Consider the following 230,686-nt stretch of genomic DNA (forward strand, 5'->3'; position numbering starts at 1 on the left):
ATCAAAGCCCGCATGATCATGGGCGCCCTGAGCGTCGCGACCCTGTTCACCGTCGTCGGCGCCATGCAGCTCTTCGCCGAACCCCTGCTCCTGAAGAGCCGGGCAACATCCATCGACAGCAATTGGACCCCGAACATGTTCATCTACCAGACCGCTTTCGACAAGCACGACTTCGGCTACGCGGCAGCAACAGCACTGCTCTTTGCCGTCTTTATCGGAGCGCTGTCCTGGGGCGTCACCAAATTCGGATCGAAGGTGGAATCATGAGCCCCCTGACAACACAACCGTCAACGAGCGGCACCATCGCCCTGCCTGCACCCCTGCCCCCGGCAGCTGCACCCAGGAAGCGCCAGACCAGGAGCGCGTGGTCCTCCAAACTCGCGGTAAACATCATGCTGGGACTGTTCTGCCTCTACACCCTGCTGCCGCTGACCTGGCTCATCGTCGCATCAACGAAGAACACCTCAGACCTCTACGGCACCGCAGGGTTCTCCTTCGCCGAATTCAACCTCATCGAGAACCTCATCCAGCTTTTCACCTGGGAAAACGGAACCTTCCTGCGCTGGATGGCCAACACCGCCGCCTACGCCGGCCTCGGCGCCTGCGCCTCAGTCGCCGTCTCCTTCCTCGCCGGCCACGCCTTCGACAAATTCGACTTTCCCGGAAAAGAACGCTGGTTCGGTTTCGTCCTGGTAGGTGTCCTCGTTCCCGCAGCAGTTACCACCATGCCGCTGTACCTGCTCGCCTCCAACCTCGGCCTGGTCAACAACTTCTGGGGCGTCTTCCTGCCCCAGATCGCCAGCCCCTTCGGCGTCTACCTGGCCCGCATGTTCAGCGCCAGCTACGTGCCCAAAGAAATCATCGAGGCCGCACGCCTGGACGGCGCCGGTGAATTCCGGGCCTTCCTCACCATCGCAGCCCCATTAATGAAGCCCGGAATCGTCACCCTGTTCCTCATGACCTTCAGCGCCATCTGGAACAACTTCTTCCTCCCCCTGGTCATGCTCAGCGACACCAACCTCTTCCCCGCAGCGCTGGGCATCTACTCCTGGCACGGCAGGACACTGGCCGATCCGGAATACGCCCAACTCGTCGTCGTCGGCTCACTCGTCACAATCATCCCGGTCATCATCCTCTTCATCTCCCTGCAGAGGTTCTGGAAAGCCGGCATCGGATCAGGAGCCCTCAAATAGCAACCAGCCAGCACCTGCCCCAGGCGCGACGGCCCAAAGCCGTCCTCGCCATGGAGAACGACCTCCCTGAAAGACTCTTCACACCATCAGTCTTCCAGGACCTCAAAACCGTAGTGGACCTGCAACCGGCCCTGCTCACCAAAGCCAACGCAGCAAATTACCCCCTGCAGGACATCGAACTCATCATCGGCTGCTGGGGATGCCCCCAGCTCGACGAAGACATCCTGGACCGGATGCCCCACCTCAAAGCCGTCATCTACACGGCAGGCTCCGTCAAGGAATTTGCCACCGACGAGCTGTTCAACCGCGGGATCACGGTTACCTCGGGCGCAGACACAAACGCCCTGCCGGTGGCTGAATACACGCTGGCCATGATTCTCCTCTCCGGCAAGCGCGTCCTGGAACTGGCCCACGGATATACGCAGAGCCGCAAATACCGACCCTTCGAGGTGGAGCCTGCACGCTGGGGCAACCACGGCCTCAAAGTCGGCATCGTCGGAGCCTCCCGTATCGGCCGAAGGGTCATCGACCTGCTCGCCCCCTTTGACATCGACGTCCTCTTCTACGACCCGTTCGTGCAACAAGGCATCCACGACGCCCAACCCACCAGCCTGGAACACCTGCTGGAAACCTGCGACGTAGTCACACTCCACGCGCCTGAAGTCCCCGAAACCTTCCACATGATCGACAAAGACGCCCTGTCCCTCATGCGCGACGGCGCCACGCTGATCAACACCGCCCGCGGGTCCCTGGTGGACACCTCGGCACTGACGGCCGAACTCGAGTCCGGCCGGCTCCATGCTGTCATCGACGTCACGGACCCAGACCCGCTGCCGAAGGAATCACCTCTCTTCGACGCCCCGAACCTTGTGCTTACCCCACACATCGCCGGGTCGCAGGGCAACGAGCTGTACAGGCTCGGAGAGGCCGCGTACCGGGAAGTCACACGGTTCACAGCAGGCAGGCCCCTGCTGAACCAGGTCAAAGCAGAAGTCCTCTCCCACACCGCCTGACGCGAGCCACGCCCAAGAGTCAATGCGCAGTCAGCACGTCCTGCAGCCGTAAGGAAATTTCGTTGCCCGAGCCCATCCTGAGCTACCAAAAGTCCCAGCTCTTCCGGTCCAACCAGCCCCACCGGATCCTTGCGGGAGCCATCCACTACTTCCGGGTCCACCCCGACCAGTGGCGGGACCGGCTGCTCAAACTCCAGGCGATGGGGGCCAACACCGTCGACACCTACGTCGCCTGGAACTTCCACCAGCCCCGGAAGGACAGCGCACCTGACTTCAACGGCTGGCGGGACCTGGGTGCCTTCATCGACACCGCTGCCGGCATCGGCCTGGACGTCATCGTCCGCCCGGGGCCGTTCATTTGCGCGGAATGGGACAACGGAGGACTACCGGCCTGGCTCACACGTCTCCCCGGCATCGGGTTGCGGTGCATGGACCCGGTGTTCACCAGCGCAATCGAAAGCTGGTTGGATGAACTGCTGCCGATCATCGTGCCGCGGCAGGCCGCCCACGGTGGTCCCGTCGTCGCCGTGCAGATCGAGAACGAATACGGCAGCTACGGCGACGACCACGCATACATGCGCTGGAACAGGCTGGCACTTGAACAGCGGGGCATCACTGAACTGCTGTTCACGGCCGACGGCGGGACGGACTACTTCCTGGACGGCGGCGCCCTGGAAGACACCTGGGCGGCTGCGACCCTGGGCTCCCGCGGAGATGAAGCAGTGGAAACCTGGCAACGCCGTCGGCCCGGCGAGCCCTTCTTCAATGTCGAGTTCTGGGGAGGATGGTTTGACCACTGGGGCGAGGAGAACCATCACGTCCGCGACATCAGTGAAACCTGCGGCGAGGTCCGCAAAATTCTGGATCTCGGCGGCTCCATCTGCCTCTACATGGCCCACGGCGGAACCAACTTCGGGCTGTTTTCCGGTGCGAACCACGATGGCACGAAACTACAGCCAACCACCACCAGCTACGACTCGGACGCCCCCATCGCAGAGAACGGCGCCCTGACGGAGAAATACCACGCGTTGCGGGCCGAGTTCTTCCGCGCCCAGGGAATCTCCAATCCCCCGCCGCTCCCGCCCGCACTTCTCAAACCCGCACCTGTGCTCCCGGCCCAGTCCGTCCCCGTTGCCGCGGGCAAACCCCTGCTCCCGCTCCTGCGCCAATCAGCCCATCCCGTCACCAGCGTGCGGCCGCTGAGCTTTGAGCAACTGGGACTGGACGCCGGGATGGTTCTGTACACCTCCCACCCCGTCCTTCCCGGAAGGCCGGACGAGCCGGCGGAAACCCCGTTGCGGATCCTGGGCCTCGCGGACCGCGCCTACATCTGGGTGGACGGCAGCTTCGCCGGAATTCTCGATGACCAGAATGCCGCCGATGGGCTCAGTCTCACCGGGACAGGATCAACCGTTCAACTGGAGGTCCTGGTCGAGAGCCGGGGCAGGATCAACTACGGGCCACTGGTCGGCCACGGCAAGGGAATCCTGGACGGCGTGCTCATCAACCAGCGACGCACCTTCAACTGGACCCAGACTCCCATTCCGCTGGCGGGATGGGGAGCAGAGGAACTCGAACGCCTCGCCTCCTCAACCTTGAACATCGACGCACCTGCCGATACCTTCCTGGCATTCCCGGGCTTCGGAAAGGGATTCGTTTGGGTCAACGGATTCCTCCTTGGCCGCTACCAGGAGGCCGGGCCACAGGTCACCCTCTACGCTCCGGCACCTCTCCTGCACACCGGAACCAACCGCATCCACATCCTGGACCTCGAAAAGCACGGCACCCACATTGAGCTTCGTGCCCAACCTGAACTGGGCACGCCCAGCACGGGAAAAATCCTCGCCGCGGAACTGTAGCGCGGACCCACCATGAGCACAGCATCAGTGTTGCCCACCAACTCCGCTTCGCGGCAGGTGGCCCTTGCCCTGGACATCGGCGGAACCACTCTCAAGGGCGCCGTCGTGGATACCGCCGGCCGCACCCTCGTCACGCGCGCCATAGCCACGGGCCGCCCCGGTAAGGGTGTTATGGATCACACACTGGAAATCCTCAGGGTATTGAAGGCCGAATCGCTCCAGCGCGGGCTGCATCCCGTCGGTATAGGCGTCGGAACTCCAGGATTGGTGAACTCCGACACAGGCATTGTCGAATATGCCTCATCACTGGGCTGGACCACCATGCCCGTCGCGGACCTGCTGTCCGCAGAATTCAGCCTCCCCGTTCTCATCAGCCACGATGCACGCGCCGCCGGGCTGGCAGAAGCCCGCCTCCTGCCATCGGCTCCAGGCAAGAATTCCGTCTTTGTCGCCATCGGCACCGGAGTCGGGGCAGCAGTCATCACCGACGGCACCATCCTCAAAGGAGCTACCCACTCCGCCGGAGAACTGGGCCACATCCCCGTCATTCCCGACGGCGAAACATGCACTTGCGGCCAGTGCGGCTGCCTCGAAGCCTACTTTTCCGGCGCGGGCCTCGTCCGCAGATACCGCGGCCACGGAGGAGACCCTGCCATGACCGCCGCCGACATCGCCTCCGGCCGGGCTGGCAACACCGGTACACGCATCTGGGATGAAGGGATCCACGCCCTTGCCCTCGCCCTGTCGACCCTCACCCTGCTCACCGACCCAGGAACTATCATCATCGGCGGCGGACTCTCCGAAGCCGGCGACACACTCCTGCACCCCCTAGAACAGACAATGTCATCGCTCCTCGCCTGGCGCGCCCCGCCGGCATTGCGGAAATCAATGCTGGGACCACGTGCAGGACAAATCGGGGCCGCAATCCTCGGCTTCCAGGCAGCTGGCTCCCCGGACGCCGGCAGCGGCTGGAGCCCGGAAAATGCCGCCGCCGAAGCGCCACTACCGCCGGGAGAAGACACAAACCTGCAGCAGACACCCAACCTCAGGAACCACCAGGGACACCCATGAAAATCGCCATCCTCAAGACCTCCGCCGACATCGGCGCATACGCAGCAGACATCATCGAGCACCGCCTCAGGAACGGCCGCATGAAAGTCCTCGGCGTCGCCACAGGATCCTCCCCACTCCCCGTCTACCAGGAATTGGCCGCCCGACGCCCCGAAGGCCTGGCAGCTCTGTCGGCCTTCGCCCTGGATGAATACGTGGGACTCACCCCCAGCCACCCCCAGAGCTATCACGCAGTCATCGACCGCGAAGTGACAAAGCCACTTGGACTCGACCCGGAACGAGTCCATGTACCGGATGGGACTGCCACGAATCTCGAAGCTGCCTGCACCAGCTACGAGGAAAGCATCACAGCCTTCGGCGGAATCGACCTTCAGCTCCTGGGGATCGGCTCCACCGGACACATCGGCTTCAACGAGCCCACTTCATCGCTGAGCTCCCGCACCCGTATCAAGACGCTCGCACCCGAGACGCGCAAAGACAACGCCCGCTTCTTCGACAGTCCTGACCACGTCCCAACCCACTGCCTCACCCAAGGGCTTGGCACCATCATGGACGCGAAGGAAGTCGTGCTGATCGCCCAAGGCAGCTCCAAGGCAAGGGCCATCGCGGGCCTCGTCGAAGGCCCGGTCAGCGCCATGTGCCCCGGCTCGGTGCTGCAAATGCACCCACGGGCCACGGTGATCGTGGATGAAGAGGCAGCGGCAGAACTTCAAGGAAGCGCCTACTACAAATATGTTGCCGAGAACCTGCCCGTCTGGCAGCGGTAGTCCCATGCTCTCGGAAAACCTGGCCCAGGAAAGGGCGCCCCGCAGGTGAAGGTTGTTCGCTGCGACCTTATCCTGCACAGCGCACGCCTCCTGGATGGGAACGGGGCGGTGGAGAACGGATGGGTGGCCATTACGGACCGCACCATAACCGCAACCGGCTCGGGAACCAGCTGGCACACCTACGCAGCCAGGGAAGTCGTCGACGGCAGCGACGGGATCCTGGTCCCCGGCTTCATCGACCTGCACTGCCACGGAGCCGGTGGAGCATCCTTCGACGGCGAACCCGAAGACATCCTGGCGGCACTGGCTGTCCACCGGGCACACGGCACCACCCGTTCCGTTCTCAGCCTCGTTAGCGCGCCTCTTGACGAGCTGTGCTGCAGCCTCAACACCATTGCGGAGCTAGCGGACACCAACTCACTGATCCTAGGATCACACCTCGAAGGTCCCTTCCTCGCCGCCGCCCGATGCGGCGCACACAAGCCTGACAACCTGATGCTTCCCACCCCCTCAGCAATAGCCCAGCTCCTCGACGCAGCACGCGGCACCCTGCGTCAAATCACCATCGCCCCGGAGCTGCCCGGCGCCCTGGAAGCAATCGAAGAATTCGTCACCGCGGGAGTCACCGTGGCAGTAGGTCACACTGACGCGGACATGGACCTTACCCAGGAAGCCTTCGCCCGGGGCGCCACCCTGCTCACCCACGCTTTCAACGCCATGGCTGGCATCCATCACCGTGCACCCGGCCCCGTCGTAGCCGCCTTCGGCTACCCGACCGCATACCTCGAAATGATTTTGGACGGCATCCACGTACACCCCGCCGTAGCAAAAATGGCCTTCGCCGCGGCTCCGGGCCGCATCGCCCTGATAACAGACGCCATGGCAGCAACAGGGGCTAAAGACGGTCACTACCGCTTGGGCAGCGCGGACGTCACCGTCAATGCAGGGCGTGCCGTGCTGACAGGAACCAAGACCATCGCAGGATCCACCCTCACCCAGGACACCGCACTCAGGAACGCCGTCACCGTGCTCAACCTCCAGCCCCAAGCGGCTATCAAAGCACTTACCGCCACACCCGCTCACCTGGTCGGCCGGGAAGACCTTGGCAGCCTCCATGCTGGCAAAGCAGCCGACCTTGTCTTTCTGGATCAGGGATATAACGTGCTTGCCGTGTGGGCCGACGGGATCAAACAGTCATGATCGCACAGCGGGCCCGAACGCTTGACCAGGATCATCCGTTTCAGCCACTCAAGGTGTCCGGGCTGTGGGGAACAGGACAGGTGTCCTTCCAAGGTGCCCAAATAGTCCAATGGAGCCCTAAGGACACCGGACCCGTTCTCTGGCTCGGCTCACGTAACCAGTTCCTCAACTCCGATCCCATAAGAGGTGGCATCCCCATCTGCCTGCCCTGGTTCGGCAGCAAAGCAGCACCCCGCCACGGCATCGCCAGAACGCTTCCGTGGCAGCTAACCAGCGTCGATCAAAACCCGGAACACGTCACACTGACGTTCCACCTGGACTACCAGATCACCACCGCTAAGGCTGCCGCATGGGCGCACCCCTTCCAGGCGCGCTTTCAAGCAGAATTCGGCCAGTACCTGACCATGACGCTGCAGGTGACACATTTAGGCGATCAGCCCGCCCTCTATGAACCTGCGCTTCACCCCTACTTGCAGGTAGGAGACATCAGACGCGTCCGTATCTCAGGACTCGCCCACAGTCCGTTCACAGACCACAGCACGGCCGGCACTTCGGAACCAGCCATAACTTTCACAGAGCAAGGCCTCGACCGGGTGTATTCGTGCTCGAGAGCGATCACTGTTCATGACGACGCCAACAACAGAGACATCATCCTGTACTCGCCTTATGCCAGGAGCAGGATTCTCTGGAACCCCGGCGCCGGAGGCGCCAGCTCCATACCCGACCTGGGCGACGACGACTGGCAATCATTCCTCTGCGTTGAGCCCGGTAACGTCGGAGGAAACGGCATCAGACTCGCCCCCGGCGAACAGCACAGCTTCAAATCAGTAATTCAGGTCATCCAATACTGACAACCGGTGCTCGGAAGTTCCCATAGCAACGGGAGGCCATCAGGCTGCGTCGGCCGATAAAACCTTGATGGGTCCAGAGCTCAATTTTTGCTTGCCGGATATGTCGGTGGCGCCCTGCGTTATCCTGGCTGTACTAGTGCTCAGGTACTTGTAATGCCGCCGATCCATTGAAGCAGGGCACTCATCTGTCCAGCCTAATTTGGTCTCGATGTGGCCAGAACCGGTATGAACAGATCCTGAGTAGAGCTTGCGCAACGCGGTCTCTTGATTGCCTTCACCTTGAACTGCACCCAAAGCTGAGGTCAGACCGGTACTGAACTCAATCGGCGCTGGCGGCTCCCTGAGCAATCAGGGGCGCAGTGCCGCTCGTACCCTAATTTTCCTTCGGCGCACCTCCGTCGCCGGGAACAAAGCAGACGTAAGTGTGGACAATGTCCACACCACCTTTGGCCCGACAAACGGCCTACCGACCCCGCGCACCTAGACGACTCGGAGCAGCTAGTCAGGAAGAAACTTTAAAGAAAGTTGGCCCAAGTCATGTCATCAAGACAGGCACGGACCATGAACAGGTAAGCGGTCAACCAGGCCGCCACAACAGGAAGGAACGAATAGCCAGATCACAGCAGGCGGAGGACCCATGAGCCAGGACCCTAACCCCGCCACCCACACATCTGAATAGGCCATCGCGGCGGCTAGGCTGCAGCCCGCGTACTAGCGTCAGAGGGACGCCACCACAAGCTTTGTACACACGTTAAGGCGAAATCCCCTCTGACGAGGGGATCTCTTGTGCCCGAGGTGGGACTCGAACCGTATTCCAACCCTTGCAAAAACAGGGAACTCCAGAAAACATACCGGATCCGAGCCCATCCGGCCGATGTACGACCCAGTCCGAAGCTAAAAGTGTGGACATTGTCCACACACCTTTTCCACATTTACTACCTGGGTGAGTACAAGTGGGAATCGAACAGCTCGCCGAGTTGGTCGCCGACATGACTACGTAAGTCTCTCGATCTCTATGACTCTGCTCCCCAGGCGAAGGGATGTTGCCAAATACGCGGGCTACTTCCTGGGCAACCGTGTGTTTGGGCTTTCGGGACCCGAAGCCCCTCGGGGCTTGACCAAGCAAAGTCGCCCTCCTACCGTGGTGGCAAGTGAAAGGAGCCTTACGATGACCGTGTCGCATGAAACCGCGTTGGCAGAGCTGGCCGGGCATTTCAAACCGGTCTTCGAGCAAAGCCCTGACGGCGTTTACCTCTGGCTCAACGAACAGCACAAAATCTGCAACCAGCGGTTGGCCGCCATGTTCGGGTATGACGTCCGCGAGTGGCAGGAGGTCGACGACTTCGCCGGCACGTTCATCGCGGACGAGAGTCGGTCACTGTACGTCTGGCACTACCAGCACCAAGTCGGCGGCCTGCAGTATCCGGTGTCCTTCCGCTTCCGCGGCAAGCGCAAGGACGGGTCAACTTTCGACGCGGAGACGGACATGATTCCGCTGACGTACGCCGGGCACGTCGTGGCCTACCACTTCGTCCGCCAGATCGGCGCCTAGCTACAGGGACGGGTTGGGGGCAATGAGAGCACCGCCCCCAACCCGCTCCGGTGAGAAGAAGCTCGATCAGCAGCCGAACTGCACATGCGGCGGCGGCATTCCATCCGCGCACAGCGGTTTGCGGGCCACCAGGCGGAAAGCGAGCGTGCAGAACAGGCGCGGGGCAACGAGCGCCACCGACTCCATGAGCGCCGCCGCCTTCATCGCTAACCGGGGATAGGCTTCCGCCCCATCACCGTAGTAGCCGGCCGCGCCAGTGCCGAGGCCAGGAGCCCGATGTCGCGGATATGAAAACCGTACCGGTCAACAACCTGCAGCGCGTCCTCGATCTCGAGGTACTCGGTCACGCATCCTCAAGGCGCGTCAAAAGCTCAGCGTCATGGCTTACGACAAAATCAAGATAATGAGACGCGCCTTCGGAACAGCGACATCCGCTATGTCACTATCGTGATCGTTGGGAGGGGGCATCGCCCGGCGACATACGAACAAACCTGACTTGTGAATGGTTTTCCCTAAGCTTCCAGCCTAGTCTGGCAGCCCCTAAAGTCGTAACCTGTCGGTGGAGGCGGGGGCCGCGAGCGTGAAGGAGTGTCGCCATGGATTGGATCAGGCCCGATAGTCCGGACTACGACGAAGCCAGGAAAGTCTTCAATGCGATGATCGACCGGCACCCGGCCGTAATCGCACAATGTGCGACGCCAGGGGAAGTGGCCGAAGCTCTCGCCTACGCACGCAACCATAACCTCAATATTGCGGTGCGGGCAGGCGGTCACTCGGTGGCCGGCATGTCCACTAACGACGGCGGACTGGTAGTTGACGTCCGTCCCATGAAAGCCATCTCCGTGGATCCCGAGAATCGGACGGTAACCGCTGGTGCTGGCGCTACTTGGGGCGAATTCGATCGGGCGGCGCAGGAGCATGGACTTGCAGTGACAGGCGGCCGGGCCTCGACGACGGGTGTGGCCGGCTTTACCCTCGGCGGAGGCTCGGGATGGCTGGAACGCTCGTTTGGTTTTGCCTGCGACAGTCTCGACTCTGTGGACCTGGTCACGGCCAAGGGAGATCGGGTGACGGCGAGTGCCTATGAGAACCCGGAACTTTTCTGGGCGCTGCATGGAGGCGGTGGAAACTTTGGCGTGGCAACGTCGTTTACCTTCAAGATGCACGAATTAGGGCCCACAGTCCAGGCCGGGCTGATGTTTTGGCCTGGCGAATCCGCGACGGAGGTTTCCCGGAGCTACAGGGATGCAGCGCTGGCGGCCCCCAATAGCGTGGGCAGCGCGCTCGTCTACCTTACAGCCCCTCCGGAGCCCTTTGTCCCTGAAGGCATGGTGGGCAAAATGGCCGTGGCCGTGGCCTATCTCTACGCCGGAGACATTGACCAAGGTGTCGAACACGCAGCGCCTTTCCGGCAACTGGAACCGGCCGTTGACCTTGTGGAACCGATGGCATATGCCGACTTCCAGTGCATGATCGATGACCCACCGAACCGCTACAACTACTGGAGCGCCGACTATCACAATGAACTGAGCGACGACGCCCTAGACCTTTTTGTGGAATCGGCGAACCGCTTGCCCGGCCCGCATTCGCAGCAGCTTATCGCCCACTGGGGCGGAGCTGTCGGCGGCCCTGCCGCCGCCCAAACCCCGCTTCAGCACCGGAACGCGACGTGGGTGAGTCATCCCTTCGGCCTTGCCGAAACCCCAGAAGGCGGTCAGGAGGCCAGGGCCTGGGTGAAGCGTTTCCGGCAGGAAATTGCACCGCATACCACCGGTGGCGTATGGCTGAACTTTATCGGGAACGAAGGCCAGGACAGGATCGTAGCTGCCTACGGCGCGGAGAACTATCACCTGCTGTCCCGGGTCAAGCGAGACTTCGACCCTGACAACACTTTCCGCGGCAACCAGAACATCCTCCCGGCCGAACGTTAGGGACGCACGTCTGGGGACCCAACGAAATCTGTCAGGCATCAGCAGCGCCCCCAATTTCGCTCATGGGCCGATGCTATCTGACGGTGGGCAGCATTCTGCTATTGGCGTTCACAGTGAAGCAGAGGGTTCAGTGAAGGGGGTGTGCTGCGCGTTCCGTGGCTCGCAACCGGGCTATCACCGTGGAAGCAAGCAGCGCCGTCGTCAGCTCCAAGCCGATGACGGCCAGCAGATTCCCGGCCTGGTCGGCCACCGATTCGAGATGCCACTCCCCTCGGCGGCAGGCGACGCTTTCCCTTGGTGACGCTGAGAACTGCTCGTGCTGCCCGGATGCGGCACCTCCGCGATCGGAATCGGCAGCGCAGGGTTTGCCCAAGATTGTCCAAGCTTCGTCAGGACGTGCACAGGGTTTACCTAGGATTCCTTCCGGTTCCGGGTCGTGGCCCCTACGGTTTGCGATCATGGTCTGGGGCTCCTTTTCCAACCCGCTGGAGCATGGGATTTGGGAAGGGGAACGACTGGGAGCGCCTCTGCGGCTTTAGTTGAACGCGTGTCACGGCCCGTTCCCGTCGAGGGCCACCGAGGCCGGAACTCTTTGCCCCATTACTGGGGCTTCATTTTTCATCGATGCTGGGGAGTGTTTGTGCGTAAGAATCGATTAGTTGGGCTCGTGATGGCTGGCTTGGTCCTGCCATTGGTTGTTTTGTTGGGCGTCGCGGTGCCATCGCAGGCTGCAGGACGGGCAGAGATCACCCTGAGTTCCTCAGCGGGTCCGGCTGGGGCATCCCTGACGGTAAGCGGCAGCGGCTTTGCGCGGCAGTCTTCCGGAACTGTGACGGCCGGCTCATCGAGCGTCCCATTCACCACCGAGGCAAACGGTTCCTTCACGGCAGATGTGACCATCCCGATCACAACCGACGGAAACGTGGTCGTGATAGCCACGGCAAGAAAGGCATCGGCATCCGCGGCGTATACCGCCACGTATAGCCCGGCCTCCCTCAATGCCGGTCGTGACAGTGTGGCGGCCGGTTCTGAGCCGATGACGATGGCCGCCCGGACGAAGACGTCCACAACAACGTCCGCCCCGCCGACCAGTTCCGATCCGCTCAGGTTCGGCGTGTCGACCCCTGGCGGTCCGCTGGCAACCAGCGAGCTCGACGCCGTCGCCACCTTGCTCAATGAAAGCCCGTCGATCGTTATGTCCTACAAGGACTTCAGCCAGGCCGCACCGATCACGGATCTGAACGCCGTCGATGCCCGCGGCGCCACCAGCCTGATCACCTGGGAGCCCTGGCTGTGGAGCGGAAACGGTGCCAACCAGCCGGCGTACGCCCTGGACCGCATCACTGCCGGGGACTTCGACACCTACATCGCCCAGTGGGGCAATGCCCTGAGGACCTGGGGCAAGCCCGTCATGCTGCGGTTCGCCCACGAAATGAACGGCAACTGGTACCCCTGGGCCGAAGCCGCCAACGGCAATGGCCCCGGAGACTACGTAGCCGCGTGGCGCCACGTCCACGATGTCGTCGCCGCCACCGGTGCCACCAATGTGCAGTGGGTCTGGGCTCCGAACGTTCCGTACTGGGGATCCACACCGCTCACCGGGCTCTACCCCGGCGCCGGCTACGTCGACATTGTTGGCCTGGACGGCTACAACTGGGGCACGTCCCAATCATGGAGCTCCTGGACCTTGCCCTCTGCGCTGTTCGGCGAGGGCCTGACTGCGCTTCGCAACCTGGCCCCGGGCAAGCCGATCATCATCTCCGAAACAGCGTCCGCGGAGACTGGAGGGTCCAAGGCAGACTGGAACACCGCCCTGGTCTCCTACCTGGCGGCCCAGCCCGATGTCACCGGTTTTGTCTGGTTCCACCACAATAAGGAAGTCGACTGGCGGATCAACAGCTCCACGAGCTCGGCCAACGCCCTTAAAACGGCCCTGGCGGCACGCTGACCGCTAGTTCCGCGCCACTGCCGACGCCGTCGCCCCGCACCCACTCTGCTGCAGCAGGTGCGGGGCGATAACCGGAACCAAAGCTTGAAAGGCCGCACCGTTGAACCACCAACTCATTGTCCGGGTCCTCACCGTACTGACCCTGATTCTGGGCGTGAATTACATGGTGTGGCGCTGGTTGTTCTCGGTGAACTGGTCCGCAGCATGGATCAGCGTGCCGCTGGTCATGGTCGAAACCTACAGCCTCATCGACGCCTTCCTCTTCGGGCTCACCATGTGGAAGCTGCGGGTCCGCGACACCCCGCCTGCCCCGCCCGAGGGCCTCACTGTAGACGTCTTCATCACCACCTACAACGAGCCTACCGACCTAGTCATGACCACGGCCCTGGCCGCCCGGCGCATCAGTTACCCACACCAGACCTGGATTCTGGATGACGGGGCCCGTCCGGCAATGAAGCAGGCTGCTGAAGACGCCGGCATTGGCTACATCACCCGGTCCCCGGATTGGAAGAACCTTCCCAGGCATGCCAAGGCCGGCAACCTCAACAACGCCCTGACCGCTACAGAGGGCGAGTTCCTGCTCATCCTGGACGCGGACCAAGTCCCGGAGCCGGGAATTGTGGGCAGCATGCTGGGGCACTTCAACAACGAAAAGGTCGCCCTCGTCCAGACGCCGCAATGGTTCTCCAACGTCACCGACGACGACATCCTCGGAAGCCAGGCACCCCTGTTCTATGGGCCCATCCAGCAAGGCAAGGACGGCTGGAACGCTGCGTTCTTCTGCGGCTCCAACGCCATGATCCGGCGCGAAGCCCTCATGCAGATCGGAATCACAGGCTACGTCCAAGGTGTCCGGACCACAGTCCAGCAGACCCTGAAAGCCGCCGACAAGGTCATTACCAAGGCACGCAGCGAACATGCCGTCACCGGCGCCCACGTGGCCCAGGCATTGGACGACGTCGGCCTCGCTGTCCGCGACGCGCGGAAGGAACTGCACGAGAATAAACCGGTCGCGAATATCACCTATGACTTCCAGCGAAAGGTCGACGCTGCCGCGCGGAGCATCGTCGCGGTCGACGTCGCCTCCCTGCAGGCAGACCTGGACGAGATCGCCCGCCTCTCCGGGGACGGCAGGACCGCCGGCTTCGTCGACGACGATGCCATCGACCGCCTGGCGCAACGGGACTGGTCACCCATCGGGGCCATAAAATCAGTGCGGAAAATGGTCCAGGCCCTGGACGTCGACCGCTCTGGCGAAGCCATTCCCGTCATGCCGCTGGCCACTAATTCAGTGACCGAAGACATGGCGACCTGCATGCGGCTCCACGCCCAAGGCTGGGAGAGCGTCTACCACCACGAAATCATGGCCAAAGGCCTCGCCCCAGAGGACCTGCGCACCATGCTGACCCAGAGGCTGCGCTGGGCCCAGGGCACCATGCAGGTGTTCCTCCGCGAAAATCCCCTCCTGCAAAAGGGGCTCAGCGCCGGGCAGCGACTGATGTACTTCTCCACGATGTGGAGCTACCTCTCGGGATTTGCCGCGGTCGTCTACATCGCAGCCCCCATCATCTTCCTGTGCTTCGGAGTACTGCCGGTGGATGCGTTCAGCGTTGACTTCTTCGCCAGGTTGATTCCGTTCCTGGTCGCGAACCAGCTCCTGTTCTTCGTTGCCGCCCGTGGCAGAAAAACCTGGCGCGGACAGCAGTACAGCATTGCCCTCTTCCCCATCTGGATCAAAGCCTGCACGACGGCGGCAGCCAACGTCCTCTTCGGCCGCGACCTCGGATTCGCCGTCACACCCAAAACCCGCCAGGGCAACGGTCCGCCCTGGTCCCTCATCCGACCCCAGCTCGCAGCAATCACAGCCCTGGTCATTGCCGCCATCACCGGGCTCGTGAGAATGTTCACCGGACTCGGCGCACCCGCCGGTACCCTCGTAAACATCGCCTGGGTAATCTTTGACCTTGTGCTCCTCAGCGTGATCATCCGCGCCGCCCTTTACCAAGGATTCACCGGAACGAAAGAGGTAAATGATGGACTTTGACGTCGAACTGTCCGACGGCGACGGGGCCGTGATCCGCACCAGCGGCCGCCTGAACATGGTCGCCGCCCCCAAGCTGCGGGATCTGGTGGCCCACCTTGTCCGTCAGGACGGCCGCTCCCACCTGGTGGTGGACCTCGCGGACACAGACTTCATGGACTCCTCCGGACTAGGAGCCCTGATCGCGGGACTGAAGACCGCACGCGCCGCCGGCGGGGACCTGCGCATCGCCCGCGCCCAGGCCCAGGTCCTGACCGTGCTGCAACTGACGAACCTGGACCAGATCCTCCACCCTCACGAGACCGTGGAAGAGTGCTTCCGGTGAGCGCGGACGGACGCCTGCAGGTCCACGAACTGCACGCCTGCACCGACCCGGAATGCCTGGGCAAGGTCCATAACCTGCTGGCGGACATGTGGGCCACCTCAACGGACGTATCCGAAGTGGACCGAATGATGTTTGAGACCGCCGTCATCGAAATCGCGGCCAACATCGTCCAGCACAGCACGGAGGAGGGACTCGTCAACTGCAACCTCATCCTCGAGGTCTACCCGGACCGTCTGGACGCACACTTCAAGGACGACGGAGTCACCGCCAATGTCGACATCGGCGCCGTCTGCATGCCGGACGCGTTCGCCGAAACCGGTCGCGGCCTGGCCATGGCCAAAGCCGCAGTAGACGTCCTCACCTACGAACGGCGCAACGGAGACAACTTCTGGAAACTCAGCCGAACCCGTACCCCGACTGACAAACCGGAGGACCAATACCCTCACTGACGGGTTCGGGGGCTCCCCGCCCTCTGCAGATGATGATGGCGCACAGCCTCCACGTGATAGACGGACAATCCATCCAATCCAGATCAGCAGTCCGAGCGCGGATTCCTTCGGGATATGACATATTTGTCAATACACTTTAACGGGAGAAGAGGCCATCCATGTCTGAACTGAGACGGGCCGTCGTGATCGAGGACGATGCGGACATCCGCGGCCTGCTGGTCAGCGTCCTTGCCAAGCAGGGCTTCCACGTCACCGCAGCGGCCTCCGGGCTGCCGGGAATCGAGGCAGTCCGGACGGGAAAACCCGAACTGGTCACGCTGGACCTGGGCCTTCCCGACATGGACGGCATGGAAGTCTGCAGGCGGCTGCGCGAGTTCTCGGACGCGTTCATCATCATGCTCACCGCGAGGAATGACGAACTGGACAAGCTCCGGGGCCTGGACAATGGCGCCGATGAATACCTCAACAAACCCTTCAGTCCACGCGAACTCCAGGCGCGGATCAATGCCCTCTTCCGCCGGACACGCACTCCCGCAGCCGATCCTGCCGCCCAACAGGAACTTGACCGGGCGGCCCACGTCCAACAAAGCCTGCTGCCCCGGGTAGAAGTGCAGCTGACCGGCTACGAGATCTCCGGCGCCTTCCGCCCTTCCCGCAGCGTGGGCGGAGACTTCTACGACTGGTACGAGACCGCGGAGGGGCTGCACCTGACATTCGCCGACGCCATGGGCAAGGGGATCGGCGCCGCGCTCGTCGCCGCCACCGTCCGGGCCGTGATGCGTTCAGTGCGCTATGAACCGGATTTGAGCAGCGCCTTCGAGGCTGCGAGTCGGTCCATCGCCGCGGACCTGGCCCTCTCCGGGTCCTTCACCACAATGTTCCATGCCCGCCTGGATTCCCGTACGGGCACCGTCAGCTATGTCGATGCCGGCCATGGCCTTGCCCTCCACCTCACGGCAAACGGGACCGCTCAAAGGCTACCGGCTTCCGGCCCCCCGGTAGGTGCCTGGGCGGACGCAGCATGGACAGTAGCGGACCTGACGCTGGCCCCCGGCGATTCGCTAGTAGTCGTCAGCGACGGCGTGCTCGACGCCTTTTCCACAGTGGAGGACTTCACCGAGGCCGTGCGGCACGCCACCTCCCGGCATTCCGACGCCGACGAAGCATGTGCCGCCCTGATGCGCCTGGCCCCGGCCGAATCCGCACAGGACGACGTCACCGCCGTCGTCATCCGACGGAACGCGGCCAGTCACACCGTCCGGGGCACGGCCGTCCCGGCAGACATCGCGGCAAGCCCCCTGGCATTGCCGCCCCGTTTCGCACCGCCTCACGAGATGAATTCCCGCGTTTGCCTCGTCATCGAGGACGACGAGGACATCCGGGACCTGCTCTCCACGCTCCTGACAGGGATGGGCTTCACCGTGCACGCCGAAGCCACCGGCGCCGCAGGGCTCCGGGCAGCGGAAACACTTGATCTCGACCTCATCACCCTGGACCTGGGCCTGCCGGACGTCAACGGACTGGACGTGGCACACCACCTCCGGGCACTCTCAACGGCACCGATCATCATGATCACTGCATGGGCCGAACCCGGAGACGAACTCAACGGCGTGGCCTCCGGCGCCGACGCGTACCTCACCAAACCATTCCGCCCCCACCAGCTCCGGGAACTTGTGCAGCGACTCTGCCCACCACAGCCCCAACACGCTCCGCTGGCAGAAACCCAACGCACGGCCAATAGCTCATCGGCTCTGCCGGCGCCGCCATCGCCTGAACGACCGTTAGGCCGGCGCAAGTAAGACCGTCCCACATCTAGGAATCGGGACAATGCAACGGCCACATCGGTGGCCGTAGAGAGTGTAAGACCTGCCAGGGCGAACGCGTGGTCTGAACGAAACCCGACTAAGCCCCTCGCGTCAGACCTTTGATCCCAGAGGTTTCCCACAGCGTCTCGGCGCTTTACAAGCCGTTGTCGATACGGCGCCGCTGCCGCATCTCATCCATGGATTTAGCAGGTCCGCCGAAGAGTACGCGTGGGTTGGTGCGGGGCTGCGGAGCAGGTGCGGCCTGACGTTCCTCGATGCCGCGATTTTCGATAGGGCCTTGGTCTCGGATCTGAGCCTTCGGAACGGGCCGTGCAGTCTGCTGCCGAGGTGTATTCGCCTGCTGCGATGTGTGTGTCTTGGACAGCTCCCTGAACACCTTATCCGTGAGCACGAAACACGACTCACCCACCGCCGCCCCGCAAACCGGGCAGATGGCACGGTTCTTTTCCTTTACAGGCGCCCCCGAGCGGGAAGGTCGTCGGGAAGTCTTCTTTGGCCGTCGCCCTGGATTCGAGTTTGGCGGGAATGTGTCCGTCCCGGCCCCTTCGCTTCTCCCGGACCGGGAGGATATCGCTCCGCGTTCTCCCGTGAGTTCCTCCAGCTCCGCTTCGTAGGCCCAGCGTTGAGCCTGGAAAGCCCGATAGGCGTCGTCGTGGTGATCCGGCCGCATCTTCTTGCCCATTGGGCCCTACCCTCCTGTCGGAAGCAATCCCGCACGACGATACCCGAAGGCCATGTGCGGGCGCACCAAACATTCAGTTGCTGAGATCCGTGGAGGACTCGCACCTCCGGGCTGGTACAGCGACGATCAGGCCTAAACAAGTCCCGATTTCCCGGCCCTTCCGCAGCATCACCGAAGGGTTGACTAAGGATTTCCCAAGAACGGTTCCTTCTGCCGTCTCCCCTGTAAGCATTGTGTAGGACCGGAAATCGGCCGGACGGGCCTCGTCCCCGATATGTGAGCGGTGCAGGCGCAATTAGGAGGGGCAGTGGAAGCCTTAACGGTCGAGGGCGGCAAAGGTACCGTCAAGCTCGGGGCCGACGGGATAATTCACCTCGTATGGAACGCCAAAGTGCACATTGAGGCCGTCGACGCCCATGCGGCTATGGCTGCGGTTAATGTGGTCGGCAACGGGTCGGAATATCCGATGCTGGTCGACATGGCAACCACGGAGTCCGTTCATCGTCATGCACGTGCTGTTTTCTCTATCCCCTGTGCGGCGTCCCGGATCGCGCTGCTTGGGACCAGCCCCGTTGACCGGGTCCTGGCAAACTTCTTCCTTGGTGTCCACATCCCGCCATGTCCCACGCGATTCTTCACCTCCAGGAACGACGCGATGCTCTGGCTGACCCAGGGCTGAGGCAATCAACAAGAGCTGAGGATGGCGTCCCACTTCCTTAGAACCGGGACACTCAATGTGGGGCACTCCTCCGTCGCACGGACGTCAGTTTGCACCAAAGGCCCGTAACGTCGCGCCCGCCTAGCTCCTGCCGAAGATGCGTGCGATGGCCTCCCTCTGCCGTTGCTGCTCGCGTTCGCTGGTGCTGGTTATCTGGTCGCAGTCGGGCGTCAGCTATGCGTTCAGTATCGAATGCGGATTAACTGCCAGCTGGGGTCACACCACCGAATTCCACTTTGACCGGGCAGCCAACTGTCTCTGAGTACTTGCGCTCCAGGCCTGCAACGTCCGATACTCCCTTGGCCGATTCATCCAGCGTGATTGTGAGCTGCGACCCGTCCGGCGATACCGAGGTAATGTTCACAGCCGGGTCTGAGGCCAGCAGCTCGCTGGCAAAATCGTTAAGCTTGCCTGGAGAACAGGGGGCTGAGATGACTGCAACGTCGACATTCGGAAACTGGCTGATTAGGTCTCTAAGCTTCGAGTCCACCGGACCATGCCAATAAACAAGAATCCGGTTCTGGCCTGTCACTTCGACTGAGGCAAATCGAGGATCGCCAGCCAGCTCCCCACTCAGTGTGCTGGCCGCGTGAGCGATACCTCCACCCGCAGGCGAAGCTTCTGGACTGACCGGTGGGCCAGTGGGAAGTGCAGGGTTCGCCTGACGCGTGGGCGCGGGGCTGCCTTCGGCGCCCGGGCCTTCAGGACCCATTCCAGCGCAAGACGTCGCGAATAGAGAGAGACCGAGCAGGACTACCGTTCGGCACCTGACCACCTTTGACCCTCCGCTGAGCGCAGTCACACCTCATGCTATTCATCCATCGGGATCGAGGTAGCTTCACCGAGGCCTCTGGCGCGTGTCGTCTTGCAGATGCCTTCCCAGCGTAGGCACGGCACGCTCAGGGAACGCTCTATGGGAGTTTCGCAGCACCTGTTTCTTATGTCGACGCGAGTGTGAACACGTCTCGTCGGCGTTTTACGATCCAGCGCTGTGCTGTGCCAGTTTCATCACGCGCAGTAACGGTCTGCTTAACCTGAAGGATGTGCCCGGTGAAGGTGCCTTGGGTTCTTGCGGTGATTGCAACACTTAGCGGATGGGTGTTGTCATGGCGCGGTATTCGATTTACGTAAGACCGGATCTTCTGCAGCTGTTTTGGGCTGGGATGCAGGCTGGTGATTTCATCACCGATGCTGTTGTGCCGATCAATTCGAACAGGCGGACCGGGCGCCGGGTCCTGTCCGAGGCGGGCGGTGTCAGGCCACGCCGCGGCCGGGATTTGAAGGGCAGGTGCCTGAGCTTTGCCCAGCGTGAAGAGATCGCGGTGTTGCGCGGCCAGGGACATTCGTTGCGCCGGATCGGGGCAGTGATCGGCAGGTCTGCCTCGACGGTGTCCAGGGAGCTTCGGCGTAATTCGGTGGGCGGGTTGCCCTACCGGGCGACCTCGGCTCACGCACTGGCGTATGAGCGCGCTTCGCGGCCCAAACCGGCGAAACTGCACACGAACCCGGTGTTGCGTGCGAAGGTGGAAGAGGATCTGCAAAAGAAGTACTCGCCTGAGCAGATCGCAGGACGACTGCGGGTCGAGTTTCCCGATGAGCCGGAGATGCGGGTGTCACCAGAGACCATTTACCAGTCCCTCTACGTTCAGTCCCGCGGAGCCCTGAACCGTGATCTGGCCGCGTGTTTACGCACCGGACTGCACTCAGGCAGCCCTGCAGGAAGGCCGGCCAGCGGAAGAACCGGATCCCGGGGATGATCAATATCTCCGAACGTCCCCCCGAGGTTCAGGACCGTGCAGTGCCAGGGCATTGGGAGGGTGACCTCATCATCGGCAAAGGCAACCAGTCCGCGATCGGGACCCTCGTGGAGAGAACCACCAGCTACACGATGCTCGTTCATCTGCCCGATGGCTATAAAGCAGAACAAATGCGGGACGCCCTGGCAGCGAAGATCAAGACACTCCCCGAAGCACTGAGGCATTCCCTCACCTGGGACCAGGGCATCGAAATGCCGGCCTGGAAGAGCGTGAAAATGGACACCGGCATCGACATCTACTTCTGCGACCCGCACTCACCCTGGCAACGCGGCATCAACGAAAACACCAACGGCCTGCTGCGCCAGTACTTCCCCAAGGGCACCGACCTGAGCATCCACAGCGCCGAAGACCTCGACTGGGTCGCCCAGGAACTCAACGACCGGCCACGCAAACGACTAGAGTTCAAAAAACCGATCAAACTGATCGAAGGACTCCTGTTGCAATGACCGCATGAATCCGCCGTGCCCTAAACGCTCCACTCCCGTCCGTCCCATTTCCTTGGAATTGGGACGCTTCAGCGGAGGGGACACCGGTCGCTGGAACCCACTCAACTTCGTCAGCCTCGTCAGGCCGTGGCGAACGCTTGGCTTTCGTCCACTCGCAGTCCAAATTCCATGCCTGTAGCGTGCCATCGGAAGGTCCGTCGATTCCCCCAATTTTCGGCGGACCTTCTTTAGCCAGCATATGCAGGGCACTCAAGAGCCGGTCACCCAGTAATGGACAGGTTTCCAGCGTGCATTAGCTTCCTTCCGGACAATCCCGGTGCCTCACCCGGGAGCGCATCTCCAACCGTGTTGCTGGACGTGCCCCGTCCTGCCATCATCTGTTTGAAGGACCGAGTGGGCCCTGATGACCACCAGAGCCACTCGATTCAGTCAGTGAAGATAGGTCATGGCTCGAAATGGGTTTTCCCGGTGGTCCCTGTGATGCCTGATATGACTCCCCCGGCAACGTCGTGCAGCTTCTCGTTCCGGTTGCTTGAAACCCGTCGAAGAATTTCAAATGCCTCATCGGCTGTACAGCGGTTCTGCGCCATGATGACGCCGCGGGCCAGGTCAATGACTGTCCTCGAGTCCAGGGCGGCGCTCAGGTCCTGGGCCTTGAGTTCTGCAGCGGCGATCCGTACGCCCAGGCGCAAGGCGCGGCCGGCAACGTCGGCGAAGCGCTGGGCTTCGGCCACTATGTCCTCGTTGAAGATGCCCGTATCAACGGCGAAGAAATTCAACAACGCCGAAGCGTTACCACCCAGATCCAATGGCACGCCCAAGGCGCTGCGGAAGTCCTTGTCCGCTAGCTCCTGGGCGAATTGGGACCAGCGCGGATCGGAGGACACATCTCCCAGCAGCACGGGCGTTCCGGTACGGAGCGCCTGAAGGCATGGACCGTCACCTAGGCGCTGCTCGATACCGTCCAGGATGATCGCGTCATCACTGCTTCCAGCGATCGTATTGGAGCGCTTTCGGCGCTTGAGAGTCACTGCGCACTCAATTCTTGTCCCGGATCCACGGGTCAAGGCGTCAGCAGCCAAGCCTGTCATGCCATCAAGAAAACCCTTAATGTCGCCCATCTCTGCGACCAGATCCTGCAGCCGCTCGAAATCGTCCATTTCCTCGGGCGTGTCCATGAGGTCAATCTATGGGAGCGGCATCCAAGCCACAATGAGCAGGTGATCTGTCATCTGTGAAGACGGCGAAACAACGACGGCAAGCAAAGGCATCTTCCCTCTCGCGCTGCCCACTCGCCCAATGAGGGCCGACAAAGTTGCAGCGGAAGCAGCTCAGATCCGAATAGGCGGAGCCTTCGGCATCTCGCCTGATCGTCATGGCATTGATGGTTAGGGTCCGATGCCGGCCGACGAGCTCTTTACCCTGATTTGGGCATATCCCACATCCTTGGACATGGGACACTATCTGCGGATACCTCTCCCAGGATCGTGACGGATCAATCGGCAGCGATATTCGTCTCAGGTTCGGCCCATTCAAGTGCCGCGACCAGATGTCCTTCGTCGGGAAGGGCTTTTTGTTCAGCCGGGGGAAGTTTGTCGTAGGTGTACGCGGCCACCGCCATGGGCGAAATGGATCGCCCCAGGCTGTACCTGACGCTGCGGTCGTTCTTGGTGCCGCAGATCAGGATGCCGATGGTTTCGTTGTGGTGCTCGCGTCGGAGCATGTCATCTACAAGCGCGACGTAGAAGTTGAGTTTTCCTGCCCATTCGGGCTGAAACTTTCCAGTCTTGAGCTCAACAACGACGTACCGGGACTGGTCAATGTTGAAAAATAGCATGTCGACATAAAAGTCGTCGCCGTCGACGTCGAAGTGCACCTGCCGGCCGACGAAGGAGAAGCCCGGGCCGAGTTCACGCAGCGTTTCGGTGATTCTGCTGGTCAGGGCGTTCTCCAGGTCGCGCTCAGCCACTTCGCCGGACAGGCCCAGGAACTCGAAGTTGTAGGGGTCTTTGGCGACTTGCTGTGCGAGTTCCGAGTCTGGTCCAACAAGCCGTTGGACAAAGTTCGAGGGTGCCGCCCCGGTGCGCCCCAGCGTTTTGTTCGGTCATCCGGGCGGTCGAGCTTATCCAGCAGCACGGTGATGTGGCCCCAGGGCAATTGTCCAACAGGCTGTTGGACAATTGAGTCGGGCCAAGCTGCGGCGAACCCACGCATGTAGAAACGATTTGAACGCGAAAGGCCTTTCATCTCGGGGAACTGCGCCCTGAGATCATCCGCTAGCCTTCCGATGACCCCGCTCCCCCACCTCTCGACCTCCTGACGTTCCAGGATCGCCCGGCCGATGGACCAGTACAGCTCGATGAGCTGTGTGTTGACTGTCCGCAGTGCCGCAGTGCGCGCGGCCCGAACCTGATTCTTGAGCTCGCCGAGCAGGTCAGTGTAGCCGACGGGAGCGCAAGATCTCGGGTGGATGCCATGCCCTCGATCCTATCCAGCAGGACAGACAGGTACCTGCATCAACGTCCCGCAACTCGGCCGTCCCATTTCCTTGGACGTGGGCCGCCACGTTGGGACGCTCCCCAACCTTCGGGACCCGTGGAGTCCTGCGTAACCTGACCGTGCCATTTGTTATCCCAAAACTCCCGCCACAAAAGCCCGTCACAGATACAACTTTCGGTATCGTCCTGTCGACCGACAGGGCTTGGCGGATCCTCACAAGCGGAATTTGTATTGGTGAGTTCTTTTGCCGTTCCGACCCGGCCGATAAACCCTAAGGAAACTGACTAATTTCCGTGTATTGATGCAGATTTGTAACATTTTTTCGTCACGAATTTGCTGTTGCGCGCATGCCCAAATGCCGTGTAGCTTTCTCTCAGATATTCCGTGTAATGGGTAAACGGACTTTATTGGGAACCCCGCACACTTCCCTTCTTCTGGAAAGTTCTCACGTGGGAAATCCCCTCTCCTCGCCCTTGAGCGCGTTCTGTTCCGTGATCCTCGCCGCCGGTCTCGTGACCGCGGCTGTTCCTGCCGCCTCCACGGCTGCACCCTCGGGAAATGTTCCCCTCATGGGAGCGTTGACGGCGGAGGACATCGCCAGCGACCAAGCGTCCTCCGAGGGAGCCGATGTTGTTGTCGAGTCCGCGACAACTCCGACCGAGCAAACGGTGGCCCATCCGGATGGCACGTTCACCAGGACCATCAGCAACGAACCGGTCCGGATGCAGTCCGGCAACGGTTGGGAGGATATCTCCACTGATCTTGTCTGGAAGGACCAGGCCGGCGTGAAGGTCCTGGCTCCCAAAATGGTGCCGGTGGGAGTGAGCCTCGGCGCCAAATCCTCCACCACGATGGCCACCCTTGATAACGGCCGCGGGCACTCAATCAAGCAGACGTGGCCCTTCGGTCCCTTGCCCGAGCCCAGAGTCGAGGGCGATACCGCGACCTACCCGTCGGTTCTTCCGGGCGTTGACCTGATCCAGATCGCCCACAGAACCGGCGTGTCCCAGGTCCTGAAAATCGCAACACCTGAGGCGGCCAAGGACCCGCGGGTGGTTGCAATGCGCATCCAGCTCGATGCCCAGAATGTTAGCGTTCGCGATGACGGAGACGGAGGGCTTTCTGCCCTCGGCAAGGACACCGGTGCTGTTGAACTCCGCACGGCTGAGGGTCAGTGGTGGGACTCATCCCAGGAAGGGGCCTCGGCCTCCGATCCGGGTGGCTCCGGCCTTGCAAGGCCGTTCGCGCTAAGCCTGGGGACTGAGAACGGGAAACAGACCCAAGTCTTCGGTATGGATGAGATTCTCAATACACCAGATCTGAAGTTTCCGTTGTTCGTGGACCCGGACTGGGGCGTGATCAGGACCTCATACGTGTACGTCGATAGCGCCTATCCGGGCGTTTCGTATTGGAACGGGCAATACACGGACGCAACGGTCCACGTCGGGTACCTTCCCTCAAGCTGGGCCCCTGACGGGGTATCGCACACGACACGCGGTTACTACCAGTTCGCTACCCAACCGATGTCCGGCAAGGTGATCCTCGCCGCACGGATGAACACCGCTTTGAAATGGTCATCGTCCTGCACCGCCACGGCGGTGGACTCCTACGTCACCGGTGGCGTCAGCCCGTCCACGACGTGGAATAACCAGCCAGGGCTGGTCGCCAAGACGGATTCCAGGAATGCAGCCATGGGCTACTCCGCGTCGTGCCCGGCAGGGACTGTGGGATTCGACATGGGCTCGGCGAAGAACATCATCTCCACTGTCGGCCAGTGGACGGTGATGTTGAGGGCAGGGAACGAAGGTGATCCCCTGGGTTGGAAGCGCTTCGGGAACGACGCTTCCATGATCGTTACCTATAACACCCCGCCCAGTACGCCGAAGCTCACCGCCATGACCGGTTGCGCCGCGAACTGTCCGGCCCCTGGGGTCCAGAACGGAATCACGCGCTTCGGCCGGCCGATCTTCTCCGTTTATGCCTCGGACCCCGACGGGGATGCCGGCGGTTCCATAGCGGTGTGGATCGCCGTTAAACGCCCGGACGGCTCCCCGGTATGGTCCATGGAGAGGGGCCCTATCAATGTTCCCGGCAGCGGCGGTACGGCAAGCTGGGCCGGAGACTGGTCCAGTGATCCGGATCTCACGACGGGGAAGTACTTCGTTGACTTCCAGATAGCGGACCAGGCCGGTTCGGTTTCATCGAAGGTCCGCTACGACTTCAGCGTCGATACCAATCCCCCAAAGGCCCCGGTCATTACGCCTCCGGCGGTCTTTGACTCAGCCCACACTGACCCGGCCGGTGTCGTGGGGCAGAACGCCTACACCTTCAGTTTGACCAATTCGGATGCCTTCGCGATCAAGGGATTCGTGTACGCCCTTACGCGCGGCGACACAGCTCCAACACTCGCGGCTAACGTCGCCTGCGATGGCAGGTTCAACGAGTTCGTCGTGGTATGCCCGGCCGATGGCCGGACGGCGACAGTCACGGTCGGCGCCACCGACTACACCAGCAGGCTGACGGTCTGGTCCTTCGACCATGCAGGAAACGTCAACACCCAGGTCAAAAGCGCCCCCGTGTCATACCTGTTCAATATGGGCAGCACTGCCCCCGCTCCTTCGCAGCTCCTGCCGGTTACAACCCTGGGCGGGGCGTCGTGGGTGGACATTGAGACCAGCAACCATGTACCTGTAGCAACTTCGTGCCAGGGCGGCCTGCCCGCAGACTCGACCGCGCCTGAACGCAGCACGGTGCTGCAGTTCAGCGCTCCGGGGCACTACGCCACCACCGTTGAACGCGCCGTGGACACCTCGCAAAGCTTCAGTGTCTCAGGCTGGTTCTGCCCAACTACACCTGTCACCACCGGGATCCAGGCGATGCTTACCCAGATGGCCGGGACAGGTTCCCAGGGCTCGGCACTGTGGCTGAACCCGGGAGGGTTCGTCGAGTTCAATACGTGGACCGGAGCCAACGGGGCCGGCCGCGAATTCGTGCAGAAGCCCGAAGCGCTGCCGGCCAACAAATGGACTTTTGTCTCTGCCGTCTACGACAGGATCAACCGGCAACTTCGCATCACCTCGACCACTACCGGATTCACGGCGACCTGGACCACGGCCATAACATCGGGGACCCACATAGCTTCCCCTTCCACTCAGCCAGTGCTGCTGGGTGCAGCCGCAGCGGGTGGGTCTGGACAGTTCAAGGGGCAGATCCTGAATCCGGTCATGACACAGGCGGTCCTCACAAAAGAGCAATTCACTCTGGCTCAAGACTCCTTCAAAGACGCGGCCGGGAACAAGACGACAGGTGTTCTGAAATGAGCAAGATATTCTTTCGAAGCATCACCGGCTACAGGACACTGGTCCTTACTGTCGGCGCGGCCGTTGCCGTGTCCGGTGCGGGACTGTTCGCCATTGTCACTGACGCTTCCAGGGACTGGACGCCACCGAAAACGGACAACGTCACTTCAGTTGACGTCAGTCCCTGGTCCGGGGACTCCACACCAGCGGCGCCCCGCCCGTTCCTTAACGGCGAGAACCCCTCAAAGACCCAGGGCAAGGTGGAGGGTACCGGCCCCGCCACCATCGAAGGCGAACCAGCCAGTGCAGCCACCCCCAAGAACGGGCTGACTATCAAGAACGCCGTCTTCGGTGGGGCGCCGATGGCGGCTCCGGCTGCAAACGAGAAGGGCTCGGGCGACTTCACAGGGCTGCCCGGGGCATCCTCCGGGGCGTGGGGCGTCACGGGCCAGACCGGTGCGTTCACGTGGAGCTACCCGTTCAGCACACGGGAGGCACCAGCCGGACCGACGCCGTCCCTGGCGTTGGCGTACGACTCATCCTCGATCGACGGGCTGACCAGCGCCACCAATAACCAGGCCTCCGTCGTCGGTGACGGGTGGTCCCTGGCCGGGACGGGCTCCATCACCCAGAGATTCGGCTCCTGCATGGACCAGGGGGTACCGGATTCCTACGACCTCTGCGGATCCCCGGCAGGTCAGCAGTTCACCATCTCCTTCGGGGGCCGCTCCGGTACGGTGATCAAGGACAAGGACGCACTGACCCCGACTTTCCGGCTGCAAAACGATGACAACACCCGTGTCGAGTACCTCACGGCCGCCGGTTCCAACGGCACTTTTGACGGCGGCTACTGGAAACTTACCGACGTCAACGGCACACAGTACTTCTTCGGAAGGAACCACCTGCCCGGTTGGGCAGCGGGCAAAGCCAGCACCAATTCAACCGACACCGTCCCTGTTGGTGCTGCCAACGCATCCCAGCCCTGCGCCGCCGGAACGTTCGCCGCATCCCTCTGCCAACAGGCCTACGCCTGGAACCTGGACTACGTCGTCGACGTTCACGGCAACTCCCAGGCCATCTACTACACGCAGGACACCAACAGCTACTCAGCCCAAGCCGGAACAGGGGCCAGGCTCAGCTATGTCCGTGCCAGCCGGCCCGTCCGGGTCGATTACGGTATGCGAACCGGAAGTGAACTGGACAGCGCAGCTCCCCTGCGTGTCGAAATGGCCTACACGGGGCGGTGCACCGGGGTTGACTGCTCAGCAGGCAATGACATCCCCTCCGGCTTCGCCTGCCAGTCCACCGGGACCTGCACGGTGTACTCACCGACCTTCTACACAGACCAGCGACTCCTCACGGTTACCACCCGGACGGCAACCAGTCCGACCGCGTATCAGGACGTTGACGTCTGGACCCTTCACCACTCGATGCCGGACCCTGGTGACCTGACCAAGCCTGCCCTCTGGCTTGGTTCCATCGACCATAAGGGAGCCAATACAGCCACAGGCGTCGGAGGGGCCATCTCGGATCCGCCGGTTGTCTTCGGTGGCCAGACATTGCAGAACCGTGTCTGGGTCGTGGACGGTCTCGCACCCTTGGACCGCTACCGGATCTCCTCGATCAAGACCGTGACGGGCGCCTCCATAGCCGTCACCTACCAGGCACCCGAATGTTCACCCAGCAACCTTCCGGCATCCCCTGAAACCAACACCAAGCGTTGCTTCCCACAATGGTGGGCACCGACTACCCCGATCGCCCAGCCCGCCAGGATGGACTACTTCCACATCTACCCGGTCGCTTCAGTGTCCACCAACGCAGGCCCGGGCGGCTCCGGAAGCCTGGACATGATCAGCCGCTACGAGTACCAGGGCACACCTGCCTGGAAGTACGCCGGACCCAAATACGTCGCAGGGGCAGGAGGATCCCAGATCACCTGGTCCGTAAACGCCGGCTGGGCCAAGGTCAAAACAATCTCCGGTAACGGCTCCTCCGGTCAGAACCCGTCAGCGGTCACGACCTATCTCCGCGGCCGCGACGGGACGCCGGCCAACAGCAGCGGGGCCATAACCTCAAGCGTGACCCTCTCGGACGGCAGCATCATTACCGATTCCCCATGGCTGGCCGGATCCGCTGTCGAAACCGAAAAATTCCTCGGCGAAAGCGGGCCTCGACTAAGCAGCACCATCACAATGCCTTGGTACTCCGAGGCGACGGCGACAGGCAGCGCCAACACACCTGCCGCCCAGGCCCGCCATATCGGCACCAAATCACAAAAGAAAATCCTGGCCAGCAGCCTCACCGGCGGCACCAGAACCACAACCAGCACGAACTACTTCGACGGACTAGGCCGGACCACCTCAGTCTCCGACAGCGGAGAAGCCGGCGGCTCCCCAGGAACCTGCACCGTCACCGCTTACGCCGACAACCCCGGGGCCAACCTGCTCGCCCTCCCCGCAACCACGAGCACGTACGCCGGCCCTTGCACCAGTACAGGCGCCCCTGCGGGAAACCTTCTCAAAGCCAACAGGACCCTTTACGACGGATCGACCGAAGCGGTCCCGGGCGCCAGTGGATACCAGGCCCCAGCCCTTGGCAACACCGCCCGGACCGACATCGCCACCGCTGTCTCCGGAACCACAGTCACCAGCTGGCAGACCGGTCCATCCACTTCCTACGACACTCTCGGTCGGCCGGTCAGTTCAACGGACAACTCAACAGGCACGGCACGGACAACTTCGGTGGCCTACACGCCCTCCTCAGGGCTGCCAACATCAGCTACCACCACCAACCCGTTGGGCTGGAAGACCAGCACCGCCTTCGAAGCTATCCGGGGCAACAAGGTCACCAGCACGGACGAAAACGGCAACGTCACAAGCTACCAGTACGACGCCTCGGGACGTGTGACCGGAGTGTGGGACCCCATGCGGCCCAAAGCCACCAACGCAGTTCCGACCGAGGCTACGGGCTACACCATCTCCCAGACAGCACCCTCCTCGGTTATTCACACCAGTATCAACGGCAATGGCGAAGCCATCAGCAGCTACGAGATCTATGACGGGCTCGGCAGGGTACGCCAAACACAAAAGCCCTCACCGGGGGGCGGCACCATCGCCGCCGATACGTTTTACAACAACAATGGTGCGAAGAGACTCGTCAACAACGACTACTACTACTCCACCAACCCCGGCGGGACCCTTATGGTCCCGAACGTGGCCGTCCCGTCCTCGGATCAGTACGACTACGACGGTGCAGGGCGCATCACCACCGTCAAGGCCCTGACCATGGATAACCAGGAACTCTGGACCACCCGGATCACCTACACAGGCGTGGACACGTCCACCACTACCGGACCGGGAAACGAACCGGCAACGCGGACCATCGTCAACACCGAAGGCAACGTCACCAGCCGTCTGCTCTACAAGGGCACTGTGGCCTCGGGAACGCCGGATGTCACCAGCTACGGGTACAACGCCCTCGGCCAGATGACCTCAATGACAGACACAGCGTCCAACCAGTGGACCTGGTCCTTCGACCCGGCCGGCCGCCAGGTTTCCGCCACGGACCCGGACACCGGCACGCTCTCCACCACCTACGACACGACAGGACGCGCTGCCTCCACCACCGACACCTTAGGCACCGTTACCTCCTACACCTACGACAACCTGGACCGCAAAACAGCAACGATTGTCACGCCAGCTGGCGGGACAACACGCACACTGCAGACAATCACCTACGACGGTGAGAAGAAGGGTCAAGTCAGCAGCGCCACGCGGTACAACGGGCCGAACTACGACCAGGCCGTCACCACAGCCGTCTCCGGGTACAACGCCGCTTACCTGCCCGGCACCACCACGACGACGCTTCCCGCATCCATCACGAATTACGCGGGAAGTTACACCACCACCCAGACGTACACCAGCACCGGAAACGTCAAAACTCAAGTCAGCCCCGCCATTGGCGGTCTGCCCGCAGAGACGCTGAACTTCGGTTATGACTCCTTCGAAAACCCGTCGTCGATTGCTAACCAGAATGGCGACACCATTGCCGGTGGCACCGAATACAGCCATTTGAACAACCTTGCGACGTTCCAGCAGTATGACCGAAACATCAACAGCACCACGGCGGACACAACCGGGCTTAACGAGCAGTACTTCTCCTGGGACGCCACCACCGGCCGGTTGGCCAACCAGTCAGCGACCAACAGGGCCAAGGGTGCCGTCGCGGACCTTGGCACGACCAGCTACACCTACACGCCGTCTGGAAAACTCACTGCCCGGGAGCTCTCCTACGCAAACCGGCCGGGAGCACCGGCTGATTACCAGTGCTACAACTACGACTACGCCTCCCGGCTCGCAGCCGTCTGGACACCCGCGGCCAAAAACTGCTCCAGCATCCCGACCCCGGCATCAACATCGGTGACCGGGCTCGGGGGGCTGGCGCCCTATGCCCAGACCTACGGCTACACACCCTCTGGTGACCGCTCCGAGGTCAAACGATTCGACGCCGCAGGTGCCCTGGCCAGCACCGAAAACTACACCTACCCCGGAGGCCCGGCCGCAGCCGGGGCGTTCGTCGCGAAGACGCCGTTCCGCCAACTGGATACCCGTAACGGAACAGGCGGGGTCACCGGGCCGGTCGGAGCCGGTCAGACCGTCAGGCTAAAAGTCACCGGCAAGGGAGGTATCCCCGCCACCGGTGTATCCGCCGTGGCACTGAACATCACCGTGACCGCCCCCACTGCTGATGGGAACATCACGGCCTACGCCGGCGGCACTCCGCAACCGTCCACCTCGAACGTGAACTTCGTTGCAGGGGAAACGACACCCAACTTCGCCATCACCCCCGTCGGGGCGGACGGAACGGTTTCCTTTACCAACAACTCCAACGGCACCGTCCATCTCATCGCGGACACCTCCGGCTACTTCCTCGCCGGTACCCCTACCGTTGCCGGGGCCTTTGATGCGAAAACCCCTTTCCGCCAACTGGATACCCGTAACGGAACCGGCGGGGTCACCGGACCGGTCGGAGCAGGGCAGACCGTCAGGCTCAAAGTCACCGGCAAGGGAGGTATCCCCGCCAGCGGCGTATCCGCCGTGGCACTGAACATCACCGTGACCGCCCCCACCGCAGCGGGGAACATCACCGCCTACGCCGGCGGCACTCCGCAACCGTCCACCTCGAACGTGAACTTCGTTGCAGGGGAAACGACACCCAACTTCGCCATCACCCCCGTCGGGGCGGACGGAACGGTTTCCTTCACCAACAACTCCAACGGCACCGTCCACCTCCTCGCAGACACCTCCGGCTACTACCTCGCCGGTACCCCCACCGATCCGGGGGCCTTTGACGCGAAAACCCCTTTCCGCCAACTCGATACCCGCAACGGAACGGGCGGGGTGACCGGACCGGTCGGAGCCGGGCAGACCGTCAGGCTCAAAGTCACCGGCAAGGGAGGTATCCCCGCCACCGGTGTATCCGCCGTCGCACTGAACATCACTGTCACCGCCCCCACCACAGCCGGGAACATCACCGCCTACGCCGGCGGAACCCCCCAACCGTCCACCTCAAACGTGAACTTCGTAGCAGGACAAACCACACCCAACTTCGCCATCACCCCCGTCGGGGCGGACGGAACGGTCTCCTTCACCAACAACTCCAACGGCACCGTCCACCTCCTCGCAGACACCTCCGGCTACTACCTTCCCCCGGCCACAGGACAACCCGGCCCGCACCGGCTCCAAAGCCTCACCTCCACCCCCGCCTCCGGAGCACCAACCACATCCACGTTTACCTGGGATGCTGCCGGGCGGATGACAGGGCGTTCAGGGCAAACCCTTGCCTACACACCGGACGGACTCATCGCCACAAGCACCGGAACCTCCACCCTCCCCGCCAATCCCAACCCATCCGCTGGGGCCGGCACCCCGCCCGCCCCAGCCGCAGGAACAGCCGGCAGCACAGGCACCAGATACTACGATGCTGGCGGAAACCTCGTCGGATTCGTCGACGGCAGCGGAACGACCGTGACGCTGGGTTCAGTCACCGCCCATTCGAGCCCAGGAGGGGTCAAAACAGCGACCTGCACGTACAGCTTCGCCGGGAAAACAGTCGCACAACGCACCGCAGCAGGCGGAGCATCTAAGCTCATGTTCCTCGTCAGCGACGGCATAGACACCGCCCAAACCGTCGTCTTACCAACTGACGGTGCAACCCTTGCAAAGGCCGTCTCCCGTTTCACCGACCCCTCCGGACTGGCCCGAGGAGCAACCCAAACCGCCACCGGCTCAGGAGCATACTCAGTAGCGCCAAAAGCCGCTACGGGGGTAGGTTCCAACGCAGCCAACCCCACAGGATTCAGCGCCATCAACGGCTACATAGCCGGTCTCGCGGACACCGCAAGTGCCCTTACCCACCTTGGGGCTAGGGACCTTGACCCCGTTCTCGGAGTATTCACCGCCCCGGACCCCCTACTGGACACAGAGAACTCCGCCGCTTTCACACCTTATGCCTACTCGGCCAACGACCCGATCAACCATTCCGACCCCTCAGGTCTCTTCTCCTGGGGCGACATCGGAAAATGGGTCCACGACAACGCTGGAACAATCGCCAACGTCGTAACGGCCGTGGTCGTCACGGCAGTCGTTGTCACTGCCGCCACCGCTTGCGTTGCAAGCGTAGTTTGCGGAATAGGCGTGGCAGTAGCGGCAGGAGCCATCGGCGCCGCCGCCGGTTACGCTGCAGGAAACGCCGTCGATGTGGCCCTGGGCAACAAGCCAGCACCCAGCCAACAGGAATACTGGTCAGGAATGGCCCAAGCCGCAGGATGGGGCGCAGCCGGCGGAATCCTCGGCGGGGCCGTAGGCGCCGTCGCTGGCAAAGCAGCCCCATACCTTGGGAGATGGATCGGGAACGCCGCAACTGCCACGAGGAATGCCGCCACCACCGCGGCACCCCGCCTCATCGCAGCCGCCCGACAAGCCGCTGCTAAAAGCGCGGAATATAGCAAGAGCCTTGGACAAAGCAATCTGGCGCGCGTCAGCATGCCGCCCTCTGCTTCTGTTCCACCTTCATCGATCCGGTTCAGCCAGACTTCTGTCAATGATGCTGCGGAAATCATAGACAGCATGAAAGCCAAGGGTTGGCGTGGGGAAGCAATCGACGCTGTGAGGATGCCTGATGGTGGGTTGACCACAGTCGATAACACACGGCTCTTAGCGGCCCACCGAGCAGGAATTAATGTGCGAGCCAATATAAGGGGTTTCGATGAACAACTATCGCCCATACAAGCCAATAGACTGACGACGAGGAAGGGGATCCCGGAGACCTGGGGAGACGCTGTGAGACTACGGATTGGAAAGCAAGGCTCTATCTATAGGAGCAAATATCCTTCGGGATCGTCAGTCACAGGATGGACGGGAAACTGATGGATAATGCGCTGTTGGCAAGAGAAGAACTACCGCCGGGCTTTGACTATCCCCCGGAGTTCCTTCGGCTTATCGAACTGGACCTGCTGACTCTGGAACCGTGGTGGGTCATAACAGGAGAGAATCTTCGGACCCGCTACGTTGGGCTGAAGGAACGATATCCGCAGCGAAGGTTGGTTCCCTTCGCCCGCCGGGAAGACAATGACGATGTGGCATGTTGGGACCTGGAAACGGGACAAGTATCGATCGTTCATGACTTTGCCTCTCCAGGTTGGGAGAGACGCGAAGAGTATGCGGATTTTTCGACATGGTTGCACGTCGCCATCGACGACATGCTTGAATTTAGATAACGCGTCCTCTGCACGAATTTTCTGATTCACTGGCTCAAAATGAAGATTGCTTTCACAACCTTCGCCACAACTGTGGCTTAAGGGAGCTGTGGAGCTACCGAATATGGAGCGCCCAAAGTGGTCGATCTTGAAAAGCTAAGCAAAGCAGTTTCACACGCGCTCCGTCATGAGCCCTGGCTCTATGAGCTTGAGCCCGATGAAGAAGGGTGGGTGCGGCTAGACGAGCTAATATCTGCCCTTCGAGCCGAAACCCCTCTCTGGTCAGGCCTGAAACTCTCCGACTTAAGAACGATGGTTGAGGGATCCGCCAAACGCCGCCACGAGATCCACGGCGACAAAATTCGAGCCTTGTACGGCCACAGCCTTCCTCAAGAGATTTCCATGTCCAGCGACCCCCCGCCAGCCGTCCTATACCATGGCACCTCCCCGTTAAGCCTAGAGGCCATACTGGCGGAGGGCCTACTCCCCATGGGGCGCCAACGCGTTCATATGTCGAAGGACATAAAGACGGCAACGTTGGTAGGAAAGCGGAAGGCCCAGCACCCAGTAATTCTAAGAATTGCGGCAGAAGCTGCGAGCCGGGAAGGAATTCAATTTCACCGCGGCAATGAGCTTGTTTGGCTAAGCGAGAGGGTGCCCCCACAGTTTATTTCCATTGAGATTCCAGAAGGTGGCGTAGATCCGTAACGCACCTTGGGGTGCGCGGCGCCGCGAGGTCGCAAGGTACTGCTATGGAACGAATCTGCTGTTAGCGTGAGACAGGGAAAGGTGCCCCTAGGGCGTGCTCTGAGTCTTCCCTGACTTGCCATGAAATATCGCTTCGAACCGCGTGACCTCGGATTAGCGTTCACGCAGCCCGCAAAGGCGTCTCGCCGAGGTGCCAAGTGAGGTTCTGCGATCCATAAAAGTCCGTCTCAAATACGATCGATTAATGAGACAAGCCGCCCAATGCCCGCCGACTTCCAAGATCCGGAGGCGACACGGATACGGGCTGTCTCGAAATGCCGTCTAACAACCGATGGTCTCACAACTGCAAATCGTTCGGGATTAAGAGAATACGGGGCCGGGCAACTCGTCACTGCCGCCTACGAAAGCTGCCTGGTCTGAGGCGCCGGACTATGCTGCTTGGTGTGATTAGGTCCGACTGACCTGTCCTACTTCGCACCGCCCATTCCGGGCCAATGGTCTATCGACTAGCGGCTTTGACCGGACACCGCCCACTTCACTGCCCCCGTTGCCTTTCGCTCGCTGTTTCCTAGTCCAGTTCGATTGCTGGACCTAAAGGTCAGGAATAGCTGGCCTTCGTGCTGCGGCATTGAATGCTGAGGGCGAACGGGTCTTCGACAAGCCATTGCCTGAGCAGGGGGTCCGGAGACACTTTCAGGGTGCCGTGCGAGCTTTCCATCATGGATGCGTTGGTCGAAGACTGATGGCTCTAACTGCGCCACGGCACACTCACCACTTTGCGTGATGCTGCCCCGTCCCTGCGTGTCCATGAACAGCCAAAGCATCATCGCTGTTTGTCATTCTGATACTCGATCATCGCTGGGCGGGCCCTCCGCGCAACCAGGGCGCCAAGCGCCGGCCGCGTCACAAAATTTCGTTCGGCGCTCCTGCGTCGCTTATCTCCTTACGAAATTTCCCGGCTTCGGCCGGTTCCCCAAGTTGCACTCCGGACCCTGATCCCAGCAGTGACTCCGTTATCAGAACGACGCCTCCATCCAATGGCCGGGATCAAGCACCGGCAAGGAGATCAAGGAAACGGAATCATGGAAACGCTCACCATCAAGTCCCCCGCAGACCTACTGAGCTTCATCGGACACACCCTCGGCTTCTGGCCCCAGGAAAGCCTGGTCTGCCTCACCCTGGACACCAGCCACATTGGCGCCACTCTCCGCGTGGACCTCCCCGGCACGACGGCGCCGAACGCACCTGCCCGCACCTCCCGATCGACCTCGCACCCGGACGCCTATGACAAAGAAGGCCCCTTGGACGAGGCAGCAGCCCTCCGTCAGAACTTTGCTCGGCGGTAGTCATGTCGTTCGACCCATGTGCCGTCAATGAATTCGTGTAGGGCAAGAAGAGAGAAGCAAGCCAGCCCTGACGAAGTGTAAAAAAGCAGATTTAAGTGTGGACAATGTCCACACCACGTTTGGCGCGACAAATGTCCTTACCGGCCCACACACCTGATATGTAGTCCTGCGTTGTCAATAGGCATGGGGAAGCGGTCCCGGGGTTGAGTTGCCTGGGACCGCTTCCCTTTGTGGCCGGGATGGGCGTTGGTGTGTGGTCAGCGTGTCGTTGGCGACGGCGCGGTCAGACTGATATGCGCGGGTTGGTTACCGCAGGACGAAGTGTTCGGCTGGAGGTTACCGCTGGTCTAGCAATGACGGGCGTGGCCATTCCGGTTGCCCATAGGTGTATCGCGGGTTTACTCCACGCGCTGCAAGGACCACTCACGACTTTCACTTCCCGGGTTTTTCCTTGCCCCCTGGATCAGGGGCCGGAAGCTGTCGAGCGGGGGCCGACTTCGGCCTGATGTGCGCCGGTGGCCAGGGACCAGCACCAGCCGGCGAGCTCGCGGGCGACGGCGACGTTGGCGATGACCGGACGCTTACGGCGTTCGAGGTAGCCGATCCAGCGGTTGTGCAGGCGCCGGTTCCCGGCATGGCCGCGGATCCGTGCTTCGGAACTGGCTTCTTCCCACCGGGACCGCATCAGCCGTGACGGGTTGTCGTATGGTCTGCGGTGGTGCCAGGCTGCCTCGACGAGCAGCCGGCGGGCGTGTGTGTTGCCGGTTTTGGTGATGGAGCCCAGAGACCGGGACGCTCCCGATGAATGCTCTGCCGGGACCAGCCCGAGGTAAGCCCCGATCGTGGCGCCGGTAAAGCGATGCCAGTCACCGATCTCCACAGCCAATCCGAAGGCAGTCAGGGTCGAGATTCCCCGCAGGCACTGCAGCGCCCGGACAACGGATGTGTATTCGCTCCCGTACGCCATCGCAGTGATCGCCTCATCGAGGCGGTCGCGGCGGTCCGAGATCTCGTGCATCGCCTCAAGAGAAGACTCGTAGGTCAGTTGCCGGGCAGGGGCATCGAAATGCTGCCGGGCCAACCAGAGCTGATGGGTTCCGGTCCAGGCCTGCCCGCCCGAATACACCATGCCCTGGCGAAGCAGGAGCTTGGAGATCCGGTGCCGGGACCGCATCAGATCCCCGCGGACATCTTCCCGGGCGCGCACGAGGTCCCGCGCCGCTTCCTGGTCCGCTGACGGGATCCTGACCGACGTAATCTCGCCGAGTTTCAGCAGCCGGGCCAGATGGAGTGCGTCCTTGGCATCGGTCTTCACTCGGTCCCCGGACGGGCGCTGGAGTTTGGACGGAGCCGCGACCACCGTGTCGATCCCCGCCGCGAGCAGGAACCGGGCCAGACCGAAACCCGTCGGGCCGGCCTCGTAGACCACCCTCACCGGGGTAGGCAGGGATACGATCCAGGCAAGAATCTCGCCATGGTCCGGAGTCATCCGGTGCGGAATGACTTCACCGGTCTGCCCGTCCAACGCGCATGCGACAACGGTACGGGCATGGACATCCAAGCCAACGCTTGTACGCTCGAACATAGCTGGAACCTCCAATTTTCAAATGTGGCTCTACCTGTCCGCCAAGTGTGGCAGGCAACCCACGCCTTGCTTTGAAAAGGAGGTTCCAGCCCCTTCGGGCCACACTTCCTGGTCCTTCTGGCAGAGGCCATCAGCGCCGGGACCAGGATCCGGAACGCCACTACACTTTTACAAGCGCCCCCACGAACCTGGCGATCCGGATCCGCCCCGGCGACAATGGCATTCAGAAGGACCGCCCCTCGGCAGCGAGCCCCTCCTGCCTCATATCGTCTAGACGAGTGGGAGCAGGCAGTCAGGAAGAAACTTTAGAAAAAGTTGCCCCAAGTCATGTCATCAAGATAGGCGCGGACCATGAACAGGAAAGCGGCCAACCAGGCCCGCCACAACCAAGAAAGGAACCGCATAAACCCAGCCACAGCAGGCGGAGGACCCACCAGCCAGGACCCTGAACCCGCCACCGACATACCTGAATAGGCCAAGCGGCGGCCAGCCCACAGCCCGCACACCAGCGTCAGAGGCACACCACCACAAGCTTTGTACACACGTTAAAGCAAAAATCCCCTCTGACGAGGGGATCTGCTGTGCCCGAGGTGGGACTCGAACCCACACACCTTTCGATACCGCATTTTGAGTGCGGCGCGTCTGCCAATTCCGCCACTCGGGCGCGGATCACACCGAAGTAACAATCGTAGTCTCAACGCGAGGGTGAGAGCAACGCGATAACTTCCAGTGCGCGGAATTACTCTACATGCAGATAGGCTGAATTCCAGAATCGCGCCAACGCCGCCGCAACGAACCATGTACGTCCGAGTACTGGCGGGAGCGCAACCTAAAATGGTCATGTTCCCGCCGTACCTTTCCAAGGAGATCCCGTGTCAGAACAGACGGAGTCAAACCCCACATCCCAGCCGGCGCGCAGAGTTGTAGTCGCGGAAGACGAAACACTCATCCGCCTCGACATCATCGAGATCCTGCGCGGCGAAGGCTACGACGTCGTCGGCGAAGCGGACAACGGCGAAAAGGCAGTGCAGCTCGCAGAGGAACTGAAGCCGGACCTCGTCCTGATGGACGTCAAGATGCCCGTCATGGACGGCATCTCCGCCGCCGAAAAGATTGTCAAGGCCAGGATCGCCCCGGTGGTCCTGCTCACGGCCTTCAGCCAGAAGGAACTCGTGGAGCGTGCCCGCGACGCCGGAGCCATGGCCTACGTGGTCAAGCCCTTCACCCCCGCTGACCTGATCCCCGCCCTGGAGATCGCGCTGTCCCGCCACGAGGAGATCAAGGCCCTCGAAAGTGAAGTATCCGACCTCCAGGAGCAGTTCGCCACCCGCAAGCTCGTAGAGCGCGCTAAGAGCCTCCTGACCACCAAGATGGGCCTCACAGAACCGGAAGCTTTCCGCTGGATCCAGAAGACCTCCATGGACCGCCGCCTGAGCATGCGCGAAGTGGCCGAAACCATCATCAACCAGGTCAACTAAACAGCATCAGACTAAAACAACTAAGGAGGGTCCCCGCCAATTGGCGGGGACCCTCCTTAGTTGTTTAGCGCCGACACCGCAAAGGTATCAGGCCTTCTGCTTCCGCTCCGGCCACGGGCCCAGCTTCTCCTTGTTGCTGACCGCTTCGCCCTGGCGTGGGGTGTCGGCGAGGTCGCCTACCTTGTGAACCTTCAGGGAGTTGGTTGAACCGGCTTTTCCGGGAGGGGAACCGGCAGCGATGACCACGAGGTCGCCGTCGTCCACCAGTTCCATGTCCAGCAGACTGCGGTCAACCTGGGCAGTCATTTCATCAGTGTGGCCAACCATCGGCACGAGAACGGGCTGGATGCCCCAGGTGAGTGCCAGCTGGTTCCAGACGTGCTCCACTGGAGTGAACGCGAACACCGGCTTGATGGGGCGCAGACGGGAAAGGCGGCGTGCGGAGTCACCGGACTGGGTGAACGTACAGATGTACTTTGCTTCCAGCTGATCGGCGATTTCGACGGCGGCACGCGTGATGGCGCCACCACGGGTCTTGGGTTTGGTACCGAGCGGAGGAACGCGCTCGAGTCCGTGAACCTCGGTGGACTCGATGATGCGGGCCATCACCTTGACGGTTTCGATCGGGTACTTGCCAACGCTGGTTTCGCCGGAAAGCATGACTGCGTCGGCGCCGTCGAGCACTGCATTGGCGCAGTCGGAGGCCTCCGCGCGGGTGGGGCGCGGGTTGTCGATCATGGATTCGAGCACCTGCGTGGCGACGATGACCGGCTTGGCCCAGCGTCTTGCCAACTCGATGGCGCGTTTCTGCACGATGGGCACTTCCTCGAGCGGCAACTCAACGCCGAGGTCACCACGGGCAACCATGATGGCGTCGAAGGCGTCGATGATCTCGTGAAGCTGGTCCACGGCCTGCGGCTTCTCGATCTTGGCGATGACCGGCACACGGCGGCCTTCTTCGTCCATGATTTCGTGAACGCGCTTGATGTCGGAGGCATCACGAACGAAGGAGAGGGCAACCAGGTCCACTCCACGGCGCATCGCCCAGCGGAGATCGTCTTCGTCCTTTTCGCTCAAGGCGGGAACGTTGACGGCAACACCGGGCAGGTTGATTCCCTTGTTGTTGGAGACCATGCCGCCGACAGTCACCTGGGCGACCACCTTGACGTCGTCGACCTCAATAGCGCGCAGGGCCACCTTGCCGTCGTCGATCAGCAGCGCATCGCCCACGTTGACGTCATCGGTGAGGCTCTTCAGCGTGGTGGAGCAGATGTCCTTGGTACCAGGGACGTCCTCGGTGGTTATCGTGAAGGTGTCCCCCACGTGCAGCTCGTGCGGTCCGTCGACAAAACGGCCCAGGCGGATCTTCGGACCCTGGAGGTCAGCCATGATCGCGACGGCCTTGCCGAGGTCCGCAGCGGCCTTGCGCACGTTCTCGTAGGTATTGTCGTGCACGGTGTAATCGCCGTGGCTCATGTTCATCCGGGCCACGTCAACGCCGGCTTCCAGCACCGCGAGGGTGTTCTCATAGCTGGAAATAGCCGGTCCGAATGTGGCAACAATTTTTGCGCGTCTCATATGCCTACCCTAGTAGTGTGTTGCGTTGATTAAGCTGTCGCGGAGATGAATTTCCGCTGCCCGCGGATGTGGCTACAGAACGGCGATTGCCCGGTCTGTCGGAGCCACAGGAGCGGGAAGGATGGTGCTTCCCATCAGGAATTTGTCCACAGCTGCCGCGCACGCACGGCCCTCTGCGATGGCCCACACGATGAGTGACTGCCCGCGCCCGGCGTCTCCGGCAACAAACACACCGTCGGTGTTGGTCATGTAGTAGCCATCGCGGGCCACGTTGCCGCGTCCGTCGAAATCCGCGTGGACCTGCTCGGTAATACCGGCCGGTTCCGGACCCGTGAAGCCCAAGGACAGGAACACGAGGTCTGCGGGGATAACCCGCTCGGTTCCGGCCTTCGGGAGGCGCTTGCCGTCGACGAATTCCGTCTCCGCAACCTTCACGCCCGTCAGCTTGCCGTTCTCGCCGACAAACTCAACCGTGGAGGCCAGGTACGTACGTTCCCCGCCTTCTTCGTGGGCACTTGCCACTTCGAAGAGTGTGGGAAAGGTGGGCCAGGGCTGGTGCCCCGCACGCTCGGCCGGCGGCTGCTTGCCGATGGCGAGCGTGGTCACGGAGGCTGCCTGGTGACGGTGAGCCGTGCCGAGGCAGTCAGCGCCGGTGTCTCCACCGCCGAGGATCACCACGTGCTTGCCCTTGGCATGAATCTGGTTCTCCACGGCCTCCCCTGCAACCACGCGATTGGCGGGGACAAGGTAATCCATGGCGAAATGAACGCCCTCGAGTTCCCGGCCGGGGATGCGCAGGTCGCGGGGAACGGTGGCACCCGTGGCGATAACGACGGCGTCGTAGCGGCGCCGGAGCTGTTCCCAGGTCACGTCGACACCGACTGCAACGCCTGTCCGGAAGCGCGTACCCTCGGCCTTCATCTGCTCAAGACGGCGGTCAACCTGCTCCTTCTCCATCTTGAAGTCGGGGATGCCGTAGCGGAGCAGTCCGCCGATCTTGTCGTCGCGCTCGTACACAGCCACAGTGTGGCCAACCCGAGTGAGCTGCTGCGCAACCGCAAGGCCTGCCGGGCCGGAGCCGACCACTGCCACAGTCTTGCCCGTGAGCCGGGCAGGGGGCAACGGATTGACCCAGCCGTTGTCGAAGGCCTCATCGATGATGGAGACTTCCACCTGCTTGATGGTCACGGCGGGCTGGTTAATGCCCAGCACGCATGACGCCTCACAGGGAGCGGGGCACAGGCGGCCGGTGAATTCGGGGAAGTTGTTGGTGGCGTGCAGCCGCTCAATCGCTTCCTCGCCCTTGTCCCGCCACATGAGGTCATTCCACTCGGGAATCAGGTTGCCGAGGGGGCAGCCCTGGTGGCAGAACGGGACGCCGCAATCCATGCAGCGCCCGGCCTGGCTTTTGAGGACACCCTTTTCCTGGGCCTCGTAAACTTCCTTCCAGTCCATGATGCGGACGGGAACGGGACGGCGTGGCTGAGTCTCACGCTGGCGTACTTTTAGAAATCCGCGTGGATCAGCCACCGGTCACCTCCAGGATTCGAGACCATACTTCTTCGCCGTCGGGGTCCAGGCCCTCTTCGATGGCGTCAAGACGGGTTTGCAGGACGGCCGCGTAATCACGCGGCAGCACTTTGGTAATACGGGCAGCGGTGTCGTCGAAGTTCTCGAGCAACCGCTGGGCAAGGAGGGATTCGGTCTCCTCGACGTGCTTGACCAGCAGTCCGTGCACAATGTCACGGTCCTCTGCGTCCAGCTCGCGGAGCTGCAGCTCCCCCGACTCCAGGGCGTCCTTGTTGACGCGGGCGACCTGGAGGTCCAGCACGTAGGCCGTTCCGCCGGACATTCCGGCGCCGAAGTTCCGCCCGGTCCGGCCGATGATCAGGGTCTGGCCACCGGTCATGTATTCGCAGCCGTGATCGCCGATTCCCTCGACGACGGCGGTGGCACCGGAGTTCCGCACCAGGAAGCGTTCGCCGACCTGGCCGCGGAGGAACATTTCACCGCTGGTGGCGCCGTAACCGATCACGTTGCCGGCAATGACGTTCCGCTCTGCCTGGAAGATGTTGCTGCGGTCCGGTCGCACAATGATGCGTCCGCCCGAGAGACCCTTGCCGACGTAGTCGTTGGAGTCCCCGTACATGCGCAGCGTGATGCCGGCAGGCAGGAACGCGCCCAGTGATTGCCCGGCGGTTCCCTTCAGGCTGATGTCGATCGTGTCGGTAGCAAGGACGTCGGTACCGAAGGTCTTGGTCACAACGTGGCCCAGCATCGTTCCGACCGAGCGGTCAGTGTTGATGACGTCGAGCGAGATCCTGACCGGGCTGCGGTCAGTAAGAGCCTCGGTGGCCATGGTGATCAGTCGCTGGTCGAAGTGCTTGTCCAGCTCGTGGTTCTGGCCGGTCAGGTTACGCAGCGGCGCGTCGTCGTCGAACTCGAGGCCGTGCAGGATCGGATCCAGGTCCAGGCCTTCGGCCTTCCAGTGGTTGATGGCTTCACGGGTGTCCAGCATCTCTGCATGGCCGATCGCCTCTTCCAGGCTGCGGAAGCCAAGCTCCGCAAGGATCTCACGGACTTCCTCAGCCAGGAACTCGAAGAAGTTCACCACGAACTCCGGCTTGCCGTTGAAGCGGGCGCGGAGCTCGGGGTTCTGGGTAGCGACACCCACCGGGCAGGTGTCCAAGTGGCAAACGCGCATCATGATGCAGCCGGATACCACCAGCGGAGCCGTTGCGAAGCCGAACTCCTCGCCGCCGAGCAGCGCGGCGATCACGACGTCGCGGCCAGTCTTGAGCTGGCCGTCCACCTGGACCACAACGCGGTCGCGGAGGCCGTTGAGCATCAGTGTCTGCTGCGTCTCAGCAAGCCCCAGTTCCCAGGGAACACCGGCGTGCTTGAGCGAGTTCAGCGGCGAGGCGCCGGTACCGCCGTCGTGACCGGAAACCAGTACGACGTCGGCCTTCGCCTTCGTTACACCGGCGGCAACCGTGCCGATCCCCACTTCGGAGACGAGCTTGACGTGAACCCGGGCCGAGGGGTTGGCGCGCTTCGCGTCATAAATGAGCTGGGCGAGGTCCTCGATGGAGTAAATGTCGTGGTGAGGGGGCGGCGAAATGAGGCCGACACCAGGGGTGGAGTGCCGTGTCCGGGCAACCCAGGGGTAGACCTTTTGCGCCATCAGCTGGCCGCCTTCGCCGGGCTTGGCACCCTGCGCCATCTTGATCTGGATGTCGTCAGCGTTGGTGAGGTAAAGGCTTGTAACACCGAAACGGCCTGAGGCGATCTGCTTGACCGCGGAACGGCGCTCCGGATCCAAGAGGCGGTCAACGTCCTCGCCGCCTTCACCGGTGTTGGACTTTCCGCCCAGCCGGTTCATGGCGATGGCAAGCGTTTCATGCGCTTCCTTGGAAATGGATCCGTAGCTCATCGCGCCGGTGGAGAAGCGCTTGACGATGCTCGAAACGGACTCCACTTCCTCAAGCGGCACCGCCGGACGCAGCCCTGACTTGAACTTCAGGAGGCCACGGAGGGTCATGAGGTTCTCGGACTGGTCGTCCACGCCCTTGGTGTAGGACTTGAAGATGTCATAGCGCCGCTCACGCGTGGCGTGCTGTAGGCGGAAGACCGTCTCCGGGTTGAACAGGTGGGGTTCGCCGTCGCGCCGCCACTGGTATTCGCCGCCGCCCAGCAGGGGCTGGTGCGGCAGTTCGATGCCGTTCTCCGGGTAGGCCATCTGGTGGCGGGCCGAAACTTCCGCCGCGATGACGTCCAGCCCGACGCCGCCCAGCTGGGAATGCGTTCCGGAAAAGAATTCGTCCACGAGTTCCTGGCCAAGGCCCAGGGCCTCGAACGTCTGGGCTCCCGTGTAGGAGGCCACAGTGGAGATTCCCATCTTGGACATGATCTTCAGGACGCCCTTACCGAGGCCCTTGATGAGGTTGTAAACGCCGTCCTGCGGAGTGACACCGAGGACGTCGCCGGAGCTGATGAGCTGCTCCACGGATTCCATGGCCAGGTACGGGTTGACGGCCGAGGCACCGTAGCCGATCAAAACGGCAACGTGGTGCGTCTCGCGGACGTCGCCCGCTTCGACCACGAGAGCGGTCTTTGTGCGGTTGGCGCTGCGCAGCAGGTGGTGGTGCACAGCACTGACCAGCAGCAACGACGGGATGGGGGCCCACTGCGCGTTCGAGTCACGGTCAGAAAGGACGATGTACTGCACACCGCGGTTGATGGCACCCGAAACCTGCTCGCAGATTTCAGTGAGCCGGGCACGCAGCGCGTTTTCGCCGCCCTCGGGCCGGTACAGCCCGCGGACCTTCATGGCAACCCTGTCGCCGTCGGGGCTTTCGATGTTGGCGATCTTGGCCAGCTGATCGTTGTTGATCACCGGGAACGGCAACTGAACCTGCGGCTGCCGGACCTGCTTTGTGTCCAGCAGGTTTCCGTTGGGGCCGATGGCACACGTCAGGGACGTGACCAGTTCTTCACGGATGGCATCCAGCGGCGGATTGGTGACCTGGGCAAAGGACTGCACGAAGTAGTCGAACAGCAGGCGCGGCCGCTTGGACAGAACAGCCACAGGGGTGTCGGAACCCATGGCACCGAGAGGCTCGGCTCCGGTGCGCGCCATGGGGCCGAGCAGGATCTTCAGCTCTTCGGTGGTGTAGCCGAACGTGCGTTGGCGGATGTTGACGGAGGCTGCGGTGTGGACCACGTGCTCACGCTCGGGAAGATCCTTGAGGTCAATGAGGTTGTCCTTGACCCACTCGGCCCAGGGATTGGCGGCGGCTACCTCGGCCTTGACCTCGGCGTCGTCGATGATCCGGCCCGCGTCGGTGTCCACGAGGAACATCTTGCCGGGAGAAACGCGGCCCTTTTTGACCACCTTGGAAGCTTCGACGTCGATGACGCCTACCTCGGAGGCGAACACAATCAGGCCGTCCTCGGTGATCCAATAGCGGCCGGGGCGCAGGCCGTTGCGGTCCAGCGTGGCGCCGACCAGGTTGCCGTCAGTGAAAGACACGGCTGCGGGGCCGTCCCACGGTTCCATCAGGAGGGAGTGGTACTCGTAGAACGCCTTGCGGGCGGGATCCATGGTGGCGTGGTTTTCCCAGGCCTCCGGGATCATCATCATGATGGAGTGCGTGATGGGGCGGCCGGAGAGCCACAACAGCTCGGCTACTTCGTCAAATGAAGCGGAGTCGGAGGCACCCGGGGTGCAGATGGGATACAGCTCTTCGGGGGCATCCCCCAGCAAGGGGTTGGCCAGCTGGGACTGGCGGGCACGCATCCAGTTCCGGTTTCCCTTGACCGTGTTGATTTCGCCGTTGTGGGCGATGGTGCGGAAGGGCTGTGCCAACGGCCACGAGGGGAACGTGTTGGTGGAGAAGCGCGAGTGGACGATCGCCAGCTTCGTCTTGAATCGCTTGTCCGACAGATCGGGGTAGAACGGCTCCAGCTGGGCGGTGGTCAGCATGCCCTTGTAGACGATGGTCCGGGACGAGAACGACGGGAAGTACACACCGAACTTGTTCTGGGCGCGCTTGCGGATCCGCCAGGCACGCGCATCGAGTTCGTTGCGGTCCAGCTGCTCGCCGGTGCTGGAGGCAAGGAAAGGCTGGGAGAAGTACGGCATGCAGGCACGGGCCATGGCACCCACCAGATCAGCCACGATGGGAACCTCGCGCCAGCCAAGGACTGTCAGGCCCTCATCTGCAGCAAGCCCTTCAATACCGGCCTTGGCAGCGTCCGACTCCCGCTGCTCGGCGGGGAGGAAGGCTGTACCCACGATGTACTGCCCGGGAGCGGGAAGTTCGAAGTCAGTGACAGCGCGGAAGAACTCGTCCGGCACCTGCATCAGGAGGCCGGCGCCGTCGCCGGTACCTTCATCCGCGCCCACGGCGCCACGGTGCTCCAGGTTACGCAGGGCAGTCAGTGCAGCATCAACAATGTCGTAGCCGGGTTCACCGCGGAGCGTAGCGATAATGGCGAGGCCGCAGGCGTCCTTCTCTTGCTCAGCGTTGTACAGACCGCCGGACGCCGGCAGCATGGCGAACCGCTTGAACGGCGACATGGCCGCCTGGGACTGGCTTGGTTCTGACCAGTTGGGGCTGTGAAGAGTTTGGGTCATGGGAGACGTCCTTCCTCCTGATCGTGCGTATGGAAGGGACAACGTTGGCCCCACTTTGCGCACCACTGTGATGGGAACAACAAAGTGTTAGTACTTGGAATTGTAGGCCAGAGGGCCCTGCTCAACTAACAGTTACGCAGGTCCCAGACCCGGGCTTGACCGGTCAGCAGCTGTGTGCTGACAGGGCGGGCCCTCTTGCCACGACGCTGTGGAGCGGGCTCTCGGAGCGGTAACTCTGATGCCCTGCTATGCCGTTACTGGCCTACTTGGTGCTGCCAGCCTCCGGCGCGGTTTCCGTAACCTCATCAGCGGACTTTGCGGCCGGCTGCTTTTCCTGAAGGGAAGTGCTTCCACCGGCTGTTTTGTCCGCCACTTCCCTGGAGGAAGCACGGTCTGGATCGCTTTGGTTATCAGGGAGATTACCACGCGCTTCACTATCTGAGACATCCTCGTCCGCATTCCGGATGCTTTTGACGTCACCTGATTCGTCTGTTTCAACTGCCGCTGCGGCGTGGTCCGCAGGACTCCGGCCGTCCAGATAAGGGGTGTCCGGCTCGTCCGGCTTCCTCCTGCCCAGAACGACGAAGACGATCAGTGCCGCAACAAACACGAAGATGCTGGTCCAGACATTGAGCCTGGTGGTAATGCCGAACAGGTTGATCTGCTCGGCGTCGTCGATGCGCATGGCTTCGATCCACACACGGCCCAGGGTGTAATACATGGCGTAGAGCCAGAAGAGCCGCCCACGCCGGAAGTTGAACCTCCGGTCCAGGATGAGCAGGAGGGCCACGCCAACCAGGTTCCACAATGACTCGTACAGGAACGTGGGGTGAAAGAGCGTGTCAGCAGGCATCCCGGGCGGGAAATTCGCGTTATCGGCGTCGACCTGGAGACCCCAAGGCAGGGTGGTGGGGCTGCCGAAGAGTTCCTGGTTGAAGTAGTTTCCCCACCTGCCGATGGCCTGAGCGAGCAGCAGTCCGGGTGCAGCTGCATCGAGGAAAGCGGTGAGCTTCACTCCTGCACGGCGGCAGCCGATCCAGGCACCGACTGCGCCCAGCAGCACGGCGCCCCAGATCCCCAGGCCCCCACGCTGGATCTGCGGAATCAGGGAAAGGTCCCCTGTGCCGTCAAAGCCCGGGCCGAAGTAGGCATCCGGGGATGAGAAGACGTGATAGAGGCGTCCGCCGATGATGCCGAAGGGAATGGCCCAGATGGCGATGTCCCACAGGCTGCCTTCCGGCGTTCCTCTCTTGTTCCAGCGTCGGGACGTGAGCCATAGGCCCGCAATGATGCCTGCCAGGATACACAGGGCGTAGGCATGGATGCGGAGTGACCCCCACGGCAGCGGGATATCGAAGCCGGACCAGTCCGGGCTCGGGATGCTTGCCGGCACGAGGGCGGCAGCGTGGAGGACAGTCTGCATTATTTAGGCTTCTTCCCTGTTAAGTCCGGTCCGGAGATCCTTGGTGAGCGCGGCAACCGCGTCCACACCGCCGTCGCGGATGGCGGCCACAAGCGCCGTGCCCACAATCACGCCGTCGGCGTACTCAGCAATTTCCCGGACGTGCGAAGCGGTGGAAACACCGAGTCCCACACATACGCGTTCGGCGCCTGCCGCTTTGGCTGCAGCCACTACATCCTTTGCGGCGCTGCTGACAGAGGACCTTGCCCCGGTGACACCCATGATGGAGACGGCGTAGACAAAACCGCGGCTGGCGTCGACAGTGCGGCGCATCCGTTCAGGCGATGAGGAGGGCGCGACGAGGAAAACCCTGTCCAGCCCGTACTTGTCGGAGGCTTCCATCCATTCGGCTGCTTCATCAGGGATGAGGTCCGGGGTGATGAGGCCCGCTCCGCCTGCTTCAGAGAGGCGGCGGGAGAACTCCTCAACGCCCATCCGGATCACCGGGTTCCAATAGGTCATGACCAGTACTGCCGCATCGGTTTTGCTGGTGATGCCGGCGACGACGTCGAACACCTGCCGCACGGAGAAGCCTTTGGCCAGGGCCTCAGTGGTGGCTGCTTGGATAACCTGGCCATCCATCACCGGGTCCGAATACGGGATGCCGATCTCAATGAGGTCGGCACCGTTCTCGGCGAGGGCAATGCCGGCGGCAATAGTGTCTTCAACGCTTGGGAACCCGGCCGGCAAGTACCCGATGAGTGCCGCCCGGCCTTCGGCGCGCGCCTTATCAATGGCTGCTGCCGATTTGCTGGTGCCGGTGATGTCCTGAACGGTACTCACAGCTGCTCTCCCTCTTTGCCGATCTCGGCTTCTGCGGAATCCTTGTCCAGGAGATCGAACCATTCAGCGGCTGTCGCCACATCCTTGTCCCCGCGTCCGGACAGGTTTACGAGCACGATCTTGTCCGATGCTTTACCTTCGGCGTCACCGTCTCCTGCGGCGAGCCGCTGCCCCACCTTGATGGCGCCGGCCAGGGCGTGCGCTGACTCGATGGCGGGAATGATGCCTTCTGTACGGCACAGGAGACGGAAGGCGTCCATGGCCTCGCTGTCGGTGATGGGCTCGTAGCTGACCCGTCCGATGTCCGCAAGGTAGGAGTGCTCCGGTCCTACGCCGGGGTAGTCCAGTCCGGCTGAGATGGAGTGGGACTCGATGGTCTGGCCGTCGTCGTCCTGCATCAGGTAAGAGCGGGCACCATGGAGGACGCCGGGCTTGCCGAGGGTGATGGTGGCTGCGTGGCGGCCGGTGTCGACGCCGTCGCCGCCTGCTTCAAAACCGTAGATCTTCACGGAGGGGTCATCGAGGAAACCGTGGAAGATCCCGATGGCATTGGATCCGCCACCGATGCACGCGCAGACGGCATTCGGCAGACGGCCGGTCTGGTCGAGGATCTGGGCGCGGGCTTCCTCGCCGATGACCTCATGGAAGTAGCGGACCAGCGCGGGGAACGGGTGGGCCCCGGCGGCAGTACCGAGCAGATAGTGGGTGTTTCCGACGTTCGCAACCCAGTCACGGAGCGCCTCGTTGATGGCGTCCTTGAGGGTCTGTGAACCGTTGGTGACAGGGATGACCGTGGCGCCCAGCAGTTCCATCCGGGCCACGTTCAGCGCTTGCCGGCGGCAGTCCTCAGCACCCATGTAGACAACACATTCGAGGCCAAGCAAAGCGGCGGCAGTGGCGCTGGCAACACCATGCTGGCCTGCACCGGTCTCGGCTATCACGCGGGTCTTGCCCATACGCTTGGCAAGGAGCGCCTGGCCCAGCACGTTGTTGATCTTGTGTGAGCCGGTGTGGTTGAGGTCTTCGCGTTTGAGGAACACCCGCACTCCCCCAGCGTGAGCGGAGAACCGCTTGGCCTCAGTGAGCAGCGAGGGACGCCCTGAGTAGTTCTTGTTCAGGTCCGCGATCTGCGCGATGAAGTCGGGATCGGCCTTGGCCTTCTCGAAGGTATCTTCAAGCTCATCCAGGGCGGCGATCAGCGACTCCGGCATCCAGCGCCCGCCGTAGGAGCCGAAGTAGGGGCCGGGTGCATGGCGCAGCGACGGTCCCCCTTGAAGGAATGCGTCCACGGCATCCTTGTCAGAGCCGGCTGTTGGTGCGTCGACCATCAGTCTCACCATCCTGTTCCACTGTTTCAGTGTCTATGTAGTGCTCAGTGTTCTGTGTCGCTCAGCGCTCTTCGTCGTGCGCCGTAAGGTGTCGTGCGGCAAAGTGTCGTGCGGTGGCAGACCGCTGCAGACGGCCGCCTGCAACGGAGTGCCTCGCTGTCAGACGCGGGCGGCGATAGCTTCAGCGCCGGCCGCTGTGAATTCGGCTATGCGCTCCCGCGGTGTCGCATCGCTGACCAGGGCTTCGCCGACGAGGATCGCGTTGGCGCCGTGAGCGGCGTAATGGGTGACGTCGTCGACGCCCCTCACGCCGGACTCGGCGACAATAACAGCACTTGCCGGAATGCTTCCTACCAGGGAGGCAAAAACGGAACGGTCGACGTCGAGAGTCTTCAGATTGCGCACGTTGACGCCGATGATTCTCGCCTCCGCCGCGACAGCCCGCTCGATCTCCTCGGGCGTATGCGTTTCCACGAGCACGTTCATCCCCAGTTCCGTGCTCAAGGCGCTGAACTCCTGCAGCTGGGCATCGGAAAGGGCTGCCACAATAAGCAGCACCATGTCCGCCCCGTGTGCGCGGGCTTCCCAGATCTGGTACTCGTCCAGGGTGAAGTCCTTGCGGAGCAGCGGGATATCGACACTTGCCCGGACGGCATCGAGGTCGGCAAGGGAGCCGTTGAAGCGGCGCTGTTCGGTCAGGACGCTGATTACTGAAGCTCCGCCGTCGGCGTACTGGACGGCCAGCGCGGCAGGATCACTGATGCTGGCGAGGTCCCCCTTGGAGGGACTGCGCCGCTTAATTTCGGCAATGACCTTGAGCTGTTCGCGGCTGGCGGAGTTTCCGCCCAGGGCCGCCCAGGCATCGCGGGCAGGGGCGACTGCAGACGTGAGGTCCTTCAGTTCTGCAAGGGAAACGAGGCGACGCCGTGCCTCCAGATCCTCCCTAACACCGGCGTTGATGTCATCGAGAACTGTCACTGCTAGTGGCCGGAGTTCTTCAGCTTGCTGCCGCCGACGCCGTAGCCTGCCTTGCGCATCGCGAAACCGAGGATCAGGCCGACCAGCATCACGATCCCGCCGGCGATGAAGATGGGGGTGCTGGCAATGACGAACGCGATGGAGGCAATGAGTGCACCAACGAGCATCACGATGACGCATGTCCACGCTGCCGGGCTGTTGCCATGACCAAGCTCGATGCTGTGGTCTACGCCTAGGTTGGCATCGGCGGCGGAGGCGCCTGCCGGTGAACCTGACTTGGATGCGGAAACAGTGGCTTTGCTCATGGAAATCTCCTCAGGATGAATACTGCTTACATTCTGCCATTTTTTGTCCTTGCCTTGGACATCGGCTCAAGTGGGGTCGTCGCCCCTTGACAACCGGTCCCAGCTGTCAATCTCGTCAGCCGGACCGGAAGCTTCAGGATTTGTGCCGCCAGCCGCAGCGTCAAACCGCGTGCGCGCCTTCCAATACCGGCTCGCAGGGATTATCAGCAGGGCGCCCAACCCCAGCATTGCTCCGGCAACGACGGCGAGGGCCGGGAAAGCCGTGACGCTCACCTGGACGTTACTTCCGGAAATGCCGGTTGCTGCGGCTATAGCGCCCTGGGACGCAGTCAGCGGATCAGCCAGGACCGTCAGGGCCGCCGCCACGATTCCCGCAGAAGCGGCGACCACAATCCCCGTAATAATCCAGCGCGCGATCCTGCCGGCGATCGAGGCCGCAAGGCCGCCGGCCAAGGCGACGAGCGCAAGTGCTGTTACCGCTGTTGCCGCTTTACTCCCCTGGACCGGCAAGCCATCCTGGCTGTTGACCGCCTGGCCAAGCTGCGCGGGATCCAAATGGACGGTTATCCAGGTCTGGGTGGTGGTTCCGACGACGGCCAGCGCCATCAGGGCAATGATCATGACGATGGACGGTTTTCGTGCCCAGGCCGGTATGGGCCTGGTTCCGGTTCCTCCCGCCACGGTTCCCGTAGCGGTGGAGTCGGCGCCGCCTTCTGTGGAGCCCGAGGCGGAAGCAGCACTGGCGCCGCCGGACTTGTCGAGACGGCGCATCAGACGCCCGGACCTGTAGCGGCCGGCGATGGCGGGAAGCTGCCTGGAACGGGCACGCCTTCCTCCTGGATGTTGTGGAGCGAGCCCGCTATGTGGACTGCCCGGAGCGGGGCGGCGGCCTTGTTGACCGTTTCGAGGGCTTCGGTGGGATTGACCGAATCCGCCACGATCCCGCCGCCGGCCTGGACGTAGGCGCGGCCCTCACGCAGGAGTGCTGAACGGATGGTGATGGCCATGTCCATGTCCCCGGCAAAGTCCAGGTAGCCGACCACTCCGCCGTAGATGCCCCGGCGGTGCGGTTCGAGTTCGTCCAGCAGGCGCAGCGCACGCGGTTTCGGAGCACCGGAAAGCGTTCCCGCCGGAAAAGTAGCCTTCAGGACGTCATAGGCCTTGGCCGTGGGGGCGAGGTTGCCCACCACTGTGGAGACGAGATGCATGATGTGGCTGAAACGCTCCACCTCCATGAACTGGGTGACATCCACAGTGCCGGCAACACAGACCTTGGAGAGGTCGTTACGGGAGAGGTCAACCAGCATCAAATGCTCAGCCCGCTCCTTTTGGTCGGCCAGCAGTTCCTCGGCCAGTGCCTTGTCCGCTTCCACGGTCTTGCCCCGAGGGCGGGATCCCGCGATCGGGTGGGTGATGACTTCCTCGCCGTTGACGGTGACGAGTGCCTCCGGCGACGAGCCCACGATCGAGTAGTCACGCCCGTCGGCATCTTGGAGGCTGAAGATGTACATGTACGGGCTGGGGTTGGTGTTCCGGAGCACGCGGTAGACGTCGAGCGGGCTGGCCCCGCATTCCATCTCGAAACGGCGCGAAATGACCACCTGGAAGACTTCGCCGTCGACGATTGCTTCCTTCCCGCGGTCGATGGCGGCCAAATATTCCGGCTCGTTCCAGCGTTCCTGCACGCTGGATGCAAAGTCCAAGGCTGCAGGCTCCAGGACCGAGACGGGCTGCTGCACGGGGGCGCTGACCCTGCTCAGCAGCCCCTTCACCCGAGCGACGGCGTCGTGCCAAGCCTCATCGACGCGTTCGGTGCTGTTATCGAAGTTGATGGCATTGGCGATGAGCAGCACTGTGCCGTCTGTGTTGTCGTGAACTGCCATGTCGGTGACCAGGTTGAGCGCCATCTCGGGCAGCTGGAGATCATCCTCCGGCGGACTGGTGAGCTTCTCCCAGTGGCGCACCGTTTCCCAGCCGAGGAAGCCGACCAGCCCGGACGTGAAGGGGGGCAGGCCCTCGAACCTGTCAGTCCGCAAGGCCTCAATGGTGTCCCGCACAGCGTCCACAGGGTTGCCGTCGACCGGGACACCCTTCGGTGGCTCGCCGAGCCAGTGCGCCTGGCCGTCTTTGGTGGTCAGGGTTGCCCGGGACTTGGCGCCAATGAAGGAGTACCTGGACCAGGAGCCGCCCACGGCCGCGGATTCCATGAGGAAGGTGCCCGGCTGTCCTTGTGCGAGCTTGCGGTAGAGGCCGATCGGCGTTTCAGCGTCCGCCAGGACCTTCAGCCGGACGGGGATGACGCGGCTATGGCCTGCGAGTTCGCGGAACTCTTCCAGGCCCGGGCTGATGACTCCAAGGTCCTGCATGGCTATGGTTCTCCGCCTGTTCTATGAGTGGCAATTGAAAGTAGGGGGTGTGCTGCAGGTCCTGGTCAGGAGGAACTGCCTGTTACGGCGTCGAGTTCGCGGCCGTCGAAGCATGTGCGCGTTCCGGTGTGGCAGGCCGCGCCTACCTGGTCCACTCGGACCAGCAGGGCGTCTCCGTCACAGTCCAATGCCACCGACTTGACCCACTGGACATGACCCGACGTGTCTCCTTTGCGCCAGTACTCCTGGCGGGAGCGGGAATAGAAGGTCACCCGACCGGTGCTCAGGGTCCGCTGGAGTGCTTCATCGTCCATCCAGCCCAGCATGAGCACTTCATTTGTGTCGAACTGCTGCACGACGGCGGCCACCAGGCCGGCACTGTCACGCTTGAGGGCAGCGGCGATTCCGGCCGGAAGGTCACTGGCCTGTGGCGACGAACCAGCCCATGAACCAGATGCGGCTACAGGCGTGGAAACGGGCGGGTTTGACGCGCGCGGGGCGGGGGCGGGCTGCTCAGACATCAGGTCAAGTCTAGTGCCTGCCGAAAGTGTGAAGATCAGCAACAACCGAGGCGGCGGTTCCACTGCGCGTGTCCCGCCCTCTCGTGCTACTTTCACAAGTGATGCATTTCGTCGAACCGTCCCGAGAAGTTCTGGCCGAGACCCTGCTGGCGGCCGGTCCGGACTCCCCCACGCTCTGCACGGGATGGCAAACCCGCGATCTCGCCGCGCACCTCTATCTGCGTGAGCGGAAGGCCGCCGTCGGCTTGGGGCTCCTGTTCAAGGGCCTGGCAAAGGCCTCCGACAAAGCGACGGCGAAACTGGCCGCCAAACTCAAGACCACTGAGGACTACAACCGGTTGGTCAACACCTTCCGCGCAGGTCCTCCGGTTCTCTCCCCCATGAATATTCCGGCGCTGGACGAAAGCTCGAACCTCATTGAGTACTTCGTCCACACCGAAGACGTCCGCCGCGCAGTTGACCGCTGGGCTCCCCGCGCCTTGGACGCCGAATACTCGGACGCGCTCTGGGACGAACTCGTTAAGCGCGCTGCCATTCTGTACCGCGGCGTGGACCTCGGCGTGGTGCTGGTGCGCCCTTCAGGCCCGCGGCACGTTGCCAAGCGCGCGCCTGTTTCAGTTGCGATCGTGGGGGAACCCGGTGAGCTGCTGATGCATGCGCACGGCCGGACGAAACACGCCCTCGTAACATTTGAAGGCCAGCCGGACGCCGTTGCGCTCCTCCAGTCAGCAGAAGTCGGCCTGTAGCGCTTTCCTTCAGGTGGGTGGGCCAGCGGCTCAGCGGACTTCGAAACCGGCTTCGCGGATTGCCGTCTTGACCTGTGAAATCATGTCATCTGGCCCGAAGTGGAAGATTGATGCGGCCAGGACTGCGTCTGCTCCCGCGGCTACGGCCGGTGGAAAGTGCGCCGGTTCGCCGGCTCCGCCTGAGGCGATGATGGGCACCCGCACCGCCGCACGGACCAAACGGATGAGCTCCAGGTCGAAGCCGTCCTTGGTTCCGTCAGCGTCGATGGAGTTGAGCAGGATTTCGCCCACGCCACGGTCCGCTGCCTCTTTGGCCCACGCGATGGCATCGATTCCAGTCCCTTGACGGCCCCCGTGGGTCGTCACCTCGTAGCCGGACGGGGTGGGTTTGGAACCGGGGCGGTTGCGTCGTGCATCCACGGACAGCACCAGCACCTGGGAGCCGAAGTGGCGGGTAATCTCATCCACCACGTCCGGGCGTGCCACAGCGGCTGTGTTGATGGACGCCTTATCTGCTCCGTAACGCAGAAGCTTGTCCACCTCAGCAACGCCCCGCACGCCGCCGCCTACTGTCAGCGGGATAAACACTTCTTCGGCCGTCCGGCGCACGACGTCGAAGGTGGTCTCGCGGTTGCCGGAGGACGCTGTGACATCAAGGAACGTCAACTCGTCGGCACTGCCATTGTCGTAGCGGTGAGCGAGCTCCACTGGGTCTCCGGCATCGCGAAGGCCTTCAAAGTTGATGCCCTTGACCACGCGGCCGGCATCAACGTCCAGGCAGGGGATGACGCGTACGGCTACAGCCATGACTACTCCTGAAAATTCATAAAGGAAACTCTTTGGACGAGGCGCTCAGATGCGGCAGGCGTGGATGCTGCTGACAAGGATGGCACGGGCACCCAGGTCATAGAGCTCGTCCATAATCCGGTTGGTTTCCTTCTTCGGCACCATGGAGCGCACTGCCACCCAGTCAGAGTCGCGCAGCGGGGAGACAGTAGGAGACTCAAGGCCGGGGGTCAGCGCGGCTGCCTCTTCCACCAGTTCCTTACGGATGTCGTAGTCCATCAGAACGTACTGGCGGGCTACGAGGACACCCTGAAGACGGCGGATCAGGACATCGGCCGCAGGATTCTTTTCACCCTTGCGGCCGATGAGTACCGACTCGGAGAGCAGGATCGGTTCCCCGAAGATTTCCATCCCGGCAGCCTTGAGCGTGGTCCCGGTCTCGACGACGTCGGCAATGGCGTCCGCGACGCCGAGCCTCACGGAGGACTCGACGGCGCCGTCGAGCCGTACCACTTTGGCGTTGATGCCTCGCTCGGCGAGGTATCCGCGCAGCAGTCCGTCGTAGCTCGTGGCGAGCCGCTTGCCCTCAAGCTGTTCGACGGCGTCGAAGTCACCCACGGGCCCAGCGAAGCGGAAAGTGGAGGCGGCAAACCCAAGGCCGAGCAGCTCCTCAGCCTCCACCTCGGCGTCCAACAGAAGATCCCGGCCAGTGATCCCGACGTCGAGCGTTCCCTGTCCTACGTACACGGCGATGTCACGCGGGCGGAGGAAAAAGAACTCAATGTCGTTGTCCGGATCAACCAGCACGAGCTCGCGGCCGCCGTCGCGGCGTTGGCGGTAGCCTGCCTCGGCGAGCATCTCGGAGGCGGCTTCGGACAGGGATCCTTTATTGGGAACGGCAACTCGCAGCATGGAGGAAAATCTTTCTGGGTGGGGACGGAATCGGTTCAAGCAGGGTATGACCGCAGCGGGGCGGCTAAAGATGCTTGTAAACGTCTTCCAGGCTGAGTCCCTTGGCAAGCATCAGAACCTGCAGGTGGTAGAGCAGCTGGGAGATCTCCTCAGCGGCTGCTTCGTCGGATTCGTACTCAGCAGCCATCCAGACTTCCGCCGCTTCTTCGACAACCTTCTTGCCGATGCCGTGGACCCCGGACTCCAATTCAGCGACCGTGCGGGAGCCGGGCGGGCGTGTTGCAGCCTTCTCACTGAGTTCTGCAAACAGCGTCTCGAAATTCTTCACGCCCTCCAGCCTACTTGCTCAAGGCTGGAGAGCGCCTGCCGGGCCGTAGCATGACGACGGCGTTGTGACAGAAAGCACAGAGGGCTCACTGCCGGTACTGGCTCAGGGTCACTGCCGTTGCGAGGGCTGCCGTCACGGCTTCATGGCCCTTGTCCTCGGAGGAACCCGGAAGGCCGGCCCGGTCCAGGCCTTGCTGTTCCGTGTCACAGGTAAGCACACCGAATCCAACGGGGACGCCGGTTTTGACGCTGACATCGGTAAGGCCCATCGTGGCGGCCTGGCAGACGTAGTCAAAGTGGGGCGTGCCTCCCCTGATCACCACACCGAGGGCCACGACGGCGTCAAAGTGTGGCGCCAGCCGGGCCGCCGCAACGGGAAGCTCGAAGCTGCCGGGTACCCGCAGGACGGTGGGCTCGCTGATGCCGGCCTCTTTGGCAGCCCGGAGCGCACCGTCAAGCAGGCCGTCCATGATCTGCGTGTGCCAACTGGCAGCAACAATCGCCAGTTTCAGGCGTGACGTTTCGTCAGGATTCAGGGTGGTCAAGTCGATTTCGGGCGCGCCGTGTCCGCTCATTACGAGGTTCCGTTCAGTAGTTGTGGTGAGTCGTGGTGTTCAGTTTTGACGAGACAGCTCAGCCTGGGTCAGTTCAGGCAGAGGCCGGCTCAGTCCTGTTCGTGGTCAAAGGGGGTGGGGGCCATACCGGGGGCAATGGTTGCAACGGCAGCTGACTCAGGTCCCAGGACGAGCCGATGGTCCATCCGGTCCTTCTTGGTCTGCAGGTACCGGATGTTCTGCTCCCGTGAGGGAACCTCGGTAGGAACCATCTCAATCACTGTCACTCCGGCCTTGGCCAACCTGTTCTGCTTGTCCGGGTTGTTGCTCAACAACCGGATTTTGGTGAGGCCCATTTCTGCCAGGATCTGAGCCGCAGCCTTGTAGCGCCGGGCGTCAACCGGCAAACCCAGCTGCTCGTTTGCTTCTACGGTGTCCAATCCGGCTTCCTGGAGGGCATAGGCCTTGATCTTGTTGGCCAAGCCGATGCCGCGGCCTTCCTGCCCGCGGAGGTACAGCAACGTCCCGCCGTATTCGCTGATCATCTCCAGCGCATAGGCGAGCTGTTCACCGCAGTCGCAGCGGTAGGACCCGAAGACGTCGCCCGTGAGGCATTCCGAGTGCAGCCGCACCAAGGGTGCCTGCCCATCGGTGGGCGGAATGGGAGAGCTCACTGCCAGGTGCTCGGCACCGGTTTCGAGGTCAATCCACGCCTGGGCAACCAAACCGCCGAACTCGCTGGGCAGCTGGACCACCGGGCCACCGCTGACCGGGTGGGGCTCTGCGCCGTTAGCTGCCTTTTGAGCCTTCGAAGCCGTCATTATTTCTCCTCTTTTCCGGCCGGAACCGATGCCCGCCTACTGTGGTCCCCATTGCCCAGATAGCTCACAAGGTCCTCGATCGAGATGAGCGGGCAGCCATGTTCTGCAGCAAAAACGCGCAGTCCATCCAGCCGCATCATCTCTCCGTTGTCATACACCAATTCTGCAATCACACCCACGGGCGACAGTCCCGCCAGCCGGCACAGCTCAACAGCCGCTTCCGTATGGCCCGGACGTTCCCGTACACCACCCTCAACAGCACGAAGCGGAAAAACATGCCCGGGACGTGTAAGCGAGGCAGGCTGGCTGGCCGGATCGGCCAGCACCCTGGCAGTCAGGGCACGGTCTGAGGCCGAGATTCCCGTGGTCACGCCGGCGGCCGCATCACAGGAAACAGTGTAGGCAGTTCCCTTGGAGTCTTCGTTGACTTCAACCATCGGCGGCAACGCCAGGGCATCAGCGCGGGCACCGTCGAGGGGAACACAAATGACGCCCGAGCTGTAGCGGACGGTCCAGCCCATGAGAGCCGGCGTGGCAAACTCCGCCGCGAAAATGATGTCGCCCTCATTTTCGCGGTCCTCGTTGTCCACCACGATGACCGGTCGGCCCGCGGCGATGGCCCGTACGGCTTCTTCAATGCTGTCCAAAGGTGCAGGAACAACGTCCAATTCGACAGGAGCGCCCAGATCCACAGGGCCGGCCGCAGTGGAGGCCGGGCTCACAGCGAGACCCCCGTGTCTACTGCCTGCGGCGCCGATGCGGATTGCTCCCGTGCCGCCGGCAGCGAGAACGCCAACAGGCGCTCCGTGTACTTTGCCAGCACATCAACTTCCAGATTCACCGGGCTCCCTATGCTCTTTGCTCCCAGACCGGTCTCTGCCAATGTGGTGGGGATCAGTCCGACCTCAAACCAGGGCGCCGGCTCCTGCGGCGGGCTGACGGCACTAACGGTGAGGGATACGCCGTCGACCGCAATGGAGCCCTTTTCGGCGACATACCGTGCAAGACCGGACGGCACTTCGAACCTCAGCCGGTCCCAGTTTTCCAGGGATTCCCGTTCCACCAGACTGCCGACACCGTCCACGTGGCCCTGGACGACGTGGCCGTCGAGGCGGCCGCCAGCGGGAACACACCGCTCAAGGTTGACGGCGTCCCCCGCCTGCAGCTGGCCAATCGTGCTCCTGAGGAGGGTCTCGCCCATGACGTCGACGCTGAACTCCTTGCCCGCTATCTCAGTCGCAGTCAGGCATACGCCGTTCACTGCAATGGATCCGCCCAGAGCGAGGCCCTCGGTGGTCCCGGGCGCCTGCAGGCGGAGGGTTGCGCTGCCCTCTCCCCTGTCCAAGGACAGGACTTTGCCCTGTTCGGCGATAATTCCGGTAAACATCAATAGCCTCCTGCTGTGCTGCCGGCACCTGTCAGGTGCACGGTTGAATCGGTTGAAGTTGCCTTGGAAAGTTCGGTGATGGCGGAGCCGGCTGATGTTTCTGAGCCGGCAGGACGAAGATGGAGCCGAAGGTCGCGGCCAAGGGACTGAACGGCTCCGCCTCCGGCGGGATCCCATTCCCAATGCTGGGCATCGGACAGCGTTGTAATGCCGAGGTCGCCCAGCGCTGCGGTGCCGGACCCCAGCAACGTGGGTGCCAGGTAAATAATCAGTTCATCCACCAGCCCGGCGGCCAGGAAAGCGCTGAGGATGCGGGAACCGCCCTCCACCATCAGATGGCGCACTCCGGCAGCGAAGAGGGTGTCCAGGGCCTGCCGGGGGTCCCTTGTGGCGAGATGGAGTACGCGGCCCTCTTCTCCATGGATAGCGGCATTCTCGGGAATGCTCCGGAGCCCCATGACAGCCCGCAGTGGTTGCCGGCCTTCGGGCTCACCGGCGGAATTCCTGGCTGTCAGCCGGGGGTTGTCGATCAGAACTGTTTGGGTGCCTACAAGGATCGCATCAATCCGGCCGCGGGTACTGTGATTGTCGGCCAGCGACTCCGGACTTGAAATCCACTGGCTGGTGCCGTCCTGGGCCGCAATTCTGCTGTCGAGGGTCTGGGCGATGTGGAGGGTGACGAAAGGCCGCTTGGACAGTACGGCCTCGAACCATCTGCGGTTCAGGTCAAAGGCGCCCTCGGCGTTCAGGCCTGAACATACCTTAACTCCCGCCGCCAGCAGGGTGGCCGCTCCACCGGCAGCCGGATCATGCGGGTCATCGACGGCATAAATGACTTTGGCCATGCCTGCATCGATGATTGCCTGAGCGCAGGGACCGGTGCGGCCGCAGTGATTGCAGGGTTCAAGGGTGACCACCATGGTGGTACCTGACAGATCCAGTCCCTGCGATCCCGCCTGCGCAATGGCGTCAGCCTCGGCGTGGGGAGTTCCGGCTCCGCGGTGATAGCCGGTTGCCATCTGGCGGCCGGCGGCATCGAGGATTACCGCTCCCACCAAGGGGTTAACCCCACGGGGTCCCTTGAGGGCCTCTGCCAAGGCGCGTTCCATTGCTGCCATTTCAGGCTGCGTGAATTCACCGTCTGAGAGCACCTGTGCGTCGTTCCTTCCCTCGAAAACCGCGTGGGCTCCGGGGGTATACGACAGCAAAAATCCGTGGCGCATGTAAGCGCCACAGAAACAGCCGTACGTGCTTCTCTCATCCAGACTTTAACTGTCGGTACCGGAATTTCACCGGTTCAACCGTCCGCCGGACACCTTCAAAGAGAAAGCACCGGCTCGCGGGTCGCGGACTGTCACCGCCGGTTCGGACTTACACCGACCCCGGAGCACGTATTGTGTGTTGTTATTCTGTCACAACCTCACTGTCCGCCCGGGTATTCCCGTCAGAATGCGTCACAGGGAGAATTCTTTTCGCCGTAACCGAGGGCGTCACCGACGGCTAGCGGCTGCCGGCCTTCCGAAGCCGCTCCACAGCTTCCGACGGGTCCTCGGCGCCATAAACTGCGGAACCTGCCACAAAGACATTCGCTCCGGCTTCAGCTGCCCTGATGATGGTTTCTTCCGTGATGCCGCCGTCCACTTGCAAGGCCACGCCCGTTCCCGCGCCGTCGATGGCAGCCCGTGCCCGGCGGATCTTGGGCAGCGTGAGGTCCAGGAAGGACTGGCCGCCAAAGCCCGGCTCCACGGTCATGATGAGGAGCAGGTCCAGTTCCGGCAACATGTCCAGGTACGGCTCCACCGGGGTTCCCGGCCGTAAGGCCATTCCTGCCTTCGCTCCCCTTGCCCGCAATTCGCGGGCAAGTTTGATGGGGGCGATCGAGGCTTCGACGTGGAAGGTCACGGAAGCCACGCCTGCGTCGGCGTACGCCGGGGCCCAGCGGTCGGGGTCGTTGATCATCAGGTGGGCGTCCAGTGGCACAGGGCTCACGGCCTGGATCCGCTGCACCACCGGCAGGCCGATCGTCAGGTTGGGAACAAAGTGGTTGTCCATAACGTCAACATGGACGGCGTCGGCGTTGCTGATGCGGCGAAGCTCAGCCTCGAGGTTCACGAAGTCCGCAGAGAGGATGCTGGGATTGATACAGCACTGGGCCATGAGGGAGTCCTTTCACAGTAAGGGCGCTGCCAAGCCAACAACGGCCGGCGGTTTTCAGTTGAAGGTGCTTGCGGGATGGATGTTGCCTGGCAATCCCGGTGTCAGGACTTCTTCCGGATCAGGGCAAGGAACATTGCGTCAGTGGCATGGAGGTGAGGCCACAACTGCGCCGTCCCCTCATGCCCGGCCTCCAAGTGCCCGGTCAGGCTCACGTTGTCCAGCACAGCTCCGGCATCCAGCAATTCAAGGTCATCACGCTTGCGGAGGACATCGCTGACCACGGCGGTGGTTTCGGCGGGGTGCGGGGAGCAGGTCACGTACGCCACCACTCCGCCGGGCCGGACCGCAGCCAAAGCCGACTTGAGCAAATCCCTCTGCAGGGGGCCCAGGTCTGCGAGGTCTTTCGGAGAACGGCGCCAGCGTGATTCCGGACGGCGGCGCAGGGCTCCCAAACCGCTGCAGGGAACATCCACGAGGATGCGGTCGAACGTCTCGGGCTGTTCGCTGCCGAGCTCCCGGCCGTCGCCGGTGCGGACTTCCCACACGTCGTCCGGCACAATCGACAATGCCTGGCGGACCAGCTTGGCCCGGTGCGGCAGGGGTTCGTTGGCCAGCAAGCGTGCACCCCTCTGGTTGGCGAGGGCTCCCAGCAAGGCTGCCTTTCCGCCGGGTCCTGCGCAGAGGTCCAGCCAGAGTTCACCCTCTCCGGCGCTGGCGGAACCAGCGTGCCCAGCAATGTCCCGGCCTGCGCCTCGACGATTTCCCTGAAGATCGACGGCGGCCAGCGCACGGGCAACCAATTGGGAACCTGCGTCCTGGACCCTGGTGCTGCCTTCCCGGATGGATGCCAGCCTGCCTAGGTCTCCTCCGCTGGAAAGTGCCGAGTCCTCAACAAGCTCACCGGGTATCGCACCATTCTCCAGCGCTTCGTCGAGGCTCCCCAAGCCGGGCAATGCCACAAGGTTGACCACAGGAGCCGCGTTGTCCGCTTCAAGCAGCCCGGTGATTTCCGTTACCGGCCGGCCGTGCGCCACCAAAGATTGCCGCAATGCCCTGACGATCCACTCCGGATGGGCATGGCGGACTGACGCAATGGCGGTTTCGTCGGTCTCGTCCCGAAGGAGCTCCTCAAGCCATTCATCAAGGCTGCGGGCAGAAACCTTCCGCAGCACCGCATTGATCAGTGCGGACGGCCCGGCTCCGATAACAGCGCGGGCAAGGCCGACTGTCTGATCCAGGGCAGCGTGCGCAGGGACACGCATCGCCAACAGCTGATGGGCTCCGATCCGAAGGGCATCGAGGATTGCCGGATCGAGCTGGTCGAGGGGACGGTCAACGCAGCGGGCCAAAACGGCGTCGTAAGTCCCCTGACCTCGGAGGGCGCCATAGCTGAGCTCGGTGGCAAAACCCGCGTCGCGCTTGTCCAGCCCATGGTGCCGGATGCGGGCGGGGAGGACAAGGTTTGCATAGGCGTCCTCGGACGCAACGGCCCGGAGCACTTCAAAAGCCACCAGGCGGGCGGGATCGGCACGGCGCGTGCGCTGGGAAGGTGCGTTTTCAGTAAAACTGCGCTGCGATGTCCGGTTACGTTCCCGGCCCTGCGCGTTCCGCTGGCTGCCGCCGGCGCCGCTACTCCGCTGCCCACCACTCCGTTGCCCACCGCTGCGCTGGCCACGGCCGTTGCCGCCTGTGCCGGACCCGCTCATTCGAACACCATGCTTTCCACTGAAGTCTGTCCGCGCACCCAATCAGCGGCGGCCATCATTTTCTTGCCCGAGGGTTGGATCCTCGTTAATTCCACAGCGTGCGAGCCTGTTCCTACCAGCACAGCCTTTTCCCTCAGGGCGACGCGGCCCGGTTCCAGGTCAAGGGTATCCGGGCGGAGAACCACTGGCTCCAGCTTCAGACGCTGGCCCTCAAATGTTGTCCAGGCTCCCGGCTCAGGAGTCACGCCCCGGGCACGCCGGCCAACCGCGAGAGCGGGCTGATGCCAATCGAGGCGGGCGTCGTCAATGGTGAGCTTGGGTGCCAGCGAGACCTCGCCGCTCTGGGGCACGGCAGCAGCGGCGCCGGCTTCCACTGCCAAGAGAGTCTGGGCGAGGAGAACGGCTCCGCTGTGCGATAACCGCTCCAGCAGCTCGCCGGAGGTGTCGTCGTCGTGTACCTTTTCGGTGAGCGTGCCAAAAACGGGACCCGTGTCCAGGCCCTCTTCCAGAAGAAAGGTCACGGCCCCGGTCACGTCATCACCGGCGATGACAGCGTGCTGGACCGGTGCGGCACCACGCCAGGCCGGCAGCAACGAGAAATGCAGATTGATCCAGCCGTGTTGCGGGACGTCAAGAGCCGCGCGGGGTATGAGCCCGCCGTAGGCCACGATAGCCGCCACCTCGGGTTTCAGGTCCGCGATCCTGGCGGTGACTTCAGCATCCACCTTGGCTGCGTGAATCACGTCAATTCCGAGTTCCGCGGCCCGGGCTGCGACCGGAGAGGGGGTCAGCACGCGCTTGCGGCCAAGGGGTGCGTCGGGTCGCGTGAGCACGGCGACGACGTCAAACCCGGCACCAAGCAAAGCATCCAGGGAAGGCACTGCGACCGCTGGTGTTCCAGCAAAGAGAACCCTCATCCGGCTGTTCCGGAACCGATGCCAAAGCTGGAACCGACAGTCCGTGCCCGCTTCGCGGTGGTTTGTTCCGCAACGGAGTGGTAGTTGGCGGCGCGGATGGCGCGAAGGGCAGCCTTGCGGTCCTCTCCCTCAAGACGGTCCGTAAAAAGGACGCCGTCGAGGTGGTCAGTCTCGTGCTGGAAGCAGCGGGCGAGCATGCCGTCAGCCTCCACGCTGACCGGGTTGCCGTTCAGGTCTACGCCTGATGCCTTGGTGGCCCGACGACGGCGGACGGGGAATCCAAGCCCGGGAATGGACAGGCAACCTTCCACTTCGTCCTCCTGGAAGTCGTCACTGTTTTCCAGCACCGGGTTGATGATGTGCCCTTCAACCCCGCCGATCCGGTAGGTGAAAACGCGGAGGCTTACTCCGACCTGCGGAGCCGCGAGTCCTGCACCGTCAACATCCTCCATGGTTTCGACCATGTCAGCGACCAGTTTTCCCAGCTCCGGTCCGAAGTCCGTCACGGGATCGGCCACGGTGCGGAGCACAGGATCCCCGATGATACGGATGTTCAGAATGGCCATGGGCAGTCTTTCCTCACGGTGGAGAGGTACGGGATCCCATCCAGTTTAGATGCAGCATCTGTCAGGAGGGGCACGAGGTGTCGGCTAAGGCAGTGGTGTGGCTGGCTGGTGGGACACCGGCGGGGCAACAGGCAGCAGCGCACTTCCGGCGCTTCCCGTGTCGGCGGCCATTTCCCAAACACGCCGGAGAGCACAGAACTTCCACCAGTGATGCTTAAGGACCTCGGGGTTGGCCCTCGAGGGACGCACTTCGGTCTCGCCCAGGGCCACGGCCAGGAGCACGGGTGCTTCTCCGTGCTTCCAGGGTTCCCATTCGCCGGCTACAGGGTCTACGAGGCTCTCTTCGGCCTTCATTCCCGCCACCAGCTGCATCACCACTTTGTCGTCCAGGGGCTTGACCGTTCCATCCCTGGTGGTGCCTTTGGTTTTGTAGTCGATGAGGCAGGTCCGGCCGTTGATGCGGGCCACCAGATCCAGGGTTCCTGCATAGCCCACTGTTTGGTTCCAGACTGTGATCTCCGGAGCGATGGGCTCAACGCGGTACAGCTCCCACCATTCATCAAACCGGGCGGCAAAGGCTTCCTCGCCGTTGGCTGCCAGGGCCTCGCGCGTTTCCTTCATGCGGTGCGGCTTGCCCAGCGCCCTCAGGGCCACCTGCTCGCAGTAGTCATGAACACGGTCACCACGTTTCGCAGCGACATCGCGGTAGGCCTCCGCTGCCTTGGCGGCCCTGTTGACCGCCTGCCTTACTTGCGCCGGACTGCCCAGAATGCCCGGGAGCAGGGGGTCGCTGGCAAGGCTGCTCGCACCCATATAGCCGAACCATCCATCCAGGCCATGGGGCTGTTGCCCTATGACGGTGGTGATGGATGGAACAGAGAAGTCCGCGGTAGTGGAACGGGCGTACATGCGGCCATAATCAGTGGCGTGGGCAAGCAGTGGAGCGGTCATATCTCAACTCTTTCACAAAGGACCGACAGGAAGTCCAGCTCACTGAAACCGTCTGGACCACAAGTAAGAAACACAAAAAGACCCGCTCCGTTGCAATAACGGAACGGGCCTTCGGGGTGGGCGATACTGGGTTCGAACCAGTGACCTCTTCGGTGTGAACGAAGCGCGCTACCACTGCGCCAATCGCCCCTGATGCCTTTGAATGCTAGCCCAGTCCGGTCGATTATAGAAATCGGCTGCCTGACACCATTATCCCACTTCCGGACTGCGCCAAAAGCAGCGGGAATTACACCGCTGTAATTAGCCAAAACCCCTAGAAATCAAGGAAGCAGCGGGGTCCATGTCAGTGGGCGGGAAAGCGATTTGGAGAATCCTTGAACCTCCTATAGAGTTTTTACTCGTTGGAACGCGAGGAAATGCCCGTCAGGGCACGGAATCAACCCTCCAAACTGCGGACGTAGCTCAGCTGGTAGAGCACCACCTTGCCAAGGTGGATGTCGCGAGTTCGAATCTCGTCGTCCGCTCGCAGGACACTGTCACGGCAAGGGTTCTTCGGAACCGTGCTAACACGGTGGGTTGGCCGAGAGGCGAGGCAGCGGCCTGCAAAGCCGTATACACGGGTTCGAATCCCGTACCCACCTCGGTGAAAACCATGGTTTCCGGTTCAGGCTGGATGGCAATGGGCGATTGGCGCAGCGGTAGCGCGCTTCCCTGACACGGAAGAGGTCACTGGTTCGATCCCAGTATCGCCCACCAGAGCAATTCATTTTGCTTGTTGTAGAACGCCTCTGAGGCGTAACGATCTACATGTGCGGACGTAGCTCAGCTGGTAGAGCACCACCTTGCCAAGGTGGATGTCGCGAGTTCGAATCTCGTCGTCCGCTCTCTTTTCTTTTAAACCGCGTTATCTTTGCGCGGGCGATTGGCGCAGCGGTAGCGCGCTTCCCTGACACGGAAGAGGTCACTGGTTCGATCCCAGTATCGCCCACCCACGAAAGCAGCTCCCCCGGAGCTGCTTTTTTTGCTGTTAAAACACTCCCAAACGGTTGGCACCTCCATACTCCCCGGTTAGGATCGAAAGGCCAGGAGCGATCTGGCTCCGCGACTGAAGGGAGGTGCCCGTGGGATTACTTGACGATCTAAAGGGCAAGGCTCAGCAACTTATTGGTGGCAAGGAAGAAGCCATCAAGGACGGCATCGGCAAAGCCGGTGACTTCATCGATACCAAGACCGGTGGCAAGTACGCCGACAAAATCGATTCCGCCCAGCAAGGTGCAGCCGGCCTCGTGGACAAAGCTAACGGGACGCCCAACGCGGCGCCTGCAGCTGATGATCCCCACGTCGACGGTGAGCCACCTGTAGCCGGGGAACCCCGGCAGCAGGGCCTCTGACCCAACTAGGTACGTCAGCGAGGTGTCGGTCCCGCCGAGAGGCGGCGCCGGCACCTTCGGCGTTTAACAGGGCCTAGGAAGGCACAGCCTTCACGAAGGCTCGTGGTTTTGACCCTCGCGGGCCAGGGCTGTCAGGCGTGAGACTGCCCTGAAGTACTTCTTCATGTAACCGCCGGTCATCATTTCCTCGGTGAAGAGGCGGTCGAACGGAACACCGCTGGCCAGGATGGGGACGTCCTTGTCATACAGCCGGTCGGCCAGGACCACGAACCGCAGGGCAACTGCCTGTTCAGTGATGGTGTCCACATCGCGCCACACCACTCCGTCGATTCCGTCAATCAATTGCCGGTAGCGGCTCGGGTGGACGCCGGCCAGGTGGGCAATCAGGGTCTTGAAGTCATCCCTGGCCACAGTCTTGCCGTCGAACTCTGCCCTCATGTGATGGTTCAGTTCGTCATTACGCAAAGGCAGCGGCGCCGCCGGCAGACCGCGGTGGCGGAAGTCCTCGCCGTCGATCCTCACCACGTCGAACTGATCGGCCAGAACCTGGATCTCGCGCTGGAAGTCGACGGCGGCGAAGCGCCCGTCACCCAAGGAACCGGGAAGCGTGTTAGACGTCGCTGCGAGCTTGACGCCGGCGTCCGCCAACTCCCGCATCAGCCGCGACATGAGGACGGTATCGCCCGGATCATCCAGCTCGAATTCGTCGATGCAGACGAGCTTGTAGTGGCTGAGCGCTTCAACGGTCTTGCGGAAGGACAGCGCTCCCACGAGGTTGGTGTACTCAACAAATGTGCCGAAGGCTTTCGGGCCTGGCGTCGCGTGCCAGAGGGACGCCAGGAGGTGCGTCTTGCCGACACCGAATCCGCCGTCCAGGTAGATCCCGGCGCGGGAGGTGTCCTTTTTGCCAAAGAGCCGTTTGAAGAGGCCGTCGCCGTCGCGCGCGCCGACGCCGGTAGCGAAACCTTCAAGGGCTCGGACCGCTGCCGCCTGGCTTGGCTGGGAAGGATCGGGGCGGTAGCTGCCGAAGGAGACCGCGCCGAATCGTGGCGAAGGATAAAACCCCTTGAGGAGGTCATCCACGGAAACCGCCGGAGTGCGCGCGGCGAGCTGTTCGATCTGTACCAAGGTGGTCCGTTCTGCTGGTCTGTCCCCAGAAAGAATACCGGTATCGGCCTGACGGCAGCCGCCACGTGATGAAGGCCATATGTCCCTGTGTTAACGGAGGGAAGCAATAGTCCGGGGGCGTGGCTAGTGTTGGAGCAGGTCCGGCTGCCGTGACAACCCGTGCCCGGCCAGGACCCACTGACCGTTTTCAATGAAAGGCCATCAGAATGCCCTACCCCGTTGAACAGAACGAGAAATTTTCCGGCTATGTCCACCCGGAGCGGCTCGTATCCACCGAATGGCTCGCCGCGGCCATCGAGTCCGGAGCCGTGGGTGACGGCGGGCTTGTGGTGGTGGAGTCCGACGAAGACGTCCTTCTTTACGAAACCGGTCACATTCCGGGCGCCGTGAAGATCGACTGGCACACCGACCTGAACGATGAAGTCACCCGGGATTACGTGGATGGCGAGGCCTTCGCTGCCCTCGCTGCAGCCAAGGGTATTTCCCGGGACAGCACTGTGGTGATTTACGGGGACAAATCAAACTGGTGGGCAGCGTACGCCCTGTGGGTCTTCACCCTGTTCGGCCACGAGGATGTTCGCCTGCTGGACGGCGGCCGCGACAAGTGGATCGCAGAAGGCCGTGAACTCAGCACGGACGTACCTTCCCCGGCTCCGGGCAACTACCCCGTAGTGGAGCGCAATGACGCCCCCATCCGCGCCTTCAAGGAGGACGTGCTCGCCCACTTGGGCAAGCCGCTGATCGATGTCCGCTCCCCTGAGGAGTACACCGGGCAGCGCACGCACATGCCTGCCTACCCTGAAGAGGGTGCGCTCCGCGGCGGGCACATCCCCACCGCGGCTTCCATTCCCTGGGCCCGCGCAGCTGCACCGGACGGCACCTACCGCAGCCGCGAAGAACTCGAAGCGCTGTATCTCGGAGAAGCAGGTCTGACCCCGGGCGACGACGTCGTGGCCTACTGCCGTATTGGCGAGCGTTCCAGCCACACCTGGTTTGCCCTCAAGTACCTTCTTGGGTTTGACACCGTACGCAACTACGACGGGTCGTGGACTGAATGGGGGAACGCTGTCCGCGTTCCGATCGTCAAGGGTGCAGACCGCGGCACTGTTCCTTCTTCACGGCCGGCAACGGCAGAGGCATCGAACTAGCCGGGGAAAGCCCACACCACTCCCCTGCAAATACTGCGTAAGCTGGAACTGATGAATACCGATTCCCTCCCCGCCACCCTTGCGGAAATTGTTGATGATTTCCAGGCCCTCACCGAACCTGAGCGGCTCCAGCTGCTCCTGGAGTTCTCACGTGGACTTCCGGAACTGCCCGAGCATCTCAAGGACCACCCTGAACTGCTCGAACAGGTGGTGGAGTGCCAGTCACCGTTGTTCCTGACAATCGAGACGGAAAAGGGCGACGGCGGTGCTCCGGACAGCGTCCGGCTGTACTTTAAGGCGCCACCGGAAGCTCCCACCACTCGGGGATTCGCCGGTGTCCTCCATGAGGGACTTGATGGTTTGTCCGCTCAGGAAATCCTGGCCATACCGGATGACATGCCGGAGCTACTGGGACTCACGCGCGCCATTACCCCGTTGCGGATGAGGGGCATGACGGCAATGCTGGGCCGCATCAAACGTAAAGTTGCGGCCTCAGCCCGCTTCCAAGGCTGAGCCCGCACCAGCGGATGGCAAAAAAACAGGCTTCACAAGGAACACCGGCCACAGCTGCTTTAACTGCGGCCGGTGTTGCTTTTGTGTTGCATCCGTACCATCACGATCCCGCCACGGCGAGCTACGGTATGGAAGCCGCCGAGGCGCTGGGCATTGACCCGGCCAAGGTGTTCAAGACCCTCATGGTCGACGTCGACGGGCAGCTGGCCGTGGGAGTGGTTCCCGTCAGCGGCAATGTGGATCTGAAGGCGATGGCCGCATCACTGGGGGGCAAAAAGGCCGCCATGGCCGATCCCGCCGTCGCCGAACGCCGTACTGGTTATGTACTGGGCGGGATTTCACCCCTGGGACAGCGCCAGGCGGCCCGCACCGTGGTTGACGACAGCGCGTTGGAACAGGAAACAGTGCTCATCTCCGGTGGCCGGCGGGGCCTGGACATCGAGCTGAATCCCCACGACCTGATCCGGCTCACCGGAGCCATCTCCGCACGAATCAGGACGGTTAGGTAAGGGTACCTGCGATGGTTGGTCCCGGTCCTCTAATCGACGGCGAACCTGTTGCGGATGGTGCCGAGCCCCGTGATGCCGCATTCCACAACGTCCCCGGGTTGGAGGAAACGGGGAGGCTTGAATCCGAGGCCGACACCGGGTGGTGTGCCAGTAAGAATCACGTCGCCGGTTTCGAGAGTGATGGTGGTCGCCAGATAGAAAATCAGCTCACTGATGTTGAAGATCATGTCGGCGGTGGAACCAGTCTGCCGGGCCTCCCCGTTCACGGTGGAAGTGACACTCAGGTTGTAGGGATCTGGAATCTCTTCTGCCGTCGTCAACCACGGGCCAATCGGGCAGAACGTGTCGGCACTCTTCGAGCGGGAGAACTGCCCGTCTGACTTCTGAGCGTCACGGGAGGATACGTCGTTGGCCACTGCATAGGCAAAAACGTGGGAAGCGGCATCCTCGCGGCTGACCCGCTTCGCCGGCCTGCCGATGATGACCGCCAGTTCGGCTTCATAATCGGCCTGATCCGTTACCCGCGGACCGATGACGACATCAGCGAAAGGTCCATTGAGCGAACTGGAGTACTTCGCGAAAATTAGGGGCTTCTCGGGCGGAACGGCTCCCGTTTCCTGAGCGTGGCTTGCGTAGTTGAGGCCAACGGCCAGAATCTTGCCGGGACGAACGACGGGGTTGAGAAGCTCTTCCTGGGCCACCTCGAGGGTGGGCGTTGTGCCGGCCAACCTGCTGTGTACATTGTTGATGTCTTCAATGAGTGCCCGTGTGTCCGGGTAGCTTAGTCCGAGCGAGGTCAGAGGCGTCCATGTGCTCGACTCATCGCTGACGATAAACTCGGGGCCGCCGTCGAACATTGTCCGTGCAATTCTCATCTTGTTTCTCCTGACTGGGCGGCGCTTGCTGTACTTCCCTTGGTAACAGCAGCGTCTTCCTTAGTGACGTGGCCAGGCCTCAGGCCGAAGAACTCGGCCGTACTGAGGCCGTCCAGGATCTGTGCCATGAGACTCTGTTCACGTTTGAGGGTGGCGCGGGTGGAGGCCGCAACGGTTTCCCGCAGCTCCCACGGCACGACAACCACGCCGTCCTCGTCAGCCACTACGAGGTCGCCTGTGTTCACACTGACTCCCCCGCACGAAACGCCTGCGCCCCAGGTGCCCCCACATGCCTTGTGCGGCCCGGCGGCAGAGATGGCTGCGCTGTAGACCGGAAAGCCACGTCGACGGATTGCAGCGACATCACGGACGGCCCCGTCTATAACAGCCCCCACCACTCCGCGATGTTGAGCAGCAACGGTCAGAACCTCTCCCCATACTGCACGGTCAGCGAAACCGCCGGCATCCACAACCAGCACGGATCCCGAGGGCACAACCTCCAGGGCCTGGTGCAGGGAACCGCTGTCCCCCACCACTACCCGCACACAAAAAGCACGGCCAACAAGTCCGCTGACCGTTTGGGGACGGATGCGGGAGGACAGCACCCCTTGGCGCCCATTGCTGTCGGAGATTGCAGGCGTGCCGAAGGCGAGCCACTCCTCTGCCATGGTGCCCTCACTCATGCGCTCATCACCCCTCCACGCAAAATGTTGGCGGAGGGACCGGGGCCGCCGGGGACGACGAGGTCTGCTTCAAGCCGCCGCCCGCAACCCGGACAATAGAACGACCGGATGGCAACCATGACCTCGTCCCCCTCGACGTAGTCCTCTCCACGAATGGGGCCGATCACAGATGCGGGCACTTCTTCGCAAACGCAGCCGTGCCGCAAGTCGGCAGCGGCCGGGCCGAGAGTGGTGCCACATCTGACACAAGCCATGGTGTCCGTCCCGTGATCGATGGCAATAATGTCCCAGTAGTGCACCGCCTCACGTTCAACAGCACTTTCGGGATCACTGGCGGGCATCGATTGCACCCCCGGGAGCGGATGCTTCTCAACAAAGGGCACGGCCCTGCCCAGACGCTGCTTTCGGAGTCCCTCTCGCGTGACGTCGGTCTGCTCGCGGTCCAGCTCGGGGGTTCTTCCGGCTGTCAGGACAACGCCGTAGGTCCTGGCTGCCTCATCCGCGGAGACAAGCCCCGTTCGAACGTCCTTGAGCACTTTGTCCGGATCCCGGTCCAGCGGATCCCCGAATCCGCCTCCGCCTTGCCAGTTGTGATACTCGACAGTGTTTGGACCGAATTGGATCTTCGAACTGTTCAGCGGGCCAACCGTCCGTTCACCGTCGATCTGCTCAAGCGTGCCGACGAGACCGGTGTTTTCCGTCCCCTGGTCCAGCCTGGCGGCGTCGAGGAACCGAAGGTAGCGTACGGTGGCGCCGGGCAGCCCGCCGGCCACTCCGATGGCGTTGGGGGTCAGCGATCCGACTCCGGCAAAAGATGTCGACAGCGGGCCCTTTGCCTCGTAGGGAACAATCGCAACCTCGCCTGACACTCCACCCCGGAAGCGGCCGGCTCCGCCCGAATCAGTCAGTTGGCGACGGAACAGGTACAAAAGCGGGTAGGCGTCCTCCGTCGCCTCAATCGAGGGGATGTTCGCGGTGGTGTTGATGATGATCCCGCCGGTATCGACTCCATCCGCATATGTTCTTGCCCCTGTTCCGGCGGCAAAGTGGCTTGCTTCCGGGGCGACAGTGAACGTTCCGTCCCGGTTGACTCCCACCATGGAGACGCCAAGCGAGGTCGCACACCAGCTGGCCATGGCTTGCTCGTGGTGCTTTGGGCTGGCTAGAAGCATTCGGGACAACACGACGAGCACGAGATTCAACGTCACGATGATTGCGGAGATGGTGGACATCGACACCGGCGTGGGGAATTCGGCAGTCACGATGGTTCGGGGCGGGGCCTTGATCTCGACACAGTCGGCGACGCCGTCATTCCATGTCAGGTCGTATCCGAGCGCGATGCAGACGCCGGATAAGACGGCCGCCCGAAGCCCTCCGAACGCAGTGTTGGCAAAGCCCTCGACCTGCGCGTCGGAGCCTGCAAAGTCCAGGGTCAGCTGGTCGCCTGTCTTTGTCAGGGTGCAAACGATCTTACGGACGTTTTGCCTATGCCCGTCGTGGTCCAGATACTGCACCTCGCGCCACTGACCGTCCGGCAGCGACCGCAGACGGGAACGCATCCGCCGGGCAACGTGGCCGATGCCGCGACGCATTACCTCATTAACGACAGAGGGCCCTACCTCGTCGGCAACCTCCAGCAATCGCGTGCGCCCGACCTCATTGGCCACAAGCTGCCCCCGTAGGTCCAGTTCGGCTAAGGGTTCGCGCACCTGGGCCATGATGAGGTCGACGATGTCCTCCCGAATCTCGTGGGCTTCAACGATCTTCGTCGGCGGAAGGCGGAGCCCCTCGTCGAAAACCGACCTGGCGGTCATGTTGAATCCCCCGGGTTCGCTGCCGCCAATGTCGAGCCAATGGCCGGACGAACCCACCCAGGCAAGAAGCTCTCCGGAATGGTGGACCGGAGCGACAGTGGCGACATCCGGTTGGTGCGTGGCACCCAGGTACGGGTCATTGCAGATGAACATATCCCCCGGGTTGATGCCTGGATGCTGCTCGCGTTGCTTGATGACTGAGCCCACGATGAGCCTTAGCACGTGGGCCTGGGTCGAGATGTACGGGCCCATGGCAACCAGCTTCCCGTCGGGCAACGTGATGCCCGTGCTGGCATCATAGGCGCCGACCAGGATCGGCGACCCGGAGGTGCGCATGTACTTGATGCCCATTTCCTCGGTGATATCAAGCAAACGGTGCCACACCACCTCGAACAGCACCGGGTCAATTTTTTCAGTCATCAGTTTCTCCTGCAGCCTCGAGAGAAATAATCAGGTTGCGCAGCTCGTCGACCTGCGCAGTCGCTCCTGGGGGAACTGCGACGCTGGTACCCGGTTGTTCGATGATTGCCGGTCCCGAAAAGTCGTGGCCAATCTCCAATTGGTTGCCGGAGTAGACGGCAGTGCATATCCAGCCACCCGCCTCAGGCCAGTAGACGTCACGGCGGTGCATCGGAGTGTCCAGCTGCGTTATGACAGGAGCGGACCCCTCTTGCCCCACCTCGATCCCGCTGGCGGCAGTTGCATCGACTCCTATCCGGAGAATACGAGGCACCGCATCCTTTAGCCGGGCCGTCTTCCCGAACAACACTTCATAGCGCTCGCCGAAGGCTTTGGTGAAGGCATCCACGATTGAGCCACCGGCTGCTCCGTTTCCGTGAAGATGCACGCGGACATCATGCAGTTGCCGTTCGTAGCGCATATCCGCCCACCGTGTGATGCTGATCCGCTCGGTGGCCACGCCTTGGGCGTTGAGCGCGGCGATGGCGTTCTCAGCGACGTCTTGGAAGCTTCTGGCCAGTACCTCGTCGTCGCGTCCGGCCTCGGTGCTGATGGACCGCTGAACGGTGCGAATGGTGTCCGAGATCACCACCCCATAGGCGGAGAAGGCAGTCGCACTGAGCGGAATCACCAAGCGGGACACTCCGGCTGCCCTGGCATAAGACGCCGCGTGCACAGGTCCCGCTCCGCCATACGCTGCCAGTACGAACTGACGGGGGTCATAACCCCGCTCAAGTGTTGCCTTGCGGATGAGATCCCCCATCTGCGAGTCCACTACTTGCCGGATCCCTGCCGCTGCCGCCACAACGTCCCCGTCGAAGAGTGGATCGGCGATGTAGTCCTTGATTGCGGTCTCAGCCAGATCGAGCCGCAACTGGATCCGCCCCTCCAGGAACCGTGTGGGGTCAAGGTAGCCGAGCACGGCGTCCGCATCGGTGACCGTTGGCCTCATACCTCCCCAGCCGTAACAAGCCGGCCCAGGTGATGCCCCTGCAGACTCCGGACCGATCCTCAAGCGCCCGGCGTCTTCCCAGGCGATACTTCCACCGCCGGCACCGATGGACACGACGTCGATCATGGGCGAGAGCAGCGTGTATTGGTTGATGATGGTTTCCGGGGCCATCGACCATCGGCCATCAACAATGAGGCCAACCTTGAAGGTAGTACCACCCACGTCTGTCGCGATGACGCGCTCCTGCTTCATCGCAGCGGCCAGCTTCTGCACAGCAACCATTCCACCGGCGGGCCCGGATTCAATGGTGCTCACAGGGAGAACAGACGGGATGTCACTCACTCCTCCCCCGGCCTGGAAAATGAGAATGGGAACGCGCAGGCCTTCCGCCGTGAGGCGCTGGTTCAGTCGCTCAAGGTACTTCTCCAGGGTCGGCGCAATGAATGCATTAACCACCGTTGTCGATGTGCGTTCGTATTCCCCCGTAACCGGTGAGATCTCACTCGACAATGAGACGTGCGCGTCCGGCGCTAAGTCACGGATCACCTCGCGCACCAGCTGCTCATGCGCGGGCCTTTGATGGCTCCAAAGCAGCGTGACCGCGAACGACGTGACTCCTTGGGCAAGGAGGCTCCGGACGCCGGACTCTACATCCTCCCTCCGAAGAGGCTCGATAACCCGCCCCGACCGGTCTACCCGTTCGGGAAGTTCAGCGATCCTTTCCCGCGTGACGATCTGACGCGGTTTATCAGTCGCCCGCAAGTGGCGGCGTTCGGTGAGCCCAAGCCCTGCCACGCGGCCTCGTGCGCGCATAATGAGGATTTCGTCCCCGAAGCCCCTCGTGGCCAGAAGGCCGACCACTGCACCCAGCTGCCAGGTAAACATCACATTCGTAGTCTGTGTGGTTGCATGCGAGAAGCGCTCGGTCTCTGACAGCAGCTCGGTCAATGAAAGCCCGAACTGTTCCGCAGCCCTCGTTACGCCGTCGAGCAGCCCTTCCATCAGGTCCAGCGGCGTGGTGGGCGACTTCGCGATCACTTCGCGCTGGGTTGTTCGATCAAGAACGACGACGTCGGTAAATGTTCCGCCGATGTCGACCCCGATAACGAAAGGCATTTTGCTTCCTCCGTGACTACCCCAAGGACTGGATCTTCCATAGTGCACAATCGTTTGCGCTAATATACAAACGAAGAACCCCAGGGGTCAAGATCCCTGGCAGCAGTACATTTGGATGTGGTGAATGCGAATGAAGTTGGGCGAAAGAGAGAGCATGGAATCAACTAATCGCAAGACGACAATCAAGCACATCGCGGAAGCGGCAGGCGTGCATCCCTCTACCGTCTCCCGAGCCCTCAACGGTCTGCAGGAGTCGCGGATACCGCAGGAAACGGTTGATCGCATCCATAAAGCCGCGGCTGAACTGCGGTACGAACCCAACCCGTGGGCGCAAAGCCTGCGTACCAAGAGGGCCATGATGATCGGACTGGCGATTCCCCGCTTCACCGATTATGTGCTCGCCCAGATGTTTGAGTCCGCGCAGATCCGCGCGACGGAGTTCGGTTATGACACACTGACGGCGGGAGCGGAGGTCGGAGGAAAAGGCAATGCCGCGATCAAGGGTTTGATGGACAGACGAACGGACGGCCTCATCCTTGCCACAGCAAAGATCCATGACGAATACCTGGCGGAGATAGAGCGACGAGGTGTTCCGTTCGTCCTGCTCAACCGCAAGTCCGGCGCCTACCCGGCAGTGACCGGTGACGACGAACTTGGCGGCTACCTCGCGACCCGCCACCTCATTGACCAGGGCCATCACCGCATTGGCCACATCAGCGGTCCGCTGACCGTCAGCACAGCGGACAGTCGCGCGCGCGGCTATCGGCGTGCATTGGAGGAAGCAGACCTGCCCCTCGATCCTGAATTGACGCAGGAGGGCCGTTTCGATGCCGGGTCGGCTGGCGATGCTGCTGAAGCGCTCTTGAGCCTCCCCGATCGCCCGACAGCTATCTTTGCGGTCAATGACATCAGTGCACTCGCCGCCATGGCCACCGCGCGCCAACGAGGACTCGCTGTCCCTGAGGATATCGCAGTGGTTGGCTACAACGACTCGGAAGTCAGTTCGCTCCTTCCCATCCCCCTCACGAGCGTCCGGGTTCCCCTGCTGGACATGGGGAGCGCCGCCGTCGACCTTCTCCTGGCTTTGATGAACGGTGAGCCTGTCGAATCGATCGTAAAAGCTCCCGAGCTGATTCCCAGGGAGTCGTCACTGTTCTCCCGCTCCTAGCGTGACCAGACATATTGGAGGAAGCTGATACACGGCAGGGGCTATCCCCCAACCAGGAGCCAGTTGTAGATCTGGGGCACGAAGGTAATGAGGACTGTCAGTGCCAGCAGCGCGATGATAAATGGCGTGACGGCCACCGAGAGGCGTCCCATCGGCACTTTGCTGATGGACATGGCCACGAAGAGACTCGCTCCCACAGGCGGAGTGGCCAGTCCGAGCGTGAGCGCGAGCACGGTGACGACTCCGAAGTGCACGGGATCAACGCCGTAACTGATTGCGGCGGGCAACAGCACAGGGGTAACGATGATGATGGCAGGAACCGGGTCCAGCGGCATTCCGACCAGCAGCAACACAATCAGCGCAATCAGGAGGAACACGGTCTGGCTGTCGGTAATCGACAACATCAGTTCCGCTACGAGGCCCGGCAGCCTTGAATACGCCAGCGCCCAGTTCAGCACGGACGACGAGGCCACGATGATCATGACGGTGGCGGTCATGATCACCGATGCACGAAGCACATGGAGGGCTTTCTCCAGGTTCAGTGTGCGGTACACCAGCCCCACGATGAGAGCGTAGAAAACGGCCACCGCCGCCGCCTCGGTTGGGGTGAAGATTCCTCCGAGGATGCCGCCGATGATGAGTACGGGCATAAAGAGCGCAATGAGCGCGTCACGGACAGAAATCGCCAGGTCTTTTCCCTCCAGCACCTGGTCGGGCCGCAATTTCGGGGTAACGAAGCCCTGCCGCCTCAGAAGCACGAAGTTGGTGATCATGACGGTGACACCGATCAGGATTCCAGGGATGATGCCGGCGATGAACAGGTCCCCGATGGAAGTCTGGCTTTGGACGCCATAGATGATAAACGGGATGCTGGGCGGAATAACGGCACCCATGAGGGAAGCGGCCGTAATCGTTGCCACCGAGAACTCCCGCTTATATCCGTCCCGTTGCATCTCGGGAATCATGGTGATGCCAACTGCCGCGAGATCGGCTGCTGCAGCACCGCTGACTCCGCCGAAGACCATTGATACCAGTACGGCGACCTGGGCCAGTCCCCCGTAAATCTTTCGCAGGAGATACCGCGTAAGCCGGACGAGCCGCTCGGTAAGCCCGACTTCATTCATGAGGTAGCCGGCGAGAACGAACAGTGGAATGGCCATCAGAGTGAAATCGTCCATTCCCACGAACAGCCGCTGTGCAACTACAGTCAACGGCGCAGGGGTTGCCAGCATGATGTAGATGAGGCCGGTTCCGATGATGACAATCGCCAACGGGACACCCAGGGACATCAGGCCAACGAATCCGCCAATCAAAATGCCAGGCATCAGATCTCCTCCAATTCAGGGTCGGCAGGCGGAGGAGGTACCGTCGAGAACATGCGGACAATCCCTTGCAAACCCATTAGTGCAAACCCCACCGGAATTGCGAGATAGGCCCACGCAATCTGGATCTGCAACGCCGGGCTCACCTGATTCCGATCGAAATTGGCAGCTGTCCCCTCGGCCCCGTACCAGACCACAGCGAAGCTCACGAGGACCGTGATCAATTCGCCGATCCTCCTCGCTACCTCGGGGCTGAAACCGGGGATCCTGCCGAGCAGGGATTGGAGCGCGGGGTGCTCACTGCGCCGGTGTGCGCAGGCAAGCCCCAGGAATACCAGCCAGATTGAGAGGTATCGGGCCAGCTCTTCGCCCCAGCTCAGTGAGGCGTTGAGGACATACCGGAAAAAGACCGCTGAGAGCACCACACCCACGACGCCGACGAATAGCAGGCTGCAGACCCAGAGCAGGACCTGGTCCACCAGGCCGAGAACCCGATCCAGACCCTTCACCACGCGTGCCCCGGGGGTGGACCGGGAGGGTGGGTCGCTTCCGCTCTCGGCCTTGCGGGCAGGTTCTAAGGTCATTCCCTCAAATCCCGGATGGTCTTCAGCATCTCTTCTGCATCCAGATCGGCTGCCCACTTGTTCCAGACGGGCTCGAGAATCTCAAGGAAGGCCTGCTCATTGATCTCGGAAACCTGTACACCGGCGCCCTTGACCGCTGCGATGGCGTCCTCCTGCAGGTTGACGAAGAACTGGCGTTCGTAGGTGGCTGCCTCGGTCATGGCCTCGGAGATAGCGTCTTGCTCAGCCTGGTTCAGCGTGTCCCAGAAATCTGCCGAAACTATCACCGGACGAGGTTCCGCGAGGAATGCCGCCTCCGGAGCAGTGGCATGCTTGATCAGTTCGAAGAGCTTCAGTGAGTTGACGGAGCCCCAGTCAAGGGTTGCACCTTCGATGACCCCTGTCTGGATCCCGGTGTAGACCTCCCCGTAGGGCATTGGCGTGGGGTTCGCACCCAACGCCCTGAGCGCGTCGGTCAGCGCGGGGTTCTCGATAGACCGCAGCTTTAGTCCGTTAAGGTCGGAGGGTTCATTAATCGGGACATCCACAGTCTGAATGGAGCTGTCTCCCGTACTGAACCAGTCGAGCACATGGAATCGGCCTTCGTTGCGGATACGCTCCGCAAGCTGATCGGCGGCCGGCGAGTCAACGATGCGCTGCATGTGGGCCTGGTCCTGGATCAGGAACGGCAGTTCCAGCAGGTTCATCACGGGCGCCAGAGTTGCGAGCGCTCCGGCGCCCACGCCGATATGGATCGAACCATCCAAAATCGACTCGTTGATATCACGTTCCTGGCCCAGTTGTCCGCCAGCGAAGACATCAACGGTGATCTTGCCGCCGGTCTTCTCTTCCACTACCTGCTTGAACTTTTCGGCGCCGTCAAAATAGGGGAATGATTCTGGAGTAATCAGGGCGAAGACGAGCTTCCGCTCGCGAATCTCCTCAGAGTTGCCCCCTCCGGGAGCGCCGCCCTGACATGCCGTGAGAACGAGGGCTGTGGCGGCAAGCATCGCTGCAGCAATGCCGCGTTTTCTGGTACGCAATGTTCCTCTCCTTGCACTTGATCCGTGTAGACGATTCACAGGTGCTCATGAGGGTTCGCCCAGCCGGTTGTCGACGGCGGACGCGACGCTCAGGTGAGCAGACCTACCTTGATCAGCGTTGAACGAACCTCTTCCTTGTCCTGCGGTGTGACGGCCGGCTCGGGTGCCCGCGTTGTTCCCCCTGGAATGAGCCCCATCTGAACGAGCGCCTCCTTCACCCGGGCGATGAAAGAGAATTTGGTCTGCCCCAGGTCCCGGCTGAAAGTGTTGATGAGAGGCACGATCTTGGAGTTCATGTGCTCGACGGCCGCCGTGTGCTCCCCGCTTGATACAAGTCGGTAGAGCTCGGTCCACAGGTGAACGCCAACGTTTCCAATGCCCACCATGGATCCCTGCGATCCATACAGCAGCATGCCAAGCAGGGTGTACGTGTTGTTATCAGCAAAAACTGCCGTCTTGCCTTCCACAGCCTTGTAGTCGGCCTCGTAGGTCTCCATGGACGTTGCTTCCTTGATGCCGATAACATGCTCGATCTCGGCCAGGCGGGCAATGGTCTTTGCCGGGTAGCTGACTCCGGACGACACCGGATACTGGAAGACTGTCATTGGCATATCGATGCCCTCCGCGAGGTCCTGGAAGAACTTCACGACGACGTCTTCATTGTTGATGAACCCCCGCCGAAGGATGTTGTAGAACGGCGTGTTGATTTGGAGCACCGTCGCCCCGGCATCCTTGAGCTGATTGCCGAAGGCGATGGTGTCCTTAGTTGACGTGGGTTCCACTCCCGTCAGGATTGGAATCCTGCCATTGACCACCTCGGCGACTGCACGGACAACTTGCAACTGCTCCTCCCGGTTGAGGCTCGTGACCTCACCCGAATACCCACAGGTGAGAATCCCGTTTACTCCCGGAACGTTCACGACGTGATCGACGTATGACTTCAGCGAGGCGAGATCCAATGATTCGTCGTCCTTAAAAGGCGTCACGACAGCAGTGACCACGCCCTCCAGCTTGACCTGTTCCACGCTCACTTCCCTCTCTCAGCGCAATCGATTGTGCGGATTGAAAAAAGGATACCTATCAGCGTGTGCGCACTGTCAAGAGGGCCCTTAGTCCCTCCGGCCACCGCCCCTAAGGCCGTGCCTTAGGGCCAGCCCCTTATGGCCCTACGGCTCCCGGAACTATTACTCCCGGGTTCGTCCTGGGCGCCAGCTGCTGCCGTAGCCATGCCGAAACCAGCGACTCCCAGCGCTGAGGATCAACGTTCCATTCCTTGGTGTGCCTGGCCCGGCTGAAGCTTTCGAAGGTGACCATCTCGGGGTTCTTCTCGGCGAGCTCTGCCGAAGGTCCGTAGGGCACATACTCATCGTCCACACTGTGAATAATGAGGGTGGGCGTCCGCAGCTCGACAGCCCTCGCCACCCAGTCCATGGCTTTCAGGTCCACCGGAGCCGCGAGTCCCGTAAGCCTTCGGCCGAGGCGGTGGCTCATCATCAGCTGGCCATACCGGCCGACGCCGGACGGTATCCGATGAATTTGGGCATGGTGCGCCAGGACCTCCACCCAATTGATGACAGGAGCATCCAGGACCATGGCACGGATCAGGTGCCGATACCGCGATAAATCGGCGGCTTGAAGACAAATCGCCCCACCCATGGACCAACCGAAAAGGACCACCTCTTTGGCGCCATTGGAGAGGGCATAAGTAATAGCGGCCTCGACGTCGCGCCATTCCGTGGAGCCGAGCCCGTAGCGTCCGTCCGGTGCCGACGGTGCCAGGCCGTCATTCCGGTAGGAGATCAGGAGGCTGGTCAGGCCGTGCTCCCTCGCTGTGTGGACGGCCCGTAATCCCTCCTGCCGGGTAGCTCCCCGGCCGTGCACCATGATGGCCCAGATGTCCGTTGCAGGCCCGGCCGGAACCATGATGGCCGGCGCTGATCCGCCGTCGACATCAATCAGCACCTCCTTTGAGGGGAGGCCGATATCGGCGGGATCGGGGTAGGCAACGCCGCTCCACCAGCCACGCCGGGCAGTGGCAAGGTCACCGCTGTACACCGCCTCCACTTCGCGAAGCACCGTGCGCTCTGCGGGCGAATACGACAGGATCCTGCCGATCCGGGCATGGCCGCGGCCGGTGTCGAAAAAGAGTCCGTAGACCCCTTCCACAATGGCGTCATCAGTTGCGTCGAGGATGACCTGTTGCTGGTTGCCTTCGCGAATGACGGCAAGGATTTCCTGGTTCTCGTCACGGATCCGGGCAGGGGTGATCACCCTCCGTGCGAAATACAGGGCGAGGGCAGAGGAACCAGCCCCCATCAGACCCGCCAGGCCGGAACCTGCAATGACTCCCCCCAGAGCCCACTTGGCACCGAGCGACTTCGATCCTGTCGTCGCGGTTCCCGTTACTGAAGGGGTCAGTAATGCGCGCAGCGAAGTACGGGAGGTGTCCGGGCGGCGCATCGGGAATGCCATGCAACCATTCTTACCGGTAACTCACATCTGACATATTCCGGACATGCCGCAGCCGTATGTACTGCGGCGATGATGCGGCCGGACTAGGCTGAGGTCATGAACGATCCGATCGTCATCATGACGGAAGAACCGCTGGGTGCGGATGACCGCGTCAACATTGAACGCCTTGTGGACGGCGGTGATATTCCGTTGGTGGTGCTTGTTCCGGCCAATACCGAGCGCCATATGCTCGTAGATTTCCTCGAGCACCTGTCCTTGCTGGAGATCGCCAAGGCTTTCCGGGAGTTGACAGCACACACTCCCGATCCCGAGTCTGAACGTGCAGAGGCCGCTGAGACCCTTACTGTATCCCTTGCCGCTCTGTCAGGAGTGGGCGCGGGCGTGACAGGCGAGGTTGTGGACGGCCGCGCTGTCGACGGACTTGTGTCCAAGGTTAAGGAACTCGGTGCCAGCCAGGCTGTGGTGATTACCCGTCCGCACGCAATAGCTGACACTTTCCACACGGACTGGGCCAACAAGGCGCAGGACAGGCTGGGACTGCCTGTGCTCCATCTCTATGCAGGTTCGGGATTTATCGGCGACTCCTAGACGTTGACCAAAGTATGAGCACTCAAGGAGACCACGGCAACAGCGAGGCGCCCGTTGTGGCCCGGACCGACGAGGAATGGCGCCGGGAACTTTCGCCCGAAGAATACCGGGTGCTGCGCCAGGCCGGAACCGAGCGGCCCTACACCGGCGAATACTGGGATACCCACACCGAGGGCGTCTACCAGTGCCGGGCTTGCGGAACGGAACTGTTCACCAGCAAGGAAAAATTCGATTCACACTGCGGCTGGCCCTCCTTCTGGGCTCCCTTGGCGGAGGGAAAAGTACGGTACATCCACGATCGCACCATGGGAATGGACCGTGTCGAAGTGCGCTGTGCCACCTGTGATTCGCACCTGGGGCACGTCTTCGAGGGCGAGGGATACGAAACCCCCACGGACCAGCGTTTCTGCATCAACTCAGTTTCGCTGCGGTTGGTCAATAGCGAACAGGGCTGAAGAGTAGCCGGCCCGGTTTCAGCCAGCTTTGCGCTTGATCTGGATCACCCTTTCTGCGCACCTTGCGCAAGAGTCTCTTATGCTTGATGGCTTTTGGGATTAGAGCATCTGATTGGTTGCTACGCTCGCCGAAGAAGCACCAGCGATCAGAAAGGCCACTGCCACCATGAGCATTCCCGTCATCACAAGCACCGGCGCAGCCGAGGGCAAAGCAAACCAGGAAAAAGCAGACGACGTCCAGGCGACCGTGTTTTCCCAGTCTCCGGCACCTGTCACTGCCACCCACCCGGAATGGATCCGGTTGAAGACTGCAGCCACAGCGTTGCAGTCCCTGCAGGCAATGGACGGCTCCGTTCCTGAGGGGGCCCACCACACTGAAGCGGCGGCTCATGTTGCTGTTATTGTCGGCGCCATCACGGCCCTGGCGCCGTCGTTCCCCCACGACGCGGCCTATCTGGAACTCCTCGTACAGGACTTCGATGCCTGGGCAGACGGAGGCTTTGGCGTGCCTGACTTCCTCGATTCCCTGCTGGCGTTCCAGCCGCAGCAGCACCGGGAAAACGGGCTTCAGCATTTGGTCGTTTTCCCCATGTACACGCAGAACGGCAGCAGCAGCCGTCTCGTCGAGGCCGTGCTGATCGAGGTCATCTGGCCGGAGTTCATCGCCGACCTCGAGGGCGGCGAGTACTCAAACAGGCTTTTTGTTCCCATCCGCTTCCTCGATTTCACCCCCGGCTACGATTCCAATTCAGCTGTCCTGTTCCCGGAAACAGTCGGCGTCCGGGAAACACCCACGTTCACGTGGGGAGCAATTTTTGCTGACCGGGAAGCCGCAAGGTTCCGCAAGGTGTTGCGCGCCGCCGCCCAAATCACCTCGCTGGAGCTTCCGCCAGAAGCCAGGGAGTTGCTGGAAGACCAGCAACTGACGCAGGAAACCTTTGTGATGTGGGACCTGATTCACGACCGGACCCACATGAGGGGCGACCTCCCCTTCGACCCCTTCATGATCAAGCAGCGGATGCCGTTTTTCCTGTACTCCCTGGAGGAACTGCGCTGTGACCTTACAGCGTTCCGGGAGTCCGTAAAGATTGAAAAGGACGAAAAAGCCAGCCCCGAAGCCCGTAGGCATGCCAAGCTCGTGCAGTACGCCGTGATCTTCGACCGGATTTTCCGCTTCGCCATCACCGGCAGCCGTGTCCGCAACTACGACGGCCTCGGCGGGCAGCTCCTTTTTGCCTGGATGCACCAGCACCGTGTGCTGCACTGGACCGACAGCAGCCTCAGCATCGACTGGGATGAAGTCTCCCAGGTGGTCATCGAGCTGGGGCTCCGGATTGAGGAGCTGTACTGGCGCTCCATCGACCGCCCCAAAACAGCACACTGGTTGGCAGCCTATGAGCTCGTATCCGGTACCGTGACTCCTAACCCCGCATCTGTCTGGGCCAAGGGGCCGGAAGCTTTGCCACTCGCCGGGCCACCCCGTGGACTCACCGACCAGGTGCTGGACGACGAATTCCCCCTGTCCATGTTCTACGAAGCCCTGGAGAAGAAGATGCGGCCCATCATCGAATCGACTGCAGGAATGACGGGGACGTCCACCATCACATCCAGCACGGAGGCTTTGAACGCCCTATGAGATCCGGACGCACACTGAAGGTACTGGTCACTGGCGGCAGCGGAGCCTCGGGGGTGGCGACTGCCAAGGCCCTGCGGCACGCCGGCTTCAGGGTCCTCACTGTGGGCTCTGACAAACAACGGATTGTCGCTGCAGCTGCCCAGGCGGGCGAGGGGGTCATCCCCCTCGTCTGTGATCTCGTAAACCTGGCAGAGGTCCAGGCACTGCATTCGGATGTCACGACGGCCCATGGCGGGATCGACGGCGTCATCCACCTTGTCGGCGGATGGCGCGGCGCCAAGGGCATCACCACTCAGACGGACGAGGACTGGGACTTCCTGGAACGCAGTGCCGTGACCACGCTCCGGAACGTTTCCAGGGTGTTCTACAACGACCTCTCAGCATCGGACACAGGCCGCTTCGCCATGGTGTCATCCACCGCAGTGAACTCCCCCACCGCCGCAACGGCAAACTACGTGGCGGCAAAAGCGGCGGCTGAAGCCTGGACTATGGCTATTGCCCAGGGCTTTGAAGCAGATAAGGACGAGAACGCCGGTCTCCGCAGTGCCGCCGTCGTGTTTGTGGTCAAGGCGCTGGTAGACGACGCCATGCGCCAAAAAGCGCCGCAGCGCACCTTCCCTGGCTTCACTGACGTCCGGGACCTCGCTGCCGCCGCCGTTGACCTGTTCCGCAAGGACGCCGTGGAGCTAAACGGACGGAAACTCCTGCTGGTTCCCTGACTGCTGTCCTTCCCTGTCGGGGCGGCCCTTTTCTGACTGCCTTTCTCACAGTCTGTCCTCGCAGGCACCTTCGAGGACACACCTCCCCGCGCATCCCTAAAATGAAAGTGTGACCAAAGCAATGACATCCACAGTAGAGACTTCTCCCGCCTCTGCCGCCGCCGAAACTTCAACCGCGGGTCAGGAACCGGGGCAGATGCAGCTGCACGACCCGTCGGTGCGCGGCTTCGCCTCGGACAACTACTCCGGTGTGCACCCTGAAGTCCTGGCAGCGCTGGCAGCGGCAAACGGCGGGCATCAGGTCTCCTACGGTGAGGATGACTACACGGCCAGGCTTCAGCTGCTGATGGAGAAGCACTTCGGTGAGGGCATTGAATGCTTTCCTGTTTTCAATGGAACGGGGGCCAACGTTCTCTCCCTGCAGTCCCTCCTGCCCCGCTGGGGCGCAGTGATCTGTGCCGCCACAGCCCACATCAATATGGATGAAAACGGCGCCCCGGAGAGGGTGGGCGGCATTAAGCTGCTCGCGGTGCCCACGGCCGATGGCAAATTGACTCCCGAGATCATCGACCGCGAGGCGTGGGGGTGGGGAGATGAACACCGCGCGCAGCCGCTGGCCGTGTCCATCACCCAAACCACTGAAATGGGGACCTGCTACACGCCTGAGGAGGTCCGGGCCATTGCCGATCACGTCCACGCCAAGGGCATGAAGCTGCACATGGACGGAGCCCGCCTTGCCAATGCGGCAGCCCATCTCCAGGTTCCGCTGCGGGCCTTTACGCGCGACGCCGGCGTGGACATCCTCTCGTTTGGCGGAACTAAGAACGGTCTGCTTTTCGGGGAAGTGGTGGTGTCGCTGAATCCGGAAGCTTCCAGCGGCTTGATCTATCTCCGCAAAATGAACATGCAGCTCGCGTCCAAGATGCGCTTCTTGTCCGCGCAGTTCGTTGCCCTGCTGGAAGGCGATCTGTGGCTTCGGTCGGCGGCCCATGCAAACGCAATGGCAACGAGGTTGCGCACTGGGGTGGAGGATATTGACGGCGTCGAACCCACCCAAAAAACCGAGTCCAACGGGGTCTTTGCTGTCCTTCCTGCAGGAGTGGCGGACAGGCTGCGGAAATCCTTCCGGTTCTATGACTGGAACGAGGCAACCAGGGAGGTCCGATGGATGTGTTCATTCGACACCAGCGAAGAAGACGTGGACTCCTTCATCGCCGCCATCAAGCGGGAGTTGACTGCCGGTTGATCAAAGAACCACGACGGCGAGCCTGCAGGAAAATGCTGCGGCCCTTGCGTACCCTGCGAAGGTGAACGCACTCGCCCAGGTTCCTGCAGAGTTTCTCCACGCTCTGGGGACCCTTAGAAAAGCTCGTTGCAGAAGTGAACTTCGGCTCGATGAGATCCCCGCGCCTTCACGGCTGGCACCCTACGCTGTTGCCTTGGGCGCCGAAGTCATGGCGCCAAGCCATCGTCCGGGACCAGCGTCGATCCATGGACCGGCTGCCGCAGCCCTTTCAAGGGCATCCGGCGGCGAGGAGCCCGACGACGAACTGGCCACCGGGCGCTTTATCCTCCTCTACGACCCCGACGGCTCCGCTGTCTGGGACGGGGAATTCCGCATCGTGACGTACATCCGAGCCCAATTGGAACCGGAAATGGGAAACGACGAAATGCTCGGTTCCGTGGCCTGGACGTGGCTGGTAGAGGCCCTCGAAAACCACCGTGCGCCCTACCGTGCTGCCGGGGGAACTGCCACCCGCGTCCTGTCCGAAAGCTTCGGCACCCTCGCTGACCGCCGGGAGTCAATCGATATCGAACTCCGGGCCTCCTGGACCCCCGCCTCGTCGGACGTCCGAAGCCATCTGGAGGCGTGGTCGGACATGGTGTGTACTTTTGCAGGCCTCCCGCCACTGCCCGACGGCGTGTCTGCCCTGCCACGCAGGCGGACCCATTGGCAGTGATGGAGAGGGCGCAGGACATCCGGCCGTGCGTTGTCGGTAAACTGTTGGAATCATGACCCCTAACATTCCGGAACACACCACAGCCGGCGTCCCGGCTGCTGACATCAACCCGCACATCACGGTGGAAGGCTTCGACAGCCTCGTCCCGGAAGTCATAGACCTTGACTCCCCCCGTGACGGGGTGCCGCTCGTTATTGAAACCCCCGCCGGCCTGGAACGCTGTGCCGCCGCGATAGCCGCCGGTACGGGCCCTGCCGGAGTCGACGCCGAACGCGCCTCAGGCTTCCGCTACGGGCAACGCGCCTTCCTTGTCCAGATCCGCCGCGAAGGCTCCGGAACCTGGCTCATCGACCCGGAACCGTTTGGGGACCTGCGGATCATCAACGACGCCCTGCAGGGGGTCGAATGGATCCTGCATGCGGCCAGCCAGGACCTGCCCTGCCTCTCGGAACTGGGCATGTGGCCCGACAAACTCTTTGACACTGAGCTGGCGGCCAGGCTGGCGGGCCTGCCAAGGGTAGGCCTTGCCGCCGTCATCGAGCAGCTGCTGGGCTTTGGCCTGGCCAAGGAACACTCGGCCGCGGACTGGTCCACACGGCCGCTCCCCGAACCATGGCTCAGGTATGCGGCACTGGACGTGGAAGTGCTCACGGAGTTGCGGGAAGAGCTCATCGACCTGCTCGAGGCAGACGGCAAACTCGAATTCGCGGAACAGGAATTCGCCGCCATCCTCGCTAACGGCCAGGCGCCGCCGCGGATTGACCCTTGGCGCAAAACCTCCGGCCTTCACCAGATCAGGGACCGCCGGCAGCTCGCCGCAGTCAGGGAAATGTGGGTGGAACGGGACTCACTGGCACGCAAGCGCGACGTTGCCCCCGGCCGGCTCCTCCCTGACTCAGCGCTGGTTGCTGCAGCCAAAGCCATGCCCTCGACAGTGCCGCAGTTGCTGGGAACCAAGGGTTTCCATGGCCGGGCTGCCCAACGGGAAGCGCCGCGCTGGCTTCGCTGCATCAGCACTGCCAGGAACCTTGAGGAACTCCCTCCCCTGCACCTGCCAACCAATGCGCCGCCACCTCCCCGTGTTTGGGCGGACCGGGATCCTGAGGCGGCCCAGCGGCTTGCAACCGCCCGGCCCCTGCTGCAGGAGGCGGCCGATACGCTCAAGCTACCGGTGGAGAATCTGCTGACTCCCGATTACCTGCGGCGGGTGGCATGGCGCCCCCCGGCCGGGATGGATGAGTCCTCTATCGCCGAAGAGCTTCGCAGGCTCGGCGCGCGTGAATGGCAGGTGGGGATCGTGTCGCCACTCATCACTGAAGCATTCCTCAATCCTCAGCCCCTGCCTTTCAAGGAGCCGAAGGAAGGCCCGACTGTAAAAGGCAACACAGACGGTCCCGCAGTGGCCTGATAACGGCTGAGCGTCCAGCGGCGGCCCGCTAAGGCCACTCCTCCTTGCAAGCTAAGTTACTCACGAGTAACATAGGTTTCACTTGTCGCCCGGTTCACTGCTGCCTGTGGCCATTTCGGCCCCGGACCAGTGCCGCGGCACCCATGTCTCGATGAGGAGTAGCACGTGAGCCAAAGCAGCGGTAATCCGCGGATCAACCGGAACATCAGGGACATAGTGTTTGTGGACGGTGTCCGCACACCATTCGGCCGCGCCGGAGAGAAGGGCATCTATGCCGGCACCCGCGCGGACGACCTGATCGTAAAGTGCATCCGGGAACTTATGCGGCGTAACCCTTCGCTGCCGGCAGCCCGCATAGATGAGGTGGCGATCGCAGCCACCACCCAGACAGGCGATCAAGGCCTCACCATTGGCCGGACAGCGGCCCTGCTTGCCGGTCTGCCGCGGACCGTCCCGGGATTCGCCATAGACCGTATGTGCGCCGGCGCCATGACGGCGGTCACCACCACTGCAAGCGGCATCGGTTTCGGCGCGTACGACGTCGTGATCGCCGGCGGTGTGGAGCATATGGGCAACCACCCCATGGGTGAAGGGGCTGATCCCAATCCCCGCTTCATGTCCGAACGGCTGGTGGATCCGGCTGCACTCAATATGGGCAACACAGCGGAGAACCTGCATGACCGCTTCCCTGCCATCACCAAGGACAGGACGGACGCCTACGCCGTCGCCTCCCAGAACAAACTGGCAGCAGCCTACGGAAAGGGCCAGATCCAGCCAGACCTGGTCCCCGTGGCAACGATGAAACCGGGCCAAGGCTGGACTCTCCACTCCACCGACGAACCGCCACGCCCGGGCACCTCGCTGGAGGACCTCGCCTCGCTGCGGACGCCTTTCCGTCCCCACGGGCGGGTAACGGCGGGCAATGCTGCCGGACTCAATGACGGCGCAACTGCAGCAATCCTCGCTTCGTCCGATGCGGCTGAGGAACTGGGCCTTCCAGTAAAGATGCGCCTTGTTACCTATGCGTTCGCCGGCGTCGAGCCCGAGGTGATGGGCATCGGACCTGTCCCTGCCACTGAAAAGGCCCTCAAGAACGCAGGATTGGGCATTGATGACATCGGGCTGTTCGAAATCAATGAGGCCTTCGCGGTGCAGGTCCTCAGTTTCCTGGACCATTTCGGGATCGACGACGACGACCCCCGGGTCAACCGCTATGGCGGCGCAATCGCCGTGGGTCATCCCTTGGCCTCCTCCGGAGTCCGGCTCATGAACCAGCTGGCACGCCAATTCGAGGAAGACCCCTCTGTTCGCTACGGCATGACCACCATGTGCATCGGCCTGGGCATGGGGGCGACAGTTATCTGGGAGAATCCGCACCACGCCAACTACAGCGGAACGCGTCCCGGCAATGACGCCCACACTGAAGTAACCAGCACCACTACCGAGACTGGAGCCGCAGCATGAGCGCCGCAGATTTCCGCAAGCTTGCCGAACTTTTTCCGAACGAGACAGTCACCCACTCCTACGTCCAGGACATTCAACTGCCGGCTGCAGCAGGAAATGGAGGAGGTGAAAGTCCAGGCACGTTCGCCCTGGTGACCCTTGATAACGGGCTCGACCACTCCAAGCCCACCACGCTGGGACCGAACACTCTCGTGGAACTCGGTACGGTTCTTGAGGGCCTGCGGGAACGCGCAGCCCGCGGTGAGATCGTCGGCGTCGGGGTTACCGGAAAGCCGTACTACCTCGTCGCCGGCGCGGACCTCTCCGCCGTCAAATCCCTGGACAGCCGGGAACATGGCTTGTGGATGGCCCAACTGGGCCACGACGTTTACGCCACGCTGGCTAATCTGGGCGTCCCAAGCTTCGCCTTCATCAATGGTGTCGCCTTGGGCGGCGGGCTCGAGATTGCCCTGCAATCGACGTACCGCACAGTTTCCACCGGTGCGGGGGCACTCGCCCTGCCGGAGGCTTTCATCGGCTTGGTTCCTGGCTGGGGAGGGGTCTACCTCCTGCCGCGGCTCATCGGCCCGGAAAATGCCGTCAAGGTCATGATCGAGAACCCCCTCAGCAACAATCGCAGCCTTTCCGGACCCGAGGCCTTCAAACTGGGCGTAGCGGATGCCATCTTCGAGCCTGCCGACTTTGTGGAACAGTCCATTGCGTGGGCAGCGAAAGTCATTTCAGGCGAGGTCACTCCTGAACGCTCCAACGCCGTCAACACCGCTGACCCGGATGTTGCCCGACGCTGGGAAGCCGCCGTGGCGGCAGGACGTTCCTTTGTGGCGGCAAAAACCTCCAACGCTTCCCCGGCGCCCGGCAAGGTCCTGGACATCATGGAAGCCAACCGCACCATGCAGCAACAGGAATCGGCGGAGCTGGAATGCGATACGCTTGCAGACCTCATGCAGACCGATGAATTCCGGTCCACGGTGTACGCATTCCTGGACCTGGTTCAGAAGCGTTCCAAGCGCCCCGCAGGCGCTCCCGACCGGAAACTGGCCCGTCCCGTGACCAAGATCGGTGTGGTGGGTGCAGGGCTGATGGCCAGCCAACTGGCCCTGCTGTTCGCACGCCAACTCAAGGTGCCTGTTGTTATGACGGACATCGACCAGACCAGGGTGGACAAGGGCGTAGGCTACGTCCACGCCGAAGTGGACAAGCTGCTGGAAAAAAAGCGCATCAGTCCCGACGCAGCGAACCGTACCCGGGCCCTGGTGACCGGTTCCGTTTCCAAGGAAGCCTTCGCCGACGCTGATTTCGTCATCGAAGCCGTCTTTGAGGAACTCAACGTCAAGAAGCAGGTCTTTGCGGAAGTGGAGGCCATCGTTTCAGCGGACTGCATCCTTGCCACAAACACGTCTTCACTGTCCGTCACGGCCATGGCTGAGGACCTGCTGCACCCCGAGCGGCTGGTCGGTTTCCACTTCTTCAACCCGGTGGCCGTTATGCCGCTGCTGGAAATTGTCCGCGCACCCAAGACCGACGACGCCGTGCTGGCCACCGCCTTCGAACTCGCCAAGGGCCTGAAGAAGACCGCCGTCCTCGTCAAGGACGCGGCTGCCTTCGTCGTCAATCGCATCCTCCTGCGCCTCATGGGTGAAGTAACCGCTGCCTTCGATGAAGGAACGCCTGCCGAAGTCGCTGACAACGCCTTGCGGCCCATGGGCCTCCCCATGACTCCCTTCACCCTGGGGGCCATGGTGGGCCTGCCTGTTGCGCAACATGTCCAGGAATCGCTGCATGCCGCCTTCGGTGACCGTTTTGCCGTGTCGCAGAACCTGCAGAAGCTCATCGACAACGGGATAAAATCCATCTGGGCGCCAGGTTCGGAGAAGACGAGCCCCGACGGCAAACCGGTCATCCCGGCGGAAACGCTGGCCCTGATGTCCTTTGGCTCCTCCCCTGCCACTGCCGAGGAAGTCCTGCGCCGCACTCAGGACGCCCTTGCCGAGGAAATCGGGCTCATGCTTGCCGAAGGAGTGGTGGCAGGCCCGGAGGACATCGACCTGTGCGTCATCATGGGCGCCGGCTGGCCCATGTTCCTGGGCGGTATCACCCCGTATCTTGACCGGGTTGGCGCCTCCGAGCGGGTCAATGGCAAGCGCTTCCTCGCACCCGGGGTTGCTTCCCGTCCCGCCTGACGCCCAGGGATACCAGGAGTCTTAGGACGGTTAAAGGACCGGTCGAATGGACCGTGGATGCAGGGTGGGAGGCTCCTAAATTTCGTGGAGCCTTCCAGCCTGCAGCCTGAGCACGCGCCGGCTTACTGTCCTGGCGTAGGCGAGATCGTGCGTGACGATCAGGACAGCAGCACCCCGGAGTGTGACCGCGTCGAGGGCTCTTTCGAGGTGGGCAAGGCCGTGACGGTCCAATCCCACCGTTGGTTCGTCCAAAGCGATGACGGCGGGCTGCCGCGCAAGAACCGTGGCCAGGGCGAGAAGGCGCTGGCCTGACGCCGGCAGATCGTGGGGATGGGCCGAGGCAACACTTGCCAGGCCCACGTCCTCCAGCGCCTGGATGGCACGTACCTCCGCTTCGGCACCAAACAGTCGGTCAAGCCCAAAAGCCACTTCCCGCACCAGGGTCCGCTCGAACAGTTGGTCCCGCGGATGCTGAAAGAGCAGGCCGACGTCTGCGGCAATGACCCCCGTGGATTTTCCCCTGATGGGAAGTCCTCCCACCAGCACTTCCCCGCGCTCAGGACGCAGCAGCCCGTTGATATGGCGCAGCAGCGTGGATTTTCCGGCTCCATTTGGCCCCGTAATGGCCACAGTCTGGCCTGGTCCTACCTCCAGATCCACTTCGGCCAGGACGGCACGGTGCCCGCCTTGCCCGCCTTGCCCGCCGGGCAGGGAATAAGTGACGTTCCGGAAGCTCAGTCTGGACGCTCCGGTTCCGGCTCCGGGGGAAACCTTGTTCGCGGCCGCGGCGCTCCCGTATTCCGGTTCCGGGGCCGTCGCTTCAGGACGGCAACGTCCGTGGCGCACTGCCTCCGATGGCACCACCACGCCCGACTCTGCCAGGCCCCGGCTGAGTAGCACGTCAGCCGGCATACCTTGGGCAGCGACCGTACCGCCGTCGAGCACCAGGCAGTGGGTGGCCTGGAGGAAAAGGCGGCCCGCCACCTGTCCGAACTGGACGACGGCGGTCCCCCGGGCAACCAGCCCCGCGATGAGGTCCCGAATCAGTTCGGCGCCCTCGCCATCCAAGGAGGACAAGGGATCGTCCAGGATGAGGACCGCCGGGTCTGTGATCACGCAGCAGGCGATGGCAAGGCGCCGCAGCTCGCCTCCGGAAAGGCTCCCCGGGTCCCTGTCGAGCAGGGGGGAAAGACCTGTTTGCGCGGCCACGTCAGCTACCCGACGATGCATGTTATCGCGATCCATGCCGCGGTTTTCCAGCCCGAATGCGAGTTCTTCCGCCACTGTGGAACGAATCCCGGAAAGCATTGCAGCGGCGTCCTGGGACACATAGCCCACGTGCCTGGACCACGCTGCGGGACTGATCCTCGGGTCGTCCTCGGTTCCGGCGAAGTCAAGCCGTTGGGCACCATTGGGCACGCCGTCCCCGCTCAGCGTCAACCGTCCCCTCAGTTGGCCATCACCACTTCTGAGCCAGCCTGCAAGCAGCCGGCCGAGCGTTGATTTGCCGCTGCCGGCCCCGCCCAGCACCGACGTCAGCGTGCCTGCCTGCACCGTGAGGCCTACGCCATGCACAGCCGGTGCTGTCTCCCCATGGAAACTGAAACTTTCGATGCAGGCGTCCAGAACCGGCGTCGTCATGCGTTTCCTTCCAACGGCGGGGGAAGAACCGGCACGCCAAGCCAGGAAGCTCCCAGCCTCAGGATCACGGCCGCAGCAGCCAGCCCCAGAACTGTACGGCGGAATGTCCGCTGCCCCCGGGAATCGGCGACCTCACGATACGTGCTCCTGGGGCCTGGAGAATTGAACCCGCGCGCGTCAAGGGCATGGGCCCTTTCCCCTGCGTCCTGGATGAGTGCCAGGACCAACGGAACCATCTGCAAACGTGCAGCGGCGAGGCGTTGGAGCAGGCTGCCACCCAGGACCAATCCGCGGGCTTCCTGGGCCTGCCGGATCCTGGTCAGCTGATCCGTGATGGCCGGGGCCAGCGTGAGCGTGGATGCGAGTACGTAGCCGAACTGCGGCGGGATCCTGCGAGTGGTCATGGTCGCCACAAGCTCCGGAACGTTCACTACGAAGGAAAACAGCAACAGCACCAGGACACAGGCTGTGGTCCGCGTTCCCATCTCAAGGGCGAACGCCAGCCCCTCAACTGTGATGCGGGCCGGTCCCCATCCCGCCAGGACGGTGCGACCCTCAGGAAAGAACAGTCCGTGCAGTACCAGCAGGGAGAACCAGAGCGGCAAGAGGATGACGGCGGAGGCAGCGAGGACCCGGCGCAGGACCCCCGCGCCCACGCCCGCACCGAGGGTAGCCGCCACAACAGCAACGGACACCGGCCAGTTCGACGCCGCCATCGTGAGGGTGACCGCGGCGCCGGAAGCAGCGAGGGTGGTGAGTGGATTGAGGCGGGAAAGCACGGGCTAGGAAGCGGCTACCGGGGCCTTGCCGGCGAGGACCTTGAAGCGGCGCACAAACGGGAAGCGGAAGGTGGCCCGGCGCGGCAGGGCGTAAACCAGGAGGGCGGCGATCGCGAACACGATGGCCTTATCCATCGGATCTGAGATCAGGGCCTGCTTGGTGATCGCTGCGAGGAGGGTGTCCCCCATGGCACGGAAAGCGCTGACAATTGCACCGGTCCCGGCTCCGGAAGTGCCTCCAAAAACAAACGCCGCGATGGGAGCCGAGACCACACCGGCGATGATGCCTGTGGCGAATCCCGCAACCGGAGCCAGGTAGAAGCGGCGGAACAAACCGTAACGGGCCGCCATGCCCGCCAGGAACCCGATGAGGGCTGCTCCTGCCGCAAACGGCAGGACTGTCGGGTTGAAGAAGGACCATACGATGCTGCTCAAAGCCCCCGTGGCCGCTCCGGCCGCCGGTCCGGCCAGGACAGCTATCAGTACGGTGCCGATGGCATCGAAGTAGAAGGGCAGGCCGGTGGTGCCCATGATCTGACCCAAGGCAATGTTCAGGACCAGCGCAACCGGGATAAGGACCAGCGTGGACGTGGGCAGGGTCGGGAGCACGCCCAGGATCAGCAGGATCGCCCCGAGGAGGAATCCGCCCAAGGCCACGAGGGTGGAGGCACTCCCCACGCCGTTGGCGATATCCGACGGCTGGGCAAGGACCAGGAAAATAAAGGTGGCCGCAATGGAAGCGGCACCCAGAAGCTCAAGCAGGCGGCGTTTTTTGTCCGCCGCCGCACCAGGAGCGGGAAGAGTAAGGGACTGCTGCGACATGGTGGTTCCTTTGGCTGGGGCCGGTACGCAGGGATTCCGGGCACTGGCAGGGCACAACGATCCGCCTATGTCACCTCGGCGCGGGTACCATGATACCGGCTCGCCGCCAGCCGGCCCACGGAACTGATCAGCTCATCAAAGCACTGCGCGGGGTTGTTGCCCGAGACGATCCTGGTATTCGGCGGCTCGCCCCAGATGCCCCTGAAGTCTGCCACCGTGGTGCCCATCAGCAGCCGGGAATCGGTTTCGACATGAACGGTTGCCGGCCTGGTGCTGAACTCTGTCCGTCCCACCGCCACCGCAGCGGCGAAGGCATCGTGCATGTGGGAGATGAACCCCTGATCATAGAGGCGGTGGAACTCCATGTAGAAGCGGATGGCATCTGACAAGCACGCCACAAGTGGATTAGCTGACTGGCTGCGTTGGCCCTCCGGCTGCTCCGGCAGTACCAGCTCTGGCTCAGGCACTCCGGCGGCTTCCCCCAAACGCCGGACGTGCTCGGGCCGCATCTCAATCCGTTCCGTGGACTCGAGGGCGCAGACTATCGGCAGCTTGTCCTGGGCAACGCCCCGGTAGGCGGCGAAGACCTCCTTGGCCGCGTGCGGATCAACCGAGACGTTCCATTCGGCGGTGGGCGTGGTGTTTCCCTGATAGTTGAAACATCCGCCCATGATCACCAGACCCTTGACCAAGTGAGGCAGCTCCGGCTCGCGGCGAAGGGCAAGCGCGAAATTTGTCAGCGGTCCGGTGATAAGGCCGGTGATCTCACCGGGATGGGCACGCACTTCCTCCACCCAGATATCCACAGCATGCCGTTGGGAGATCTTCCGGGCCGGAGCAGGCAGCACCGCGTAGCCCATCCCCTGCGGGCCGTGGGTCTCCTCCGTGGTGCGAAGCGGAATCTCCAGCGGCACCTCTGCTCCGATGGCTACCTCGATGTTCTCGGCGCCGCAAAGTTCGAGCAGTGCGAGGTTATTGAGGGCCACCTGCCGGGCACCGACGTTTCCCGCGGTGCACGTGATGGCCCGGATGTGCACTTCAGGGCGGGACAGCAGGTAGACGAGCGCCAATGCGTCGTCGATGCCGGTATCAACGTCAACCAGGAGCTGCCGCATCAGAAGAGGGCAACCTTTGGGGTGAGCGGGAAAATGTCGTCCAGTTCAGCGCGTTCCCCGGCCGAGGGCACCCATGCAACGGCTTCAGCGTTTTCGCGGACCTGTTCAGGCCTGGTGGCACCGGCAATCACGCTTGCCACTCCTGGTTGCGCCGCCAGCCATGAGAAAGCAACCTGAACTTCGCTGAGGCTCCGTTCCGCGGCAAACATGCTGAACCTGCTGAGCTGGTCCCAGTCGGCCTCGTGAACCAGATGGGTCCGGGTATGGCTCAGGCGTGAACCCTCCGGGGCATCGCCTGGACCGTACTTCCCGGTGAGGAGGCCATTGGCCAGTGGGAAATACGGCAATACGCCAAGGCCCAAGGCCTGCGCGGACGGGATGACCTCGAGCTCGGCCCTTCGGTCCAGCAGGTTGTAGTGGTTCTGCGTGGAGATGAAGCGCGCTCCGCCCAGGCTCCGTGCCACGTATTCGGCCTGCGCAATCTGCCATCCGGCCATATTGGAGTGGCCGATATACCGCACCTTGCCGCTGGTGACGAGGTGGTCCAAGGCGGCAAGTGTCTCCTCAATGGGAGTAAGCGGATCCGGGGTGTGGTACTGGTAGAGGTCGATCCAGTCCGTTCCAAGCCTGCGGAGGGAAGCCTCTGCCGCCTGGACGATGTAACGGCGGGAGCCCCGGGCACCGAAGTCCTTGCCGTTGGCGCCCCGCATGTCCAGACCGAATTTGGTGGCGACTATGGCGTCGTTCCGCCGGCCCGCCAATGCCTTGCCCAGCATCGTCTCGCTGAGGCCGGGATCCCGCCCATAGACGTCGGCGACATCGAAAAGGGTGATCCCGGCGTCGAGCGCGGCATGAACGACGGCGTCTGTTGCCTCCTGGGATTCGGTCAGGGTGTTTGCCCGCCCCAGATTATTGCAGCCAAGTCCCACGACGGAGACAGTGAGTCCGGAGGCTCCAAGCCGGCGATATTGAGTCATGAATTCACCCTATAACGCCGGCCCGGACGCCCGCCCAACGTGTGGCGGCGGGGTGCTCAGCCCGTTTGGCGGGAAGGGAACGTCAGTCCGTGCTCGTCCATTGCATCTTCCAGTTGGGCCATAGTCTTGACGCCCATCCCGTGCAGTTTTGTCAGGTCCGTGTGACCGAACTGCACTACCTGCTCCAGGGTTACCACGCCCGCGTGGGCGAGGGCCCTTCGTGCCGGGGCACCTATGCCCTGAGGCAGTGGTGTGTGGCCTGGTTGGATGGATTTTGGCGTCATAACAGATCCCTTCCAGTGGTTTGATACCCCCTATTAGAGGGTAAAGCCCGAAGCCGGTTTGGGCGAGTGCTTGAGCCTGAAAGCTTCCGGATCAGTGAACGGGGCGGCGCCGATACTGAGCTTGGTGAAGTCCAGATCTTCGCCGCGAATGCACACCTTGATGGCGTTTACGGCTTTGTTCACATCGGGACACAGGCAGAAAATATTAAGCTTCGAGTTCCCGAATTCGGACCGGTCCACAATGCCGAGCCCCCGCCAGGCCAGGTGGCTGATGAGCGCGTCTTTGGCCTTCTCCTCGAGATAACGGTCCCGGTCGGTGCCGTCCTTGGTTTTCAGGGCATATTGTGCCACCACCCAGAACTGCTCCTCATCGGGGATTTCCGCATATCCGTCCTCTCCGCACTGGGCGGCGAAGGCTGCCATGAGTCCCTCGGCCGCCTCGGCATCGGCGACGTCTGTCTCTTCGGTTTTGCTCTGGTGGCCAACCACGCCGTAGTTCATGACCAATTGGCTGTAGTCCTCATCGAACCAGGCCTCCCTGAAATTCAGGATTCCCTCGTCGTCGCGCTTATAAACCCGGATGATTCCGCTCATGCCCGTCCCTTCTTGAACCATTCCACGGCCGAGCCGTCGAATGGTGCGTGGTGTGCCTTCACGGCCTGGTAAAGCTGTTCGGTTTCGCGCAGGAGGAGCTCGACGACGTCAGCCGGGTAGTCCATCCTGACGCGGTGCTCGTCGAATTCGTCTTCGTCGTCCACGTAGACGCCGCGTTTGGTTGACCTGATGACGTCCAGGTCCATGTCGATAACGTGGAACTCGACCGTCCCGGGCCGGATGCTGGTCCACCCATGCTCAAGCGCCAAGTCGACGTACACCCTGAAGTCCCCGGGGTACGTGTCGTCATAAAATGTGGCCACATACTCGCCTGCCCGTGGAACCAGCAGCACGGCGTCAGACTGCGCGTGGAAAGCCGCGCCAGGGCGCGAGCAGAAGGAACCGGCGGGCTGGAAGATCCACCAGCCGTGCGGGTCCTCGCCCAGATAGGTGCCCGGGACCACCCAGTGGGCACCACCGTCCCACTTGCGGTTTCTGGCCACTACCAGGTCCCCCCGCTGGACGCTGTCCGGGGGGATGCGCTCGTGGAGTGTCACAGTTTCGGCAGGCTGCCGGTAGTGGGGTGTTCCTGGCCGGGAAGGGGACGCGCGAAAGGCACCTTGGTCCCCAGAACCTGAGCCACGACGTCGTGCGTTATCTGCTGGGCAGTCAACCCCACGCGGGCAAGGACCTGGCTCCGTGAGCCATGATCCAGGAACTCTACAGGCAAGCCAACCTCGTTCAGTGCGGTGTCCACTCCGGCCGCACGCATCTCCTGCCGGATCCGCGAACCCACACCGCCGGCGCGAACGCCATCCTCAATGCAGATCACCAGGCGGTGCCGTGCCGCCAAGGCCACGATGGACCGGCGGACGGGAAGCACCCAGCGGGGATCCACAACGGTAGAGCTGATGCCTTGGGCACCGAGCCGGTTGGAGACATCGAGCGCAAGTTCGGACATGGCGCCGACGCTGACAATCAGGACATCGTTCTCTGTGGAGCCGGACGGGCGGCGAGCCAGGACATCCACGCCGTCGCTAAGCCGCTCGATAGCCTCTACCTCGGCACCCACGCTGCCCTTGGAGTACCGGACCACAGTTGGGGCGTCGTTGATGGCCACGGCCTCACGGAGCTCCTCACGGAGCCGCGTGGCGTCCCTGGGGGCAGCAAGGTGCAGTCCCGGAACGATCTGCACCATGGCCATGTCCCACATGCCGTGGTGGCTTGCCCCGTCGGGGCCGGTGACTCCAGCGCGGTCCAACACGATGGTGACGCCTGCCTTGTGCAGTGCAACGTCCATCAGCAGCTGGTCAAAGGCACGGTTGAGGAAGGTGGCGTAGACGGCCACAACAGGATGAAGCCCGCCGAAGGCCATTCCGGCAGCAGATGTCAGCGCGTGCTGTTCAGCGATGCCGACGTCGAAGACCCGATCCGGGTGCCGCTCTGCGAATTTGTGCAGCCCGACGGGAATGAGCATGGCGCCGGTGATGCCGACAATGTCCGGCCTCTCATCAGCGATATCCGCGATTTCGTCGGCGAAAACGGAGGTCCAGGACTTGGCTCCGACGGGATCCGTGGGCTCCCCTGTTTCAGGGTCGATGATCCCGACTGCATGGAACTGGTCAGCCTCGTGGGCGCGGGCGGGAGCGTAGCCGTGGCCTTTCTCGGTCATGGCGTGCACAATGACCGGTCCCCCGTAGTTCCTGGCGGTCGAGAGGGCGTGCTCCATGGCCTGGAGGTTGTGGCCGTCAACAGGGCCGATGTACTTCATGCCGAAGTCTTCGAACATGCCCTGCGGGGCCCACCAGTCCTTAACGCCCTTCTTCATGGCATGAAGGCTCCGGTACGTGAACTGGCCCAGCGAGCCGCCGTTCTGCAGCCTTTTCTTCCACCAGTCCATGGCGCCTTCGTAGGCGGGCGCAGCGCGGAAGGAATCGATGGTGGGACGCAACGACGCCAGGTAGTCTGCGAAGCCGCCCACGGTAGCTGCATAGGAGCGACCGTTGTCGTTAACAACGATCACCACGCGGCGGCGCTTGTCGGCGGCAATGTTGTTGATGGCTTCCCACGCCATGCCGCCGGTGAGGGCGCCGTCGCCCACTACCGCGACGACGTAACGGTCGCCTTGGCCTGTCAATTGCCGGGCGCGGGAAATTCCGTCGGCCCAGGAGAGGGAAGAAGATGCGTGGGAGCTTTCGACAATGTCGTGCTCGGATTCAGCGCGGTCCGGGTAGCCGGAGAGGCCGCCCTCCTGGCGCAGTGTGGTGAAATCCTGGCGTCCGGTCAGCAGCTTGTGGACATAGGACTGGTGTCCGGTATCAAAAACAATGCTGTCGCGGGGGGAGTCGAAAATCCGGTGCACGGCAATGGTGAGCTCCACGACTCCAAGATTGGGACCGAGATGGCCGCCGGTCTGTGAGACGCTGCCGATCAGGAAACTCCTGACTTCTGACGCCAGTTGTTCCAACTGCTCGCCAGAGAACTTACTCAGGTCCTGCGGATCCCGGATGGTTTCCAAAATACCCAACGGCCCCTCCTTCGGATGATAGACATGCCGTTTAACTCTAACGCCTCGGACTCAAGCGGCGTGCCGCAGCAGCCGAAGGCCCCGGCGGTCTTGGACCGGCCGGGGCCTTCGGTGGTGCGGCTCTGCGCTCACTCTGTTTCCCCCGTTTTTGGGGACTCAGCTGGGTGCGCTCACCTGGTACAGCTCAATGTGTGCTGATCAGTTGGAGGAGATCTGGCGCAGCACGTACTGCAGGATGCCACCGTTGCGGTAGTAGTCCGCTTCACCCGGGGTATCGATGCGGAGGACGGCGTCGAAGGACTTCACTGAACCGTCTTCAGCGGTGGCTGTGACCTTCAAAGTCTTGGGCGTCGTGCCTTCGTTGAGGGCAGTTACACCTTCAACCGCGAAAACCTCCGTGCCCGTCAGGCCCAGCGTCGCCGCTGACTCCCCTGCCGGGTACTGCAGCGGCAGGACGCCCATTCCAATGAGGTTGGAGCGGTGGATGCGCTCGTAGCTCTCGGCAACGACTGCCTTGACACCCAGCAGCGCGGTGCCCTTTGCTGCCCAGTCACGCGAGGAGCCTGAACCGTATTCCTTGCCTGCCAGGACAACCAACGGAGTACCGGCGGCCTGGTAGTTCTGCGCGGCGTCGTAGACGTAGGCCTGCGGCCCATCAGCCTGCGTGAAGTCGCGGGTGAAGCCACCCTCAACCCCGGCGCCGTCGTTGAAGCCGGCAAGCAGCTGGTTCTTGATGCGGATGTTGGCGAACGTACCGCGGATCATGACTTCGTGGTTGCCTCGGCGTGAGCCGTAGGAGTTGAAGTCCTTGCGCTGCACACCGTTGGCCAGCAGGTATTGGCCGGCGGGAGTGTCGGACTTGAAGGAGCCGGCTGGGGAAATGTGGTCCGTTGTGACTGAATCGCCGAGCTTCAGCAGCACTCGTGCCCCGGAGATGTCAGTCACGGGTTCAGGCTGTGCCTTCATGCCCTCGAAGTACGGGGGCTTCCGGACATATGTGGAGCTCGGGTCCCAGGCGAACGTGTCACCGGCGGGGGTGTCCAGGGCCTTCCAACGGTCATCGCCGTCGAACACCCCTTCGTAGCCACGGGCGAACATGTCCTTGTCGATCGAGGAATCGATAACCTGCTGGACCTCGACCGGGTTGGGCCAGATGTCCTTCAGGAACACATCGTTGCCTGCTTCGTCCTGGCCAAGGGCATCGGTTTCGAAGTCGAAGTCCATGGTGCCGGCCAGGGCGTAGGCGATGACCAGCGGCGGCGAGGCCAGGTAGTTCATCTTGATGTCGGGGTTGATGCGGCCCTCAAAGTTGCGGTTTCCGGACAACACGGCGGTAACGGAAAGATCGTTGGCCTGGATGGCCTCCGACACTTCGGCTTCCAGCGGTCCGGAGTTGCCGATGCAGGTAGCGCAGCCATAACCCACAATGTAGAAGCCGAGCTTCTCCAGGTAGGGCGTCAGGCCGGACTTCTCGTAGTAGTCGGTGACCACTTTGGAGCCCGGAGCGACGGAGGTCTTGACCCACGGCTTAGCCGAGAGACCCTTGTCGACGGCGTTGCGGGCCAGCAATGCGGCGGCCAGCATGACCGACGGGTTGGACGTGTTGGTGCACGAGGTGATCGAGGCGATGGCGACAGCACCGTGATCAAGTTCGAACTCGCGGCCATCCGCCGTCTTGACGGAAACGGCTTTGGAGATCCGGCCGGCTGCTCCGTGGGCAGCGGAGTAGACCGGAGGTTCGCGGTCCGTATCCGTCACGTGGGAGTCGGGCTGGGTGAACGACGGAGCGTCCGAGGCCGGGAACGTCTCCTCGAGCGACTCATCCACCGTGCCGGCGTCGGCAGCATGGGAGACGTAGTTCAGGAGGTCGTGACGGAACTCGTCCTTGGCGTTTGTGAGTTCGATACGGTCCTGGGGACGCTTGGGGCCCGAGATCGAGGGAACAACCGTGGACAGGTCCAGCTCAAGGTACTCCGAGAAGCTGATTTCCTTGGAAGGATCGTGCCAGAGGCCCTGTTCCTTCGCGTAGGACTCCACAAGCGCCACGTTCTCCTCCGAGCGGCCGGTGAGGCGCAGGTAGTCGAGTGTGACGTCGTCGATCGGGAACATTGCGGCGGTTGAACCGAATTCCGGGCTCATGTTTCCGATGGTGGCGCGGTTGGCCAGGGGCACCGCGGCCACACCTTCGCCGTAGAACTCCACGAACTTGCCAACAACACCGTGCTTGCGCAGCTGTTCGGTGATGGTCAGCACGACGTCCGTGGCGGTGGCACCGGCGGGAATGGATCCCGTTAGCTTGAAGCCCACAACCCGCGGGATCAGCATCGAGACAGGCTGGCCGAGCATCGCTGCTTCGGCCTCAATGCCGCCAACGCCCCAACCCAGTACACCCAGGCCGTTGACCATGGTGGTGTGCGAGTCAGTACCAACGCAGGTGTCGGGGTAAGCACGAAGAACGCCGCCGACTTCGCGCGTCATAACAGTGCGTGCGAGGTATTCGATGTTGACCTGGTGGACGATGCCGGTGCCCGGCGGAACCACCTTGAAGTCATCAAATGCGGTTTGGCCCCAGCGAAGGAACTGGTACCGCTCGCCGTTGCGCTGGTACTCGATCTCCATGTTGCGCTCAAGGGCGCCGGAGTTGCCGAAAGCGTCGATCTGCACGGAGTGGTCAATAACCATTTCCGCGGGAGCAAGCGGGTTGACCCTCTTCGGGTCACCGCCCAGCTCCTTGACGGCCTCGCGCATGGTGGCGAGGTCGACTACGCAGGGCACACCGGTGAAGTCCTGCATAATGACTCGGGCCGGTGTGAATTGGATCTCTGTTTCGGGCTGGGCGTCAGGATCCCAACCCGCCAAGGCACGGACGTGATCGGCAGTGATGTTCGCGCCGTCCTCGGTCCTCAACAGGTTCTCTAGCAATACCTTGAGGCTGAACGGAAGGTTTTCTGCACCTTCAACGGAGTTCAACCGGAAAATTTCATATTCGGTTCCGGCTACATTAAGTTTGCCTTTTGAACCGAAACTGTCCACTGTGCTCATCGCAGGACTCCTCTCGCAACAGTTTCATCTTTGTCGCGCGGTAGACCGCTTGCTAGTTAGGTCCTCCTAATTACTGCTAATTAGTCAAGGACTTAAGAATTGCAGGAGGTCAGCCGTGATTACGGCTCGCGACGCGGGACTACTACGCTCATCCTAGTGGCATCATCCCCGCGGAGTCAGCAACGCCGCAGTCTCCAGGTGATGGGTGTGGGGGTAAAGGTCAAACGCCCGTAGCTCCTGCAGGGCCCAGCCCCTGTCCTGGAAGTAACCGAGATCACGTGCAAAGGACGCCGGGTCGCAGGACACATACGCGATGGCCCGCGGGGCCGCGTCAACCAGCTGGTGGACCACTGCCTTACCTGCCCCGGCACGGGGAGGGTCAAGAACCAGTGCGTCGAAGTTCCTTGGCTTGTGGCGAAGCACCCGCTCCACCTTTCCCTGAACGATCTCCACCTGAGGAGCGCCGTGCAGGTTCTTCCTCGCGTCCCGGCTGGTGCCGGGGGCACCCTCGACCGAAAGCACGGAACCCGTTGTGCCTACAGCGTCCGCCAATGCGGCGGTAAAGAGGCCGGCACCGGCATAAAGATCAGCTACTACAGCTCCGGCCTCGAGGAACCCGCCGTCGTGCAGGAACCCGGTCACTGCTCCCACCAGCGTTTCAGGTGCATCCCGGTGGATCTGCCAGAACCCCTCTCCGGTCACCCGGAACTCATGGCCGGCGGCAGACTCCTGCACCCATGTGCGGCCCTTCAGCTGGTTGAGATCGCCAGTGACGGGGTCAATTGACGCTACGGAAACGTCGTCAGGGAGTTGCGCAATGATCGCGCTGATCCGTTTTGCCTTGGTTCCGGGGGCGGGCGCCAGCAGCACCAGCCGCCGTGATCCGTTGGCCGGGGCAGCCACCTCCACCCGCTCTATCCCCTGAAGATCGATGTCCCAGAGGTTGAGCGAAGTGATGCCCTCGACGGCCAACGGCATGTCCTGGATGGAGATCACCTGGTCGGAGCGGTGGGCGTGCATGCCGAGCTTGCCCCCGGCGGTGACGGCAAAGCTCGCCCGCGTGCGCCAGGCGAGCCCGGGGACGCCGGCGGGGGCAGCAGTTCCGGCGTTGGCAGCAGTACCGCCTACCGGTTCAACTTCGGTGACAAGCTCGACGCCGGCGAGCCGCTTGAGCTGTTCGGCGAGCACTTCGCTTTTGAGCCGCCGCTGTCGTTCCAGCGAGATATGGCCGAATTCGGCCCCGCCTACCGGAGGATGTCCATGCGGCCAGGACCGCAGTGAGTCTGCCACGTGCCAGAAGTGCGGAACGCGGTCAGGGGACCGTTCAAGGACCTCGACGACGTCGGCCCGCCAGAATTTGGCGGACTCCCCAGCGTCGGTCAGCCGGATCCGGACCTTTTCGCCGGGGATTCCATGCCGGACGAACACCACGCGGCCTTCATGCCGGGCGACGCAATGGCCCCCATGGGCCACAGGCCCGACGTCGACGACGAGGTCCGCCGGGGTGCGGGTCTTGGTGGCGTGGTTCATTGGATATCCTGCAGTTTCTTGGCTTCCTCAGATGATTTCAGCTGCCAGGGAACGCTGGCAACCATGACTCCCGGTTCAAAGTGCAACCGGGTCTTGATGCGCAATGCCGTTTGGTTATGCACCAATTGTTCCCACCATTTACCGACAACGTACTCCGGGATGTACACCACGATGAGGTCGCGGGGGGAATCACGCCGCATGTTCGTGATGTAGTCCATGATGGGCGTGATGGTTTCGCGGTAGGGGCTGGCCAGCACCGTCAACGGGACTGGAATCTCCAGCTTTTCCCAGTCAGCGAGCGTCTGGGCGGTTTCCTCCGGACTGATGTCCACAATGACGGCGTCCAGCCGTGACGGGCGGGAGGCCCGGGCGTATGCCAGCGCGCGCAGCACGGGTTTTCGCACATGCGAAACCAGGAGGACAGCGTGGACCCGAGTAGGAAGGGCACGCGGTGTCGAGTCTTCGTCCAACGCGAGTTCCTTGGCCACGTTGTCGTAATGGGCACGGATGCTCCACATGATGAGGATCAACACGAACATGGCAAGCAGAGCGAGCCACGCCCCCTGTTCGAATTTGGTGATCAGCACGATCGTCAGGACCAGCGCTGTCATGACGAATCCAATGGTGTTCAGGATCCGGGACTTGATGATCCGCCTGCGCCCGGCCTTGTCCCTTACGCGCCTCAGCTCCCGGCCCCAGTGCCTGATCATTCCGAGCTGGCTCATGGTGAAGGAGATGAAAACACCCACAATGTAGAGCTGGATGAGCTTGGTGACGTCGGCGTTGAACGCAAAGATCAGGACCAGAGCTCCGGCCGCCAGTGCCAGGACACCGTTGCTGAAGGCGAGGCGATCGCCGCGGGTGCGCAACTGGCGGGGCAGATAGCCGTCCTGGGCAAGGATGGAGCCGAGAATGGGGAACCCCTTGAAAGCGGTGTTGGACGCAAAAACCAGGATCAGAATGGTGGCGGCAATAACTACGAAGAAGAGGAAGGACCCGATGCCAAAGATCGTCTGGGCGATTTGGCCCAGGGCCGGAGTCTGGATGTAGTCGGCTGCCAGCGGTTTGCCGTCCAGGAGCAGCTCGGTGGCCGGGTCAAAGACAATTTTCACCTTGGTGGCATTGGCCAGGTAGATGACGCCGGCGAACATGACCGAGGCGAAGACTCCGACCATCAGGAGTGTGGTTGCCGCGTTCTTGCTCTTTGGCTTCTGAAAGCTTGGTACGCCGTTGCTGATCGCCTCTACACCGGTCAGGGCGACTGCCCCGGATGAAAAGGCCCGGAGTAGCAGGAACGCACCCGCCAGTCCCACGAGGCCCTCGTCGAAGTGCTCGGTCGGCACAATGGTGAAACCGGCGGAGGGAGCTTCGCCAAGCTGCCCGGTGGCGGCCTGAAAGACGCCGACGGCGGTCATACCGAGAATGGCCGTCATGAAGATATAGGTAGGCGCTGCGAAAAGAGTTCCAGCTTCCTTGACGCCCCGCAGGTTGATCAGAGCAAGCAGAGCAACGCCAGTGGCGGCCAGAATCGCCTGCTGGCCGTGAAGAGCAGGAACAGTGGTGGACAGATAGGCAGCTGCTGACGACATGGAAACGGCCAGTGTAAGGACATAGTCCACCAACAGGGCGGACGCGACGGTCAGGCCTGCATACCTGCCCAGGTTCACTGTGGCAATCTCGTAGTCCCCGCCCCCTGAAGGATAGGCATGGACATTCTGCCGGTAGGAGGCAATCACAGTGAGCAGCACCACCATGACGGCGAGCCCAACCCAAGGGGAAAATGCGACGGCGCTTACCCCGGCCAGCGCGAGCGTCAGCAGGATCTCATCCGGAGCATACGCCACCGATGACAAGGCGTCGGAGGCGAAGACGGGGAGCGCAATCCGCTTCGGCAGCAGTGTGGGAGACAGGCGGTCGTTCCGGACGGGCCTCCCCACCAGCACCCTCTTGGCGGCATTCAGAATTGTCAGCACCAGACAAAGCTAGTCGGATTCGCGCGTGATGTCATGACGGCCCGGACTGTCCTGCTGATGTGACCCGTCTCCCTGCCTGCCCCAGCTGCCCGGCCATGGCTCCTGCTGCCGGTAGAGTCGTACAGGCAGCAGGATTCAGCATTGAGGAGGAACCGGTGGCCCACTTCGTCATCATGGGTTGCGGACGTGTAGGGGCGACGCTGGCGCACACACTGGAGGATGCCGGCCATTCGGTGGCCATCATCGACCAGGACGACCGCGCCTTCCGGCGCCTGCGCAGCGGCTTCTCCGGACGCAAAGTCACGGGAGTAGGGTTCGACAGGGAGACCCTCAAACAGGCCGGGGTGGCTGAAGCCTATGCCTTCGCCGCGGTGTCCAGCGGTGACAACTCCAACATCCTGGCTACCAGGGTCGCGCGGGAAACGTTCCATGTCCCGCATGTTGTGGCCAGAATCTATGACCCTGGCCGGGCTGAGATCTACCAGCGCCTGGGAATCCCCACCGTTGCCGCGGTCCGCTGGAGTGCGGACCAGGTGTTGAGGCGCATACTGCCAGAACAGCACTTGGCGGGTGATTTCCGCGAGCCCTCTGGCAGGCTCGTCCTGGCAGAAATTGAGTTGGATCCGGCGTGGATCGGACAGTCCCTGAGCCAGATCGAAAGTGCAGCGGACATCAGGATCGCCTACCTGACCCGCTTTGGGGAGGGCGTTCTCCCCACGCCCGCAATGTCCTATCAGGACGGTGATACCGTCCACGCCATGCTTCGGGTGGAGCGAAGTGCCGAAGTGGCGCACCTCCTTGCCAAAGCACCCGTGAAGGAGTCTTGAGTGAAAGTCGTCATTGTTGGAGCAGGCAGTGTTGGTTCCTCGATTGCCCGCGAACTCCTGGCCCACAAGCACGAAATCCTGCTTCTTGATCTGAAGCCGGAGGTGATCGGCCGAAGCGGGTTGCGTGGGGCGCACTGGCTTGTTGGTGACGCCTGCGAGCTCAGCACTCTTCAGGATGCCAGGCTCGAAGATGCCGACGTTGTGGTCTCGGCCACCGGCGATGACAAGGTCAACCTGGTGGTATCACTGCTGGCCAAAACGGAGTTCGGTGTTGGACGCACTGTTGGCAGGGTCAACAACCCCAAGAACGACTGGATGTTCAATGATTCCTGGGGAGTGGACGTAGCAGTCAACACCCCGCAGCTCATGACCGCGCTGGTGGAGGAAGCTGTGGAGATCGGGGACCTTGTCCGGCTCCTCACGCTCCAGACGGGAGTGTCGTCACTGGTTGAATTCACTGTGCCCCACGACTCCTATGCCATCGGGCTGACCGTTGGAGACATCAATTGGCCTGAGGATTCCACTCTGGTGGCCATTTTGCGCGACCAGGCACCCATCACGCCCACCCGGGATGACGTTATCGACGGCGGCGACGAACTGTTCTTCGTCACCACCATCGCAGCCGAGGATGAACTGCGTGCCTTGTTGTCCCCTGAGTCGGCCCACGATCAAGAGGAAGGCCCGGCAGAATATTCCGCTGGCGCTGATCAGGCTCCGGAGGCTGTTCAGGCCCCCGAGGACGACGGCTTCGAGGGCTGAGCGCTATCTGTCTCAGGCGATGGGGCAGGCTTCGTTATCAGCCAGGCCACCCAGATGCCGAGGATGTAGAGTGGCGCGCCCATGATAAGCCGCATGGTGGCCAATGCCGCGAGGCCCTCGCCCCCCATGAAATACAGGGGAACCTGAACCAGGAGCCGAAGCGCGAGCACGGCGACTATTACCCAGGTGCCTAAGGAGTAAGCCCGGACGCGTACCGGGTCCTTGCGCCAATCAAGCCCTTCGTTGCGGATGAATCCAAACAGCAGTCCGGCCACCGGCCATTTAATCGCGATGGAAACGATCATGGCGACGATATACGCGGCGTTGGTGAAGAAGCCAGGGACGTAGAAGTCCTCGGCCTTCCCCGTGGTGTTGGCAAGCCACGCTGAAATTCCTACGCCCACAACGCCGGCGAAGGCCTGGGTCAGCGGCCGCCTCTGGATCAGCCTCGCTACGGTAAAGAGGGCGGCTGCTGACAGGGCCGCGACCAGGGAAACCGTCAGATTCGCGGTGATCGTGAAAGACACCAGGAAAACGAGCCCGGGAAGGATGCTTTCCGCAATTCCCTGGACCCCGCCCGCGGTCTTGAGGACGTTGATGCGGCCGTCGCTGTGACGGTGGAGTCCTGCCTTTGCCGCATAGCCCTCAGCAAGAGCCGCGACGGTTGGTGGAGGAGTCCCATCCACATTGCGTGCAGGATCGCCTGAAACCGGCGTGGGTAGCGACGGATCCTGGGACGGTTCCTGCGGCGTCTCCTCTGTCGGCTTGGGGGCCCGGGATGAATTCGGGGCCGGAGGCGGCGTTTCGGACTCGGTCATTCGTGCTCCTGGCGGGAAAGTATTTCATAGCGGGGGTTGAACATGGTGGGAAGGCCGTCACGGAGGGTCAGCATCCCTTGAAGCTGCAGTTCTACGCCGGCAGCGATGCCGGGGACCCGGCGTCGGCCGAGCCAGGTGACGCGCAACCTGGCGGGAAGTGCAGACGCCCCCGTTACCTTGCTTTCTGCTCCTGAGGAATCAACGGACTTTTTAAGAGTGCTCAATAACCCGGCGCTTTTTGTAACCGTATGGCGGTCCCGGACCACTGCCGTAAAGGACGCGACGTCGGATGCGGGAACAAATGTCACTGATTCAATGAACCCGTGACACACCACTCTCCCCCTCTCCGGCAGTTCACTCACTGACAGGACGGGGCCTTCCGGTACCTGCGCGTGATCAGCCAATCTGGGTAATCTCAGGTCCGCGTTCAGGCTTCTGGAATTCGGGGGCGCCTTGGGGTGTCGTGGTGGCGTCCTTGGGCAGCCGCAACTGCAGGAGATCCCGCGGCGGCATCGGGTTATCACCGCGAACGACGACGATCTGCCGGAAGAGCCCTTCAAGGGCGGCTGCAGCTTCACGGTCGACGGCGGCCTCCCCGCCCAGGACTCCCCGCAGGAACCAGCGGGGGCCATCCACTCCGATGAATCGGGCCACCCGGTAGCCTCGGCTGCCATCGGCCTGACCGGCCGGAAGCTTGGCAACAAGCTCCGTCCCGAAGCTGCCCTGCACCTCCTCCACCTGACCGCCCTGGCCGCTGACGGACTGACCGATCTGTTCGCGGATCTCATCCCAGAGGCCCTCCGAACGGGGGGCGGCAAATGCCTGGAGTTGGAGGCTTGACCCCTGGAGGTCCATGGTGACAGCGACTACCCGCTGCGTGGCCTCTTCCACCTCGAGCCGAAGCTGAAGCCCTTCTGTGGGCGCGATAAGGAGAGCACCAAGGTCAACGTAGCCGTCCTGGCTCTCAATCTCGGCGGCATCGAACGGGCCGCTGGAACGTGGACCCGTTGACTCCTCGCCGCCTTCGGAGGTCCCGTCGTCGGTTTCCGGCCACTCTGCGGACTCTGCCGCCTGTTCCTTCTTGGCTTTCCTGCCACGCCCAAAAACCATGGGGTTGTCTCCTTAGTTGTTCTTGTCCCACGTGGGGAGGACACCTGTCCGCGCTGCTAAGAGCCGGTTATGGTGCCGACGCCCGGCTTCTTTGAAACCTGCTGCTTCGTTGAAACCCTGCCGCTGGGTGGGGATTACACCGGGGATTGACCGAATCCACCGGTTGAGCCGAAGCCGCCGCTGCCGCGGACAGAATCACTGAGTTCCCCTACAGCAACGAAGTCCGCATACTCAACGCGCTGAATCACCATCTGTGCAATTCTATCGCCGCGACTCAATTCAATGGCGTGTTCACGATCCGTATTCAGAAGCGTCACTGAGATCTCGCCCCGGTAGCCGGCGTCGACGGTTCCGGGGGCATTAACAATGGTCAGGCCGTGCTTCGTGGCGAGACCCGAACGGGGATGAATGAGGGCGACGTAACCCTCAGGCAAGGCAATTGACACTCCCGTGGCAACCAACCGGCGCTCACCCGGGGCCAACACCACATCCTCACGGGAGCGGAGGTCGGCGCCCGCGTCTCCGGGGTGGGCATACGACGGAGCCTCCAGGCCGTCGTCGAGCATTTTCAGCTGTACCGTCAAAGTCCTCTTACCGGTTGACGAGGAAGGATCCACCGGCGCATCTCCGGGCACTGTCCGCACCGCTGCTAGTTCATCAGTCACAGTCACTCACTCTATCGTCCGAGCCGGAAATCGGCCTAGCCGCCGCTCGTGGCAGGAAGGAGGGGCAAAGATGAATTAGCCTGCGAAAAGTGGAAAGCTTGGCTCATGCCGGAATCCAACGCAGGTTCGCCTGCTCCCAACAGCACTCCCAGCGCCACTGTACTTTTCCGAGAAAAGCTCTGGCCCACCTTTTGGATCTGGCTTATCGCGGTGGGACTGGCCGGTGCGGGCATCCTCGTATTTGCTCCTATCAGCCTGGCTGCCGGCTTCACGGCGGCCGCGGTCCTGTTTGTGATCATGGCCGTCATGCTGATGACGTCGACGCCGACCATTACCGTTACGCCTGAAACCCTCCAAGTGGGCCGCGCGACCATAGAACGACAGTTCGTCGGGGATGCAGCAGCTTTCCGTGGCAAAGAAGCTACAGCGGAACGTGGGGTGCGGCTGAACGGCCTCGCTTACCTTTGCATCCGGGGGTGGGTGGACCCCGTGGTGCGGATCGAAATCACTGATCCGTCAGACCGGACTCCCTACTGGCTTGCGTCCACCAGGCGCCCCGACGAACTGCTGGCGGCACTTCAGCGATAACTGGCCCGCCTAGCCTTCGCATTCTTTGCAGAACTTCATTCCGTCCTTCTCCCGGGCCACCTGGGACCGGTGCCGGACGAGGAAACAGGACGCACACGTGAACTCGTCCGCCTGGGGAGGCAGGACACGAACCAGGAGCTCTTCCCCGGAAAGGTCTGCGCCGGGGAGTTCATAGCCCTCGGCAATATCAGATTCATCCTCGTCCACCACCGCGGTTGGCTTGTCCGTCCGCCGCGACTTCAGTTCTTCAAGGGAATCTTCGCTGAGGTCTTCTTCTGTCTTCCTTGGCGCATCGTAGTCTGTCGCCATGATTTGTTTGCTCACACTCCGCATTGGTTCGGTTGGATCCCCGGCCCCAGGGGAGCCTGTGGCCGGTTCACCGATGTAAACGTTGCGCCATCGGATTTTGTGCCCGATTTCCGCGCTATTTTTCCCTAAGAGCAATGGGAATGCCAGAGCCCCGCCGCTCCTTTTTCCGAACCCCGGCAAGGGGCGGAAAGTCGCGGAAAATCGCGGCGCGCCCTCCGTCCTAACAGCAATTGGTCCCGCCGAGTGGCAGAGTTTCGATTGTTAGTAATGCCAGGGTGGAGGATTTGTATGCAGGATCTAAGGCTTGTAGGCGTCCACGACGACGGAGAGCATCTCCTGTTGAGCGGCACCGGCGGCGAGATGTTCCGGCTGCCGATCGATGAAGCACTCCGTGTCGCGGCCAGCCGCACTTCCGCGAACGCCGCAGCGCGTGCAGCGACCGCGCCCATTGCCATGTCTCCACGTGATATCCAGGCCAAAATCAGGAGCGGTTCAACGGCCGCCGAAGTTGCTGATTTGTCCGGAATACCCCTTGCGAAGGTGCAACGGTATGAGGGGCCGGTGCTTGCCGAACGCGAATACGTCGCCCAGCAAGCCCGCAAGATTGAAGTCGCAGCTCCGGCTCCCGGCCATGACATCTATCGCTCAGCCTTTGGGGACAACCCGGCCTCCCTCGGCGAGATGGTTGCCCACCGCTTGACCGCCCATGGCGTCGAGCCTTCCACTGTCGAGTGGGACTCCTGGCGCAGGCCGGACGGAACCTGGACAGTGGTTGCAAGGTTCGAGGCAAGAACGGGCGGACCGTCGAACATCGGCGAGGAGCCCCCTGCGATGTGGACCTTCAGTCCAAGCAGGAAGTCTCTGCAGAATGCCAACCGCTGGGCCCAGCAGCTGAGCGAACTGGAACCGTTGGACGGACCCCTTCCCACCCGCAGGCTCTCTGCCGTCTCAGACCGGCCCTTTGATTTTGAAACCGATGCCGGCGCGGGCCGGAACGCTGCCGGAAAGCAGGGGAAAGACTCCGACGGGCTGCTCGACATGCTGCGCTCCCGCCGGGGACAACGGCTCGGAGTTGACGAAGACAGCGACGACGCATTGGCGCTCCTGCTGACCAGCGGGGTTCCCGCAGCTCATCCGAGGCCTTCGGAAGTAGTTCCTGAAGCTGACGGCGAACCCGAAGCGGCAGGGCCGGAAGTCGAAAAGGACGCAGCCAGGCCGGCAGAACGTTCAGGTTTCCACGACAGCAAACGGGATGCCAAGGTGTCCATGCTGTCGCGGCTCAGCCTCGCCCCCCGCCCGCAGAGCGATGACGAAGATTCCCTGAAGCTGCAGGACGGCGTCAGTACGGATACACGGGAGATCACCATCGTTCCTGGTCCCCGCCGCCCCGGCGCAGGTGGTGCCGGCAGCGTAGGCGCTGCTGGCAATGCGGGCGGTGCCGCCAATGCGGGGGGTGCCGGTGGGACAGCTAACAGTGGTGGGCAGGGTCTGAGCGGTGCACCTTCACGTCCGGGCCATGAATCCGGCGGAAATGGTTCACGTGATCCCGCTCCTGGCCAAGCGACGAGAAATGCCGGCGGCATGCAAAGTGTCGGGCTCGACGAGCTGCTGGGAGGGCGTGGTGGACGCCGCTCCGCCAGCGATTCCGCAGGCACCCGGGAACGGGAAGGGAACCGCGAGCGGGAGGGAATCCGTGAGCGGGACGGGGACCAGCCCGAGCGGCAACCATCCAAACCCAAGCGGTCAAGCGTCCCGAGCTGGGACGAGATTGTGTTCGGAACCCGCGGGGATTGAAAGGATCGCGCCGCAAAAAAGCGCTTTGCTCCTAGGAGTCCTTTGCGGGCGGCAAGCCTGTTGCATTCCAGACACAGGCATCAGTATCAAACGGCAGAAGCTGGTCATGCTGGGCCAGGATATTGGCGCCGTGGGCAGTGACCCGGCGCATGTAGTGCCTGCGGCATAGCGTTTCATACCCCACCACCGGCGGCTGAAGTGAGTCTGTACTTCCGGTTCCTCCGCCAATTCCCCGGTCGACGTCGCCGACCACAATCTGCTCCCCTTCCACGACCATGACTCCGTCAACAGTGCGGGCATTCTGGGTGGCCCGCCGCCCGCACCAGCACAATGCCTCCACCTGGAGGACCTGGACGCGGTCGGCAAGCTCAATGAGCCGCTGGGAGCCGGGAAACAACCTCGTACGAAAATCTGCGGTGATGCCGAAGGCGAAAACGTCGAGGTCCATCTCGTCCACAACACGGGCCAGTTGTTCCACCTGCAAAGGCGAATAGAACTGCGCCTCGTCACAGATCAGATAGTCAACGCGGCCGCCTTTGGTCCTGCGCCGCACTACCTCGTCCCAGAAATCTGTGGAATCAAGCACTTCCACAGCGTCTGTTTCAAGGCCCAAACGGCTCGAGATACGGGAACCGCCGGCACGGTCATTGCGGCTGAATCTGACCCCGCCCCTGCCTCGCGCACGGTGGTTGTAGTCCATCTGCAAGGCCAGCGTCGATTTGCCGCAGTCCATGGTTCCCGAGAAAAAGACGAGTTCAGCCACGCCTGCCCTTTCTGCCCTGAGCACGGAAGCACAAAAGAGGAACCTCACGTTCGGCTTTGGTCAATGAACCGTGCTGACCAACCACCTCCAGGGCTGTCGGCCGCACCCTGCGGGTGTCGTAAAGGGCCAGCGCGTCCCTTGCGGCGATCATGACGTCGCCGATCCTGGGAACCACCTGCTCGCGAACCCTGCCGAATAGTCCGGCGGCGATGGCCTCCTCACGGGTAAAAGCCCAGATGCGTTCGCCAAATCTGGAACGCCAGGCTGCCAGCAACCGGTCCCGCCCCTCTTGCCCGAGATCGGGCTCGACGTAAAGATGGAGCATCCGGGGCTCACCAGCTGTATGGCGTACGCCTGCAATCAGGGCCGGATCTGCGGAAAAGTCGAGCCGTTGGGACTCTGGGACATCCAGCATCCCGTGATCTGCAGTGAGGAGCATTGTGGTGCCGGCCGGAAAGGTGGAACTGAGCCTGCGGACACTGGCATCCAGTTCTTCCAGCTGGTGCTCCCACTGCGGGGACTGGCAGCCATGCCTGTGGCCTGCCTTGTCGAGTTCATTGACGTAGAAGTACATGAGGGCCCGATCTGTGCTTTCCATCGCTTCAGCAGCGGCCTCTGTCCTTGCATGGGCACTGATTCCCGAGACGTGACGGCCACCGCGCAGGGCGGCCTGGGTCATGGGCGAACTGGTGAACTGGGGAAGGCTGACGGTGATCACGTCCAGGTGCTCTGCCGCGCGCTCCAGGACAGTCGGGAAAGGCTGCCACGTCTGGGGGTCCACGCAGGAGTTCCAATTTCCGAGCATATTGACCACTTTGTCCTGGTCAGGGTCCAGGATGTCGTAGCCCACCATGCCGTGCTGGCCGGGCTCAAGCCCTGTCCCGAGGCTGGCAAGGGAAGCAGCGGTGGTGGAAGGAAAGGCTGCATCCAGCACCACGGGAACGGAGCCCTGACCCGCCAGCACCAGGCTCCGCAGGAACGGTGTGTGGGCAAGTTTTTGCTTCAGCAGGCTGCGTCCCAGGCCATCAGCAACGATGACGCAGATCCGCTGTCCCTGCGGAAGATTGAGACGATTGTCAAAGCCCTCGATGCCCAGGCTGGCGGCTGCGCTGGGAAACACTTCGGCAACCGAGCGGCTTCCGAAGGCCGGGGCGGAAGGAAGGGAGAGAGCACCCGACGGAAGCGGCGGCGCTGTCGCAGGGATCGGGCCAGGACTTTGCGCAGGCGCCATCCTAACGCTGGTGCCCGCGGCTGAGGCGGTTGCCGAAAACGCCCATCCTGGGTCGAGGGTGAGCCGAGCCTGCATGGGCGGTGGGAGTGGAAGATCCGGTGTTCACGGCGCGCAGAGCACGGGCGAAAAGCTTCGCGTCCTGGACGGCCTGCAGCCCGTCGGCTTCGGCACTGATCCGAAGGACAATGTCCTCCTGGGCAATGGTTCCGCTGTAGCCGTGATCGGCTTCGCACTGTGGATCTCCACAGCTGGCCGGCCCGACGTCGAGGCGCTGGCCCCCGGACCAGGCGATCGAGAGAGTCACCTCCCGCACGGGATCCGACGACTTGTAGTTTTGCGGCTGGGCGTACATGTAGCTGAGCACGACAGACCGGATCTGCGCGACGGGCACGGACTCGGTGGAAATCTGGGCTACGATCTGCTCGCCGGCTTCGTCGAGCTGCTGATCATCCACATGGGTGATGACCAGCATGTCGTCGGTCAGGACCAGCACTGTGATGTGCCGGCGTACTTCGGCCCGATCGAAGTGCGTTTCCAGATGGACAAGGTGCGCCACGCAGTCCCGCCCATCCAGGGCGTCATCAACGACGTCGGCCACGAGCCGGGGGTAAAAACCGGCCTGCTGAAGCGCTCCCTCCAGGCTCTGTCCTTGGACGCTGTGGTTGTGTGAGCTGTGGGAATGAGGGACCTGCTGGCCTGGCTGGTTCCCGGTCACGGGCGTTTGCGGCTTCGAGGTGGGAGGCTGGGAGCTCATGACCCCATTTTCACAGATCGGCTGGGGAGTTGCTAACTGCGGGCGTTCAGGACGGCGGTGCGGTACCTATCCCAGCATGATCCTGCGGGCCGTATCCGTGCGCTTGGAGGCGTTGGCAATCCGCACGTCTGCAGCCAGGATGGAGAGCCCTGAGGTGCCTGCGAGTACCGGGTTGAACTCCACGAGGGCAACCTCCGGATGATTGTCCTTCAGCATCGTCAAGCGAACGGCCAGGTCTTCCAATGCCGCAACATCCACGGCGGGAAGTCCCTGGTATCCGAAGAGTTTCAGGGCTGCCCGCGGGGCACGAATGAACTCGCGGACGTCCGACGCCGACAGCGGAGGCACCCGGTGGGCCCAGTCATCCAGGAGGTTGACGGCGTCGCCCGCGAGGCCAAACGAAATGACCGGTCCCAGCAATGCATCCTCGATGGCGCGGAACGTGCACGCCTGGCCCACCGGCGCCATGGACTGCACCTCCAGGGTTGTGGAGCCATACGGCTCCAGCACCCGCTGCATCTCCTGGATATTCCGGCGGAGCGAGTCGGCGTTCTGGATGTCCAGCCGGACGCCGCCAAGATCCAGCCTGTGCCGAAGGGTGGGATCCGTTGTTTTCAGGGCCACCGGCCAGCCCAACCTCCCGGCGGCTTCAACCGCCTCATCCAGGGTGGAGAATTCTTCTGACGGGACTACCCCGATGCCGTAATGCCCCAGCAGTTGCGCCGCAGTGGACTGATCCAACTGGACAAGCTGCTCCCCGCGGACGCCGTGGAGTAACCCGTCCAGTACTGCGCGGGCAGCCTCAGGATCGCAGCCTGCCGGCTCCACGAAAAGCCCCTGATCGCGGTTTACCCAATGCACATAGCGAACTACGGCAGCCAAGGCCGCCACGCCCGCCTCGGGGTTGGAAAAGCACGGTAAGGGAAGGCTGGCCGGCTGTTCGGCTGCCACCATCCCTTCCACGTAAACCGAGGGATCCAGGATGCCCGTGAACGCGGCGATGACAGGCTTGCCGGCCGCAGCTGAGCACTCTGCCAGCACCTCCGCTAGGTTCTCCACCGTCAGTCCCCGGGCGGGCAGCAACGCCACCAGCACCGAATGAACGGACTCTGCAGCCAGCGATTCGGCCAGCGTCCGACGCAGGGCAGGAAGGGCAATAGACATCCCTGAGTCCAGGTCCACGTCCGTTACGGTGTGCTCCACGGTGAGCCCATGGGCCGTCGCGCTGTCCGCCACCACCTTCCCCAGAGCCTGGGAGTTGCTGACCACTGCCATGGCCGGTCCTGCCGGGAGCGGCTGGCGGGAAACAACCTGGGCAACGTCCATCAGCTGTTCGATCGTTTCCACCGGAATCACTCCGGCCTGCCGCATCATCGCGTCCAGCGCGCCGGCGGGTGCCTGGGTGGTCCGGACCGCGTGGCCAGGCGGCAGTTGCAGGCCCATCGAACCGGACTTGGCCACGATGACCGGCTTGGTCAGCGCCAGGCGCCGGGCGAGACGCGAAAACTTGCGCGGGTTACCGATCGACTCCAGATAGAGGCCCACGGCAGCGGTATCGGCGTCGTCCTCCCAGAACTGCATCATGTCGTTACCGGATACATCCGCCCGGTTGCCTGCAGAGAGGAAGGTCGACATTCCCAGCCGCCGGCGGCTGGAGGCCGCGTAGAGAGAGACTCCGATAGCGGCGGACTGGCTGAACAGACCCAGCCCTCCCCGCAGGGGCAGGCTTGGCGCCATTGAAGCGTTGAGGGACACAGCCGGGTTGGTGTTCACGATCCCCAGGGAGGCGGGACCGATAACCCGCATGCCGTTGGCCCTGGCCTGCCGCACCAGTTCGCGTTGCCTGGCCAGCCCTGCTTCGCCAGCCTCGGCGTAGCCGGCGGTGGCCACGACCAGCCCCTTGACGCCTGCAGCGGCGCATTCGTCGACCACCTTGGGGACCTCGTCCTGCGGGACGGCCACAATGGCCAGCCGCACGGCGTCGGAGACCTCGGACAGGCTGCCAAAAGAAAGCATGCCGGCCAGCTCAAGTGCCTCGGGGTTGATGGCATAAACGGGTCCGGTGAACCCGCCTTCGATTATGTGTTCGAGGAGCTGATAGCCGATAGAGCCCCATTTACGGCTTGCGCCGATAACTGCAACGGAAGACGGCGCGAGCAGTTCCTGGATACTTCTTGCCTCGGCACGGTGCTCGCGGGATTCCATGACTGCCCGGGATTTATCAGTGGGGTCGATATTGAATTCGAGGCTGACCACGCCGTCGTCGAAATGACGCTTTACGTCATAGCCGGCGTCGGAGAAGACCATCAGCATTTTCCGGTTCTCCGGCAGGACCTCGGCACTGAACCGGCGGATTCCCTTTTCCCGAGCGGCCGCCGCCAGGTGCTCGAGCAGGATTGAACCGATGCCCCGCCCCTGGTGGGCGTCGGCGATATTGAAGGCCACTTCCGCTTCCACCGGATCATCAAGCCGGTCGTACCGGCCGATTCCTATTATTTCGCCGCCAATCGTAATAACCAGCGCAACCCTGTCCTGGTAGTCGACTTCGGTGAAGCGTTTGAGCTCCTTGGCGCTCAGGCGGGATTTGAACGCGAAGAAACGCATGTAGATTGAATTCTGCGACTGCCCGGTATGGAAGGTCTGCACGGCGTCCGCGTCAGAGGGATGAATAGGGCGCAGATGAGCTGTCCCACCATCCCTGAGGACGACATCGGCTTCCCAATATTCCGGATATTCGCCGTCCCCGGGCTGATCCACCATAGGCTTAGCCTAGCCAAAAACTCCCGCGGCGCACCGCCGCGACTTGATCAGTAGTTTTATACAGGTACTAACCCGCAAGATACAGAGGAACCTCCAGCCCCATGGCCCGCCGCCAAACTCCCGCCGCAGCCGCATTAGCGCAGGACTACACCGAGAACATTGTTGACATTGACGTCACTTCCGAAATGGAAGGCTCATTCCTTGAGTACGCCTACTCGGTGATCTATTCACGCGCCCTTCCTGATGCCAGGGACGGCCTGAAGCCTGTTCAGCGGCGGATTCTGTTCATGATGAGCGAGATGGGCCTCCGTCCTGACCGTGGCCATGTGAAGAGTGCGCGCGTCGTTGGTGAAGTGATGGGCAAGCTCCATCCCCATGGCGATACTGCCATTTATGACGCCATGGTCCGTATGGCACAGGACTTTTCCCTGCGGCTTCCGCTCATTGACGGCCACGGCAACTTCGGATCGCTCGACGATGGCCCTGCGGCTCCGCGGTACACCGAGGCCCGCCTTGCGGCCGCCGCACTGACTTTGACCGACCACCTCGACGAAGACGTGGTCAACTTCATCCCCAACTACGACAACCAGCTGACCCAGCCCGAGGTCCTGCCTGCGGCGTTCCCGAATCTCCTGGTCAACGGTGCCACCGGTATCGCCGTCGGCATGGCCACCAACATGGCTCCGCACAACCTCGTGGAAATCATCACCGCGGCCCGTCACCTCATAGCCAACCCGGACGCCACCCTCGCTGACATCATGAAGTTCGTCCCCGGACCCGATCTGCCCACCGGCGGACGGATCGTCGGCCTGGACGGGATCCGGGATGCCTACGCCACCGGGCGCGGCTCGTTCAAGACCAGGGCCAGAGTTGAGGTCGAGCAGCTTTCAGCCCGACGCACCGGCCTCGTGGTTACGGAACTGCCGTACATGGTGGGTCCGGAAAAAGTAATCGAAAAGATCAAGGATGCCGTCAACAGCAAGAAACTGACGGGCATCAGTGACGTTGTGGACCTGACCGACCGGAAGCACGGGCTGCGGCTGGTCATCGAGCTCAAGAACGGCTTTAACCCCAACGCCGTACTGCAGCAGCTCTACCGCTACTCACCGATGGAAGACTCCTTCGGCATCAACAACGTGACCCTGGTGGACGGTCAGCCGCAAACCCTTGGTCTCCTCCAGCTTCTGTCGGTGTATGTTGATCACCGCATCAGCGTGGTCAGACGGCGCACCGCCTTCAGGCTCGGGAAGAAGAAGGACCGGCTGCACCTGGTCGAAGGCCTGCTGATTGCCATCGTTGACATCGACGAGGTCATCCAGATCATCCGTTCCTCGGATGAAGCGTCAGCGGCCCGTGAGCGCCTCATGTCGATTTATGACCTCTCCGAAATCCAGGCGAATTACATCCTGGAACTGAGGCTCCGGCAACTCACCAAATACTCCCGCATCGAACTCGAAAAAGAGCAGGATCAGCTCCGGCGTGAGATTGAGGAGCTCGAGGCGATCCTGGCTTCGGACGAGCGGCTCCGGGACCTCGTGTCCAGCGAGCTGGCGGAGATCGCGGAGAAGTACGGAACCCCTCGGCGGACGGTGCTGCTGGAATCGGAAGCCGTCTCCCCCACCGTTGCCGCAGCCCTTTCTGCCGGTCCGGGGGCCAAAGGCAAAGCCGTTCCGCTGGCCTTGGAAATCGCCGACGACCCCTGCTGGGCGATCCTGACAGCCTCAGGCCAGATCGCCAGGACGTCCAACCGGGACGAACTCGCAGAGACAGGACCCCGCACCAAGCACGACGTCTTCCGTTCCGTCGTGAAAACCTCTGCCCGGGGTGAGGTGGCAGCAGTTACCTCGTTGGGCAGGATGTTGCGTGTCCAGGTGATGGACATGCCGGTGCTCCCTCCGACTTCAGGCCTTCCCAACCTCGCAGGCGGGGTGCCTGCAAAGGACTTCATCACCTTGCTGAAGGGCGAGTCGCTGGTGGCGTTCGCTCCCTTGGATGAAGTGCTGGCCATTGGCACGGCGCTTGGAGTGGTCAAACGTGTCCAGCCCGATTACCCGCTGAACCGCGAGGATTGGGAAGTCATCACTTTGAAGGACAAGGACACCGTGGTTGGGGTGGAGTCCGCCGCCGACGACGATCATCTCGTCTTTGTGACCCGCCAGGCGCAGCTGCTTCGGTTCACCGCTGGTGCTGTCCGTCCGCAGGGCAGGACGGCAGGCGGCATGGCCGGGATCAAGCTGGCCGACGGCGACGAAGTCCTGCACTTCGGCACCGTTCGTCCGGACGACGATGACGCCGTCGTCGTGACCATTGCAGGCACCAACGGTGCCCTTCCCGGCACAGCGCCGGGAACGGCGAAAGTCACAGCGCTGACTGAATATCCGGTGAAGGGGCGTGCCACAGCAGGCGTCCGCGCGCACCGCTTCCTCAAGGGGGAAGACGTCCTGCTGCTTGGGTGGGCAGGACACGGTCCCGCCAGGGCATCATCTCTGGCCGGAGTGGCACGGTCCCTTCCCCAGGAGCATGGCCGGCGGGACGGTTCAGGTATTCCGTTGTCGCAAGCGATCGACGCGATCGGCCCAAGCATGACGTGGTCCGACACCGCCGAGGCTGCTTCCTGAGCCCAACACCTTCCGGGCCCTAGACTACTGGCATGCCTATCATCCCCGATGAAAAAGACTGGACCTGGGTGCTGTCCCGGCCCTGCCCCGAGTGCGGATTCGATGCTTCGACGGTGACTCCTTCCACCGTTCCGGGGACAGTGACCAACATGCTCCCGCGGTGGCGGGCAGCCTTACGGCGCCCGGACGTGGCAGAGCGGCCCGACGACGCCACCTGGTCTGTTCTTGAGTACGCCTCCCATGTGCGGGACGTCTTCAGCCTCTTTGACCGCAGGCTCAACCAGATGCTGACGGAGGACAACGCCCGCTTCGAGAACTGGGACCAGGACAAGACAGCCATCGAGAAGGATTACGCCAACGCAGATCCTGCTGTGGTCAGCTCGGAGCTGACAGCCGAGGGGCACCAGGTGGCTGAGTCCTTTGCCGGAGTGCGTCAGGACCAATGGGGCCGCCTGGGCATCCGCAGCAACGGTTCGGAGTTCACTGTCCTGACACTGGCGCAGTACTTCCTTCATGACGTGGTGCATCATCTCCACGACGTGGATGGGTGAGTCGTGAACGGGGTGAGCTGTGGATGGATGGGCTTTGAACTGGTTGTCGGATTGACCTCAGCAATCGTTGACCGGCCACGGCGGTAATCCTAGACTCGGGGCAACGCCGCGGGCCAAAGTTTGCTCAGCGACGTCACCTCAATCCCCGATTGAGGGTTCATCCATTCGTGCGAAAGCAGAAATCGATGACAACACTTCATCAAGGTGACCACGAATCCACAGTCGATGATGCACTTCAGCAGTTGCGTCGCCGGCTCTCCGGGTCGCTGATCGAGCCGCAGGATCCGCAGTACGAGGATGCGCGTCGCGTGTGGAACGGAATGGTCGATCTCCGTCCCCGTGCCATCGCCCGGGCCGGAGCAGCGGCAGACATCGACGCAGTGCTTGACGCCGTCCGGCAATCCGGCCTGCCCCTCGCCGTCCGGGGCGGCGGGCACAACGTCGCAGGCCACGGCTCGGTCGATGGTGGCCTCGTGCTGGACCTGGGTCAACTACGCGACGTGACGGTGGATCCGCAGCAACAGCTCGTGACTGTCGAGCCCGGGGCAACCCTCGCTGATGTGGACGCGGCGACAACTCTGCATGATTTGGCAGTTCCTCTCGGTGTGATCAGCGCCACCGGTATAGCAGGACTGACCCTGGGCGGAGGTGTCGGCTGGCTGACGCGCTCCTATGGACTGACCCTGGATAACCTGCAATCAGCCGACGTCGTCACCGCCGAAGGGGAGCACGTTCGCGCCAGCAGGGAGGAGAACCCTGACTTGTTCTGGGGACTGCAAGGCGGCGGCGGGAACTTTGGAGTGGTCTCCTCCTTCACCTTCCGGGCCCACCGGCTTCCTGATTCGCTCCTGGGCGGGAATCTCTTCTATCGTCCCCCGCACTGGGAGAAAGCCCTGGCCGCCTTCAGTTCGTGGACGCGCGGTCTGCCCGAGGAAATGAACCCGATCATCTCTTTTCTGGTACTTCCACCGGAGTTCGGGATGGGCGACGAACCATGGATGATCATCGGATTTGCCTGGCTTGGCGAGACCCACCAGACCGGGCTCGATTTGGTGGAGCAACTCGCAGTGGAGGCGCCGCCGGATGAGCAGGAGGTGGGGCCGGTCCGGTGGGTCGAATGGCAGAGCGCAATGGATACCGTCTTTCCCAAAGGCTCACGGGGATACTGGAAGAACGTGTCCTTCTCACGGCTGGACGAGGAAGTGATAAAGGTCCTGGTGGGATTCGCCTCCGAGGTGACCTGGCATGGGACCGGGATCGACATCCATCACATGGAAGGCGCCTTTGGCCGTGTGCCGGAGGACGCTACTGCTTTCCCGACCCGGTCACCCCGCTACTGGCTCAACGTCTACGGATTTTGGCGCGATCCGGAAGAGGATGAACGGCTTACCGCGTTCGCCCGAAAGGCCCATGCACTCATGCTCCCCTTTGCCGAGCACGGTGAATACGTCAACTTCCTCGGAGCCGAACTCCACGCCGGAGAGGATGACGCAGCACGCCAGGCCTACGGGCAGGATAAGTATCAGCGGCTCATGGGCATCAAGGACCGCTATGACCCACAGAACATCTTCCGCCTCAACCACAACATCAGCCCAGGGCGTGGGTCCTGAGGCGTGGACGGTTTGGCAGCGCCGTCCACGCCCGGCACTGCTAGCCGGTCACAGTCAGCCTTGCAGGCTCCGTAACCGCCTTGCCATGGGCATTCCGGAACACCACGCGAATCAGGAGTCCGTCCTGCCGAGCGGTCACGGGCGTAAGATCCAGGCTTGAGACGTACGTACCCTCGTCAGTTCGTTTGGTGCCGGCTTTCCCGCCCGCCGCTTTCCACGTAACACCGTTGTCCGAAGACGATTCCCAGACTGCAACGGGTCCCGGCACACCGGTCGCCGTCGCTTTGAAGACGGCCGGCTTACCGGAATTTGCCGTGACAGGCCGCGGCTGCTTAGTAATCGCAGGAACGCCGACCGTCTGGTTGAATTCCGGCCAACCATCCACCCAGGCAATTTTCTGGATACCCAAGGTGGGGAAATACGGAATGTCCTCGTTGGATGCGTCGTAATAATGGAAGGCCAGGTAGTCACCGAAGACGGACTGACCACCAGGACCGTTCACTGCACCGTGGCTGTCCAACACCGTTGAGCCACCGCCACCGAACATGTCTTTGCCATCCTTGTCCAGATAGGGACCGGTGACGGACGTGGACCTTCCCACGGCCACCTCGTACGTGGAATCGGCTCCTCGGCAGCAGAAGCCGAAGGAAACGAAGAGATAGAAATACTCGCCGTGTTTTGTGATGTAGGGCGCCTCAATGGGATTGCCCGCCATGAAGCGGTCCGCAATATTGACCGTCTTCGACTCCCAGTTCGCCACCGGCTTGCCGCTGGGCCACTCGATCGGGACCAGGAAAATGCCGTACCAAAAGGATCCGATCGCCATGTACGGCGTACCGTCAGCATCTTCGACGATCCCGGCGTCGATGGCGTTGAACGTCTTGTTCGGGTTATTGGGATCAAGCCCGGTCACTGGGGATGCCACCACCAGTCCCCTGTCCACCCATTCGTAATCCGGGTCGGCTGGGTCCAGGGTGGTGTTGGTTGCCAGTGCCGTCAGGGACTTGTTGCCGCCAAAGCGCGAGGCCGAGTAGTACAGATAGTACGTTCCGTCGTTCTCTACGATCTCCGGAGCCCAAAGGTTGTCCGGGAGCTGGCCGTCTGCGAAGTGCTCATCAATCCATGTTGGAATCCGGTCCCAGACAAAGCCCGCGCGCTGCCAGGTAGTGCCGGCGTCGTGCGAGGACCAAATCTGGATGGTCCCGCCGTTTTCACGATTCAAGAGTCCTGTGGAGTACACGTACCAGGTGCCATCATTATCGATGATCAGCGCCGGGTCATGTATGGGCGAGGTCTCCCCCACGACGGATTTGCCGCCCGGCAAGTCCTCCTGGACGGATTGCCGCTCAGTGGCACGGTTTTTTAGTGCGCTGGTCGGTTGGTAGGACGACGGGCTTGCCTTCACTGGCTTCACGGCTTCGGGCGGCAGCGCCGAGGCCGTCAGGGAGAGGCTGAGCAGAGCTGTCAGGCCGACTAGCCCCACACCCCAAAGACGTGACAGACGTGACTTCATCATCACGTGTTCCTTCCGAAAGTTGGCTTGACGGGTAGGTTCCGCGACGCAGGATGCACTGGACGGCAGAAAAATTGCAACGTTGTAACGATGAATATGACATGGGGGTTCCGAGGAGTCAAGGGGTTTTACAGCAGCCGCACATGGCGCAAGTGGCGCCCTGACATCAAAAGAAGTTAGCGTGAACAATTCCTGAAGCGACAGTCTTGACGCAGGGGCAAGGCGCGTGTGATATTTCTTACAACGTTGCAAATCATCCGGGCCCGGATGCCGGTCTGCCTCGACGCCGACCGCTGGCCCTCATCGTAATACCAACCGGAAGGACTACGTGATGAAGAAGTCACGTCCCATGGCCGCAGCCCTGGCATTCGTTGCCGCGGCCGGTCTTATGCTCGGCGGTTGCTCCGCCCCCACCGGCGCAGAAGCCGGCGAAAAGAAGCTGACCTTTATGTTCCGAGGCGGAGAGGACGAAAAAAAGGCGTACGAACAGGCTGTCTCCCAATTCGAAAAGGACAACGGCGTCGACGTCGACATTATTGTTACCACCGCTGATCAGTACGCCACCAAGCTGAAGGCCGCCATCGCCGGCAAGCAGGTTCCAGATGTGTTCTACATCGGTCCTGGCGATGTACAGGCGTACGTGCAGAACGGGATTGTCAAAGACATCACCGAATATGTAGAGAAGTCAGACACCATTGACCTGGACAACATTTGGGAATACGGCGTAGACAGCTACCGCTTCGACGGCAAACTGACAGGCCAGGGAGCCATCTACGCCCTGCCCAAGGATGTCGGACCGTTTTCCTTTGGCTACAACAAGACAATGTTCGAAAAAGCCGGGATTCCACTGCCGGACAAGGACAAGCCCTACACCTTTGACCAGTTCGTCGACATCTCCAAAAAGCTCACGGCCGACACAAATGGTGACGGCAGCCTGGATCAGTGGGGCAACGGCCTGAACGTCCAGTGGAATCTCCAGCCCTTTGTATGGTCCAACGGCGGCGACTGGCTGAACGAGGACCGGACCAAAGTCACGGTGGACACCCCTGAATTCGCCGAGACCCTGCAGTGGTTCGCTGACCTCCAGAACGTCCATGGCGTAACTCCTTCCGTGGCAGAGGCACAGACCCTTGACACCTACCAGCGATGGATGAAGGGCGAAATCGGGTTCTTCCCCATCGCGCCGTGGGACCTGTCCACCTACCAGAAGCTTGGCTTTGACTGGGACGTCATCCCCTACCCTGCCGGCAAGACAGGCAAACCCGCGACTTGGACGGGAACCCTGGGGATTGCAGTATCGGAAAATACCCAGCATCCCGAGGAAGCCGTGAAGCTTGTTGAATTCCTGACAGCAAACAAAGAGGCACAGGAATCGCTGGTAAAGGCCGGCATCCAGATCCCCAACCTGAAGGATATGGCCGAGACCTGGGCCGCCGACACCACCACCAAACCGGCCAACAAGGCTGAGTTCCTGGAGATCGTCAAGGACTACGGACGGGCACTTCCGGGTGGAAACACTTACAACGCAGAGTGGTACGACGAACTGTTCACCAACATCCAGCCTGTGCTGGACGGCAAACAATCGGCCAAGGACTACCTGAAGGAAGCACAGCCCAGGATGCAGCAGTTCCTTGATGCCGCAAACCAGCAGGCTGGTATCGGCTGACCTCACCCACGGTCCCCAAGACCGGTGCCGCGGCTGCATCCGAGCGCAGCCGCGGCACCCCTCCCATACCTCTCATCACCGCCAAATCAAAGAGGATCCGCCGATGTCCATGACCATGCGCCGCTCAAGGCTCCACCGGAAGGAACACCTGGCCGCCCTGCTCTTCGTGGCTATCCCGGTGATCGGGTTCCTGTTGTTTACACTTTTTCCGCTGCTGTTCTCCGTGTACGCGTCGTTCACCAATTGGAACGGCATTTCGAGTCCCAAGTTCAAGGGCGTCGACAACTACGTCAAAATGTTCGAGGACCGGTACTTCCTGAAGTCCTTGTGGAACACGTTTTACATGATGATCGGCATTCCCGTGGGCCTTGTCATCTCCCTCGCCCTTGCGTTGGCCCTGAACCGCAAGATGCGCGGCACAACTTTCTTCCGGACTGTGTACTACCTGCCGGTCATCTCCTCCATCGCGGCAGTAGCCATCCTTTGGCAGTGGGCCTTCAACGGAGACTTTGGACTGATCAATCAAGGCCTGTCCCTGGTCGGCATCGACGGGCCGAACTGGCTTCAAGACACTTCCACCGTCAAGCCTGCCCTCATCATCATGGCCGTCTGGAAGGGCCTGGGCTACTCAATGCTGCTGTACCTGGCAGCTTTGCAGTCTGTCCCCCGCTACCTCTACGAAGCCGCATCCCTGGACGGAGCCAGCCCGTGGCAGCAGTTCCGCCACATCACCATCCCGATGGTCCGGCCGGTCACATTCTTCCTGATTGTTACGAGCATCATCGGAGGCAGCCAGATCTTCGTTGAAATCAACATCATGACCCCTACGGGCGGCCCGGAATTCGAGTCCGCCTCCATCGTCTGGTACATCTGGCAAAAAGCCTTTGACAACCTGCAGATGGGTTACGCCTCCGCCATGTCCGTGGTTCTGGGGCTCCTGGTGTTCATCATCACTTTCATCCAGTTCCGGCTCAACCGCCGCAACCAGTTCTCGATCGATTGAGGCAGGCAGCCATGTCGACACAGCGCGTCATCACCCCAGCGCCCCTGAAACCGGTCCACAGAATCCCCGAGGGGTCCGGCAAGGGCAGCAGCGACGGTAGCCCAACCGCCGTCGTGCCCCAACGCAGCAAACGCAGGACCAACCCCGGGAACATCCTGGTTGGAATCATCCTGCTCCTTGGAGCCGTCATTATGATTGCTCCGCTCGCCTGGACCTTCTCCACCTCGCTCAAGACCCGCGAGGGCGTCTTCGAGCTCCCGCCCCAGTGGATCCCGGATCCTTTCGTGTGGGAAAACTACGCCAGAATCTGGACGGCCGGGCCGTTGCTAAGCGGCATCCAGAACAGCCTGATAGTGGCATGTTCCGTGACGATTGTCGGGTCCCTGACCTCTGCCCTTGCTGCCTTTGCCTTCGCGAAACTGCGGATGCCCTTCAAAAACGCCATCTTCCTTGGGCTGCTGGCCGGGCTGATGATTCCGTTTCCCACCCTGATGATTCCCCAATTCACCATTTTCGCGAGCATCGGCTGGGTGGACACGCTGCTTCCCTTGATCGTGCCGGGTTTGTTTGGAAACATCGTCATGATCTTTTTCCTCCGTCAGTTCCTCAACAGCGTGCCGGACTCTATCGTGGAGGCGGCCAGAATCGACGGCGCTTCCTACTTGCAGATTTTCTGGACACTGATCCTGCCGGCTGTGAGGCCTGCCCTTGCGGCACAGTTCATTCTTTGGTTTATGGCCATGTGGAATGACTATCTGGCGCCGATCATCTACCTCAACTCACCAGGCACACAAACCCTGCAGCTGGTCATTGCCAACTTCAACGCCCAGTACGCCATCCAGACGGACTATCCCCTCATCATGGCTGCTTCCTTCGTGGCGCTCCTGCCGGTCCTGATCGTCTTTGTCGTCTTCCAGCGGCAGATCATTGAATCAATCGCACTGACGGGGGCCAAAGGGTGAGCGCCGGCGTCATCCCCCAGAGGCTGCAGCCAATGCGCCCGGAACCCACCGGAGTGTCCGCAACGTGGGGTGGCCGGCACGCCCATGACCCAACTGTGGTCCAGTCAGATGACGGAACCTTCTACATGTACTCCACCGATGCTGTCGCGAATTCGGCATCGGTTCCCGCGGGGGTGCACATCCGGACATCGAGGGACCTTGTTACCTGGAGTTATGCCGGAACAGCGCTCGACGGCGTTCCGGGTCCGGCTTTTGACTGGACGGGAGCACAGGGATTGTGGGCTCCCGAAGTTGTCCGCTGGCATGAGGGCAGGTGGCATATGTACTACTCGGCTTCCACCTTCGGATCGAACACGTCGGCCATAGGCCTGGCCGTTTCACCTGACCCTTCTGGGCCGTGGGAGGACCTTGGCCTTGTAGTGGCTACCCGGAGCGGGGAGCACACACAGAACGCCATTGACGCCGCAGTGACCTTCGACGCAGACGGGGCAGCCTGGCTCACTTACGGATCGTTCTTTTCCGGCATCTATACCTTGCCGCTCGACAGGTCCACAGGCAGGCCAATCAGAGATGGTGACCTCGGCTCGCTCATTGCGTGCCGCCAGCTTTCGGTTGAAGGTGCCATCGAAGGCGCCTACATCATGTACCGTCCGGAAGAGGATAAGTATGTCCTGTTCGCTTCCTATGATTCCCTCTTCGGCACCTACAACGTGCGGATTGCCGTCGCCGGCTCGATTACCGGGCCCTATCGGGACTTCAATGGCGCTGCCATGACGGATCTTGAGCAAGAACCGGGTTCCATAGGCACCAAGGTGCTGGGAAGCTACCGTTTCGACGGCGACACCGGTTGGCTCGCACCTGGCCACAATTCTGTTTTCACCCGCCCGGGGCAAGCAGGTGACGAGCACTTCATGGTGCATCATGTCCGCTTTGCCGATGACCCGTCCCAGCACACGGTACAGCTCCGACGGCTGTTTTTTACGGAAACAGGCTGGCCCGTTGTATCACCCCAGCCCTTCGCCGGGGAGGCGGAGGAGGTGATCAAGACACCCCAGGTGATTTCCGGCAAGTGGCGGGTCATCCGCCTGGATCCATCATCCACGGAGCTGGTGAACGCTGTGGCGGCGGAACTGGAGGCCGATGCCGCAGTGCCGTCGGATGGATCGCCGTCCAACGTGATGGTCCGTGTCAGCGTTGAGATCGACGGCGTCGAACTCGATGGCGTTGACGTGGACTCTGTGGTGTTTGCCTCCTGGGACTGGTCAAAGGGTCAAGCGGCGCTCTCCTTCAGTGGGATCGACAAGGACGGCGTCGCCTGGTCCGGGACCAAGGAGTCGTAACCATGAACGAGGAAGCCTTGGGTTGGGCTGGCCGGCTGATGAGTTGGCTAGACTTTGCCGTGAATTTGGTCCTGATCAACCTGCTGTTTGTGGCAGGAGTCCTGGCGGGGGGTGTTGTTCCCGGGCTCTTCCCTTCGGCCGTGGCCGCGTCCACCATGCTCGCCCGGCTGCGGACGGGAACCCTGGGTGAGCACCCCGTCAGGGATTTCATCACGGCCTATCGCTCCCAGTTTCTTCACGCCAACAAGGTGGGCAGCATCTTCTGGGTTGCAGCCGCCGTTCTTGTGCTGAACGGACTGTCCCTGGTGAGCTCCGCTTCGCTCCATTCCGCAGCATTGGACCCAACCGCACCGACAACAGGGTCCTCCCCGGTCCTGGCAGTGTTGCTGGTCCTCTCAGTGGTTGCAGGGGCAGCCACGCTGGCCGCAGCCGGGACCGCCGTAGATGTCTGTACGCGCTACCGCGACACCGTGTTCAGGACGTGGCGCCTGGCGTTCATGCTTCCTTTGGCCTCTCCCCTGCTTGGCCTATCCCTGATAGCCAGCTACGTGGCAATGGCCGTTGTCTTCGCAGGCATAAACGTTCTGGTCCCGCTGATGGGCGCTTCACTCCCGCTTTTGCTCTCCGGGTGGCTCGTAGGACGGCATCTAAGCGCTTTGGAACCCTCCTACTAGCCGGATCTGCAATGCTGTGTGGCCCCGGATGCTCCGGCCACTCTTTACAACGTTATACAGAATAGGAAACAGACAATTGACTTCTCCTGCCAGCACCAAAGTCGGCAACACGGACACCCCGGACAACACCGTCCAGCTGGACGCGGTCGCCCCGTCGGTGATTACCATTGACCGTTCTGCCGTCGTTGCCCCTGTAAGCCGCCGTATCTTCGGTTCGTTCGTGGAGCATTTGGGCCGGTGCGTCTACGACGGGATCTACGAGCCCGGCCACCCTACAGCCAACGATGATGGCTTCCGGCTCGATGTTGTGGACCTCGTCAAGGAACTTGGCTCAAGCACCATCCGCTACCCCGGTGGCAACTTCGTCTCCGGCTACCGCTGGGAAGACGGCGTCGGGCCCAGGGACCAGCGGCCTGTCAGGAGGGACCTCGCATGGCACTCCCTGGAAACAAACCAGGTGGGGATCGACGAGTTCGCCCGCTGGTGCGCCCTCACGGATTCAGAGCTGATGATGGCGGTCAACCTCGGTACCCGCGGGATTGATGCCGCGCTGGACCTGCTCGAGTACGCCAATCACCCCTCCGGCACCACCCTGAGTGAACAACGCATCGCCAACGGTGCCAAGGACCCTTACAACATCCGCATGTGGTGCCTGGGCAACGAAATGGACGGACCGTGGCAGATAGGCCACATGTCCGCTGACAACTATGGAAAGCTGGCCGCACGAACGGCATCTGCCATGAAGACCGCGGACAAGAACCTCGAGCTGGTGGTCTGCGGCTCTTCGAGTTCCTCAATGCCGACCTTCGGCGAGTGGGAGCGCGTGGTCCTTGAGCACAGCTACGACTATGTGGACTACATCTCCTGCCACGCCTACTACCAGGAACGCAACGGAGACCTCGGCTCGTACCTGGCATCCTCCCTGGACATGCAGTACTTCATCGAGACTGTGGTGGCTACCGCCGACCACGTCAAGCACAAGCTGAAGAGCAAGAAGACCATCCAGCTTTCCTTCGATGAGTGGAACATCTGGTACCTCGATGAGCACCAGGCCTCCGACGAGGTGAATGAGGAATGGGTCCACGCGCCCCGCCAGCTGGAGGACGTCTATTCGGTGGCCGACGCCGTGGTGTTCGGTAACCTGCTGATCACCCTGCTCAAGAATCATGACCGGGTGGCGTCCGCGTCGCTGGCCCAACTGGTCAACGTCATCGCCCCCATCATGACAGAACCGGGTGGGGCCGCCTGGCGGCAGACTACGTTTTTCCCCTTCTCAGTGACGTCCCGGTTGGCTCGTGGCGAGGTACTGCGGCCCCGGATCGATGCCGGAACCTATACAACCGCCGTTTACGGAGAAGCTCAGCTCGTGGATGCCGTCGCCACCGCCGACGCCCGAACCGGACAGTCGGCACTTTTCCTCGTAAACCGGAGCCAGACGGAAGCGATCGACATTACGGTCAGGGTGGCTGAACTCAATGCCACGGTCATCAGCGAGGCTGTCACTCTGCACGATGAGGACGTTTACGCCAGGAACACGCTCCAGGACCAGAACCGCGTCGGTCTCAAACCGCTCAACGGCACTGTCCTGGAGGACGGTGTGCTCACGGTGACATTGCCTCCGGTGTCCTGGTCCGCCGTCGCGCTCGCCTAATGGGGTTGTTACGCGGGCCCAGCACCGCAGCCAGCCGCACGAAATGGGCGCTGGCAGCGGTGCTGGCCGCAGGACTTGCCGTGGCAGTGGGACTGTCCGGTTGTACGACAGCAGGGACAGACGCTGCGGCAGCTCAAGGAAGCACAAAAGAGCTCACCGGGGACTTCTTCACGCACGACCCCGCCCTTGTTGCAGGGAAAGAAGGCGGTCCTTGGTTTGTATACTCGACGGGCAACGGTCAGACGGCCGACGGAAACATCCAGATCCGACGCTCCGAGGACGGCAAGGAGTGGACCTACGCGGGCGAGGTGTGGCAGAAGAAACCCGAGTGGCTGAAGAAGGCCGTGCCTGGGGTGGACAACCTTTGGGCCCCCGAGCTCTACGAGCACAACGGCATCTGGTACCTCTACTACTCGGCGTCTACCTTCGGCAAGAACAACTCCGTTATTGCCCTTGCCACGAACACCACCCTGGACCCCGAGGAGCCCGGCTACCAGTGGGTTGATAAGGGCGAAGTGATCTCTTCGGGGGGCCAGCACTTCAACGCTATCGACGCCGGCATCGTGGAGGATGACAACGGCACTCCCTGGATGGCCTTCGGATCCTTCTGGACGGGGATACAGCTCGTGGAACTGAAGTGGCCGGGAGGCCTCCGGGCCAACACGGCCGAACCGGTTCGCATTGCCGACAGGAAATCGCCGCCCAACGCCATCGAAGCGCCGTACATTCTGCCGCGGGACGGCTATTACTACCTCTTCGTCTCCCGAGACTTTTGTTGTCAGGGCTTGGAAAGCACCTACAACATTGCAGTGGGGCGTTCCGAAGAGGTGACAGGCCCATATATCGGTCAGGATGGTGTGGCATTGCTCGACGGCGGCGGCACCCCTGTCCTGACCACGGCTGATGAAAGGGTGGGCCCGGGCGGACAGTCTGTTTCCGGGGACACGCTCGCCTTCCACTACTACGATGCCAAGCTCGACGGCGCTTTCCGCCTTGGCCTGCTCAACCTGCAGTGGGTGGACGGCTGGCCCGTTACCGGCTGGGACTAGGGCCGCGAATGCGGAATCGCTGGACCAGCCGCCTGGCCCAGGGTGGACTCCCGGGCCACCACCTTGAAGGTGGTTTCGATTTCCTGGGGAGCCGAGCCGTCCGGGTGCATGATCCGCTCGAGGAGCACCCGGATGGCCGTCTCGGCAATTTCCACACGGCCCGGGTCCACAGTGCTGAGCGTTGGCAATGAATAGCGTGTCTCGTCCAGGTCATCAAACCCGATGATGGCCACATCCTCGGGCACCCGGCAACCCGCCTGCTGGAGTACGCGCATTGCACCCTGCGCCAGGGTGTCGTTCATGCCGAACACAGCATCAAAAGTGACTCCCCTGGCAAGGAGTTCGCGCATCGCGGCCGCACCGTTGGAACGATGCCAGGACCACATATAGGCCACGATGGAATCCTCATAGGCTATGCCTCGTGCCGCCAAGGCTTCACGGTATCCCCGGAGCCTCAACCCTGCCGAGCCGATGACTTCACCGTCGTGGGCACCCACCACGGCTATGCGGCTGCGGCCCAGGTCCAGCAAGTGATCTGTGGCAGCCCGGGCTGCAGCTACGTTCTGCATCGTGACGTGGTCGCAGTCGCCGGAAAAAATGCGCTCGCCCAAGAGGACCATCGGCACGTCAGACTTCACCAGGGCGGAGTCTTCTTCGCCGAGTCCCAGGGGGCTGAACAGCAACCCGTCCGACATCTGCAGGCGCGGGCTGGAAAGGACCTCAAGTTCGCGCTCGCGGTTCCCACCTGTTTGTTCGATCAGTACAACGAGGCCCCTCGCCTCGGCGGCTGCAATGACGGCATCGGCGAGCTCGGCGAAGTAGGGCAATTTGAGCTGCGGAACTGCGAGGGTGATGGCACCCGTGTGGCCGGATCTCAGGCTCCGCGCCGCCAGATTGGGCCGGTAGCCCAATTCCGCGATGGCCGCCTCGACCTTGCTGCGGGTGACTGGGCGCACGTGAGGATGATTATTGATGACATTTGAGACCGTCTTGAAAGAGACTCCTGCCACCCGTGCAACGTCATGAAGTGTCGCTGCCATGGAGGTTCCCCTTATTTGTGTTCGAAAGAAGTGCCGTTGCTCAAAATATTACAACGTTGTATGGCTGACTGCGCCTACAATTCCTTATCCCACGCCATACTTCGGTTCACAACGGCGTAGCCCATCTTCGTGTAGAGCGCGAGGGCACCTGTCGGGTTCTCCGAGTCGACATCCAGGGAAGCTTTATCCATCCCGGCCGCCGCGAACCTTCTCATGGCGTCTGCAAGGAGTGCACTCGCGATGCCCCGGCCGCGATATTCCCGCCTGACCCCCAGCAAATCCGTGTACCCCTCGGTGTAACCCCGGATCACGGCAATGTGAGGATCATGCGTGGCCAGTTGATAACCTGCAACCCTTCCGGTGAGGGGGTCCAGGACAACGGCACTGAGGTCCGGGCGCGCCAAGGGACCGTTCACAGTATCCGACCAGGATTCCTCGTCCCGTGGTTCGCTCCCCCAATGGTCCCGGAAGGCATCGTTGTGGGCCTCCCGCACTGGCTCGCTAAGGTGCGGCACCATCCCCACAAGCTCCAGACCGCTATCGAGGTAGGAATCGGGCAGCGGCGTATTCAGCGGCCGGTGCATCTCGTTGTAGTAACGGACGACGACGAACCCGATCCGGTCGAACAGTCCGGCCTGGTGGCGGTGCTGCTCTTCCATATGGAGGCGAAGACGCGCGCGCCGAGACACGGGGCTTTGGTCCGGGCCACCTCCGTTGGCAGCCAGGTCCTCCGCGAACCTGGCTACGGTCCGTGTCTCCAGCCAGCCAAGCAGGGCCGTTCCTATCCCCCTTCGCTGCCACTCCGGATCCACACAGCCAAAACCGTAGGCCTTGTCCCCGTCCGGGTTCTTGGTGATGCGTGCGTACGCCCGGGGAATCCCCTCTTCGTCCACACCGATGATGGTGTTGGCTGCAGGGTGGTTTTTCTTTGACTCCAGGATCTGGATCAGGTCCTCCCGCCGTTCGAACCAGACGGGCTGTTCCACGGCTGCAGTCCGTTCAATCAGTCCGGCCCAGGAATCAAGGTCCTGCAGCGTGGCCGGGCGCCATGACAGCAGTCGTGGCAGTATTCCGGCCTGCCGGGGTGGATTGCGGTAAGTGGCAGGGTCGTGATCCATGGCAACAGGCTAGCCTCCTGCTCCTGCCCGCGCCAGAATAGGCCTCGTAGTACGGCCCGCGTGCTCCTCAAGACGGATGACGTGGTCAGTCGAGTGGATGTCGGCCGGGTTGTGGCTCACCAAAACAACTGTCTTTTCTTTCAGCCCGCTACGAAGGTCCGCCAGCATAGCCCGTCCCGATGCGGCATCCAGATGCGCCGTGGGTTCATCCAACAGAATGACGTCCGCCCCGGCCATCAGCGTGCGGGCCACCGCAAGCCTCTGACGCTCGCCACCACTCAGGAAGGACCCGGACGGCCCGATCCTGGTGTCCAGGCCCTCAGTCAGCCTGTCCATCAGCGGAGCCAAGCCCACCGCGGTAAGGGCGGCCTTCATCGCAGCGTCCGCAGTCTGACGCTGAGCCCCTTCACCCTTCGAGTTTTCGTTTTCAGAACCAGGCAGTCCCAGCATCAGGTTTCCCCTGATGGTGGAGTCAAAAAGATGCGCCTCCTGGGGGCACCACGCCACTTTTCCGGTGACGAGAACGCCGCCCTGCCTGGCCGGCAGGAAGCCAAGGATGACGGACAACAGCGTGGACTTACCGGATCCCGAGGCCCCGGTGACAGCCAGCCAGGTCCCGGGTTCGGCAGCGGCTGACAACTCCTCAAAAACCGGCAGCCCTCCCGGCCAGGCTGCGGTAAGGCCATCCAATTCGACTCCCGCCCGATCCCCGGTGCGCCCGCGGACCGGGACCAGACCATCTTTGGTCTTTGCGGCCCGGGCAGGGTTCATCCCAAACTTGTCCCCACCGGCAGGATTCTCCCCGTCGGAACCAGCCAAATCCCCGGCTCCGCTGGTGCGCTGCAGTACCGAGCGGAGGGCGGGATACTGCCGGACTGAGCTTGCTATGGCGGAGTACGGTTCCACGAGCGCCAGCTGAAGCAGAACAACAACTGCCGCCGTCGCAGGTTCCACAGCCCCCGCCAACACAACCGGTGCGGCGAGCACGGCAGAGATCAGGGCCGCTCCCCCGCATGCCAGAACGGTGAGGGCCTGCCCGAGGCCCTCAGCCCAAGCCGAGCGCAGCGAGGCCGCCGTGGCAGCACGGTCAGCGTCCCGGATCACCGAGAGAACAGGTCCTGTGGCGTCGTTTGCATGAAGCTCAAATCGGGCATCCAGCGCTGCCGCCACATCCCGGAGCACCCCGGTTCGAAGCCGCTGTTCCGTGCGGGATGACATCCTGTCGGCAAGGAGCGCCAGAACCGGAGAAACCAGCAGCGACAACAGGGCTGCAACTGCCGTGGCAGGCAAGGCCGCGGGCAGCAGGAGTCCGGTAGACAGGACAGCCGCTGCAGCCACAGCGATTGCGGTCAACGGGGGCAGTACAACTCTGGGCAGCAGGTCACGCACGGTGTCGACGTCGTCGATGACAGAACCAAGCACCTGGCCGCCTTGCAGCAGTTTCCGGACCGCCAGCGCCCGTCTGCTGAGCGATTCCCACAGCTGTCCGCGGAGGGAAGTTAATGCGGCGAAGACGGCATCGTGCAGGAGCAGCCGCTCACAGTAACGCAGGACGGCACGGCCGATGCCGAAGAACCTGACGCCAACGATGGCCGTGAGCAGATACAGAATGGGTGGTTGCTCACTCGCCCGGATGATTAACCAGCCGGACAGCCCTGCGAGCGCGACGGCGAAGAGCGAGGCAAGCACTCCGACGACCGCCGCTGAGGTGAACTTCAGCGCTTCGGGGGCGAGCAGGCTTCGCAATGCCCGGAAGGTACTGCCCCTCCACGCACCCTCTGTGACTGCGGGGATGGAGCTGGAGCTGGAGCGCATTACGGAATGGGCGGAAAGTGCAGTAGAGACGACGGAGGAGACTGCGCCGGAACCGAGCTCAGCTGCCGGCAACTCTGCAACCGGAGCCTCTGCTTCGTGTGAATCCGCCCGGGCGCCAGGTTCAGGTGCCACGTGAACAATCTTGTCGGCCAGCTGTCGAGTGGCCGGATCATGGGCGACGAGGACGATTGTCACGCGGCCTCGCAGTGCCCGGATGACGTGGTTGATGACGGAAGCTGTCTCAGGATCCAGGTGCGCTGTGGGCTCATCCAGCAGCAGCAGGGAGGCTCCCGCTTCGATTCTGGCCAGTCCACGGGCCAGCGCAACGCGCCGCAGCTCTCCTGGGCTCAACTCGGCCGGATGCTTGCCTGCAAGGTGGGCCGCCGCCACTTCAGCGAGGCAGCGCTCCGCAGATTCTCTAATGCCCTCGGCGTCGGGCAGGACACCCTTGTGCGAAGCAGTCAGATAAAGCTCCACCTCATCCCGCACGGTCGGTGCGACCATGACAGGGTGCTGTGGCACCCATGCCAGATCCCCACGGTTGAAGCCTGCTATTCCGCCAAGGACTCTGGTGGAACCACTGTTTCCGACCGTTCCTGCGAGCACGCCAAGCACAGTGCTTTTTCCTGCGCCACTTACTCCGTCCAGGGCAGTGATGCTCCCGGCTGCCGCCTCAAAGCACAGTGGCGCGACGGCGGGAGTGTCTCTTCCACTGAACATCACCTCCAGATCACGGACGACGACGGTTGGCGGACCGCCGTCGTCGTCGTTCCTATGGTGGTCCGCGTTCAGCGGTACGGCTTGTGGCGCGTCAAGGACCCGCGTGGCCTCCGCGAGCGCTGCCCGGCCGTCGTCGCTCGCATGATGGGCAGTGCCCAGCTCGCGCAGGGGAAGATAGCAGTCCGGGGCCAGGATCAGTGCCAGAAGCCCCGCCTCCAGCGGCATCTCCCCGTGGACCAGGCGCACTCCGATAAACACGGCCACGACAGCTACGGAGATAGTAGCAATCAGTTCAAGTGCCAGAGCGGAGAGGAACGCGGTGCGCAGTGTCCCCATGGTGCGGATGCGGTATTCATCCGAGATGTCTTCAAGCGCTTTCCTCTGGGCAGTGGCACGTCCCAGGCCAACCAGCACGGGCAGGCCCTTTGCAAGTTCGAGCATGTGCCCGGACAGTCGAGCGAGTGCCGTTTGGGCATCCCTGACACGATCTTCCGTGTACCGGCCGATCAGGACCATAAACACGGGTACGAGCGGGACTGTGAGCACAATGACTGCCGCGCTGATCCAGTCGGCAAAGAGGATACGTGCCCCCAGCAGGAGAGGAACCGCGGTGCAATTGACCAGCGCCGGCAGGAACTGGGTGTAGTAGCTGTCCAGGGCGTCCAGTCCCCGAGTGGCCAGAATGGCGAGTCCCCCATCTGAGGGGCCGGCACCGCGGGTCCCGGTCCGGAGGGCCCGCTCCAAGAGCTCGGACCGCAGTTGTTCCTTGACGCCCAATGCCGCCCGGCGGGCCGCGACTGACTGGGCCCACGTGGTGAGCGAGCGCAGCACAACGCCGGCCATTCCCCAGGCCAACTGCTGGCCCCAGGCCGGGTCGTGGGCCATCAACCCGGCAAGTACAGAGGCAACTGCCTGGGCCATCAGCACAAGAGACAATGCCTTCAGGGCGGCGAGGAGCCCCAGGAGGTAGATGGCGGACCTGGTGGCCGGTCCCGGGGGAAAGCTGGGTCTCACAGCGGATCAGTCCTTGGTGGCTAGGGCTTTGGCAGCAATCGCGGGAAGGAAGCTGTGCGCCTCGGGGATGTGGCTGGCGCTGACCCGGCGCCGGAATACCCAGTAGGTCCACGCCTGGTAAGCGAGGACCAGGGGAAGCCCGACAGCGGCAACAACGCTCATCAGCCCCAGTGTGTAATGGGATGAAGAGGCATTGAACACCGTGAGGCTGAAGTCCGGACTGATGGTGGACGGGAGTACCACAGGGAACGCAGCACCGAAGATTGAGGCAGTGCCCGTCACGAGGAAGACGCCAAGAGCCAGGAAGGCCTTGCCTTCGGAGCCGCGCCGCGCGAACCTCCAGGCCAGGACGGCCGCAACCACCGCGATAACAACCGCACCCCACGTCCAGGGTTCGCCGCTGAGCAGCTGGACACTTACCGCCCACGCGGCCATGGGCAGCAGCAGGACAGGCAAAAGCCGGACAAACCAGCGCCGTGCCCGGTGCCTGACACCGCCGTCGGTCTTCAGGGCCAGGAAGGCGAGGCCGTGCACTATCGCGAAGCCCACGACGGCGAATCCCCCGAGCAGCGCGTACCCGCTGAACCAGGCAAACGGGCCGCCTTCCCGGTCCCCGTTTGCGTTGAGCGGAAGGCCTGTGGTGGTCAGGGCCAAAGTCGCACCGACGCCAAACGCGGCCAGGAACGAACCGACGGCAATCGCCACGTCCCAGCGGGCACGCCAACGTTCAGTGTCCACTTTTCCCCTGTACTCAAAGGCGACAGCGCGGAAGATGAGCGCCACAAGGACCAAAAGAAGTGGCAGGTAGAGGGCAGAGAACAGGGAGGCGTACCAGAGCGGGAAGGCTGCGAATGTTGCACCTGCCGCTGTCAGGAGCCACACCTCGTTTCCGTCCCAGACCGGCCCGATCGTATTGAGCAGCACGCGCCGGTCGGTGTTGTTGCGGGCGAAGAGCTTCATCAGCATGCCGACGCCAAGGTCGAAACCTTCAAGAAAGAGGTAGCCGGTCCACAACAAAGCAATGGCGACGAACCAGATGGTGGGTAGCAATTCCATGCTCAGATTCCTCTGCTTTTCCTAGTAGGCGAAGGCCAGGACATCGCCCGGAGCGCTTTCTTTGGTGGAGCCGGACGCTCCCGGGCCTTCGTGGTCGTCGGCGGGATCTTTTCCATGTATCCGTCCATCCACGAGCTCCGGCATGGCCGAAGCCACACCACCGCGGATGTACTTCACCAGCAGCTTCACCTCCACCACGAGCAGCACCGCGTAGATCGAGGCCAGGACCACCAGGGATGTCAGGAGCTCCCCGGCGGAAACCCCGGGCGAGACAGCAGCGGCGGTAAACATAAACACCTGGTCAATGCCGCTGGGATCGGGATTGGGTGCCACAACGAATGGCTGGCGGCCCATTTCCGTGAAGATCCAGCCTGCGGCGTTGGCTCCGAATGGTGCCAGGATCCCGAAGACGGCGAGGCGCATCAGGCCCCGGGAGGCCGGAACCGTTCCCTTCCGGGTGGCCCAAAGCGCCAGGAGCGCCGCGAAGGCCGCGATCCCCCCAAAGCCGATCATCATGCGGAAGCCCCAGTACGTCACCTCCATCACCGGCACATACTCAATTTCCTGGCCGGCCCGGTCGCCGTAAATGGGGTTGTCGGGAAGGTTGGTGCCGTACTTGGCCTGGTATTCCGGGAGGAGTGTGTTGACGCCCTTGACCTCGGTGGTGAAATCGCCCTTGGCCAGGAAGGAAAGGATGCCGGGGACTTCGATGACGGCGACAATATCGTCACAGTCCTGAGAGCCGACGTTCCCGACGCTGAGGACTGAGAAGCCGGTCCCGTCATGGCATGCTGCTTCGGCCGCGGCCATTTTCATGGGCTGCTGCTCAAACATCAGCTTGCCTTGCAGGTCCCCCGTCAGGGCAGTTCCGGCGAACGAAATCATAGCCACCACGGCACCGATCCGCAGCGAGCGGATCCAGACGGTGTGGTCAGTCAGATCACGGCCGGGAATGTCAGCCTGACCGGGGATGACCTTTCCGTCAGGCCCCACGGTGTCGATACCGTCATGCCGACGCCGCCATAGGTGGTACCAGGCGATCCCCAGCAGGAAAGCTCCTGCCACTGCAAGGGCACCAAAGATGGTGTGGGGAACTGCGACCAGCGCTGTGTTGTTGGTAAAAACAGCCCAGGCGTCCGTCATCACGGGCCTGCCGTTGATCATCTCCACGCCAACCGGGTGTTGCATCCAGCTGTTGGCAACAATGATGAAGTACGCCGAGAAAACGGAGCCCACCACGGCAATCCAGAGGCAGGCAAGGTGCACGGCCGGCTTGAGCTGTTTCCAGCCAAAGATCCACAAGCCCAGGAAAGTGGATTCAACGAAGAAGGCGAGCAGTGCTTCCATGGCCAGCGGGGCGCCGAACACATCACCGACAAACCGGCTGTACTCGCTCCATGCCATTCCAAACTGGAATTCCTGCACAATGCCGGTGGCAACCCCCATGATGAAGTTGATCAGGAAGAGCTTGCCCCAGAACTTGGTCATCCGCAGGTACTCGGGCTTTCCAGTGCGGTGCCACAGTGTCTGCATCAGCGCCACCACGAGACCAAGACCAATCGTGAGGGGCACCATCATGAAGTGGTAGACGGTGGTGATTCCGAATTGCCAGCGTGCGATTTCCAAGGCGTCCAAGGCGGTCCCTACTGTTGGCCGGGCTATCAACGGTTGAAACTTCTACAAGGCGTAGAACATCTAACTTCTACAAAGTGTAGAACAAATCCAGGAAGTCTGGAAGCTGCGCTTTCAAACAGCAAAAAATGCCGGCGACACGCGGGAGGGGTGTTCTACCTCATGTAGAAAGAAAGCGGGAAACCGGGTAGATTTGGAGCAGAAGCTTTTAAGATTCGCGCCCTGGCCGAAAACCCGGCCCGGGCGCCGGCGGGACCAGAAGGATGTACGAATGGCAAGTCTTGGGGAACTGGAACGGGCAGTGATGGACCTGCTCTGGGCGGGCCAGGAGGCAGCCACTGCAAACAGGCTTCGTGATCTGCTGGCTCAGAGCACACAGGCGCAGGGCGGATCAGCCGGCCACGTGGGCAAGGATCTAGCCGTGACCACCGTGCTGACTGTGCTCTCCCGCTTGGAGAAGAAGGGGCTTGTGGAGCGCGAACGCGGTACACGCCCGCACCGCTACCAAGCGGTCTCCAGCAGGGAAGACCACACGGCCGAACTCATGCATGAGGTCCTTGGCTCCGCCCCGGACCGCGAAGCAGTCCTCGCCCGCTTCATTGGATCGGTCACTGAAAGTGAAGCTGAAACGCTCCGCAAGCTGCTCGGCCACATTTAGCAGGCCATGTTCTGGACCTCGTATTTTCTGGCGGTCCTGGCGATAGCGCTGGCGTGGCCGGTGCCTATCCTTCTTTCCCGTGCGCGATGGCCTGCCCGTTCGCCGTTTACCGCCATGCTGCTGTGGCAGGCAATAGCCTTGGCCGGCGGCCTCTCCATGATCGGCGCAATGCTGGTTTACGGCCTGGAACCACTCGGGGACAACCTGCTGGCAGGACTCAGCGCCTTGGCGGCCATGGTCCTGCACAACGCTCCCACCACCGAGCTGGGCTTCTGGCACATCTTCGCGTTGTCCGCCGCGGCTCTGCTGACCGCCCACCTGGTTTTTACTCTGTTGCTGACGTACTACCGGATCGAACGCCAGCGCCGCCGGCATCGGGAGCTCCTGGCGCTTCTTGCGTCTCCCTCTGCAGATGGGCCCCGAACAGTCGTGATCAGTCACGACTCCCCTGTTGCCTACTGCCTTCCGGGCGGAGCGCGATCGGTCACCGTCCTGTCAGACGGACTGATGTCAGCATTGGAGCCTGCGGAGCTTCGAGCCGTCCTCAACCATGAGAACGCGCATCTGAACCAGCGGCACCACCTTCTGTTGTGGGCTTTCGCAGCGTGGCGGCAGGCTCTCCCCTGGCTGCCCACCACCCGGCTGGCCCAGGAAGCGGTCAACTCACTCATCGAAATGCTGGCCGACGACGTCGCCCTTAAGACGGAGAGCAAAGCCACGCTCATCAAGGCAATCGCCATCGTGGCAAGCGGACCGGTTCCTGCCCCGAACGCCGGTTCCGGATTCACCGGCCAGATTGCGGCGGACGGCGAATCCCAGCCTGAAGGCGCAACCGGAGGTGCAGGGTCGGCAAGGACCACGGCAACGCGCGTCAGCCGGCTGCTGTCGGCCGAACCACCGCTTTCCGCTGCATTCCGTGGCCTGGTTCTCGCAGCCTGCGTGCTGCTCCTTGCTGTTCCCACCGCCTTACTGATTGTTCCCGGCCTGCTTGGCTAGCGCCCTCCTGCGCCCGGAAACTTCCCGGGCGGATTCAGGCGGAGTAAGACGGACTCAGGCGTCAATACGTTCGCGGTCCAGGCTTGCCGCACCGGCGATAATAAAGTCCTTCCGCGGAGCCACGTCAGATCCCATGAGAAGGTCGAAGGTCTCCTCGGCGTGCTTGGCGTTCTCTATCCCCACCTTGCGCAGCGTGCGGTGCCGCGGGTCCATGGTGGTTTCTGCCAGCTGCTCGGCATCCATCTCGCCCAGACCCTTGTAACGCTGGATGGGCTCTTTGTAGCGCTTGCCTTCCTTCGCCAGCCTCGCCAGCAGCCCATGAAGCTCGGCCTCGGAATACGTGTAGATCATCTCGTTGGCCTTTTGGCCTGCATTGATGACCTCCACACGATGCAGCGGCGGTACAGCGGCAAAGACCCTGCCTTCATCCACCATCGGCCGCATGTACCGGAAAAACAACGTCAACAGGAGGGTGCGGATGTGGGCACCGTCGACGTCGGCGTCCGTCATCAGGATGACTTTTCCGTAGCGGGCAGCACTGATGTCGAAGCTGCGGCCTGACCCGGCCCCCACAACCTGGATGAGGGCAGCGCACTCGGCGTTGGAGAGCATGTCGCCCACCGAAGCTTTCTGTACGTTCAGGATCTTGCCGCGGATCGGCAGAAGGGCCTGGAAATCCGACGAACGAGCCAGTTTGGCAGTTCCGAGGGCCGAGTCCCCTTCCACGATGAACAGTTCCGAGCGTTCGACGTCGTCTGTCCGGCAGTCAGCGAGTTTCGTTGGCATCGACGACGTCTCCAGCGCATTCTTTCGTCGCTGGGTCTCCTTGTGCACCCGGGCCGAGATCCGCGACTTCATCTCACTGACGATCTTCTCCAGCAGGAGCGCCGATTGGGCCTTGTCGTTGCGGTTGGCAGAGTTGAGCCGCGCTGTCACTTCCCGCTCCACGACCTTGGCCACAATTGCCCTGACAGCGGAGGTGCCCAGGATCTCTTTGGTTTGGCCCTCAAACTGCGGCTCGGCCAGGCGGACCGTCAGGACGGCGGTCAGTCCTGCGAAGATGTCGTCTTTCTCAATCTTGTCGTTCCCCGCCTTGAGCTTGCGGGCATTGGTTTCAACAGCCTTACGGAACGTCTTCACCAGGGCTTGCTCAAAGCCTGACTGGTGGGTTCCGCCCTTTGGTGTGGAAATGATGTTGACGAAGCTGCGGACGGTGCTGTCGTAGCCAATGCCCCACCGCAGGGCAACGTCCACTTCGCATTCCCGCTCAACTTCTGCGAGCTGGCTGTGACCACGTTCATCAAGGACCGGGACTGTCTCCTTGAACTTGCCCGAGCCATGGAGGCGCCAGACGTCAGTCACGCCCGGATCGGCAGCGAGGAACTCCACGAACTCTGAAATGCCGCCGTCATGGTGGAACACCTCCTCGTGTGCCCCTGATTCACCCGGGGTACCGGGAAGGCGCCGCTCGTCCCGGACTGTCAGTTTCAGTCCGGGGACAAGGAATGACGTCTGGCGGGCACGTGATGCGAGTTCTTCATAGGAAAAACGCGCATCCGGGGTAAAGATCTGACGGTCGGCCCAGTAGCGGATCCGCGTCCCGGTAACCCCGCGCTTGGCCTTGCCGATGATGTCCAGCACTGAATCTTCGACGAAAGGTTCGAACACAGCCGACGGGTCCGGCTTTGGTCCGACATCCCGGAACCGGCCAGGCTCGCCCCGGCGGAACGACATACGGTACGTTTTGCCCCCTCTGTCCACTTCGGCGTCCAGCCTGGCTGACAGTGCGTTCACCACTGAAGCGCCGACTCCATGAAGGCCGCCCGATGCTGTGTAGGAGCCGCCACCAAACTTTCCGCCGGCGTGAAGCTTGGTGAAGACCACCTCGATGCCGCTGAGCCCTGTTTTAGGTTCGACATCGACGGGGATACCGCGGCCGTCATCGTGGATTTCCACTGAATTATCAGCGTGAAGGATGACCTTGATGTCATGGCCGAATCCGGCCAGGGCTTCGTCAACTGAGTTATCGATGATCTCCCAGAGGCAATGCATCAGTCCGCGGGAGTCAGTTGAGCCGATGTACATGCCGGGACGCTTCCGGACGGCCTCCAGGCCTTCCAGGACGGAGAGGTGCCGGGCAGTGTAATCAGAACTGGGTGTCACGGGTGGTGAACTCCTTCAGTGACGGAATAGCTGGGGGTGGAAATGCTCTCTCTAGGGTAGTCGCCCCGCCCGCCTGCCCCTGTTTGCCACTCCCCTGAGGCTTCGTAACGCTACGACTCGTTACGCACCTGTGATACGCGGACAGCGAACTTGATCAATCCTTGCCGTGGATCAGCAACGAATGCTGGTTATATAGAGTTACCGATCTACTAAGGAGGCCGAAATGACAACAGCAGTAGCGGACCGCACGCTAAACGCACTGGACCGGTGCGATCGTTGCGGGGCACAGGCATACGTCCGGGTTGTTCTCGGTTCCTCCGGCGGTGAGTTGCTGTTCTGCGGCCACCACGCCCGCGCGGTCGAAGCCACCCTGAAGCCGCTGAGCTCCGACTGGCACGACGAGACCAGCCGGCTTCACGAGAAGGAACCGGTTCCAGTCGACTAGCAGCTCCACTGATCACGTCAGGGCTCCTCCATCTTGGAGGAGCCCTGATTTTTGTCCGGCCCAGGGAAGGCGGGATTCGCCCAACCAGGGTAGCCGGAACAGCGGGGTGGGAACAGCCGGGAACAGCAATGGCCTCCATCGGTGATACCGACGGAGGCCATTAGCGTTAGTTCGGACTGCGTTGGGCGGCCGCGTTTAGTCGAGGTAGTCGCGCAGGACCTGCGACCGCGACGGATGGCGCAGCTTCGACATCGTCTTGGACTCTATCTGGCGGATACGTTCACGCGTGACGCCGTAGACCTTGCCAATTTCGTCTAAAGTCTTCGGCTGACCATCTGTCAGGCCAAAGCGCATGGCTACAACACCGGCTTCGCGCTCGGACAAGGTGTCCAGAACGGAGTGGAGCTGTTCCTGCAGCAGCGTGAAGCTCACAGCGTCAGCAGGAACCACCGCTTCGGAATCTTCGATCAAGTCACCGAACTCGGAATCGCCGTCCTCACCGAGGGGGGTGTGCAGCGAGATGGGTTCGCGGCCATACTTCTGAACTTCAACGACCTTTTCGGGGGTCATGTCCAGTTCAAGGGCCAGTTCCTCCGGCGTGGGTTCACGCCCGAGGTCCTGAAGCATCTGCCGCTGCACGCGGGCAAGCTTGTTGATGACTTCAACCATGTGCACAGGAATGCGGATGGTACGGGCCTGGTCAGCCATGGCACGGGTGATGGCCTGGCGGATCCACCACGTGGCATACGTCGAGAATTTGAAGCCCTTGGTGTAGTCGAACTTCTCAACAGCACGGATCAGGCCCAGGTTGCCTTCCTGGATAAGGTCCAGGAACAGCATGCCACGGCCTGTGTAGCGCTTGGCCAGCGAAACAACCAGGCGGAGGTTGGCCTCCAGCAGGTGGTTCTTGGCCCGCTTTCCATCGTGGATCACGAACTCAAGCTCACGCTTGAATTTCGGATCCATGCTGCCGTCGTCGGCGTTGATCTTCTCTTCGGCAAAGAGTCCGGCTTCGATGCGCAGCGCAAGGTCGACTTCCTGCTCTGCATTCAGCAGCGCCACCTTGCCGATCTGCTTCAGGTAGTCCTTGACGGGGTCAGCTGTAGCACCGGCGGACATGACCTGCTGGACCGGGGCGTCGTCATCATCGGCATCCGAATAAACAAATCCGGAACCAGTGGCGGCACCGGCAGCCTTGGCACCCTCTTCGCCTTCCTCGGTGAGTTCTGAGGGATCAGGGACTACGTCGTCGAGGTCTTCCTCGACGTCTACGTCATCGGAATCGTCGTCATGCGACTTACCGGCAGCTTCCGCTGCCGCTTTGGCGCCGGGCTTAGGCCCGCGCTTCTTGGGTTCGGCTGCGGACACGGCGTCATCGCCGCCTCTGACAGCCTTGTTGGCTGCTCGGGTGGCGGCACGCTTCGCGCTCGTGGCCGCCTTTTTCTCCTCTGGAGACAATTCGGCCTGGTCGGCGGGTTCCTTCTTCGCGGAAGACGGGGTCACAGAAAACCTTTCTAGCGGCGGTCTGTGGAATCACCATACGGGCAACACCACTATGACCCTGTCAAGTCCGTGATTCACATCAGGTGCAACCACGGCCGGCAGGGCCACTAAGTAGAACTGCCGGGATGGCTGCAATGTTCCCGTTTCGGGGTACACGGCTCGCACCTGATTCACGGACCCAACCGGGTCTCGGCATCCATTGTCTCACGGATTTCCGAATCAACCCCTCATGAATCCCTTGTTACCGCATTTTCCGGAGACGCTCGCAGGCAGCGAGCTCAACTGCTCAGGCAGCCTCAGAACCAATTTTTTGCCAGGCAGCCTCCCTTCGTGCCGCCCACCCGCAGACAGTGCCCCGCCGCACCACCTCGTTCAACAGACCCGCGAGCCTGTAGCCAGGGAGGATGTCTGCTGCCTGCCCGAGCAGCGAATGGGCATATGAGCCCCGGCCCCGGCACCATTCGATCCACCCCCGCGCTGTGAGGGCAGCCGCGCTAGCCTCCCCGCCGCCCGGTTCATCCAGGTGCACCAGCAGCCTTTCCAGGCTGTCCATCGATGTCCAATCCGGACGTCGCGGCGCCAAACCCAGGAGCACTTCGCCGTAGTTCGGGACGGACGCTCCCGCAGATGGTGGGGCTGCCTCCGCCGTCGGGCCTCGTCCGGCCGCAGGAGCGGTGCCGGGAAGTGAGCCGGCGATATGGGGACTATAGGGTCCGTCCGGGTGTTCATCGTCATCGGCCTGGAATACACCGAATTCCTCAGCACCTTGAATTGCCGCCTCAGCTCCAGCCGCGGCCATAACGAGCACGGCATCGCGCCAGGCCGGGATGCAGAGCGAAGCGCGAAGGAAGCCTGATACCTCCGGTGGCGGCAGCTGGGCTGGCACCGCCGCCAGAACCGAATTCCAGGCCTCCAGGACGGCGTCGAATTGCTGTCGGCTGGCGCTGCGGCGGGCGAACGTTCCGGCCCATGCCAGTTGGGCCGTTGCCATTACCGGATCCGGAGCGCCCTGCTTGACCTGGGAACTGCGTCCCGCCGGAGTGTCCGGGTTTGGGCCGATACTGCTCCCCCGGAAGACCATTTCAGCGTTCAAACGGCTGTCGCGGATCTCATCCAGGGGCCGGCCCGGCTGCGGGCAGCAGGAGTCGTCAGCGCAGCCGGCGTTCCGCCAGTAGTCCTCGCCGACCAGCCACACGTCCCTGACAGGCATGCCTGAGTAGTCAAGGACTTCTTCCACCGCGGCAAGCAGCCCGGAGTGCGGGGCAGCTGGACTCTCAAAAGGCCCGGTGGACACATGGTGCCGCGTGTCCCCGGTGAGCTGGCCCCAACCGTCATTGCTGAAGATGATGAGCAATGATCCGTCGGCGGCCTCGTCAGCCTCAAGGTAGGTGCCCACAGCCTCGGCATAGTGCCCGAACTCCAACTGATCCTTAGGCGGAAGATCCACCCGAAGCGTCGCCCCCAGTCGTTTGCCCTGCATGGTCATCGCCACCAGGCTGTTGCTCGGCCAATAGCCCAGCGTGTGGGGAATGAAGCCAAGGATATCTTCAGGACCGCTGATAGTGAGATGGTCTTTTGTCATGCCTCCAGCGTCACGAAGCAACAGCCACCTCCGGGAGACCTGCCTTGGGCTATGTGGACAACCGAGACGGGAACACGGATAACCAAACCGGCAGGGCCTTGTGGAGGAATGGACGCCCGGCAGCACACCCCTTAGCCAGGTGTGCGCCGCTTTTCCTCATTCCGCAGCCGCTGCTCTGCCATGGACTTAAGCAGCGGCGGAACAACCACGCCTTGTGCCGCCAGCTGACGCCGGACCTTGCCCCGGCAGACGAGGACCGCGCTGACACCGAACGCCAGCAACAGGAAATGGACGCTGAGTGCGATCCTGAAAGGCTCGAGGCCGTACAGTTCCCCACGCGAAAATCCGGTGGAGTAGAGGAGGTCCAGGACCAGTCCGACAAAGTAGATACAAACAAGGGCGGCAATGAATCCACCCACATTAACAATGCCTGTCGCGGTTCCTATCCTGTGGGCAGGATTGAACGTGCGGGCAAAGTCGAATCCGATCATGGAGCCAGGTCCGCCGATCGCCAACACCACCACCAGTCCCGCCAGGAGCCAGAGGGGCGACCTGCCGGGCATCAGCAGCACGGCTCCCCACGCGACGGCTGTGGCCGCCGCGATCAGGAGCACCATTGTTGAGCGGCGCAACGGATGCCGCGAGACGAACCTGCCGATGAGCGGGCCGGTAGCCATAGCCGCGGCAACGTACACGGCCATCAGGACGGAAACCACACCGGTGTCCAAACCTTGGGCCGAGATGAGGAACGGGTAACCCCAGGTCATGGCAAATACCGTGCCGCTGAACTGAATGGTGAAGTGGCTCCAGAGGCCCAGCCTGGTTCCCGGTTGGCGCCAGGCCCGCGATAAGGACGCTCCGGTGGCGCGGAGTCCCTGGACCTTGTCGGAGCGGGGATGTCCAGCGGGCAGATCCCTCAGCAGGACCAGTACCAGGACGACGGCGACTCCGGACATTCCCGCCAACGTCAGAAATGCGGGGGTCCAGCCTGCCAAATGAAGTATGAGAGCGAACGGCACAACGCTGAAAAGCTGGCCGAGCTGCCCTGACATCCCGGTGAGTTGGGTAATAAGGGGAACCCGCGCCGGCGCAAACCACAAAGGAATCAGCCGGATCACCGAAATAAAGGTCATCGCGTCTCCTGCGCCCACCAGGACACGACCGAGGACACCGCCGGGAATGTTGACGGCAAATGCCAGCTGGAGCTGACCCAGGCACATCAGGATGGCGCCGCCTGCAATCATGGCCCGCGACCCAAACCTGTCCACCAAAATCCCGACCGGGATCTGCAGGCCGGCGTACACCAGCAGCTGCAGGACAGTGAAGAAGGAAATCTCTGCGGCGCTGGCATGGAACCGTTCTGTTGCCTCCAGGCCAACCACACCGAAGGACGTCCGTTGGCTGACAGCTACCAGGTACGCGAAGACACCGATGGTCCAGATGAGCCAGGCGCGGGGTGCAGTCACCACTCCATTATGCCTGCGGGCCGGATAAGTCGTATTTATTGACCCGCTTCTTTGCTGGCCAGATAGGCCTCCACTGCCGCGCCAAGATCATCGGCGTTCGGCAGCTGGTCGTTCTCGTCGGCCAACAGCGATCGGCGGACCGTGCCTTCAGCCTTCTCGTCATACCGCGACTCCAAACGCGACACGACATTCTGCACTTCTTCAGACGCCTCAATCTGCTCGGCAATCTGCCTCCCGACTTCACGACCCGCTTCACGAAGCCGGTCCGTCGGAAGCATCAGCGACATCGCTGCGCCGAGGTATTCAAATCCTGCGACAGCCGCGGGAGGATACTCCGCCTCGGCGAGATAGTGGGGAACATGGATAACGTATCCAGCCACCTTGCGCCCGGCCTCTGTCAGCCTGAGTTCGAGAATGTGACCCACTGCGGCGGGCACCTCAACTGTGGGCTTCCAAACCGAAATGCCCTCGATGAGTTCCGGCCTGTTGCCGTGAACCGTTACTCCCACGGGCCGGGTGTGCGGTACCGGCATGGGAATGGAGTGGATCCAGGTGACGAGGTTTACCTCGAGCTGCTCCACAATGTGCAGCACTGCACGGGCGAACCTTTCCCACTGAAGGTCCGGTTCGAACCCTGCCAGCAACAGAAACGGCTTTCCCAGACCATCAACAAGCCTGTACAGCGAGAGGCTCGGTGCCTGGTAATCCTGCAAATGGTCCTCCACGAAGCTGACGTGCGGGCGCCTGGACCTGTAGTCGATGAGCTGGTCCGCGTCGAAGACAGCCACGGGTTCCGATTCCAGCGTTTCGAGGAGTTCGGTGGTGATCTGCTTGACCACATGACCGGCATCGGCAAAGCCGGTGAACCCCATGACCATGTCCAACCCGCGGTTCGCGGGGTCGTGGAACAGCTCGCTGTCGCTTGCATAAAGCGCATGGGGGTCCAGCAGCGAGCCGGATATCCGTTCAAGCATGGCATGTTCCTTTCACGGTTGCGGTGGGGAGGAGGGACACCGCACGGGGCGGGCCGGAGGACCGGCACGCCGGACTAATCTTTACAACGTCGAAGAAGCGCCAAGCATTCCTCCCGCCCGATGTGCCGCACATCTCACGGAATTCAGTACGCACCCCAGTGAGAGGCTACGATCGGAACTGGCCCAATATCCGGCAGGAAGACTCCGGATTGCGTCACAAACGGATGCTGGCCGGTCCCCCGGCAGGGGCACCCAACATGTACTCCCTGCCAAGAAATCACAGAGAATTGAGGACTGATCCTCGTGGTCAAGAATACTGAGATCAAACTTAGCGCCATCGCCCGGGACCTGAAAAAATCCCCCAGCGAAGCCCTTGTCATCGGCGTGGGGCAGGGACCGGACGGTCCCGTCCTCCTTGAGAACCCGTTGACGGCGAAGTCGGCCGAAGCCCTCGCCGAATCGCTGAAGGTTCTCGGGGTCACCGGAGCCGCAGACCAGTTGCTCCGTCTTCCGGGCCTTCCCGAGACAGGTGCCTCTTTGCTGGTATTGACCGGCCTGGGCAAAGTGCGCGATGGCCAGAAGATCTCCGAGGAGTCACTGCGCCGGGCGGCCGGGTCAGCTGTCCGCCAGCTCGCCGGGCTCTCCAGCGTCACTATTGCGTTCCCGACGGCGGCCCTCGGCGACGTCGCTGCCATCGCAGAAGGTGCCTCCTTCGGCGCCTACTCCTTCACCGAGCACCGTTCAGAGAAAAACGGACTCAAGGACCCGGTGAAGACCGCAGTCATCTTCACCGAACTCGCTGGCGACAAGGAACTCCCCCACGCGTTAGAACGGGCATCACTCATCGGGAAGGCAGTCAACGCAACCCGGTCCCTGGTCAACCAGCCGCCAAGCCATCTCTACCCGGAGTCGTTCGCAGAGGCGGTGAAGGAGTTGTCCAAGGGCCTGCCTGTCAAGGTGACGGTGTGGGACGAAAAGCGTCTGGAGAAGGAAGGCTTCGGCGGCATCATGGGCGTCGGCAAGGGCTCTGCCCGTCAACCGCGCCTGGTCAAGGTCGAATATTCTCCGGCGAAGGCGACGGCGAAAATTGCCTTGGTGGGCAAAGGCATCACTTTCGACACCGGCGGAATCTCCATCAAGCCGGCCCTTGGCATGGGTGACATGAAGAGCGATATGGCCGGCGCCGCCGTCGTACTCAACACAGTCCTGGCGCTCGCAGGGCTCGGTCTGCCGGTCAAGGCGACCGCATGGCTGTGCATTGCCGAGAACATGCCCTCAGGCGCTGCCTCCCGTCCCGCCGACGTCCTGAAGATGTTTGGCGGCAAGACCGTCGAAGTGCTGAACACCGATGCCGAGGGCCGCCTGGTAATGGCGGACGGTATCGTCGCGGCAAGCCAGGAGTACCCGGACGCGATCATTGATGTTGCAACACTGACAGGCGCGCAACTGATCGCACTCGGTAACCGGACGGCCGGCGTCATGGGATCGGACAGTGTCACCGCGCCGCTGAAGGCCGCCGCCGACCGCGCCGGCGAGCTGGTCTGGCCGATGCCGCTGCCCGAAGAACTGCGCCCCAGTCTGGACTCCCAGGTTGCCGACCTCGCCAATATCGGTGAACGTCACGGCGGCATGATGACCGCAGCGGTGTTCCTGCAGGAGTTCGTGGGCAAGGGCAAGGACGGCGAGCCTATTCCATGGGCCCACATCGACATTGCCGGCCCGTCCTTTAACAACGGCAGTCCCTATGGCTACACCCCCAAACAGGGCACCGGCTGCACCGTCCGAACATTGGTTGCCTATGCCGAGGACCTCCTGGCCGCGTCAGCCTAGTTGGACTACTGATCCGGGTGTGCCGGTTTTCGGGAGAGACTGCAACCGGCACACTCGACTGCCACCCGGGCTGGTCCTCGTGGTGAGGCACCCCCCTGAAAACGCTTGAGCGTCTCTAAAACTGAGGGGCAAAGCTAAAACATTCATGTTGTTAGGATCAGAAGTCCGCCGGCAGGCACGGGGCGGGGAATTTCGCCGGAGAACGCTTCGTACAGAGTTGAGGTCAATAAATGGTCCTTCAGGATCGCGCCAAAGCAACCCGTGAGGCGATCATTGCAGGCGCGGCTGCCGTCTTTGAAGAGCACGGCTACGGCAACGCAAGCCTGACCCAGGTGTCCCAGGCGGCCAAAGTGACTAAGGGAGCCCTCTACTTTCATTTCCAAAGCAAGGAAGACCTTGCCCGTGCAGTGATCGAAGAACAGCACCGGATAGTTCTCGCGGAGGGCCAGGCCATCCTGGCTGAAAGCCGTCCGGCACTGACAACGATGATCCTGATGTGCCGGGCGTTCGGACTCAAGCTCATCCATGAACCGGTAGTCAGGGCCGGCATCCGACTCACGCTGGAAGCGACCGCTTTCGGACAACCTGTGCGCGGACCCTATGAGGACTGGATCGACGCCATGGGACATCTGGCAGAACAGGCCCGGGAGGAGAAGCAGATCCGGTCATCCGTTACTGCTGCCGCCTTTGCGCGCTACTTGGTCGCTTCCTTCACAGGGGTCCAGATGGTGTCCGGGATCCTGACCGACCGGCGGGACGTCATGCAACGCATCGAAGAGATGTGGTCCATCCTTTTGCCCGGAATCATGCACGAGGACTATGACGAGGACCCCATGGCTCTCGCGGCTCTTATCTCAGCTAAATAACGATCGCCCATAAACCGGTCAACCATATTGTTTTAGACCCCGGTTGCGCATACCCTCGTCTAGGTACCAATGATTCCCGGCCAGCCATGATGGGGGCCTGGAACGAAGTCTGTGTGCCGGCGCAAGCTTTGGGGGGCGTCGGCAACGCCTGGATCAAGCCGGGCTGTACCGTGATCCGCCTTCCTCGCGGGTCTGCTGGCGGGCAAGCCATTGATGGCCCAGCCCTTCGCAGGCCCGCGACAGGTGTGCCATCGCCCCCGCGTCCGCCGATGTTGAACATCCCGGCCCTCTGATCCCTTCGACACAAAGCTGCGTGACACTGACCACAAGCGCTCCACAAACGCCGCTCCAAGGTGGAGCATGGATAAGTGGTTCGCTAAGGTGAACTTTGGTAGTCACAAATGCAAGAGAACCTGCCTGCTGGCATAATCACGGCAGAACAAGTTCCAAGACCAGATGATGCGTACTCTCGCGTCATCGTTCACGCGAGGGAGCGTTTTAGTGGCCGATCAGGCAACTGCGCAAGAATTCGACATCCTGGTACTCGGTGGTGGCAGCGGCGGATACGCCACCGCCCTGCGTGCTGTTCAGCTCGGCTTCACTGTTGGGCTGGTTGAAAAAGCCAAGCTTGGTGGAACCTGCCTCCACAACGGCTGTATTCCCACCAAGGCACTCCTGCACTCCGCTGAATTGGCAGATCATGCCCGCGATGCCTCAAAGTACGGGGTCAACGTGACCCTTGACAGCATCGACATGACTGCGGTCAACGCCTACAAAGACGGCATCATCGCCGGCAAATTCAAGGGCCTGCAGGGACTCATCAAGTCCAAAGGCATCACCGTTATCGAGGGTGAAGGCAAGCTCCAGGGCACCGACACCATTGTCGTGAACGGAACAGCCTACAAGGGCAAGAATATCGTGCTGGCCACAGGCTCGTACTCCCGCTCTCTGCCGGGGCTGGAAATCGGCGGACGCGTCATCACCTCCGACGAAGCTTTGACCATGGACTACATCCCGAAGAGCGTCATCGTTCTGGGCGGCGGCGTCATCGGCGTCGAATTCGCTTCAGTCTGGAAGTCGTTCGGAGTTGACGTCACCATCGTCGAAGGCCTGCCTTCGCTGGTTCCCAACGAGGACGCCGCCATCGTCAAGCACCTTGAGCGTGCCTTCAAGAAGCGGGGCATCAAGTTCTCCACCGGCACCTTCTTCCAGGGAGTCGAGCAGGACGAAAACGGTGTCAAGGTCACGCTGGTCGATGGCCAAACCTTCGAGGCCGAACTGCTCCTGGTAGCAGTCGGTCGCGGACCGGTTACTGCCAACCTCGGCTACGAGGACGCCGGCGTCACCATTGATCGCGGTTTTGTCATCACCAACGAGCGCCTGCACACCGGCGTTGGCAACATCTATGCCATTGGCGACATCGTCCCAGGGGTCCAGCTGGCGCACCGCGGTTACCAGCAGGGCATTTTCGTGGCCGAGGAAATCGCTGGATTGAAGCCAGTGATCGTCGAGGATGTCAACATCCCCAAGGTCACCTACTGCGATCCCGAAATCGCGACGGTCGGCTACACGGAAAAGGCCGCCAAGGAGAGGTTCGGCGACGACCAGGTCCAGACCCAGGAATACAACCTTGCCGGCAACGGCAAGAGCTCCATCCTGGGCACTAGCGGCATCGTTAAACTGGTCCGCCAGAAGGACGGCCCCGTCGTCGGTGTCCACATGATCGGTGCGCGCATGGGCGAGCAGGTCGGCGAGGCCCAGCTGATCGTGAACTGGGAAGCCTACCCGGAGGACGTGGCCCAGCTGGTACACGCCCACCCGACGCAGAATGAGTCACTGGGCGAGGCCCATCTTGCTCTGGCAGGCAAGCCCCTTCACGGCTAATCATCCCGCAAGGCAACAGGGTTTAGTGCACCCGGCAGTAACTGCTGCGTGCACTAAGCTCGAACAACGCAGCAGCAACCATCCGCACTAAAGATCAATAAGGAGAACGGGGACGATATGTCTGAATCCGTTAACTTGCCCGCCCTCGGTGAGAGCGTCACTGAAGGAACCGTTACGCGCTGGCTTAAGCAGGTAGGTGACCGGGTAGAAGTGGACGAGCCGCTGCTCGAAGTATCCACTGACAAAGTAGACACCGAAATCCCCTCTCCGATCGCCGGTGTGATCGAGGAAATTCTCGTTGCCGAAGACGAGACCGCCGAAGTAGGTGCGCCCCTGGTCCGAATCGGGGACGGCTCTTCTTCGAACGGCGCGGTGGCTCCGGCCGCTGCAGAGGAAGCACCCGCTGCTGAGGCTGAGGCACCGGCCGCTGAAGCGCAGGCAGCACCTGCCGCAGAGGCGCCTGCCGCTGAGTCAGCCCCGGCGGCTCAGGCGCCGGAAGCTGGAGCTGCACCGGCTGTTGGCGGCGAGGGCCATGAAGTCACACTTCCGGCCCTGGGCGAAAGCGTCACTGAGGGTACGGTGACCCGCTGGCTCAAGGCTATCGGTGACAGCGTCGAAGTTGACGAGCCGCTGCTCGAGGTCTCGACCGACAAGGTGGACACTGAAATTCCGTCGCCTGTGGCCGGAACCCTTCAGGAAATCCGTGTTAACGAGGACGAGACCGCCGAGGTCGGCGCCGTCCTGGCTGTCATCGGTTCCGGAGCCGCGGCTCCGGCACAGGAACCCGCCCCTGCGGCCCCGGCACAGGAACCGGCACCTGCCCCCGAAGCAAAGCAGGAGGCACCCGCTCCTGCTGCTGCACCGGCACCCGCTGCCGAAGCCAAGCAGGAGGCACCCGCCGCCGCACCCGCACCGGCTCAGGCTCCTGCTGCGGCGGCTACCGAGCCGGCTGCAGAATCCGGCTACGTGACTCCCCTGGTCCGCAAACTGGCCAACCAGCAGGGTGTGGACATCTCCTCGCTCACGGGAACAGGCGTCGGAGGCCGGATCCGCAAGCAGGACGTGCTGGATGCAGCAGAAGCGAAGGCAGCAAGTGCAGCTCCGGCTGCTGCTCCTGCGACGGCTGCTGCACAGGCCGCACCTGCCGCACCTGCCGCATCGGCCCCGTCAGCTGCATCGGCTGCCGCTGCTTCCCTCCGCGGTACGGTACAGAAAGCGCCCCGCATCCGTCAGGTTATCGCCCGGCGCATGCGCGAGTCGCTTGATGTTTCGACCCAGCTGACCCAGGTCCACGAGGTGGACATGACGAAGGTTGCGAAGCTCCGGCTCAAGGCCAAGAACTCCTTCCAGGCGCAGAACGGCGTGAAGCTGACGTTCCTGCCCTTTATCGCCAAGGCTGTTGCCGAGGCGCTGAAGCAGCACCCGAAGCTGAATGCAGCCTACGACGAGGAAAAGCAGGAAATCACGTACCACAACGCCGAGCACCTGGCGATTGCCGTGGACACAGACAAGGGCCTCCTGGTTCCTGTCATCTCCGACGCCGGCAACCTGAACCTCGCCGGCCTTGCCGGCAAGATTGCCGACGTCGCCGACCGTACCCGCAACGGCAAGATCGGCCCGGACGAGCTCTCCGGCGGAACGTTCAGCATCACCAACATCGGATCGGTCGGCGCACTGTTCGACACCCCGATCATCAACCAGCCGCAGGTCGGCATCCTGGGAACTGGAGCCATCGTCAAGCGGCCTGTAGTCGTCACTGATGAGAACGGCGATGACTCACTGGCCATCCGCTCCATGATGTACCTCTCCCTGACGTACGATCACCGACTGGTCGATGGAGCAGATGCAGGTCGTTTCCTGCAGACCCTGAAGGCACGCCTCGAATCAGGTGCCTTCGAGTCTGACCTGGGGCTCTAACCCTCAGCAGGGCTGACATTTCAAGCACGGCGGCGGCGCGGGCAACGGTGGAACATCCACCAGAAGCCAGGGCCGCCGTCGTCGTTTGACCTGTAGTTTCCGGAAGCGAAACGCGCGACCGCCTTACTACAGGCCGTAGAACTCTCTGACTAGACTGATGCAATGAACATCGTCTTTGACATCATGGTCTTCCTTCACATCGTTGGCGCCGCAATGATCGTCGGCATCTGGATCGGCAACATGAAAAAGCCAACGGTCCACCCGCGGCAGTTCGACGGCGCCGCGCTGCAGCTCCTCACAGGCATCGTGATGATGGGTCTCATCCCGGCATTGGACAGGGATGCCAACTACATGAAGCTCGGCGTCAAGATCGTGATCGCCCTTGTGGTCGCCGTCCTGGCTTTCATCGGTAGCCGCAAGTTCAAGAAAGGCGAACCAGTCAGCAAGGGACTGGCACACAGCGTGGGCGGACTTGCCCTCCTGAACGTTGCCATTGCAACTCTCTGGAACTAGGTCAACATCTCCCCGGCATGTCTCCGGCGCCTGTTCTCAGGGTTGGGGCTGCCCGGGTATAGGTAAAGGTGCCGTGGCACTGCGAATGTTGAACCCAGCGGCTACGACTGGCCGCACCCTGCGGCCGTCTGCGTCGACGTCGTCACCGTTCCTGATCCCGAAACGGTGAAGTACAGCGTGCACCTCGATCTCGCCACCACGTCTGTGTGCCTTGGGGGCCACTGACGCCGACGTCGGACACGGCAATGTGCCATGGAGGGTGCCTCGCAAACACCGAGGGCAAGGAGTTCTGCGTCCTGTCTCCGGGCTGAGCGAGGGATTCACGTCCTCAATTGATTAGTTCACAATCCTCTAACAGCGGACACTGCTGCACTTCAACTCGGGAATCCATAGGATTGACCCGGAGGGAAAGGCCCCAGGCCTGACCCGGTACCAATTCAAGCTGAGGAGCGGACATGGCAGCAACACGCAACGCACACACTGTATGGAACGGCGACCTGATGACGGGTTCAGGCGCAACGACACTGGATAGCTCCGGACTGGGCACTTTCGACGTGACCTGGAAGGCCCGCACCGAAGAGGCCGAGGGCAAGACAAGCCCAGAGGAACTGATTGCCGCAGCCCACTCGTCATGCTTCTCCATGGCCTTCAGCAACATGCTTGCCAAGGCCGGGCACACCCCCGAGGAGCTGTACACCACGGCTGCGGTAACGTTTGTTCCCGGCACCGGAATCACGGGAAGCCACCTCACCGTCAATGCCAAGATTCCGGGCATCTCCGAAGAAGAGTTCCAAAAGATCGCCGCGGAAGCCAAGACCGGCTGCCCCGTTTCCGGCGCGCTGGCCAGTATCGATATCTCCCTGGAGGCGACGCTCGCCTCTTCCTGATCACAAGGCATCACGAAGATTCCTGATCCGGGCGCCGCAGCCGTGACGCACCGGGTTGGGACAGCTCAAAGGCCCCGTTGAACTGATAGTCAGGAAAGCCTGACATCAGCCCGACGGGGCCTTTGGCGTCGGCTCGAAGTCAGTCTGCCTGCTTCCGGGCAGGCAATGGAGCAGGGACCACCCGACGGTAACCTTCCCGAAGCGGCGGACGGTCCGTGGGGAGCTCCTGGATCATTTCTTTCAATGCCCCGATGCCATATTCCAACTGCGGATCGCGTCCGGCCGCGTAGGCATGGGGCGGGAACGTTACCTCGATGTCAGGGGTAACACCGAAATTCTCTATGTCCCACCCGACTCCCCCGCTGAACCAGGTGGCATACCGGGGCTGTGTCACTCCGGTGCCGTCGGCGAGCGTAAAGCGGTTGTCGATGCCCACGACGCCGCCCCAGGTCCGGGTGCCGATAACCGGCCCGATTCCTCGCAGCTTCGAAACCTGGGTGATGATGTCGCCGTCGGAACCGGCAAATTCATCCGCGAGGATCACAACCGGCCCACGCGGGGCATGGTGAGGGTAGGTACGGGGCTTCTCTCCCCGTGGCATGCTCCACCCCGTCACCTTGCGTCCGATAAGCTCGGCCACCAGCTGTGATGTGTGTCCACCTCTGTTCCGGCGAACATCCACTATCAGCCCGTCAAGGGCCGTTTCAGTGTCCAGGTCCCGGTGCAGCTGTGCCCATCCATTCGGCATCATATCCGGGATATGGAGGTAGCCAAAGGTAGCGTCAGAGGCCTCCCTGACGGTGCGCCGGTTGGCGGTTACCCATTCCTGGTAGCGCAGCCGCTCCTCGTCCTTCACTGGAACTACAGCGATCCGTCTCTGGTGTCCTGTCGCGTCACCGTGACCGGCGCCGTTGAGGATGGTCAGCTCCACGGCCCGTCCAGCGGCGCCCACCAGCTGGATGGCCGGCGTGAGAGTCTCAGAAAGTTCGACGCCGTCGATGGCCAGGATCACGTCCCCGGCTTTGGCATCGGCTCCTGGACGTGTCAATGGTGACGTGGCGAGGGGATCCGACGATTCACCGGCGAGTATCCGGGTTATTTCCCACCCCTGCCCGGTGAAGGCGAGATCGGCACCCAGGCGGCCCTGCCCGTTGCTGCCGTTTTCGGTGACAGCGGCCGGACGCACATAGGCATGTGACGTGCCAAGTTCACCGTGGAGTTCCCACAGGAGGTCCACAAGATCATCGTGTGACCCCAGACGATCCACAATAGGGCGATACCGGCTGTGCACGGACTCCCAGTCCTGGCCGGCCATGTCCTCAGCCCAGAAGAAGTCACGCTGCAGGCGCCAGGCTTCATCAAAAGCCTGTGCCCAAACACTCACAGGATCCATCAGCACCCGGACCCTGCCCAGATCCACGGAGACCAGCTTGCCGGATTCTTCATCCGCCTTGGCCCCTGACGGCGCGACCTTGACGGCTTTCTCGTGGACGAATACCACCTTCTTCCGGTCTCCGGACAGGGTGTAACGGTCCAGCGAGTCGACGATCGTGGCGTCCTTGCGGGTGCTCAGGTCAAAACGCACCAGCCGAGGCGTGGGTTTCTTGTCTTCGAGCGTTGCCCTGCCGTCCCCCGTCGCTCCGGCAAGGGGGCTGTCCATCCAAAGCAACCCACCGTCGGTTGCCGAGAGAGCGGAATAGTTGCCTTGCGGAACGGGGACGCTGATCACACGGTGGGCCAACCCGTCCGGGTCCACCCTGACCTCCGGAGAGTCCGCTCCCCCTGTCTTCTGCTCGTCGCCGTCTGCATTCGGCGCTTCGCCGCCGTCCTGCAGATCCACCGTCGGCCCAAAAGGCGAAGGTGTATCGGCTGCCAGCGCCACAAGATAGGGCTTAATGGGACTCGGGAAGGACAGGTCGAAGGAATGTCCGTCGTAAACAGGGTCAAAACTGCGGTTGGAGAGGAACGCGAGGAACTTACCGTCAGGCGTGAACGACGGCGACTCGTCCCGGAAGCGCCCATCAGTGACGCTGATGACTTCCATGCGATCAGTCGAAACGCGGGCCATCCTGATCCGGCTCCGGGATCCGAAGGAGGTCACCGGCTCGGACCACCCCAGCCACGAGGAGTCCGCCGACCAGCAAAAGCCTTCTATAGTGCCCTCGCCGATGCTGGTAACGAGTGACAAAGAACCCGCACGGGTGTCCGCCAGATAGACGTCGCCAAAGGCGGTGCCCACGGCGAGCCATCGTCCGTCCGGGCTGGCCTCCAGGGCGCTGGCGCGTGTGGACTTCGGGAAGTCAATGCGCAAGGCCTGTGTCGCGGGGACACTCGAAGCAGCCGATGGCCCGGCAGACCCGCCAGCAACATCAGCATCCTCAAAAGCGTCGTGCTGGCGGCCTTCAGCCGGGTGGCCGGCAGGCGGGCTCTCATGACCCGCCCCAACCGGGCGGTTCAGGCCGGCAGCCGACACGGGGCTGGGCAGCACGGTTCCCTTGCTTTGCCCGGAATTGGCCTTGGCGGCCTTAATCCCGGCCGGGGCCGGGACGAGCAGGCCGGCGATGGCCTTAACGTAAAGGGCCTCAACCCCGCCATGATCAGCAACATAGGCGATCCGCCCATCCGTCAGCGGCCGCGGAAGCCGTCCACGCACTCCGGGTGTGGCTTCAATGATTCGCGAGGGGCCGTCTTTGTGCCGGAGCCAGTGGATGGTTCCATGGGCTTCAACAGCGCTTGATGTTCCCGTATGATCCGGAATCACTTCCCCAAGATGCTTCGCTGTCTTAAGGAGCGAGCTGCGTCGGGACTGGGACGCCGAGCCCAGCGAGATGTCCAGCCTCACGGCCTCCGAGGCAAGGTCAGGCAGAACCCACAGCTCGCCTGCCGATTCAAAGATGATGCGCTTTCCATCAGTGGCCGCGTGGCGGGCGTAGAAGTCCTCGTGGTCCGTGTGCCTGCGAAGGTCAGCCCCGTTCGGCAGCACTGAATACAGGTTCCCGTACCCTTCATGGTCTGACAGAAAAGCGATCCGTCCGTCCACCCACATGGGGTCAGTAAGGTTCCCGTCAATCTCCGGAAGAAGCCTTTCGAACTCGCCGTTTCCGTCATCATCGATCCACAGTTTGCCGGCTGTTCCGCCACGGTAGCGTTTCCACCAGGCGGGCTCCCGCGACAACACGCTGGCCAGCACGACCGGCCGCTCGTCGCCGATTTCCGGGCCAAAGGCCACGGACTCTACTGGCCCGAACGGAAGCTCCTCCGCCCAGCCGCCATCCAAGGGCACACTGTAGGCGTGGGTATGACGCCCTTCAGCCTGGCGGAAAGCACTAGTGACGACGACGTCACCGGTTGCCGTAAATCCCTTGACGCGCGTGGTGGCGTGTCCGAAGTACGTCAACTGACGGTAACCGCCGCCGTCGACATCGGACGTGACCACTTCCGGGTTGGTACCCTGCACCACTGTCCACACCAGCCGCTTGCCGTCCGGAGTGAACCGGGGATTGCGGGCGGGCAACTGAAGAGACGAGACCCGCCAGGCGCGGCCCCCTCCCAGAGGTGCAATCCAGACGTCGTCCTCGGCCACGAAGGTGATCAGGTCGCCGTGCAGATGCGGGAAACGTAAATAGCTCGAAGAGGTCATCAGTTGATCATAGTCAAAGTCCTGCACTCAACTGTCATGGACTGACACGCATCCGGCGGACGTCTTCCCGTGGTGAGATTGCACATGCAGATAGTCATTTCAGGTGCTTCAGGGCTTATTGGAAGCGCACTGATCCGCAGCCTCCGCGGGAACGGTCACAATGTTCGGACCCTCGTTCGCAGGCCGCCCGCCTCAGCCTCGGAAATACGATGGGATCCTTCGCAGGGTGTTCTCGACCCGAGTGCCATCGAGGGTTCAGACGCCATCATCAATCTCTCTGGCGCGGGAATCGGTGACAGGCTCTGGACTCATGCCAGGATCCGGGAACTGTCTGCCTCACGGGTCCTGTCCACCCGAACCCTTGTCAAAGGAATGAAACAGCTGGGGTCTCCGCCCTCCGTCTTCATCAGCCAGTCGGCTTCCGGCTACTACGGGGATGCCGGCGCAACCATCCTCAGCGAAGAATCACCGGCCGGAAGCGGAGTCTTGGCCAGGCTCTGCCTCGAATGGGAAGCGGCAGCCACCGAAGCCCCACACGGTGTCCGTGTAATCACACCGCGGACGGGAGTAGTGCTCAGCCCGGCTGGAGGAGCCTTGGGCAAGCTGCTTCCGCTCCTGCGGCTCGGGCTGGGAGGCCCGTTGGGCAACGGCCGGCAGTATTGGCCGTGGGTAACCCTTCCCGACGTCGTGTCCGCCTTTTCGTTCCTTCTTCGGTCGCCGCTCGCGGGACCCGTCAATCTGGCAGCACCGCACGCGGCCGAGCTCCACTCCCTTATTTCCCATCTGGGGTCCGCGCTGAACCGGCCGGCGCTTTTGAGGGTTCCAGCGCCCCTCCTGCGCCTCGGCATGGGCAAGCTGGCGGATGAACTCCTGCTGGCAAGCCAGCGGCTCGATCCCGTGGTGCTCACGTCAGCCGGTTTCCAATGGCAACATCCATCGGTGAAGGACGCAGCCAGATGGATCGCAGGCCGTCAGGTGGGAGGCAGGATCTCCTGAATGCGCCATCGGCCGTCCACCAGAAGCAGGACCAGCCGGAGTTGTTCCTCACCGCCGGCCGCCAGATTGGCCACCAAAGCACCTGAAGCATCCAGTTCCTGATAGGCGGATGTGGACGCAGTAATGCTGAGAACTGCCCGATCGGCCGTGCTTTCGCGCTCAGTGTCTACCTTGGAGAGTGTGGTGGTGAAACCTGCCAGCCTGTGGCCGGACCTGGCCAGCACCGCAACAGTCCTGGCGTCAGCCTCCGCCGCATCGGAACCCTTAACATTGACTTGGTTCAGCAGTTCGTGTCTGCCGGAGCTGAATGCTGTTGATCGCAGCCAGGCTAACCCCCGCGCCGCCTGGTCGGGCGCGCTGGAATCAATCTGCTCACGGATCTCCTGAGGCATTTCCGCTGGGAGGTTTCCGGGAACGCCAGCGGAACTCTCTGCAGCGGAGCCTGCCTCATCGCCGGCTCCCCCGGCCCGCGGTGAAACAATCCCTGCTTCTGGCCAGGAGGCCAAGGCAGCCCCAAAAACTTCGGGCAGCCACCAGTTGATACCCGCGCCTGTCGACAACAGCAGCAGGGCGATGCCGGCAAGGCGAAGCGGCCGGGGACTCCTTCGCCTGCAGGCTGTCCGCCGTCCACGCCTGGTCTCCTGACTTGCACTGGCTGTTGCCGATGGGCGCGACTCCAAAAGATTTGCCGGACCGGAAGGAGGTCCTTTGCGTGCCGGATGCCTTGGGAACCGGCGCCTCCACTCCCGGTACCGCCGCATCCATTCCCTGTACCCGATGAAACGGACCAAAGGATGATCCTGGGGAGGCAGGCTCCTTCGCGTCAGCAGTTCCGGAATCACGGTGGGGTGGACGGAGGCGGCAAGATCGACAGGAGCTGCTTCCGCGCTTCGATACACTGCTGTCGCGAACTCGCGTGCGGTGGGGCGCAGTCGTCGCTCATCATGAAGTGCGGCTTCAAGCGCCGCTGCAAGCTCCGGCGGCGCATCCTGCAGCAAAAGTGTCAGAGGGGGCCTGCGGGAAGTCTTCGGCGGCGGGTTTCCGGTCAGGCAGTACCAACCGACAGCGGCAAGGGAATATACATCCCGCTCCGGCTGAAGTCCGGCCCTGAGGGTGTGGTCCGGTGCAGGATCCTTGAAGCCCAAGGTGCCGTGTCCTGAAACGGCCACGGCATCCCCGACCATTTTGCTGACACCGAGGTCTGCCAGCAGAGGCTTACCCTCTGCGGAAAACAGGACATTGCCCGGTGAGACGTCCGAGTGCGTGAATCCCTGGCTGTGAAGGTATGCCAGAGCTTGGGCCATAGGCGTCAGGACGGTGACCGTTTCGCCAACAGTGAGCTTTCCCCGTGTTGCCACCAGTTCAGCAAGAGAGCCACCCGCGGCAAAATCCATGACCAGACCCAAGCTGCCGTCACCAACGCCTCCGAGCCTGACGACGTCGTACGCCCTGACAAGATGGGGGTGATCCAGGGCCGACAGGATACGGATCTCACGGCGAATGGATTCCTCTTTGGAGACGTCATCAGAAGCATCCTCCATGCATTTCAGGGCAAAGCTGCGGCCCGTCGCTTTCTCGCTGACGAGCCAGACGGCAGCTGAAGCGCCTTTGCCCAGTTGACGCCCCACCTCGTAGCCGGACACCAAAGGCCTTGTGTCCCCAATGTCGGCGGCAGCCAGGGCAGGGCGCGTAACGAACGATTCCCCGCCAGTTTCCATGCTGATCTCCGGCCTGGCCCGCTGGAATTTATCCATAGTCAAGGAATAGCCGATTCCGCAGAATCCCGCAGAAGTTATCCACAGCCCCCTCTGTTGCGGTGAGAGCTTAAGCACAGAACCGGGCACGACGGCGGACGGGGTCTAAGCTGTTAGGCATGACTCTTGAGTTTTCCCAGCTGGGTCTGGCCCCGGATTTCGTTGACTACACGCGTGCTTGGGAAATCCAGCGCGAACTCCACGACAACGTCGTCGCCGGCAAAGCACCCAGCACAGTCCTCCTCCTCGAGCACTCCCCCGTTTACACAGCGGGCAAGCGTACTGAGGAACATGAACGTCCCTTCGATGGGACACCGGTGGTACCGGTAGACCGCGGGGGCAAGCTCACCTGGCACGGTCCGGGCCAGCTGGTAGGTTACCCCATCATCAAGCTGAAGAACCCTGCAGGTATCCGCGACTATGTGGAACGCCTTGAAGCAGTAATCATCGCCGTTCTGTCGGACTACGGCCTGAAGGTGGAACGAATTAAGGGACGGGCAGGTGTCTGGATCGACCAGGACGAGAAGGGCCCGGCCCGCAAAATCGCCGCGATCGGGATCCGTGTCAGCGACGGCGTGACAATGCACGGCTTTGCCATCAACTGCAACAACGATCTGGCACCCTATGGCCAGATCATTGCCTGCGGTATCACTGACGCCGGCGTGACCACGATCGCCCAGGAAATCGGCAGAGACGTAGCTCCGGCGGATCTCGTTTCGCGGATCACGGAAGAACTGCGCAAGAATGAAGACGCCCTAGTTGCGATTCCCGAAGGAGCTCTACTGTGACACTGGCACCAGAAGGCCGGAAAATGCTGCGCATCGAGCAGCGCAACTCGGCCACACCGGTGGAGCGGAAACCGGAGTGGATCAAAGCGAAGGTCCAAATGGGACCGGAATTCGTTAACCTCAAGAACCTGGTGAAGAAGGAAGGCCTCCACACCGTCTGTGAAGAAGCAGGCTGCCCCAACATTTTCGAATGCTGGGAGGACAAGGAAGCGACCTTCCTGATTGGCGGCTCCGAATGCACCCGGCGCTGCGATTTCTGCCAGATTGACACAGGGAAGCCCTCGCCGGTGGACATCTTCGAACCCACCAAGGTTGCGCGGTCGGTCCAGTCGATGCAACTGCGCTACGCCACGGTCACGGGCGTCGCGCGCGACGACCTCGAAGATGAAGGCGTGTGGCTGTACGCGGAAACAGTCCGCAAGATCCATGAACTTAACCCGGGCACCGGTGTCGAACTGCTGATCCCGGACTTCTCCGGAAAGCCGGAGCACATCGAGGCGATCTGCGATTCCAAGCCTGAGGTGTTCGCCCACAACGTGGAGACCGTACCGCGCATTTTCAAGCGCATCCGGCCGGCGTTCCGTTACGACCGTTCGCTGGACGTCATCACGCAGGGCCGTAAGCTCGGCATGGTCACAAAGTCGAACCTCATCCTCGGAATGGGCGAAACACGGGAAGAGATTTCCGAAGCCCTCAGGGACCTGCACGACGCCGGCTGCGACCTCATCACCATCACGCAGTACCTGCGGCCAAGCGAACGCCACCTTCCGGTGGACCGCTGGGTCAAGCCGCAGGAGTTTGTAGACCTGCAGCAGGAAGCGGATGAGATCGGCTTCCTGGGAGTCATGAGCGGACCGCTGGTGCGGTCCTCGTACCGCGCCGGCCGTCTCTGGGCAACCGCAATGCGTAAAAAGGGCTGGGAAATCCCGGCCGAGCTCGCCCACATCGAGAGCTCCGGCAGCACCCGCCAGGAAGCCAGTTCGCTCATCGCAGCCCGCTCCTAGAACCGCACCCCGAACAATTGCGCAGTGGCTGAGGGCCGGATGCCGGGCTTCCCGGCGTCCGGCCCTCAGCCATCAATCACGTAGAATTGAGGCACTATGGCGAAATCCCCTGATTCCAGCAACACCACTCCGGCATCCTCCGATGAGCCGAAACGTGGCCTCTTTTCACGTAAGCCCAAAGCAGCGAAGGTCAAGAAGCCAAGCCGTCTGAAGCAGATCGGCGAGGTCTTCCAAATGACCCGGCGCCACGACCCCATGGTGCCGTGGCTGATGCTGCTGGTATTCCTTGGCGTCGTCGCTGTCAGCTTCCTGGTCGGTTTCTGGCTGGAGAACTGGGTTACCGGACTCATCATCGGCATCCCTCTTGGTCTCCTTGGGGCAACGCTGATCCTGTCCCGCCGCGCCGAGCGCGCGGCGTTTGCACAGATTGAGAACCAGCCCGGAGCGTCGGGGGCCGCCTTGGGCACACTCAAGCGCGGATGGATCACAGAAGAGCAGCCGGTAGCTGTTAACCCCAGGACGCAGGATGCTGTCTTCCGGGCCATTGGGCGCCCGGGCGTCGTGTTGGTCAGCGAAGGGCCCACTCATCGTGTGAAGCCGCTGATCGAGGCCGAGCGTAAGAAGCTCGCACGCATTCTTCCCAACGTTCCTGTCCACGTGATCCAAAGCGGCCGGGGCGAGGGTCAGGTCCCCCTCAGCGAAGTCGCCAAGAAAATGGGAAAGCTGAACAAGGAGCTCACCAAGATCGAGGTCAGCGCCGTATCGAAGCGGATTGGTTCGCTGGGAAACCGTCTCCCGATCCCGAAGGGTATCGATCCCTACAAAGCACGTCCTGACCGCAAAGCAGCACGCGGCCGCTAGCTGGACCGCAACGCCCCGGTAACGGCCAACTCGCCACAACCGGGGCGTTTCCTTTTGCCGCGGCAGCAACCTCTCGCCTGCCCCCCTGAACGCGCCACCCTTGAATCGGAGAACCCGCACATGAAACTTCCCTCGAAACCTGCCGTAATCCGGATCTTCAAAATACTCGCGGTGGCGGAAGCTTTCAGCTGGGCTGCCCTGCTGATCGGAATGTTCCTCAAATGGGTGCTGAGAATTACCGAGCTGGGAGTTGAGATTGCCGGACCAATCCACGGCGGCCTGTTCATCGGCTACTGCATCGCCGCGCTGATCCTGTGGCGCCTGCAGCGCTGGCCGTTTCTCGTGGCGCTCTTCGCGGGACTTTCCGCGGTTCTGCCATTTGCCACGTTGGTGTTTGAACAATGGGCTGACCGTCGCGGTTACCTGACGGCTTCAGCGGAGACTTCCCCGGCAGCGGACGCACTCCAGGAAGCCGGAGTCTGATCGGCCACGCCGACGGCACATACTGGCACCCAAGCCTGCGGGGCCGGGAGGGCCGGCTTTACAGGCGGACGAGTACCGTATTCATCGCCTTGTCATGCAGGCCGCGCTGATCGGGGTCAAAAATTACTGCTGGAATAACCAGGCACAGCAGAAGGGCCCGGACCAGTGCCCGCAAGGGTCCCGCGGGCCCGCCGCCGAGCTTGGTGACGTGGATTCCGGCGATGCGGTGACCAATGCTGTAGCCCAGCGTGCCAACCAGCAGGATCTGCTCGGCGGCAAAGACGGCCAGAGTGGCCCAAGGATCACCCGCAAAGGCAAAGTTGCTGATGAGGAGGGCGATTCCCCAATCAATGCAGATGCCGAGGATGCGTCGGCCCGCCCGCGCAATGGAACCCGGGCCTGATTCGGGCAAATTAAGCCGTTCCCCCGGATATTTGGACGTTCCCGAAGTATCGGGCCCACTGAGCCATGAACCTATGTCTTTTCGATCAACCACTGAACAAGACTATCGGCTTCCCAGGCGCCGGGTGCTCCGCCCTCATCCCCGTGACACCCTGGGCGCTCACAGTGTGGAAGCAGGTAGACCACAGTGTGGACGCCCATTACCGTTTACATAGCAGGCGCGTCTGTAACCTGCCGGAAACAAAGCCGACACAGCAGAGAAATCCCTTATCCCTAGGGTGTTAACAGTTGCTAGCGAGCTATGAACGGGGACGGCGATTCGCTTTCCCCGCTGTTGTATTGCGCTGGACAGTTTGGCTTTCCAGCCAGTTATTCCACATGCATAAGGAGCATAGATGTTCAAGACTGCGGACGAAGTCCTCACGTTCATCCAGGACGAAGATGTTAAATTCGTTGATATTCGCTTCACCGACCTCCCTGGCGTCCAGCAGCACTTCAATGTGCCCGCCAAGAGCGTTGACGCTGACTTCTTCGTCAACGGGCAGCTCTTCGACGGGTCCTCCATCCGCGGCTTCCAGGGCATCGCAGAGTCCGACATGCAGCTCATCCCCGATGTCACCACCGCTTTCCTGGACACGTTCCGCATGGAGAAGACCCTTGCGTTGAACTTCTCCATCGTGAACCCGCGGACCGGCGATCCTTACCACCGCGACCCGCGTGGCGTGGCTGAAAAGGCCGAAGCCTACCTCGCCTCCACCGGCATTGCAGACACCGCGTTCTTTGCTCCCGAAGCCGAGTTCTTTGTGTTCGACAACGTCCAGTACCAGTCCACGCCCCAGGGCAGCTTCTACAAGATTGACTCTGAAGAGGCTCACTGGAACACCGGCCGTGAAGAAGAAGGCGGGAACCTCGGCAACAAAACCCCGGTCAAGGGCGGCTACTTCCCGGTTTCCCCCACTGACAAGCAGTCTGACCTCCGCGATGCCATGTGTATTGCACTTGATGAAGCAGGCCTTGAAGTCGAACGCAGCCACCACGAGGTCGGCTCGGCCGGTCAGGCTGAGATCAACTACAAGTTCACTACTCTGACTCACGCGGCAGATGACCTCCAGAAGTTCAAGTACGTCGTCAAGAACACCGCTGACGCCTGGGGCAAGTCAGTAACCTTCATGCCCAAGCCGGTCTTCGCGGACAACGGTTCAGGCATGCACTGCCACCAGTCCCTCTGGAACGATGGCGACCCGCTGTTCTACGACGAGAAGGGCTACGCCGGACTCTCGGACACCGCCCGCTGGTACATCGGTGGTCTGCTGAAGCACGCTTCTGCTGTCCTCGCCTTCACCAACCCGACGGTGAACTCCTACCGCCGCCTGGTCAAGGGCTTCGAAGCTCCTGTCAACATGGTGTACTCGCAGGGCAACCGCTCCGCTGGTATCCGTATCCCCATCACGGGCACCAACCCGAAGGCCAAGCGCATCGAGTTCCGCGCTCCGGACCCCTCGTCCAACCCCTACCTCGCATTCGCTGCCCAGCTGATGGCCGGTATCGATGGCATCCGCAACCGCATCGAACCGCCTGCTCCCATCGACAAGGACCTCTACGAGCTGCCGGCCGAGGAAGCCAAGGACATCCCGAAGGCTCCCGGCACGCTTGAAGAAGCACTGACCGCACTGGCCGAGGACAACGAGTTCCTGCAGGCCGGCGGCGTCTTCACCCAGGACCTGATCGACACCTGGATCGAATACAAGTACGAGAACGAAATCCGCCCGCTGTCGCTGCGCCCGAACCCCTACGAGTTCGAGCTCTACTACGGCGTGTAGCAGCATTACAGGGACTTGAACATGGTTCAGTCCGCAGAGAGTCCGCACGCGCTGCCGGCAACGGCAGCACGTGCGGACTTTCTTTTGTCTGAACCTCTTTGCCCTGACTCTGTGTGCGCTTCAGGGCCCTGACTCTGTGCGCTTTACGCGGATCGGGGGGAAGTCGTCGATGGCAAGCTCAGCGAGCTTCGCATAGATCGCCTGCATGTATCCTGCGCTGTCTGGATGGACAAGGATGGACACCACCCGCGGGCCAATCCAAAGCTCCACCAGCAGATCTCCGTTGCTTCGCGTTACGAAAACATCTTCAGCCACCCAGGCCACACCACCCTTGATGCCAAACAGCGCTGTGGCACCCCTGTCCCTTTGAGCTCCACTCATGGGCCGAAGGTAAGTCACATCCCATAGTCGAAACACCAGTAACCTGTACGCGCGTTTATCCAGCCACAAGCCCACGGTACTCAGGTGATGAAGAGAATCAACCTGACGTATGCCCGCCACAAGGGGCCAGGGCAAGATTCAGCGGACGAACGCTCTGTACATGGTCCGCTGAGGGCCTGCTGCGCCGCCCAGATAAGCGCCCTGATCCTCAAACCCGGCTTTTTTGTAGGCGGCCTGTCCGGCGGGGTTGCCCTCATTCACTGAAAGTACAACGCCGGTCTCGCCGCCGCCCAGCCTCGCAGACAAACGCCCTGCTTCCTGGAAGGCCGCCTGGGCTGCGAGGGTGCCCAAGCCCCTTCCCTGGTCCTCCCTGCGGATGAGGAAGCCCCGAAGCAGCCAGGCGCTCTGATCGTCTGCCCAGCCAGCCAGCCGTGCCGCTCCCACCTGAAGCGTCAGAACTCCGACCGCCCGGCCATCGGATTCCACGACGTAGGGGAACCGGGACTCTTCTGCCAGCCCCATCAGCATCATCCGCAGCGGGTCTCCGACCAAGTCTGACTGACCTGGCGCCAATTCCAATTGGGCGGCTTCGCCGAGCTGAATGGCTCGCCCCTCTGCGTCGAGGCTCTTCAGGGGGATAAGCCAGACGAAAGCGTGCATGCCTATCAGGTTACCGAACGGGCGGCCTGTGCCGGCCGCCGTCGTCCGCGCTGGGAGCTATTCCTCCGCAGAGTCTGCGGGCGGACCGGCGGGGTCCATCCACATGACTTCCCAGAGATGGCCGTCCGGGTCCTGGAAGCTGTGGTTGTACATGAAGCCGTAGTCCTTGACCTCCTGGGATGGACTTCCACCGGCCGCAAGGGCCTTCCGCACGGTTTCGTCCACGGCTTCACGGCTGTCGACTGAGAAGGCCATGATGGCTTCAGTGGTCTCCGTACTGTCCGCGATGCTCTTGGACGTGAACGTCTTGAAGAAGCCCTCCACCAGGAGCATGACGAAGGCGTTGTCGTTGATGATCATGCAGGTGGCATTCTCATCCGTGAAATCCGGGTTGAAGGAGAATCCAAGCGCGCTAAAGAACTCGACGCTCCGATTGAGCTCCTTGACGGGAAGATTCAGATAAATTTGGGTTGCCATCCGCTCAAACTAGCACCCTGAATTGTGCGTGTCAGCCCTTTCGCAGCCGCTGGCGGGCACCTAAGATGTCCTGGGAAACCGCTCGCCTACTGCCCGTAAAATATCCTCTCAAAGACTCCACGGGCGAGCCTGCTCACGCGCAGGTAGTCCTCTTCCAAGGCAGCGGCGTTGCCTGGCTGGTAACCGCACCAACGCGCCACTGCTTCAAGGTCGCGCCGGGACGAGGGCAGGAGGTCTGAGGCCCTGCCGTTCCAGATCACGTTTGCAGACCTGATCCGGCTCGCGAGCCGCCATGCCTTCAGCAGCAGTTCAGCGTCATTCTTTCCAATGAGCTCGAGGGACCCGGCGGCCTCCAGCGCTTTGATGGTGGAGGTGGTCCGGAGCCCGGGATGATGGGCGGCATGCTGCAGTTGCAGCAGTTGAACAAGCCATTCCACATCGCTCAACCCGCCGCGGCCTAGTTTGAGGTGCCTGGCCGGGTCCGCGCCCCTGGGCAGCCGCTCGGATTCGACACGGGCCTTCACCCTCCGGATTTCGCGGATGTCCTGCTCTGAAAGCGATTCCGGATAGCGAATGGGGTTGATGAGGCTCACGAAATCGGCGGCAAGTTCGTCGTCTCCTGCGATTGGCCGCGCCCGCAGCAGCGCCTGGGCCTCCCAGATCAGGGACCACCGGCGGTAATACTCCGCGTAGGAGTCCAGGGACCTGACCATCGCCCCGCTCTTACCCTCCGGACGAAGATCGGCGTCGACCTGCAGGACCCTCTCGGCCATAATCGCCGGCTTCAGCGGCTGAGTCAGGAGGCTGGAGATGTGCCCCACGATTTGGGCAGCCTGCAGCTGGGCTTCCTTTTCCGGAACGCCGGGCAAGCCCCGATGGACATACATGACGTCGGCATCGGAGCCATACCCGATCTCACGTCCGCCTTGGCGGCCCATGGCCACGACGAGGACTCTCGTCTTGAGCGGACCTTCGGAGGATACGATGCCTTCCGCCACCCGGAGCGCCCCGACGATAGCCGCCCGGTCTGTCTCAGCCAGCGCGACACTCACCTGGTCCTGGTCCAGGAGCCCTGCGCTGTCAGCGATTGCCGTGCGCAGGATTTCCCGTCGGCGGATCAGGCGGATCAGCCGCATGGCACTCTCCGGATCCGCATGCCTGGACATCTTGGAGGTGATTTCCAGCCACTGTGCATCGAAGCCAAGCGGTGTGAGGTCCTTTTCCGAGCCCAGCCAGGCCACGGATTCCGGCGAGACCTCCAGCAGGTCCGCGATCAGCCTGGAGTTGGACAGTACGTGGCAGAGCCTTTCGGCCGCGGCTGTGGAGTCTCGCAGCATGCCCAGATACCAATGAGTGGTACCGAGGCTCTCGCTGATGCGCCGGAAGCCGAGCAGGCCGGCGTCGGGATCAACTCCTTCGGCGAGCCATCCCAGGAGGATGGGCAGCAGATGGCGCTGGAGCGCCGCGCGGCGGCTGACCCCGGCAGTCAGGGCCTCGATGTGCCGCATGGCCCCCTGGGGATCGAGATAACCCAAGGCTGCAAGCCGTGCCTGGGCCGCCTCCGGTGAAAGGCGGGCATCTTCGCTGCTGAGCTTGGCCGCCGTGTTCAGAAGAGGCCGGTAGAAGATGCGATCGTGGAGTTCGCGGACTGACCGCTTGGTTTTGTGCCAGGCGGCCAGCAGCGTGTCGGGGTGCGGACGTTCCCGGGAAAAGGGACCAAGCATCGCCTTGGCCAGAGCCCTCAGCGCTTCCTCCCGCACTGGCATCAGGTGGGTGCGGCGCAATTGGAACAGTTGGATGCGGTGCTCAAGGACCCTCAGGTACCGGTAGGCATGGTCAAACCCCGCAGCGTCAGAGCGGCCAATGTAGCCACCAGCGGACAAAGCCGCGATGGCCGACGTCGTATCCCTGTGCCGGAGCGTCTCATCAGACTTACCGTGCACAAGTTGCAGAAGCTGCACGGTGAATTCGACGTCGCGCAGGCCGCCCCGCCCGAGCTTGATTTGCCGTTGTTCCTCTGCCGGCGGGATGTGCTCCGTAACCCTTCTGCGCATCGCCTGGACAGACTCGACAAAACCGTCACGTCCGGCCGAAGCCCAGATGAGCGGTGACACAGCCGCCTCATATTTCGCACCGAGCTCGGTGTCCCCGGCGATGGTCCGTGCCTTCAGGAGCGCCTGGAACTCCCAGCTCTGCGCCCACCGCGCATAGTAGCTCTCGTGGGACGCCAGAGTCCGCACGAGGGGACCTGATTTCCCCTCTGGCCGGAGGTTGGCGTCGACCTCCCACAACCCGGGTTCACGTCCCACCGAGGAAATGGCCCGTGATATTCCTGTGGCCAGGGCGGTGCCGATGGTGTTGGATCGGGCGTCATCCAAGGATCCGCCCTCGATGACGTAAATGACATCGACGTCGGAAATGTAGTTCAGTTCCCGCGCCCCGCACTTCCCCATCCCGATGACCGCAAGGCCCACGTTTGCGACGTCGGACGAGCCATACTGTTCCGCCGCTTCCGCCCGGGACACGGCGAGGGCGGCCTCGATAGCGGCACCGGCAAGATCGGCCAGTTCCCCTCCTGCAGCCGGCATGAAATCAAGCGGATCCGCTGCGCAGAGATCCTTGATCGCGAGATCCACTACTCCCCGGCGGTAGGCAGTGCGAAGCGCCTCATACGCCTCCGGCCCGGTCAGAGCCGCCACCGGCCGAGCCGACCTGGAGTCCGCCTGCACGGAGCGCAGCAGCCGCTCACGGAGTTCCGCAGCATCAGCGGCTGCCGGTTCAGGGCTGACCCTCACGTTGAAGGCGTCCAGATGCTCAGGATGACGGATCAGGAATTCCCCGAGGGCCTCCGAGGCACCGAGGACCCGGTAGAGGGCTTCACTGGTGTCCGGATCGCCGGAAGCAAGGGTTCTGAGCTCCGGATGCTTCTCAAGGAGACGAACAAGGGATTGAAGCGCAGTGTCCGGGCTGGCGGACAGCTGGAATCCGGCAAACAGGACGTCCGGGTGGATGCCTTCCAACTCCGGCATGGCCAGGAAGCGTTCGGCCTTTTCCAGGTCGCTGAAGCCGGTGGAAATCAGCCGACGGGCAAGGCTCATCGCGACGCCCTACAGAATACCGAGATTGCGCTGCAGCTCGTAGGGGGTCACCTGGAGACGGTAATCCTGCCACTCGGCTCGCTTGTTCCGGAGGAAGTACTCAAAAACCTGTTCCCCAAGGATCTGCGGCATCAGCTCTGAATCTTCCATGCTTCGGATGGCGTCGTGGAGGCTTGCGGGCAGAGGATCGTGTCCCATAGCGCGGCGTTCTGCAGAACTCAACGACCAGATGTCGTCCTCCGCCGCTGCCGGCAGTTCATACCCTTCTTCGATGCCCTTCAGTCCAGCCCCAAGCAGCACGGCGTACGCAAGGTAGGGGTTGGCAGCGGAGTCTATTCCGCGGTACTCGATCCGTGCGGACTGGCCTTTTCCGGGTTTGTACAAGGGAACCCGCACCAGGGCCGAACGGTTGTTGTGGCCCCAGCTGAGGTAGCTGGGCGCTTCTCCCCCGCCCCAAAGCCGCTTGTAGGAGTTGACGAACTGGTTGGTGATCGCCGTGAATTCCGGCGCATGCTTGAGGATTCCCGCGATGAACTGACGGGCCGTTTTGGACAGCTGGAACTCTGCACCGGCTTCATAAAAAGCGTTGGTATCGCCTTCAAACAGTGAAAAGTGCGTGTGCATGCCGGAACCCGGGTGATCGGTGAACGGCTTGGGCATGAACGTGGCGTAGGTACCCTGCTGCAGGGCTACTTCCTTGATGACGGTCCGGAAGGTCATGATGTTGTCAGCGGTCTGCAGGGCGTCGGCATACCGAAGGTCGATTTCGTTCTGCCCCGGACCTGCTTCGTGGTGGCTGAACTCGACCGAGATCCCCACCGATTCCAGCATCGTCACGGCGGTGCGCCTGAAGTCCTGCGCCACGCCGCCCGGGACGTGGTCAAAGTACCCGCCCTCATCCACTGGTACGGGAGCACCGTCGGGGCCAGGCTCCTGGGACTTGAGGAGATAGAACTCGATCTCGGGATGGGTGTAGCAGGTAAAGCCCATGTCCGCTGCCTTGGCGAGCGTGCGTTTGAGGACGTTACGCGGATCGGCGGCTGAAGGTTCGCCGTCGGGCGTCAGGACATCGCAGAACATTCTTGACGTCTGCTCAGTCTCACCACGCCACGGCAGGATCTGGAAGGTTGAAGGATCCGGCTGGGCCAGCATGTCTGATTCGAAAACACGGGCGAGGCCTTCGATTGCTGACCCGTCAAAACCCAGGCCTTCCTCAAAGGCCCCCTCAACCTCAGCCGGAGCCAGAGCCACAGATTTAAGCGAACCCACGACGTCGGTGAACCAGAGACGCACGAATCGAACGTCACGTTCTTCGATCGTCCGCAGGACAAACTCTTGCTGGCGGTCCATGATGGCCTCTTCTCCGGTTCAACGTGCGTGCCCCGGGTGTCTCGGAAGCCGGCGGCAGTCTCACGATTCACTTTACTAAGCATTCCGGCCTGATGCGGGAGCCAGTGCCCCGCGTAACACAGCGTTAACACGGAGAGCCTTTATAAGTCACCGATTCGGGGTGTAAGCCGGGTATTCCCGGCCTCGCTAACCGCACTCAGCGCGCCAGGTGTGACTCTTTTCACCTGTCTGGCGGCTACGGGCCAGTAGCTAGGACGCTTGGTATCGCATTACGCTCTAGCCATGGCCACAAGCAACAGCTCCGATTCCAGCATGCCCGCAGAAGTACCTGCCCCTTACGGAAACGGGCCTGTCCCCGCTGTCGGGCCAACTGCGGAGACGGCTCCCAAGCGGCTTCCGAAGGTCCGGACCCATCATCTGCAGCAGGCCAAGAACGAAGGCCGGCGCTTTGCCATGCTCACTGCCTACGAGCAGTACACGGCGGAGATTTTTGATGAAGCCGGCATCGAAGTACTCCTGGTAGGTGACTCCGCGTCAAACAACGTTTTTGGAAACGAAACCAGCCTTCCCGTGACCGTGGATGAGCTCCTCTCGCTCTGCCGTGCCGTTGCGCGCTCCGCAAAGCGTGCCCTTGTGGTGGCTGACCTTCCGTTCGGCAGTTACGAAATTTCTCCCCAGCAGGCTGTAGCTACCGGCGTCCGCTTCCTCAAGGAAGGGCTTGCCCATGGCGTAAAGATTGAGGGCGGGAAGTTCTACGCTGAAACAGTGCGGGCCATGGTCCAGGCCGGAATACCGGTTATGGCGCACATTGGCTTTACACCCCAAAGCGAGCATGCGTTGGGTGGCTACCGGGTGCAGGGGCGTGGCGACGACGCAAAGCGCCTCATCGAGGATGCAACTGCTTTGGCCGAGGCCGGCGCCTTCTGTGTACTCATGGAAATGGTGCCCGCCGACACGGCCGCCGCCGTAGACGCGGTAGTGGACGTACCGACCATCGGCATCGGTGCCGGCAATGCCACCACGGGTCAGGTCCTTGTGTGGCAGGACATGGCCGGGTTGCGGGGCGGCCGGATGGCCAAGTTTGTCAAGCAGTACGCGGACCTCCGCACTACCTTGAGCGATGCAGCCCGTGCGTACGGTGAAGACGTCCGCTCCGGCCAATTCCCCGGGCCGGAGCACAGCTTCTAGCCGGGGCGTTCAGTCCTCTTCGTCCTTCTCCCACGCTTCGTTACGGGCCCGTACTTTCTCCAGCGCGTGTTCGGCCTCTTCGCGCGTCTTGTACGGGCCAATCAGCTGGCTCCAGTCAGACATCGCGTCCTCTTCCACCTCGTGGGTGTTGACGTTGTACCAGTACTCGGTCATGGTTCCTTCCCCGCATCCGCTCCACGTGGCTCCAATGCTTCGTGAGCCCTGTAACTTGATCGGCTGAGGCTTCGCTGACTGTTCGGTTCCGTTTCCGGTTCTGTTACATTGCCGATTCTGTTACTTGGCCCACGACGGCGCCTTATATGATCAATCTATGCCTTCCCTAGCCTCGACTGCACCCATCGGCACCCTCATACCGGGAACCGTGAGTCCCCAGCTGCCGGTTCCCGCGTCGATCCCCCGGCCCGAGTATGTGGGGAAGCCCGGGCCTGCGAAGTTCACGGGTTCGGAGATTAAATCCGCTGAGACCATCGAGAAGATCCGCGTTGCCAGCCGCATTGCTGCGCGGGCCATCGTCGAGGTGGGCAAGCATATCCGGCCAGGTGTCACCACCGATGAGCTGGACAGAGTTGGCCACGAGTTCCTTCTTGATCATGGTGCCTACCCCTCAACACTGGGCTACCGCGGTTTTCCCAAGTCCCTATGCTCCTCGCTTAATGAAGTCATCTGCCATGGGATCCCTGACAGCACCCGCGTTCAGGACGGGGACATCCTCAATATCGATATCACCGCCTACATCGACGGCGTCCACGGCGATACCAACTACACCTTCCTCGTGGGCGACGTCGACGAGGAATCACGGCTTCTGGTGGAACGTACGCAGGAATCGCTAAACCGGGCCATCAAAGCTGTCGCCCCGGGCCGTGAGATTAATGTCATCGGCCGGGCCATCCAGTCCTATGCAAAGCGGTTCGGCTACGGTGTCGTTCGGGATTTCACCGGCCATGGCGTCGGTGAAGCCTTCCACACAGGCCTCATCATTCCGCACTACGACGCCGCTCCCGCCTATAACACAGTGATCGAGACCGGCATGGTGTTCACCATCGAGCCGATGCTCACTCTGGGGACTGTGGAGTGGGACATGTGGGAGGACGACTGGACAGTAGTGACCCGCGATCGTAAACGCACCGCACAGTTTGAACACACGCTCCTGGTGACTGAGACCGGCGCGGAAATCCTCACACTCCCCTGATAGCCCAGTACCACCTCAGCCGCCGAGCTGATCCCCTAGCCCGCAACCTGCCACGAACGGAAGCCCATTGGCCAAGAAGGACGCTAAAACCGTGAAAAATGCCCCGCTGATCGGAATCGACATTGGGGGCACCGGAATCAAGGGCGGAGTCGTCGACCTGAAGAAAGGCAAACTCCTGGGCGAACGGGTTCGGATCCCCACACCCCAACCGGCCACACCGGCCGCGGTTGCCGAAGTGGTGGCCCAGGTGGTCCAGGAACTCGCCACCCAGCCCCACGCCCCGGCCCCGGACTCCCCCGTGGGTGTCACCTTTCCCGGCATCATCCAGCACGGGATGGTGCTGTCGGCAGCCAACGTTGATAAGTCCTGGCTCAATACCGATATCGACGGCATGCTGACTGCGCGCCTGGGACGGCCCGTGGAAGTGATCAACGATGCTGACGCGGCCGGCCTTGCCGAAGCCCGCTTTGGAGCCGGTGAAAACGTCAAGGGCACGGTCCTGGTCATCACGCTGGGTACCGGAATCGGTTCAGCATTCATCTTCGACGGGAAACTGGTCCCCAACGCCGAACTGGGGCACCTGGAGATCGATGGCTTTGACGCCGAAACGAAAGCCTCTGCTGTCGCACGTGAAAGGGATGGACTGAGCTGGGAAGAGTACAGCGTGCTGCTGCAGCGGTACTTCTCCCACGTCGAGTTCCTCTTTTCCCCGGAACTCTTTATTGTCGGCGGCGGAATCTCCAAGCGGGCGGATGAATACCTGCCAAGGCTGAAACTGCGCACCCCGATCGTTCCCGCGGTGTTGAAGAATGACGCAGGGATTGTTGGCGCAGCGGTTGAAATCGCACTGAAGCACAAGCTCGTCAAGTAGGGGCCGGCGGCGGCCGCGGCTTCCCCTCCGCGGCCACCACCGGAGTCTAAAGCTGGCTGGTCTCCGTGCTCTTCCCCTGAGCGCTTTTCGCTTCCACTTCCGCTTCATGGCGGAGCAGCGAAATGGCGGACTCGAAGTCCTCCAGGGATTCAAACGCCTGATACACGCTTGCGAACCGCAGGTAGGCCACCTTGTCCAGCTTCTGAAGGGGGCTCAGGATCGCAAGACCAACTTCGTGCGCGTCGATTTCGGCTGCGCCGGATGCGCGGATGGTCTCCTCGACTTCCTGCGCCAGCATGGCCAGGTCATCCTCGGTGACAGGACGGCCCTGGCAGGCTTTGCGAACGCCGTTGATGACTTTGCTCCGGCTAAAGGGCTCGCCGACACCGGAGCGCTTGATCACGGACAGGCTTGTTGTCTCCACTGTCGTGAAGCGGCGGCCGCATTCAGGGCATTGGCGACGACGGCGAATGGCAGAACCGTCGTCGGCCATCCGGCTATCGACCACGCGGGAATCAGGGTTACGGCAAAACGGACAATACACGTTTGGTTCTCCCCTCGTCCGCCTTCAGTTTACGACTACATCTAGCGGAATAACAAGGCTGTAATTACTACATATGGTAAAAGCAAGGGCAATCGGCCGCCTGCTTTTGCTTTTTGGACTAATCCGCGAAACGCGCTGTTACCGCCTGGCCGTGGGCGGGGAGGTCTTCTGCATCCGACAGGCTAAGGATGTGGCCACTGACATCGCGCAGTGCTGATTTGCTGTAATTGATCACTTGGATAGCACGCAGGAAAGTGGTGACGTTGAGGCCGGAAGAGAACGCGGCCGTGCCGCTGGTCGGAAGGACGTGGTTTGATCCTGCACAGTAATCACCAAGGCTCACCGGGCTGAAATCTCCCACGAAGATGGCCCCCGCGTTGCGGATACGCGCCGCTACAGATGCAGCGTCCTCCGTCATGATCTCCAGGTGCTCGGCAGCGTAAGCGTCACAGACGGCGATGCCTTGTCCGATGTCGTCGACCAGAACCACTCCGGACTGGGGACCCGAGAGCGCCTTACGCACACGGTTGCTGTGCTTTGTGGCAGCGACCTGCAATGCAAGCTCTGCACGGACTGCGGCGGCGAGGGGTTCGGAATCAGTGATCAGCACGGAAGCGGCCTTGGGATCGTGTTCCGCCTGGCTGATCAGGTCCGCTGCCACCAAGGCCGGAGTAGCACTGGCGTCTGCGAGGATGGCGATTTCCGTGGTTCCGGCCTCGGAATCAATCCCGACTACCCCCTTCACCAGGCGCTTTGCTGTAGCCACGAAGATGTTTCCAGGCCCGGTCACCACATCTACCGGATCGAGTGCAGGCCCTGTGGACCCGCCGGGAATTCCGTAGGCGAACGCGGCGATGGCCTGGGCACCACCGATGGCATACACCTCGTCGATGCCCAACAGGGCAGCTGCCGCAAGAATAGTGGGGTGCGGGAGCCCACCGAAATCCTTCTGGGGTGGCGAGGCCAGGGCTATTGACTCGACTCCTGCCGCCAGCGCGGGCACAACGTTCATGATCACCGAAGAGGGGTAGACGGCAAGACCGCCCGGAACATAAAGGCCCACCCTGGCAACCGGAACCCAGTTCTGGCTTACGACCGCCCCCTCGCCAAGCTCGACGTCGATACTGGCCGGCCGTTGGGCTTCCGCAAACCGGCGTGCCCTGCTAATAGACTCCTGGAGAGCGGACCTGACCTCAGGATCAAGGTTCTCCAGTGCGCGTTGCAGTTCTTCCGCCGCGACCCTCGGATGACGCTGCTCAACGCCGTCGAATAACCTGGCCAGGTCCCTGAGGGCATCAAATCCCCTGCTGCGGACGTCGCTGATGATTTCCAGTACCTTCTGCTCAGCGTCGTCGGCAGTGCTGCCCTGCGCACGCGGCATGGCCGTACGCAACTCGGCCAAGGAGAGAACCTGACCCCGGAGATCAACGCTGCGGAAATTCAGCGTCGGCGAAGGGGCGCTCTGGGTGGTGTCTGGAGAAGAGGTCACCCGAACATTTTACGGGCTAACTCCGGCGGGGCCGCGCCGCCGACAGGACGAAGACACAAAGGCAACCAAAAGCGTCAGTCAGCGATCTCTGCCGGCCGGCGCATAAGACTCACGAGATTGACGACAAAGACCGACAGCGCTGTGGCGGCCGGCCACACAAGAAGCACCGGGTAGGCCCGCAGCGAGAAAGCGATGCTTGGATTAGCTGATGCATCCTCTGCCGTTCCCCACCACTCTGCTGCGAGGATCCCCACCCGCCAGGCGATCACCGATGCAACCGCTCCGCAAAGCACAGCGATCACTATGTTCCGGACTGTCGGCCCGTCCTTTCCGGAAATCAGTACTCCGGTCATGCACCCGCCCAAGAGGAGGAGCCCGGCCAGGACCAGGTCCCGGGGCAGCCATCCGGTGGTGTTCATCCCGGATGCCAGCCCGGGATCTCCGCTCAGGAGATTAAGGCCGCTGGGGGCAAGCAGCCACCAGGCGACGCCGAGCGGGATCCCGGCAAGCAGGATGAGCGCCGGCGCGATGACCGCGGTCCACCTACGGGGAGCGGTGCGGGGCGTCGCTGGCTGTTTCATGAGGGAAACGCTAACAAAGGATCGCCCTTCTATAACAACCGGGGAGCGGCCGGCACCGGCGGAACGATCTCCCGCAGCGCCGGATAGGCTGGGAACCGGGATTTTTACGTTCAGAAGCAGGGAGTTCGATCACAGTGGCCCCAAATGAGGCAGCCTTCGAGGGCATGTTCCGGGAAATGTTCCGCCGCCACGCTGCCGGTGTGTCCATTATCACCGTCAATTACAACGGCGTTCCGTTCGGTTTCACGGCAACGTCAGTCGCTTCGCTCTCGGCCAAGCCGCCCCGTTTCACCTTCAACATGGCCCGCAGCTCCAGTTCCTGGCCCGCGGTGGCGAACACTTCGCATATCGGGCTGCATATGCTCGGACTTGAAAACCAGCCCCTCGCTGACCGGTTCGCACGAACCAAGGACCGCTTCGAGGGCGACCACTGGGCGCTCGGACCACACGACGTGCCTATTCTGAAGGATGTGACGGGCTGGCTGATCGGCAAGATCCAGATGCGGCTCTCCTTCGAGAACAACGCCGTAGTGGTCGTTGAGGTCGTGGACGGCCAGGTGGGCGAGGATGGCTCGCCGCTGCTCTACCACTCGGGCGGATATGGCCAGCCCGTCCCCCTGGATTATGAGATCTGATTCGGACTGACTCGGCACTAGTTGTCCAGGCAGGTTGGCCCCAGTAGCACCTTCAGGTCCCCGAACAACGACGGCGTCGGGTTGACCCGGAGATGAACCGGCAGGCCCATCACCTCTACCCTTGTATCCCCCTGGAGCAGCAGCCGGACCTCGGACGTTCCGCGGTGGGTTCGCAACACATCGCCGAGTTCGGTGACGACAGCTTCGGTTGCTTTATGGGTCTGCATGGTGATGACAACGGGACCGTTCATGTTATCGCTGAGGTCCGGGACGGACAGCTCCATGCAGTTCAGCGTGACAGCACCGTCGTCGCGTTTCTGCAGCCGGCCCTTGACCACAACGATCAGGTCTTCGGCGAGCACTGAGGCGATGGGGCCGTATACCTGGCCAAAGAACATCACCTCCATGGATCCGCCAAGGTCCTCCACTTCGGCGCGGGCGTAGGCATTTCCACTGGCTTTGGCTATGCGCCTGCTCAAAGACGTGATCATGCCGGCGATAGTGATGATGGCGCCGTCGTTGGGTCCGTCCTCACCGATCACTGATGTGATGGTCTGGTCGGCGTGCTGGCTCAACAAGCCCTCCAGGCCCTGCAAAGGGTGATCCGAGACGTAAAGGCCCAGCATGTCTCGTTCAAAGGAGAGCTTGTCCTTCTTTTCCCATTCCGGCAGGTCAGGAATCTCGGTGGTGAGGGACGCTTCCGGCTCCTGGTCCTCGAAGCCGGCAAAGAGGTCGAACTGGCCTATCGCCTCGTTGCGCTTCAGTGTGATGACGGAATCGATGGCCTCTTCATGAATCATGGCCAGTGCTCGGCGTGGATGCCCCAGCGAGTCAAACGCCCCGGCCTTGATCAGCGACTCAATGGTCCGCTTGTTGCACACAATGGCCGGAACCTTGAGCAGATAGTCCTTGAATGAGGTGAAGGCACCCTCTGCTTCCCGGGCAGCCACCATGGCCTCAACCACGTTGACACCAACGTTGCGGATGGCGGCCATGCCAAAGCGGATGTCCGTCCCCACGGGGGTGAAGTTAACGCTGGACTCGTTGACGTCCGGGGGAAGCACAGTGATGCCCATCTTCCGGCATTCGTTCAGGTACATCGCCAGTTTGTCCTTGTCATCACCAACGCTCGTGAGCAGGGCAGCCATGTACTCAGCCGGGTGATGGGCCTTGAGATAGGCCGTCCAGTAGGAGATCACCCCGTACGCGGCGGTGTGTGCCTTGTTGAAGGCGTAGTCGGAGAAGGGAAGCAGGATGTCCCACAAGGCTTTAATGGCGGCGTCAGAATAGCCGTTGTCACGCATGCCCTGGGAGAAGCCTTCGAACTGCTTGTCCAGTTCTTCCTTCTTCTTCTTACCCATCGCGCGCCGGAGGAGGTCTGCCTGGCCCAAGGAGTATCCGGCTACCTTCTGGGCGATGGCCATGACCTGCTCCTGATACACAATCAGGCCGTGCGTGGTGCCCAGGATTTCCGCCAGCGGCTCTTCGAGCTCTGCGTGGATGGGCGTGATCTCCTGGAGCCCGTTCTTACGCAATGCGTAGTTGGTGTGCGAGTTGGCACCCATTGGTCCGGGCCGATAGAGCGCCAGCACGGCCGAGATATCTTCGAAGTTGTCCGGCCGCATGAGCTTGAGAAGCGACCGCATGGGCCCGCCGTCGAGCTGGAAAACACCGAGAGTGTCACCGCGGGCCAGAAGTTCGTAGGAGGCCTTGTCCGTGAGCTCAAGGTCCTCCAGCACGAGGTCAATGCCCTTGTTGAGCTTGATGTTCTCCACGGCGTCGGTGATGATCGTCAGGTTCCTCAGCCCGAGGAAGTCCATCTTGATCAGGCCGAGGCCTTCACACGTGGGGTAATCGAACTGCGTGATGACCTGGCCGTCCTGCTCCCGGCGCATGATCGGGATGATGTCGATCAAAGGGTCCGAGGACATAATGACGCCGGCAGCGTGTACGCCCCACTGCCTCTTCAGCCCTTCAAGTCCCAGGGCCATTTCGAAGACCTTCTGGGAGTCGGCGTCCGACTTCAGGAGCTCGCGCAGCTCATCCGCTTCCGAATAACGCTTGGCTTCAGGATTGTGCACATCGGCGAGGGCGATGCCCTTGCCCATCACATCCGGGGGCATGGCCTTGGTCAGCCGTTCGCCGGTGGAGAAGGGATAGCCCAGGACACGTGAGGAGTCCTTCAGCGCCTGCTTGGCCTTGATGGTGCCGTAAGTGACAATCATGGCCACGCGCTCATCACCGTACTTCTCAGTGACGTACCTGATAACCTCGGACCGCCGCCGATCATCGAAGTCAACGTCGAAGTCGGGCATGGATACGCGGTCCGGGTTGAGGAACCGCTCGAAGATCAGGCTGTGCTCCAGCGGATCGATGTCCGTGATCCTCATGGCATAGGCTGCCATTGAACCTGCACCGGAACCGCGGCCGGGACCCACCCGGATGCCGTTGTTCTTTGCCCAGTTGATGAAGTCGGCCACCACCAGGAAGTAGCCGGGGAACCCCATCTGCACAATAACGCCGACCTCGTAGTCGGCCTGCTTGCGGACGGCATCGGGGATGCCCTTCGGGTACCGGTACTGCAGCCCGGCTTCGACTTCCTTAACGAACCAGGATTCCTCGTTCTCACCTTCAGGAACGGGGAACCTTGGCATGAAGTTGGCCTTGGTATTGAACTCGACATCGCACCGTTCCGCGATCAACAGGGTGTTGTCGCAGGCCTCCGGGTGGTCGCTGAAGATGGCCCGCATCTCCTGCGGAGACTTCAGGTAGAACTCGTCGGCGTCGAACTTGAAACGTTTGGGATCGGCCATGGTGGAACCCGACTGGACGCACAACAGTGCCGCGTGGCTGGCTGAGTCCTCTGCATGCGTGTAATGCAGGTCGTTGGTGGCCACCATGGGCAGGCCGAGTTCCTTGGCGAGCTTGATGAGGTCGCCCTGGATGGCCCGTTCGATGTCGAGGCCGTGGTCCATCAGTTCGCAGAAGAAGTTCTCCGCACCGAAAATGTCCCGGAAATCCGATGCCGCCTGCTTGGCTTCCTGGTACAGGCCCAGCCTGAGTTTTGTCTGGACTTCGCCGGAGGGGCATCCAGTAGTGGCGATCAGCCCCTGGCCGTAGGTCTGTAGCAGGTCCCGGTCCATGCGCGGCTTGTACAGATAGCCTTCCAGCGATGCCAGCGAGGACATACGGAACAGGTTGTGCATGCCTTGGGTGCTTTCGGCCCACAGGGTCATGTGGGTGTACGAACCTGCGCCTGACACGTCATTGCGGCCGCCATCGCCCCAGCGCACACGGGTTTTGTCCTGGCGTGCCGTACCCGGTGTCAGGTAGGCCTCCACGCCGATGATGGGCTTCACTCCCGCATTGCGGGCCTTATTCCAGAAGTCGAAGGCTCCGAAAACGAATCCATGGTCGGTGGTAGCCAGGGAGTTCATCCCCAGTTCCTTGGTGTGGCTGAAGAGGTCGCCAAGCCGGGCGGCACCGTCCAGCATCGAATACTCGGTGTGGTTGTGGAGATGGACAAACGAGTCGTTGCTGGAAGTCACCGAATCATTCTAGTGCCGACGTCGGACAACCTGCTTCAGGCTTGGCCCGAATCCAGGATCTCCAGGGCGTGAGCCAGGTCCTGCGGATATTCGCTGGTCACAGTGACACGATCCCCCGTCCGGGGATGATCGAACCCAAGCTGGCGGGCGTGCAGCCACTGACGGGTCAGCCCCAGGGAGGCCGCCAACCGGGGGTCGGCGCCGTATGTCAGATCGCCGGCGCAGGGGTGACGCAACGCCGAAAAGTGGACGCGGATCTGATGGGTGCGTCCGGTTTCGAGGTGGACTTCCACCAGCGATGCCTTCCCGAACGCTTCGAGAACCTCATAGTGGGTGACAGAAGGACGCCCGTCCTCAATCACGGCGAAGCGCCAGTCGTGACCGGGGTGCCGGCCAATCGGTGCGTCGATGGTGCCGGCCAACGGGTCAGGGAGGCCCTGGACAACGGCATGGTAGACCTTGTCGACGGTTCGCTCCTTGAAGGCACGCTTCAAGGCTGTGTAGGCATCTTCGGTCTTCGCCACCACCATCACGCCGGACGTTCCGACGTCGAGTCGGTGGACGATACCGGTCCGCTCAGGAGCACCGGACGTGGAGATCCTGTAGCCGGCACCGGCCAGGCCACCCACGACTGTGGGACCGACCCATCCCGGAGACGGGTGGGCAGCGACTCCTACGGGTTTGTCGATGACCACAAAATCGTCGTCGTCCAGCAGGATTTTCAGGCCTTCCACGGATTCCTCCACGACTTCAAGGGGGTCCCGCCGTTCAGGCACGACGACGTCCAGTACGGTGCCGGGCGAGAGTTTGAGGGACTTTCCGACAGCTTTGCCTGCCGCCGTGACATTCCCCTCGGCGATGAGGGTGGCGGCCAGTGAGCGGGAGATGCCCATGAGCTTGGCAAGACCCGCATCTACACGAGTCCCGGCGAGCTCAAGGGGCACTATAACGCGTTCAGGCACTGTGATCCGTCGATTTTTTGGTGTTCGTGTGGATGTGGCGCGACCCGTCAAGGCCTATTCCCTTAAGGGTCAATATGCAGATGATTGCCACCGCGGAAACCACCGCCGAGTCAGCAATGTTGAAGATGGCGAAATTGGGCAACTGAATGAAGTCCACCACGTGCCCCATGGCAAACGAAGGTTCCCTGAAGAGCCTGTCCGTCAGGTTCCCCAGTGCGCCCCCCAGCAGGAGCCCCAAGGCCAGTGCCCACCAGGCCGAACCCAACCGCCGGAGCTGGAAAAGGATGGCGATCGAGACCACGGACATGATGATGGTGAAAACCCAGGTTACGTTCTCGCCAATGGAGAAGGCGGCCCCGGAGTTTCGGATGTAGTACCAGTGAAGCAGCGGGGGAAGGACAGGGATGCGTTCGCCCTCTACCATCGTGCTGGTTACCCAGAGTTTGGTCAGCTGGTCAAAGACATAGGCGAATACAGCGAAACCGGCAAACAGGGACAGCAGCCGCAGCCGTCGCGGCCTGGGCTTGGCAGGGGACGGTTGCGCAGCGTCAGGGGCGAGTTCGTCAGTCATGAGGGCTTTCATTCCGGTGCCAGCGAAGCGCTGGGAGACGGACCGCGGGTACGGACCTGTCAGGTGCTGTCGTGGGTTCGTGTCGATGGACTTAATGGAAAAACCGGCGGCCAAGGAATCCCCAGCCACCGGCTTTCAGAATACTTCTTACAACATTAGTTGTTGGCTTCGACTTCCGGCGCCGCCACAGAACCACGGGCGTCCAAGTCGCGCAGCTGGCCTTCGATGTAGGCCTTGAGGCGTGAGCGATAGTCGCGTTCGAATCCACGGAGCTGCTCAACCTTGCGCTCCAGCACTGACCGCTGCTGCTCAAGTGCACCAAGGACCTTGCGGGACTTCTCCTGCGCGTCGTTGACGAGGCTGCTGGCTTCGATCTGTGCTTCCGCAATGATCTTGTCACGCTGCTGCTCACCGTCGGCAACGTGCTTGTCGTGCATCTGCTGAGCCATGGCCAGGAGCCCGGCAGCGGATTCAGCCGTTGGCGTGATGCCACCGGCAGCAGGAGCGGCTACGGGAACCGCTGCCAAAGCTGCAGCCTTCTCCAACTCCTGCTTGCGTGCGGCTTCAGCAGCCTTCGCCTCGGCTTCGGCCTTGGCGCGGGACTCTTCTTTGTCCGCCTTGACGGGGGCCGGAACCTTCTCTACGACGGGAGCCGCGACAGTAGACGTCGCAGGCGAGCCGGAACCGCCTTCTGCGAGCTTCTTACGAAGTTCGTCATTCTCCTGGTTCAGGCGCCGCAGTTCGACGACGATTTCGTCCAGGAAGTCGTCAACCTCGTCCTGGTCGTAGCCTTCGCGGAACTTGGTCGGCTGAAAGCGCTTGTTGACAACGTCTTCTGGCGTCAAAGCCATCTGGTCACCTCGTTGGTCTAGTTAGTCGGCGGCCTTCCGGCCGTCAAAACTACGGTACCTAAATATGGTCTCGTTCCTCTAATTCAACACGTCAGTGTCAAACCAGAGTTTTTTCACGGCTTAGTGACCCGTTTTCGGGGCCGCTTGCCAGCCGCAAGCTGTTATGAAAATTACGCGAAACCCCGGACGATTGCCATAGCGATGCTCACCGCAATGAACAACAGCAAAAATCCCAGATCCAGGGAGATCCCGCCAAGCCGCAAAGGCGGAATGAACCGCCGCAGGAGGTTCAGGGGTGGGTCTGTGATGGAGTACACACCATGGGCAGCCACAAGGGCGGCCCCACGGGGCCGCCATTCCCGGGCAAACATCTGGACCCAGTCAAAAACCAGGCGGATGATCAGCGCCACCAAAAAGAACAACAGAACCAGGTAGACAAGACCGAAAACAATTCCCATGAGCTAACTCATATCTCCATGTTCATTCCGGAAACCGAGGTGTCCTGTAGAAGTCGTCTTGTCTATTTCAGCACAGATGCCACACAGGCGGACCTGTCCGGCACCGATAACAGGGCTGCTCTAGCTCTGGTTAAAGAAGCTGGCTTGGGTCTCGCTGGCCTTCTTGTCGTCCCCGATGACCTCGATGTATGAGGGCGACAGGAGGAAAACCTTGTTGGTGACCCGCTCGATACTCCCCCGAAGTCCAAAGACGAGGCCGGCAGAGAAGTCGACGAGCCGCTTGGCGTCGCCCTCCCCCATATCGGTGACGTTCATGATGACGGGGATGCCGTCACGGAAACTCTCACCGATGAGCTTGGCGTCGTTGTAGGACCGCGGATGGATTGTGGTGATCTGGCGGAGCCCGGAGCTTTCTTCGCGACTCGATGCCGCACGTTTAATAGGTGTCACTGGGGCACGGTACTCCTCTTCGGAGGCGTAGGACGCTTCCCGGGAGACCTCGCGGACAGGTGCCGGTGCGCGGCGTTCCTCGCGGTCATGCTCCATCGAATTGTCCTCACCCTTGTGCGATGTGTGATGCTCAGACTCGTAGTGTTCGTCGCCATCAGCGAGCCCAAGATAGATCATTGTCTTGCGCAGAGCGCCTGCCATGGTCGACTCCTATCGTGTCCGTCAGCGGGCAGCTCAATTGACTTGACAGTACCGGAATCCCCGCCATTCTCATCCAGTACTTTGACGCTACCCCAACGCCGGACGCGAACCGAGAATATCCGAACCAATTCGGAGGTGTGTCGCCCCGAATTCTATTGCCGCTTCAAGGTCCTGGCTCATCCCTGCGGAAATGCCTGTCGCCTGAGGGTGGACTGAGGTCAGGGACGCAGAAATTCCTGCCAGCTTCGCGAAGGCTTGCCGGGGGTCACCGCCAAGCGGCGCCACGGCCATCAGCCCAGCCAGCTCAAGGCCCTCCAGGTCTGCCAGGCGGTCGGCAAGGGACTCGACGTCAGCAGGCAGGGCACCACCACGGTGGCCCTGGGGATGGTCATCGAGATTGACCTGAATAAAGCACTTCAACGGATCACGGCCGGAGCCCTCAAGGTGTGCAGCAACAGCTTTAGCCAAGGCGCCGGCGATTTGAGGCCGGTCCACCGAATGGACTGCGTGGGCGTAGCGCACCACTGATTTGGCTTTGTTGCTCTGCAATTGGCCCACAAAGTGCCACCGCAGCGGGAGGTCTCCCAGCAGAGCTGATTTTTCTGTTGCTTCCTGATCCCTGTTCTCTCCGAAGTCCATGACACCCAAGGAGGCCAGGCGCCGGACATCCTCGGCGGGATGAAACTTGCTGACCACAATCAGCTCGGGAGCAGCGGTACGTCCCGCCGCTGCTGTTGCTTTCCCGATCCGAAGGCGGACCGCATTGAGTCGTTCCCGGAGTTGAGAGGTTCTGGAGTCGTCCACGTGCACTGAGGGATCAGTCATCTGTCCATACCAATCCCGCAAACCGTCCAGTGTGCCGGTTCCGGCGGTAGGAATACAGTGACTCATTCTCCAGTGTGCATTGTCCCGAGTATTCGATTGCGACGCCTTCAGCTTCCAATTGGCTCCTTACGCCTGCCGGAAGATCCAGCCCGGGCGTCCCCCACGAGGTCTCCGACCACGCCGCCGGAACGGTGGTGGTCACGCTATCCCTCATGCTGCCAGGGACCTCGTAGCACGAGCCGCAGATCGAGGGTCCTATCCAGGCCCGGATGTCCGCGGCACCGGCGTCGCGCATCTTTTGAATCGCCCCGGGCACGATTCCCGCCGCCACACCGGGGCGTCCGGCATGGACGGCGGCAAGAATCGGCAGGGAGCCTGTACCCGACGGCGGCTCAGCCACCATCACGACGGGGACACAGTCAGCCACCATCACCGCCAGGGGCATCCCGCGCGAGACCAGGCCATCGGCAGTAGGGACGGCTGTGCCATTTGCCTCAGCGCGGGTTTCCAAGAACAGGACATCGCTGCCGTGGACCTGATTCATGTACTGGAAACGCCGCGGTTTGATCCCCGACGCCGCTTCCAGCAGGTCCCTTCGACGCCTGACCTCAGCAGGATCATCACCCACATGCAACGCCAGGTTCCCCGCCCCGGCGTCAGTGAAGGCCACCCACGTGCCGGGACGGACTTCGGTTCGCCACGAAAACAATCAGAACACCTTCAAGCAATAGATCGGCGCCGGGTGCGCCCCGTGTTACCACGAAGCCTAAGCCTACGTCACCCCAGGAAGCCGATTCACCTCAGGACGTCCGGCGTTACTTCAGAAAGTCGGGGACGTCCAGGTCGTCAGAATGGCTCCCGGAGAGGTCCGGTTCCACAACCGAGGGGAGGTCGACGTCGAAGCCTGAGTCGGCGGGCACAGCGGAGTGCCGCTGTTGACCCCAGTTGCTCAGGCCGGAGGCACCAATCCCGGCGTGCACCGGCTGGGCCTGCACAGGCGACGGCGCCTGCGCCGGTACTCCAACCGGAGCGGATGCCGGCACTGCCGGCCGCTGCGGTGCTGCCTGCGCAGGCGTCTGGTCCATGGAGGGGGAGGTTGCCTTGACGTCGTCGAAACCCGCTGCGATAACCGTTACGCGGGCTTCGTCCCCCAGGGCATCATCGATAACCGCACCGAAGATGATGTTTGCTTCCGGGTGGGCAACCTCTTGTACGAGGCGGGCCGCTTCGTTGATCTCGAACAACCCAAGGTCGGAGCCGCCCTGGATGGACAGCAGCACTCCGTGGGCGCCGTCAATGGATGCCTCGAGCAGCGGTGACGCGATGGCGAGTTCTGCGGCCTTGACGGCGCGGTCCTCGCCGCGGGCGGAACCGATACCCATCAGCGCGGACCCCGCACCCTGCATCACGGACTTTACGTCGGCGAAGTCGAGGTTGATCAGGCCCGGGGTAGTGATCAGGTCGGTGATGCCCTGGACACCGGACAGCAGGACCTGGTCGGCAGAGCGGAAAGCATCCAGGACAGAGACGTTCCGGTCGCTGATGGAGAGCAGGCGGTCGTTGGGAATGACGATCAGGGTGTCGACCTCGTCGCGGAGGGCGTCAATTCCAGCCTCGGCCGAGCCTGCACGGCGCCGGCCTTCGAAGGTGAACGGGCGGGTGACAACACCGATTGTCAGTGCACCGAGGGAACGGGCAATCCGCGCCACAACGGGGGCGCCACCGGTACCTGTGCCGCCGCCTTCGCCGGCGGTGACGAAGACCATGTCCGCGCCGCGGATGACCTCTTCAATTTCGTCAGCGTGATCCTCGGCGGCCTGCTTGCCGACCTCGGGGTTCGCCCCGGCGCCGAGGCCACGGGTCAGCTCGCGTCCAACGTCAAGCTTGACGTCAGCGTCACTCATGAGCAGGGCCTGGGCATCTGTGTTGATCGCGATAAATTCCACGCCCCGCAGACCTACCTCGATCATGCGGTTGACTGCGTTCACGCCACCGCCGCCGATGCCGACGACCTTGATGACGGCCAAGTAATTCTGCGGAGCTGCCACGTTACGTGTCCCTTGTTCGTGTCCTGATGCGAAACCTGATGGAGTCTAGCTTGAAGCTTTCAACCTTAACCCTCGACCTGAGGGTTATAGTTATGTCAACTAACTCATGCCTGTGACGCTATTTCCTCTGCTTGCCACATTCAATTACCACTACCGCGTGTCGTAGGAATACCCCCGAAATAGTGCTGTTTAGCGGGTTACGGGGTGTCTGGGGACACTGACGTCGTAGACACTGACCGGGTTCTTCGGGTCAGCCGGTGCCTTGAGCAGCGCCTCCAGCACCTTCGCTTTGAGCTCCTTCTCCCCCGCGTTTCCCCAGACGATGGTTTGCCCGTCCACGAGCTTGAGCTCAACGGCATCCACGGACTTTGCCGAGGCATCTGAAAGCTTTTTCAGTACGTCGGCCGGGAGGGCACCAAGCACACCTGTGATGGCATGGAACAGATCCTTTCCCATGGCCCCGGCGCCGCCGTCGATGACGGGTAGCTGGATACTGGACGGATCCGTGGTGCTGCTGAGCTGGACGCCCTCGATATCAACTAGTTGAAAAGTCTCGCCTTGCTTCAGGAGTGCCACCGGGACGCGCTCCTGAACCTGGACCAGCAGCCCTGAAGGAGGCCTGGCCTGCGTCGTAACACCCTTGATTTGGACAAGTGGCTGGAGCAATGCACTGACCTCGGAGTCACTTACCTGCGGCAGGGGCTTGCCCTCCAGAGGTTCCAACGCCGCCTTGATCTGCTCAGTTGTCAGCATCTTGGTGCCCTGCACCGTGATGGTCCTGACCGCAAGCGCCGGGGAGTAGATGGCGGCCGCGAGTAGACCGGCCACCAGCGCTGCAACGATGCAGGCCGTGATGATGATGTTCCGCCTGATCCGCCTGGCCCTGGGCTCGGGAAAGTTGACTACATTGTCCGGGAGTGGCGCGGAGGGCTGATCGCCCGGGCCATCCGCAGATTTGGATGCAGAAATAATCCCGGAACGTTTCCGGTCACCACTGGCTTGCGGGCTGCCAACGGGTGGTTTACCAGAGCTTGGCTTGCTGCCGGAGGGCTTGTACGTTGGCCTCCGGGTGCTAGCCACTCAGCGCCTCCACAATGAGCGGGCCATAAGCTGTGACGTCCCCCGCACCGGCTGTCAGGATGACGTCGCCGGGTCGGGCCGCCGCCGTCAACTGGGATACTGCTTCCGTTCCGGCCCCTACAAGCCTGCCGCCTGCCTGAAGGTACTGCGCAATCAACTGGCTGCTGACGCCCGGGATAGGATCTTCGCGCGCCGGATAAATGTCCAGCACCAGGGCGGTGTCGGCCAGGTTGAGGGCTTCTGCAAAGTCGCGGGCAAACTCCCGGGTGCGGGAGAACAAATGAGGTTGGAAGAGCACATGCACCTTATGGGCTCCGGCCACCGAACGGGCGGCCGATAATGCCGCGCGCACCTCGGTGGGGTGATGCGCGTAGTCATCGTATACCCGGACGGCGCGGCCTTCACCCTTGAATTCGAATCTCCGGGACGCACCGGAGAAGTCAGCAAGGGCCGTGGCTGCCAGCTGTGGTCGGACACCAAGTTCACGGGCCACGGCAAAGGCCGCTGTCGCGTTCAGGGCATTGTGCAGCCCAGGCACCTTGAGGTCCAGCTTGAAGCGTCCCTCAGGCATTGACAACCAGATGCCGTCCGGACCGCCGTGATGCAAGCGGACCTCACAGTCCTCAGCAGTTCCGTAGAGCAGGACCCGGGTTGCGCCTCCTGCCCTTGTCCGTTCAGCCAGGGCGCGTGCGCCGTCGTCGTCTCCGCAGACGATCAACAAACCATCATCCGGAAGGAGCGCCGCGAACCGGTCAAACGATTCATAGACTGCCTCCGGTGTGCCGTAATGGTCCAGGTGATCCGCTTCCACATTGGTCACCACGGCGATCCGTGGCCGGTAGTTCAAGAAGGAGCCATCAGACTCGTCCGCCTCGGCAACGAAGATTTTGGATGCCCCATGGGCGGCATTGACGCCGAGGGCGGGTACGTTGGCACCGATTGCATAGGATGGGTCCAGCCCGGCCCCCTGGAGCAGTACGGTCACCATGGAGGTAGTGGTCGATTTTCCGTGCGTGCCGGCAACCGTCACCACGTCATCGTCACCCATCAGCGCAGCCAGCGCCTGCGAGCGATGCAACACTGCGATGCCCCGGTTGCGTGCTGCTGCAAGCTCGGGATTGTCCTCGCGGATGGCGGATCCGGCGACCACCGTGTCGGCGTCCCCGAGGTTTGCCGCTCCATACCCGACGGCGATGCGCGCCCCTGCAGCTGCCAGCTCGGCCATCACAGGAAGATCTTTGGCATCGGAACCGCTCACCGCCACCCCACGGGCAACCATGATCCGGGCAACGGCTGACATTCCAACTCCTCCGATGCCGATGAAATGGACCTTGCCGAGGGATTCCTGCTTCCGCGGCTCAGTCATCAGCCCTGGTTGATTCATCGGTTTACCGCTTCCAGGACGAGGCCGGCCATCAGCTGGTCGGCGTTTCTGATACCAAGTTGTTGGGCTTGTGAGGCCATCCGGCCGAGGCGTTCCGTATCAGACAGCAACGGAATGATCTCCTTGCTGACCCACTCGGGGGTGAAGTTCTTATCGTTTACCAACAGAGCGGCTCCGGCATTCACCAGGCCGGAGGCATTCAGGGCCTGTTCCCCGTTCCCGATGGGCAAGGGAACAAATACAGCCGGTAAACCCACCGCGGCCACCTCGCAAACGGTGGCGGCTCCGGCGCGGGCAAGGAGCAGATCGGCTGCAGCATAAATGGATTCCATGCCGTCCACGTATTCGATCTGCAGGTAGCCCGCTGCCTCTAACCGCCGGCCGTTCGAATCCTGCAGGGACTTTCCCCTGCCGGTGATGTGGAGCGTCTGGATGCCCGCAGCGGCCAATGCCTGAAGAGATGCTGCGATGGTGCGGTTGATGCTCTGGGCGCCCAAGGAACCACCCGTGACGATGAGGGTAGGGCGCTCAGGGTCCAGCCCAAGCGACAACCTCGCCGCCCGCCGCGCTGATGCCCGGTCAAGCCCGGAGATCTCCGGACGCATGGGCATTCCGACATGCCGTGCACCTTGGAGCCTTGTCTGCTCGAAGGCGACTGCGACATGGTTGCTGAGCCGGGCACCGATGCGGTTTGCCAGTCCGGGCCTTGTGTTGGCTTCATGCAGGACGATCGGGATTTTGCGCCGCCAGGCAGCGAGGTACATCGGGGTGCAGACGTAACCCCCGACTCCCACCAAAACGTCGGCACCGGCATCGTCCAAGATTTTCCCCGCCTGCCCTACTGCCGCAGCAAGACGTGCAGGCAGGCGGAGGAGATCCAGCGACGGCTTGCGCGGAAACGGGACTCTGTTTATGGTCGCAAGTTCAATTCCTGCAGCCGGGACAAGCCGCGTTTCCATACCGTTTGGCGTCCCGACGGCGAGCAGCCTGGCTTCTGGACGGGCTTTCCGCAGGGCGTTGGCGATGGCAAGGAGCGGGCTGACATGCCCGGCCGTTCCACCGCCGGCAAGGACCACGGACAGGGAGGAGGACTTCGGCTTCATTGGAATGCTATTTCCGCTTTCGTGGGGAGTTTATGCGACCGGCCTTTGCCTGGCCCGGAAGCAGCCGCTTGGGCTGGATACCGGGTGCCATCTGGGCCCTCGCCAACGACAAGACTACGCCGATGGCGCATAGTGACATCAGCAAGGCCGAGCCACCGTAGGAAATAAATGGCAGGGGCACACCGATCACGGGAGCCAGGCCTGTGACGACGGCCATGTTGACGGTCGCCTGTCCCAACAGCCAGACCATGATGGTTCCCGCCAGTACCCGGTGGAACATGTCTTCCTGGGCGACCACAACCCGATAAATGGCTGCACCGAGAATGGCAAAGAGGATCAGCACAACGAGGGTACCGACGAGGCCGAGTTCTTCTCCGATGATGGCAAAAATGAAGTCGTTGTGGGCTTCCGGGATCCAGCTGTACTTTTGCCTGCTCTGGCCCAGCCCCACTCCCAGCCAGCCTCCCGAGGCCAGGCCGTAGAGGCCGTTCGTGGATTGGTAGTTGGCATCGCTGCCGTTGGTGCACGCCCCGCCCGTCCACCAGGACGTGATGCGGCACATGCGGTTGGAGCTGGTGAGTGCCATGGCTGCGGTGCCTGCGGCTCCAACCAGTCCAGCTAAGCCGAAAAGGTAAAGCGGTACGCCGGCAAAGAAGAGCGCCGCAGCAGTAATCATCATGATGATCATGGCCGTGCCGAGGTCATTGCCCAGGACAACCAGACCGATGATGATGCCGGCCAGGGGCACAGCGGGGATCAGGGCGTGCTGCCAGCGGTGGAGGAGCTTCCTTTTCATCGCCAGTACGGTGGCCATCCAAAGGGCCAGCGCCAGCTTGGCTGCCTCGGAGGGCTGGAAAGTGATGCCGCCCAGATCAATCCAGTTTTTGTTGCCGTTGACCTCGTCGCCGATTACCTGGACCAGGATGAGGAGGACGAGGGCAATGCCCACTCCGGGCCAGGCAAAACGCTTGAGCCAGACGACATTAACGCGCGAAAGGATGAACATAAAGAACAGGCCGATGACGGCGAACATGCCCTGTTTGAGGGCAGCGGAATAGGGTGATTCCCCTGCCGCGATCGCTTCCACGCTTGAGGCAGAAAGGACCATCATGATGCCGATGGCAGTAAGGGCCAGTGTGGAACCGAGGATGAGGTAATACGTGGAGCCGTTGCGGGACGTTCCGGTCCCCTCAAGTACTGACCAGAAGCGACGGTATGCATTCCGGACTTTGACGGGAAGAGATGTGTTGGCCTGCCGTGCCGTCGAAGCCTGCCGCGGCTTTGACCCGCCGGCCGTTCCGGGGGTGCGTATTGGCGTGCTGGCCATTCCTACTCCTCGCCGGTCCGGGCCTGCCCTTCCACGAGCTCGCTAACGGCCTCGATGAAAGCGTCGCCACGATGAGCGTAGGAAGAGAACTGATCCATGGAAGCAGCCGCCGGCGCCATGAGCACGGTATCGCCTGGTGAGGCGATCTGGGCCGCCGCCGCAACGGCTTTCGCCATCACGTACCTGCCGGAGTTCGGCCCGGAACCCGTGGAGGCACCACCCGTTCCGGCAGTCTGCGTATTGTCAGTGTCACCCGTTTCAGCCCTGATCACGGGAACATCCGCAGCGTGTCGCTCTAGGGCGGCCGATAGGTCAGCCACATCCTCCCCTATGAGGACCACAGCTTTGAGGCGGTGCGAATTTTCCCGCACCAGGTCGTCATAGCTGACGCCCTTCGAGAGCCCGCCCGCAATCCAAACGACGTTCTGGAAAGCCCCCAGCGATGCCGCAGCAGCATGGGGGTTGGTGGCCTTGGAATCATTGATCCACAGGACGTCGTTATAGCGGGCCACAAGCTGAATGCGATGATCGCCGGGGATGTAGTTCCGTAGGCCCTGGCGGATTGCCGACGCGTCCACACCATACGCCCGCACGAGGCCGGCGGCGGCGAGGGCATTTGCCACCATGTGGCGCGGCGCAACCGGGCCGAGATCGGATCGGGCAGCAAGCTCAGCGGCGCTGTCCTTGCGTTCGGCTATGAAGGCACGGTCTACCAGGAGCCCTTCAACCACACCGAGCATGCTGACGGCAGGGGTCGTTGTGGTGAAACCGATGGCACGGCAGCCTTCCACGACGTCTGCGTTTTCAACCATCCTTTCGGTTTCGACCTGTTCGGCATTGTAGATGCAGGCGACCCGGGTCCGCTCATAGACCTTTGCCTTGTCCGCGAGGTACGAATCGTACGAGCCGTGCCAGTCAACGTGATCTTCGGCTACGTTGAGGCACACGCTTGCGAGAGGGGAAACTGACTCGCTCCAGTGCAGTTGGAAGCTTGAGAGTTCGACGGCCAGGACATCGTATTCCACGGGGTCCCGGAGTGCATCCAGGATGGGCGTTCCCACGTTTCCCACGGCGATGGCCTTCAGCCCTGCAGCCTGCAGCATGGACTCTGTCAGTCCCACAGTGGTGGTCTTGCCGTTGGTGCCGGTGATGGCAAGCCACTCCGCCGTCTTGCGCCCCGCGCGTTCACGTACCCGCCAGGCGAGTTCGACGTCGCCCCAGATGGGGATGTGCGCGCGCGCAGCAGCCGCCAGGAGGGCCTGGTCAGGCCTCCAGCCGGGCGAGGTAACAATAAGGTCAGGTACCGCGCCGTCCACCCTGGGTACGGACTGAACGGCATCTTCCCCGAGGAGGACGTCGACGGCGCCGACGATCTTCAGGGTGTCAGCCTGGGCCTGGGCCTTTGCACTCGTTGAGGCATCCACGACGACTACCCTTGCACCCAGTTCGATGAGGGTGTCGGCTGCCGCAAAACCGGATACGCCGATGCCAGTGACAACGACACGGAGCCCGGCCCAGTCTGAATCCCAGCTGACAAGGCTTTTGAGCCTCAACAGGTTCGCTGACCGGGCTGCGGGGTTCAGTCCACGGATCAGCGCGTTCACAGCAGCACTACCCATTCTGCGTAGAAGATTCCCAAGCCAGCGGCCACGCATAGGCCTCCCAGTATCCAGAACCGGACCACCACAGTGACCTCGGCCCATCCCTTGAGTTCGAAGTGATGCTGCAGCGGAGCCATTTTGAAGAAACGCTTGCCCTTGGTGGCCTTGAAATAGCCCACCTGGATGATCACTGACAGCGTGATCAGGACAAAGAGGCCTCCAATGAAGGCCAGAAGAAGTTCAGTGCGGGAAAGGATCGCGAAGCCGGCCACAGCTCCACCAATGGCGAGCGATCCCGTGTCCCCCATAAAGATTTTGGCCGGCGAGGTGTTCCACCACAGGAAGCCAACCAATGCAGCGCTCATGATGGCCGCGAGCAGGGCCAGATCCAACGGATCACGGACCGAATAGCAGCCGGCGCCGGCCTGTCGTGGCGAGCCACATGCCTGGTTGCTTTGCCAGATTCCCATAACGGTGTAAGCGCCGAAGACCATCACGGAAGCCCCCGCGGCCAGCCCGTCGAGCCCATCGGTCAGATTGACGCCGTTGGTCGCCGCCGTCACGATCAGGTTCGACCAGATCACGAAGAGAATAGCGCCGATGACCGTGCCACCGAAGGCGAGGTTAAGCCACGGGATGTCACGTACCAGCGAAATATGAGTTGATGCAGGGGTGACGCCGTCCGCATCCGGAAATCCCAATGCCATGATGGCGAACGCGACGCCCACCACACCCTGGCCGATGAGCTTGGCGGCAGGGTTCAGGCCCAGGCTCCGCTGCTTTGAGATCTTAATGTAGTCATCCAGGAAGCCCACGAGGCCCATGCCGACGGCAAGGAACAGGAGCAACAGCGCTGACGCGGAGGGTCCGGGCGAACGCGGATTCATCATCCACATGATGAGGTGGGTCAGCCCATAGCTCAGGATGACTGCAAAGACCACCACCGTTCCGCCCATCGTTGGCGTGCCACGTTTGGTGTGGTGGGACGTGGGTCCGTCATCCCGGATGAACTGGCCGTAGCTCTTGTGCACGAGCAGGCGGATGAACAGCGGGGTACCCACCAATGCGAACAGGAGGGCCAGGCCAGCGCCGATCAGCAGTGCGATCACAGCAGTTCGCTCCCTTCGTTGGTGGTTGGAGTGGCAGTTGCCGGAGCATGTGGGGGTAATGCTATCCGATCGCCCAAGTGCCTTAGTCCGATGCTGTTGGAGGACTTGAAGAGAACGAGGTCCCCGGGCCGGAGTTCAGATTGGAGCAGATCGTACGCTTCATCGGCGGTCTCGGTGAAAACACATTCGTCGCCCCAGGATCCCTCCTGGATCGCTGAAACATACAATGACCGGGCCTCCCTGCCGACCACGACAAGGCGGGAGATGTTCAGCCGCACCACTTGCGTGCCCACGGCGGCGTGCTCGCGGATCGAGTCGGGTCCGAGTTCAAGCATGGCTCCAAGGACTGCCCAGGTGCGCCGCCCTTGCCCCAGGTCCGCAAGGGTCCTCAAGGCCGCCCGCATGGACTCAGGGTTGGCATTGTAGGCGTCGTTGATGATGGTAACGCCGTCGGGACGCTCAGTGCGTTCCATCCGCCACCGACTGACAGCCGTCTGTGAACTGAGGGAACGGGCAATCTGCGGTCCGGCAATGCCTGCAGCGTGGGCTGCTGTGGCAGCGGCCAGCAGGTTGGTGACGTGATGAGCCCCGATCAGCTGGCTTGACACCGGAAACCCTTGGCTTTCCCCAGGAAGGGACAGCAGGAACTCAGGATTTCCAGCGCTGCTGGTTTCGGCGTTGACCGCCTGTACGTCTGCCTTCCTGCCCTGCCGGTCGGGCTGTGCCGAGAACCCCAGGACCGAAGATGACGTCCGGTTCTCCATGGCGGCCACCCGCTGATCATCGAGGTTGATCACGCCGATACCAGCCTCAGGAAGTGCTTCCAGCAACTCCCCCTTGGCCTTGGCAATGTTCTCCACGCCGCCGAATTCTCCTGCGTGGGCTGTTCCAACTCCAAGGACCACTCCGATGTCCGGGTGGACCATGTCTGCGAGGTAGCGGATGTGCCCGACTCCGGTGGCCCCCATCTCGATAACGAGGTACCGGGTTTCGAAATCGGCTTTGAACACGGTGAGGGGAACGCCGACCTCCCCGTTGTAGGAGCCCTGCGGCGCTACCGTTTTACCCTCGGTGGCCAGGACCCCCGCAAGCAGGTCCTTGGTGGTGGTCTTGCCGGCTGAGCCTGTGATGCCAATGACCGTCAGCTTGGCGCCCGCGGCCTCACGGTATGCGCGGATTCGCCGCACGGACTCCGCGGCCAGCGCTCCCATGGCAAGCACGGCGTCGGACACAACGACGGCGGGATACGGCCTACCGGTGGCGTCCGCGATGTCATGCTCTACGAGCGCGAGCACAGCGCCACGATCAAAGGCCGCGCCAGCGAAATCATGCCCGTCCGCGTTTTCCCCCGGCTTCGCGACGTAGAGGGACCCGGGCGAGGCTTCGCGGGAATCAGTCACGACAGAAAGTGGCTTGATGGCGGGATCGGCGGCCAGGCGGCCGTTTGTTATGTTGGCAATTTCAGCCGCAGTTAATGCAATCATCTCGGTTTAGGACTCTATCCGCTGGTCTTCGAGAGCCGAGAATCCACGGGCTGTCAAGGCGGCGCGGAGTTCCTCGCGGTCGTCCAGCGCAAGATTGACCCCCCGTACTTCCTGCCAGACCTCATGCCCCCTGCCTGCAACAAGGATTGTGTCCTGGGGGCGGGCGAGTTCAACTGCCTGCCGTATCGCCACATCGCGGGGGAAGCTCTCCATAATGGCGCAATCCAGCCCTTCAGCTTCTTTCGCGGCTGCCGCACCGGCAAGGACATCGGTCCGGATTGCGGCTGCATCCTCATCGTGGGGGTCGTCATCCGTGACTATGACGATGTCCGCAGACCCCGCCGCAATGGCACCCATTGTAGGCCTCTTGCCTTTATCCCGTTGCCCCGTTGCACCAAAAACCACGATCAGACGTGCGTCAGGGGTTGACGGGCGTAACGCCTCCAGGGCACGTGAAAGGGCATCGGGGTTATGAGCAAAGTCCACGACGGCGGCCGGCGACGTCGCCACGAGCTGCATGCGGCCCGGAACCGAAGTACTGAAGGGGTCAGCAGCGTCCAGCGCCTGCTGAAGCCGTTCCTGGTCCACGCCGGATTGGAGCACCATGATGGCGGCCAATGCCGCGTTGGACACGTTGAAGGTGCCGGGTAATCCTGTGTGCACCCGGATCTCCCTGCCATCACGGTGCTGGAGCCTGAAGCCTGTGCCGAGTCCGCGGGGAACGGCTTCCACCACGTTCCAGTCAGCATAGGCGGCCCCCTGACCAACCTGCGTGGAGAGCGTGACGACCGGGATGTCTGCCGTTCTCGCGAGCCGCCGGCCCCACTCATCGTCCACCGTGATGACACCGGCCGCGGCGTGCCTGGACGTGAACAGCTGAGCTTTGGTGAGGAAGTAATCCTCCATGGTGCCGTGCAGGTCCAGGTGGTCCTGGGTGAGGTTTGTAAACCCGGCGACATCGAAGATGACGCCGTCGACGCGGTGGAAGGAAACGGCGTGGGAAGAAACTTCCATGGAGACTGCGTCCAGTCCGCGCTCCCGCATCAACGCGAGGAGCGCATGCACGTCGGTGGATTCCGGGGTGGTCAGCAGGCTGGGGATGGGATCGCCGCCGGCAAGAATTTCAATGGTCCCGATCAGCCCGGGCGTCATGCCAAGGCTCCTGAGGAGGGCATTGATGAAGTAGGTCGTCGTAGTCTTGCCGTTGGTACCCGTCACTCCAAAAACGGTGGGCGTGCCCTCATTGCCTGCGCCGGTCCCGTAGACGTGGGCAGCAAGCCTGCCCACCAGCGAGCGGGGGTCCTCTGCGATCAGCACCGGCACATCGATGTCTGTCGACAGGGCAAGCTGGCGAGCACCGGCGTCGTCCGTTATGACCGCCACGGCACCGGTGGAAACGGCCTGCCCGACAAAGTCGGCGCCGTGCCGTGTAGCGCCTGGCAATGCCACATAGACGTCCCCAGGTTCCACTGTCCGTGAGTTGAGGGAAATGCCCGTGACGGGGATGGCCACCGAAGCCTCGGGGACAACCACGCCTATTTCCTCCCCCAGGCTTCCAAGCGCCACGGCACTGACGGAGGCTGGACGGAAAGAGCCGCGTGTTGTGTTGTGCCGGCTTGTTTCGTCCCGATTTGTGTTGTCCCGAGCGGGAGCATTCTGGCCGGTGTTGGCGGCATGGGCATTGAGCTCTGACAAGTGATCTCCGTTGGTGCTAGTTGATCACACCCCGGGCGAGAGAGTGTGCCCCCGAATACATGCGGTTGTGGACGTGCTACTTGGCGTACTGCGGCAACCGGGCGGGCTCGCCGGTGGATGGCGGGACGTTGTAGGTCCGCAGCGTCTGGCTCATCACGGAACGGAACACCGGACCGTTGGTGATTCCGTAGATGCTGCCCTTGGGCCGTTGCAGGACCACTTCAACAATAAACCGCGGATTGTCCATCGGCGCCATTCCGACCATGGACGCGGTGTAGCCGCAGTAGCCGGACTTGCCGTCATCGCACGGTGACTCCGACGTTCCGGTCTTGGCACCGACGCGGTAACCGTCGATGGCCGCATCCTTGATCTGGCCTTCGGTTACGGCGCTTTCGAGGATGTCCCGGACCTGTTGGGCCGTTTCCTTGGAGACGACCTCCCGTGCCGGTTTGGCAGGCACCTTTTCCTCAGTGCCGTCAGGACTGAGGTAACTGTCGATCAGCCTTGGCTGCAGCATCACTCCGTCGTTGGCGATCGTCTGGTAAGCGCGGACGGTCTGAAGAGTTGACTGCGAGACGCCCTGTCCGAACAGAACCGTGTACTGCTGCCGGTCATCCCATTGGTCAGCAGGGGTCAGGATGCCCTTGGCTTCTGCAGGCAATCCGATTTCAGGAGCCTCGCCGATGCCAAATTTCTTGAGCCAGTCATAGCGTTCCTGCTTGGTCAGCCGCTGACCAGCCATTACTGTTCCTGTGTTCATGGACCAGCCGAGGATCCCGGCCAGCGTGCGGTCCTCGGTGCCGTGGTCAAATGAGTCGTTGAAGGTCTGCCCGTCCACGCTGTACGACGGCGGAATGGTGAACTTTTCGAGGGGGCTGGACCTGCCCTCGTCAATGAGGGCGGCCGCGGTGATCATCTTTTCCACCGAACCCGGCTCATACGCCGCCGTAACGGACCTGACACCTCGATCCTTGGCATCAACCTTTCCGGGGTCGTTAGGATCCGGAGCATTCGTATCAGCCATGGCCACGATGTTTCCGGTCTTGATATCCAGGACAGTGAGGACGCCCCATTCCGCGCTGAGCTTGTCAGTCTGGCTTTGGATCGCCTGCTGGGCAAAGTACTGGAGGTCTGAATTGAGGGTGAGTTTGATGTCCTTGCCGTCCTGGGCAGGAGTGAACTTGTCCACGCCGACGGGAATCCTCAATCCATCGGCTCCAATTTCAAAGAGCCGCTTGCCCGGAGTGCCTTTCAGGATCTCATCCTGCGTCTGCTCCAGGCCGGCCTGCCCCGTGGTTCCGTCCTTGAGGAATCCGACGATTCCACCAGCCACCGGACCGTTCGGGTAAACACGTTTGCTGGTTCCTTCGGTTACGATTCCTGGAATCCCCAGCTTGGAAATCCTGTCTTCAACATCCGGCTTCAAATCCTTGGCCACAATGTAATATCTCTGATCGCCCGTGAGTGCCGCTTTGAGCTCCTCTGAGTCCCTGCCCAGTACGGCGGCGAGCTCGGAGATGCCCTGGTCCCGGGATACGTCCACATACTTTTCTTCGCCGTTTACGGTTTCGAGGCGGGGGAACGAATCTGTTTTGGTGTTGAGCTTCTGGTCCACCACCACGTTGTAGCGGATGACGCTGCTGGCCAGGACAGTACCGTTGGCATCGAGTATGCTTCCGCGCTCAGCGGGCAGCACCGTGGGCTTGAGTCTGTTGTTCAGCGCGGCTTGGGCCAATCCCCCTGCGTCCAGGCCCTGAACCAGGAACAGCTTTCCGCCCACCACAAGGAGCAGCGAGAGCATCAGGCCTAAACCCAACCGCAGGCGCCTGGTGGGGCTCGCCACTTTCTTGGCTGCCGATTTGCCGGTGCTTCGCGCCACAATCGAATCCTTGCTGGTTATCCGTGGGTGGTCTGGGCTGCCCGGGCCGGGATGTTCTACTGGCCGGGCGTCTTCTGCTGCGGTGCCGGCACCGATCCCCCGTGAAGCTCTGCTGCCGGAGCGGCAGCTACCGGAGCAGGTGGCCTTACGGCCTGGGCGGGCGGCCCTGCTGCGCCAGGGGCCGCAGAAGCGGAAGCCCCTGCATTGGGCGCGCCATCCGGCTTCCGGACGGCCAGCGGCTCATTCGCACTTGCAGGCGGAACGACGGCCAGCTGACCGGCAACTGCAGGGGCGGCGATGACGGCGCCGGGATTTGCCCCCTTGGTCGCCGGTAATGCCTTTCCGGTGACGCTCAGGTTGGACAAGTCAATCTGGCCTTTGCCTGACGAGGGAACCATGCCCAGTTCCGTGGCCTTCGCTGCCAGGTTTTGTGGAGCATCGTAATTCTGCACCTGCTGTGTCAGATCCTGGTTCTGCTTCATCAGGCTGGACTGCTCGCTTTTGAGCTGCACCAGTTGATACTGCGATGTCGAGACCTGGATGTTCAGCACAAGGACCAAAATGAGCGCAGCTGCCAACAACGCGAAGCACAATACGACAAATGGGGCGCGTCGTTTGGACGGCATGGAGCGCACAACGGACAGGGGCGTCCGGGATTTGGTTCCTTGGCCTGGTTTAATCCCGGTCACCGACCGGGGGTTCAGGGAATGGGCAGAGCTGCCGGAGACAACTGGAAAGTTCTTGGCTGCTGCGGTGCTCATGCTGATCTCCTGGCTCTGATACGTTCAACTGCGCGCAACCGGGCTGAGGCCGCACGCGGGTTCTCGGCTATCTCATCGGCAGTGGGCACCTCGGTGCCCTTGGTCAGGGTCTTGAGCTCGGGTTTGTGCTGTTCCAGCTCCACGGGGAAGCCGAGCGGTGCTGACGACTTCGAACCTGCCTGAAAGACAGCTTTGACGATCTTGTCCTCGAGCGAGTGATAGGACATCACCACCACACGTCCCCCCACGGCAATCGCTTCCACTGCGGCGGGAACAGCACGTTCAAGCACTTCCAGTTCCTCATTGACTTCAATTCGGAGAGCCTGGAAGGTTCTCTTGGCGGGGTGACCCCCTGATTTCGCCGCAGCCGAGGGCACCACAGAGCGGATTTGCTCGACCAGTTGCCCTGTGGTCTCGAATGGCTTTTCTGCCCGTGCGGCCACGATCCGGTTGGCAATCCGGCCCGCGAATTTTTCTTCGCCCCATTTGCGGATGATCCGCACCAGATCTTCTTCGCTGTAGCCGTTGACGATGTCAGCTGCGGTCTGTCCGCGGCTGGTATCCATGCGCATGTCCAGTGGAGCGTCAAAGGAGTAGGCGAATCCGCGCTCCCGTTCGTCCAGCTGCAGTGACGAAACTCCCAGATCCATCAGGATCCCATGGACTTCCACCACCCCAAGGTCCTGCAGAACTTCAGGAATCTCATCGTAAACGGCATGGACGAGGTCAGTGCGGGAGGAGAAGGGCTTCAGCCGCTCACCTGCAAGAGCGAGTGCCTCTTCGTCCCGGTCTATGCCAATCAGGTGGAGGTCGGGATAGCGCTGCAGCATCGCTTCCGAGTGCCCGCCCATCCCGAGGGTTGCATCAATGGCGATAGGGGTTTCACCGCGGCGGCGTGCTGCTTCGAATCCAGGAGCCAGCAAATTGATGCACCGGTCCCTTAGGACCGGCACGTGGCGTTCGGACGTCGGTTTCGCCTGGTCTGGATCAGTCATACCTTCGTCCTTCCTTGCCATGGTCCTTGCGTGTGCTTCTTGAGCCAGATCCCCATCCGCGCCTATCGTCCTGTCCGCCTGACTTCGGGGAAGTAAGCCAGGAGGACCATCCGATGGGCGGCTGGAGATCTCGTTCAAGAAACGTGATCGGGTCACTCGAGCCCGGGAGCCCAAGCCAGGGACTCAAAGAATTCCCGGAATGGGGTCGTCGGTCTCCGAGAAGGAGGTTTCCTTCTCAGCCAGGTACTCATTCCAGGCTTGGGCATCCCAGATCTCTGCGCGGGATCCGGCACCAATGACTGCCAGTTCCCTGCCGAGACCTGCATATGCCCGAAGCGCGGGAGGAATAGTCACGCGCCCCTGCTTGTCAGGTACCTCGTCCGAGGCTCCAGAGAGAAAGACCCGGATGTAGTCACGAGCCTGCTTGGAGGAGATGGGCGCCTCCCGCATTTGCTCGTGAATTCTTCCGAACTCACGCTCACTGAAGACGTAGATGCAGCGTTCCTGGCCTCGAGTGAGAACCAAGCCGCTGGCAAGTTCCTCGCGGAACTTCGCTGGGAGGATGATCCGCCCCTTTTCGTCCAGACGTGGTGAGTGCGTGCCAAGAAACACCTGGCCCCACCGCCCGTCTGTCGTCGGAAGCTGCACGTCCCCTGTGCTGCCACTACCCTCTTACATCCTCCACTTTACTCCACATTCCCCCACAGTCAACGCAACACGGCAAAGCGTGCGGCGCTTGTCAAGGGCAACTTCCGCAGAAATCCGAGGTTTTTCATGCATGGGGAGAAGTGGAGGGACAAACAGCCCCTCCGGAGGCAGGAGGCCTTAAAAGCAAAAGGACCCGACTCTGCGGGTCCTTTATCTTGCCTTTACGCCAGCGCACAAAACGCGGTGTGGGGGAAAGTGGGGAATCAGCGATTCACGGTCAGGAGTCGCCGCGTCTCCGCTCGTCCCACCTTTCTTCCAAGCCATTCATGAATGAGCTGCGGGGTTTCCCCGGCTTTCGGCCTTGACGGCCGTTCGCACTGCCGGTTGATCTCCGCATGGTGGCGAAATAGACGCCCGCCCCCATCACGACGAACCCGAGGACCCCGACGAAGATAATCTGCACTGATACGCCAATTAACAGCAGCAGCACACCGGCCAAGGTAGCCAGCACGCCAATTACCATGTGCCGGGTAGACCATGTTCTGCCAGGATCCGAGCCCATGGAACTGGCAAACTTTGGATCGTCCTCATGCAGCTGCTTCTCCAGCTGCTCCAGCAGCTTCTGTTCGTGCTCCGAGAGCGGCATCACGACCTCCTTAAGTCGGCCAGCGTCGGGACTGTTCGCGGCCCTTGCCTCTCATCCCTCAACGTCCAACGTGCGTCTGAGGTTCCCGGCCACCTTCTGTGGTGAATTCCGGGAACATCAAGTTGGTCGAGGGGACTGTCGGAGGGTTCAGGCTGAGAGTTCAATATGTCCAGACGTTCGAAATCTATGTACCTCTAAGGATAGTTTGTTGCGCCCGGTTCTGAAAGATACCGGGGAAGGACCTGTGGTATTTACAGGCGTCCGCCAGTGCGGATCAGCGCGGTTGATCCTTGGGGCCAAGGAGCCGCGCCGGAAGGAGCGATTTACTGCCAAATTTCCCGGTCACCCTGTCCAGTGCCTGCTCGGCGGAACGCCAGTTGTCTTCCCTCCGGTCCAGGCTGAGTTGCAATGCCGTCTGCCCTGTTTCCTCAAGGTGTTCGGCGCGCACCCCTATCAGCCGGACGGACATGGGGCGGTTGCCGAGCGAATCCAACAATTGACCCGCCACACCGTAAAGAAGTTGGGCACTGTCAATGGGTGTGGTCACGCTGCGGCTGCGGCTAATGGTGGAGAAATCTGCAAACCGGATTTTCAGAGCCACTGTCCTGGCCACTAAACCCGCACTGCGCAGTCTCGCTGCCGTCCGGTGGGAAAGCCTCAGCAACTCCCGCCGCAGCACTGCGTCGTCGGCCGTATCTTCGGCAAAAGTCTCCTCAGCGCTTATGCTCTTTTCCGCTCTCACCGGGGTTACCACTCGTGGGTCGATTCCCCAGGACAAGCGGTGGACGTGCTCTCCGGATACTCCCAGGACCTTCTTGAGCGATTGCACCGGGGTTGCCGCGACGTCAGCGACTGTCCTGATGCCCATTCGGGCGAGGACTTCGACTGATTTCGCTCCAACTCCCCACAATGCATCCACAGGGAGGCTGTGAAGATACGGGATGGTTTCCTCCGGAAGGATAAGGAGGAGCCCGTCCGGTTTGCATCGCGTGGAGGCAATCTTCGCAACGAACTTGCTGGCGGCAATTCCGACGGAGGCGGTAATGCCCAGCTCCTCCCTGACCCTGAGCCGGATAAGTTCACCGATATCCCGGGGTGAGCCGAGACGCCGGATAGCACCCCCGACATCCAGAAAGGCCTCATCGACGCTTAGCGGCTCCACAAGCTGGGTGATGGATTCGAAGATCCCCATCAGCTCTGCTGAGACTTCGTAGTAGAGCTTGTGACGCGGCTCGATGATGACCGCACGGGGACACATTCTCTGCGCCACAACCATGGGCATGGCGGACTTGACGCCAAATGAGCGGGCCTCATAAGAGGCTGACAGCACAACGGACCTGTCAGCAGGATGCCCGACAATCACCGGTTTTCCCACTAGTTCAGGCCGGCTCCGGAGCTCCACAGAGACAAAAAAGGCGTCCATATCGACGTGCATAATGCTGCTGCGCCGGAGTTCCCGAAGAGCTGCTCCGGGCGGCTGAGGGTTGTTGTCCGGCACCACAGCTCAATCCTAGTCCCGGGGACTGACTAAACTGGAGGCTGAATCCGGCGTCGACCCTAGAAGGAGTACCTGTGAAGGGTATGGGAAAGCTGAAACCAACAGGCCTTGCACTATTGGCAGCCGCAACACTGTTTGCCACGGCCGCGTGCACTCCCTCGGCTCCCGGTAACGGCTCCTCCCCCGAGCCCTCCGCCTCGAACCAAACCGCAACGTCAACCGGATCGGCTGCTGCGACAGCATCGGCTCCGGCTTCACCGGATCCTTCGGCTTCGCCCTCGCCATCGGCAACGGTCGGAGCGCTTGTCGAAGGTTTTCCCTCCAAGCTGCTGCCACTGATGCCTGGAGCAAAAGTTGTTTCGAGCAGTTTCGATAAGACAGGCACCCCCGCGACGGCGGCGATGGTCGGCAGCGTTGGGGTCCCGGCCGCTGATGTCCTGGCCTTCTACACGAAGGAGTTGGAAGCACAGGGCTTCAAAGCCGTCCCCGGGGAGTCGGTAGAAACTGTAGCTTCCAAGGACTTCCTCCGGGGTGAGAACGAAACCATCAACGTGGCGGTGGTTCACAGCGGAGGGGTGTCAACCTTCACGATCGGCGCCAACGTCTCCCCTGAGTCCGCCAAGTGACCACAGCGGAACAGCTGCGGCTGGAGCAGACGGCCTTTGTCGCCGCAGTCGCCGGCAAGCTAAATGACTTCCTGACCTCGCGGCAAAGCATCATGTCCACTATTTCCCAGGACATCGACCCGCTCATGGGCTCCATCGCTAACTTGGTGACGGGCGGCAAGCGGCTGCGGGCGCTGATGTGTTACTGGGGATGGCGCGGGGCCGGCGGAAATGCCTCTGCCACGGAAGTTGTCACTGCCGGATCGGCCCTCGAGCTGTTCCAGGCCGCTGCCCTGATCCATGACGACATCATCGACCGGTCCGATACCCGGCGCGGCGGACCCAGTGTCCACCGCCGCTTCAGCCAATTGCACGCGGATCAGGGCTGGTCACTGGACAGTGAACGCTTTGGCCATGCTGCAGCCATCCTTACCGGCGATCTCTGCCTGTCCTTCAGCGAGGAGTCGTTTACAGACATCGGGGAACGTGCTGCGTCGGGAAGCCAGGCACGGCTGATCTTCAACCTGATGCGGGCTGAAGTCATGGCCGGCCAATACCTGGACATCCTGGAGGAAGTAGCCGGACCGCTGCGGGACCGGGCGGGTGCCGTGACCCGTGCACAATCAATCATCAGGTTCAAATCCGCCAAGTACTCCACCGAACATCCGCTGGCGCTCGGCGGAGCTCTGGCCGGAGCCTCGGAGGAATTGCTCCGCGGGTACTCGGCTTTCGCCCTCCCGCTGGGAGAGGCATTCCAGCTGCGCGACGACGTCCTGGGCGTCTTCGGGGATCCTGTTACTACAGGAAAACCCGCCGGGGACGATCTGAAGGAAGGCAAACGGACTGTCCTGGTCGCGTTCGCCTTGGATCTGGCCACGCCTCAGGAGTCGGCTTTTATTGATTCACGCCTTGGCCGGCCGGATCTCACTGATGAAGACGTTGCAGAGATCCGGCGCATCATTGTTGACTGCGGGGCACTGCAGGCAACCGAGGTGCTTATCGACGAGTTTGGTGCCGCAGCCTTCGCCGCTTTGGACCTGCTCCCCTTGGAGGACCTGCCCAAAACGGCACTGCGCAAACTCGCAGAAGCCACGGTCAGCCGGGCGGCCTAAGTAGAATTCCACCCAGGCCGCACCGGCCTCGAGGCCAGTTACCAGGCCATCGTCTGGGCCCTGCGGCGGATTTCTGTCTTGCGGCCTTCGCGAAGCGCGTCAATCGGCCGGCCACGAAGGGACTCGTCAGGAGTGAACAGCCAGGTAATTAGCTCTTCGTCTGAATATCCGGCGTCAGACAAAACGACGATAGTTCCCTTCAGGCTTTCAACGGCGTGGCCGTCCTGAATAAATGCCGCAGGAACGGACCGGATTCGCCGATCCCCAACCCTTAGGGCTGCCAATGCTTTTTCATCGAGCAGGCCATGCACTTTGGTAATTGACACATCAAGCAGCTGCGCCACATCGGGCAAGGGCAGCCATTCGCCTACGAGGCTTTCTACATTACTCACGGATCAAGGTTGCCACGGCGGGAGGCACTGCGCCTAGTCAATGGGCTCCTGACGTGGCGCCAAGGCACTGCTCTTCCTGCAACACTCCCAAAATGTCAGTGATTCCGAAAAAACCACAATTCTTGTGCTAATTGGCAATTTGTGAGAGATTCACATTGATCACATTAGTAACAGAACTATCATTAGTCACACAGGCATCATCAGCAACAAAAGGGCATCCGCAGTATTTCGCCGCCTAGAAGAGGATTTTCCCAATGACGACGTTCCGATCGCCAAAGCAGCAAGCCCGGCCGAGCCTCCCCATGATGGCGGCGACAACTGCAGCCCTTCCCGCCGTCGTACTTTCATCCTTGGCGATGGCCCAGCCGGCTGCTGCGGAAAATCGGCCCAAGGCCGTCCCCGCAACCCTTGCCGCCGCCATGCAGGCGCGTGCCGTTGCCCTGCAGGCGGAAGTCTCAGCAAAGGCTGCCACCATTCCCGCCGCTGCGGTTTCCACCGCGATGCCGTCTGCACTCCGCCCGACGCAACAACAGGCTCCGGCCGAATACACGGTCGTCAAGGGTGACACGATCAGTGCAATTGCCCGGCGGTATGGTCTGGATACCAATACAGTTCTCAGGCTGAACAATTTGCAGGCCAACACCGTCATTTATCCCGGTCAGAAGATAAAACTGGGCGGCTCTGCCTCGTCTGCGTCCACACCAAAGGTTGACGCCACGCCCGCTCCGGCTCCCTCAAACGGCGGCAGCGTGTACACGGTAAAGCCAGGAGACACTCTCGGAGCAATCGCTGCACGGCACGGCGTCAAACTTTCCGACGTTCTCTCCTGGAACGGCCTGAATATGAGCTCCATCATCTACCCTGGCCAAAAAATCAAAATTGGTGGGGCCGCCCCCGCACCGTCCCCTTCGTCTCCTGCCCCTGCCGGCTCTCCGGTTGCCACCCCGGCTCCATCCAGCCCCGGCTCCTATACCGTCAAGTCAGGCGATACTCTGTCCGCCATCGCAGCCAAGCACAACGTCAAGCTTTCAGGCCTCCTGACAGCCAACAAGCTGACAATGACCAGTGTCATCTATCCGGGCAACAAGCTGGCTATTCCGGGGTCGGACGTCCAGCCGGTGGGAAGCGTTACACCACTGGTGCCCAGCACCTTCCTCGGCTTTACCTATCCCCCGGCCGTTGTGGACTCCGCCAACAAAAACAAAGCACTCCTCAACGCCTCTCCGGTCCCGTCAAGGGAACAAATGCGGTCCATTGTGGCCGATACTGCGCGTCGGATGGGCGTGGACCCTTCGCTTGCCCTGGCCTTCGCCCATCAGGAGTCAGGATTCGACCAGCGGGCAGTGTCACCTGCCAACGCCATCGGCACCATGCAGGTCATCCCGTCATCAGGCGAGTGGGCGTCGGATCTCGTGGGGAGAAAGCTCAATCTGCTGGACCCCTATGACAACGCCACCGCCGGAGTGGCCATCATCCGCCAGCTGATCAAGACCAGCAAGGACCTTGACCACGCCATAGCCGGCTACTACCAGGGTCAGTACTCTGTCAGTAAGTACGGAATGTACGAGGACACCAAGAGTTACGTTGCTTCCATCAAGGCTCACCAAAAGAATTTTTCCTAGTTCCTCCAGTACCTGATCAGCCCCGTGGGCAGTTCAGAAAGGGTTCGGATCGCATGTCGATTCGGACCCTTTCTTCGCACCAATTAGGATCGTAGGGTGCAGGAACATGGGTCGGGCAATCTCGTTGGAACACTGGTGGACAATCGCTACCAGGTGAAGTCCCGGCTGGCACGCGGCGGAATGTCCACGGTTTACGTGGCAACTGACCAGCGGCTGGAGCGGGATGTAGCCCTGAAAGTGCTCCACCCGCACTTCGTCAGTGACGACACTTTTCTGGACCGGCTCGCGCGTGAAGCCAAAGCAGCCGCAAAACTGTCCCACCCGCACGTCGTCGGGGTTCTCGATCAGGGCACGGACGGCCAGATTGCCTACCTGGTCATGGAATACATCAGGGGCCATACCCTGCGCGACGTCCTGAATGAGAAGGGCGCCCTCTCCCCCCGGCTGGCGTTGGCACTGATCGATCCGGTGGCGGAAGGATTGGCCGCCGCCCACATGGCAGGATTGATCCACCGCGACATCAAGCCGGAAAACGTGCTGATAGCCGACGACGGCCGCATTAAGGTCGGTGACTTCGGACTTGCGCGGGCCGTCACGACGTCGACCAGCACCGGAACCCTCATCGGCACGGTGGCCTACCTGTCCCCTGAGCTTGTATTGGGAAAGCCAGCCGATGCCCGCAGCGACATCTATTCAGTCGGGATCATGCTCTACGAGATGCTCACTGGCAAACAGCCGTTCGAGGGCGATGTTCCCATCCAGGTGGCCTATCAGCATGTCCACGGGACAGTCGAGGCGCCGTCGGCCCAAGTTCCCGGCCTGGCATCGGAAGTGGATGAACTGGTCCAGTGGTGCACCGCAAGTGACCCGGAGAACCGGCCGGTGGACGGGAATGCCCTGCTGTCCGAATTACGGCACATCCGCACCAATTTGAGCGATGCGGAACTGGATCTCCGGCCGCCGGCCGCACGCAGGGACAACGCCGCCGTATCAGGAGTGAAGGAACCAGGGGGGCGGCAAGAAGCAACGGAAGTGGTTATCGGGGCTGCGGAACCGACGGAAATTATTGCCCGCACCAACAATCCCACCACGGTGCTCCCAGCCAGTATTTCACCGGCTGCATTGAAAGCCTCCGGGTCCGTCGGGCTGCCCGAAGATCCCGAACTTCCTGTGAGGCCGCTGAGCAAGCGGGAGCAAAGGAAGCTGGAGCGGGACGACGAGCGCGCCCGCAACCGCGCCGCAGCCACTCCCGTCCGCAGCTTGCGGGAAGGGGATCCGCGACGCCGCGGAGCGCTGTGGATCGTGGTTCTGGTCATCGCGGCTGTTCTGGCTACGGGGGCTGGCTGGTTCTTCGGTATGGGCCCTGGTTCGCCGGGCACCATTCCGGATGTGGCCAACAAGACAGTGGCCGAGGCGCAGCAACTTCTGGGCACGGCAGGGTTTCAGTCGAGCACCAAGGATGTGTTCGACGACGACGTGCCTTCCGGTTTGGTGGTGGGATCCGAGCCTGAAGCCGGACGGGAGATCAGAAAATTCCAGCCGGTCGCCCTCTTCGTCTCCAAAGGACCCCAGCTGTTCCCCCTGCCGGAGATGACAGGAAAGTCACTGGACGAGGCAAAGTCAACGCTCAACGAGGCCGAGATGGCCCTGGGTCCCGTCACTGAGAAGTTCGACGAAACCGCCGCGGTCGGAACCGTTCTGGCGCAGGACCCCGCACCGGGAACTGCCGTAAAAAGGGGAACGCCTGTCAGTCTCGCCGTTTCCAAGGGGCCCCAGCCCATCCCTGTACCGGATGTCAGGGGGAAATCCCAGGACGAGGCCGTGAAGACTCTTGAAGCAGCCGGCCTGAAGGCGGTTATCGCACCTGAGACGGTGAACGACAAAAACGTCCCCAAGGGAGCTGTAGCGGCCCAGGCACCTGCCTCCGGAACTTTGACCAAGGGGCAGTCCGTAACGCTCACTGTTTCCAAGGGACCGAAGCTTGTGGAAGTGCCAAGTTTCATCGGTAAGCAGGCGGATGACGCCCGAAAAGCCCTCGAGAAACTGGGCTTCCAAGTTCGGATCAACAACATCCTTGGCGGTTTCTTCGGCACAGTAAGGGACCAGGACCCGGTTGAAACCGAAGTTCCCGAGGGGTCTGTGGTCACACTCACCGTTGTTTAAGCGGTGTCGTCGATTCAAAGCCCGCGGGGGCCTGTGCCCGCGGGGGCGATAGTCCAGAGCCCCCGCCGGCTCAACGCCAGCCGATGCGGGGGCCGTGCGGGTGCTACCGCTTGGACAGTGAACCCGCTACAAGGAATGCCATCTCTAGGGACTGCATGTGGTTCAGTCTGGGATCGCACACCGACTCGTAACGGTCCAGGAAGGCTTCCTGATCGATCGGGTCTGCTCCACCCAGGCACTCCGCGACGTCGTCGCCCGTCATTTCAACATGGAGGCCGCCTGGAATGGTACCGAGGCTGTGGTGCACCTCAAAGAAGCCGCGCACCTCGTCAATGACGTCGTCGAAGTTGCGTGTCTTGTAGCCGTTGGGAGACGTGACTGTGTTCCCGTGCATCGGGTCCGTAACCCAAAGAACCTGGGCGCCGGAGGCCGTAACCTTTTCGACCACTGCAGGGAGCTTTTCGCGGATATTCCCTGCGCCCATGCGGGTGATGAAGGTCAGCCTGCCAGGCTCTCGGTTCGGATCCAGCTTGTCGATAAGCCTCAGGGCGTCATCACCGGAGGTGGACGGGCCAAGCTTCACGCCAATGGGGTTACGCACCCGCGACAGGAAGTCGATATGGGCGTGATCAAGCTCGCGGGTACGCTCACCGATCCACAGGAAATGAGCTGACGTGTCGTAGGGCAGCCCGGTCCTTGAATCGATGCGGGTCAGCGCCCTTTCGTAATCGAGGAGCAGTGCCTCATGGCTGGCGAAGAACTCCACCCGCTTGAGGGCCTCGAAATCGGCACCGCAAGAAGCCATGAACTGGATTGCCCGGTCGATGTCCCGTGCCAGGGACTCGTAGCGCGCGTGCGCCGGGTTCTCAGTGAACCCCTTGTTCCAGTGGTGGACCAGGCGAAGATCTGCAAAACCGCCCTGGGTGAAGGCCCGGATCAGGTTCAACGTCGACGCGGACGTGTGATAGGCCTTGAGCATCCGGCTGGCATCGTGGCCCCGGGACTCGGGCGTGAAGTCATAACCGTTGACAATGTCCCCGCGGTACGCCGGAAGGGTGACGCCGTCGCGCGTTTCATCGTTGGACGATCGGGGCTTGGCAAACTGACCGGCCATGCGGCCCATCTTGATGACAGGGAGCGCAGCCCCGTACGTAAGCACAACGGCCATCTGGAGGATGGTTTTCACGCGGGCGCTGATCTTGTCTGCCGTGGCTGCCTCGAAGGTCTCAGCGCAATCCCCGCCCTGGAGAAGGAACGCCTTGCCTTGGGCCGCGGCAGCCAGCCGCTCACGAAGGATGTCCACTTCGCCGGCGAAAACCAAGGGTGGCAGGACTGACAGTTCCCGGACCGAGGCGTCGAACACGGCCTTGTCCTGCCAGCTCGGCTGCTGGGAAACCGGCAGGTTCCGCCAGTTGTCCAGTCCCGGGTAGTCAGCAGCGCCGCTCTGGGCAGTGGCTGTCATCGCGCTCCCCGGCAATGATGCGCCGGAAACAGTTACGCCGGGAACAGGGGAGGCAGATTTTGAAGATAGCTCAGTCACACTACAAGAGTAGTTGCCGCTGAACTGATCGGGGCACAGCAAACGTCATTCGCACCGAGAGTACCGTCACACTTTTGCTTCGCCGGGTGTACCGTCGTCGGTTCCGTCGCTCATGCCGTCCCTCTTGCTGTCGGCAGTGTCGCCTGCAGTGCTGTCCCCAGTGTCGTCTCCAGTGCTGTCCACAGTGCCGTCTGCAGTGCTGTCCACAGTGCCGTCGTCGCTCTTTTCCCTGGCCTTTGCGGCGAGCGCAAGTTTCACGGTGGCAGCGTACTCATCCACGTATTCCTGGCCGGAAAGCCGCATCAGCTCATACATGATCTCGTCCGTGACGGACCGCTGAATGAGCCGGTCATCCTCCAGTCCGTAGTAGCGGCTGAAATCCAGCGGCTCCCCGAAAATCATGCCGATGCGGCGGATGTGCGGCATTCTTTTCCCTATGGGCTGCACTTTGTCCGTACCAATCATCGCAACGGGGATGACCGGAACCCGCGCCTGCAGCGCCAGCCTGGCGACACCCACCTTGCCGCGATACAGCTTCCCATCAGGGCTACGGGTGCCTTCGGGGTAAATCCCCAGGAGCCCGCCACGGGTCAGGACATCCATCCCTGCGTTGAGGGAGAGCGCGGATGCTGCGCCGCCTGACCTGTCCATTGGCAGCTGGTTGGTTAGCCGGAAAAACAAAGCGGTGAGCTTTCCCTTCAACCCGGTACCCGTAAAGTACTCCGATTTGGCCAGGAAAATCACGGGCCGCGGAACCATCAATGGCATGAAAATAGAGTCGGAAAACGACAGATGGTTTGAAGCCAGGATTGCCGCGCCTTCGTGGGGAATGTTGTCCAGACCCTTCACCCAGGGGCGGAACAGCAGCTTCAGAACCGGACCCAGAAAGATCCTTTTCATGACCCAATAGAACACGTGTCGTACCTCTCCGGAGGGCAGCCGGCCAACCCTGCTCCGGGTGTGACCGGGACTTCAGTGCAACCCTACTCTAGTGAGATTTGTCCCCAACAGTGACACGATGGGCACATGACAGAAAGCAGCAATCAACCGGTACCCGCGGCTTTCAGCTACCCGGGTCACGGCCCCAACGCGAGAATCGGAATTGCTATCTGTCACGGCTTCACGGGCAGCCCCCTCAGCGTCCTGCCCTGGGCCGAGCACCTCGCCGCACAGGGCTTCGCGGTCTCGGTTCCCCTGCTTCCCGGGCACGGCACGCATTGGCGGGAACTAGCGCGATCCGGCTGGCGGGACTGGTATGGCAGCTACGAGGCCGCTTATCTTGAACTGGCGGCCCGCACGGAAGCATGCTTCGTGGCTGGGTTGTCCATGGGTGGTGCGATCGCGCTCTTGGCGGCCTCCCGCCACACGGTAAAAGGCGTCGCGGTGGTTAATCCCGGCTTGAGTTTCTATGACCGCCGGGCCCGTTATGTGGGCATCCTCAAGTACTTCCAGCCGACTACCGTTCCGATTGAAGAAGAGAATCCGACGGCGGCCGCGACCCAGGACGGCGACTACTCCCGTACACCGCTCGCCGCGGTGCACCAGCTGAGGAAACTTTTCACCTCCGCCATCCGGGGGTTGCCCCGGATCACCGCACCTGCATTGGTGTTCAAGTCCGAGAAGGATGTTGTGGTGCCGCCCTCTTCCCTGGAAATGATCCGACGCCGTTTGGGGACAGACCAGTTGGAGGTGGTCCCTTTGGCAGGCAGCGGCCATGTGGCGACCCTGGACGTTGACGCCCCTGTGATCTTCGAACGGTCAGTGAAGTTTTTCTTGGAGAACGCGGCCAAGGAAGTATCCTCGGAGACATCATGAGCAGCTTCCCGGATCACAGCCCGTTCGTCAGCCCCTTCACCGGTAATGGACCTCGAGTGGGCGTTGCGCTGTCCCACGGCTTCACCGGAAGTCCCCATGGAGTGCGCGCCTGGGCCGCAGCCCTGGCTGAACAGGGGTATGCCGTCCGGATTCCCCTGCTTCCCGGTCACGGAACAAGCTGGCAGGAGCTGGCACGGACGCGCTGGCAGGCCTGGCATGCTGCCTACGATGAGGCTTATCGCGAACTCGCCAGCGAATGCGACTACGTCTTTGCAGCCGGGCTGTCGATGGGCGGAGCTTTAGCGCTGCGTGTTGCCGCGACACGGCCCGTCGCCGGCACCATCCTCGTTAATCCCGGGCTCGTCATTGACGATCCGCGGGCCCCGATTGCCGGCATTCTCAAGTTCGTGCTCAAGAGCACCCCCGCCATTGCCAATGACATTCTGAAACCCGGGATCGACGAAGGCGCTTATGCCCGGACACCTGTGGCCGCCGCTCACGAGCTGAACAGGATGTTCAAGGACACCGTGCGGCTCCTTCCGAGGATAACCGCCCCGGTCCGCGTGTTCCGCTCCACGGTGGACCATGTGGTCTCCGATAACAGCATTACTGCTCTGAGGCGTGGACTGACGCATGCCCCCTTGGAACTGACCATGCTGGAGAACAGCTACCACGTGGCTACCCTTGACAACGACGCCGACAAAATCTTCCAGGGCTCCTCTGCTTTTATCCAGGACGTCCTCCTGACTTCCGGGGAGCGAGCACTCCCCGGCGCACCTGAAGGGCAGCTTCCATGACAAAACCTGATGCCAACTCGCCGGATCCGGGCACCAATCCGGACGACGCCGCGTGGCTGGATCTGGTATCAAGGCTGGAGCATGGTGACACGGAGCTGTCCAAGAGCACTGGCAATGAAGGTAACAAATCCACACGTCCGTTCAGCGACTTCGACCCCCTGGGACTTTCCGGCACTGCGCCAACGGAGCCGTCCGCCGCGGAACGCCAGCTGGCGGCCGACGCTCCACAGAACAAGGCAGATGCAGCAGACCCTTCGGAGCCAGGTGGCCCGCGGGACTATGAAGTAGAAGACGAGGATCATGGTTTCGTACCGGAGGAGCCGCCAAGCCTTGCCGGCGTCGATCCCTTGACCATGCTGGCCTGGGTAGGCGCCATAGGCGGACCGGTTGCCTTGTTGCTCGCAGCCATGTTCTGGCGCTCCGCACCGCTCCTGGCGATTCTGGGGATAGTTGCCGTGTTCGTTGTTTCGGTGATTTACCTGATCATGAAACTGCCCAAGGACAAAGACGAGTACGACGACGGCGCCCGCGTCTAGTTAATACCAGCCCTTAGTAGCGTACTAGCGCTTCATCAGGTACTAGCCATGCATGCGGCTGCTGACCCGCGATAGGTCGGCCGCGCCAATCAATCCGGCGTTGGGCCCGAGGGCTGCCAGGGCAATTTCCGCGGCGGGACGGAAGCCCCGGCCGGTGAGATTCCGGGCGAAGGCTTTCCGTGCAGGCGCCACCAACAGCTCGCCGGCGTCGCAAAGGCCTCCGCCGATCACAAACTTCCCGGGATCGAGCGCAGCAGCCAGGTTGGCCAGGCCCAAACCCAGCCATTCCCCCACGTCCTCCAAGAGCTCCCGGGAGGTGGCATCGCCGGATTTAGCCAAGTCGGTAACGATGACACCGGTGATGTCCTCCACCGCCCCATCCACAGCCTTCAGAAGTTCCTGGGCCACGGGGGAGTTAGCAGCCGCCAGTTCCCTGGCCTCGCGGCCGAGGGCATTTCCGGAAGCATACTGTTCCCAGCAGCCCCTGTTTCCGCACTCACAGCGGTGGCCACCCGGCATGATGATCTGATGCCCGAACTCCCCCGCTACCCCAAACCGTCCCCGTTCCACCCGCCCATCCATCACCATGGCTCCGCCGATCCCTGTTCCCAGGGTGATGCAGACCAGCCGGCTTTGGCCCTGGCCAGCGCCGAACCGCCATTCAGCCCAAGCGGCAGCGTCGGCGTCGTTGGTCAGCAGAACGGGGCGTCTGAGGAGCCTCTGGAGGTTCTCCCTCACGGGCTCATTCCGCCAGGCGAGATGGGGGCTGAAGAGCACAGTCCCACCGTCGAGGTCCATCCAGCCGGCAGCCCCGATCCCTACCGAACGGATCCGGTGACCTTGGCCCAGTTCCTCCACCAGCTCGACGATCACGTGTTCAACTGCCCGAGGGTCATTTCCGGGAGTGGAACGTCGCGCCTGGCTGAGGATCCTTCCCTCCGCGTCCACGACGCCGGCCGCCACTTTGGTTCCGCCGATGTCCACGCCGATGGCCAGGCCCCGACGGCCCAGCCTCAAGTGTTCCCGCAGGCCAAGGCCGGAGATGCCCGAAAGGACTGAATCCTGTCGGTACGGCTTCGGACTCCGCCAAGCTGCCGTCCTGCGATAGGGTCTGGACGAGGGTGCGGGCGGGACTGTGTGCATGGGTCCACTCTATTAGCCCTGATTCCCGAGGCGCGCAGACCACGCTGCCGGTGGCCGTCATGGCGTTAATCATAAAGTTACCGGCTAGTAGGTTAAATTGGGCCCACTCTTGAGGGCCTCGTATTAGTCTTAGATCACCCCGTTGCGGGCTTATGGATATCAAAGGAGCTATCGTGCGCGAATACAGTGTCCCGCCCCTCGTGAATGTGCCTGCGGAAAGCAACATCACCGACCTCGTGCTGCGTCAGGCAGCCAAGGCATCCAACCCCTCGTTGTTTTCGCGCCTCGACTCCGCGGGGCAGTGGCAGGACGTCAAGGCAAAGGACTTCCTGACTGACGTTTCCGCCCTTGCTAAGGGCCTCATCGCCAGCGGAGTAGGCGCCGGGGACCGCGTAGGCATCATGTCGCGCACACGGTATGAATGGGCGCTCGTTGATTTTGCGATCTGGTTCGCCGGTGGCATTTCCGTTCCCATTTATGAGACGTCATCGCCTTCGCAGGTGGCCTGGAATCTGGGTGATTCCGGAGCGGTGGCAGCGTTTGGAGAAGCGGCGCACCACGAGGACATCATCCGGCAGGCGGCCTCCTCCGAGGGCCTGACGGCGCTCACACACGTCTGGCAGCTTGAGGGCCGCGGCCTTGACGAGCTCCGGGCGGCTGGAACCGGCGTGAGCGATGAAGACCTGGAGGCCCGGCGCAGCCAGGCACACCTGAGTGATATCGCCACCATTATCTACACCTCCGGAACAACCGGCCGGCCGAAGGGTTGCGAGCTGACCCACGGCAACTTCGTGGAGCTTTCCGAGAATGCACTGGCCACCTCGCTGCGCACGATCGTGAACGAGAACGCCAAGACGATCATGTTCCTGCCCCTGGCGCACGTCTTCGCGCGGTTTATCTCCGTCCTGGCCGTGGCGGCCGGTGTTACCGTCGCCCATACTCCTGACATCAAGCACCTGCTCCCCGACCTCCAGAGCTACCAGCCCACCTTTATCCTGGCCGTGCCCCGGGTTTTCGAGAAGGTGTACAACTCCGCATTGACCAAGGCGGAGGACGGCGGCAAGGGCGCCATCTTCCACAGGGCCGCGGACACGGCCATCAAGTATTCCCGTGCCCGGCAGGAGGGTTCCGTTGGGCTTGGGCTCAAGCTCCAGCACGCCCTGTTCGACAAGCTCGTTTACAGCAAGCTCCGGGCAGCGATGGGCGGACACGTGGCACACGCTGTCTCCGGAGGCGGCCCGCTCGGCGAGCGTCTGGGACACTTCTTCCAAGGCATCGGTCTCCAGATTCTCGAAGGCTACGGTCTCACAGAGACCACCGCGCCCGTCTCGGTCAACACTCCGGATCTGATTAAGATCGGCACCGTAGGCGTACCGATTCCGGGAAACACGGTGAAAATTGGCGACGACGGCGAAATCCTCGTCAAGGGCGTGTGCGTTATGCGCGGCTACTACAAGCGCGAAGACCTGGCTGCCGAGACCTTCGTGGACGGCTGGTTCCGTACTGGCGACATCGGCCAACTCGATGACCAGGGATTCCTGACCATCACCGGACGTAAGAAGGAAATTATCGTCACGGCTGGTGGCAAGAATGTTGTTCCGGCAATGCTCGAGGACCAGATCCGGGCCGACGCGCTTGTGTCACAGGTTCTTGTAGTGGGTGACAACCGGCCGTTCATCGGAGCCCTGGTGACCTTGGATGAGGAAGCACTGCCAGGGTGGCTCCAGCGCCATGGCTTGCCCGCAACCACAACCCTCCAGGACGCAACTGAGAATCCGGTGGTCAGGGCGGCCGTCCAGGAACTGATCAACCACGCCAACGCCTCAGTTTCGCAGGCCGAAGCCATCAAGTCCTTCCGGATTGTTCCCTCGGACTTCACGGAGGCATCAGGTCACCTGACTCCCTCGATGAAGGTCAAGCGGGCACAGGTCATGAAGGACTTCGATTCCGTGATTGACGAAATGTACGCTGCTCCCCGCCCGACTCACGCCTAAAAGGTAAGTTCACGTGTAAAAGCGGTCAGCCTGCGCAGGCCTGGGGCCTGCGCAGACTGTGAGCCTACTCAAGGGGGATGCAACTCAGTTTTGCTGAAGCTCCTCCACCACCAGCGCGGCCAGTTCGACTGCAGCTGCCCTTGTGGCGGGCCGCAGTTGGCGAAGGTCAATTTTGGATCCTTCTGCCAAGTGACGGTCGTGGGGAATCCGCACCACGTTTTTGACCCGGGACAGGAAATGCTGTTCTATCTCGTCAACGTTGACCAGGGTCCCGGCACCGGCAGCCATGTTGATCACTACCGTGGCCTTTGCCACCAGGTCGTGGCGTCCGTGGGCTTCAAGCCAGGACAGCGTTTCGGACGCAAGCCTGGCTTCATCCACGCTTCCGCCTGAAACCAGCACAACGGCATCGGCTTTTTCCAGGGTGCCCTTCATCACGGAGTGAACCATGCCAGTGCCGGAGTCGGTCAGCACGATCGAATAGTAGCGCCCAAGGATGTCGGTTACTGCCCGATAATCCGCGTCGTCGAACGCATGGGCCACCATCGGGTCGGCATCGGAAGCCAGGATGTCCAGGCGCGAACCGTCCCGCGCGGTGTAATTGGAAAGCTGGGCGAAGGAATCAACTGTAAAACGGTCTTTGACCAGTTGGCGTGCCGTGAAGTCCGCTCGTCCTGGTGAGCGGTCCGACAAGGTGCCACGATCAGGATTTGCGTCCAATGCGATGACGCGGTCCTCTCGCAACTCGGCCAGGACCATTCCCAATAGCGTGGTGACGGTTGTCTTACCGACACCGCCCTTGCGGGAGAGCACAGGAACGTAGCGGGTTCTGTCCCCGAGTCGTGAGGCGATGCGGTGCTCTGTGGCCCTCTGGATGCGGACCCTGTCCGAATCCCCTACGTTGACGTAGCCCATTGTTGCGTTGTACAGCCACAGACGCCAGCCGCCCACGGGGGTGGCTGCGGTCTTATTCAGGAGGCGGTCAGCAGTCAGGGATGCCGCTGACTCGGGCCCCTCAGCCCGCTCCCTTCGCTCGCTGATGGGATTGTTCCGCCCGCCTTGGGAACCGTCAGCAGAGGTCTCCACAGGTGCGGCCTCCAACGCCGGGTTCTCCCCGACAGAGACGGGAGTTGCCTCCCCCGCAGGCAACCCGTCTGTCAGGGTTTCCGCTGAGGCGGTTTCAGTGGTGACCTGTTGGAAGGGACCGGCGGTGACAGTGGGCATTCCCTCGGCGGTGGTCGCCGGGACGGACAACGTGGTGAAGGATCCGAGGGAGACTGCAGTCGAAAACTCCTGGCCTTTCGTCACAGCCAGCACGGAGATCTCGTCCTCCTGCATCGGTATTACGGCCGGCGAAGCCGCAGGTTCGGGGGACGTCGGAGCTTCTGGGGCAGAGGCGGGCAGCGATGACGTTTCGGACGCCACGGTTGAAGCAGCATCCTCAGCGGCTGCAGGCTTGGGTTCTGGCTTAGGTGGCAGTTTCACGGGCGGTTTCGCGGGCGGTTTCTGCGCAGCGGCGGCCTTGGTCCTTGGACTCCGGACAGGCCGGGGAGTTGGCTTGGGCGTGTTCGTGTCAGTCATGACTTCCCTTTGGTTTGGAACAGGCAGTGGGGGCGGTACAAGAACCGCCCCCACAGTCTTCCGTCAGCCCCAGCTTAACCCGTACACGCTCCGGATTGGGGCTCTAATTCGCTCCTGGTCTCTACTCGACGACCAGCAGCAAATCCCCGCCTTGAACCTGCTCGATGCTGTTGATCGCAACCCGCGACACGGTACCAGCCAGCGGAGTAGTGATCGAGGCCTCCATCTTCATGGCCTCAATGGTTGCAACGGTATCGCCGGCCTTGACCTCATCCCCCGGCTTGGCAGTCAGAGTCACAGCGCCGGCAAATGGAGCCGCTATGTGCCCCGGCTGCGAAGTGTCCGCTTTTTCAGCTGCCTTGACGTTGCTGACCACCGAACGGTCGCGGACCATAACGGGCCTCGATTGGCCGTTCAAGGTACACATCACGGTCC

The 230,686-nt window shown here is 62.1% G+C and carries 193 protein-coding genes, 7 tRNA genes, 2 pseudogenes and 1 riboswitch (2 of these 203 only partly in view); of the genes and pseudogenes, 85 read left to right on the plus strand and 117 right to left on the minus strand.

Features of this window, described 5'->3' with window-relative positions:
* The 9 genes from M1E05_RS12850 to M1E05_RS12890 form a co-directional block, all read left to right on the plus strand.
* Window positions 1-267 carry the final stretch of a carbohydrate ABC transporter permease gene (locus tag M1E05_RS12850; RefSeq protein ID WP_461163182.1) on the plus strand. The gene continues 660 nt to the left of window position 1, outside the view, so the window shows 267 of its 927 coding nt (coding positions 661-927); the start codon falls outside the window, past its left edge; it ends in the stop codon at window positions 265-267.
* Complete coding sequence (locus tag M1E05_RS12855; RefSeq protein WP_461163183.1) at window positions 264-1,193, plus strand: carbohydrate ABC transporter permease; 930 nt, start codon at window positions 264-266, stop codon at window positions 1,191-1,193. Before M1E05_RS12850 ends, M1E05_RS12855 begins: the two co-directional genes overlap by 4 nt.
* Before the next feature lie 50 nt (window positions 1,194-1,243).
* Window positions 1,244-2,206 carry a hydroxyacid dehydrogenase gene (locus M1E05_RS12860; protein ID WP_461163184.1) on the plus strand — a complete coding sequence of 321 codons (963 nt, stop codon included), beginning with the start codon at window positions 1,244-1,246 and terminating at the stop codon, window positions 2,204-2,206.
* Between the two features lie 62 nt (window positions 2,207-2,268).
* On the plus strand, window positions 2,269-4,065 hold the full coding sequence (locus tag M1E05_RS12865) for a glycoside hydrolase family 35 protein (RefSeq protein ID WP_461163185.1): 1,797 nt from the start codon (window positions 2,269-2,271) through the stop codon (window positions 4,063-4,065).
* Window positions 4,066-4,077: 12 nt separating this feature from the next.
* Entirely contained in the window at window positions 4,078-5,136 is a 1,059-nt protein-coding gene (locus M1E05_RS12870; RefSeq protein ID WP_461163186.1) for an ROK family protein, read from the plus strand.
* Entirely contained in the window at window positions 5,133-5,903 is a 771-nt protein-coding gene (gene nagB, locus M1E05_RS12875) for a glucosamine-6-phosphate deaminase (RefSeq protein ID WP_461163187.1), read from the plus strand. Before M1E05_RS12870 ends, nagB begins: the two co-directional genes overlap by 4 nt.
* Before the next feature lie 45 nt (window positions 5,904-5,948).
* Window positions 5,949-7,103: an N-acetylglucosamine-6-phosphate deacetylase gene (gene nagA / locus M1E05_RS12880; RefSeq protein ID WP_461163188.1), complete on the plus strand. Its 1,155-nt coding sequence runs from the start codon at window positions 5,949-5,951 to the stop codon at window positions 7,101-7,103.
* Entirely contained in the window at window positions 7,100-7,954 is an 855-nt protein-coding gene (locus M1E05_RS12885) for a D-hexose-6-phosphate mutarotase (protein WP_461163189.1), read from the plus strand. Before nagA ends, M1E05_RS12885 begins: the two co-directional genes overlap by 4 nt.
* A 1,168-nt stretch (window positions 7,955-9,122) precedes the next feature.
* Entirely contained in the window at window positions 9,123-9,506 is a 384-nt protein-coding gene (locus M1E05_RS12890; protein WP_461163190.1) for a PAS domain S-box protein, read from the plus strand.
* A gap of 206 nt (window positions 9,507-9,712) precedes the next feature.
* Here the strand turns inward: M1E05_RS12890 and M1E05_RS12895 are convergent, their stop codons facing one another.
* The gene (locus M1E05_RS12895; RefSeq protein ID WP_461163191.1) at window positions 9,713-9,853 is read right to left on the minus strand and encodes a hypothetical protein; all 141 of its coding nucleotides are present in this window, start codon (window positions 9,851-9,853) and stop codon (window positions 9,713-9,715) included.
* A 249-nt stretch (window positions 9,854-10,102) separates the two neighbouring features.
* On the opposite strand from M1E05_RS12895, the gene M1E05_RS12900 reads away from it, so the two are divergent.
* Complete coding sequence (locus tag M1E05_RS12900; protein ID WP_461163192.1) at window positions 10,103-11,437, plus strand: FAD-binding oxidoreductase; 1,335 nt, start codon at window positions 10,103-10,105, stop codon at window positions 11,435-11,437.
* Between the two features lie 127 nt (window positions 11,438-11,564).
* Here the strand turns inward: M1E05_RS12900 and M1E05_RS12905 are convergent, their stop codons facing one another.
* Window positions 11,565-11,897, minus strand: a complete 333-nt coding sequence (locus tag M1E05_RS12905; protein ID WP_461163193.1) for a hypothetical protein — start codon at window positions 11,895-11,897, stop codon at window positions 11,565-11,567.
* Between the two features lie 180 nt (window positions 11,898-12,077).
* Between M1E05_RS12905 and M1E05_RS12910 the strand changes: the two genes are divergently transcribed.
* The 6 genes and pseudogenes from M1E05_RS12910 (at window position 12,078) to M1E05_RS12935 (ending at window position 17,999) form a co-directional block, all read left to right on the plus strand.
* Window positions 12,078-13,385: a glycoside hydrolase family 26 protein gene (locus M1E05_RS12910; RefSeq protein WP_461163194.1), complete on the plus strand. Its 1,308-nt coding sequence runs from the start codon at window positions 12,078-12,080 to the stop codon at window positions 13,383-13,385.
* Between the two features lie 163 nt (window positions 13,386-13,548).
* The gene (locus tag M1E05_RS12915; RefSeq protein ID WP_461165241.1) at window positions 13,549-15,429 is read left to right on the plus strand and encodes a glycosyltransferase; all 1,881 of its coding nucleotides are present in this window, start codon (window positions 13,549-13,551) and stop codon (window positions 15,427-15,429) included.
* Window positions 15,419-15,751 carry an STAS domain-containing protein gene (locus tag M1E05_RS12920; protein ID WP_461165242.1) on the plus strand — a complete coding sequence of 111 codons (333 nt, stop codon included), beginning with the start codon at window positions 15,419-15,421 and terminating at the stop codon, window positions 15,749-15,751. The genes M1E05_RS12915 and M1E05_RS12920 overlap by 11 nt, the downstream gene beginning before the upstream one ends.
* The gene (locus M1E05_RS12925; RefSeq protein ID WP_461163195.1) at window positions 15,748-16,200 is read left to right on the plus strand and encodes an ATP-binding protein; all 453 of its coding nucleotides are present in this window, start codon (window positions 15,748-15,750) and stop codon (window positions 16,198-16,200) included. Before M1E05_RS12920 ends, M1E05_RS12925 begins: the two co-directional genes overlap by 4 nt.
* A gap of 158 nt (window positions 16,201-16,358) precedes the next feature.
* Window positions 16,359-17,438 (plus strand): annotated as a pseudogene (locus M1E05_RS12930) (PP2C family protein-serine/threonine phosphatase); the annotation flags it as partial.
* 171 nt (window positions 17,439-17,609) lie between these two features.
* Entirely contained in the window at window positions 17,610-17,999 is a 390-nt protein-coding gene (locus M1E05_RS12935; protein ID WP_461165243.1) for a response regulator transcription factor, read from the plus strand.
* 160 nt (window positions 18,000-18,159) lie between these two features.
* Here the strand turns inward: M1E05_RS12935 and M1E05_RS12940 are convergent, their stop codons facing one another.
* Window positions 18,160-18,708: a hypothetical protein gene (locus tag M1E05_RS12940; RefSeq protein WP_461163196.1), complete on the minus strand. Its 549-nt coding sequence runs from the start codon at window positions 18,706-18,708 to the stop codon at window positions 18,160-18,162.
* A gap of 307 nt (window positions 18,709-19,015) precedes the next feature.
* Here M1E05_RS12940 and M1E05_RS12945 point away from each other — a divergent pair, with 307 nt between their 5' ends.
* A complete protein-coding gene (locus tag M1E05_RS12945; RefSeq protein WP_461163197.1) occupies window positions 19,016-19,387 on the plus strand; it encodes a DUF7793 family protein in 372 nt (123 codons plus the stop codon).
* A gap of 238 nt (window positions 19,388-19,625) precedes the next feature.
* Here the strand turns inward: M1E05_RS12945 and M1E05_RS12950 are convergent, their stop codons facing one another.
* Entirely contained in the window at window positions 19,626-19,958 is a 333-nt protein-coding gene (locus M1E05_RS12950; protein ID WP_461163198.1) for a hypothetical protein, read from the minus strand.
* A gap of 562 nt (window positions 19,959-20,520) precedes the next feature.
* Between M1E05_RS12950 and M1E05_RS12955 the strand changes: the two are divergent.
* A pseudogene (locus M1E05_RS12955) lies at window positions 20,521-21,689 on the plus strand (IS30 family transposase).
* Window positions 21,690-22,132: 443 nt separating this feature from the next.
* On the opposite strand, the gene M1E05_RS12960 reads toward M1E05_RS12955, so the two are convergent.
* From M1E05_RS12960 to M1E05_RS12970, 3 genes are all read right to left on the minus strand, one after another.
* Window positions 22,133-22,867: a GAF and ANTAR domain-containing protein gene (locus M1E05_RS12960; RefSeq protein ID WP_461163199.1), complete on the minus strand. Its 735-nt coding sequence runs from the start codon at window positions 22,865-22,867 to the stop codon at window positions 22,133-22,135.
* 317 nt (window positions 22,868-23,184) lie between these two features.
* A complete protein-coding gene (locus tag M1E05_RS12965) occupies window positions 23,185-23,658 on the minus strand; it encodes a PDDEXK nuclease domain-containing protein (protein ID WP_461163200.1) in 474 nt (157 codons plus the stop codon).
* The gene (locus M1E05_RS12970) at window positions 23,628-24,161 is read right to left on the minus strand and encodes a DUF1016 N-terminal domain-containing protein (RefSeq protein WP_461165244.1); all 534 of its coding nucleotides are present in this window, start codon (window positions 24,159-24,161) and stop codon (window positions 23,628-23,630) included. The genes M1E05_RS12965 and M1E05_RS12970 overlap by 31 nt, the downstream gene beginning before the upstream one ends.
* Window positions 24,162-24,637: 476 nt before the next feature.
* On the opposite strand from M1E05_RS12970, the gene M1E05_RS12975 reads away from it, so the two are divergent.
* The 5 genes from M1E05_RS12975 (at window position 24,638) to M1E05_RS12995 (ending at window position 37,297) form a co-directional block, all read left to right on the plus strand.
* Window positions 24,638-27,508 (plus strand): LamG-like jellyroll fold domain-containing protein, encoded by a 2,871-nt coding sequence (locus tag M1E05_RS12975; protein ID WP_461163201.1) that lies wholly within the window; start codon window positions 24,638-24,640, stop codon window positions 27,506-27,508.
* Window positions 27,505-34,914 (plus strand): RHS repeat-associated core domain-containing protein, encoded by a 7,410-nt coding sequence (locus tag M1E05_RS12980; RefSeq protein ID WP_461163202.1) that lies wholly within the window; start codon window positions 27,505-27,507, stop codon window positions 34,912-34,914. The genes M1E05_RS12975 and M1E05_RS12980 overlap by 4 nt, the downstream gene beginning before the upstream one ends.
* A complete protein-coding gene (locus M1E05_RS12985; protein ID WP_461163203.1) occupies window positions 34,914-35,264 on the plus strand; it encodes a hypothetical protein in 351 nt (116 codons plus the stop codon). Before M1E05_RS12980 ends, M1E05_RS12985 begins: the two co-directional genes overlap by 1 nt.
* A 117-nt stretch (window positions 35,265-35,381) precedes the next feature.
* Entirely contained in the window at window positions 35,382-35,951 is a 570-nt protein-coding gene (locus tag M1E05_RS12990; RefSeq protein WP_461163204.1) for an RNA 2'-phosphotransferase, read from the plus strand.
* A 1,082-nt stretch (window positions 35,952-37,033) separates the two neighbouring features.
* On the plus strand, window positions 37,034-37,297 hold the full coding sequence (locus tag M1E05_RS12995; RefSeq protein WP_461163205.1) for a DUF4192 family protein: 264 nt from the start codon (window positions 37,034-37,036) through the stop codon (window positions 37,295-37,297).
* Between the two features lie 463 nt (window positions 37,298-37,760).
* Here M1E05_RS12995 and M1E05_RS13000 read toward each other — a convergent pair whose 3' ends face one another.
* Together M1E05_RS13000 and M1E05_RS13005 are read right to left on the minus strand one after the other, a co-directional pair.
* On the minus strand, window positions 37,761-38,882 hold the full coding sequence (locus tag M1E05_RS13000; protein ID WP_461163206.1) for an IS110 family RNA-guided transposase: 1,122 nt from the start codon (window positions 38,880-38,882) through the stop codon (window positions 37,761-37,763).
* A gap of 582 nt (window positions 38,883-39,464) precedes the next feature.
* Window positions 39,465-39,546: transfer RNA gene (locus M1E05_RS13005), tRNA-Leu, on the minus strand.
* A 208-nt stretch (window positions 39,547-39,754) separates the two neighbouring features.
* Here M1E05_RS13005 and M1E05_RS13010 point away from each other — a divergent pair.
* Complete coding sequence (locus M1E05_RS13010; protein ID WP_247044559.1) at window positions 39,755-40,360, plus strand: ANTAR domain-containing response regulator; 606 nt, start codon at window positions 39,755-39,757, stop codon at window positions 40,358-40,360.
* A gap of 87 nt (window positions 40,361-40,447) precedes the next feature.
* Here the strand turns inward: M1E05_RS13010 and pyk are convergent, their stop codons facing one another.
* The 11 genes from pyk to hisI form a co-directional block, all read right to left on the minus strand.
* On the minus strand, window positions 40,448-41,938 hold the full coding sequence (pyk, locus tag M1E05_RS13015) for a pyruvate kinase (RefSeq protein WP_458114339.1): 1,491 nt from the start codon (window positions 41,936-41,938) through the stop codon (window positions 40,448-40,450).
* A gap of 72 nt (window positions 41,939-42,010) precedes the next feature.
* Window positions 42,011-43,468 carry a glutamate synthase subunit beta gene (locus M1E05_RS13020; RefSeq protein WP_458114340.1) on the minus strand — a complete coding sequence of 486 codons (1,458 nt, stop codon included), beginning with the start codon at window positions 43,466-43,468 and terminating at the stop codon, window positions 42,011-42,013.
* Window positions 43,461-48,077: a glutamate synthase large subunit gene (gltB, locus tag M1E05_RS13025; protein ID WP_458114341.1), complete on the minus strand. Its 4,617-nt coding sequence runs from the start codon at window positions 48,075-48,077 to the stop codon at window positions 43,461-43,463. The genes M1E05_RS13020 and gltB overlap by 8 nt, the downstream gene beginning before the upstream one ends.
* Before the next feature lie 262 nt (window positions 48,078-48,339).
* Entirely contained in the window at window positions 48,340-49,500 is a 1,161-nt protein-coding gene (gene lgt / locus M1E05_RS13030; protein WP_461163207.1) for a prolipoprotein diacylglyceryl transferase, read from the minus strand.
* A gap of 3 nt (window positions 49,501-49,503) precedes the next feature.
* Window positions 49,504-50,322, minus strand: coding sequence for a tryptophan synthase subunit alpha (trpA, locus tag M1E05_RS13035; RefSeq protein ID WP_461163208.1), 819 nt, complete (start codon window positions 50,320-50,322; stop codon window positions 49,504-49,506).
* Window positions 50,319-51,650, minus strand: a complete 1,332-nt coding sequence (gene trpB / locus M1E05_RS13040) for a tryptophan synthase subunit beta (RefSeq protein WP_461163209.1) — start codon at window positions 51,648-51,650, stop codon at window positions 50,319-50,321. Before trpB ends, trpA begins: the two co-directional genes overlap by 4 nt.
* Before the next feature lie 159 nt (window positions 51,651-51,809).
* Window positions 51,810-52,628, minus strand: coding sequence for an indole-3-glycerol phosphate synthase TrpC (trpC, locus tag M1E05_RS13045; protein ID WP_461163210.1), 819 nt, complete (start codon window positions 52,626-52,628; stop codon window positions 51,810-51,812).
* 2 nt (window positions 52,629-52,630) lie between these two features.
* Window positions 52,631-52,933 (minus strand): HGxxPAAW family protein, encoded by a 303-nt coding sequence (locus M1E05_RS13050; protein WP_458114346.1) that lies wholly within the window; start codon window positions 52,931-52,933, stop codon window positions 52,631-52,633.
* 66 nt (window positions 52,934-52,999) lie between these two features.
* Window positions 53,000-53,704: a Trp biosynthesis-associated membrane protein gene (locus M1E05_RS13055; RefSeq protein ID WP_461163211.1), complete on the minus strand. Its 705-nt coding sequence runs from the start codon at window positions 53,702-53,704 to the stop codon at window positions 53,000-53,002.
* Window positions 53,704-55,299, minus strand: a complete 1,596-nt coding sequence (locus M1E05_RS13060; protein ID WP_458114348.1) for an anthranilate synthase component I — start codon at window positions 55,297-55,299, stop codon at window positions 53,704-53,706. Before M1E05_RS13060 ends, M1E05_RS13055 begins: the two co-directional genes overlap by 1 nt.
* 65 nt (window positions 55,300-55,364) lie before the next feature.
* A complete protein-coding gene (gene hisI, locus M1E05_RS13065) occupies window positions 55,365-55,820 on the minus strand; it encodes a phosphoribosyl-AMP cyclohydrolase (protein ID WP_458114349.1) in 456 nt (151 codons plus the stop codon).
* A gap of 101 nt (window positions 55,821-55,921) precedes the next feature.
* Here hisI and M1E05_RS13070 point away from each other — a divergent pair, with 101 nt between their 5' ends.
* On the plus strand, window positions 55,922-56,566 hold the full coding sequence (locus tag M1E05_RS13070) for a TIGR03085 family metal-binding protein (protein ID WP_247044657.1): 645 nt from the start codon (window positions 55,922-55,924) through the stop codon (window positions 56,564-56,566).
* Between the two features lie 30 nt (window positions 56,567-56,596).
* Here M1E05_RS13070 and hisF read toward each other — a convergent pair whose 3' ends face one another.
* From hisF to M1E05_RS13140, 14 genes are all read right to left on the minus strand, one after another.
* On the minus strand, window positions 56,597-57,373 hold the full coding sequence (gene hisF / locus M1E05_RS13075; protein WP_461163212.1) for an imidazole glycerol phosphate synthase subunit HisF: 777 nt from the start codon (window positions 57,371-57,373) through the stop codon (window positions 56,597-56,599).
* A gap of 45 nt (window positions 57,374-57,418) precedes the next feature.
* Window positions 57,419-58,264, minus strand: a complete 846-nt coding sequence (hisG, locus tag M1E05_RS13080; RefSeq protein ID WP_458114352.1) for an ATP phosphoribosyltransferase — start codon at window positions 58,262-58,264, stop codon at window positions 57,419-57,421.
* Between the two features lie 64 nt (window positions 58,265-58,328).
* Window positions 58,329-58,592: a phosphoribosyl-ATP diphosphatase gene (locus M1E05_RS13085; RefSeq protein ID WP_247044674.1), complete on the minus strand. Its 264-nt coding sequence runs from the start codon at window positions 58,590-58,592 to the stop codon at window positions 58,329-58,331.
* Between the two features lie 85 nt (window positions 58,593-58,677).
* The gene (ribH, locus tag M1E05_RS13090) at window positions 58,678-59,166 is read right to left on the minus strand and encodes a 6,7-dimethyl-8-ribityllumazine synthase (protein ID WP_461163213.1); all 489 of its coding nucleotides are present in this window, start codon (window positions 59,164-59,166) and stop codon (window positions 58,678-58,680) included.
* Between the two features lie 89 nt (window positions 59,167-59,255).
* Entirely contained in the window at window positions 59,256-59,966 is a 711-nt protein-coding gene (gene ribA / locus M1E05_RS13095; RefSeq protein ID WP_458114354.1) for a GTP cyclohydrolase II, read from the minus strand.
* A complete protein-coding gene (gene ribB / locus M1E05_RS13100) occupies window positions 59,966-60,658 on the minus strand; it encodes a 3,4-dihydroxy-2-butanone-4-phosphate synthase (protein WP_461165245.1) in 693 nt (230 codons plus the stop codon). The genes ribA and ribB overlap by 1 nt, the downstream gene beginning before the upstream one ends.
* Window positions 60,659-60,684: 26 nt before the next feature.
* Window positions 60,685-61,353 carry a riboflavin synthase gene (locus tag M1E05_RS13105; RefSeq protein ID WP_461163214.1) on the minus strand — a complete coding sequence of 223 codons (669 nt, stop codon included), beginning with the start codon at window positions 61,351-61,353 and terminating at the stop codon, window positions 60,685-60,687.
* Window positions 61,353-62,471, minus strand: a complete 1,119-nt coding sequence (gene ribD, locus M1E05_RS13110) for a bifunctional diaminohydroxyphosphoribosylaminopyrimidine deaminase/5-amino-6-(5-phosphoribosylamino)uracil reductase RibD (RefSeq protein WP_461165246.1) — start codon at window positions 62,469-62,471, stop codon at window positions 61,353-61,355. Before ribD ends, M1E05_RS13105 begins: the two co-directional genes overlap by 1 nt.
* Window positions 62,472-62,597: 126 nt before the next feature.
* Window positions 62,598-62,748, minus strand: a riboswitch (FMN riboswitch).
* Window positions 62,749-62,853: 105 nt separating this feature from the next.
* Window positions 62,854-63,510 carry a ribulose-phosphate 3-epimerase gene (gene rpe / locus M1E05_RS13115; protein WP_458114356.1) on the minus strand — a complete coding sequence of 219 codons (657 nt, stop codon included), beginning with the start codon at window positions 63,508-63,510 and terminating at the stop codon, window positions 62,854-62,856.
* 101 nt (window positions 63,511-63,611) lie between these two features.
* Window positions 63,612-65,216: an RsmB/NOP family class I SAM-dependent RNA methyltransferase gene (locus M1E05_RS13120; RefSeq protein WP_461163215.1), complete on the minus strand. Its 1,605-nt coding sequence runs from the start codon at window positions 65,214-65,216 to the stop codon at window positions 63,612-63,614.
* Complete coding sequence (gene fmt / locus M1E05_RS13125) at window positions 65,213-66,133, minus strand: methionyl-tRNA formyltransferase (protein WP_461163216.1); 921 nt, start codon at window positions 66,131-66,133, stop codon at window positions 65,213-65,215. Before fmt ends, M1E05_RS13120 begins: the two co-directional genes overlap by 4 nt.
* The gene (gene def / locus M1E05_RS13130) at window positions 66,130-66,699 is read right to left on the minus strand and encodes a peptide deformylase (protein WP_461163217.1); all 570 of its coding nucleotides are present in this window, start codon (window positions 66,697-66,699) and stop codon (window positions 66,130-66,132) included. The genes fmt and def overlap by 4 nt, the downstream gene beginning before the upstream one ends.
* An 84-nt stretch (window positions 66,700-66,783) precedes the next feature.
* Window positions 66,784-67,650 (minus strand): cytochrome, encoded by an 867-nt coding sequence (locus tag M1E05_RS13135; RefSeq protein ID WP_458114360.1) that lies wholly within the window; start codon window positions 67,648-67,650, stop codon window positions 66,784-66,786.
* A gap of 117 nt (window positions 67,651-67,767) precedes the next feature.
* A tRNA-Val gene (locus tag M1E05_RS13140) sits at window positions 67,768-67,839 on the minus strand.
* Between the two features lie 262 nt (window positions 67,840-68,101).
* On the opposite strand from M1E05_RS13140, the gene M1E05_RS13145 reads away from it, so the two are divergent.
* The 6 genes from M1E05_RS13145 to M1E05_RS13170 all read left to right on the plus strand — a co-directional run bounded on the left by M1E05_RS13145 (window position 68,102) and on the right by M1E05_RS13170 (window position 69,041).
* Window positions 68,102-68,174 (plus strand) — tRNA-Gly (locus M1E05_RS13145).
* Between the two features lie 46 nt (window positions 68,175-68,220).
* Window positions 68,221-68,291: transfer RNA gene (locus M1E05_RS13150), tRNA-Cys, on the plus strand.
* A gap of 40 nt (window positions 68,292-68,331) precedes the next feature.
* A tRNA-Val gene (locus M1E05_RS13155) sits at window positions 68,332-68,406 on the plus strand.
* Between the two features lie 55 nt (window positions 68,407-68,461).
* Window positions 68,462-68,534 (plus strand) — tRNA-Gly (locus tag M1E05_RS13160).
* Between the two features lie 32 nt (window positions 68,535-68,566).
* Window positions 68,567-68,638: transfer RNA gene (locus M1E05_RS13165), tRNA-Val, on the plus strand.
* A gap of 133 nt (window positions 68,639-68,771) precedes the next feature.
* Complete coding sequence (locus M1E05_RS13170; RefSeq protein ID WP_461163218.1) at window positions 68,772-69,041, plus strand: antitoxin; 270 nt, start codon at window positions 68,772-68,774, stop codon at window positions 69,039-69,041.
* 90 nt (window positions 69,042-69,131) lie between these two features.
* Here M1E05_RS13170 and zapE read toward each other — a convergent pair whose 3' ends face one another.
* Entirely contained in the window at window positions 69,132-70,169 is a 1,038-nt protein-coding gene (gene zapE, locus M1E05_RS13175) for a cell division protein ZapE (RefSeq protein ID WP_461163219.1), read from the minus strand.
* A gap of 206 nt (window positions 70,170-70,375) precedes the next feature.
* On the opposite strand from zapE, the gene M1E05_RS13180 reads away from it, so the two are divergent.
* Genes M1E05_RS13180 through ybaK form a run of 3 tightly spaced genes read left to right on the plus strand, consistent with a single transcriptional unit; the run spans window position 70,376 to window position 72,339 of the window.
* Window positions 70,376-71,317, plus strand: a complete 942-nt coding sequence (locus M1E05_RS13180; protein ID WP_461163220.1) for a sulfurtransferase — start codon at window positions 70,376-70,378, stop codon at window positions 71,315-71,317.
* A 51-nt stretch (window positions 71,318-71,368) separates the two neighbouring features.
* Window positions 71,369-71,830 carry a SufE family protein gene (locus tag M1E05_RS13185; protein WP_458114364.1) on the plus strand — a complete coding sequence of 154 codons (462 nt, stop codon included), beginning with the start codon at window positions 71,369-71,371 and terminating at the stop codon, window positions 71,828-71,830.
* A gap of 14 nt (window positions 71,831-71,844) precedes the next feature.
* Window positions 71,845-72,339 (plus strand): Cys-tRNA(Pro) deacylase, encoded by a 495-nt coding sequence (gene ybaK / locus M1E05_RS13190; protein WP_461163221.1) that lies wholly within the window; start codon window positions 71,845-71,847, stop codon window positions 72,337-72,339.
* Window positions 72,340-72,368: 29 nt separating this feature from the next.
* Here ybaK and M1E05_RS13195 read toward each other — a convergent pair whose 3' ends face one another.
* From M1E05_RS13195 to M1E05_RS13210, 4 genes are read right to left on the minus strand one after another with little or no spacing between them, the layout of a single operon-like run.
* Window positions 72,369-73,214 (minus strand): fumarylacetoacetate hydrolase family protein, encoded by an 846-nt coding sequence (locus tag M1E05_RS13195; RefSeq protein ID WP_461163222.1) that lies wholly within the window; start codon window positions 73,212-73,214, stop codon window positions 72,369-72,371.
* On the minus strand, window positions 73,211-73,897 hold the full coding sequence (locus tag M1E05_RS13200; protein ID WP_458114367.1) for an RraA family protein: 687 nt from the start codon (window positions 73,895-73,897) through the stop codon (window positions 73,211-73,213). Before M1E05_RS13200 ends, M1E05_RS13195 begins: the two co-directional genes overlap by 4 nt.
* Entirely contained in the window at window positions 73,894-76,131 is a 2,238-nt protein-coding gene (locus tag M1E05_RS13205) for a hydantoinase B/oxoprolinase family protein (RefSeq protein WP_461163223.1), read from the minus strand. The genes M1E05_RS13200 and M1E05_RS13205 overlap by 4 nt, the downstream gene beginning before the upstream one ends.
* Window positions 76,124-78,238 carry a hydantoinase/oxoprolinase family protein gene (locus tag M1E05_RS13210; protein ID WP_461163224.1) on the minus strand — a complete coding sequence of 705 codons (2,115 nt, stop codon included), beginning with the start codon at window positions 78,236-78,238 and terminating at the stop codon, window positions 76,124-76,126. Before M1E05_RS13210 ends, M1E05_RS13205 begins: the two co-directional genes overlap by 8 nt.
* A gap of 154 nt (window positions 78,239-78,392) precedes the next feature.
* Here M1E05_RS13210 and M1E05_RS13215 point away from each other — a divergent pair, with 154 nt between their 5' ends.
* Window positions 78,393-79,406: a LacI family DNA-binding transcriptional regulator gene (locus tag M1E05_RS13215; RefSeq protein ID WP_458114370.1), complete on the plus strand. Its 1,014-nt coding sequence runs from the start codon at window positions 78,393-78,395 to the stop codon at window positions 79,404-79,406.
* 41 nt (window positions 79,407-79,447) lie between these two features.
* Here the strand turns inward: M1E05_RS13215 and M1E05_RS13220 are convergent, their stop codons facing one another.
* The 5 genes from M1E05_RS13220 to M1E05_RS13240 form a co-directional block, all read right to left on the minus strand.
* Window positions 79,448-80,731 (minus strand): TRAP transporter large permease, encoded by a 1,284-nt coding sequence (locus tag M1E05_RS13220; RefSeq protein WP_461163225.1) that lies wholly within the window; start codon window positions 80,729-80,731, stop codon window positions 79,448-79,450.
* Window positions 80,731-81,312 (minus strand): TRAP transporter small permease, encoded by a 582-nt coding sequence (locus M1E05_RS13225; RefSeq protein ID WP_458114372.1) that lies wholly within the window; start codon window positions 81,310-81,312, stop codon window positions 80,731-80,733. Before M1E05_RS13225 ends, M1E05_RS13220 begins: the two co-directional genes overlap by 1 nt.
* On the minus strand, window positions 81,309-82,334 hold the full coding sequence (locus M1E05_RS13230; RefSeq protein ID WP_458114373.1) for a TRAP transporter substrate-binding protein: 1,026 nt from the start codon (window positions 82,332-82,334) through the stop codon (window positions 81,309-81,311). Before M1E05_RS13230 ends, M1E05_RS13225 begins: the two co-directional genes overlap by 4 nt.
* Before the next feature lie 89 nt (window positions 82,335-82,423).
* Complete coding sequence (locus M1E05_RS13235; protein ID WP_461163226.1) at window positions 82,424-83,359, minus strand: dihydrodipicolinate synthase family protein; 936 nt, start codon at window positions 83,357-83,359, stop codon at window positions 82,424-82,426.
* A 133-nt stretch (window positions 83,360-83,492) separates the two neighbouring features.
* On the minus strand, window positions 83,493-84,806 hold the full coding sequence (locus M1E05_RS13240; RefSeq protein WP_461163227.1) for an alpha/beta hydrolase family protein: 1,314 nt from the start codon (window positions 84,804-84,806) through the stop codon (window positions 83,493-83,495).
* A 96-nt stretch (window positions 84,807-84,902) separates the two neighbouring features.
* On the opposite strand from M1E05_RS13240, the gene M1E05_RS13245 reads away from it, so the two are divergent.
* From M1E05_RS13245 to M1E05_RS13285, 9 genes are all read left to right on the plus strand, one after another.
* Window positions 84,903-85,394 carry a hypothetical protein gene (locus tag M1E05_RS13245; protein WP_458114376.1) on the plus strand — a complete coding sequence of 164 codons (492 nt, stop codon included), beginning with the start codon at window positions 84,903-84,905 and terminating at the stop codon, window positions 85,392-85,394.
* A gap of 14 nt (window positions 85,395-85,408) precedes the next feature.
* Window positions 85,409-85,849, plus strand: coding sequence for a peptide-methionine (R)-S-oxide reductase MsrB (gene msrB, locus M1E05_RS13250; protein WP_458114377.1), 441 nt, complete (start codon window positions 85,409-85,411; stop codon window positions 85,847-85,849).
* Between the two features lie 166 nt (window positions 85,850-86,015).
* Window positions 86,016-87,485, plus strand: a complete 1,470-nt coding sequence (locus tag M1E05_RS13255; protein ID WP_461163228.1) for a DUF6421 family protein — start codon at window positions 86,016-86,018, stop codon at window positions 87,483-87,485.
* On the plus strand, window positions 87,482-88,204 hold the full coding sequence (locus tag M1E05_RS13260; protein WP_461163229.1) for an SDR family oxidoreductase: 723 nt from the start codon (window positions 87,482-87,484) through the stop codon (window positions 88,202-88,204). Before M1E05_RS13255 ends, M1E05_RS13260 begins: the two co-directional genes overlap by 4 nt.
* Window positions 88,205-88,400: 196 nt before the next feature.
* Window positions 88,401-89,450 (plus strand): threonine aldolase family protein, encoded by a 1,050-nt coding sequence (locus M1E05_RS13265; protein ID WP_461165247.1) that lies wholly within the window; start codon window positions 88,401-88,403, stop codon window positions 89,448-89,450.
* A 61-nt stretch (window positions 89,451-89,511) separates the two neighbouring features.
* On the plus strand, window positions 89,512-90,165 hold the full coding sequence (locus M1E05_RS13270) for a DUF3000 domain-containing protein (protein WP_458114380.1): 654 nt from the start codon (window positions 89,512-89,514) through the stop codon (window positions 90,163-90,165).
* A gap of 52 nt (window positions 90,166-90,217) precedes the next feature.
* Window positions 90,218-91,573, plus strand: coding sequence for an HRDC domain-containing protein (locus M1E05_RS13275; RefSeq protein ID WP_461163230.1), 1,356 nt, complete (start codon window positions 90,218-90,220; stop codon window positions 91,571-91,573).
* 165 nt (window positions 91,574-91,738) lie between these two features.
* Window positions 91,739-93,037 carry a thiolase family protein gene (locus tag M1E05_RS13280; RefSeq protein ID WP_461163231.1) on the plus strand — a complete coding sequence of 433 codons (1,299 nt, stop codon included), beginning with the start codon at window positions 91,739-91,741 and terminating at the stop codon, window positions 93,035-93,037.
* Window positions 93,034-95,217, plus strand: a complete 2,184-nt coding sequence (locus M1E05_RS13285) for a 3-hydroxyacyl-CoA dehydrogenase NAD-binding domain-containing protein (protein ID WP_461163232.1) — start codon at window positions 93,034-93,036, stop codon at window positions 95,215-95,217. The genes M1E05_RS13280 and M1E05_RS13285 overlap by 4 nt, the downstream gene beginning before the upstream one ends.
* 75 nt (window positions 95,218-95,292) lie before the next feature.
* Here the strand turns inward: M1E05_RS13285 and M1E05_RS13290 are convergent, their stop codons facing one another.
* From M1E05_RS13290 to M1E05_RS13345, 12 genes are all read right to left on the minus strand, one after another.
* On the minus strand, window positions 95,293-96,858 hold the full coding sequence (locus tag M1E05_RS13290; RefSeq protein WP_461163233.1) for an ABC transporter ATP-binding protein: 1,566 nt from the start codon (window positions 96,856-96,858) through the stop codon (window positions 95,293-95,295).
* The gene (locus tag M1E05_RS13295) at window positions 96,855-97,637 is read right to left on the minus strand and encodes an energy-coupling factor transporter transmembrane component T family protein (RefSeq protein WP_458114385.1); all 783 of its coding nucleotides are present in this window, start codon (window positions 97,635-97,637) and stop codon (window positions 96,855-96,857) included. The genes M1E05_RS13290 and M1E05_RS13295 overlap by 4 nt, the downstream gene beginning before the upstream one ends.
* Before the next feature lie 3 nt (window positions 97,638-97,640).
* On the minus strand, window positions 97,641-98,459 hold the full coding sequence (locus tag M1E05_RS13300) for an ECF transporter S component (protein WP_458114386.1): 819 nt from the start codon (window positions 98,457-98,459) through the stop codon (window positions 97,641-97,643).
* A 65-nt stretch (window positions 98,460-98,524) separates the two neighbouring features.
* Window positions 98,525-99,574: a nucleoside hydrolase gene (locus M1E05_RS13305; protein WP_461163234.1), complete on the minus strand. Its 1,050-nt coding sequence runs from the start codon at window positions 99,572-99,574 to the stop codon at window positions 98,525-98,527.
* A complete protein-coding gene (locus M1E05_RS13310; protein ID WP_461163235.1) occupies window positions 99,574-100,551 on the minus strand; it encodes an aldo/keto reductase in 978 nt (325 codons plus the stop codon). The genes M1E05_RS13305 and M1E05_RS13310 overlap by 1 nt, the downstream gene beginning before the upstream one ends.
* 56 nt (window positions 100,552-100,607) lie before the next feature.
* Window positions 100,608-100,835: a helix-hairpin-helix domain-containing protein gene (locus M1E05_RS13315; protein ID WP_247044842.1), complete on the minus strand. Its 228-nt coding sequence runs from the start codon at window positions 100,833-100,835 to the stop codon at window positions 100,608-100,610.
* A 33-nt stretch (window positions 100,836-100,868) separates the two neighbouring features.
* A complete protein-coding gene (locus M1E05_RS13320) occupies window positions 100,869-101,429 on the minus strand; it encodes a hypothetical protein (RefSeq protein ID WP_458114389.1) in 561 nt (186 codons plus the stop codon).
* Window positions 101,426-101,986: a DUF402 domain-containing protein gene (locus M1E05_RS13325; protein ID WP_461163236.1), complete on the minus strand. Its 561-nt coding sequence runs from the start codon at window positions 101,984-101,986 to the stop codon at window positions 101,426-101,428. Before M1E05_RS13325 ends, M1E05_RS13320 begins: the two co-directional genes overlap by 4 nt.
* Entirely contained in the window at window positions 101,983-103,956 is a 1,974-nt protein-coding gene (gene dxs, locus M1E05_RS13330; RefSeq protein ID WP_461163237.1) for a 1-deoxy-D-xylulose-5-phosphate synthase, read from the minus strand. The genes M1E05_RS13325 and dxs overlap by 4 nt, the downstream gene beginning before the upstream one ends.
* A gap of 198 nt (window positions 103,957-104,154) precedes the next feature.
* A complete protein-coding gene (locus tag M1E05_RS13335; RefSeq protein WP_461163238.1) occupies window positions 104,155-106,998 on the minus strand; it encodes an aconitate hydratase in 2,844 nt (947 codons plus the stop codon).
* A 162-nt stretch (window positions 106,999-107,160) separates the two neighbouring features.
* The gene (locus tag M1E05_RS13340) at window positions 107,161-108,528 is read right to left on the minus strand and encodes a class I SAM-dependent RNA methyltransferase (protein ID WP_461163239.1); all 1,368 of its coding nucleotides are present in this window, start codon (window positions 108,526-108,528) and stop codon (window positions 107,161-107,163) included.
* A complete protein-coding gene (locus M1E05_RS13345; protein ID WP_461163240.1) occupies window positions 108,525-110,501 on the minus strand; it encodes an APC family permease in 1,977 nt (658 codons plus the stop codon). The genes M1E05_RS13340 and M1E05_RS13345 overlap by 4 nt, the downstream gene beginning before the upstream one ends.
* A gap of 155 nt (window positions 110,502-110,656) precedes the next feature.
* On the opposite strand from M1E05_RS13345, the gene M1E05_RS13350 reads away from it, so the two are divergent.
* Window positions 110,657-111,328, plus strand: a complete 672-nt coding sequence (locus M1E05_RS13350) for a potassium channel family protein (protein WP_458114395.1) — start codon at window positions 110,657-110,659, stop codon at window positions 111,326-111,328.
* On the plus strand, window positions 111,329-112,087 hold the full coding sequence (locus tag M1E05_RS13355) for a potassium channel family protein (RefSeq protein WP_458114396.1): 759 nt from the start codon (window positions 111,329-111,331) through the stop codon (window positions 112,085-112,087). It abuts the gene before it with no gap.
* Here the strand turns inward: M1E05_RS13355 and M1E05_RS13360 are convergent.
* The 4 genes from M1E05_RS13360 to dut form a co-directional block, all read right to left on the minus strand.
* On the minus strand, window positions 112,054-112,905 hold the full coding sequence (locus M1E05_RS13360; protein ID WP_461163241.1) for a DUF3159 domain-containing protein: 852 nt from the start codon (window positions 112,903-112,905) through the stop codon (window positions 112,054-112,056). The genes M1E05_RS13355 and M1E05_RS13360 overlap by 34 nt on opposite strands.
* Window positions 112,902-113,309 carry a hypothetical protein gene (locus tag M1E05_RS13365; RefSeq protein WP_458114398.1) on the minus strand — a complete coding sequence of 136 codons (408 nt, stop codon included), beginning with the start codon at window positions 113,307-113,309 and terminating at the stop codon, window positions 112,902-112,904. Before M1E05_RS13365 ends, M1E05_RS13360 begins: the two co-directional genes overlap by 4 nt.
* Window positions 113,302-114,015, minus strand: coding sequence for a DUF3710 domain-containing protein (locus tag M1E05_RS13370; protein WP_458114399.1), 714 nt, complete (start codon window positions 114,013-114,015; stop codon window positions 113,302-113,304). Before M1E05_RS13370 ends, M1E05_RS13365 begins: the two co-directional genes overlap by 8 nt.
* Before the next feature lie 134 nt (window positions 114,016-114,149).
* Window positions 114,150-114,680, minus strand: coding sequence for a dUTP diphosphatase (gene dut / locus M1E05_RS13375; RefSeq protein WP_461163242.1), 531 nt, complete (start codon window positions 114,678-114,680; stop codon window positions 114,150-114,152).
* Between the two features lie 105 nt (window positions 114,681-114,785).
* Between dut and M1E05_RS13380 the strand changes: the two genes are divergently transcribed.
* Window positions 114,786-115,268: a DUF3093 domain-containing protein gene (locus M1E05_RS13380; protein ID WP_458114401.1), complete on the plus strand. Its 483-nt coding sequence runs from the start codon at window positions 114,786-114,788 to the stop codon at window positions 115,266-115,268.
* A 9-nt stretch (window positions 115,269-115,277) separates the two neighbouring features.
* On the opposite strand, the gene M1E05_RS13385 is transcribed toward M1E05_RS13380, so the two are convergent.
* The gene (locus tag M1E05_RS13385; RefSeq protein ID WP_309105666.1) at window positions 115,278-115,577 is read right to left on the minus strand and encodes a DUF4193 domain-containing protein; all 300 of its coding nucleotides are present in this window, start codon (window positions 115,575-115,577) and stop codon (window positions 115,278-115,280) included.
* 288 nt (window positions 115,578-115,865) lie between these two features.
* Between M1E05_RS13385 and sepH the strand changes: the two genes are divergently transcribed.
* On the plus strand, window positions 115,866-117,371 hold the full coding sequence (gene sepH, locus M1E05_RS13390; RefSeq protein WP_461163243.1) for a septation protein SepH: 1,506 nt from the start codon (window positions 115,866-115,868) through the stop codon (window positions 117,369-117,371).
* 31 nt (window positions 117,372-117,402) lie between these two features.
* Here the strand turns inward: sepH and M1E05_RS13395 are convergent, their stop codons facing one another.
* From M1E05_RS13395 to M1E05_RS13410, 4 genes are all read right to left on the minus strand, one after another.
* Complete coding sequence (locus tag M1E05_RS13395) at window positions 117,403-118,134, minus strand: thymidine kinase (RefSeq protein WP_461163244.1); 732 nt, start codon at window positions 118,132-118,134, stop codon at window positions 117,403-117,405.
* The gene (locus tag M1E05_RS13400; RefSeq protein ID WP_461163245.1) at window positions 118,127-119,365 is read right to left on the minus strand and encodes an alkaline phosphatase family protein; all 1,239 of its coding nucleotides are present in this window, start codon (window positions 119,363-119,365) and stop codon (window positions 118,127-118,129) included. The genes M1E05_RS13395 and M1E05_RS13400 overlap by 8 nt, the downstream gene beginning before the upstream one ends.
* A gap of 1 nt (window position 119,366) precedes the next feature.
* Window positions 119,367-120,119: a DUF5998 family protein gene (locus tag M1E05_RS13405; protein WP_309105548.1), complete on the minus strand. Its 753-nt coding sequence runs from the start codon at window positions 120,117-120,119 to the stop codon at window positions 119,367-119,369.
* A 66-nt stretch (window positions 120,120-120,185) separates the two neighbouring features.
* The gene (locus M1E05_RS13410; protein WP_461163246.1) at window positions 120,186-122,879 is read right to left on the minus strand and encodes a bifunctional acetate--CoA ligase family protein/GNAT family N-acetyltransferase; all 2,694 of its coding nucleotides are present in this window, start codon (window positions 122,877-122,879) and stop codon (window positions 120,186-120,188) included.
* Window positions 122,880-122,980: 101 nt separating this feature from the next.
* Here M1E05_RS13410 and M1E05_RS13415 point away from each other — a divergent pair, with 101 nt between their 5' ends.
* The 3 genes from M1E05_RS13415 (at window position 122,981) to M1E05_RS13425 (ending at window position 127,658) form a co-directional block, all read left to right on the plus strand.
* Window positions 122,981-125,497: a DNA gyrase/topoisomerase IV subunit A gene (locus M1E05_RS13415; RefSeq protein WP_458114406.1), complete on the plus strand. Its 2,517-nt coding sequence runs from the start codon at window positions 122,981-122,983 to the stop codon at window positions 125,495-125,497.
* Between the two features lie 32 nt (window positions 125,498-125,529).
* On the plus strand, window positions 125,530-126,048 hold the full coding sequence (locus M1E05_RS13420; protein WP_461163247.1) for a DinB family protein: 519 nt from the start codon (window positions 125,530-125,532) through the stop codon (window positions 126,046-126,048).
* A 185-nt stretch (window positions 126,049-126,233) separates the two neighbouring features.
* Window positions 126,234-127,658, plus strand: a complete 1,425-nt coding sequence (locus tag M1E05_RS13425) for an FAD-binding oxidoreductase (RefSeq protein ID WP_461163248.1) — start codon at window positions 126,234-126,236, stop codon at window positions 127,656-127,658.
* 40 nt (window positions 127,659-127,698) lie between these two features.
* Here M1E05_RS13425 and M1E05_RS13430 read toward each other — a convergent pair whose 3' ends face one another.
* Window positions 127,699-129,174 (minus strand): glycoside hydrolase family 43 protein, encoded by a 1,476-nt coding sequence (locus tag M1E05_RS13430; protein ID WP_461163249.1) that lies wholly within the window; start codon window positions 129,172-129,174, stop codon window positions 127,699-127,701.
* 328 nt (window positions 129,175-129,502) lie between these two features.
* Here M1E05_RS13430 and M1E05_RS13435 point away from each other — a divergent pair, with 328 nt between their 5' ends.
* The 7 genes from M1E05_RS13435 to M1E05_RS13465 all read left to right on the plus strand — a co-directional run bounded on the left by M1E05_RS13435 (window position 129,503) and on the right by M1E05_RS13465 (window position 137,516).
* Window positions 129,503-130,837, plus strand: coding sequence for an ABC transporter substrate-binding protein (locus M1E05_RS13435; RefSeq protein ID WP_461163250.1), 1,335 nt, complete (start codon window positions 129,503-129,505; stop codon window positions 130,835-130,837).
* 103 nt (window positions 130,838-130,940) lie between these two features.
* Window positions 130,941-131,840, plus strand: a complete 900-nt coding sequence (locus M1E05_RS13440) for a carbohydrate ABC transporter permease (protein WP_458110821.1) — start codon at window positions 130,941-130,943, stop codon at window positions 131,838-131,840.
* Between the two features lie 11 nt (window positions 131,841-131,851).
* Window positions 131,852-132,802 (plus strand): carbohydrate ABC transporter permease, encoded by a 951-nt coding sequence (locus M1E05_RS13445; RefSeq protein ID WP_461163251.1) that lies wholly within the window; start codon window positions 131,852-131,854, stop codon window positions 132,800-132,802.
* A gap of 32 nt (window positions 132,803-132,834) precedes the next feature.
* A complete protein-coding gene (locus M1E05_RS13450) occupies window positions 132,835-134,142 on the plus strand; it encodes a family 43 glycosylhydrolase (protein ID WP_461163252.1) in 1,308 nt (435 codons plus the stop codon).
* 2 nt (window positions 134,143-134,144) lie between these two features.
* A complete protein-coding gene (locus tag M1E05_RS13455) occupies window positions 134,145-134,816 on the plus strand; it encodes a DUF624 domain-containing protein (RefSeq protein ID WP_461163253.1) in 672 nt (223 codons plus the stop codon).
* A 136-nt stretch (window positions 134,817-134,952) separates the two neighbouring features.
* Window positions 134,953-136,467: an arabinosylfuranosidase ArfA gene (gene arfA, locus M1E05_RS13460; protein WP_461165248.1), complete on the plus strand. Its 1,515-nt coding sequence runs from the start codon at window positions 134,953-134,955 to the stop codon at window positions 136,465-136,467.
* A complete protein-coding gene (locus tag M1E05_RS13465) occupies window positions 136,467-137,516 on the plus strand; it encodes an arabinan endo-1,5-alpha-L-arabinosidase (RefSeq protein WP_461163254.1) in 1,050 nt (349 codons plus the stop codon). Before arfA ends, M1E05_RS13465 begins: the two co-directional genes overlap by 1 nt.
* Here the strand turns inward: M1E05_RS13465 and M1E05_RS13470 are convergent.
* From M1E05_RS13470 to M1E05_RS13490, 5 genes are all read right to left on the minus strand, one after another.
* A complete protein-coding gene (locus M1E05_RS13470) occupies window positions 137,513-138,556 on the minus strand; it encodes a LacI family DNA-binding transcriptional regulator (RefSeq protein WP_461163255.1) in 1,044 nt (347 codons plus the stop codon). The genes M1E05_RS13465 and M1E05_RS13470 overlap by 4 nt on opposite strands.
* 74 nt (window positions 138,557-138,630) lie before the next feature.
* Complete coding sequence (locus M1E05_RS13475; RefSeq protein ID WP_461163256.1) at window positions 138,631-139,674, minus strand: GNAT family N-acetyltransferase; 1,044 nt, start codon at window positions 139,672-139,674, stop codon at window positions 138,631-138,633.
* A 9-nt stretch (window positions 139,675-139,683) separates the two neighbouring features.
* On the minus strand, window positions 139,684-143,223 hold the full coding sequence (gene cydD / locus M1E05_RS13480) for a thiol reductant ABC exporter subunit CydD (RefSeq protein WP_461163257.1): 3,540 nt from the start codon (window positions 143,221-143,223) through the stop codon (window positions 139,684-139,686).
* Window positions 143,224-143,229: 6 nt separating this feature from the next.
* A complete protein-coding gene (gene cydB, locus M1E05_RS13485; RefSeq protein WP_461163258.1) occupies window positions 143,230-144,279 on the minus strand; it encodes a cytochrome d ubiquinol oxidase subunit II in 1,050 nt (349 codons plus the stop codon).
* 21 nt (window positions 144,280-144,300) lie between these two features.
* Window positions 144,301-145,914: a cytochrome ubiquinol oxidase subunit I gene (locus tag M1E05_RS13490; RefSeq protein ID WP_461163259.1), complete on the minus strand. Its 1,614-nt coding sequence runs from the start codon at window positions 145,912-145,914 to the stop codon at window positions 144,301-144,303.
* Between the two features lie 268 nt (window positions 145,915-146,182).
* Between M1E05_RS13490 and M1E05_RS13495 the strand changes: the two genes are divergently transcribed.
* Window positions 146,183-146,569 (plus strand): BlaI/MecI/CopY family transcriptional regulator, encoded by a 387-nt coding sequence (locus tag M1E05_RS13495; protein ID WP_309105564.1) that lies wholly within the window; start codon window positions 146,183-146,185, stop codon window positions 146,567-146,569.
* A gap of 6 nt (window positions 146,570-146,575) precedes the next feature.
* Window positions 146,576-147,565: a M56 family metallopeptidase gene (locus M1E05_RS13500; RefSeq protein ID WP_458110831.1), complete on the plus strand. Its 990-nt coding sequence runs from the start codon at window positions 146,576-146,578 to the stop codon at window positions 147,563-147,565.
* Between the two features lie 54 nt (window positions 147,566-147,619).
* On the opposite strand, the gene M1E05_RS13505 is transcribed toward M1E05_RS13500, so the two are convergent.
* Window positions 147,620-149,728 carry a DNA gyrase/topoisomerase IV subunit B gene (locus tag M1E05_RS13505; RefSeq protein WP_461163260.1) on the minus strand — a complete coding sequence of 703 codons (2,109 nt, stop codon included), beginning with the start codon at window positions 149,726-149,728 and terminating at the stop codon, window positions 147,620-147,622.
* A gap of 223 nt (window positions 149,729-149,951) precedes the next feature.
* Between M1E05_RS13505 and M1E05_RS13510 the strand changes: the two genes are divergently transcribed.
* Complete coding sequence (locus M1E05_RS13510; RefSeq protein WP_247044971.1) at window positions 149,952-150,173, plus strand: DUF7455 domain-containing protein; 222 nt, start codon at window positions 149,952-149,954, stop codon at window positions 150,171-150,173.
* A gap of 195 nt (window positions 150,174-150,368) precedes the next feature.
* Here the strand turns inward: M1E05_RS13510 and M1E05_RS13515 are convergent, their stop codons facing one another.
* The 4 genes from M1E05_RS13515 to M1E05_RS13530 form a co-directional block, all read right to left on the minus strand.
* Window positions 150,369-151,676, minus strand: coding sequence for an RNA polymerase sigma factor (locus M1E05_RS13515; RefSeq protein WP_458110833.1), 1,308 nt, complete (start codon window positions 151,674-151,676; stop codon window positions 150,369-150,371).
* 286 nt (window positions 151,677-151,962) lie between these two features.
* Window positions 151,963-153,258, minus strand: coding sequence for a DUF4192 family protein (locus tag M1E05_RS13520; RefSeq protein WP_461163261.1), 1,296 nt, complete (start codon window positions 153,256-153,258; stop codon window positions 151,963-151,965).
* Between the two features lie 131 nt (window positions 153,259-153,389).
* The gene (locus M1E05_RS13525) at window positions 153,390-154,724 is read right to left on the minus strand and encodes an MFS transporter (RefSeq protein ID WP_461163262.1); all 1,335 of its coding nucleotides are present in this window, start codon (window positions 154,722-154,724) and stop codon (window positions 153,390-153,392) included.
* 35 nt (window positions 154,725-154,759) lie between these two features.
* Window positions 154,760-155,698, minus strand: a complete 939-nt coding sequence (locus M1E05_RS13530; RefSeq protein WP_458110836.1) for a proteasome assembly chaperone family protein — start codon at window positions 155,696-155,698, stop codon at window positions 154,760-154,762.
* A 303-nt stretch (window positions 155,699-156,001) separates the two neighbouring features.
* On the opposite strand from M1E05_RS13530, the gene M1E05_RS13535 reads away from it, so the two are divergent.
* From M1E05_RS13535 to M1E05_RS13560, 6 genes are all read left to right on the plus strand, one after another.
* Complete coding sequence (locus M1E05_RS13535; protein WP_461163263.1) at window positions 156,002-157,528, plus strand: leucyl aminopeptidase; 1,527 nt, start codon at window positions 156,002-156,004, stop codon at window positions 157,526-157,528.
* Window positions 157,529-157,758: 230 nt separating this feature from the next.
* The gene (locus tag M1E05_RS13540) at window positions 157,759-158,394 is read left to right on the plus strand and encodes a ScbR family autoregulator-binding transcription factor (RefSeq protein WP_461163264.1); all 636 of its coding nucleotides are present in this window, start codon (window positions 157,759-157,761) and stop codon (window positions 158,392-158,394) included.
* Window positions 158,395-158,895: 501 nt separating this feature from the next.
* Window positions 158,896-160,278, plus strand: a complete 1,383-nt coding sequence (gene lpdA / locus M1E05_RS13545) for a dihydrolipoyl dehydrogenase (RefSeq protein WP_458110839.1) — start codon at window positions 158,896-158,898, stop codon at window positions 160,276-160,278.
* A gap of 117 nt (window positions 160,279-160,395) precedes the next feature.
* Window positions 160,396-162,195 carry a 2-oxoglutarate dehydrogenase, E2 component, dihydrolipoamide succinyltransferase gene (gene sucB, locus M1E05_RS13550; RefSeq protein WP_461163265.1) on the plus strand — a complete coding sequence of 600 codons (1,800 nt, stop codon included), beginning with the start codon at window positions 160,396-160,398 and terminating at the stop codon, window positions 162,193-162,195.
* A gap of 162 nt (window positions 162,196-162,357) precedes the next feature.
* Window positions 162,358-162,708 (plus strand): hypothetical protein, encoded by a 351-nt coding sequence (locus tag M1E05_RS13555; RefSeq protein ID WP_461163266.1) that lies wholly within the window; start codon window positions 162,358-162,360, stop codon window positions 162,706-162,708.
* A 455-nt stretch (window positions 162,709-163,163) separates the two neighbouring features.
* Window positions 163,164-163,595 (plus strand): OsmC family protein, encoded by a 432-nt coding sequence (locus M1E05_RS13560; protein WP_458110842.1) that lies wholly within the window; start codon window positions 163,164-163,166, stop codon window positions 163,593-163,595.
* Window positions 163,596-163,734: 139 nt separating this feature from the next.
* Here M1E05_RS13560 and M1E05_RS13565 read toward each other — a convergent pair whose 3' ends face one another.
* On the minus strand, window positions 163,735-167,235 hold the full coding sequence (locus M1E05_RS13565; protein ID WP_461163267.1) for a S41 family peptidase: 3,501 nt from the start codon (window positions 167,233-167,235) through the stop codon (window positions 163,735-163,737).
* Window positions 167,236-167,319: 84 nt separating this feature from the next.
* Here M1E05_RS13565 and M1E05_RS13570 point away from each other — a divergent pair, with 84 nt between their 5' ends.
* Window positions 167,320-168,231 (plus strand): TIGR01777 family oxidoreductase, encoded by a 912-nt coding sequence (locus tag M1E05_RS13570; protein ID WP_458110844.1) that lies wholly within the window; start codon window positions 167,320-167,322, stop codon window positions 168,229-168,231.
* Here the strand turns inward: M1E05_RS13570 and M1E05_RS13575 are convergent.
* Window positions 168,207-169,985 (minus strand): protein kinase domain-containing protein, encoded by a 1,779-nt coding sequence (locus M1E05_RS13575; RefSeq protein WP_458110845.1) that lies wholly within the window; start codon window positions 169,983-169,985, stop codon window positions 168,207-168,209. The two genes, M1E05_RS13570 and M1E05_RS13575, sit on opposite strands and share 25 nt — an antisense overlap.
* Before the next feature lie 119 nt (window positions 169,986-170,104).
* Between M1E05_RS13575 and lipB the strand changes: the two genes are divergently transcribed.
* The 4 genes from lipB (at window position 170,105) to M1E05_RS13595 (ending at window position 173,121) form a co-directional block, all read left to right on the plus strand.
* A complete protein-coding gene (gene lipB, locus M1E05_RS13580; RefSeq protein ID WP_247045032.1) occupies window positions 170,105-170,773 on the plus strand; it encodes a lipoyl(octanoyl) transferase LipB in 669 nt (222 codons plus the stop codon).
* Entirely contained in the window at window positions 170,770-171,777 is a 1,008-nt protein-coding gene (gene lipA / locus M1E05_RS13585; protein ID WP_461163268.1) for a lipoyl synthase, read from the plus strand. Before lipB ends, lipA begins: the two co-directional genes overlap by 4 nt.
* A 96-nt stretch (window positions 171,778-171,873) precedes the next feature.
* Window positions 171,874-172,638, plus strand: a complete 765-nt coding sequence (locus tag M1E05_RS13590; RefSeq protein ID WP_461163269.1) for a DUF4191 domain-containing protein — start codon at window positions 171,874-171,876, stop codon at window positions 172,636-172,638.
* A gap of 120 nt (window positions 172,639-172,758) precedes the next feature.
* Window positions 172,759-173,121 (plus strand): DUF3817 domain-containing protein, encoded by a 363-nt coding sequence (locus M1E05_RS13595; protein ID WP_461163270.1) that lies wholly within the window; start codon window positions 172,759-172,761, stop codon window positions 173,119-173,121.
* Between the two features lie 58 nt (window positions 173,122-173,179).
* Here the strand turns inward: M1E05_RS13595 and M1E05_RS13600 are convergent, their stop codons facing one another.
* On the minus strand, window positions 173,180-173,617 hold the full coding sequence (locus M1E05_RS13600; RefSeq protein WP_458110848.1) for an RDD family protein: 438 nt from the start codon (window positions 173,615-173,617) through the stop codon (window positions 173,180-173,182).
* Between the two features lie 301 nt (window positions 173,618-173,918).
* Between M1E05_RS13600 and glnA (M1E05_RS13605) the strand changes: the two genes are divergently transcribed.
* A complete protein-coding gene (glnA, locus tag M1E05_RS13605; protein ID WP_309105587.1) occupies window positions 173,919-175,343 on the plus strand; it encodes a type I glutamate--ammonia ligase in 1,425 nt (474 codons plus the stop codon).
* Between the two features lie 120 nt (window positions 175,344-175,463).
* Here the strand turns inward: glnA (M1E05_RS13605) and M1E05_RS13610 are convergent, their stop codons facing one another.
* The 5 genes from M1E05_RS13610 to glnA (M1E05_RS13630) form a co-directional block, all read right to left on the minus strand.
* Complete coding sequence (locus M1E05_RS13610; RefSeq protein WP_461163271.1) at window positions 175,464-175,724, minus strand: hypothetical protein; 261 nt, start codon at window positions 175,722-175,724, stop codon at window positions 175,464-175,466.
* A 138-nt stretch (window positions 175,725-175,862) separates the two neighbouring features.
* Window positions 175,863-176,384, minus strand: coding sequence for a GNAT family N-acetyltransferase (locus tag M1E05_RS13615; protein ID WP_461163272.1), 522 nt, complete (start codon window positions 176,382-176,384; stop codon window positions 175,863-175,865).
* 57 nt (window positions 176,385-176,441) lie between these two features.
* Complete coding sequence (locus tag M1E05_RS13620; protein ID WP_461163273.1) at window positions 176,442-176,861, minus strand: VOC family protein; 420 nt, start codon at window positions 176,859-176,861, stop codon at window positions 176,442-176,444.
* An 86-nt stretch (window positions 176,862-176,947) separates the two neighbouring features.
* Window positions 176,948-179,959, minus strand: coding sequence for a bifunctional [glutamine synthetase] adenylyltransferase/[glutamine synthetase]-adenylyl-L-tyrosine phosphorylase (locus M1E05_RS13625; protein WP_458110852.1), 3,012 nt, complete (start codon window positions 179,957-179,959; stop codon window positions 176,948-176,950).
* A gap of 9 nt (window positions 179,960-179,968) precedes the next feature.
* Complete coding sequence (glnA, locus tag M1E05_RS13630; RefSeq protein WP_247045066.1) at window positions 179,969-181,309, minus strand: type I glutamate--ammonia ligase; 1,341 nt, start codon at window positions 181,307-181,309, stop codon at window positions 179,969-179,971.
* A 282-nt stretch (window positions 181,310-181,591) separates the two neighbouring features.
* Between glnA (M1E05_RS13630) and panB the strand changes: the two genes are divergently transcribed.
* Entirely contained in the window at window positions 181,592-182,497 is a 906-nt protein-coding gene (gene panB, locus M1E05_RS13635) for a 3-methyl-2-oxobutanoate hydroxymethyltransferase (RefSeq protein WP_461163274.1), read from the plus strand.
* A 9-nt stretch (window positions 182,498-182,506) separates the two neighbouring features.
* Here the strand turns inward: panB and M1E05_RS13640 are convergent, their stop codons facing one another.
* Window positions 182,507-182,671, minus strand: coding sequence for an SPOR domain-containing protein (locus tag M1E05_RS13640; RefSeq protein ID WP_247045068.1), 165 nt, complete (start codon window positions 182,669-182,671; stop codon window positions 182,507-182,509).
* A 157-nt stretch (window positions 182,672-182,828) separates the two neighbouring features.
* On the opposite strand from M1E05_RS13640, the gene map reads away from it, so the two are divergent.
* Together map and ppgK are read left to right on the plus strand one after the other, a co-directional pair.
* A complete protein-coding gene (gene map, locus M1E05_RS13645) occupies window positions 182,829-183,707 on the plus strand; it encodes a type I methionyl aminopeptidase (protein WP_461163275.1) in 879 nt (292 codons plus the stop codon).
* Window positions 183,708-183,774: 67 nt separating this feature from the next.
* A complete protein-coding gene (ppgK, locus tag M1E05_RS13650) occupies window positions 183,775-184,578 on the plus strand; it encodes a polyphosphate--glucose phosphotransferase (RefSeq protein ID WP_458110855.1) in 804 nt (267 codons plus the stop codon).
* A gap of 46 nt (window positions 184,579-184,624) precedes the next feature.
* Here ppgK and nrdR read toward each other — a convergent pair whose 3' ends face one another.
* The 3 genes from nrdR to M1E05_RS13665 form a co-directional block, all read right to left on the minus strand.
* On the minus strand, window positions 184,625-185,122 hold the full coding sequence (nrdR, locus tag M1E05_RS13655; RefSeq protein WP_458110856.1) for a transcriptional regulator NrdR: 498 nt from the start codon (window positions 185,120-185,122) through the stop codon (window positions 184,625-184,627).
* A 118-nt stretch (window positions 185,123-185,240) separates the two neighbouring features.
* A complete protein-coding gene (gene hisD, locus M1E05_RS13660) occupies window positions 185,241-186,611 on the minus strand; it encodes a histidinol dehydrogenase (protein WP_461163276.1) in 1,371 nt (456 codons plus the stop codon).
* Window positions 186,612-186,685: 74 nt separating this feature from the next.
* Window positions 186,686-187,192, minus strand: a complete 507-nt coding sequence (locus M1E05_RS13665) for a hypothetical protein (RefSeq protein ID WP_458110858.1) — start codon at window positions 187,190-187,192, stop codon at window positions 186,686-186,688.
* A gap of 164 nt (window positions 187,193-187,356) precedes the next feature.
* Between M1E05_RS13665 and M1E05_RS13670 the strand changes: the two genes are divergently transcribed.
* Window positions 187,357-187,827, plus strand: coding sequence for a flavin reductase family protein (locus tag M1E05_RS13670; RefSeq protein ID WP_309105669.1), 471 nt, complete (start codon window positions 187,357-187,359; stop codon window positions 187,825-187,827).
* Window positions 187,828-187,844: 17 nt separating this feature from the next.
* Here M1E05_RS13670 and dnaE read toward each other — a convergent pair whose 3' ends face one another.
* From dnaE to dinB, 23 genes are all read right to left on the minus strand, one after another.
* Window positions 187,845-191,375, minus strand: coding sequence for a DNA polymerase III subunit alpha (gene dnaE / locus M1E05_RS13675; protein ID WP_458110859.1), 3,531 nt, complete (start codon window positions 191,373-191,375; stop codon window positions 187,845-187,847).
* A 35-nt stretch (window positions 191,376-191,410) separates the two neighbouring features.
* Entirely contained in the window at window positions 191,411-192,337 is a 927-nt protein-coding gene (locus M1E05_RS13680) for an RluA family pseudouridine synthase (RefSeq protein ID WP_458110860.1), read from the minus strand.
* On the minus strand, window positions 192,330-192,908 hold the full coding sequence (lspA, locus tag M1E05_RS13685) for a signal peptidase II (protein WP_461163277.1): 579 nt from the start codon (window positions 192,906-192,908) through the stop codon (window positions 192,330-192,332). The genes M1E05_RS13680 and lspA overlap by 8 nt, the downstream gene beginning before the upstream one ends.
* A 155-nt stretch (window positions 192,909-193,063) precedes the next feature.
* The gene (locus tag M1E05_RS13690) at window positions 193,064-193,759 is read right to left on the minus strand and encodes a DivIVA domain-containing protein (RefSeq protein ID WP_458110862.1); all 696 of its coding nucleotides are present in this window, start codon (window positions 193,757-193,759) and stop codon (window positions 193,064-193,066) included.
* 170 nt (window positions 193,760-193,929) lie between these two features.
* On the minus strand, window positions 193,930-194,217 hold the full coding sequence (locus M1E05_RS13695) for a YggT family protein (RefSeq protein WP_458110863.1): 288 nt from the start codon (window positions 194,215-194,217) through the stop codon (window positions 193,930-193,932).
* A 120-nt stretch (window positions 194,218-194,337) separates the two neighbouring features.
* A complete protein-coding gene (locus tag M1E05_RS13700) occupies window positions 194,338-194,868 on the minus strand; it encodes a cell division protein SepF (protein WP_458110864.1) in 531 nt (176 codons plus the stop codon).
* 87 nt (window positions 194,869-194,955) lie between these two features.
* Window positions 194,956-195,693, minus strand: coding sequence for a YggS family pyridoxal phosphate-dependent enzyme (locus M1E05_RS13705; RefSeq protein ID WP_458110865.1), 738 nt, complete (start codon window positions 195,691-195,693; stop codon window positions 194,956-194,958).
* Window positions 195,686-196,402, minus strand: coding sequence for a purine nucleoside phosphorylase YfiH/LACC1 family protein (locus M1E05_RS13710; RefSeq protein WP_458110866.1), 717 nt, complete (start codon window positions 196,400-196,402; stop codon window positions 195,686-195,688). Before M1E05_RS13710 ends, M1E05_RS13705 begins: the two co-directional genes overlap by 8 nt.
* 106 nt (window positions 196,403-196,508) lie before the next feature.
* Complete coding sequence (gene ftsZ, locus M1E05_RS13715; RefSeq protein WP_458110867.1) at window positions 196,509-197,741, minus strand: cell division protein FtsZ; 1,233 nt, start codon at window positions 197,739-197,741, stop codon at window positions 196,509-196,511.
* A 189-nt stretch (window positions 197,742-197,930) separates the two neighbouring features.
* Window positions 197,931-198,821, minus strand: a complete 891-nt coding sequence (locus M1E05_RS13720; RefSeq protein ID WP_458110868.1) for a cell division protein FtsQ/DivIB — start codon at window positions 198,819-198,821, stop codon at window positions 197,931-197,933.
* On the minus strand, window positions 198,814-200,187 hold the full coding sequence (murC, locus tag M1E05_RS13725) for a UDP-N-acetylmuramate--L-alanine ligase (RefSeq protein ID WP_461163278.1): 1,374 nt from the start codon (window positions 200,185-200,187) through the stop codon (window positions 198,814-198,816). The genes M1E05_RS13720 and murC overlap by 8 nt, the downstream gene beginning before the upstream one ends.
* 14 nt (window positions 200,188-200,201) lie before the next feature.
* Window positions 200,202-201,308, minus strand: a complete 1,107-nt coding sequence (gene murG, locus M1E05_RS13730) for an undecaprenyldiphospho-muramoylpentapeptide beta-N-acetylglucosaminyltransferase (protein WP_458110870.1) — start codon at window positions 201,306-201,308, stop codon at window positions 200,202-200,204.
* Window positions 201,309-201,315: 7 nt separating this feature from the next.
* Window positions 201,316-202,635 carry a putative lipid II flippase FtsW gene (ftsW, locus tag M1E05_RS13735; RefSeq protein ID WP_458110871.1) on the minus strand — a complete coding sequence of 440 codons (1,320 nt, stop codon included), beginning with the start codon at window positions 202,633-202,635 and terminating at the stop codon, window positions 201,316-201,318.
* A 2-nt stretch (window positions 202,636-202,637) separates the two neighbouring features.
* Entirely contained in the window at window positions 202,638-204,254 is a 1,617-nt protein-coding gene (gene murD / locus M1E05_RS13740; protein WP_458110872.1) for a UDP-N-acetylmuramoyl-L-alanine--D-glutamate ligase, read from the minus strand.
* Window positions 204,236-205,345, minus strand: a complete 1,110-nt coding sequence (gene mraY, locus M1E05_RS13745; RefSeq protein WP_458110873.1) for a phospho-N-acetylmuramoyl-pentapeptide-transferase — start codon at window positions 205,343-205,345, stop codon at window positions 204,236-204,238. Before mraY ends, murD begins: the two co-directional genes overlap by 19 nt.
* A complete protein-coding gene (locus M1E05_RS13750) occupies window positions 205,342-206,829 on the minus strand; it encodes a UDP-N-acetylmuramoyl-tripeptide--D-alanyl-D-alanine ligase (protein WP_461163279.1) in 1,488 nt (495 codons plus the stop codon). The genes mraY and M1E05_RS13750 overlap by 4 nt, the downstream gene beginning before the upstream one ends.
* A gap of 6 nt (window positions 206,830-206,835) precedes the next feature.
* Window positions 206,836-208,395: a UDP-N-acetylmuramoyl-L-alanyl-D-glutamate--2,6-diaminopimelate ligase gene (locus M1E05_RS13755; RefSeq protein WP_458114494.1), complete on the minus strand. Its 1,560-nt coding sequence runs from the start codon at window positions 208,393-208,395 to the stop codon at window positions 206,836-206,838.
* A 205-nt stretch (window positions 208,396-208,600) separates the two neighbouring features.
* On the minus strand, window positions 208,601-210,403 hold the full coding sequence (locus tag M1E05_RS13760) for a peptidoglycan D,D-transpeptidase FtsI family protein (protein WP_461163280.1): 1,803 nt from the start codon (window positions 210,401-210,403) through the stop codon (window positions 208,601-208,603).
* 56 nt (window positions 210,404-210,459) lie between these two features.
* Window positions 210,460-211,164: a hypothetical protein gene (locus tag M1E05_RS13765; RefSeq protein WP_458110876.1), complete on the minus strand. Its 705-nt coding sequence runs from the start codon at window positions 211,162-211,164 to the stop codon at window positions 210,460-210,462.
* Window positions 211,161-212,159, minus strand: coding sequence for a 16S rRNA (cytosine(1402)-N(4))-methyltransferase RsmH (gene rsmH, locus M1E05_RS13770; RefSeq protein WP_458110877.1), 999 nt, complete (start codon window positions 212,157-212,159; stop codon window positions 211,161-211,163). Before rsmH ends, M1E05_RS13765 begins: the two co-directional genes overlap by 4 nt.
* Window positions 212,160-212,342: 183 nt before the next feature.
* On the minus strand, window positions 212,343-212,771 hold the full coding sequence (gene mraZ / locus M1E05_RS13775) for a division/cell wall cluster transcriptional repressor MraZ (protein ID WP_247045223.1): 429 nt from the start codon (window positions 212,769-212,771) through the stop codon (window positions 212,343-212,345).
* Window positions 212,772-213,084: 313 nt separating this feature from the next.
* Window positions 213,085-213,453 (minus strand): DUF3040 domain-containing protein, encoded by a 369-nt coding sequence (locus tag M1E05_RS13780; RefSeq protein WP_458110878.1) that lies wholly within the window; start codon window positions 213,451-213,453, stop codon window positions 213,085-213,087.
* A 274-nt stretch (window positions 213,454-213,727) separates the two neighbouring features.
* Window positions 213,728-214,888 carry a DNA polymerase IV gene (gene dinB / locus M1E05_RS13785; protein WP_458114495.1) on the minus strand — a complete coding sequence of 387 codons (1,161 nt, stop codon included), beginning with the start codon at window positions 214,886-214,888 and terminating at the stop codon, window positions 213,728-213,730.
* A 137-nt stretch (window positions 214,889-215,025) separates the two neighbouring features.
* On the opposite strand from dinB, the gene M1E05_RS13790 reads away from it, so the two are divergent.
* On the plus strand, window positions 215,026-215,577 hold the full coding sequence (locus M1E05_RS13790; RefSeq protein WP_458110879.1) for a hypothetical protein: 552 nt from the start codon (window positions 215,026-215,028) through the stop codon (window positions 215,575-215,577).
* Entirely contained in the window at window positions 215,574-216,668 is a 1,095-nt protein-coding gene (locus M1E05_RS13795) for a polyprenyl synthetase family protein (protein WP_458110880.1), read from the plus strand. Before M1E05_RS13790 ends, M1E05_RS13795 begins: the two co-directional genes overlap by 4 nt.
* 38 nt (window positions 216,669-216,706) lie before the next feature.
* Here the strand turns inward: M1E05_RS13795 and M1E05_RS13800 are convergent, their stop codons facing one another.
* Entirely contained in the window at window positions 216,707-217,060 is a 354-nt protein-coding gene (locus M1E05_RS13800) for an Rv2175c family DNA-binding protein (protein ID WP_309105620.1), read from the minus strand.
* A 254-nt stretch (window positions 217,061-217,314) separates the two neighbouring features.
* Here M1E05_RS13800 and M1E05_RS13805 point away from each other — a divergent pair, with 254 nt between their 5' ends.
* Together M1E05_RS13805 and pknB are read left to right on the plus strand one after the other, a co-directional pair.
* Complete coding sequence (locus tag M1E05_RS13805; RefSeq protein ID WP_461163281.1) at window positions 217,315-218,682, plus strand: lytic transglycosylase; 1,368 nt, start codon at window positions 217,315-217,317, stop codon at window positions 218,680-218,682.
* A 96-nt stretch (window positions 218,683-218,778) separates the two neighbouring features.
* Window positions 218,779-220,845 (plus strand): Stk1 family PASTA domain-containing Ser/Thr kinase, encoded by a 2,067-nt coding sequence (gene pknB / locus M1E05_RS13810; protein ID WP_461163282.1) that lies wholly within the window; start codon window positions 218,779-218,781, stop codon window positions 220,843-220,845.
* Window positions 220,846-220,948: 103 nt separating this feature from the next.
* On the opposite strand, the gene M1E05_RS13815 is transcribed toward pknB, so the two are convergent.
* Together M1E05_RS13815 and M1E05_RS13820 are read right to left on the minus strand one after the other, a co-directional pair.
* Complete coding sequence (locus M1E05_RS13815) at window positions 220,949-222,385, minus strand: class II 3-deoxy-7-phosphoheptulonate synthase (RefSeq protein ID WP_458110883.1); 1,437 nt, start codon at window positions 222,383-222,385, stop codon at window positions 220,949-220,951.
* 66 nt (window positions 222,386-222,451) lie between these two features.
* Entirely contained in the window at window positions 222,452-223,300 is an 849-nt protein-coding gene (locus M1E05_RS13820) for a lysophospholipid acyltransferase family protein (RefSeq protein ID WP_461163283.1), read from the minus strand.
* A gap of 111 nt (window positions 223,301-223,411) precedes the next feature.
* Here M1E05_RS13820 and M1E05_RS13825 point away from each other — a divergent pair, with 111 nt between their 5' ends.
* From M1E05_RS13825 to M1E05_RS13835, 3 genes are read left to right on the plus strand one after another with little or no spacing between them, the layout of a single operon-like run.
* A complete protein-coding gene (locus tag M1E05_RS13825) occupies window positions 223,412-224,200 on the plus strand; it encodes an alpha/beta hydrolase (RefSeq protein WP_461163284.1) in 789 nt (262 codons plus the stop codon).
* On the plus strand, window positions 224,197-224,997 hold the full coding sequence (locus tag M1E05_RS13830; protein WP_461163285.1) for an alpha/beta hydrolase: 801 nt from the start codon (window positions 224,197-224,199) through the stop codon (window positions 224,995-224,997). The genes M1E05_RS13825 and M1E05_RS13830 overlap by 4 nt, the downstream gene beginning before the upstream one ends.
* Window positions 224,994-225,533, plus strand: coding sequence for a hypothetical protein (locus M1E05_RS13835; protein WP_458110887.1), 540 nt, complete (start codon window positions 224,994-224,996; stop codon window positions 225,531-225,533). Before M1E05_RS13830 ends, M1E05_RS13835 begins: the two co-directional genes overlap by 4 nt.
* A gap of 42 nt (window positions 225,534-225,575) precedes the next feature.
* Here the strand turns inward: M1E05_RS13835 and M1E05_RS13840 are convergent, their stop codons facing one another.
* Window positions 225,576-226,676, minus strand: coding sequence for an ROK family glucokinase (locus M1E05_RS13840; RefSeq protein WP_458110888.1), 1,101 nt, complete (start codon window positions 226,674-226,676; stop codon window positions 225,576-225,578).
* A 173-nt stretch (window positions 226,677-226,849) separates the two neighbouring features.
* On the opposite strand from M1E05_RS13840, the gene M1E05_RS13845 reads away from it, so the two are divergent.
* On the plus strand, window positions 226,850-228,670 hold the full coding sequence (locus tag M1E05_RS13845; RefSeq protein ID WP_458110889.1) for an AMP-dependent synthetase/ligase: 1,821 nt from the start codon (window positions 226,850-226,852) through the stop codon (window positions 228,668-228,670).
* 84 nt (window positions 228,671-228,754) lie between these two features.
* On the opposite strand, the gene M1E05_RS13850 is transcribed toward M1E05_RS13845, so the two are convergent.
* Both M1E05_RS13850 and M1E05_RS13855 read right to left on the minus strand, forming a co-directional pair.
* The gene (locus M1E05_RS13850) at window positions 228,755-230,251 is read right to left on the minus strand and encodes a MinD/ParA family ATP-binding protein (RefSeq protein WP_461163286.1); all 1,497 of its coding nucleotides are present in this window, start codon (window positions 230,249-230,251) and stop codon (window positions 228,755-228,757) included.
* A 121-nt stretch (window positions 230,252-230,372) separates the two neighbouring features.
* Window positions 230,373-230,686, minus strand: the final stretch of a protein-coding gene (locus M1E05_RS13855; protein WP_461163287.1) for a pyruvate carboxylase. Its footprint extends 3,082 nt past the window's final position; the window shows 314 of its 3,396 coding nt (coding positions 3,083-3,396); its start codon lies off the right edge, out of view; its stop codon occupies window positions 230,373-230,375.

This window comes from Arthrobacter sp. R4-81 (assembly GCF_054792365.1).

Bases quoted from the DNA above. Each gene is read 5' to 3' on its own strand.
- M1E05_RS12980 (WP_461163202.1), top strand. From the start codon at position 27,505: ATGAGCAAGATATTCTTTCGAAGCATCACCGGCTACAGGACACTGGTC.
- trpB (WP_461163209.1), bottom strand. From the start codon at position 51,650: ATGGTCGACGCACCAACAGCCGGCTCTGACAAGGATGCCGTGGACGCA.
- M1E05_RS12890 (WP_461163190.1), top strand. From the start codon at position 9,123: ATGACCGTGTCGCATGAAACCGCGTTGGCAGAGCTGGCCGGGCATTTC.
- M1E05_RS13470 (WP_461163255.1), bottom strand. From the start codon at position 138,556: ATGGCAGCGACACTTCATGACGTTGCACGGGTGGCAGGAGTCTCTTTC.
- M1E05_RS13260 (WP_461163229.1), top strand. From the start codon at position 87,482: ATGAGATCCGGACGCACACTGAAGGTACTGGTCACTGGCGGCAGCGGA.
- M1E05_RS13765 (WP_458110876.1), bottom strand. From the start codon at position 211,164: ATGAGCACCGCAGCAGCCAAGAACTTTCCAGTTGTCTCCGGCAGCTCT.
- M1E05_RS13500 (WP_458110831.1), top strand. From the start codon at position 146,576: ATGTTCTGGACCTCGTATTTTCTGGCGGTCCTGGCGATAGCGCTGGCG.
- cydB (WP_461163258.1), bottom strand. From the start codon at position 144,279: ATGGAATTGCTACCCACCATCTGGTTCGTCGCCATTGCTTTGTTGTGG.
- M1E05_RS12985 (WP_461163203.1), top strand. From the start codon at position 34,914: ATGGATAATGCGCTGTTGGCAAGAGAAGAACTACCGCCGGGCTTTGAC.
- M1E05_RS13430 (WP_461163249.1), bottom strand. From the start codon at position 129,174: ATGATGAAGTCACGTCTGTCACGTCTTTGGGGTGTGGGGCTAGTCGGC.
- M1E05_RS13255 (WP_461163228.1), top strand. From the start codon at position 86,016: ATGAGCATTCCCGTCATCACAAGCACCGGCGCAGCCGAGGGCAAAGCA.
- M1E05_RS13135 (WP_458114360.1), bottom strand. From the start codon at position 67,650: ATGACCGCTCCACTGCTTGCCCACGCCACTGATTATGGCCGCATGTAC.
- M1E05_RS13465 (WP_461163254.1), top strand. From the start codon at position 136,467: ATGGGGTTGTTACGCGGGCCCAGCACCGCAGCCAGCCGCACGAAATGG.
- murC (WP_461163278.1), bottom strand. From the start codon at position 200,187: ATGACTGAGCCGCGGAAGCAGGAATCCCTCGGCAAGGTCCATTTCATC.
- ribD (WP_461165246.1), bottom strand. From the start codon at position 62,471: ATGGCAGCAATGGAACGCGCCTTGGCAGAGGCCCTCAAGGGACCCCGT.
- lipB (WP_247045032.1), top strand. From the start codon at position 170,105: ATGACTCTTGAGTTTTCCCAGCTGGGTCTGGCCCCGGATTTCGTTGAC.
- M1E05_RS13410 (WP_461163246.1), bottom strand. From the start codon at position 122,879: ATGGTGGATCAGCCCGGGGACGGCGAATATCCGGAATATTGGGAAGCC.
- M1E05_RS13495 (WP_309105564.1), top strand. From the start codon at position 146,183: ATGGCAAGTCTTGGGGAACTGGAACGGGCAGTGATGGACCTGCTCTGG.
- M1E05_RS13305 (WP_461163234.1), bottom strand. From the start codon at position 99,574: ATGCGGCAGCTCCTGGTTGACGTTGATACCGGCATCGACGACGCATTG.
- M1E05_RS13420 (WP_461163247.1), top strand. From the start codon at position 125,530: ATGCCTATCATCCCCGATGAAAAAGACTGGACCTGGGTGCTGTCCCGG.
- M1E05_RS13200 (WP_458114367.1), bottom strand. From the start codon at position 73,897: ATGAGTGAGGGCACCATGGCAGAGGAGTGGCTCGCCTTCGGCACGCCT.
- M1E05_RS13360 (WP_461163241.1), bottom strand. From the start codon at position 112,905: ATGACCGAGTCCGAAACGCCGCCTCCGGCCCCGAATTCATCCCGGGCC.
- M1E05_RS13070 (WP_247044657.1), top strand. From the start codon at position 55,922: ATGCATTTCGTCGAACCGTCCCGAGAAGTTCTGGCCGAGACCCTGCTG.
- rsmH (WP_458110877.1), bottom strand. From the start codon at position 212,159: ATGACTGATCCAGACCAGGCGAAACCGACGTCCGAACGCCACGTGCCG.
- M1E05_RS13320 (WP_458114389.1), bottom strand. From the start codon at position 101,429: ATGAGCGGAATCATCCGGGTTTATAAGCGCGACGACGAGGGAATCCTG.
- nagB (WP_461163187.1), top strand. From the start codon at position 5,133: ATGAAAATCGCCATCCTCAAGACCTCCGCCGACATCGGCGCATACGCA.
- M1E05_RS13595 (WP_461163270.1), top strand. From the start codon at position 172,759: ATGAAACTTCCCTCGAAACCTGCCGTAATCCGGATCTTCAAAATACTC.
- M1E05_RS13625 (WP_458110852.1), bottom strand. From the start codon at position 179,959: ATGAGCCTTGCCCGTCGGCTGATTTCCACCGGCTTCAGCGACCTGGAA.
- M1E05_RS13405 (WP_309105548.1), bottom strand. From the start codon at position 120,119: ATGAGCTCCCAGCCTCCCACCTCGAAGCCGCAAACGCCCGTGACCGGG.
- hisG (WP_458114352.1), bottom strand. From the start codon at position 58,264: ATGCTGCGAGTTGCCGTTCCCAATAAAGGATCCCTGTCCGAAGCCGCC.
- M1E05_RS13105 (WP_461163214.1), bottom strand. From the start codon at position 61,353: ATGTTTACCGGAATTATCGCCGAACAGGGCAAAGTCCTGTCCTTGGAC.
- ribA (WP_458114354.1), bottom strand. From the start codon at position 59,966: ATGACGGCTTCGAAGGCTCAAAAGGCAGCTAACGGCGCAGAGCCCCAC.
- ftsW (WP_458110871.1), bottom strand. From the start codon at position 202,635: ATGGCCAGCACGCCAATACGCACCCCCGGAACGGCCGGCGGGTCAAAG.
- M1E05_RS12995 (WP_461163205.1), top strand. From the start codon at position 37,034: ATGGAAACGCTCACCATCAAGTCCCCCGCAGACCTACTGAGCTTCATC.
- M1E05_RS12870 (WP_461163186.1), top strand. From the start codon at position 4,078: ATGAGCACAGCATCAGTGTTGCCCACCAACTCCGCTTCGCGGCAGGTG.
- M1E05_RS13850 (WP_461163286.1), bottom strand. From the start codon at position 230,251: ATGACTGACACGAACACGCCCAAGCCAACTCCCCGGCCTGTCCGGAGT.
- M1E05_RS13670 (WP_309105669.1), top strand. From the start codon at position 187,357: ATGTTCCGGGAAATGTTCCGCCGCCACGCTGCCGGTGTGTCCATTATC.
- M1E05_RS13050 (WP_458114346.1), bottom strand. From the start codon at position 52,933: ATGAGCAAAGCCACTGTTTCCGCATCCAAGTCAGGTTCACCGGCAGGC.
- M1E05_RS13455 (WP_461163253.1), top strand. From the start codon at position 134,145: ATGAACGAGGAAGCCTTGGGTTGGGCTGGCCGGCTGATGAGTTGGCTA.
- hisI (WP_458114349.1), bottom strand. From the start codon at position 55,820: ATGTCTGAGCAGCCCGCCCCCGCCCCGCGCGCGTCAAACCCGCCCGTT.
- M1E05_RS13705 (WP_458110865.1), bottom strand. From the start codon at position 195,693: ATGACTGATCCCTCAGTGCACGTGGACGACTCCAGAACCTCTCAACTC.
- msrB (WP_458114377.1), top strand. From the start codon at position 85,409: ATGAGCACTCAAGGAGACCACGGCAACAGCGAGGCGCCCGTTGTGGCC.
- M1E05_RS13560 (WP_458110842.1), top strand. From the start codon at position 163,164: ATGGCAGCAACACGCAACGCACACACTGTATGGAACGGCGACCTGATG.
- M1E05_RS12855 (WP_461163183.1), top strand. From the start codon at position 264: ATGAGCCCCCTGACAACACAACCGTCAACGAGCGGCACCATCGCCCTG.
- ribH (WP_461163213.1), bottom strand. From the start codon at position 59,166: ATGAGCGGACACGGCGCGCCCGAAATCGACTTGACCACCCTGAATCCT.
- M1E05_RS13520 (WP_461163261.1), bottom strand. From the start codon at position 153,258: ATGACAAAAGACCATCTCACTATCAGCGGTCCTGAAGATATCCTTGGC.
- M1E05_RS13380 (WP_458114401.1), top strand. From the start codon at position 114,786: ATGCCGGAATCCAACGCAGGTTCGCCTGCTCCCAACAGCACTCCCAGC.
- M1E05_RS13340 (WP_461163239.1), bottom strand. From the start codon at position 108,528: ATGAACCACGCCACCAAGACCCGCACCCCGGCGGACCTCGTCGTCGAC.
- M1E05_RS13205 (WP_461163223.1), bottom strand. From the start codon at position 76,131: ATGACTGAAAAAATTGACCCGGTGCTGTTCGAGGTGGTGTGGCACCGT.
- M1E05_RS13210 (WP_461163224.1), bottom strand. From the start codon at position 78,238: ATGCCTTTCGTTATCGGGGTCGACATCGGCGGAACATTTACCGACGTC.
- M1E05_RS13225 (WP_458114372.1), bottom strand. From the start codon at position 81,312: ATGACCTTAGAACCTGCCCGCAAGGCCGAGAGCGGAAGCGACCCACCC.
- M1E05_RS13830 (WP_461163285.1), top strand. From the start codon at position 224,197: ATGAGCAGCTTCCCGGATCACAGCCCGTTCGTCAGCCCCTTCACCGGT.
- M1E05_RS12905 (WP_461163193.1), bottom strand. From the start codon at position 11,897: ATGATCGCAAACCGTAGGGGCCACGACCCGGAACCGGAAGGAATCCTA.
- sucB (WP_461163265.1), top strand. From the start codon at position 160,396: ATGTCTGAATCCGTTAACTTGCCCGCCCTCGGTGAGAGCGTCACTGAA.
- M1E05_RS13310 (WP_461163235.1), bottom strand. From the start codon at position 100,551: ATGACTCAATATCGCCGGCTTGGAGCCTCCGGACTCACTGTCTCCGTC.
- M1E05_RS13825 (WP_461163284.1), top strand. From the start codon at position 223,412: ATGACAGAAAGCAGCAATCAACCGGTACCCGCGGCTTTCAGCTACCCG.
- rpe (WP_458114356.1), bottom strand. From the start codon at position 63,510: ATGGCCCAGTGCTGTATCAATCCCAGCATCCTCTCTGCGGACTTCGTG.
- M1E05_RS13610 (WP_461163271.1), bottom strand. From the start codon at position 175,724: ATGAGTGGAGCTCAAAGGGACAGGGGTGCCACAGCGCTGTTTGGCATC.
- def (WP_461163217.1), bottom strand. From the start codon at position 66,699: ATGGCCATTCTGAACATCCGTATCATCGGGGATCCTGTGCTCCGCACC.
- M1E05_RS13275 (WP_461163230.1), top strand. From the start codon at position 90,218: ATGACCCCTAACATTCCGGAACACACCACAGCCGGCGTCCCGGCTGCT.
- lgt (WP_461163207.1), bottom strand. From the start codon at position 49,500: ATGCAGACTGTCCTCCACGCTGCCGCCCTCGTGCCGGCAAGCATCCCG.
- M1E05_RS13510 (WP_247044971.1), top strand. From the start codon at position 149,952: ATGACAACAGCAGTAGCGGACCGCACGCTAAACGCACTGGACCGGTGC.
- M1E05_RS13450 (WP_461163252.1), top strand. From the start codon at position 132,835: ATGCGCCCGGAACCCACCGGAGTGTCCGCAACGTGGGGTGGCCGGCAC.
- M1E05_RS13000 (WP_461163206.1), bottom strand. From the start codon at position 38,882: ATGTTCGAGCGTACAAGCGTTGGCTTGGATGTCCATGCCCGTACCGTT.
- M1E05_RS13415 (WP_458114406.1), top strand. From the start codon at position 122,981: ATGGCCCGCCGCCAAACTCCCGCCGCAGCCGCATTAGCGCAGGACTAC.
- M1E05_RS13700 (WP_458110864.1), bottom strand. From the start codon at position 194,868: ATGGCAGGCGCTCTGCGCAAGACAATGATCTATCTTGGGCTCGCTGAT.
- sepH (WP_461163243.1), top strand. From the start codon at position 115,866: ATGCAGGATCTAAGGCTTGTAGGCGTCCACGACGACGGAGAGCATCTC.
- map (WP_461163275.1), top strand. From the start codon at position 182,829: ATGCCTTCCCTAGCCTCGACTGCACCCATCGGCACCCTCATACCGGGA.
- M1E05_RS12885 (WP_461163189.1), top strand. From the start codon at position 7,100: ATGATCGCACAGCGGGCCCGAACGCTTGACCAGGATCATCCGTTTCAG.
- murD (WP_458110872.1), bottom strand. From the start codon at position 204,254: ATGGGTAGTGCTGCTGTGAACGCGCTGATCCGTGGACTGAACCCCGCA.
- M1E05_RS13055 (WP_461163211.1), bottom strand. From the start codon at position 53,704: ATGCGCCGTCTCGACAAGTCCGGCGGCGCCAGTGCTGCTTCCGCCTCG.
- M1E05_RS12940 (WP_461163196.1), bottom strand. From the start codon at position 18,708: ATGGGCAAGAAGATGCGGCCGGATCACCACGACGACGCCTATCGGGCT.
- M1E05_RS13290 (WP_461163233.1), bottom strand. From the start codon at position 96,858: ATGACGACGCCGGTTCTGGACGCCTGCATCGAAAGTTTCAGTTTCCAT.
- M1E05_RS13300 (WP_458114386.1), bottom strand. From the start codon at position 98,459: ATGTCGCAGCAGTCCCTTACTCTTCCCGCTCCTGGTGCGGCGGCGGAC.
- M1E05_RS13565 (WP_461163267.1), bottom strand. From the start codon at position 167,235: ATGACCTCTTCGAGCTATTTACGTTTCCCGCATCTGCACGGCGACCTG.
- M1E05_RS13245 (WP_458114376.1), top strand. From the start codon at position 84,903: ATGAACGATCCGATCGTCATCATGACGGAAGAACCGCTGGGTGCGGAT.
- M1E05_RS13385 (WP_309105666.1), bottom strand. From the start codon at position 115,577: ATGGCGACAGACTACGATGCGCCAAGGAAGACAGAAGAAGACCTCAGC.
- M1E05_RS13530 (WP_458110836.1), bottom strand. From the start codon at position 155,698: ATGCTTGAACGGATATCCGGCTCGCTGCTGGACCCCCATGCGCTTTAT.
- M1E05_RS12900 (WP_461163192.1), top strand. From the start codon at position 10,103: ATGGATTGGATCAGGCCCGATAGTCCGGACTACGACGAAGCCAGGAAA.
- M1E05_RS13570 (WP_458110844.1), top strand. From the start codon at position 167,320: ATGCAGATAGTCATTTCAGGTGCTTCAGGGCTTATTGGAAGCGCACTG.
- glnA (WP_309105587.1), top strand. From the start codon at position 173,919: ATGTTCAAGACTGCGGACGAAGTCCTCACGTTCATCCAGGACGAAGAT.
- M1E05_RS13120 (WP_461163215.1), bottom strand. From the start codon at position 65,216: ATGAGCGGGTCCGGCACAGGCGGCAACGGCCGTGGCCAGCGCAGCGGT.
- M1E05_RS13370 (WP_458114399.1), bottom strand. From the start codon at position 114,015: ATGGTTTTTGGGCGTGGCAGGAAAGCCAAGAAGGAACAGGCGGCAGAG.
- M1E05_RS13315 (WP_247044842.1), bottom strand. From the start codon at position 100,835: ATGACGCCAAAATCCATCCAACCAGGCCACACACCACTGCCTCAGGGC.
- M1E05_RS13690 (WP_458110862.1), bottom strand. From the start codon at position 193,759: ATGGCTTTGACGCCAGAAGACGTTGTCAACAAGCGCTTTCAGCCGACC.
- M1E05_RS13805 (WP_461163281.1), top strand. From the start codon at position 217,315: ATGACGACGTTCCGATCGCCAAAGCAGCAAGCCCGGCCGAGCCTCCCC.
- M1E05_RS13215 (WP_458114370.1), top strand. From the start codon at position 78,393: ATGGAATCAACTAATCGCAAGACGACAATCAAGCACATCGCGGAAGCG.
- M1E05_RS13435 (WP_461163250.1), top strand. From the start codon at position 129,503: ATGAAGAAGTCACGTCCCATGGCCGCAGCCCTGGCATTCGTTGCCGCG.
- M1E05_RS13620 (WP_461163273.1), bottom strand. From the start codon at position 176,861: ATGGCAACCCAAATTTATCTGAATCTTCCCGTCAAGGAGCTCAATCGG.
- ybaK (WP_461163221.1), top strand. From the start codon at position 71,845: ATGGCAAAAAAACAGGCTTCACAAGGAACACCGGCCACAGCTGCTTTA.
- M1E05_RS13780 (WP_458110878.1), bottom strand. From the start codon at position 213,453: ATGCCGCTCTCGGAGCACGAACAGAAGCTGCTGGAGCAGCTGGAGAAG.
- panB (WP_461163274.1), top strand. From the start codon at position 181,592: ATGGCCACAAGCAACAGCTCCGATTCCAGCATGCCCGCAGAAGTACCT.
- gltB (WP_458114341.1), bottom strand. From the start codon at position 48,077: ATGACCCAAACTCTTCACAGCCCCAACTGGTCAGAACCAAGCCAGTCC.
- M1E05_RS13335 (WP_461163238.1), bottom strand. From the start codon at position 106,998: ATGAGCACAGTGGACAGTTTCGGTTCAAAAGGCAAACTTAATGTAGCC.
- M1E05_RS13060 (WP_458114348.1), bottom strand. From the start codon at position 55,299: ATGCAGGACCTTGGAGTCATCAGCCCGGGCCTGGAAGAGTTCCGCGAA.
- M1E05_RS13590 (WP_461163269.1), top strand. From the start codon at position 171,874: ATGGCGAAATCCCCTGATTCCAGCAACACCACTCCGGCATCCTCCGAT.
- lspA (WP_461163277.1), bottom strand. From the start codon at position 192,908: ATGACTGACGAACTCGCCCCTGACGCTGCGCAACCGTCCCCTGCCAAG.
- dinB (WP_458114495.1), bottom strand. From the start codon at position 214,888: ATGCACGTCGATATGGACGCCTTTTTTGTCTCTGTGGAGCTCCGGAGC.
- glnA (WP_247045066.1), bottom strand. From the start codon at position 181,309: ATGGACCGCCAGCAAGAGTTTGTCCTGCGGACGATCGAAGAACGTGAC.
- hisF (WP_461163212.1), bottom strand. From the start codon at position 57,373: ATGGCTGTAGCCGTACGCGTCATCCCCTGCCTGGACGTTGATGCCGGC.
- fmt (WP_461163216.1), bottom strand. From the start codon at position 66,133: ATGAGGGTTCTCTTTGCTGGAACACCAGCGGTCGCAGTGCCTTCCCTG.
- M1E05_RS13840 (WP_458110888.1), bottom strand. From the start codon at position 226,676: ATGCACACAGTCCCGCCCGCACCCTCGTCCAGACCCTATCGCAGGACG.
- M1E05_RS13540 (WP_461163264.1), top strand. From the start codon at position 157,759: ATGGTCCTTCAGGATCGCGCCAAAGCAACCCGTGAGGCGATCATTGCA.
- M1E05_RS12860 (WP_461163184.1), top strand. From the start codon at position 1,244: ATGGAGAACGACCTCCCTGAAAGACTCTTCACACCATCAGTCTTCCAG.
- M1E05_RS13185 (WP_458114364.1), top strand. From the start codon at position 71,369: ATGAATACCGATTCCCTCCCCGCCACCCTTGCGGAAATTGTTGATGAT.
- M1E05_RS12935 (WP_461165243.1), top strand. From the start codon at position 17,610: ATGGGCTTCACCGTGCACGCCGAAGCCACCGGCGCCGCAGGGCTCCGG.
- M1E05_RS13575 (WP_458110845.1), bottom strand. From the start codon at position 169,985: ATGGATAAATTCCAGCGGGCCAGGCCGGAGATCAGCATGGAAACTGGC.
- M1E05_RS12915 (WP_461165241.1), top strand. From the start codon at position 13,549: ATGGTGTGGCGCTGGTTGTTCTCGGTGAACTGGTCCGCAGCATGGATC.
- M1E05_RS13695 (WP_458110863.1), bottom strand. From the start codon at position 194,217: ATGGGAATTGTTTTCGGTCTTGTCTACCTGGTTCTGTTGTTCTTTTTG.
- M1E05_RS13220 (WP_461163225.1), bottom strand. From the start codon at position 80,731: ATGCCTGGCATTTTGATTGGCGGATTCGTTGGCCTGATGTCCCTGGGT.
- M1E05_RS13615 (WP_461163272.1), bottom strand. From the start codon at position 176,384: ATGCACGCTTTCGTCTGGCTTATCCCCCTGAAGAGCCTCGACGCAGAG.
- M1E05_RS13665 (WP_458110858.1), bottom strand. From the start codon at position 187,192: ATGAAACAGCCAGCGACGCCCCGCACCGCTCCCCGTAGGTGGACCGCG.
- M1E05_RS13750 (WP_461163279.1), bottom strand. From the start codon at position 206,829: ATGATTGCATTAACTGCGGCTGAAATTGCCAACATAACAAACGGCCGC.
- M1E05_RS12960 (WP_461163199.1), bottom strand. From the start codon at position 22,867: ATGGACACGCCCGAGGAAATGGACGATTTCGAGCGGCTGCAGGATCTG.
- M1E05_RS13195 (WP_461163222.1), bottom strand. From the start codon at position 73,214: ATGAGAATTGCACGGACAATGTTCGACGGCGGCCCCGAGTTTATCGTC.
- pyk (WP_458114339.1), bottom strand. From the start codon at position 41,938: ATGAGACGCGCAAAAATTGTTGCCACATTCGGACCGGCTATTTCCAGC.
- M1E05_RS13425 (WP_461163248.1), top strand. From the start codon at position 126,234: ATGACAACACTTCATCAAGGTGACCACGAATCCACAGTCGATGATGCA.
- murG (WP_458110870.1), bottom strand. From the start codon at position 201,308: ATGAAGCCGAAGTCCTCCTCCCTGTCCGTGGTCCTTGCCGGCGGTGGA.
- M1E05_RS13445 (WP_461163251.1), top strand. From the start codon at position 131,852: ATGTCGACACAGCGCGTCATCACCCCAGCGCCCCTGAAACCGGTCCAC.
- M1E05_RS13240 (WP_461163227.1), bottom strand. From the start codon at position 84,806: ATGGCATTCCCGATGCGCCGCCCGGACACCTCCCGTACTTCGCTGCGC.
- M1E05_RS12920 (WP_461165242.1), top strand. From the start codon at position 15,419: ATGGACTTTGACGTCGAACTGTCCGACGGCGACGGGGCCGTGATCCGC.
- M1E05_RS13835 (WP_458110887.1), top strand. From the start codon at position 224,994: ATGACAAAACCTGATGCCAACTCGCCGGATCCGGGCACCAATCCGGAC.
- M1E05_RS13265 (WP_461165247.1), top strand. From the start codon at position 88,401: ATGCAGCTGCACGACCCGTCGGTGCGCGGCTTCGCCTCGGACAACTAC.
- M1E05_RS13180 (WP_461163220.1), top strand. From the start codon at position 70,376: ATGCCCTACCCCGTTGAACAGAACGAGAAATTTTCCGGCTATGTCCAC.
- M1E05_RS13400 (WP_461163245.1), bottom strand. From the start codon at position 119,365: ATGGCGCCTGCGCAAAGTCCTGGCCCGATCCCTGCGACAGCGCCGCCG.
- M1E05_RS13555 (WP_461163266.1), top strand. From the start codon at position 162,358: ATGAACATCGTCTTTGACATCATGGTCTTCCTTCACATCGTTGGCGCC.
- M1E05_RS13285 (WP_461163232.1), top strand. From the start codon at position 93,034: ATGAGCGCCGCAGATTTCCGCAAGCTTGCCGAACTTTTTCCGAACGAG.
- M1E05_RS13440 (WP_458110821.1), top strand. From the start codon at position 130,941: ATGTCCATGACCATGCGCCGCTCAAGGCTCCACCGGAAGGAACACCTG.
- M1E05_RS13640 (WP_247045068.1), bottom strand. From the start codon at position 182,671: ATGACCGAGTACTGGTACAACGTCAACACCCACGAGGTGGAAGAGGAC.
- M1E05_RS13475 (WP_461163256.1), bottom strand. From the start codon at position 139,674: ATGGATCACGACCCTGCCACTTACCGCAATCCACCCCGGCAGGCCGGA.